The following is a 227912-nucleotide window of genomic DNA, read 5'->3' as shown; positions in this document are numbered from 1 at the left end:
TCGGTCATATCCCCTTCCAATTGGGCTGGCAGAAGTGGTCTTGAAGTTGTCTGGGAGTGGTCTTCGGGCGATTCCGGCAAGTTCAGTGATGCCCGCGAAAGTCCTTCGCTGTCCAGTGGTTAGGCCGGTATAAGCGGTGCAAAGAGATGGTTTTGCCGGGGAGGAACAGATGAAGCTGTCGCGACGGACGATCTTGCAAGGGGCCGGCAGCCTGCCTTTCGCAATTGCGAGCTTGCGGACGGGCGCGTTGGCTCAACCCGCGCCCGCTGCGCCGAGCGAGGTGCCTCCGATCCTGTTCGTCCACGGCAATGGCGATTACGATGCGCTCTGGATGACGACCTTGTGGCGGATGGAGTCCAACGGCATCGCGCGCGACCGCATGGCGGCGATCAATTTCACCGATCCCAATGCACGAAGCGACGACAAGGTCGAGCAGGCGGGCCGCTCTTCGACCGAGGACCAGCGCCGCGAGCTCGCTGCCGCCATAGCCGAACTGAAGCGTCGGACCGGCGCATCCCGCGTGGCGCTGGTCGGCAGCTCGCGCGGCGGCTATGCCATCCGCAACGTGATCAAGAGCGGCGGTGCCGGCGATGTCAGCCACGCCGTGCTGTGCGGCACGCCCAATCACGGTGTGTTCGCGACCGACGATCAGCCCAACAGCGAGTTCAACGGCCGCGGCGCGTTCCTGCGCGGCCTGAACGAGGGCGAGAGCGAGGTGACGCCGGGTGTTGCCTTCCTGACCTTGCGCAGCGACGGCATGGACAAATACGCGCAGGCCGATGGCCGCTTCATCGGCAAGCCCGGCACGCCGACCGGCGTCAACGTCGAAGGTCCGGAGTTGAAGGGGGCCACCAACCTCGTGCTCGGCGCACTCGATCATCGCGAGGTGGCGTTTCATCCCCGGGCCTTCCGCGAGATCTACAAATTCATCGCCGCCCACGAGCCCGCGCGCATCGCGATCGTGCCGGAGCAGAGCGTCAAGCTGAGCGGCCTCGTGACGGGCACGCCGGGCGGCGCGCCGACCAATCGGCCGGTGGCCGGCGCAACCGTCGATATCTTTCGCCTCGATCCTGAAACCGGAGAGCGCAACGGCAGCGCCGTGCACAGCGCGAAGACCGGCGCCGACGGCCGCTGGGGACCGGCGCAGGTCGAGCCTTCCTGGTCGCTCGAATTCGTCCTCGCATCGCCGGACGCGCCGACGACGCACATCTATCGCTCGCCCTTCCCGCGCTCGTCCGACCTGGTGCATCTGCGCGCCGCGCGTCCGCTCGGGCCCGCCGACAAGGATGCCGGTTCTGTCGTGATCATGTCGCGGCCGCGCGGTTATTTCGGCCTGCCGCGGGACGTGGTGCTGCTCGACGGCAAGGAGCCGGCTGACGTCAAATCGGGTGTGCCCACGGATTCGACAGCAACACTGCGCCTTCCGGCCGGCGAGGTCGGGCGTAACATCGTAACCCAATTTGGCGAAGAACGAATTGTGGCACGCGCCTGGCCTGCCTCCGAGAACAGGATTGCGATTGCCGAGCTGACTTACTAGCTATTTGCCTGCGTCACCTCTGCGGGAGAGAGCCATGAACATCGCCAGCGTGCGTCGGCCCATCATCCCTCCGACCCCGCCCCGTGCGCCCGACGACATGTCGTTCCTCGGCCGGCTTGCCGTGCTCAAGCGGAACATGATCGCGACCTGGGGGCAGCGCGCCTATGAGGAAGACGTCATCGAGGGCCGCTTCTTCTTCCGCAACAGCTTCATCCTGAACCGGCCGGATGCGATCCGGCATGTCCTGCTCAGCAATTACGAAAATTATTCGCGCACCCCGGCGGGCATCCGCATGCTTCGTCCCGTGCTCGGCGACGGTCTTCTGATTGCGGAGGGTCATTCGTGGACGTTTCAGCGCCGCACGCTCGCGCCGGCGTTCACGCCGCGTGCGACTGCAAATCTCGTCCCGCACATGACGGCGGTGCTCGACGAGACCATCGCGAAGCTCGACGCGCGAACAAGCGAGCCGCTCGATCTGCGCGAGGTCATGCAGCGCATGACGCTGGAGATCGCCGGACGCACCATGTTCTCGTTCGGCATGGACCGGCATGGTCCGACATTGCGCAACTTCGTCATGGAGTATGGAGCCCGACTCGGGCGGCCGTACTTGCTCGACATGGTGCTGCCCCTGTCCTGGCCGAGCCCGATGGATTTTGCCCGCGCCCGTTTCCGTAAGCGCTGGACCGAATTCGTCGCGATGCTGATCGCCGAGCGGCGTGAGATGGGCAAGAAAGACGGCGCGCCGCCGTGCGATCTGTTCGATCTCATGGACGGGGCGCGCGACCCTGAAACCGGCAAGGGCTTTTCGGACGAGCAACTCGTCGACGAAGTCGCGACCATGATCCTCGCGGGTCACGAGACCACGGCGACCGCGCTATTCTGGGCGCTCTATCTGCTCGCCCTCGACCCCGACACGCAGGAAGAAATAGCCTCCGAGACCCGCGGCGAGCACCTCGACAGCATGGCCGACATCGATCGCCAGAAGTTCACCCGCGCGGTGATCGAGGAGACCATGCGGCTCTATCCGCCGGCCTTCCTGATCGCCCGGGCCGCGCGCGAGAAGGACAACGCGGCCGGCGTCACCATCGGCAAGGGCGACATCATCATGATCGCGCCGTGGCTGCTGCACCGGCACGAGAAGCTGTGGGATCAGCCGAACGCGTTCATTCCAAAACGCTTCATGTCGACAGAAGCGCCCGATCGATTTGCGTATCTGCCCTTTGGCGCGGGTCCGCGCGTCTGCGTCGGCGCACCGTTCGCGCAAGCCGAATCCGTCCTGGCGTTGGCCCGGCTGATCGGTGCGTTCCGTGTCGAGCTTGCCGATACCAGCCCTGTCATCCCGCTCGGCGTCGTCACGACCCAGCCGGACCGTTCACCCCTGTTCCGCATCACGCGCCGGTGACAGGCATTCGCCTGGCCGACGGCGTGATCCACATCAGATAGAGTTACGCCATGAGCGACATCCAGGCCCAGTTTTCCGTTCTGAAGCAGACCGCTGATGCGAAGGTGGTCGATGCCATCACGCGCCTCATCGAGCATGGCGAGGATCACGAACTCAACCGCGTCAATGTCCTGGACTTCTCCAGAGAGCACAACCTCGACGAAGAGCGCGTGATCTCGGCGTTCTTGCATTCGGCACGTCTTGGCCTGTTCGATCTCGGCTGGAACGTGCTGTGCCCGGGCTGCGGAGGCGTGCTGGGCGCGCATTCGACCCTGAAGGCGCTCAAGCCGGATGAGTATCACTGCGCGCTGTGCGCCTGCGGCTACAAGACTTCCGTCGATGACCAGGTCGAAGTCTCCTTCACCGTCAATTCGCGTGTCCGGCGCATCGCGGCGCATGATCCTGATACGCTTCCGGTGTGGGAGTATTTCAAGCAGGTATTCTGGAGCTCCGGCGTCGACTTCAACAAGGAATCGTTTGCGGCGCTCGCCAACGAGGTGACGCTGGATACGATGGAGCTGCCGGCCGGCGAGAAGGCGACCATGTCGCTGCAACTGCCGAACGATTTCATCATCATCTTCGAACCGGTGACGCACGCCGCCCATTTCATCGACGTGCAGGGCGAGCCGACCAAGGACCGTCAGCAGCTCGCCATCATGTACAACAGGGTGCAGGCGCCGACGGGAACCACGACCATGCGGCCGGGCCCGCTGCGGCTGTCGCTGGAGAACCAGGCCGGCGTGCGCGTGCTGCCGTCTGTGTTCATCGCGGCCGAGGCGCTCCATCACCTCATCGGCAAGCGCAAGCCGTTCCTTACCGCCAAGCGGATGCTGTCGAACCAGACGTTTCGCGACGTGTTCAAGGCGGACAATCTCAGTCTCGACCAGCGCCTCCAGATCACCTCGCTGACCTTCCTGTTCACCGATCTGAAGGGGTCGACCGCGCTCTATGAGCGCGTCGGCGATCTCGCCGCCTTCGATCTCGTGCGCGCCCATTTCCACGCGCTGCTCGAGATCATCTCATCGGAAAAAGGCGCGGTGGTGAAGACCATCGGCGACGCCGTGATGGCAACCTTCGTCCGTCCCGAGCATGCGATCGCGGCGGGTTTGCGGATGCGCGCGGCGATGGACGAGCTTAATAGAAAGCGCGGCACCGCCGACCTCGTCGTCAAGATCGGCATCCACGAAGGTCCGTGCCTCGCGGTGATGCTGAACGAGCGGCAGGATTATTTCGGCCAGACCGTCAACATCGCCGCCCGCGTGCAGAGCCTCTCGACCGCGCAGGAGATCCACATCACCAGCCCGGTGCTGGATGCGCCGGCGGTCGCCGAAGTCCTCAAGCAGCGCGAAATCAGGCCTATCCAGAAGCAGGCCGCACTACGCGGCATCGCCGACAAGATGGTGGTGTACGAGATACCGTAGTTGGTGTCGTCCCGGCGGAGGCCGGGGCCCATACCGCGTGATTTCTGAAACGGGCAGGCTGGTTGTTGCCAAAGTCTTCGCCTAACCGCAGCCTGTGGTTATGCCTTCGCCGGGACGACGTCTGAGGATTGGCTTTGCTCCTCGCGCCTCAATCACCGCTCCCAGATTGCCGAAACGTAATGCCGCGCGCGGAACTGACGCACGTTGCGCCGGTTGAGTTTCCTGCTCATATAATAGTGGTAGCGGCCGCGCTCCCGCGGCTTCATCGATTTCGGTAGGACCTTATGCTCGACGGCCTGCGCCAATTCATCGCCGACATTGTTGCTCCTCATGCCCAGGACCGCGCATTCGGTGACAGTGATTACCGGCTGGCGGCGACCGCGCTGCTGGTTCACGTGATCTCGCTGGACGGCCAGCCGACGGCTGCCGAGCAGAGCAAATTGCACAGCCTGATCGAAAGCCACTTTGGGCTCGATCGCGGCACCGCGGATCGTCTGATTGCGGATGCGACAGAGGTCGAGGGCGAGGCGGTCGACCTCTATCACTTCACCAGCGTCATCATGCGCTCGCTCGACGAAGAGGGCCGCAAACGGGTCGTCCAGATGATGTGGGAGCTGGTCTACGCCGACGGCCAAGTCACTGAGTTCGAGGACAATGTGGTTTGGCGCGCCTCCGACCTGCTCGGGATCGCCCAGCGCGACCGGATCGACCTGAAGCACGCCGTGGCTGACCGTGCCGGTGGCCAGGTCAAGGACAGCGCGGTTGGTGGATGATCTGTGTCAGCACGGCCAATTGGCGGTTGTCCTGACCACATGACGAAACTTTAATGTAGCTCCCGGTCCTCTGGGCTCCGGATTCGTCCGTAGAATCCCGGGTTTTTTGCACCCCTTGTCACCCGCTCAAGCGGCCATGCTGTCAGCGCCGCTTGCCTGTCGCGCACGGCTTATGCTCTCGTTCCAGCATTGCGCGGCCAAAAAACTTCAATTCAAGAGACTTCGATCGTGACTGAGCGGGTAACGTTGATCACCGGTGCCTCGGCGGGCATCGGCATGGAGCTGGCGCGTGTGTTCGCCGCGAACGGACACCGTCTTGCGCTGACGGCGCGACGCGCGGACCGGCTCGAGGCGCTCGCGAACGAGCTCGCCGCCAAGGGCGGCAAGAAGCCGATCGTGATCGCCTGCGATCTCAAGGACGCGGATGCCGGCGAGAAGATCGCCGCCGCACTCGCTGCCGAAGGTGTCGAGCTCGATCATCTCGTCAACAATGCCGGCTTCGGCGTCTTCGGTGACGCAATCGAGCGCGACCGCATCGAGCAGCTCGGCATCGTGGATGTCAACGTCCGGGCTCTGACGGATCTGTCGCTGCGCTTTGCCGATCAGCTCATCAGGAACAAGGGCGGTCTTCTCAACGTCGGATCGGTCGCCGGCTTTCTGCCCGGCCCCGGCATGGCCGTCTACTACGCGTCCAAAGCCTATGTCGTTTCCCTCACCGAGGCCTTGCGGGCGGAACTTGCACCGCACGGCGTTCGCGTCACCGTACTTTGCCCGGGCCCGGTGCCCACCGAATTCCAGGCGCGCGCCGGCGTTGGGTCCGGCCATGATACAGCCCTTCTCAATGTTCCTGCCGCCGATGTCGCACGGCAGGCCTATCGCGGCCTGATGGCCAACAAGCGGGCAGTGCTCCCCGGTCTTGGCATCAAGGTTGTGCCCTTCGCGCTACGCTTCTTCCCGCGGGGCTTCATCCTGTCCGCCACCAGCCGGTTTCAGAGGCAACGACACTAGAGAGAGCCCTCGGTCGGTAGTGGCCCGGAGCTTGCTTTCTATCGGGCGTGTGTGTGCGCAAACTCACACGAAATTAACGATCGCTTAGTTATGCTGGCGGTCTGAACCGATAGCACTTGCAGAGACCATGTCGTTCCGGACGGACAGGTTTGGTGGCGCAGAATTGGTGCCCTTCCCCAGAAGGACGCCGAATGTCGTCGCCTCCGAAATCCGGTTGCCGGTTCTGATCATCCTGCATCAGGAATCCTCGACGCCCGGCCGCGTCGGCAATGCTCTGCGCGCGCTAGGCCATCGCCTCGACATTCGCCGTCCCCGCTTCGGCGATCCGCTGCCCGAGACCCTCGACCGGCATGCCGGCGCTGTGGTTTTCGGCGGTCCCATGAGCGCCAACGATCCGGACGACTACATCCGCCGCGAGATCGACTGGATCGAGATTCCGCTCCGCGAACAGCGGCCGTTCCTCGGCATCTGCCTTGGCGCGCAGATGCTCGCGAAACAATTAGGGGCCCGCGTCGCGCCGCACGCGGACGCGCTGACCCAGATCGGCTACTACCCGATCCGCCCTACACCCGCGGGACACGGGCTCTGCCCGCACTGGCCGGCGCGGGTCTATCACTGGCATCGCGAGGGCTTCGAGCTGCCGGTCGGCGCTGAACTGCTTGCCGAAGGTGATGATTTTCCGGTGCAGGCGTTCCGCACCGGCAACGCTTTCGGCGTGCAGTTTCATCCTGACGTGACCTACGCGATGATGCATTGCTGGACCACGCGCGGCTATGACGGCCTCAGCGCGCCCGGCGCGCGGCAGCGGCATCATCATTTCGCGGACCGTGCCGTCTACGATGCCGCGGAACGCGCCTGGCTCGATCATTTCATCGATGGCTGGCTGGCGCGCCGGCCCGTTCTGGCGCAAGCCGCCGAGTGATCGCGCCTAAGCGCAAGCTCTTCTCATCCGTTTGTATGCTAGGCTCATTGCCAACGAGCGCGCGCGAAATTGCGCCGGCAAGCAAGGGGAGAGCGCCATGGCCTACGAACACATTCTCTATGAGGTCAGCGACAAGGTCGCGACCATCACGCTCAACCGCCCCGACCGCATGAATGCGTGGACGCCCATCATGGAGCGTGACGTGCGCCATGCGATGGAAGCATCGAGCGCCGATGACGATGTCCGCGTCATCGTGATCACCGGCGCGGGCCGCGCCTTCTGTGCCGGTGCCGACATGGATGCACTGAAGGGGCTCGACCCAGACGATGTCGGGCGCGCATCGAACCTTCCGCCTTTCGACATGAACCGGCGGCCCGACTGGCAGACGCGCTATGGCTTCTATCCGTCGATCGGAAAACCCGTCATCGCCATGCTCAACGGCGCAACCGCCGGCATCGGCGTGGTTCACGCGCTCTATTGCGACCTGCGCTTTGCCGCCGACAACACCGTGTTCACCACCGCCTTCGCGCGGCGCGGCCTGATCGCCGAGCACGGCATCAGCTGGATGCTGCCGCGAATCGTGGGCCACGCCAATGCGATGGATCTGTTGCTTTCCGCGAGACGCGTGGGGAGCGACGAGGCATTGCGGATCGGGCTGGTCAACCGGCTCTGCTCACCGGAGAAACTCCGAGAGGAGACCTACGCCTATGCGCGCGACCTCGCCGATTTCGTCTCGCCGAGCGCGATGGCCGTGATCAAGCGGCAGCTCTACGAGGTGCCGTTCCAGACGCTGGCGGAGGCGACGATCGCGGCCAACCGGGACATGATGGTGGCGCTGAACGGCAGCGATTTCCGGGAGGGGGTCGCGAGCTTCATGGAGAAGCGTCCGCCAAGATTTACGGGGAGGTAGTGGGGATTTTTCGGGAGCAGTCCGTCTTCGCCCTGCGGGCTACGCCGGACACCACGCTTCGCCCTTCGAGCTCCGCGCGGCTGCGCCACGCGTAGCCCGAAGGGCGAAGCGTGGTGGAGCCAGGCGGGATCGAACCGCCGACCTCGTCATTGCGAACGACGCGCTCTCCCAGCTGAGCTATGGCCCCTTTTGTTGGCCGCTCTGGTCAATGCGGCCGACAACCGGGCGCCATTTAAGTCCCCGCCAAGGTCAAGTCAAGGACGGCTGTAACCCGGTTTTAGCCATCCCGACACCGACTTCCCTTGTTTGGACCGGGGGGAACCGATATCTAGCAAAAGACGTCAATCCCGACCGAAGCCAGAGTTTTTAAAAGCCAGAGTTACAAAAGCCATGCGTGCCGTTCTCGACATCGTCATCATCGTGCTCGATCTCTACGTCTGGCTGCTGATCGCGTCCGCGATCCTGTCCTGGCTGATCGCCTTCAACGTCGTAAACACCCGCAACCAGTTCGTGTCGGCGGTGGCGGAGTTCCTGTACCGAATCACGGAGCCGGTCCTGGCGCCGATCCGCAATTTTCTGCCCAGCCTCGGCGGCCTCGACATCTCGCCGATCATCCTGATCCTGCTCATCATGTTCATCGAGCGGGTGATTCTGTACTACATCTACCCGAACGTGATCTAAGCAGCTGGAGCGCCCTGGGTTGCCAAAGACCCTTGCTAGCAAGGAACCTTGGCGTTACTCGGCCGCAGGAATCAGCATCGCGCTGCGGGTAACGCCGCGCGGTGGCCGCGACGACATCGACGGGATCGAGCACCTGGCCGACGGCCGCAGCGTGCTCAAGGTGCGGGTGCGCGCCATCGCCGATGGCGGCGAGGCCAACAAGGCCGTTCTGGTGCTGCTGGCGAAATCGCTGGGCGTGCCCAAGGCCAGCGTCAAACTCCTGTCGGGAGCGACCTCGCGGCTGAAGCAGATCGCGGTCGACGGCGATCCGGCGCGGCTCGGCGAAGCCCTGCGCCAGCTCGCATCAGCCAAATCGACAGACTGAGGGAACTGACATGACCGCCAAGACCATCGACGGAAAAGTCATCGCCGCGGAACTGCGCGCCCGCGTCGCGGACGAGGTCGCACGCGTCAAACGCGAGCACAATCTGGTACCGGGCCTCGCGGTGGTCCTGGTCGGCAGCGACCCGGCGAGCGAAGTCTATGTCCGTTCGAAACACACCCAGACCCAGGCCGCCGGCATGGCCTCGTTCGAGCACAAGCTGCCGGCCGACGTCTCGCAAGCAGATCTCCTGGCGCTGGTCGCAAAACTCAACCGCGATCCCGCCGTGCACGGTATTCTGGTGCAACTGCCGCTGCCCAAGGGCCTCGACACCGAGGCCGTCGTCAATGCCATCGACCCCGCCAAAGATGTCGACGGGCTGCATCCGAACAATGCCGGCCGGCTCGCCGGCGGTTTCGAGGCGCTGTCGCCCTGCACGCCGCTCGGATGCATCATTTTGACCAAGAGCGTGCATGCTTCGCTCGAAGGCATGAACGCCATCGTCATCGGCCGCTCCAACCTCGTCGGCCGCCCGCTGGTGCAGCTGTTGCTGAACGAGAACGCCACGGTGACTATCGCGCATTCCCGCTCGCGCGACCTGCCCGGCCTCGTGAGGCGCGCCGACCTCGTCTACGCCGCCGTCGGAAAGTCCGAGATGGTACGCGGCGACTGGCTGAAGCCGGGGGCGACCGTGATCGACGTCGGCATCAACCGGATCCCGAAGGACGACGGCAAGACGCGTCTCGTCGGCGATGTTGCCTATCAGGAAGCGCTCGCCGTGGCCGGCGCCATCACGCCGGTGCCGGGCGGCGTTGGTCAGATGACAGTCGCCTGCCTGCTGGTGAACACGTTGCGCGCGGCCTGCGCGATTGCAGGGCTGCCGAAGCCGGCGGTGTAGCTGACGTTCGTGCCCCGGACGCAGCGCGAAGCGATGCGTTGCTGAGCCGGGGCCCAGTACGGTGGCGCCATGGGTCCCGGCTCAGCGTCGCGTCATTTCATGCCGCGCCGCGTCCGGGACACAAGACCTACCCGTTCTTCTTCTTCTCGCGATCGATGCCTTCGAGGATCAGCTTGTGCGCATCCTCGGGGCCGCCCCAGCGCAGGATCTTCACCCACTTGCCGGGTTCGAGATCCTTGTAGTGCTCGAAGAAGTGCTGGATCTGCTGGAGCGTGATGTCCGGCAGGTCGGAATACGACTTCACTTTGTCGTAGCGCTGGGTGAGCTTGGACGAGGGCACCGCCAAGATCTTCTCGTCGCCGCCGGCTTCGTCTTCCATGAACAGCACGCCGACCGGGCGCACGCTCATGACCGCGCCGGGGATGATGGCGCGGGTGTTGATGATGAGGACGTCGCAGGGGTCGCCGTCATCGGACAGCGTGTGCGGGATGAAGCCGTAGTTACCGGGGTAACGCATCGGCGTGTAGAGGAAGCGGTCGACCACCAGCGTGCCGGCTTCCTTGTCCATCTCGTACTTGATCGGTTCGCCGCCCACGGGGACTTCGATGATGACGTTGATGTCGTGTGGTACGTTTTTCCCGATCGAGATCGCATCGATACGCATTCAAGGCTCCGTTGTTGCCGAGGTTAAATCGCACCCGGCAGCGATTTTGGCGCTGTCATACGCGGGCTTGGCCCGCCGATCCATCGCGTTTTTGTGAAATAATGAATCCAGCGATCACCGGCTCAAAAGGCAACGGTATCGACGGAAGGGAAACGCTGCCGGTTGGACTTCAGCAGCTCAATTGGTCCAAGCGAAGGCAACCTTGTCGAGCGATTTCGGCCCGAAACGCTCCGAGGAGCGTGCCACCATGCGGCCGCCCAAGGCACGGTAGAACTCGGTGGCTGGATCGTTGTCCGAGAGCGCCCACACCACCATGCTCTTCAGGCCGCTCTGCATCAGGTCGCGGCGGGCCGCAGTGAACAGGCGGCGGCCAAAGCCCAGGCCCTGGAATTCGGGACGCAGATAAAGCTCGTAGACCTCGCCGTCGAAATGCAGGCTGCGGGCGCGGTTGCGGCCGTAATTGGCGTAGCCTGCAATCTTGTCGCCGAACACCAGCACGCTGACGCGGCTGCCCTTGCGGATCGCGCTGTCCCACCATTGCGGACCGCGGCGGTTGATCAGCTTTTCCAGCTCGGCGCCGGGAATGATGCCCTGATAGGCGGAGCGCCAGGCTTCGTCATGGGTGGACGCCACCGCAGTTGCATCTGCGGCTTTGGCCGGCCGGACCTCGATCAGGGTTGTGCTCATGAACGCAATCAAACCAAGTCGCCGCGCCGGCGGCAAGACCTATCCTTAATTATCGGTTAACCTGTGGACTTTCTGCATCAGTATTTGACCGGTGTTGTACCGAAAAAAGACAAGACGCCAATTCGAACGGCACCGGAGTGCCATGCGTCGGTGCAAAACTGCTTTGCGGCAACGAATGAACGGCAATGGCAACGCAGAAAGTCTGCCGATATTGATTCGTTCCTACTAGTCTGACCGTCGCTGTTCTCGCCTCCGGCAATTCATGCGGCTCCTCAACATCCTCGTGCTTCTGCCTCTGCTGGCCTTACTGACTGCGCCGCCCGTGCGCGCTCAGGTCACGTTTGGTTCGTCCGGAGCCGAGGGCGATCCGTTTCGCCGGCAGCAATGGCGCGTGCCATCGCCGGATACCGACACCGCCGCTCATGCCCTGCTGTTTCGCCCGCCCGGTGCCGGCCCGTTCCGGCTTGCAGTGATCGCACATGCTTCGACGCAAAATGGCTTGCGGCGCGCGCAAATGCCCCAGCCGGAATACCGCGCACTCACTGCGTTCCTCATCGCGCGCGGCTTCGCCGTGCTGGTGCCGGAACGGCTCGGCCATGGCGCGACCGGGGGGCGCTATGTCGAGGACCAGGGTGGCTGCGACGAGGCGGACTATGTGCGCTCGGGCCGCGCAACGGCCGACGAAATCGCGCTCGCGCTGGAGGATTTGCGAAAGCAGGATTTTATCCGCAAGGACGCCGCGATCGTGATCGGCCATTCCGCTGGCGGTTGGGGCGCGCTGGCGCTCGCGAATGCCGATCCGAAGGCGATCTCCGCCATCATCGCCTTTGCGCCGGGCCGCGGCGGCCATGCCAATGATGAGTCGAACCGGATCTGCGCGCCGCATACGCTTCTCGCGGCGGCGGCTGAATTCGGCAAGGCCGCGCGCATCCCCGTCACGTGGCTGGTTGCCGCCAATGACAGCTACTTTGCACCGGCATTTTCGATCGCGTTGGCCGAGGCGTTTCGCCGCAGCGGCGGCAAGGTCGATTTCCGTGCGCTGCCGGCCGTGGGCAGCGAGGGGCACTGGATGATCGAGAGCGAGGCCGGCGTCAAAGCCGCGAGTGCCGACATCGCGCGCGTGCTGAACCTGCCCAAGCCCATGGCGACCAAGAAGCCATGACGCTGTATGTCCTCATCAAATATCTGCACGTGCTCGGTGCCATCGTCATCCTCGGCACTGGAACCGGTATCGCTTTCTTCATGCTGATGGCACATCGCACTGATAACGCGGAGTTCATCGCGCGCACGGCTTCGGTGGTGGTGATCGCGGACGCGATCTTTACGTTGTCCGCCGTGGTCCTCCAGCCGGTCACGGGCGGCCTGCTGATGATGTTCTCGGCAATGTCGATCGCCGAGCGCTGGCTGCTTGCCTCGCTTGCGCTCTATGTCATTGCTGGCTTGTTCTGGGTCCCCGTGATCTTCATGCAGATCGAGATGCGCGACCTCGCGCGTAAGGCCGCGGAGCAACGTGGCGCGCTTCCGGAGCGCTATTTCGTCCTGTTCCGCCGCTGGTTCGCATTCGGCTTTCCCGGCTTCGGCGCCACGATGCTGATCCTCTGGCTGATGATCGCAAAACCGTTTTGAGGAAGGTCATGAGCCAGCGAACCATTCTCGTGCTCGGCGCCTCTGGCCTGATCGGCCGCTACGTCACCGACGATCTTCGCGCGCGGGGATTTCGCGTGGTCGGCGTGGCGCGCGGACTGTCGCCCGCCCAGAAGATGAGCGTGCTGGACATCGAGCAGCCGATCCTCTCGCTCGATGCGACAGCTCTGACGCACCTCCTCAGCGAGCACGCCGTCGATGTCGTGGTGAACTGCCTCGGTGTGCTCCAGGACGGTCCCGGCAGTGACACCAACGCGGTGCACCGCGATCTCGTCGCACGATTGCTTCAGGCGATCGGCGGCAGCGGTCGTGCGATCCGGCTGGTGCACATCTCGATTCCCGGGACCGCATGCGAGGATCGAACCGCGTTCGCAACGACGAAGCGCGAGGCCGAACGTTTGATCGCGGCTTCCGGCATTCCCCACGCCATCCTGCGGCCTGGCTTCGTGGTCGCGCCGTCAGCCTATGGCGGCAGCGCGATGCTCCGCGCGCTTGCGGCCTTTCCGATCGACTTGCCGGAGAAGGAGATGGCGACGCCGTTCCAGCCCGTTGCGGTCGATGATATCTCGGCTACCATCGCTTGGCTTGCCGAGCGCGATATCGATGACGCATCGGTGAAGGCCGTGAACTGGGACCTGATGCAGGTCGAACCGCTCACGATGGCCGGCGTCGTCAGGCAGTTTCGTATCGCGTTCGGCACGGCCGGCTGGTCGCGCGTCGAGATGCCGTCCTTCATGCTCGACTTCAGCGCGAAAGGCGGCGATTTTGCCAACTATCTCGGCTGGACGCCGCCGATGCGCTCCACGGCCATCACCGAGCTGCGCCGCGGCGTGAGCGGCGATCCCTCGGCGTGGATCGCCGCCACTGGCATCGCGCCAAAATCGTTGGCTCAGACCGTCGGGCGCCACCCCGCCACGATCCAGGACAAATGGTTCGCGCGGCTGTTCCTGGTCAAGACGCTGATCTTCGCGAGCCTGGTTGCGTTCTGGTCCGTCTCAGGCTTCATCGCGTTGTTCGTGTCCTATCGTGCCGCGGCCGGCATCCTGAGTGCGCACAACTTTCCCTCGGCGCTGGTCGATCCCATCACAATCGGCACCAGCCTGATGGACATGAGCATTGGGGTGCTGATCGCCTTCCGCCGCACCGCCGCGATCGGACTCGTTGCGGGCATCATGGCTTCGCTCGGCTATATGTTTGGTGCCGCGATCCTGACGCCGGATCTCTGGATCGAGCCGCTCGGTGCACTGGTGAAGACGGGACCGGCGATCGTGCTGATGTTTGTCGCGCTTTTGATGTTGGACAATCGCTGATGCTCAAATGGCCTGACGATGACGTCATCCTGTTCGACGGCGTCTGCATCTTCTGCTCGCGCTGGGTTCGTTTCGTCGCCAAACGCGATCCGGCGAAGCGATTTCGCTTCACGCCGATCCAGTCGGACTATGGCGCCCGGCTCGCACGCACGTTCGGCATCGATTCCGCTGATCCCGACACCAATGCCGTGGTTCACGGCGGCGAGGTCTTCATGAAATCCGACGCTGCGCTGATGGTGCTCTCGCAGCTTCCCGGTTGGGGCTGGGTGAGCATGCTATTCGCTGTGCCGAAAGCGTTGCGCGACCCGATGTACAGCCTCGTCGCGCGCAACCGCTACCGCATCTTCGGCAAGTATGATTCGTGCTTCGTGCCTGATGCCGATTTGCGGGCGCGGGTGATCGAGTAATTCGTCATTGCGAGCGTAGCGAAACAATCCAGGCTGCCGCTGCGGAAAGATTCTGGATTGCTTCGCTGCGCTCGCAATGACGGCGTGTGTGGTTACGGTTTGCCCAGAATCCCCAGCACTTCCTGCGCCGCCCGCTCCCCTGAGTCCCGCGCCCCATGCGCCGTCGAGAAAAAGTTCGGCGATGTCGCTTCTCCCGCAAAAAACAGCCGTCCGTCCACCGGCGCCGCCAGCACGGCGCGGTCGCCGGCGTGGCCCGGCAGCGCGTGCGAATAGGAGCCTCTTGCGAAAGGGTCATGCGCCCAGCGCGACTCGTGGAGCGGCGTCAGCTTTCGCCTGATGTCGTTGCCGAGCAAGCCTGCGATCTCGTCAATGCTTTGCGCGGCAAGAACGCCCTCGCCGGCGTCTTCCAGTTCGCGTGCAAAGCTGCCGCCGAAAAAACCTTCGATGCAGGGCTGGCCGAACGGGCGGATATGATAGGTGCCCATGTCGGTGCGCATGGTGGCGCCGCGCAAATTCCCTTCTTTCGGGAAGGCTTCCGCGTTCTCGAGGGCCAGCGTCACCTTGTCGTCGACGCCGAGCGGCAGGCCGGCTGCGGCGTCGACCTTGGCGCGCAAGGCAGGCGAGAACCGGATCGCCTCATTGGCGATCAGATTGGTCGGCACGGTGACGATCACCTTGTCTGCGATCAGCGTGCCCTGCGATGTCTCGATGCGGATGCGCTTGTCCGAATGATCGATCAGTGTGACGTTGCAGTTCAGCGCCACCGGGCAGGGCGCGCCATAGGCCGCGATCAGAGCGCCGTAGCCGCGGCGGACGCGCCAGTTGAGGTCGCTGTCCTCATAGGCGTCCCAGTCCAGCGTCGACATGTCCTTGAGTTCGCAGCCGTTGATGTAGGTCGAGATCGCGTCGATCATGGGGTTCCAGCGATTGCCGGGCTCCAGGCTCAAGCTCGCAGGGACATCCTTGCCCTTCTGGGCGGTCCTCCACAGCCGCTGATAGAAGGTGTCCATCGCGTGCATGAAATCGTCGCGCTCGGCTTTCGGAAACGCGTTGCCATAGGCGCGCTCGCGCCAGGGCGGCAGGTCCTTGTTGACCTCGAAACCGAGCTGCTTTGCAATCGCGACGAAGGAGTTATTATCCGCGGAGTGCAGCCAACCGCAGCCGACGTCGAAGGTGACTTCGGGCGAGGCCTGCACCGTCCAGGCCCGGCCGCCGAGCCGGTCGCGCGCCTCCAGCACGATCACGGAGAGGCCGGAGCCAGCCAGCGCATGCGCCGCGCCGAGGCCGGCGGCGCCCGCACCGATGATCGCGACGTCGACGGAGGAGGGCAGGGAGGTCATGGGCGGGCTCTAGCACGTTCGTGAAGAGTGCTGAAGCCGCCGCAAGCACAGCTGTCATCACCCGCGCAGGCGGGTGATCCAGTATTCCAGAGACATTTGTGATTGAACCGATAAGCCGCGGCGTACTGGATGCCCCGGCCAAGCCGGGGCATGACAGCGTTGAGAGCGGTTGCCTTACGCCACCGCTTCCTTGGATTTTTCCGCGCGCTTGCGCTCGTTCGGATCGAGGTGCCGCTTGCGCAGGCGGATCGACTTCGGCGTGATCTCGACCAACTCGTCGTCCTCGATATAGGCCAGCGCCTTTTCCAGGGTCATGCGGATCGGCGGGGTCAGGCGCACCGCTTCATCCTTCGACGTGGTTCGGATGTTGGTGAGCTGCTTGCCCTTGAGCACGTTGATCTCGAGATCGTTGTCGCGGGTATGCTCGCCGACGATCATGCCCTTGTAGACCTTCCAGCCCGGTTCGATCATCATCGGGCCGCGATCTTCCAGCTTGAACATCGCGTAAGCCACCGCTTCGCCCTGATCGTTGGAGATCAGCACGCCGTTGCGGCGGCCCTGGATCTCGCCCTTGTACGGCGCGTAGCCGTGGAACAGGCGGTTCATGATCGCGGTGCCGCGCGTGTCGGTGAGCAGTTCGCCCTGATAGCCGATCAGACCGCGGGTCGGCGCGTAGAACACCAGGCGCAGACGGTTGCCGCCGGACGGCTTCATCTCGATCAGCTCGGACTTGCGCTCGCTCATCTTCTGCACGACGACGCCGGAATGCTCCTCGTCGACGTCGATGACGACTTCCTCGATCGGCTCCAGCGTGGCGCCGGTGGCCTCGTCCTTCTGCAGCACGACGCGCGGACGCGACACCGAAAGCTCGAAGCCTTCGCGGCGCATGGTCTCGATCAGGATCGCGAGCTGCAATTCACCGCGGCCCGAGACTTCCATCGCGTCCTTGTCCGAGGCTTCAACGACCCGCAGCGCGACGTTTCCTTCGGACTCGCGCAACAGGCGGTCGCGGATCATGCGGCTGGTCACCTTGTCGCCTTCGGTGCCGGCGAGCGGCGAGTTGTTGACGATGAAGGACATCGACACGGTCGGCGGGTCGATCGGCTGCGCCACGAGCGGGGTATCGACCGACGGATCGCAGAAGGTGTCGGCGACGGTGCCCTTGGTCAGGCCGGCTATCGCGACGATGTCGCCTGCCTCGGCTTCGTCGAGCGGGGTGCGCTCGATGCCGCGGAAGGCGAGGATCTTGGTGATGCGGCCGGTCTCGATGGTCTTGCCGTCGGCGCCCAGCACCTTCACGGCCTGGTTCGGCTTGATCGAACCGGAAGAGATACGGCCGGTGATGATGCGGCCGAGATAGGGGTTGGCTTCCAGAATGGTGCCGATCATGCGGAAGGGACCTTCCTCGACGGTCGGCGGCGCGACATGGCGCACGATCAGGTCGAACAGCGGCTGCATGCCAGCTTCGTGCGACCCGTCCGGGCTCTCGGCCATCCAGCCCTGCTTGGCCGACCCGTAGAGGATCGGGAAGTCGAGCTGCTCCTCGCTGGCGTCGAGCGCCGCGAACAGGTCGAACACCTCGTTGATGACTTCGGTTGCCCGCGCGTCGGGACGGTCAACCTTGTTGATCACGACGATTGGCTTCAGACCGACCTTGAGCGCCTTGGAGACCACGAATTTGGTCTGCGGCAGCGGGCCTTCGGCGGCGTCGACCAGCACCAGCGCGCCGTCCACCATGTTGAGGATGCGCTCGACCTCACCGCCGAAATCGGCGTGGCCGGGGGTGTCGACGATGTTGATGCGGGTGTCCTTCCACTGCACCGAGGCCGCCTTGGCCAGGATGGTGATGCCGCGCTCGCGCTCCAGATCATTGGAGTCCATGGCGCGCTCGGTCACCTTCTGGTTTTCGCGATAGGTGCCGGATTGCTGGAGGAGGCGGTCGACCAGGGTCGTCTTGCCGTGGTCGACGTGGGCGATGATGGCGATGTTGCGAAGGTTCATGAGTGAGCTTCTTTGCGGTCGGACAATGGGTTAAGCGCGATCTCGCCGGTCAGACCGGGACCTCTTCTCGAAACAACGCTTGAAGACTGGAAACGGGGCGCTTTCCGCCCAAAAGGGAAAGCCCGGCATATCGACCGGGCACCCTACGCGTTGCGGCGCAATATAGGCAAAAACGGCCAAAAAACAATGTGTTCTTTGGCCGTTGGTTGATTGAATTTTGTCCGGGGATTCCCGGGGGTTAGGCGAAAAGCCGGGCTTAGCCGCGCCGGCCCCTGATGGCGGCCCAGATCAGGGCGACCCCGCCCAGCCCCACGGCCAGGCCCAGGAAGACCAGGGGCGCGACGTCGGAATCGATCCGGCCTCTGTCGGATATTGAGATTCCGCCGAACAGGAGTGCACAGGCGCCGGGCAGCAGCAGGATGATCCCGAAGATCGCCATGAGCGCGGTCAGGCAGCCGCTGCGCTGGTTTGTCGGGGCAGGAGGCGGTCCCGGGGGGGCTGGCGGCGGCGTGTCGCTGATGCTCATGCCTGCAGGACTCCTTCGGTTGACTGCGCCGCGAGTTCGGCACGGATGCCGTCGATCTTTCCGTTCCGGTAGAACAGATTGTAGGTGTCGAACGGGATGATCGCGCCGCTCTCCGTGACGAAATGGATGCAGCTGCGCTTGACGTTGCCGACGCAGAAATTGAAGCGGTCGAGAAACTGCACGATGGTGACGCGGAACACGTTCTCGTACGTGATGCCTTGCGGTACCTCGAAGCTCGGCAGGCAGCACAGCAATTCGCAGACGCGCTCGCTGGTGTTCAGCGGTCCCGAGGACAGCGAAAACAAATCGATGAATTTCTCCCTCAGTGCCGGGTGCTTCTCAGGGCTTATCGTATTGGGCAACAATGCGACGAGCTGCTCCTGCGGGATCAGCGAGGTCAGCGGCAGGACTTTGTCGCCGTTGCGCAGGCCGTAACCGATCGAGATGCTTTCGGGGTTGCAGGGCAGCGGGATCATGTCCTTGTCGCCGAACACCCCGGTTTCGACCACGCGCTTGCGGATCTCCGACAGCATGATGCGGTCGGTGTTCTTGTCGAAATTCTCGTTGCGGCCGGCATCCTGCACCGGCTGCAGTGTGACGCCGCGCACGCATTTCCAGGTCAGCGCGTGGCGAACGATGTCGCCGATCTCGGCATCGTTGACGCCGCGCTTGATGGTCGCCACCAGCGTGGTCGACACGCCGTAATGCTCGAGATTCTCCAGCGCCTGCTGGCGGATCTTTCGCAAATCCGCGCCGCGCAGGTTGATCAAAGCGTCGCGTTCGAGCGAGTCGAACTGGAGATAGACCTCGAGCCCGCGCTTGTTCTCGGCGAGGCGCGCGACGAAATCCTTTTCGCGGGCGATACGCAGGCCGTTGGTGTTGATCATGACATGGCGGATCGGACGCGCGCGCACCGCATCGAGGATCGCGAAGAAGTCGGGATGCAGCGTTGGCTCGCCGCCGGAGATCTGCACCAGGTCAGGCTCGCCTTCGCTCGCGACCAGCGCGTCCAGCATTCGTTCGACCTTGGCCAGCGGCGTGAAGCTCGTCCGCGCCGGCGAGGAATCGGCAAAGCACACCGGGCAGGTCAGATTGCAATGCTCGGTGATCTCGATCAGCGCCAGGCAGGAATGCTGCTCGTGGTCGGGGCACAGGCCGCAATCGTAGGGGCAGCCGAATTCGGTATGCCGTTGAAACGCCAGCGGCCGGTCGCCGGGCTTGATGAAATCCTTGCACAGGCGCCAATAGGCTGCGTCCGTCGACACAAGCGTGGACTGGACGCCATGCTCCTTGCAGCGCTTCTCGTACCAGACCTCGTTGTCGAGGATCTGGATCTTGGCCGGCACCAGCTTCAGGCAGGTCTCGCAGAGAGATTGGGTCTGGCCCCAGAAGATATAGGGGCGCGACTTACGCAACGGCGCATTCATGCATGGGTCTCGCTTTGGGCGCCGTCGCCAGCATGACGACGGCGTAGAGCAGGATGGACAGCGACAGCAGGTGAAACAGCGTGAAGGGGCCGATCAGCGTGCCGTAGGGCTTGAGGAATTCCCACAGGAAGCGCTGTGCGCCATAGTAGACGAGGACGAGGTAGAAACCATTGGTGATCACAAACGCGCTCCGGTTCAAGACCGCCAGCACGTAGAGCGGCGCGAATACGCCCATCGCGGCGCTTTCGTAGAGCTGCACGGGATGCCGAAGGATGCCGTCGCCGAAATCATGGCCCCAGGGCCAGGCCGTCGGCGTACCGTAGGTGAAATCGTCGAGGCCCGCGAAATAACAGCCGAGCCGGCCGATCGCGATGCCGAGCGCCAGCGGCAGCGCAAAACGGGCGCCTGTTCGTACCGTGATCCCTGCGGACCATTTGTAGAGCTCGATTGCCACGATGCCGCCGGCGAGCGCTCCTTCCACGGAGCGCGCGATGCCGCTCTGGCCCGACAGCCACAGATTGGTGGAGCCGAACAGATAGGCGCCGAGGCCTGCGCCGAACACTAAAGCGGCGAGGTAGGACCGCTCGAAGGATTGCGCCGGAAACCGCAAGCCCTGTCGTGACAGCCAGTAGAGCGCCGCGGCCGCAGCCAGCCACGCCCCAACATCGAAGAGAGTATGAAGCAAAGCCCCGCTCATGCGGAGACATTAGCCCAGGTTCCCGCACTGCGGGATAGTGCGGCCGCTTCTTATCCCCGAAGAGGAGCGAGGCAGGCGGCTAGCCGGCTTGCCGCTCCTCGGTCGGATAGACCCCGCGCAGCACCTCCTCGAAGTGCATCTTCACGGCCTCGTTGCACAGGCAGGCGCGCAGGCGGAGGCCCTCTCGGTTGCGGACCAGGATCGATCCGCGTCGGGTGTCGAGCACGCCTTCCGCCTTGAACGACTGGAGCACGCGGCTGGCATAGCTGCGGCCGACGCCGAGCAGCGTCGCGAGCTGTTCGTGAGTCAGAGGCACGCTGCTCTCGTCGCCGGTCCGCTCCATCGCCGCCAGCATCCATTTGGCGGTGCGCTGCTCGATCGAGTGAATGGCGTTGCAGGCGGTGGACTGGAAGATCTGCGCCAGCATGCAGTCGGCATAGCGAACGAATACATGGCGCAACGAGGGCGAGCGCTGCTTGGCGGCCTCCAGCTTGCTGACGTGAATTCTCGCAAACGGCCCGCCGAATTTCACGCAGATCCGGGTATAGGCCGGCAGATAACCCTCGCTGACGATGCCGCCCACCGCGCCTTCGCGGCCGACCAGGATGGTCTCGACATCGCGACCGTCCTCATTGGGGACGAGGAAGGTTGCAAGCGACGGTCCGCAGGGAAAGTGGACGACTTGGACGTCGTCGCCGGGGTTGTAGAGCAATTCATTCGCCGCGGCGCTTTCGAGCGTGACATGTGGCGCAAGCAGGGCGAAGTCCGCCGCACTCAAGCGCCGCAGCAGATTGTTGGTAGGCCGGCTGTCGATCTCGGTGGCGTTGCTGGTCCGCGCGTCCATCTTAAACTCCCCATCCACCTCTACATTAGCGAGTTCCGTCGAGGTCCTGTGTGCACAAGTGGACAGACCTGACAACTGTGATGTGGTGGTTTCGTTCCGGGAACCCTCCGCGCTGGGTGCAGGCGTCGTGACCCGGTATCCCAGTCAGAGAAACCTCATGCTTCAAGCTGCGATGATGGCACCCGCTGTTTCCGATGGTTCAAACTGTCCCGCCGATGTCCTCATCGTCGAGGACGATCCGATCATCGCGATCGACTTCGAGGATCGCCTGCTCGGATTTGGCGTGAAGAGCGTGCGCACGGTAGGTTCAGTGGCGCAGGCGCTGGCCGCAATCGCGGCGCGTGCCCCTGAATTCGCCTTGCTCGATGTCGGATTGAGTCGCGAGAACAGCTTTGCGGTCGCCGAACGGCTCGCGGCGCTGAAAATTCCCTTCGTTTTCGTCACCGGCTACGGCGCTGATGCGCGTATCCCGCCGGAATTTGCCGGCCAGCCGCGACTGCAGAAGCCGTGTTCGAGCGACGCGCTGGAGGCGGCGCTCCAGCTACGCGCGGCGGACTAGCGATACGGCGTCAGGCCTGCTTCGGATCGAGCGTGGTCGACCACAGCGCCACGTCGGCGCGGTCGCGCAAGGTCACCGTCATCTGGCCGGAAGCGCCGTCGATCTTGACGTGTCCGAAGAACTGCATGCCGGCCGAAGGCGGCAGGTTCTGGTTGTCCTTGCCCGGCGCCTTGATGAAGCGCACCTCGGGTCCAAAGGTGTTGTCAAGCGCGTTCGGACCGAACGTGCCCGCGTGAAGCGGGCCCGACACGAACTCCCAGAACGGTTCGAAATCCTGGAATTGTGCCTTGTTCGGATCGTAATAGTGCGCGGCGGCGTAATGCACGTCCGCCGTCAGCCACACGGTGTTGCTGACCGGCGCCATCTTGATGAAACGCAGGATATCGGCGATCTCGAACTCGCGGCCGCGCACCGGGCCGTCGCCCTGCGCAATGGCCTCCGATCCACCCTTCGGCGTGTCCGATACAACGAGGCTGAGCGGCATGTCGGAGGCGATCACCTTCCAGGTCGCGCGCGAATTCAACAGGCCGCGCTTGAGCCAGGCGATCTGGTCCGGGCCGAGGAAATAGCTGGCCGGGCTGTAAGCGGTTTCGAGATTGGGGCCGTTCGGGCCGCGATAGCTGCGTTCGTCGAGCACAAACACGTCGAGATGCGGGCCGTAGGAGATCTGGCGATAGACGCGGCCGGGCTCAACGATGCTCTCGCGCATCGGATACATCTCGTGGAAGGCACGGCCTGCGCGGGCCGCAAGCAGCGCGATGTCGCGCTCCTTGTAGGTCGCAGGCAGCTCCTTCGACAGCGACCAGTTGTTGGTCACCTCATGGTCGTCCCACTGCACGAAGATCGGCACTTCGGCATTGAAGGCGCGAAGATTGTCGTCAGTGAAATTGTACTTGTGCGCGGCCCGGTACTCGTCCAGCGTCTCGGCGACCTTGGCCTTTTCAAGGATCGTGACATTCTTCCAGATCTTGCCGTCGGTGAGCTTCACCTCGGACTGGATAGGACCGTCGGCATAGATGGTGTCGCCGGAGTGCAGGAAGAAGTCCGGACGGTGCTTGCGCATCGCCGAGAAGGTGAACATGCCGCCGTCATCGGGGTTGATGCCCCAGCCTTGTCCTGCGACGTCGCCGCCCCAGACGAAGCTGACGTCGCGGCGGTCGGCGGGCGCGGTGCGGAAGCGGCCGGTCACCGGCTCGCCCGCCACCGCGGTGTGCGAAAGATCGCGGAAGCGGACGCGATAAAAGATGTCCTGTCCGCCCGGCAGGTTTTCGATCAGCATCTTTGCGGTGAAGTCGCTCTCGGGCAGCGCCGCGATCGGCGGCAGTGCGCGGGCATCCCTGAACGACTCCGTCGTCGCCACCTCGACCAGCATCTGCGCGGGTCGGTCGGTGCGCGCCCAGACCACGCCGCTGTCGATGCTGACGTCGCCCGACTGCACGCCATGGGTCACCGCCGGCCGGTCGGCCGCGCGAGAGAGATGGGGCATTGCGACAGCGCCAAGTGCGCCGGCACTGGTCGCCAGGAAACGGCGGCGGGAGAACTTGATGTTCATGAGGCGGTCTCGATATCGCGTGAGGCGGCTGTCCAGAGCGGCCGCCACGGGTGAAGCCCGACGCTATATTGGGACAATGTGACGCAGCGATTACGGCGCAAGCGCTTACGCGTTGCCGGCGGCCCGGAATTGCGCACCGGCGCGCTGCAGGTTCTGCGGCAGGCTGAACAGCACCGCCTTGCGGTCGGCAACCGCCGCATGAAACTGGTCGAGTGCGATGTTGAAGGCGGTGAGCGCACCTTCCTCGATCGCGCCGTGGTCGTAGCAGCGCAGCGTGTCGCGCAGGATCTCGTCGGCCTCGGTCTGCATCTGATCGAGATCTTCGGTCGTCTCGCTCTTTCGTGCAGCGGTGATCATGTCGAGCAGTCGCTCGCGCAGATGGCTGTTGTTGTCGCGTTCGTCCTTTTTCAAATAGCCTGCAAACCAGGCGCCGAGCGAGCCCATGGCCGAGAGCGCCATCAGGGTCCACCAGATGTAATCACTGTATTTGTCGAGGAAGGTCTTTTCTTCGCCGTCGACGAAAGCGGCGGCGCCCGGATGCACGGGAATCACCGCATCCTTGTCGGTGTCGGGCGTTTCGATCTTCGCCGCCAGCGGGAATTCCGTCACCAATTGCTGGCGTACGGCGAACAGCTGGCGCGTGAACGCCGCGATGGTGGTTTCGGACACGGTCTTGCGCGCCACGATGTGGTGCGAGAAGCTGATGGTCTTGACCTCGTCATCGGGACGATCGGGCGAGCCGCCGTAAGTGCCCGCGGGAATCTCGGCCGCTTCATAGACCGGATGGTTCTGGGCGATCGCATCCGCGGAATCGATCGCGAGGAAGGTCGGCGTGCCGAAATCCTTGGTGGAAGCGGCGATCGCCTCGGACGTGATCTTGCTGTTGACGGGACCGGCCGCGAGATAGGCATCAGCCCTCTGGGCCTTGATCGCCTCGACGGCTTCGTTTGCCGGGTATTGCACGATTTCGACCTTGGCGGGATCGACGCCGTATTGCTGCAGGATCACCTTGAGCAAATTGACGTTGGCCTGGGTGCGGCCGACCACGCCGACGCGATGGCCGGCGAGCTGCGCGATCTTAGTGATCTTCGCGCCCTTCTTCTTGCCCTTGCCGGACACGGACCACAGCACCACGACGTTCTTGCGCAGGGTCGCAACCGCTTGCGCGTTCTTCGGTACGTCGACGTCGCCACGCACGATGGCGAGGTCGGCCTTGCCTTCCGCGAGCAGATTGGCGCTGGCGGTGGCGCCGTCGGTCTGGATCGGGCGCAACCGCACGGAACTCTTGTGCTGCGCGAAGGCCTGGGTCAGTGCCTGCACGACCTTGACGTCATCGCTGTTGGCGGGGCCGACCGCGATCTTGAGCGTCACCGGCCGCATAGCAAAGTAGTAGCCGCCGGCGAGCGCGCCAACGATCGCGAGCACCAGGGCGAGAGTCACGAGCGCCGTCTTCCGCGCCGATGATCGCGGCGAAGGCGGGGTGGGCGCTTCGGCCAGGTCCAATCCCCCGGTCATCGATCTCCCGAACAGTCGCTTGAGGCTCAGTTTCATCTTGGCCGGCGATTTACGCCCCCAAGTGTAGCAAATTTCTTGTCCGGCAGGGTTACATCTCCGTCATGGTTAGCGGATGGGGTCGAATCTCGTATGAACCCGAGGCGTCAGTGCGATGTTAGGGTAAAGTTCCCCTGAAGGACGGAGGCGACCATGGCAGAACGGCTCTCGGCGGAGGCGCACAGGCAGGCGCTGGGCGGATTACCTGGCTGGACCGAGGTTCAAGGACGCGACGCGATCGGGAAAACCTTTGTCTTCAAGGATTTCAACGAGGCGTTCGGCTTCATGACCCGCGCGGCACTGGTCGCCGAGAAGATGGACCATCACCCCGAATGGCGCAACGTCTACAAGACGGTGGAGGTGGTGCTGTCGACCCATGACGCCGGCGGCGTCACCGCGCTCGACATCGAGCTCGCCAAGGCGATGAACGCCATCGCCAAGCTGACACCAGGCTGACGACTTGCAGGGACCGGCCGCGTCCCCATCTTGTGATCAGTACGGGATGCGGCGATCGGCCACCCCTGGCTGAACGAGGAGTGTGTCGAAGATGGCTGCCGAACACAGCGTCGGTTTCGAGCCGGCCGACCGGCTCGCGGAAGATCGTGAGAGCGTGCGCCGCCGCTTCTGGCGCAAGCTGAAGCGCGTCGCCGCGCAACTGCCGTTCGCGGAGGATCTGCTCGCCGCCTATTACTGCGCTTTCGACCGACAGACGCCGCGCCATGTCCAGGCGTCGCTGCTCGGGGCGATTGCCTATTTCATCCTGCCGTTCGACTTCGTTCCCGACGTGATGCCGATCCTCGGCTTCACTGATGACGCCGCCGTGCTCGCCACTGCGATCCGCATGGTCGCCAGCCACATCACCAATGAGCATCGCGAAGCCGCCCGCGCCGCGCTGAAGCGCGGGGTGGATGAGGCGGACGCGGAAGTCGCGCAGTAGCTGTCGCCGCATCCTCCGCCGTCATTCCCCGCGAAAGCGGGGAATCCAGTACGCCGCAGCTCATCGATTGAGCAATGCTCGTCACGGAGTACTGGATCGCCCGGTCAAGCCGGGCGACGACAGCTGAGTGTGTGGTGACGATGTCGCGACACTCTACGCGCCGACATCCTCACGGACGCAAAATCACCTTGCCCATGGCCTGACGTCCCGCGAGCACCTTTAGCGCATCCGCCGTCTGCGCCAGCGGGAAGACGCGGTCGACGTGCGAGGAGATCTTTCCTTCCGCTGTCCACTTCACGAGCTTCTCGAGATTGGCGCGGTTCTTTTCCGGATTGAGGCGCGTCCATGCGCCCCAGAACACGCCGCGGATGTCGCAGCCTTTCAGCAGCGCGAGGTTCAGCGGCATCTTCGGAATGTCGCCGGCGGCAAAGCCGATCACGAGGAAGCGGCCTTCCCAGGCAATCGAGCGCAGTGCCTGCTCGGCATAGGTGCCGCCCACGGGATCGAAGATGATGTCGACGCCCTTGCCGCCGGTGAGCTTTCGCAGGCCTTCCTTCAAATCTTCCTTGCCGTAATTGAGCGTGAGTTCTGCGCCGTGCGCCTTCGCGAATTCGAGCTTCTCGTCCGACGAGGCGCAGGCGATCACCTTCAGGCCCATCAGCTTGCCGAGCTCGCAAGCGGCAAGTCCGGTGCCGCCGGCGGCCCCGAGCACTGCGAGCGTCTCGCCCGGCTTCGGGCTCGCGCGATCTTCCAGCGCATGCAGCGCGGTGCCGTAGATGATGATGATGCCGGCCGCGCGGTCATAATCGAGATTGTCGGGGATCTTCACGATCGATGCCGCCGGCAGCGCGATCTTCTCGCGCGCGCCGTTGTGGCCGCAGGAGGCGACGACGCGATCGCCGACCTTCAGATCGGTCACGCCGGGGCCGATGCTCTCGATCATGCCCGCGACTTCGGCGGCCGGCGAGAACGGGAACGGCGGCTTGATCTGGTACTTGCCCTGAATCATCAGGATGTCGAAAAAGTTCAGCGCCGCAGCCTTTATCGCGATCACGGCTTCGCCGGGACCGGCCACCGGATCCGGCACGTCGGCCAGAACGAGATCGTCGGGCTGGCAATATTGCGAGCAGAGGATGGCTTTCATGGCGGCACCTTGGGTGTTTCGAGTTGAAATTATAGTTTGCCCGTTTCTGCCGGATTTAGGCACGGGCGACAATCCGGTTTCTTTGTTTGGGCAGAGCGAAGGCCTATCCTCCCGTCATTGCGAGCGCAGCGAAGCAATCCAGACTATTCCGCGGTACGGTTTCTGGATTGCTTCGCTGCGCTCGCAACGACGAAACAAGGAGGATTCAAACCATGTTTGAAACAGGCCTGCTCAAGGACAAGCGAATCCTCGTCACCGGTGGCGGTTCGGGTCTCGGTGCTGCGATGGCGCACCGCTTCCTCGCGCTCGGTGCCGAGCTCGTGATCTGCGGCCGCAAGCCCGATCGCCTCGAGGCGGCGGCGCGCGGGATGCGCGAAGAGACCGGCGGCAAGGTCACGACGATCGCCTGCGATATCCGCGACGGCACCGTCGTCGAGAGCATGATGGACGCCGTCTGGCGCGAGGCGCCGCTGGATATTCTCGTCAACAACGCGGCGGCCACTTTCATTGCGCAGAGCGAACATCTCTCATTCCGCGCGGCGGATGCGATCCTCGCGCCGACGCTGCATGGTACGATGTATTGCACGCTTGCCGCCGGTAAGCGCTGGATCGACGGCAAGCATGGCGGCGTCGTGCTTTCGATCCTCTCGACCTCGACCATCACCGGCCGCGCCTTCACCGTCCCGTCGGCGATGGCGAAGTCCGCCGTGCTGGCGATGACCAAAAGTCTCGCCGTGGAATGGGGTCCGAAGGGCATCCGCACCGTCGCAATCGCGCCGGGACCGTTCCCGACCGCCGGCGCCTCGGGTCAGCTCCGCCCCGAGGGTCGCGACGAAGGGTGGGCCGCGCGTAACCCGATGGGACGCGCCGGCGAGCACCGCGAGCTTGCCGACCTCGCCAGCTTCCTGGTCTCCGATCGTGCCGGCTATATCAACGGCGAGATGGTGGTGATCGACGGTGGCGCGCATTTGCGCAGCTCCGGCGCCGAGGATTTGTTGGGCTGGACCGATGCGCAATGGTCGGAGCAGCGCGCCGCGCGATCCAGAGCCTAGTCGCCGCGAGCTTCGCTAACTGCCTTCCCAAATTGGACTTTCCCGGCTATCCCTGCCCCGCGGACAATGCGCGACCGGGCCATCTTCCAGTCACAATATTGAGGGAACCACTCCAGCATGTGGCGGGTGCTGATTTTAGCTTTGATGACGGGCGTGGCGGCCTGTGGGATCACCGATTCCGCGCGGGCGCAGACGGCGCAACCTGCGCCCAAGACTGCACCGAAAGAGCCGGCGCCGAAACCGGCTGCGCCGGTGGCCAATACCACCGGAAAGACGGTTGCAAAGCCCGAGAGCAAGCCGGCGGCACCGCACGCGGCGGTTGCGGGCGGCGCCGAGCCAACCCTGATCGGTCAGTTCGGCACCTGGGGCGCCTATTCGGCCGCGCCCAATGGAAAAAAGGTCTGCTTCGCGCTGGCCAAACCGTCGTCGTCGAAGACCAACCCGCCTAATCGGCCGCGCGACCCTGCCTATGCCTTCGTCTCCACCCGCCCGGCGGAGAAGGTCAACAATGAAGTCTCGGTCATGATCGGCTACGCGCTGAAGCCGGGGTCTGAATCCTCGGTCGAGGTCGGCGGTGCTGCTTTCGCCATGTACTCGCAGGGTGACGGTCTCTGGATCAAGAACGCGGCCGAGGAAGAGCGGATGGTCGAGGCCATGCGTAAATCCGCCGATCTCGTGGTCAAGGGCATGTCGTCCAAGGGGACCGAGACGACCGACACCTTTTCGCTGAAGGGCCTCGCCCAGGCGCTGGACAAGATCGCGCAGGATTGCAGGCGTTAAGCCTGGGGTTGATAAGGTCGCAATCGGCGGTGCCGGTTGCTATATAGGGCGCGTTCCAGATTTTCTCCCGTCATTCCGGGGTGATGCGGAGCATCGAACTATGGTGCGCAATTGCGCACCTGAGAATCTCGAGGTTCCGGGTCTGGTCCTTCGGACCACCCCGGAACGACCACCTGATCAGGTCCATTCAATGCAACCGATGACCGAGCCGCACAACGCAACGCTGGTGGAGAAGACTCCGCTCGAAACCTACGTGCCCCCGGCCAAGCCGTCGCTGATCGGCCTGTCGCGCACCGAGTTGGCCGATTGCCTCGGCGAGATCGACGTCGCGCCCGCGCAGCGCAAGATGCGCGTGCAGCAGCTGTGGCACTGGCTCTATTTCCGCGGCGCCCGGAATTTCGACGAGATGACGTCGGTCTCGAAGGGGATTCGCACCTCGCTCGCCGAGCGCTTCACCGTCGACCGGCCCGAAGTCGTGGCCGAGCAGATCTCCAACGACGGCACCCGTAAATGGCTGCTGCGGCTGCCGAGCGGCGACAATGTCGAGCGGGCGCATGAAGTCGAGTGCGTCTACATTCCCGAAACCGATCGCGGCACGCTGTGCGTCTCCTCGCAGGTCGGCTGCACGCTGAACTGCTCCTTCTGCCACACGGGCACGCAGCGGCTGGTGCGCAATCTCACCGCCGGCGAGATCGTCGGACAGGTGATGGTCGCGCGGGATCGTCTGAATGACTGGGCCGATCGCGAGGATGGCACGCGCCGTGTCACCAACATCGTGATGATGGGCATGGGCGAGCCGCTTTACAATTTCGACGCGGTGCGCGATGCGCTGCTCATCGTCGGCGACAACGAAGGCATCGGCATTTCCCGCCGTCGCATCACGCTGTCGACTTCGGGCGTGGTGCCGAACATCGTGCGCGCCGGCGAGGAGATCGGCGTGATGCTCGCAATTTCGCTGCATGCGGTGCGCGACGAGCTGCGCAACGAACTGGTGCCCCTCAACCGCAAATATCCGATCAAGGAATTGCTGCAGGCCTGCCGCGATTATCCCGGCGCCTCGAATGCGCGCCGCATCACCTTCGAATATGTGATGCTCAAGGGCGTCAACGATTCGCTGGACGATGCCAAGCTCCTGGTAAAAATGCTCAAGGGCGTTCACGCCAAGATCAATCTGATCCCGTTCAATCCCTGGCCCGGCACCGCCTATGAATGCTCGGACTGGGACCAGATCGAAAAATTCTCCGAATACATCTTCAACGCCGGTTATTCCTCGCCGGTGCGCACCCCGCGCGGCCGCGACATCCTCGCCGCCTGCGGCCAGCTCAAGTCGGAGACGGAAAAGCTTTCCGTGCGCGAGCGACAGGCGCTGCGCGCCATGGCGATGACGGACTAGCTTGGTATGTGCACTGTGTTGCTTCCCCGTCATTGCGAGGAGCGCAGCGACGAAGCAATCCAGATTGCCTCTGTGGGCGCATTTCTGGATTGCTTCGCTGCGCTCGCAATGACGGTAACGTTGGCTTCCTCAGCATGTCCCTGATCGGCCGCCTCATCGTCATCTTCATCGGCTTTCTCGCCGCCTGTTTCATCGGCGGTATGATCGTCGTGGTCGCGCTGTTGTTTCCGGAGTTCGCCGATCTCGGCGCAGGTCCCGTCGATCAGGGCACGATCGATATCCTGCTCGGGTTCGGCTTCATCTTCGTCTCCGGTTTTGCGCTGGTGCCGGCGGCGGTGATCGTCGCGATCACCGAGGCGCTCTACATCCGCAGCGCGCTCGCCTATGCCGTGGGCGGAGGCGTCGTGGGGCTCGCCTGCTATCTCGGTCTCGTTCCCTTTCACTCCGACACCTTGCAGTTCGAAGGCATCGTGCGGCGGCACCTGGAGATCATGACCGGCGCCGGCATCGTCGCCGGTGTCGTCTACTGGCTGGTCGCCGGCCGCAACGCCGGCGCCTGGCGCAATCCGCCAGTGCCGCGCAAGCCGCCTCCGCCGCTGCCGTCGAATTCAAGACCGGATGCGCGGTGACGGAGTGATGAGAGGCAACGCGCCACATCCTCGGTGTCGTCCCGGCGAAGGCCGGGACCCATACCGCGAGGTCCATCCGTAGGGGCTCGATAATGGTACCAGACAACGAATCTTCGCCAAACTTGTCCAGGTGGTTATGGGTCCCGGCCTTCGCCGGGACGACATCGTGGGCACATCGCGCGTCTTGATAAAAGTGCCACCAGCCTCGCCCGATTCCAGGGTTTTCATCCACTCCCCACTCGGCTAAACCGCGCGCCATGAACCGGACTGGACTCTTCATCGCCCTGGCGCTGTGGCTCGTGATCGGCGTCGTTTTCGGCCTCTATCCCGAGCTTGATCTCAAGCTCGCCGCGCTGTTCTTCGACCCTGATACCAGGTCGTTTCCGCTCAAGCTGAACGATTGGGCCGGCTTCGCGCGCGATGCCGCGATGTGGGTTGCCTGGGCATTCGTGCTGCCTGCGCTGGTCGCGCTCGTGGTCAAGATGGTCCGGCCTGACCGCCCGCTGATGGTATCCGGGCGCGCGATCGTCTTCCTGCTGGTTACGATCATCATGTCGGCCGGCATCCTCACCAATCTCGCCTTCAAGTCCTATTGGGGTCGGCCGCGCCCGGTGGTGGTGACGCAGTTTGCCGGCGACCAGCAATTCGTGCCGTGGTGGGATCCACGCGGCGGCTGTGCGCGCAATTGCTCGTTTTTCTCGGGCGAGGGCGCGACCGCGTTCTGGACGCTGGCGCCCGCCGCATTGGCACCCCCGCCGTGGCGACCGCTCGCTTATGCCGGAGCCGTGGTGTTCGGCCTCGTGACCAGCGGGCTGCGGATGGCCTTTGGCGGCCACTTCTTCACCGATGTCTCAATCGCCGGCCTCGTCACCTTCGTCGTGATCTGGTTTGCCTATGCGTTGATCTACCGCTGGCCGCGGACCCGGTTTTCGGACGACGCGGTCGATGCCGCCCTGACCCGGCTGAACATGCCCGCCTACCGCCTGCGTCAGCGCCTGTTCGGCCGCAACACGGGTGCCGAGCCCTCAGTTTGAGCCATTAAATGGGTGCCGAGACCCGCGAAATTTGATAATCGCGCGGTCAACCCGCCCGCACATCAGCCCTTCGAGACCGATTGGAAGCGCCATGACCACGATCCTGAAAAGCCTGCCCAAGGGTGAGAAAGTCGGCATCGCTTTTTCAGGCGGTCTCGACACGTCAGCGGCGCTGCTCTGGATGAAGCAGAAGGGCGCGCGCTGCTACGCCTATACCGCCAATCTCGGCCAGCCCGATGAAGCCGACTACAACGAGATTCCGCGCAAGGCGATGGAGTTCGGCGCGGAGAAAGCGCTGCTGGTCGATTGCCGCACGCAGCTCGTCCACGAAGGCATCGCCGCGATCCAGTCCGGCGCCTTCCACATCTCGACCGGCGGCATCACCTATTTCAACACCACGCCGCTCGGGCGCGCCGTCACCGGCACGATGCTGGTCGCGGCGATGAAGGAGGACGGCGTCAACATCTGGGGCGACGGCTCGACCTTCAAGGGCAACGACATCGAGCGCTTCTATCGCTACGGCCTTCTGACCAATCCGGGCCTGCGCATCTACAAGCCCTGGCTCGACCAGCAGTTCATCGACGAGCTCGGTGGCCGCGCCGAGATGTCGGCGTTCATGACCGCCCAGGGTTTTGCCTACAAGATGAGCGCCGAGAAGGCGTATTCGACCGACAGCAATCTGCTCGGCGCGACGCATGAAGCCAAGGATCTCGAAAGCCTCGACAGCGGCATCAAGATCGTCAACCCGATCATGGGCGTGCCGTTCTGGCGTGACGACTGCAGCGTCAGGGCCGAGAAGGTCGTGGTGCGTTTCGAGGAGGGCCAGCCGGTCGCGCTGAACGGCCAGGCCTTCAGCGATCCCGTCGCGCTGTTCCTCGAAGCCAACGCCATCGGCGGCCGTCACGGCCTCGGCATGAGCGACCAGATCGAGAACCGCATCATCGAGGCCAAGAGCCGCGGCATCTATGAAGCGCCCGGCATGGCGCTGCTGCACATCGCATATGAGCGCCTCGTCACCGGCATCCACAACGAGGACACCATCGAGCAGTATCGCATCAGCGGCATGCGCCTCGGACGCCTGCTCTATCAGGGCCGCTGGTTCGATTCGCAGGCCCTGATGCTGCGCGAGACCGCGCAGCGCTGGGTCGCCCGCGCCGTCACCGGCGAGGTCTCGCTCGAGCTGCGCCGTGGCAACGACTACTCGATCCTCAACACCGAGAGCCCGAACCTGACCTATGCGCCGGAGCGGCTCAGCATGGAGAAGGTCGAGGACGCGGCGTTCACGCCGGCGGATCGCATCGGTCAGCTCACCATGCGCAACCTCGACATCAACGATACCCGCGCCAAGCTGAAGCTCTATTCCGACACCGGCCTGCTCTCGGGCAGCGAAGGCTCGCAGATATTCAAGCTCGAGAGCGATAAGGGCTGAGGCCTTTTGTCGCCCGGCCGGGCGACGCGCGACTTAATGACGGTGTCATTCTCGATCGCTACGCTTCCCTTTTCCTTCGGAAACGGGATTGCGGAGCATCGCGCATGTTCAAGGGATCGGTACTCGCCTCTCTCATCGTCCTCTGCTGGACATCGTCACTGTCGGCGCAGACGGTCTACCCGATCGATCGTGCCGAGATTCTTGCCGGCGCCCGGTTCGACTTCAAGGTCGAGTTTCCCGGACCGGTCGATCCCGCCAGGTTGAAGGTGACAGTGAACGGTGCGGACCATGCCGCCGCGTTCGGCCGTGCTGCGACCTTCGTCGATCGCGAGGACGGCAAGGATCAGTCGGCGCTGATCCTGCGCGATGTCACGCTGACCAAACCCGGCACTGTCACGGTTGAAGTCAGCGACGGCACGCAGCAGCGTAGCGTCGCGTGGACGGTGTACGACACCGGCCCGCGCACGGCGAAGAACGTCATCCTGTTCATTGGCGACGGCATGTCACCGGCGCATCGGGTCGCGGCGCGAATCCTCTCCAAGGGGATTGCGGAGGGCAAAAGCCGCGGCAAGCTCGCGATCGACGACATGCCCCACATGGCGCTGGTGGCGACCGCGGGCTCGGACTCGATCATCACGGATTCCGCGAACTCGGCCAGTGCCTATGCAACCGGCCACAAGAGCGCGGTCAACGCCCTCGGCGTTTATGCGGACCGTACCGCAAGCCCGTTCGACGATCCTAGGGTCGAAACCATCACCAGTCTTGCGAAGCGGCGGCACGGCATGGCGATCGGCATTGTCACCAATACCGAGATCGAGGATGCTACGCCTGCCGCGATGGTTGCGCACACCCGCCGTCGCGCCGCCTATGACGAGATCATCGAGCAGTTCTTCGCAGCCAGGCCGGACGTGCTGATGGGCGGCGGCAGTGCGAATCTTCTGCCGAAATCCGCCGCCAGCTCCAGACGCAAGGACGAGACCGACTACATCGCGAAGTTCCGCGACGCCGGCTATCAGGTCGCGACCACTGCGGGCGAGCTCAACGCTTCTGCCGCAAAGCCGGAGACAGGCAAGCTGCTCGGCCTGTTCGCCACCGCCAACATGGACGGCGTGCTCGACCGCAAATTCCTCAAGGGCGGCGGTGTGAAGAAGTTTCCCGAGCAACCTGATTTGACCGAGCAGGTGCAGGCCGCGCTGAGCGTCCTCTCGAAGAACGAGACCGGCTTTTTCCTGATGGTCGAGTCCGGGTTGATCGACAAATACGCGCATGTGCTCGACATGGAGCGGGCGGTCTACGACACGATCATGCTCGATAATGCCGTGCGCCAGACGCGCGAATGGGCGCGTGCACGCGGTGACGATACGCTGATCATGGTGCTGGCGGACCACAATCACCCCAACAGCCTTGTCGGCACGGTGAACGACGATATGGGCACGACGCCCAACGTGCCCTTGCGCGAACGCGTCGGCGTCTACGACCAGGCTGGATTTCCGAACTATCCGGCGCCCGATGCGGAAGGCTATCCGTCACGCGTCGACGTGAGCCGCCGGCTCGCGATCTTCTCGGCGAGCCTGCCGGACCATTACGAAACCTTCCGGCCGAAACTCGACAATCCCAACGAGCCGACCGTCAAGGCCGGCGACGACGGCACCTTCAAGGCCAACGACAAATACAAGGACGTCCCGGGCGCGGTGCTGCGTCCCGGCAATCTGTCCGCGATGATCAGTGCCAGCGTGCATTCGGGCGAGGACGTCATCCTGACGGCGGCCGGGCCGGGCAGCGAGCGCGTGCACGGCTCGATGGACAATACCGAGGTGTTTCGCGTCATGGCCGATGCGCTTGGGCTCGCCGCCGGACAATAGCCGCCGCGTGCCGCGCGACATTTTGCGGCACCGTCTCCCATGAGACCTGGAGGAGATTGGAACGACCGAATGAGAGGGGGCCTCGCAGCGACGGAGCGACCAATGGCGAAATATCGACACGATCTGCCCCAGCGCCGCGGCGGCATCTTTCTGACCGATGGTGGCATGGAGACCACCCTGATCTTTCACGAGGGAGTGGACCTGCCGCATTTCGCGGCATTCGTGCTGCTCGATAGCACGGACGGCCGTGCCCGTTTGAAGCGCTACTACGAAGCCTATCTCGGCATCGCGCGGCAGCATGGGGTTGGCTTCGTGCTCGACAGTCCGACCTGGCGCGCCAATCCTGATTGGGCTGCCAAGCTCGGCTACGATGAGACTGCGCTCAAGGCCGTTAACACGGGCGCCATTCGCTTTCTCGAGGAATTGCGCGGCGCGTGGGAAACGCCTGGCGCGCCATGCGTGATCAACGGCGCGATCGGTCCGCGCGGCGACGGCTACAAGGCCGGCAACATGGACGCGGTAGAGGCGGAAGCCTACCACTCGGCCCAGATCGGGGCCTTCGCCGAGGCAGGCGCCGACATGGTGACTGCATTCACGCTGAATAGCATCAACGAGGCCGTAGGCGTTGTGCGTGCGGCCATGAGTCAGAAAATTCCCGTCGCGATCTCCTTCACGGTCGAGACCGATGGCTGCCTCGTGAGGGGAGAGTCCTTGCGCGAGGCGATCGAAGCGGTCGACTCCGCAACGGAGCGTGCATGCGAATATTTCCTGATCAACTGCGCGCATCCGACCCATTTCGAGAGCGCACTCGTTGCCGGCGAGGCGTGGGTCCAGCGCATCCACGGCATCAGAGCCAATGCATCGGTGAAGAGCCATGCCGAGCTCGACGAGGCGGAGGCGCTCGACAGCGGAGATCCCGTCGATCTCGGCCGCCGTTACCTCTCTCTCAGGCGCGCGTTTCCGCAAATGCGTATACTCGGCGGTTGTTGCGGTACCGATCACAGGCATGTCGCGGCCGTTTGCGAGGCCTGCCTGCCGTCAGGATCGACGAGTACGCAATCCAAATAAAATGGCCGGGATTGCTCCCGGCCATTTCGCATTTTGTGCTTCGCCTCAGCGCGGCGGCGCGGTGCCGGGCGGGGGCGGCGGCAGCGAGGCCTGGCCACCGTTGAGCAGCGGCGTGATGTTGCGGACGGTCACGCGTCGGTTGATCGCGCTCGGTCCTTGCGTCTGCTCCTTCAGGTACTGCTCGCCATAGCCCTGCGACGTCAGGTTTTCAGACGGCACACCGAATTGCTGTGTCAGCAATTCGGCCGCGGACTGCGCACGACGATCCGACAATGACAGATTGTCGACGTCGTTGCCGACCGCGTCGGTGTGACCTTCGATCAGGAACACCACGCGCGGGTTCGCCTGAATCGCACGGTTGAGACCGTCGGCGATCGACTGCAGCTTCGCCGCCTGGTCCGGTGGGATGGTCCACGATCCCGTCTCGAAGTTGATCGTGTTGAGATCGATGCTCGGCATTTGCATGCGAACGTTGGGGCTGTAGCGGATCTCGTCGAGCGTGTAGCGACGGTTGATCCGCTGCACCGGCGGCGCCACCATCGTCTCGTAGATCACGTCCGGCGACGCCTCCTGCGCGTCAACGATATAACGATCGTAGGGCATGTTGACGACCGGAGGCGGCGCGTCGACATAGAAGCCGCCGACCGACTGCGGATCGCGGTAGCTGTTGTCGATGATGATGATCTCGCGCCCGGCGGGATCCCTGCGGATTCGCCGCAGCAGCCGACCGTCCTGACCGACAACAGTAATGATCTCGCTGCCGTCGGGACGGATCACCACCGTGCGGGTATCGGCGCCGACAGTCTCGGTGCGGATGTCGCGGGCGCCATAGCGGAAGCGATAGAGATCGTTGCCGCGGACGTATGTCTGCCCACCCGGATCGCGGATGATGATGCGGTCCGGCTCGGTGTAGACGGTGCGGCCTCCTTCGATGCTTTCGCGGCGCTGGTTGCGGTAGTCGGCGATGGTAGCGCCGATCACAGCACCGGCGACGACACCTGCGCCGATCGCGAGCGGTGTCAGGTCACGCTGCGGCGGACGCGGCGCTGGCGGCAGGGGCGTGGTCGTCGTGGGCGCGGCGCGGAAGGCCGGCGCAACCGTAGGCGTCGCGTATTGCGCCCTGTTGGGCGGCGGGGTCGCAGCCGCCGAGCCCGGAACGGTGCTCGGTGCCGCGGCGCCGGCGGGGGGAGCCGGCGGCCGGGGCGGGGCGCTTGCCTGCGGCTGGGTCGGCGGAGCTCCGGCGGCGGGCGCGCCAGCCGCGGGCGCTCCAGCAGCCGGTGCGCCAGCAGGAGGCGCACCACCCTGACGTCCCGGGGGCGGTGTCACGGCGCCACCGGGGGCGGGCGTCGTTGTCGGGGCGGGGGTTGCACCCGGCGCAGGAGGCGAACCTGGACGTCCGGGCGGGAGCGTCGGAGCGCCACCGGGGGTCGGCGTGGCCGTCGGCGCGGGGGTGGCGCCTGGAGCAGGTGATCCCGCGGCCGGAGGCGCACCAGGACGTCCGCCGGGAGGCGGCGCACCGGGGCGGCCAGTCGGCGGCGTGCTGCCTGGAGCCGGCGTCGCGGTCGGCGCAGGAGTCGGTGTCGGTGAAGGTGTGGTTGCAGGTGCAGGTGTGGTGGCCGGAGCGGGCGCACCCGGTCTTGAGGTCGGCGCCGCAGGTGCCGACGACGGTGCCGCCGTGGGCGCAGGCCCGGGCCGTCCCGCAGGACCCGCTGCCGGTGGCGGCGGTGGCGTCGGGTGAGCCGCGGGCGGCGGAGGCGTGGGTGCGTGCTGCTGCGGAGCCGCGGCGGGCGGCGGCGCTGGCGGCGTGGGAGCCGGGCGTGCCGCGGGCGGTGCAGGAGGCGGCGCATGCTGTTGCGGAGCTGCAGCCGGGGGCGGCGAAGGCGGCTTCGGGGCGGCAGGAGGCGGCGGGGGCGGCGGCGGTGCCGGACGAGCTGCAGGTGGCGGCGGAGGCGGTGGCGGCGCTGCTGGGCGCGGCGGTGCGGCAGCCGGCGGAGGCGCTGCCGGCGGATGGGGAGGTGCAGCTGCGGGCGGCGGTGCGGCCGGGCGCGCGGGCGCCGCAGGCGGCGCGGCCGCGGGCGGTCCCTTCGGCGGCTGCTTCGGTTTTCCGTCAGGGCCGGTCTCTTGTGGCTGCGCCTGCGCGACGACGAGCGGCGGCGCGCTTTGCGCATGCGATGCGGAGCCTGCGAATTGCATCGCGGTCAGAGCCGTGGTGGCAAGCAGCACGAAACGAAGATTAGTCATGATGGTGAACTTCCCCGGAAGGTTCTTTGACGAAGTGTTGGGATGAACAGCTACGCGTTAGGCCGGATTGTGGCGGACGAAGCGGACGCGGCCCGATTTATTTCTGCACGCAAATCACCTCACTATGGTGACGTTCATTGCGCATTCAGACGCAGGTTGCAATTGCCTCGGATGTGATGCGTCGCCTCATGCGTGATCCCGCGGCGGACTTGCGTCCGTCGCGGGATTCGGCGTGAGCGGTCCGTTCGGCCCGCGTGATGGAATCTCTTCAGGCATGCGGCCCGGCAATTCGTCGGGCGGCGCTGGCAAGCCGGGCTCGCGCACCGGTGGCGCGATTTCAGGCTGCGGATTGCCCGGCGGAATCCCCGGCGGCGGCTCGGTGGGCGTGCCCGGCGTCGACGGCGGAATCTCGGGCGGTTCGATCGGCATTACATCGAGACCTTGCGGTTCTCGCCGAGATCGGGCCGCGTGTTCGTGACCGCCGCGGCCGCCATCTTCACGTAGGAGATCACGGTGCCGGGCGAGTCCCAGAACTCGGCATCGTCAGGCGTGACCTTGAGCACGCGGATGTTGGGATCTTCCGCAGAGTCCCACCACGCCTTGGCCGGCGTCGTGAACAGCTCCTTGATCTTGGCACGGTCGTTGGAGACGACGGCGGTGCCCGTCAGCGACACGTATTTCTGGCTGCCCGCATCCGCGAACGACAGATTGATCGACGGATTGCGCGCGATCTCCTCGTCCTTGTGACGCCGTGCGTCGGTGAGGAAATAGATCGTGTCCGCGTCGCGATCGAGATAGGCGCTCATCGGCCGCGCGCGGAGCTTGTCGCCATCGCGCGTCACCAGCATCGCAAATCCGATCGTCTTCATCAGATCCCATACGCGATCGATGTCCCGGGCATTGTCGTTGGCCATGTCGTGCTCCTTCTTGCAAGGGACGACAACGGCGCGCGCGGAACGAGGTTCCGGCCGGAAGATGGAACTTGTCTATTCCGGCGCGTGGCAAACTGCCTCGATGTTGTGTCCATCGGGGTCGAGCACGAAGGCGCCGTAATAGGTCGGATGATAATGCGCGCGGATGCCGGGCGGCCCGTTGTCGCGCCCGCCCGCCGCAATCGCCGCCTTGTAGAACGCGTCCACCGTGGCGCGGTCCTTCGCGAGGATCGCGACATGCACCGGCTTGTTCAGCGCGCCCTCACCGCCGATCCAGAAATCCGGCTTGCCGTCGGCGCCGAAACCGGCGGCCGGATCGTGTCCGGTCTGCTCCTGCGTGACCTCCATGATCAGGCTGTAGCCCAGCGGCGCCAATGCCTTGGCGTAGAACGCCTTGGCGCGCGCATAGTCGGAGACCGGAAAGCCCATATGGTCGATCATCGTAACCTCCGTCGTTCGTCGTCAGCGCGACAGGAACGTATTGCTTCGCGTCTTGCGCGCAACCACAAAGCCGCGCGCGACCATGTCGGCGATACAATCTTCCCGCCATTCCTTGTGTGACAAATGCTCGATCACCACCGCGCGCGGCCATAGCGATTGCGGCGCGTCGCGGAAGAAGCCGATCAGCACCCGATCCTCGAAGCCCTCGACGTCGATCTTCAACGCGTCAACCTTCGTGACGCCGGCCTCGTCGAGAATACGCGTCAACCGCAGCGAGGGCACCTTGATGGCCTCCGCGCTGGCCGTGCCGGTGACGACGTGCGTGGCGCCGAGATTGCCGCCGCCGCTCTCGATCATCAGCGCGCCGTCGCTGTCGCCGGCGGCCGCCTGCACCAGGCGCACTTGCGTCGCTTTCGATGCGGCCTGGTTGAACGACAGCCGCCCAAACGTCATCGGATGCGGCTCGATCGCGACCACTTTCCCCGATGGCCCGACCTGTCGCGCCATCACCAGCGCGAAGGTGCCGACATTGGCACCGACATCGACGAACACGCCGCCGTCCGGGGTGTGCTGGCGCAGGAAGTCGAGCTCGTCGAGATTGTAGTCGGGATTGAACAGCGCTCCGCGCTCGGTCGCGCTGCCCTGGTGATAGAAGCGGAACGAGGCGCCCTGGTACTGCACGTCGACGGGACCACCGCGCAGCAGGTTCACCAAGCGCGACAGCCAGGGCCGGAACGCGCCGCGCTTCAGTCCCGATTGTGTCGCGAGGCGAATGATCGCGGCCTGCGCCGCGTTCGGCGCGAACGCGCCGAACGGCGCGGACGAAGGGGCATTGTCGGTCGCCAAGTCAAAGTCCTCATTGCAAGCGGCGCATGCATAGCCGGTTTTGATGAGGACTCCAACGCTCCATAACCGCTGTCGTCCCGGCCTAGTGCGCAAATGCGCACGGGGGCCGGGACCCATAACCACTGGAAGGAGTGGTACCCGAGACGCCCACTCCGAGCCTTCGCCAAATTGTGGCCTGTGGGTATGGGTCCCGGATCTGCGCTTCGCTTCGCTGCGTTTGTCCGGGACGACGGAGAGAGAGGTTTACGCCGCCTTTTTCGCCGTCTTCCGCTGCCTCAGGAATCGCCCGAGCAGCTTGCGCTTGCCCTTGCGCGGGATCAGCTCGATGTCGCTGACGAGTTTTGCGCCGCCCTTGCGGCGCTCCAGCACGATCTTGCGGCTGTGGAAGGCCTCCAGCTCGACACGATGCGCGACGCTGACGATGGTGGCCTTCGGCAGTTCGTCGGTGACCATCTTCATCATCTTGTCCTGGCTCTTCTCGTCGAGCGCCGAGGTCGCCTCATCGAGCACGACGATATCAGGGTTGTGCAATAGCAGCCGCGCGAAGGCGAGGCGCTGTTTCTCGCCGCCGGACAGGGTCTGGTCCCACGGTGCTTCCTCCTCGATCTTCTCCTTGAGATGGTCGAGACCGACCTTGTGCAAGGCCTCGCCGATCTCCTCGACGGTCCAGTCGTCTTCCGCGCCGGGATAGGCGACCGCGCGGCGCAAGGAGCCTGACGGCACATAGGGTCGCTGCGGCAGCATGAACAGCCGCCGGTCGGGATGGAAATTGACGCTGCCGCCACCCCAGGGCCAGAGCCCGGCGATGGCGCGCACCAACGTGCTCTTGCCGGTGCCGGATTCGCCGGCCACCAGCAGCCGCTCGCCAGGCTCGATCACCACCTCTGTCTCGCCGACTACGGCAGTCCCGTCGTCGAGCGTGACGGAGAGATCCTTCAGCTCCAGCATGGCGTCATTGCTGGTCTCGCCGCGCTTGATGCGGCCGAAGCCGTCGCCCTGCTCGGCGCGCTCGAGGCCGTCGAGCGACATCATCAGCGAGGCGATGCGGCGAGCGCAGGCATTCCAGTCGGCGAGCCGCGGATAATTGTCGACCAGCCAGCCGAACGCGCTCTGCACGATGGTGAAAGCGGAAGCCGCCTGCATCACCTGCCCCAGCGTCATGCTGCCGTCGAGGAATTTTGGCGCGCAGAGCAGCAGCGGCACGACCGGCGCAACGAGGCTCGATCCCTGCGACACCAGCGTGGTGCGCATGTGCTGACCCGCGAGCCGCGCCCATTGCCGCAGCACGTTGGTAAAGTTGCGGTCGATGCCGTCGCGCTCTTCCTCCTCGCCACCGAGCAGCGCGATGCTCTCGCCGTTCTCGCGCACGCGCGTCAGCGTGTAGCGGAAATCGGCCTCGGCCTGGTTCTTGTCCTCGGAGACCTGCACGAATTGGCGGCCGATCACCAGGATCGAGCCTGAGGCGATTCCCGCATAAAGCATCGCGGCGATCACCAGGAAGCCGGGAATCGTCACCGTCGATCCCGCAAGCGTGACGGTGAGCGCGCCGCCGATGGTCCAGAGCACGACGATGAAGGTCGCGGCCGACAGCAGCGCGGACGTCACGCCGGCGAGAAAATCAACCGGCGAATCGGTCGCGACGCGCAGATCCTCCGCGATCCGGTACTCCGGATTCTTGTGGTCGCCGCTGACGAGATTGAGCTGGTAATAGCGGCCGTTGCCGAGCCAGCGCGTCAGCACGCTTGCGGTCAGCCAGGCTCGCCAGCGCCGCTGGATGCCCATGCGCGCGAACACCTGCGCCACGCCGAGCACGATGCTGCCGATCGCGAGCGGGAAGAACACCGCGGTGAGATGGAAGACGGTGGACGCCTCGCGCTTCTCGATCGCGTCGAAGATCGCCCGATTCCAGACATTGATGCCGTATTGGAAGCCGACAGTCAGGACGATCAGCACGCCGAGGCCGATGGAGTAGAGCCACGCGAGCCGGTCGCCGTTGCGGCCCCAGAAGCCGCGCGCGCTGATCCAGAAGCGGGTGAGGAGATAGTCCTTGCGGGCCTGCTCGGCCTCTTCGGGCGACAGCTCCGGGTCGGGCTCGACCAGCTCGGGCGGCGGCGGAGCCACTTCCTCGCCGGTCTCGCCGACGATTTCGACTATGGGCGGCTTCTTGCCCGTTTCGCGCTTTCTTGCCGGCTTTTGCATGGCCGGATAACGCAAGAGAAATCAAACGGTTCCCGATGGTTCCCGGTGTTGGCTCATTCGGCGGCGCCGTTGCGGACCCGGCGGCGCCGTGCGAGGCGGTGCAGCACGCGCGACAGCTGATCGATCGCGTAGGGCTTCTGCACGAGCTCGAAATCGATCTTGCCGTCCTGGGACAGCGCTTCGCTGTAGCCGGTGGTCAGCACGACCGGCACGCCGATGCCGCGGTCGCGGACCGCCTGCGCGAGATCGAGCCCGGTCATATCAGGCATCACGATGTCCGAGAAAACGACATCGAAGCGATCGGAATCCATGACCAGCTCGGCGAGTGCATCGGTTGCATTGTCGACCAGCGTGACGCTGTAGCCGAGCTCGGTGAGGCCGTCGGCAGCGAAATTGGCGAGTTCGATATTGTCCTCGACGAGCAGCACCGACATGCCGCTGCCGGCAATGGCCGGGGCCGTGTTCGGTGCCTGCCGCTGCGGCAGCAAATGCGGCGCCACGCGCGGCAAATAGAGCGCGAAGGTGCTGCCGTGGCCCACCTCGCTGGTGACTGTCACCTCGCCGCCGGACTGCCGGGCGAAGCCGAACACCTGCGACAGGCCGAGACCGGTGCCGTGGCCGACCTGCTTGGTGGTGAAGAACGGCTCGAAGATGCGCTCGAGCCGCGCAGCCGGAATGCCGATGCCGGTGTCGCTGACGGCAATGCCGACGAAGCCGTGTTTGCCAGGAAGGTCATGGCTACCTGAAAGATCAGGGTTGCCCGAGACGGGAGCGCGCGTGTCGGCAATGGTCGCCGCGGCCTCGACGTTGAAGACGATCCTGCCCTTGCCGTGCATGGCATCGCGCGCATTGGTCGCCATGTTGATCAATGCCGTCTCGAGCTGGCTTGCATCGGCATTGACGAGGCAAGGCTCGGCCGGCAGCCGCATCGCGATTTCGATCGCGGGTCCGAGCAGCGTCGCGAGCATGTCGTGCAGCGACTGCAGTCGCGCGCCAACGTCGAACACTTCCGGCTTAAGGGTCTGGCGCCGTGCAAAGGCGAGCAACTGCGAGGTCAGCTTGGCGGCACGCCCGACCGCGTCCGCGATGGCGGTGATGTAGCGCTGGCGCCGCTCCTCGCTCAGCTGCGGCCGGTTCAGCAGGTCGACGGAGGCGCGAATCACGGTCAGGAGGTTGTTGAAGTCGTGCGCGACGCCGCCGGTGAGCTGCCCGAGCGCCTCCAGGCGCTGGCTGTGCTTGAGCGCCTCCTCGGCTTCGCGGCGCGCTGCGGCCTCGGCCTGGAGATGCTGGGTGCGCCGGAACGCGAACGCCAGCAGCAGAAACAGCAGCGCGGTGGCGGGAATGCCGAACACCAGGTGCTGGCCCATGGTGGCGAACCAGCGCGCGCGGATCGCCGAGGTCTCCAAGCCCGCGCTGACATAGATCGGGTATTCGGCGATGCGTCGGTAGCCGATGCGCCGCTCGACCTCGTCCGATGGCCAGGCGATGGTGATGAGGCCATGCTCGGGGTGAGCTGCGATGCTGCGGCCGACCGGCCCGTTCGCATCGAGCCTGAGGTCGCGGTCCAGCCGCGGAAGATGCGCCAGCACCACGCCGTCGGTGCGTCCCATGGCGAGGAAGCTGCCGGGATCGGAGCCGATTCTTGCATAAAAGCTCTCGAAATAATCCGGCAGGACGGAGGCCTGGATCACGCCGATGAACCGGCCGTCGTCGGTCTCGCGGCGGCGGCTTACCCCGAAGAAGCGCGCACCCTGATAGGGCTGGCGCGGCGTCAGCGAGGCGCCGATGAACGTGCCGATGGTCTGATCGACATGGGCATAGAAATAGTCGCGGTCCGCAAAACTCTGCTCCGGTGGCGGCGAGGCGAGGCTGTTGACCAGCGACTTTCCGTCCGCATCGAAGATCCAGGCCGATTTGAGCTGCGGCAGCGAATCGGCCAGCCGCTTCAGGCGGCGGTGCAGCGCCGGTTCGCGGGCGCGGATGACGTCGTCGGGAAGGCCGCGCACCACCTCGTTGATCTCGGCGAGGCTGCGGTCGATCGTCTCGAACACCTTGAGGGCGTGCTCATGCGCGACGTCGAGGGTGCGCTCGATCTCGCGGTCGGCGATGTCTTTCGTCGAGGTGTAGGAGATCGAGGCGGCGATCGCGAACAGCGCAATCGGCAGCGCCAGGGACGCAGCCATCATCCACTGCAGCAATCTCAGCGAATTGCGTTGTGCGCCCTGCACGGTCGCTCCGGTCCCACGCCGGAGAGCTTACTTGAATTTCGCGCCGGGAAGAAAGCGGCTTGTGGCGGGAACCAGAGGTTGCAACCCGCCGGCTTGCCCGCACAGGGGCAGAGGCAAAAATCTACTCAAACACGGGCGTGCCGTAGAACGCCCCGGCCGTTCCGGCCGGGGGATCGCAGCATGAATGACGCCTAGATCTGGCGCTCGACCATCTTGAGCTTGAGTTCCGCGATGGCCTCCGCCGGATTGAGGCCCTTCGGGCAGGCCTTGGCGCAGTTCATGATGGTGTGGCAGCGATAGAGGCGGAACGGATCCTCGAGATTGTCGAGTCGCTCGCCGGTGGCCTCGTCCCGCGAATCCGACACCCAGCGGTTGGCCTGGAGCAGCGCGGCGGGACCGAGATAGCGCTCGCTGTTCCACCAATAGCTCGGGCACGAGGTCGAGCAGCAGGCGCAGAGGATGCACTCGTAGAGGCCGTCGAGTTTCTCGCGGTCTTCGTGGCTCTGCTTCCATTCCTTCTGCGGCGTCGGCGAGGTCGTCTTCAGCCACGGCTCGACCGAAGCGTACTGCGCATAGAAATTGGTGAGGTCTGGGATGAGGTCCTTCACGACAGGCTGGTGCGGCAGCGGATTGATCTTCACCGCGCCGTCCTTCACGTCGTGCATCGAGCGGGTGCAGGCCAGCGTGTTCTGGCCGTCGATGTTCATCGCGCAGGAGCCGCAGACGCCCTCGCGGCAGGAGCGGCGGAAGGTCAGCGACGGGTCGATGTTGTTCTTGATCCAGATCAGGCCGTCCAGCACCATCGGCCCGCAATCATGGGTGTCGACGTAATAGGTGTCGACGCTGGGGTTCTTGCCGTCGTCCGGATTCCAGCGATAGACGCGGAATTCGCGAGTTTCAGTCGCGCCCGCGGGCTTCGGCCAGGTCTTGCCGCCGGTGATCTTGGAGTTCTTCGGAAGTGCGAATTCAACCATTTCGATAAAGCTTTCGCTGTTCGCTCAGTACATGCGCGCCGTTCAGTAAACGCGAGCTTTCGGCGGGATGTACTGCACGTCGTTGGTCATGGTGTAGTCGTGAACCGGGCGGTACTCGATCTTGACCTTGCCGGAATCTTCCAGCCAGGCCAGCGTGTGCTTCATCCAGTTCTTGTCGTCGCGCTCGGAGAAGTCCTCGCGGGCATGCGCGCCGCGGCTCTCGGTGCGGTTGGCGGCCGAGTTCATCGTCACCACCGCCTGCGCGATCAGATTGTCGAATTCGAGCGTCTCGATCAGGTCGGAATTCCACACCAGCGAGCGGTCGGACACGGCGATGTCGGTGATGCCGCTGTGGACCTTCTCGATCAGGTTCTGGCCTTCGCTCAGGATGTCGCCGGTGCGGAACACCGCGCAATTGTTCTGCATCACGTGCTGCATGCCTTCGCGCAGCTTCGCGGTCGGCGTGCCGCCGGAGGCGTAGCGGTAGTGGTCGAGCCGGCCGAGCGCGAGGTCGGACGAGTTCGCCGGCAATTCCGGCTGGCTGGCGTTCGGCGTGAGCTTCTCGGCGAGGCGCAGCGCCACGGCGCGGCCGAACACGACGAGATCGATCAGCGAGTTGGAGCCGAGGCGGTTGGCGCCATGCACGGACACGCAGGCCGCCTCGCCGATCGCCATCAGGCCGGGGATGATGGCGTTGTCGTCGCCGTCCTTCTTGGTCAGCACCTCGCCGTGATAGTTCGTCGGGATGCCGCCCATGTTGTAGTGCACGGTCGGCACGATCGGGATCGGCTCGCGCGTCACGTCGACATTGGCGAAGATCTTTGCGGATTCCGAGATGCCCGGCAGGCGTTCGGCCAGCACCGCGGGGTCGAGATGATCGAGATGAAGGAAGATGTGGTCCTTCTTCTTGCCGACGCCGCGGCCTTCGCGAATCTCGATGGTCATTGCGCGCGAGACGACGTCGCGCGAGGCCAGATCCTTGGCGGAGGGCGCATAGCGCTCCATGAAGCGCTCGCCCTCGGAGTTGACGAGATAGCCGCCTTCGCCGCGCGCGCCTTCGGTGACGAGACAGCCCGAGCCGTAGATGCCGGTCGGGTGGAACTGCACGAACTCCATGTCCTGCATCGGCAGGCCGGCCCGCAGCACCATGCCGCCGCCATCGCCGGTGCAGGTGTGCGCCGAGGTGCAGGACGCATAGGCGCGGCCGTAACCGCCGGTCGCCAGAATCACGGACTGGGCGCGGAAGCGGTGCAGCGTGCCGTCGTCAAGCTTGAGCGCGATGACGCCGCGGCAGGTGCCCTGGTCGTCCATGATCAGGTCGATGGCAAAGAACTCGATGAAGAACTCGGCCGCGTGGCGCAGCGACTGGCCGTACATCGTGTGCAGCATGGCGTGGCCGGTGCGGTCGGCGGCGGCGCAGGTGCGCTGCGCCTGGCCCTTGCCGTAGTCCAGCGTCATGCCGCCGAACGGGCGCTGGTAGATCTTGCCGTCTTCGGTGCGTGAGAACGGCACGCCCCAATGCTCGAGCTCGTAGACCGCCTCGGGCGCGTTGCGCACCATGTATTCGATCGCGTCCTGGTCGCCCAGCCAGTCCGACCCCTTCACGGTGTCGTACATGTGCCAGCGCCAGTCGTCCTTGTGCATGTTGCCGAGCGAAGCCGAGATGCCGCCCTGCGCAGCGACCGTATGCGAGCGGGTCGGAAACACCTTTGTGATGCAGGCGGTGCGGAGGCCGGCTTCGCTGCAGCCGACCACGGCGCGTAGGCCCGCGCCGCCGGCGCCGACCACGACGACATCGTAGGTGTGGTCTTCGATCGGATAGGCTTTCCCGTTGGTGGCGGGAGCGCCGTTGGCCTTGCCATTCGTGTCTGCGGCCATGGCTTAGACTCCGGAGGAAAGTTTCAGGATCGCGTAGGTCGAGGCGAGCGCCACGGCGATCGAGAAGAAGTTGTTGAGCATGATCGAGATGAGCTTCAGCTTCTCGTTATGGATGTAGTCCTCGATCACGACCTGCATGCCGATCTTCATGTGCCAGGCGCTGGCGAAGATGAAGAGCAGCAGGATCACCGCGATCGGCAGCGAGCCGAGGATCTGTGCGGCACCGGCCTGGTTGCGGCCGAGCAGCATCATCACGATCACGATCACGGGGATCATCAGCAGTGTCATGGCGACGCCGGTGATGCGCTGGCGCCAGAAATCGGACGTGCCCGAATGCGCCGCGCCGAGATTGCGGACGCGGCCGAGAGGGGTGCGCATGGAGGAGCCCTTCGGAGCGCCGTGAGATTCGTCGAAACTCATCGTCCCCCTCCGATCGCGTAGGCGATGATCCAGACGAGGACCGTGAGCACGATGCCGCCGATCAACGCGCCCCAGGTCAACGCTTCGCGCTCATTGGCCTTGAAGCCGTAGCCGAGGTCCCAGACGAAATGCCGGATGCCGCTGAGCATGTGGTGCATCAGCGCCCAGGTGTAGCCGAACACGATCAGCCGGCCGATGATGCTGCCGGTGAAGGCCTGGACGTGGCTATAGGCGGTGGGGCCGGAGGCAGCCGCAATCAGCCACCAGGCCAGCAGCAGCGTTCCGGCGTAGAGGGCAATTCCGGTGGCGCGATGGACGATGGAAAGCGCCATCGTCAGCGTCCAGCGGTAGACTTGCATGTGGGGCGAGAGCGGTCGTTCGATCCGTGCGGTCATGGGCTTCAATTGCTTTATTGCGGCCCAGCATGGGGCACGCGGGGATCGCGAAAGGTCGGCTCTATTTACGGAGTCGATTTCACCTGCGCAATCACCAAATCGCCATAAATCGAACCCGGGTTCAGCTCTAGGCCCTTGATGTAACAAGGCCAATCGGCGGCTTGGTATACCACGGCCAAGGCGCACCGACTAAAGACAGAACACAAATTCAACTCTTGCGAGAGAGCTGCGGCGCATTGAAATTACTATTGGAACGGCTCTAACTCGCCGCAGGCCGGCGAGGGGTCGAACCGGTCAGTTCATGACGTTCGAACCGGCAGGGATGATCGGCGAGCAATTTCAATTTCCGTCAAGCGCACCGATTTTTCGCGAGACGGGCGGATATGCGCAGTCCGCATCCCACCCCAGACCGGCGATGCGGCGGTCGACCCGACAAATCAGATCGCCTAGAGCATTCCGGGCAGCTGTCCGAGCGATGCATCGGAGAAGTTGCGACCCATCGCCGGGGCAGGTCAGGGGTGATTGCAGGACTTGATATCAAGGAGATCGTCGAGCTCGCGCTGTTGCTGATCGCAACCGGCGCGCTCTCCGGATTCTTGGCCGGCGTGTTCGGCATCGGCGGCGGCGCGATTCTGGTGCCGGTGTTCTACGAGTGCTTCCGCATCGCCGGTGTGCCGCTGGAGGTGCGCATGCCGCTCTGCATCGGCACCTCGCTCGCCGTCATCATTCCGACCTCGATCCGTTCGTTCCAGGCGCACTACAAGCGCGGTGCCGTCGATATTGCGATCCTTCGGGTCTGGTGGCTGCCGATCGTGATCGGCGTCGTCTCGGGGAGCGTCGTCGCGCGCTACGCGCCGGAGCGGCTGTTCAAGATCGTGTTCGTCGCCGTCGCCTGGTCGGCCGCGGTACGGCTGATCTTCGCGCGCGAAAGCTGGAAGCTCGGCGATGACTTGCCGAAGGGCCCGCTGATGCGCCTCTACGGCTTCTGCGTTGGTATCCTCTCGACATTGATGGGCGTCGGTGGCGGCTTGTTCTCGAACCTGCTGATGACCTTCTACGGCCGCCCGATCCATCAGGCCGTCGCGACCTCGTCGGCGCTCGCCGTGTTGATCTCGATCCCCGGCGCGCTTGGTTACATCTACGCCGGCTGGCCGGCGGCGGCGAGCTATCCAGCCGTCGCAGCGTTGCAGGTCCCGTTCGCGCTCGGCTACGTCTCCCTGATCGGCGCCGTGCTGGTGATGCCGATGAGCCTCGTCACCGCGCCGCTCGGCGTGAGAGCCGCGCACGCGATGTCGAAGCGGACGCTGGAGGTGGCGTTCGGATGTTATCTGTTTATCGTCGGCAGCAGGTTTGTGATGAGTCTGGTGGGCGGGCAGTGAGCGTCTTGGGGCGCATACGCGCTACGCGCTCAGTGTCATTCCCCGCGAAGGCGGGGAATCCAGTATTCCAGAGACGATAGTGATTGAATCGAGAAGCCGCGGCGTACTGGATGCCCCGCCTTCGCGGGGCATGACGGCGAGGGCACGACGGCGAAGGTATGGCGCGACTTTGCCTGAAGTCTGCGCCCCTATTTCTTTGCGTAAAGATCCTTGTACGTGTCCCGCAGCACGTTCTTCTGCACCTTGCCCATGGTGTTGCGCGGCAGCTCGTCGACGACGAAGACGCGTTTGGGCATCTTGAACTTTGCCAGCCGGCCGTCGAGCGCCTTCAGCACCGCGGCCTCGGTCACATCGGCGCCCTTGTTGCAGACCAGCACCGCCGTGACGCCCTCGCCGAAATCGGCGTGCGGCACGCCGATCACGGCGGATTCGATCACGCCGGGCATGGCGTCGATCTCGCTCTCGATCTCCTTCGGGTAGACGTTGAAGCCGCCGGAGATGACGAGATCCTTGCCGCGGCCGAGAATGTGGACGTAACCCTTGGCGTCGATCTTGCCGAGATCGCCGGTGATGAAGAAGCCGTCGTCGCGGAATTCCGCCTTGGTCTTTTCCGGCATGCGCCAATAGCCCTTGAACACGTTGGGGCCCTTGACCTCGATCATGCCGATTTCGTCGCGCGGCAGTTCCTTGGCCGTTTCAGGGTCTGTGACGCGCACGGAGACGCCGGGAAGGGGAAAACCGACTGCGCCGGGCACGCGCTCGCCGTCATAGGGGTTCGAGGTGTTCATGTTGGTCTCGGTCATGCCGTAGCGCTCGAGCACGGCATGCCCGGTGCGCGCCGACCATTCGCGATGGGTTTCGGCGAGCAGCGGGGCGGAGCCCGAGATGAACAGCCGCATGTGTTTCGTGGTTTCGCGCGACAGCGCAGCGTTCTGGAGCAGACGGGTATAGAAGGTCGGCACGCCCATCAGCACCGTGGCACGCGCCATCAGCTTGATGATCAGATCCGGGTCGAGCTTCGGCAGGAAGATCATCGACGCCCGCGAAAACAGCGTCACGTTGGTCGCCACGAACAGGCCGTGGGTATGGTAGATCGGCAGCGCGTGGATCAGCACGTCCTTGTCGGTGAAGCGCCAGAAGCCGACCAGCGAGAGCGAGTTCGACGCCAGATTGTCGTGGGTCAACATCGCGCCCTTGGAGCGGCCGGTGGTGCCGGACGTGTAGAGGATCGCGGCGAGATCGTCGTTTGCGCGCGACACGGTGGTGAATTCGCTGCTGGCCTTGTCGGCGGCGTCCGTCAGCGAGCCCTTGCCGTCCGGCCCGAGCGTCTCGATTTTCGCTTTCACCTTGGCGGCGATGGGGCCGAGGCCCTCCGCCTTGGCGGGATCGCACACCACCAGCGAGGGCTCGGCATCGCCGATGAAATAGTCGAGCTCGTTCAGCGTATAGGCGGTGTTGAGCGGCAGGTAGACCGCGCCGGCCCGCACGGTGGCCAGGTACAGCACGATATTGGCCACGGATTTCTCGACCTGAACCGCAACGCGGTCGCCGGGCTTCACGCCGCGCGCGACCAGCACATTGGCCATTTGCCCGGCCCGGGCGATCAGGTCGCCATAGCTGATGCGGACGCCGTCATGCGTCTCGATCGCGAGGCGCTTCGGATCGTCCAGGCCGTCGAACAGGCGGGAAAACAAATTGGCGTTGGCAGCTTGGTTCATGCAAGATTTCCTCGACCGCAAGGCTTGACCACAAGGCTCGTCAGACAAGGCCGGTCAAAACCGAGGGCTGGATTAGCAAAAACCGCCCCGATGAAGCAACGGAGACAGTTTGCATGACCAAAAACGGGAAACGTGTGGCCTGGGTGACGGGCGGCGGCAGCGGGATCGGGGAGGCCGGCGCCGAGGCGCTCGCGGCCGACGGCTGGACGGTGGTGATCTCGGGCCGGCGCAAGGACGCCCTGGATACCGTGGTGGCGAAGATCACCAAGGCGGGCGGGGCCGCCGAGGCCATCGCGCTGGACGTGTCGGTCGCCGCCGCGGCCCAGAAGGCGGCCGATCAAATCGTTGCGAAGCACGGCCGGATCGACCTGCTGGTGAACAATGCCGGCATCAATGTCCCCAAGCGCAGCTGGAAGGACATGGAGCTGGAGGGCTGGGACCAGCTGGTCCAGGTCAATCTCAACGGCGTGCTCTATTGCATGCACGCGGTGCTGCCGACGATGCGCAAGCAGCAGGACGGCTCCATCATCAACGTCTCGTCCTGGGCCGGCCGCCACGTCTCGAAAATGCCGGGCCCGGCCTACACCACGACAAAGCATGCGGTGCTGGCGCTGACCCATTCTTTCAACATGGACGAATGCGTCAACGGCTTGCGCGCCTCCTGCCTGATGCCGGGCGAGGTGGCGACCCCGATCCTGAAGCTGCGTCCGGTGGTGCCGAGCGAGGAGGAGCAGGCCAGGATGCTGCAATCCGAAGATCTCGGCCGCACCATCGCGTTCATCGCGAGCATGCCGGCGCGGGTGTGCATCAACGAACTGCTGATCAGCCCGACGCATAATCGAGGGTTTATTCAAACGCCGCACAACAGGGATTGAGAGGTCACTTGTCGTCCTGGCCTAGTGCGCAATTGCGCACGGGGGCCGGGACCCATAACCACAGGACGTGGTTTGGCGAAGACACGTGGTTACCTGTCTCGCGCTACAACTGCTTATCGGGAGTATGGGTCCCGGCCTTCGCCGGGACGACAATTGAGTTTGTAGCGCTCACCACACGGATGCGCCGCCCTATAGTTTCACGCATCACAAAGAAGTTTAATCCGAAACCGCTTCGCAAACCCTCCCGTAATTCGAGCCAACGACGTCGCTGCAGCTTCACGCTCACAGGTCGCAGCCACCGTTGTTGCCCAACTCGAATGCCGGCAACCGCCGGTCACCATCCAATCGGGAGACCCTCCATGTCGAAGCGTATTGCCTATCTTACCGCTGCAGCCTTCAGCGCGCTGGCCATCACCGCGACCGTCGTCGCGCCCGTCCGCGCAGAGGAAAAGACCGTCATGGTCGGCGGCGCCGCGATGTTCCCGTCCAAGAACATTGTCCAGAACGCCGTCAATTCGAAGGACCACACCACGCTGGTTGCGGCGGTGAAGGCGGCCGGCCTGGTGCCGACGCTGGAAGGCAAGGGCCCGTTCACGGTGTTCGCGCCGACCAACGCCGCCTTCGGCAAGCTGCCCGCCGGCACCGTCGACACCCTGGTCAAGCCCGAGAGCAAGGCGACCTTGACGAAGATTCTCACCTACCATGTGGTCGCCGGCAAGCTCGAGGCGTCCGACCTCACCGACGGCAAGAAACTCAAGACGGTCGAAGGCGAAGAGCTGACCGTCAAGAAGTCCGGCAGCTCGGTCATGATCGTTGATGCCAAGGGCGGGTCTTCCACCGTCACCATCCCCAACGTCAACCAGTCCAACGGCGTGATCCACGTCGTCGACACCGTGCTGATGCCGGCGACGTAAGGCCGCGCGGCCCGGCTTCATCCCCGAACCGGATGCGACGAAATGGCGAGCCGGGGGTCCCCGGCTCGCTTTATTGTGACCACGATAGCCCGCCGGTATCGATTCGATGCCGGACAGGGCGTAACGAAAGCGGACGCATCGGCGTATAATTGCCGTCAGACGATGTTCAGGACGGAACCAACATGTCGAGCCTTACTGTGACCGACGAGCAGGTCGGCTCCACCCCGGCCAAAGTGATCCAGCCGGCCTGGGTGCGGGTCATGCACTGGATCAACGCCCTCGCCATGATCCTGATGATCCTGTCGGGCTGGCAGATCTACAACGCCTCGCCGCTGTTCGGTTTCAGCTTTCCTCGCGACTACACGCTGGGCGGCTGGCTCGGCGGCGGCCTGCTTTGGCACTTTGCGGCGATGTGGCTCGTGATGATCAACGGCCTCGCCTATCTCGTCACTGGGCTTGCCACCGGCCGCTTCCGCAAGAAGCTGCTACCGATCACCCCGTCCGGCGTGCTTCACGATGTCAGGGCTGCCCTGACCTTCAAGCTCGGCCATGCCGATCTCACCGTCTACAATTACGTCCAGCGCGTGCTCTATGCCGGCATCATATTGATCGGCGTGATCATCGTGCTGTCGGGCCTTGGGATGTGGAAACCGGTGCAATTGCACTGGCTCGTAAGCCTGTTCGGCGACTATCCGACCGCGCGCTACATCCATTTCTTCTGCATGGCCGCGATCTGCGCGTTCCTCGTCATTCACGTTTTACTCGCGCTGCTGGTGCCGAAGAGCCTGCGCGCGATGATCATCGGCCGCTAGAGCGGAGAGAGAGTCATGGCGAAGCGCTCATTCCTGATCCCCGGCGTCGACAAGCGGCTGCTGATCAAGGACTCCATCAAGACGATGCCAGAGGTCAGCCGCCGCCGCTTCATCGCGGGCGGCGCCAGCTTAGGGGCGCTGACGCTGCTCACCGGCTGCGACGTGATCGACTCGTCCTCCGCCGAGGAGATGCTGAAGTCGGTTTCGAAATTCAACGATGCCGTGCAGGCCTTCATCTTCAATCCCGACGCACTGGCCCCGACTTTCCCGGAAAGCGCGATCACAAAACCGTTTCCGTTCAACGCCTATTACGATCTCGACGACGCGCCGGATGTCGACGGTGCCGACTGGAAGCTCGAAGTCCGCGGTCTCGTCGACAACAAGAAGTCGTGGACGCTTCCGGAATTGTACAAGCTCCCGCAGGTCACGCAGATCACGCGTCACATCTGCGTCGAGGGCTGGAGCGCGATCGGCAGCTGGACCGGCACGCCCATGCGCGACTTCCTCAAGCTGATCGGCGCCGACACCCGCGCCAAGTACGTCTGGTTCCAGTGCGCTGACAAGGATGGCTACAATTCACCGCTCGACATGCGCACCGCGCTGCATCCGCAGACCCAGATGACGTTCAAATATGCGAACGAGATCCTGCCGCGCGCCTACGGCTTTCCGATGAAGATCCGCGTGCCGACCAAGCTCGGCTTCAAGAACCCGAAATACGTGGTGTCGATGGAAGTCACCAACGACTACAAGGGCGGCTATTGGGAAGACCAGGGGTACAATTCGTTCAGCGGGAGCTAGTTGTGCGGAGTTAACCTGATTGTCGTCCCGGCGAAAGCCGGGACCCATAACCACAGGGAGACGTTTGGCGAGGACTCGTAGTGAAGCGTCTTCCTAGTGTACTCTTGCCTGCATCCATCGATAGATCACGCGGTGTGGTCCCGGCCTTCGCCGGGACGACACTTGTTATGAGGCCGGCCCCACCTTCCGCTGACACAGCGCCGCGACCGCCCCCAGCGCCAGCAGCGCCGCCGAGACGTTCAGCGCGTAACTCAAGCTCCCCAGCGCGTCCGTGATCGCGCCGACCACGATCGGGCCCAGCGTCTGGCCGACGCCGAACGAGATCGTCATCGCCGCGATCGCCGTCGGCCACACCTCCGGCGGATAGTTGAAGCGCACAAAGGCGGTGGTCGAGCCGACCACGGCGAAGAACGCGACGCCGAACACCACGGCCGAGACCGCGAGCCATGCCGGGGAATGCCCGAGCATCGGCAGGGCGGCGCCGAGCGCGTTGGTGCCGAGGATGATGGCGGTGGCCAGTCCGCCGCGATCGAGCGCGAGCACGCGGCGCCAGGCCCACGGAGTGACGAAGGCGCTTAAGCCAATCAGGCTCCAGAACGCGGCCTGCGCCGCGGCCCCGCCGCCGCCGTCGCGCACATAGGCGATCATGAAGGTCATGTAGGCGATGTAGCCCGCGCCGAAGAGGAAGTAGCCGGCGAGATAGATCAGCACCGGAAGAATCGCGAAGGCGCCGTGGCTGCCTTGCGAGAACCGCGCTCCACTCTCGATGCGGACCAGGAACAGCGGCACGGTCATCACGACGGACAGCAGGGTCATCGCCCACCACACCACCCACCACGAGCCCGGCCCGAAATATTGCAGCGTGAACGGGGCGATCAGGCCGGAGGAGAGAATGCCGATGCCGGGTCCGGCATAGAACAGGCTGAGAAGGAAATTGGCCCGCTCCGGGCGCGACTGCGCGATCGAAGCGGCCAGCGCGCCACCGGCGACGAAGCCGGCCGCTGCGCCAACGCCCAGCACGAGACGGGCCAGGCTCAGCGCAACGAAATTGCCGGTCAGCGCGCAGGTCGCGAGCGCGGCGACGCAGGCCAGGGTTCCGCCACGGATCGCGGCCGACCAGCCGACCCGTTCGATCAACCGGGATGCGACCAGGGCGCCGACGAGGTAGCCGACCGCGTTGATGGTGTTCATGAAACCAGCCGCCGAGTAGGACCAGCCAAGGTCTTCCCGCATGTCGGGCAGCACCAGCGAATAGGCGAAGCGGCCGATACCGAGCCCGACCGTCGCGGCTAGCGACAGGGTCAGGATCAGCCGCGCGGGGTGGGCGGGCGGGTAGCGGTCAGGTGCGTGCAAGGGGTACTCCGGCATGCGCAGTGTGGCAGGCCCTGCCCGCCTTGCACAGAACCGAAGCGGCAATGGTGTCTTGCCAAGCACGCAACGCCGCTCTAGCAATCCGGCCGAATTCACGAGATGCCGCCATGCCCGGCCTTGTGCCGGGCATCCACGTTCTTTCGCACCGAGGCAAGACGTGGATGGCCGGATCAAGCCCGGCGATGACGAAACGGAGGAAGACCATGGCGACCCACAAACTGCTGCTGCTTCCCGGCGACGGTATCGGCCCCGAGGTGATGGGCGAGGTGAAGCGGCTGATCGACTGGCTCAATTCGGCGGGGATCGTCAAGTTCGAGACCGACACCGGCCTCGTCGGCGGCTCCGCCTATGATGCGCACAAGGTGTCGATCTCGGAGGGGGACATGGCCAAGGCCAAGGACGCCGACGCGATCATCTTTGGCGCGGTCGGCGGTCCCAAGTGGGACGCGGTGCCCTACGAGGTGCGCCCCGAAGCCGGCCTGCTGCGCCTGCGCAAGGATCTCGGTCTGTTCGCCAACCTGCGTCCCGCCGTGTGCTACCCGGCGCTCGCGGATGCCTCGAGCCTCAAGCGCGAGGCCGTCGAGGGCCTCGACATCATGATCGTGCGCGAGCTCACCGGCGGCGTCTATTTCGGCGAGCCCAAGACCATCACCGATCTCGGCAACGGCCAGAAGCGCGCCATCGATACTCAGGCCTACGACACCTATGAGATCGAGCGCATCGGCCGCGTCGCCTTCGAGCTTGCCAGGAAGCGCAAGAACAAGGTGACGTCGATGGAGAAGCGCAACGTCATGAAGTCGGGCGTGCTCTGGAACGAGGTCATGACCCAGGTCCACAAGCGCGAATATCCCGATGTCACGCTCGAGCACCAGCTCGCCGATTCCGGCGGCATGATGCTGGTGAAGGCGCCGAAGCAGTTCGACGTCATCGTCACCGACAATCTGTTCGGCGACATGCTGTCCGACATCGCGGCGATGCTGACCGGATCGCTCGGCATGCTGCCCTCGGCCTCGCTCGGCGAGGTCGACGTCAAGAGCAAGAAGCGCAAGGCGCTGTACGAACCCGTGCACGGCTCGGCGCCTGATATCGCTGGCCAGGGCCTCGCCAATCCGATCGCGATGATCTCGTCTTTCGGCATGGCGCTGCGTTACTCCTTCGACATGGGCGATCTCGCCGACAAGGTCGACGCCGCGATCGCCGCGGTGCTGGCCAGCGGCCTGCGCACCGCCGACATCAAGTCGGAAGGCACCATTGCCGCCTCGACCACGCAGATGGGCGAAGCGATCTTGAAGGAATTGCAGAAGCTGCACGCGTAGAGCCGTAGCCCGGATGGAGCGAAGCGAAATCCGGGGTTCTTGCCGCGCGTCGAAAATCCCGGATTTCGCTTCGCTCCATCCGGGCTACATCACAAACAAAAATGGCCGGGCGCGAGCCCGGCCATTTTGATTCGGTCGATATGTCCGCTTCAGTACAGCGGGAAATTCTGCGGATAGCCGCCAACATCCTGCGGCGTGCTCAGCGGCTGGCGATCGATCGGGCGGTTGAGGTTTTCGCGCGCGAAGGTCGGATAGCCCACCGCCGGCGGGAAGGCGTAGTCCGAGAACTTGCGGTCGCCCGGATTGACCTCGGTGCCGCCGTCGAGCCAGGAGCGCTTGCTCACATAGATGCGGGTGCGGCCCTGCTGATAGGTCGCGTTGGGGCCGCTCGGGCCGTAATAGGGACGGCCGTTGTCATAGCGCTGCTTCTTGGTGTCGGCCGAGGCGGGTGTCGCGAAGGCTGAGGACATGGCAATCACGGCGCCGGCCGCAAGCCACATCGCCAGTTTGTTCGCGGCAGAGAAATTCGAGCTCATCACGTCCCCTTCAGGCGGCAAGCCGCCAATCAATTTCGCCGTCATACTAACCCGGCCGGGGCGGCTGCAACTAGGTCTATTGGGTCACACCAGCGCTGAATAATCGTGCGCGCCGGCAAAAGTTGCATGGATACAGCCACTTGAGCTTGATGCCGTCAAAGCGTGCCGCGCAATTGCGCGTTGGCGGCGCCGAGCAGCCAGTCCGACGAGCCCGGCGGCGCGCAGGGACGGCGCTTCAGCTCCGCATGGGCGAACAATTCGGCCAGCCTCGGCTCGTTGCCCGAGGTCAGCAGCGTCAGCCGGTTCAGCGTGCAGGCGATCGCCGCGCGCCGGGCGGGCAGGCTGTCGCCCTGGCAGGAGAAGCCGGAGATCTGGAGCGCCGGCTCCTCGCTGCGCTTGAGGTAGCCGAGGCAAGCCCGCGCGCCCTCCGCCATGCCGGTCGGCTGGAATAGGGCGACGGGGCCGAATTTCGTGTCGATCAGGCCGGCTTGCTCCAGCGGGGTCGTGGTGCCCAGTCCCATCCGGACCGCGAGGTCCATCGTTGCCGGGCGCGCGACGTCAAATTCGCCGCCCTCCCGGTAAATTTCGAACTCGGCCACGGCCTTGTCCCCCTCGCTGGCCCAGCGCATCACGTCCCTGCGGCCGCCTTCGGGGTGCCTGAAGATGGCGTAAGAGGCTGTTTTTTCTGCCGAATCCAGGCGGCTGAGGGCGAAGGCCGGAGGCGAGCGGTCGGCCACGGCCCAACCGGGCTTCAGCACTGGCTCATCGTCGTCGCGCAAGGTTGGCAGCTGGCCGAGTGCCGCAAGCCCGAGGATGGCAAACAGCACCAAAGCCCCCACATAGGCGAACAGGCGCGCCAGCGTGCCGACGACCTCGTCGGCGAAGGCAGCAAGCGCCAGATGGATCTGGGTGGGGTTTGCGGCCGTGCTGGCCTCGGGCGACTGCATCCACGGCCTTCGGGCATGGTCCAACGTTGTCTTGAGGCCGGTTCTCGCATAGAAGCGCTGCTCTTCCTGTTTAAGCCTCAGCTTCAGGAAAGAGCTTTTTCGTCGGAGAGTGAACGATGGGTTACAAAGTCGCAGTCGTCGGCGCGACCGGCAATGTCGGACGGGAAATGCTCAACATTTTGGATGAGCGCAAATTCCCCGCGGACGAGGTGGTGGCCCTGGCGTCACGCCGCAGCATGGGCGTCGAAGTCTCCTACGGCGACCGCACGCTGAAGGTCAAAGCGCTCGAGCATTACGACTTCTCCGACGTCGACATCTGCCTGATGTCGGCGGGGGGCGAGGTGTCGAAGGAATGGTCGCCGAAGATCGGCGCCGCCGGCACGGTCGTGATCGACAATTCCTCGGCCTGGCGCATGGACCCGGACGTGCCGTTGATCGTGCCGGAAGTGAATGCGGACGCGACCGCGGGCTTCAAGAAGAAGAACATCATCGCCAACCCGAACTGCTCGACCGCGCAGCTCGTGGTCGCGCTGAAGCCTTTGCACGACAAGGCCACGATCAAGCGCGTCGTGGTCTCGACCTATCAATCGGTATCGGGCGCGGGCAAGGATGCGATGGACGAACTGTTCTCGCAGACCAAGGCCGTCTACACCAACCAGGAGCTGGTCAATAAGAAGTTTCCCACGCGTATCGCCTTCAACGTCATCCCCCAGATCGACGTCTTCATGGAGGACGGCTACACCAAGGAAGAGTGGAAGATGATGGCGGAGACCAAGAAGATTCTTGATCCCAAGATCAAGCTCTCCGCGACCTGCGTCCGCGTGCCAGTCTTCGTCGGCCATTCCGAGGCCGTCAACATCGAGTTCGAGAATCCGATCAGCGCGGACGAAGCGCGCGACATCCTGCGCAAGGCGCCGGGCTGTCTCGTCATCGACAAGCATGAGCCCGGCGGCTACGCCACGCCGTATGAAGCCGCCGGCGAGGACGCCACCTATATCAGCCGCATCCGCGAGGACGCGACGGTGGAGAATGGTCTCGTGCTGTGGTGCGTGTCGGACAATCTACGCAAGGGCGCCGCGCTCAACGCGATCCAGATCGCGGAAGTCCTGATCAACCGCAAGCTGATCAGCGCGAAGAAGAAGGCGGCGTAAGCGCGGGATCTCGTAGGGTGGGCAAAGGCGCAAAGCGCCGTGCCCACCATCTATCCGCAGTTGCTATAGAAGTCGTGGGCACACTTCCCCCTTCGCTCCTCGAGCTACGGCGGACAAGTCGCTTTGCCGACCCTACGGCACCGCGTCCGGGACAACAGCGCAGCTCTTAAGCCACGCTCTCCAGAAACGCCTCTTCCGCCGCGTGGACGGCATCAGGCGTGCCGACATGCATCCAGACGCCATCGAGGCGGAGGCCGTACAGCCGCTCCTGCTCGTTGGCGCGATCAAACATCTTTGTCAGCGAAAACTCGCCGCTCGGGGCATCGGCGAAGATCGACGGCGACAGAATCGCCGCGCCGGCATAGACGAACGGAACGACTTCTTTTTCCTTGCGCTTGCGCAGGGCGCCGTCCGCTAGCATGCCGTAATCGCCGCGACCGCTGTAGCCGATGCTGGTCGCCGTCGGCGCCATCAGCAGCAAAATGTCCATCCGCGCGGGATCGAAGTTTTCGGCGAGCCGCGTCAGGTTCGAGCGCACGCCGTCGATCCACAGCGTGTCGGAATTGACGTGAAAGAACGGTGCGTCCCCGAGCAGCGGCAGTGCCTTGACCACGCCGCCGCCGGTGCCGAGCACCTGATCGCGCTCGTCCGAGATGATCACGCGCGGATGCTGGCGGGATGCGGTGTGATCGATGATCTGGTCCGGCAGATAGTGCACGTTGACCACCGCTTCGCTCACGCCGGCCTGGCCGAGCTTGTCGAGCACGTGGTCGAGCAGCGGCTGGCCGGCCACCGGAACCATCGGTTTCGGCATCTTGTCCGTCAACGGACGCATACGCAGGCCGAACCCCGCGGCGAGCACCATGGCTTTGGTCGGTTTGACGGACATCCTTCGCTTTCTCAGACCTACTGATTTCGCGTCCGCAGCAATCCTAACACGAGGTTCGACTGACCGCACCGCGTCTTAACCGCCTTAACCACCTGCCGTGACGCTTGTACGACGGTGTTGCCGTTACGCCCCGATGGATGTGGAACGCGCCTTTTTCTTCTTGTCGCCGAGCTTGAGAAAGTTGACGCCGATCTGGTCGCCATTGACCCAGGCGAGCTCGCAGCGTCGGTACGCAAGTCCGGTGGACGACAGCAGCAGAAAAAACTCCTTCAGATGCAGACCTTCGACCGAGCCGTCGATGGTCAGCTTGGCGCCGCTGTCGGAGACGTCCTCCATGGTGCAGTCGCGCCGCCAGGTGCCGTCGATACCCATCATCTGGGCCGCGATCCCGCGCTCGAAAACAACCCGGCTGTTGCCGCGCTGGTCCGTCTTCACCGCCATCTGCCCTGCTCCAGCCCCGTAATCATCCGGCTGCTCCGCCGCCAGATTACCGGTGTCTTGGCTAACAGCCGGTAAATCGGGCCCCGAATCGGCCTTTTCCGCCTGCACTAGCCTTTTCAGCCTTGGGCCCGCCCTTGGGGCGGTGGGACGTTGGCGAGATACCAGTCGCGCAGATGAGCGAGCGCGGGATGCGCCAGGGAGCGCTGGAGATAGGTCCAGATCCGCGGCTGATGACGCAGATAATGCGGCTTGCCGTCGCGGCGGTTGAGGCGGGCGAAGGTGCCGAGCAGGCGCGTATTCCGCTGCGCCGACATGATGGCGTAGAGCTCGGCGAAGCCGGCCGCGTCGAAGCTCGCGTCGCTCGCGCGTCGCGCCTTGATGTAGCGCGACAGCAGCGTCAGCTCGATCGCCTCGGGCACGTCGATGCGGGCGTCCTGGAGCAGCGACACCACGTCGTAGGATTGCGGTCCCAGCACGGTGTCCTGGAAATCGATCACGCCGACGCGTTCGATGCCGGTGCGATTCCCGAGCCAGATCAGGTTCGGCGAGTGATAGTCGCGGATGATCCACGTCTTCGGCGAGGCCTGTGGCTTCTGCAGCAACTCGCGCCACATCGCGAAAAATTCTGCGTGCTTCCCGTCGTCCAGCGGCGCGTTGCGATCGGGCAGGTACCATTCCGGCATCAGCCCGATTTCGATCAGCAGCGCCTCGGTATCGAAGACGGGAATGGCGTAGGTCTGCCCCCCCAGCGGCAGCGTTTCCGGCAGCGTCTTTCCGTGCAGCACGGCCAGCAAATCGGTTGCGGCTTCGTAGCGTTCGGCGATCGGGCGCGGCGGATCGCCCTCGATCACGCCTTCGCTGCCGAAGTCTTCGCTGATCAGGAATCCGTGGTCTAGGTCGGAATGATGGATCGCGGGCGCGGAGATTCCTTGCGCGCGCAGGCCCTCGTCGATGGCGACGAAGGGTCTGATGTTTTCGGCGAGATGCACCGCGGCGCTGTAGGATTTTCCGTTGTACATCGCAGCGCCATCCGGGCGCTGCGGAGAATTCATGAGGATGACGATCTCGTCGTCGCGCAGCAGCCGCGCATAGGAGCGGGTCGAGGCGTCGCCCGCCATGCGTTTGCGCGTTGCCACCATGTAGCCGGATGCATCGAGGAATTCGCGCAGCGCCTTCAGCCGCGCGACGGTGGCGGCAGCCTTGCCATGGCCGGTGATGTCGGCGGCGCGTGCATTCGAGCCCAGCGCCGGCCGGTGCGTCAGCGCGATGTCGATGCGGTCTTGAGGCATCGCCGACGGTGCGCGCTCCGGCCATTCGATCAGGACGAGGGTTGCGTCCGGCAGCGGCGACAGCCCGATCTCCTCGAGCTCGCTCTCGTCCTCGACGCGATAGAGGTCGGCATGCATCACCGGGAATGGCGGCAGCTCGTAGCCCTGCACCAGCGTGAAGGTTGGGCTCGGCACTTCCAGTGCTTCATCGCCGGCGAGGTAGCGGATCATGGCCCGCGCCGCCGCGGTCTTGCCGGCCCCGAGATCGCCGGTGAGGGTGATGACATCGCCGGGGCCGACCAGCAGCGCGAGGTCGGCCATCAGTTGCGCAGTGGCAGTCTCGTTGTGGAGCGCGACGGAGAATGTGGTTGGCGCAGTCATTCGGCGGCGTCGCGATGCGCCGCCTGGTCGGTCGGGAAGTCACAGATCACGACCGTGCCCCTACCCACGATCGAATCGACCCGGATATTGCCGCCATGCAGCTCGACGAAGGAGCGCACCAGCGACAGACCGAGCCCGGCGCCGCGATGACGCGAGCCCTGCGAGCGGCTCTCGAACCAGTTGAACACCTTGTCCTTCATGTCGGCAGGTATTCCAGGCCCGGAATCTGTCACAGTGAAGACCACACTGCGTTCGGTGCGGCGGGCGCTGATGCCGACGGTGGAATCCGGTGGAGAAAACCCGACGGCGTTGGCAAGGAGGTTATAGAGCACCTGCACCACGCGCTTCTCGTCGCCGGTGAAGCTGCCGACATCGGGCGCGATCTCGACCTTGAGGCGGATGCGGTCGGTGGCGAGCCGGTCCTGGAGACCTTCGGCGGCGAGCTCGATGGTCTTGCTGACGTCGACCGGGCCGAGTTCTAGCTTCATGGCGCCGGCGTCGATGGTGGCGAGATCCAGGATGTTGTTGGTCAACGCCAGCAGCGCATTGGTCGATTTGGTGACGTAGTCGAGATATTCGGCCTGTTTCGGCGTCAGCGGCCCGGTCGAAGGATCGCTGAGGAAATGCGCGAAGCCGATGATGGTGGTGAGCGGCGAGCGCAGCTCGTAGGAAACGTGGTGGACGAAATCCACCTTCATCTGGTCGGCGGCCTCCAGCGCCTCGTTGCGCTCGCGCAGCGCGCGCTCGACGTTCTCGGTATCGGTGATGTCCTGGAACGTCAGCATCGTCGCGCCGTCGTGCAGGGGCCGGATCATGCCGTCGAGCACGCTGCCGTCCTTGCGCTCGAGCTTCAGCGGAACGTCGGCGCGGCTCTCGATCGAGGTGACGGCCTCGCGGATCTGCCGCCAGACGATCGCGTCGTCGAACAGCTGATGGCACCAGCCCTCGACCGTCTGGATGTGCGGCTCGTCGCGCATGGCGTCAGCGGACAGCTTCCACATCCGGACGAAGGCCGGGTTGAACAGCTGCGCCTTGCCGTTGCTGCCGAACACCGCAACGCCCTCGGCGAGGCTGTCCAGCGTCTCGCGCTGGACCCGGATCATGCCGTCGAAGCGACGAGCGAGCTCAAGGCTCTCGGTGACGTCGTCGAACAGATAAGTGACGCCGCCTTCGGGATTCGGCGTGGTGACGACGGAGAGCGCACGGCCGTCGGGCAGGTACCAGGTGTCCTTGGCAGCCTCGACCGCGCGATAGGCCTCGTGCAGCTTGGCCTTCCAGGCGCGGAAGTCCGGCTGTTCCGGCAATTTGCGCGAGGAACGGAGCTTGTCGAGCACGCTGGAATCATCAGGGTTGGCGTCGAGAAAGGTGCGGTCGAGGTCCCACAGCTGGCGGTAGGAATCGTTGTAGAAGGCAAGCCGGCGCTGGCCGTCGAACACGGCAACGCCGGAGGAGAGCTGGTCGAGCGTGCGGCGATGCGCCTCCGCCATCCGCACCAGCGCCGAGCTCAAGGCATCCGCCTCGCTGGCATCGATGGCAACGCCGACATTGCCGCCGCCGACATTGACGGCGCGCACGTCATAGATGCGCCGCTCGCCGCCGATCACGATCGGCAGCCGCGAGGTGAAATTGGCCGCTTCCTTCAGCCCCCGCTCCATCGCGGTCCGGTCGGCGCTGTCGAGCAGCTCGAGCTTGCGCTCCTGGGCGTCGGTGATGCTGGCCGCCTCGGTCGCACGGACATAGGCGGGGTTGGCGTAAGCCAGCGCGCCGTTCTCGCCCTTGGCCCAGATCGGCCAGGGTGCGGCGGTCGCGAAGCCGCGCAGCATCTCCGTCTCGTCGGAAAGCGCCTTGTAACGCAGATTGGTCTCAGCGAGATCGCGGCGGAGCCCTGAGAGCTCGCGAATTCTGACGATGGCCTGGCCACCGATGGCGCGGCCGATGGCCTCCAGCGTGTGACCATGCGCGGTGGTGAGTGTCAGCTGGAACCCGTCGCCACGGTCGCGCAACGCGTCGACAGCGTGATCCATCTGGAGCGCCGGTTCCGGCGGCAGCCAGGTTCCAAACGCGAGCACGCGCTGTGGAGAGGAGTCGCGCGGCAGCACCAAGGAGATGTCACCGGAGATCTGCGCGCGATTGTCGCCGGCCGGCCAGGAGATCAGGATCTGCGGCTCGGCGAAGAGTAGTGCGCCGAAGCGGTCGGCCTGGAGCTGGAGTTCCCCGATCCGGGCGCGCAGCCGCGCCTCGTTCTTCGCCGTGCGCACGCGCGTGCGCATCAGGAGGATTGCGGCGACCACCGAGAAGCCGAGCAAGGCCAGCGCGGTGGCCAGCACCGCGAGCTCCTGCCGGTTGAAATCCAGCAACGTTGAGAGTGTGTCGACGAGGTCGGCGGCCTCAGCCGGCGCAGCCGGCAGCAGCGCCGCGAGAGCGCTTCCCAACAAGCCGTTGCGCACGAGCGATGTGCACGACAGCAGCGTCCGACGCATCGACACGATCACGCCTGACATAGTTGCCCCAAGATCGCACGAATTTGCGCGCGGCGACCCCCGTCGCGCGCGAATCAAACGACAATACCCTCACCGTGACTCCACCGGTAAGAGTCCAGATCGTGAACGCAAAGGCGGTCCCAAAAAAATGCCGGGCTGGTGTTCCGATTCACGCAGTTCCTCGGGTGATTCGGTGGAAGTTGCAGCGCACTAGCGGCCGGTCGAGCCGAATCCGCCGGCGCCGCGGTCGGTCGCTGACAATGTCGCCACGGGAACCAGCGCGGCCTGCACCATTGGCGCGATCACCATCTGTGCGATGCGCTCGCCGCGCTTGACCACGAAGGCGGTTCGGCCGTGGTTGATCAGGATCACCTTGATCTCGCCGCGATAGTCCGCGTCGATCGTGCCCGGTGAGTTCAGCACTGTGACGCCGTGCTTGGCCGCAAGGCCCGAACGCGGCCGCACTTGCGCCTCGTATCCGGGCGGCAACGCCATTGCGAGGCCCGTCGGCACCAGCGCGTATTGGCCGGGCGCAAGCGTCAGCGGCTCGTTCTCGGCCACCGCCGCCATCAGGTCGAGACCGGCGGCATCATTGGTCTGATAGGCCGGCAGCGGCAGCCCCTCCGCATGGGGCAGGCGTTGCAGCTCGACGCTGACTTTGGTGCTCAAGATGCGGACTCCCGGGATTTGCCGGTCACGCTCTTTGCGATATGCGCGACCAGTTCAATGGCGACCTGTTCCTTGGTCATCACTGGCCAGGAATCAACCGTGATCTCGCCGTTCTCAGCACCATTTTTGCGGCTGATAAGGTGCACGGTGTTGCGGTCCCCGCCCATCACGCCGGTTGCGGGGGAGACGTCGTTGGCGACAATCCAGTCGCAGCCCTTGCGGGCAAGCTTCGACTTGGCGTTGTCGATGAGGTGCTCGGTCTCGGCGGCAAAGCCGATCACCAGCGGCGGGCGCTGGTCGGTCAGCTTGGCAATAGTCGCGAGGATGTCGGGGTTCTCGACCAGCTGGAGCGGTGGCATGCCGGCCGAACTCTTCTTCAACTTCTGCTCGCCTTCATTGGCGACCCGCCAGTCGGCGACGGCGGCGGCGAAGATCGCGATGTCAGCGGGGAGCGCGGCCTGCACTTGCTCCAACATCTGCCGTGCCGATTCCACATGCTTGACCATCACGCCCTGGGGATCGCTGAGATCGACCGGGCCGCTGACCAGGATCACTTCGGCGCCCGCGGCCTGTGCGGCGGCAGCGATCGCAAAGCCCTGCTTGCCGGAGGATCGGTTGGCGATGTAGCGCACCGGATCGATCGGCTCGTGGGTCGGACCTGCCGTGATCAGCACGCGCTTGCCGGCGAGTGGGCGCGGCACCGGCGGCCGCAGCAGGCGCTCGGTGGCGGCCGCAATTTCGATCGCCTCGGACATGCGGCCGACGCCGGCTTCACCCGCTTCCGCCATCTCGCCGGAATTCGGCCCGATCAGCATCACGCCGTCGCGTTGAAGCTGCGTGACATTGCGCCGCGTCGCCGCGTTGTTCCACATCAGCGGGTTCATCGCCGGCGCGAGCAGGACCTTGCGGTTGGTCGCGAGCAGGATGGCGCTGGCGAGATCGTCGGCATGGCCGTTGGCCATCTTGGCCATCAAATCGGCGGTCGCAGGAGCCACCACGATCAGGTCGCACTCGCGCGCCAGCCGGATATGACCGGCGTCGAACTCGCTCTGGGGATCGAACAGGTCTGTGTAGACGCGCTCATGCGAAAGCGCGCTCACGGCCAGCGGCGTGACGAATTGCTGCGCCGCCTTGGTCAGCACGCAGCGCACCTCGATCCGCCGCTCCTTGAGCCGCCGGATCAGGTCGAGCGACTTGTAGGCCGCGATCCCGCCGCCGATGATCAGGGTGACGCTGGCCTCGGGGAGGGCACCGCTGCGCTGGGGCATGGGAGTCGAGGAGGCCGCGGGCGGCGCCGCGAACGGCGTCAGCGGCTCCTCGCGGCCTTCGATCAGCTCTCCGAGGATGACCCGGACCTCTTCCTCGACCGACCTACGGTTCCTGGCCGAGCGCAACCTGAGGTAAGTTTTGATGCCTTCGTCGAGCTTGCGAATGGTCAGGCTCGCCATGACGCCCCTCCAGCACGAATGATGGCGATGCTATCATTCGTGTGATTGCACTGCAATCAAAGATTCCGGACGGCGATCAGGATGCCGATGAAGGTCGCTGCGATGATCCAGAGCGCCACGGTGCGCCAGCGGTTCTTGCGGCCCTCGCTGCGGCCCATCGCCGCGATGCTCTCCGGCGATAGCCGGATACCCTCCCGGGTCATGGTCTCCAGCTGTTCGAGCACCGCAACCGAGCGTGCGGCGATATCGGGCAGACGCATCAGGATGCGCGCGAGATCGCCAGTGCCGGAGATCGCGCCCTGGACCCGTCCGATGGGACCGAGATTGCGCTCGATCCATTCCCGCACCACGGGGTCGGCGACCTTCCAGATGTCGAGCTTGGGATCGAAGCCGCGTGCCACGCCCTCGACCACCACCATGGTCTTCTGGAGCAGGATCAGCTCGGGCCGCGTGGTCATGTCGAAAAGGCCGGTGACCTCGAGCAGCAGCGTCAGCAGCCGCGCCATCGAGATCTCTTCCGCCGTGCGGTTGTGAATGGGCTCGCCGATCGCGCGGATCGCTTGCGCGAAGTTTTCGACCGAGTGATGCGCGGGCACATAGCCTGCCTCGAAATGCACTTCCGCCACACGACGGTAATCGCGGGTGATGAAGCCGAGCAGGATTTCGGCTAGGAAGCGCCGCTCCTTCATGCCGAGTCGGCCCATGATGCCGAAATCAACCGCGACGAGGCGGCCCGCGTCATCCAGGAACAGATTGCCCGGGTGCATGTCGGCGTGGAAAAAGCCGTCGCGCAGCGCGTGGCGCAGGAAGCTCTGAATCACCTTGCGGCCGAGATCGGGCAGGTCGACCTGCGACTCGGCCAGGCGCTTGTGATCGTTCAGCGCGATGCCGTCGATCCACTCCATCGTCAGCACGTTGTGCGTGGTGCGGTCCCAGTCGACGGTCGGTACGCGGAAATCGGGATCGTCGCGCGTGTTCTCCGCCATCTCCGACAGCGCCGCGGCCTCGAGGCGCAGGTCCATCTCCATCGCGACCGAGCGCGACATGGTGTTGATGACCTCGATGAGGCGCAGGCGCCGCGCCTCGGACGAATAGGATTCGGCCTTGTATGCGACGAAGAAGAAGTCGGAGAGGTCGCGGCGGAAGCGTGCGGCCACATTGGGTCGCAGCACTTTCACGGCGACCGCCTTGCGGATGCCGTCACGCAGGACTTCTCCGCGATGCACCTGTGCGATCGAGGCGGCTGCGACCGGCGCACTGAGGCTCGCGAACACATCGGTCAGCGGCCGTTCCAGCGAGGTCGCGATCGCAGCTTCCGCTTCGGCTTGCGAGAACGGCGGCAGGCGGTCCTGGAGGCTTTCGAGGTCGCGCGCCATGAGGAAGCCGACGACGTCGGGGCGGGTCGCCAGAAATTGTCCAAGCTTGAGATAGGCCGGGCCCATCCGGGTCAGCGCGCGCGACAGCCGCGGGCCCTGCTTCGGACCGCGCCGCTCGATGATGCGCGCAAGCTTCAGCGCGAGCTGTCCGTGTGGCGGCACCAGACTCGGATCGACGGCGCCGAACACGCCCTCGCGCGCAAAGACGAACGCGGCGCGCATCAGGCGCGCACTATGGGTTATGGCAGAGATCACAAACGCCAGCCTGAATGCAGCGCGACGATGCCGCCGGACAATATCTGCCAGTTCACGCGGGCGAAGCCGGCGTCGCGGATCATGTCGGCGAAGGCGTTGGGTCTTGGGAACTTGCGGATCGACTCGACCAGATATTGGTAGGACTCGGCGTCACCCGTGATCATGCGGCCGAGCGGCGGGATCACCTTGAACGAGAACAGGTCATAAAGGCGATCGAGCCCGGGCATCTCGACGGTGGAGAATTCCAGACAGAGGAAGCGGCTGCCTGGCTTGAGCACGCGATAGGCCTCGGCCAGCGCGAGATCGATCCGCGGTACGTTGCGAATGCCGAAAGCGATCGTATATGCGTCGAAGCCGCGGTCGGCGAAGGCGAGCGCTTCCGCATTGCCCTCGACGAAATCGACCTGGGTCTCGATATGGCGCTTCGCGGCACGCTCGCGGCCCACCGCCAGCATCCCGGAATTGATATCGCAGACGGTGGCATGGAAGCCCGCGCCTGCCGCCTTGGCGGCGCGGAACGAGATGTCGCCGGTGCCGCCGGCAACGTCGAGCAGCGCGAACGGCCGGTCGCCTCTGGGCGGGTTGAGCGCGTTGATCATGATGTCCTTCCAGACCCGGTGCAGGCCACCGGACATCAAATCGTTCATCAAATCATAGCGCGACGCCACGCTGTGAAACACATCGTTCACCAGCGTCTGCTTGTCCCCCAGGGGAACATCCCTGAAGCCAAAATGCGTGGTTTCGCCCGGCCGATCCATTACTCTACTCCACGAGGCGGACCATAGCGCGCCCGCCGCAATGGCGCTATCACACCGCCCTCATAAGGTGAATGCCTGACCATGCCCGAATTGCCCGAAGTCGAGACCGTCCGCCGCGGCCTTCAGCCGGTCATGGAGGGTGCGAAAATCCTCGTCGCGGAGGCCCGCCGGCCCGATCTGCGCTTTCCGTTCCAGCCGGATTTCGTGGCCCGGCTGCAGGGGCAGGTCGTCACGGGGCTCGGGCGTCGTGCAAAATATCTCATGGCCGATCTCGCCTCCGGCGACGTGCTGTTGATGCATCTGGGCATGTCGGGCTCGTTTCGCGTCATCAAGCCGGACAACGAGGCTCAGCCTGGCGAGTTTCACTATCCGAAAGCCAAGGACTCCACGCACGATCACGTGCTGTTTCGGATGTCCTCCGGCGCCGACATCGTCTTCAACGATCCGCGCCGCTTCGGTTACATGAAAGTGATCGCGCGCAGTGCCCTCGACGACGAGCCGTTGCTGCGCGGGCTCGGCCCCGAGCCGCTCGGCAACGAATTCGACGCCGCGATGCTGGCGCGGTCCTGCGCAGGCAAGACCACGAGCCTGAAAGCCGCGCTGCTCGATCAGCGCGTGGTCGCCGGGCTCGGCAATATCTATGTCTGCGAAGCCCTGCATCGCTCGCATCTGTCGCCGCGCCGGATCGCCGCAACGCTCTCGACCAAGAAGGGCGAGACCACCGATCATGCGAAGCGATTGGTCGGCGCCATCCACACCGTGCTGAACGACGCCATCAAGGCCGGCGGCTCCAGCTTGCGCGATCATCGCCAGACCTCGGGCGAGCTCGGCTATTTCCAGCACTCGTTCAAGGTCTATGACCGCGAAGGCGAGAAATGCACGACGCCGCGATGCGGCGGCACCGTGAAGCGTTTTACGCAGAACGGCCGGTCGACCTTCTGGTGCCCGAAATGTCAGAAGTGAAAATCAGGCTCCAAGCCTGAGAACGTGAAGTGCCGTAGCCCGGATGGAGCGCAGCGCAATCCGGGTCCAGCCTCTCCGCGGACAGACCTTCCCGGATTTCGCTTCGCTTCATCCGGGCTACAAAGAGCCCGTCATTGCGAGCGCAGCGAAGCAATCCAGAGTCTCTCCGCGGAAAAATTCTGGATTGCTTCGCTGCGCTCGCAATGACGTCGGAGATAGAGTCCCTCAAAAACGCGAAGCGAAGCAATCCGGCCGGGCTGGTGGCCGGATTGCTTCGTCGCTGGGGCCCTTCCGGATGGTGAAGGGCCGGCTGCCGTCTGAGCGATTGCCCCGCTCAGGACGCCAGTGTCGTGGTCTCGTCCGCTGCCAGCTCGGAAGCGACGTGCAGCATGCCGTCCGCGGCCGAGATGACGTGGTCGATCAGCACATTGGTCGTGGCTTCGAGCTCCAGGCGGGTCTCGATCCAACGCCAGAGGCCGCGAATCTCGTCTGCCGACTTGCCGTTCGGCGCGAACTCGCTGACGGCAAGGCCGCTCGCGAGCGAATCCTGGTGGTCGTTGCGCATCACGATCAGCGGGCGTGCGAGTACCTTGGCGAGATCGAGGGCTGCTTCCTCGGCGAGGCTGTTGGCGGCATTGTCGATGCGCTGGCCGCGGATCGGAGTCTGGTTCAGCACGAAGCTGTAAGGCCGCTTCCAGGCGCGCGCGACGCTGAGAGTGGAGACGGTGGCCTCGATGTCGGCGACGCTCGGGCGGGCCGGAATCAAGCAGAGGTCGGAATGGCGGATCGCGGCGGTGGTCGCGGCGCTGAGGCCGGCGGCGGTATCGACGATCGCGAGCTGAAGGCCGCTGTCGGCCAGCATCTTCAGACGCGGTTCGATGTCGGCGGCATGATAGATCGGCTCGACGACGAGATCATCGGCGGTGCGGCGGCGTTGCCAGTTGGACAGTGTGCCCTGCGGGTCGGTTTCGATCAGGCGGACGGTGAAGCCGGCCTGCTTTGCTGCCAGCGCCAGGCCGATGGCGAGCGTGCTCTTGCCGCTGCCGCCCTTTTGGGTGGCCAGTACGATCGTGTGCATTGAAGATCAATCCTTTGGAGTGCTCGGGTCAGGGAAACGCCACGCGAACGTGCATCGATCTCGATGCCGAGCTCTTCTCGCTCAGGACGTGCCGGCCCGATCCAAAGGGGGATCGCGGAGGTCCGAATCAGCAGTAACGATGATGGCGGACTCGGGAAGTCCAGCGAATCCGTACCATTACTGGACCCGTACTCGTACGTATGCTGTGCTTGGCGCCGTGAATCAAAAGGACAGGCGGCATGGGCGGAAACTGGCGCGACCGGACGGCGACGAATTTCGAATGCCAGAAGATGCCTGCGGTCTCGAGCCGCGGCATGGTGGTCAGCAACCATCCACTGGCCTCCAGCGCTGGCGCGGAGATGCTGGCCGCCGGCGGCAACGCCGTCGACGCCGCGATAGCGACCCTGTTCACGCTGACCGTGGTCGAGCCGATGATGGTCGGCATCATCGGCGGTGGCATGGCGCACATCCGGCTCGCCGACGGCAGTCACCGTTTCATCGACGGGCAGAGCACCGTTCCCGCGGCGGTGATTGACACCAGCTACACCCCCACCCCGGGCTCGGCGCATGACGTGTTCGACACCGTCGGCAACGAGAACCTCAACGGCCCGAAGGCGGTCGCCACACCCGGCTCGCTGAAGGCCTGGTGCGAGACGCTGCACCGCTTCGGCACCATGAGTCTCGCCGACGTCATGCAGCCCGCGATCAAGCATGCCGCACGCGGCTATGCGGCGACGCCCTATCTGCACGAATGCATCAGCGAGAGCGCCGCCGAGATGCGCAAGGACAAGCCGATCGCGGCGATCTATCTCCCAGACGGCGAGCCGCTCAAGGTCGGCGAGCGCGTGGTGCAATCAGAATATGCCGAGACGCTCCGCTACATCGCCGATCATGGCGAGACCGCGCTCTATGAGGGGCCGCTTGGCGACATCCTCGTCGACTACATGGAAAAGGCCGGCGGCTTCATCCGGCGCAACGATCTGACCAGCTACAAGACCGTCGAACGACAGCCGATCCGCGCCGATTACCGCGGCTGGACCATCTTTGGCCCGCCGCCGCCCGCGGCCTCCGGCGTGCATATCGCGCAGATGCTGAACATCCTGGAGGGCTACGACATCGAAGGGCTTGGCTTCGGCACGCCGGAAACGATCCACTATCTCGCCGAGGTCCTGAAGATCGCATTCGCCGATCGCGCCGCGGCCAGCGGCGATCCTGATTATGTCGGCGTCCCCGTGGAGCGGCTGACCTCGAAGGCTTATGCCGAGGAGCGCCGCGGTGCGATCGACCCGGCGCGGGCGCAGACCTGGGGCGCCGGCGTGTCGCAGCTTGAAGGCGCTCACACCACGCACATGACGGCGGCCGATGCGTTCGGCAACGTCGTCGCGACCACCCAGACCATCAACAATCTGTTCGGCGCCAAGATCATGATCCCGGGCCTCGGCGCCATCGCCAACAACTACATGAACCTGTTCGATCCGCGTCCCGGCCATGCGCTATCGCTCGCGCCGGGCAAGCGCGTGACGACCTCGATGTCGCCGATGATGGCGCTGTGTGAAGGCAAGCTGCGCTATGCGCTTGGCTTACCCGGCGGCAAGCGCATCTTCCCAAGCGCGATGCAAGCGCTGGTCAATCTGATCGACCACGGCATGAGCCTGCAGGAAGCCGTCGAAGCGCCGCGGGTCTGGACCGAGGGCAATGCGCTCGAGGTCGAGCAGAAGGTGCCGGAGAGCGTGCGCGTGAAACTCGCGGGGCTAGGTCACAAGGTCCAGCCGGTTGCGACAGTCGCCGGCGGTATGAACGGCATCGCCTTTCATGACGACGGAAGCATGACCGGCGCTGCCTGCTGGCGCGCGGACGGGACGCCTGTGGGAATTTCGGGAGGGCTCGCGCGAAGCGGTGTGCGGTTCAGGTTGAGTTAGTGGAGTGTTCCGAAAACAAGGCGCGGGCCGGTTTTCGGATACTACAGACATCGCGCTGCTTCAGCGGACACAAATTGTGCTGGCGTTTTTTGAGCTTCAACGGCAATTTTTTTGGACAAGGGCGTTCGCTGTTGTGCGGCAGATGTCGCATGCTCGACCCGACCGAGGCGGGTGACGACATAAATCGGGCACTGTATGTTGCGCAACTCCGACGGGTTTGACGGTCGGTGTCTGAGTAAGGTTGCGGCATATGGGTGGGGATCGAGCGAGCGACTTCCTGGCTGGGGGTGGCGAGATGGGCGCTTTGACGCGCGCATTCGACTGGTCGAAAACATCGGTGGGCTCCCCGGAAACCTGGCCTCAAAGTCTTCGGGTTACGGTGCGGCTCGTTTTAACCTCGCGCCACCCAATGTTCATCTGGTGGGGGCCAGACCTCATCCAATTTTATAACGATGCGTACCGGGAGACGATGGGGCCCGAAAGGCATCCAAGCGCGCTGGGTGCACGTGGTCACGAGTGTTGGGCCGAGATCTGGGACATCATTGGTCCGCAGATCGAGTATGTCATGTCCGCTAAGGGCGCGACCTGGCACGAGGACCAGCTTGTACCGGTTACGCGTCACGGTCGCCGCGAGGACGTTTGGTGGACTTACAGCTTTGGTCCAATCGATCTCGAAGGCAAGGTGGGCGGCGTGCTTGTGGTCTGCAAGGATGTCACGTCCGAGCATACAACAAGGGAAGCGCTGGGCCTCATCAATGAGGAATTGAAGCATCGCGTGAAGAACACTCTTGCCGTCCTGAGCGCGGTAGCCGCCCAGACATTTCGCGACCCAACGAGCAAAGCAGATCTCGAGAAGTACCAGGCACGCCTTGGCGCCTTCGGACGGGCGCACGACTTGCTGACCGCAGCAAATTGGGCTGTCGCGCCCCTTCCGGATGTGATCGACACGGCCCTCATCCCTTATCGGACAGGCGAAGGCCGCTTCACGGTTTCGGGTCCGCTACTCGTTGTCAAATCTCGACAGGCTCTTGGTCTGTCCCTGGCGATCCACGAGCTGGCGACCAACGCTTTGAAATACGGCGCACTGACCGTGGCGAGCGGCCGCGTATCGATTACATGGACATGCGAGGATCAGGATGGAGCGCCAAAATTCGTTTTCGTCTGGCAGGAATTTGGCGGGCCGATGGCGTCGAAGCCCTCCCGCGTAGGCTTTGGTTCACGCCTCATCTCCCGGGTCCTGGAAGACGATTTTGGAGGGGCGGTCGACGTTTCCTATGATTCGGCCGGTCTCGTTTGCCGCCTGACCGCCCCCCTCGAAAATCTGGCAACTTCCTCAAAAGGCCCGTGAGGCGGACCGGAAGCAGCATGGCTCAGCGGCGCGACATTTCCTGGCCGCATGCGTCGGGACATAAGAAAAAGCGCGGGCGTCGTCCGAACTACTTCCGCACGCAGATCACGCGCACGACGGCGGCTTTCGCATCCGTCGACGTGCCGTTCGCGGTGACGGCGTTTGCCTTCAGGAAATCGCGTACGGTTTCCGCGGGGACCATCACCGCCTGCGACGCCGGCACTGCTGTCGCGGGGCCCGCAACCATCGCCGGCTTCAACAGCGCGATGCCGGCAAACTTGCCGTCGCCGTCGATCGCGGCGCTGCCGGAAAATCCGACCCCTGGCGGCGGCGATAGCGCGGAATCGCCGCCACCGACGGATGCCAGCGCAGCCTTGAGGCTCGACACACCGGCTGCTCCGCCCTGGCTCTGCGGATCCGCGACACCGATGACATCGACGCTCGTCTTCGCCGCGCCGGCCGCGAGGTTGAAGGGCTTCAGGCCGCGGGCGCCGTAGATATGCAGCAGCGCGAGATCGTGTTCACGGTCCTCGGCGAGACGGTCGGCGCTGCCATAGCCGGCGATCGTGATCGCGAGACAGGAATCGGTGACGAGGCGGTCGGTGACGATCGCGCCATCGTCGCTGACGACGAGGCCGGTGCCATATTCGACGGTCTTGCGCGGCGGCGGCCCGGCCTGTGGTCCCGACGGGAATGCATTGAACGCGCTCGACATCGCGATCACGACCGGCTCGACCGTGTTCTCGGTCGCCTGATCGTAGAGGATCGTCATGATGCGGACTTCGTCGCCCTTGAAAGTGCCGCGCACGTAAAATTTCTTCAGGCCCTGAAGTCCTGACAGCACGAAGAAGTCGGGCTTCACCACGGTGTAGTCGACCTTGCGACCCGGCTCCTTCTTTTCCACTTCCGCGAGCTTTGCTGTGGTCGGATTCGCCTCCTTGCGACGGCTGAGCAGCACCTGCACCGTCCCCGTCGGTGAGGTCCATTTCGAGCCGTTGGCGTCAGTCGCCTGCTGCGGGACCAGCTTGCCGGGGATGCCGAGCCGTGCGCCGCTGGTCATCTCCGTCACTATCTTCCAGCCGACACTCTCCTGCTTCCGGCGCGCGGTCTCGGCGAGCGCGGCGCGTTCCTGCGGATTGAGCACGCCGGTCGGCTTGCCGCCCTTGAGCTTCTGATATTCCTTGATCGCCTCGACCATGCGCGCGCTGACGTCGCCGGTGATGGCGCCATTGTACTGGCCGACCCAGGCGAGGTCGGACTGCAGCGACAGCCGCTCCGCCTGCGCCATGGCATCCGCCGTCTCCGACGGCGTCTGCAGTGCGGGCGGGCGGATCGGAACGGTCTGGACCGGCTTCGGCTTGGTGCCGGGGAGCTGCGGCGTCGTCATCTGGGCGTTCGCGCCCGTCGCAGCCGCAAACATCAGTGTTGCCGCAAGCATCGATCTCATGACAAATCCAGCCAGCCCATTGAACGCAATGCCATTGAAGCACATCTCGTTGGTCGCGAACAATGTTGCGGTGGTTCAGACCGGCAGGAGAGGTCTAGCTCCTCATCCTGAGGAGCCGCGTAAGCGGCGTCTCGAAGGATGAAGGCCGTGCCGCCGCAGCGGGGGCCTTCATGGTTCAAGACGGCGCTTCGCGCCTCCTCACCATGAGGAGAGGATCTGGAAGGATAGCGATGCTGAGCCCGGACGAACTCGAACGTTATGCCCGCCATATCGTACTGCGCGATGTCGGTGGTCCCGGGCAGGCTGCGCTGAAGCGGGCCTCCGTGCTGGTGATTGGCGCCGGCGGGCTCGGTGCGCCCGCTTTGATGTACCTTGCCGCCGCCGGCGTCGGTACGCTCGGCGTGGTCGATGACGATGTGGTGTCGCTGTCGAACCTTCAGCGCCAGGTCATTCACACCACGCCCGATATCGGCCGGCACAAGGTCGAGAGCGCGGCCGAACGGATCTCGGCGCTCAATCCGCATGTCCGCTTCGTCGGCCACGCCACCTGGCTCAATGCCGACAATGCGCTGTCGCTGATCGGCGACTATGACCTCGTGCTCGACGGCTCCGACAATTTCTCGACCCGCTATCTGGCCTCGGACGCCTGCTTCTTCGCCAAGAGGCCGCTGATCACGGCGGCGCTCGGCACCTTCGATGGCTCGCTGACCACCATCCGCGCGCATGAGAAGAACGAGCAGGGCGAATTCAATCCGACCTATCGCTGCCTGTTCCCGGAGGCGCCGCCGCTCGGGACCGTGCCGGCCTGCGCGGAAGCCGGCGTCATGGGCGCGCTCGCGGGCGTGATGGGCTCGATGATGGCGCTGGAGGCAATCCGCGAGATCGTCGGCTTTGGCGACGGCCTGGTTGGCCGTCTCCTGATGATCGATGCGCGCGCGATGCGCTTCGAGACGCTGCGTTACGCGCGCGATCCGGCCAATCCGCTCAATGGCGATGGGCCTGTGATCACTGACCTCAGCACCCATCGCACCTGATTGCAGCCGTTACGTCGTGGCCGGCTTCTCACTGTCGAGATGCGCCATCTGCTCGGCCGCATAGCGCGTGCCGGAAGCGACGTCCGGCGGGAAGGCCTTTGCCAACACCGCAAGATGAGCCGGCGTCAGCGTGACCCTGGCCGCGCCGAGTGCCTCGGTGAGGCGGTTGCGGGTGCGGGCGCCGACCAGCGGCACGATCTGCTTGCCCTGCGCCGCTACCCAGGCGATCGCGACCTGCGCCGGCGTCGCGCCGACCTCAGTGGCGATGGCGCGCAGCTGCTCGACCAATGCGAGATTGGCGTCGAGATTCGCGCCCTGGAAGCGCGGTGTCATCAACCGGTGGTCCTTGCCGGTTTTGCCGCTGTCCTTCGACCAATGGCCGCTGATCAGGCCGCGCGCCAGCACGCCGTAAGCCGTGATGCCGATGCCGAGCTCGCGGCAGGTCTTCAGGATGTCGCGCTCGATGCCACGCTCGATCAGCGAATATTCGATCTGGAGATCGACGATCGGATGCACCGCGTGCGCGCGGCGGATGGTGTCGGAGCCGACCTCGGACAGGCCGATATGCCTGATGTAGCCGGCCTTCACGAGATCGGCGAGGCCGCCCACCGTCTCCTCGATCGGGACGTTGGGATCAAGACGCGCCGGGCGGTAGATGTCGATGTAATCGGTGCCGAGCCGTTGCAGCGAATAGGCGAGGAAATTCTTCGTTGCGGCCGGACGGCAATCCATGCCGGTGAATTCGCCGGCCGGACCGCGCAGCGCGCCGAACTTCACGCTGATCTGCACTTTGTCGCGCGGCACGTCCTTGAGCGCTTCGCGCACCAGCATTTCATTGTGGCCCATGGAGTAGAAATCGCCGGTGTCGAGCAGCGTGATTCCTGCATCGAGCGCGGCGTGGATCGTGGCGATGCTCTCGCCGCGATCGGAAGGACCATAGGCATCCGACATCGCCATGCAGCCGAGGCCGAGGCCTGAGACGGTGGGGCCGGTTGAACCGAGTTTGCGCTGTTCCATGCTGCTCTCCTCGAAAGGCGGCTGACTGCGCCGCGTGACGAGGCCAGATATGCGCCTGATCGATTACGCCGATAAGCTGGACAATCCAGAATGGCTTGTTCACTATGGCGAACAATGGCCGAGCCTGACCTGCGCGATCTCGATGTCTTCGTGGCGGTGGCCCGCACCCGCAATTTCCGGCGCGCGGCGGTCGAGATTCGCGTGTCGGTGTCGAGCCTTAGCCAGCGATTACGGGAGCTGGAGGAGCGCCTCGGCGTTCGCCTGATGAACCGCACCACACGTAGCGTAGCCCTGACCGAGGCGGGCGAGCTGCTGCTGTCGCGCGTGGCGCCCGCTTTGCGTGATGTCGGCGACGCCCTGGATCAGGTCCGCGGCCTGCGCGAAGTGGTCTCGGGCCGGCTGCGCATCAACGCGCCGCCGCCCGCGGTCGATCTCGTGCTGGCGCCGATGGTCGGGCCGTTCCTTAAGGCCTATCCGCAGGTCGACCTCGACATGGTCTCCGAAAGCGGGTTCGTCGACATCGTCAGTGCGGGCTTCGATGCCGGCGTGCGCTATGGCGAGCATCTCGCGCAGGACATGGTGGCGATCCCGCTCAGCGGCCCGCAGAGCTATGTCGTGGTCGCTTCGCCCGATTACCTCGCGCGCCGCGGCAAGCCTGAGCATCCGAAGCATCTGCTCGACCATGATTGCATCCGCGCCCGCTACTCCAGCGGTGTCATGCACGATTGGGAGTTCGAGAAGGCCGGCCAACTGGTGAAGGTCGATCCGCCGGCAAAGCTGATCTCGACCAACATGGGCCTTTCCATGCGCGCTGCGCTCGACGGCGTCGGTATCTGGGCGACGCTTGATGGTTATGTCGGCGAAGCCCTGAAGTCGGGCGCGCTGGTCAGCCTGATTCAGGACTGGTGCGAGCCGTTTCCGGGCCCGTTCCTGTATTATCCAAGCCGGCGACAAACGCCGCCGGCGCTGCGGGCCTTCATCGATTTCGTCGCCGACTGGCGCAAGCGCGAGGCGCGCAGCAAATAGACGTCACAGCATGCTCGGCAGCACGCGATCCGGCGGCTTGTGCGCGTCGAGGAAGGTGCGGATGTTGATGATCACCTTCTCACCCATTTCGACGCGGCCCTCGATCGTGGCAGAGCCCATATGCGGCAGCAACGTCACCTTGCCGGCCTTGGCGAGCCGCACCAGCTTCGGATTCACAGCGGGCTCGTGCTCGTAGACGTCGAGGCCGGCGCCGCCGATCTCGCCGCCTTCGATCAGCTTGATCAGCGTGTCCTCGTCGGTGACCCCGCCGCGCGCGGTGTTGACGATGTAGGCGTCCTTGCGGATCAGCTTCAGCCGGCGTGCCGACAGCAGATGATAGGTCGCCGGCGTGTGCGGACAGTTCACCGAGATGATGTCCATCCGCGCCAGCATCTGGTCGAGGCTTTCCCAATAGGTCGCGCCGAGCTCCTCGGCGATCTTCGGCGCCACTGGGCGGCGGTTGTGGTAGTGGATCTGCAAGCCGAAGGCACGGGCGCGGCGTGCGACCGCCTGGCCAATGCGGCCCATGCCGATGATGCCGAGGCGCTTTCCGCCGATGCGATGGCCGAGCATCCAGGTCGGCGACCAGCCGGGCCAAGGCTTTCCTTCGGTCAGGATCGAGGCGCCTTCGATCATCCGCCTGGGCACGGCGAGGATCAGCGCCATGGTCATGTCGGCGGTGTCTTCGGTCAGAACTTTCGGCGTGTTGGTGACGGTGATGCCGCGGGCATGCGCGGCCTCGACATCGATATTGTCGACGCCGTTGCCGAAATTTGCGATCAGTTTCAGCCTGCAGTCGGGCTGGTTGACGATGTCGGCGGAGATGTGGTCGGTCACGGTCGGGACCAGCACATCGGCCGTGCGGGCGGCTTCCGCGATCTGCTCGGGCGACATCGGGGTGTCATCGAGATTGATCCGCGCGTCGAACAGCTCGCGCATCCGGGTCTCGATCGAGTCCGGAAGCTTGCGCGTCACCACGACGAGGGGCTTTTTCTTCACCGACATGTCCTGCCCTCATGAGGCGCTGCGAGCCGCCTCTGTCACCAAAGGCCGGCCGTTGAGGCCTCATTAACCCGGTTGTTCGACACTGCGCTTGCCGTGTCGTCCCCGGCGTTTCCTTCAAGCTCTCCCGACATTTCCGGCCGGAAAATCGGGACAAACCGGTTGTTCAGATGCCCGTCCTCTCTAGCAGAAGGCCGGGCCAAGACAAGAACCACGGGCAAAGGGCTCGGGAACACCCGCGTGGGGCGGGTCAGGGGCGACAGCGGCTTGGTTTTGGAATTTGGGGTGAGGGCCCGGCTCGGCCGGACCTTCGACAGGAGACGGGTTGATGGCGTTGGGGCGTTTTTGTTCGGTGATGGCGCTCGTTTGCACCTGGTTGAGCGCTTCGGTCAGCCCCGGGCATTCGGCAAAGGACAGCACACCCCAGACGGCCAGCGGCCTCCCGGTGCCGCGCTACGTCAGCCTGAAATCGGATCACGTCAACGTCCGCGCCGGCCCGACCAAGGACAATGACGTCGCCTGGGTCTACACCCGCTCCGGCCTGCCGGTCGAAATCACCGCCGAGTTCGAGAACTGGCGCCGGGTCCGCGATTCCGAGGGTGCGGAGGGCTGGGTCTATCACTCGCTGCTGTCGGGCCGCCGTACCGCTGTCGTCACGATGAAGCACAAGGACGAGCTCGCGCCAATCTACGATCGCGCCGATCCCGACAGCGCGGTTGCGGCCAGGCTCCAGGCCGGCGTCGTCACTCAGGTGAAGAAGTGCACTGCAAGCTGGTGCCGCGTCAGCGGTAACGGCTTTGACGGGTGGATCCAGCAAGAACGCCTCTGGGGCGTCTACTCGGACGAGCAGGTGAACTGACGCGAAGCGTCATCCCGGGGCGATGCGCAGCATCAAACCCGGGATCTCGAGATTCCCCGGTGCGCAATTGCGCACCTGAGGTCTGGTCCTTCGGACCATCCCGGAATGATAGTGTAAATGGCAATGGCCGGGACAAGCCCGGCCATGACGATCAAATCAGCAGTTCAGGATAGGTCTCAGCGCTTCTTGCGCAGCCGCACGACCATGTCGATGCGAGCGATCTCGTAACCCGCAGGCACCTCCGGCATCTTGGACAGCGCCAGATGCGGATCCTCGATGTCGACCAGCTCATGGCTGTTCTCGAGATAGTAGTGATGGTGGGTCGTGACGTTGGTGTCGAAATAGGTCTTGGTGCCGTCGACGCTGACCTGACGGAGCAGACCGGCGTCGGTGAGCTGGTTCAGCGTGTTGTAGACGGTCGCCAGCGAGACCGGCACCTTGGCCAGCGTCGCTTCCTCGTAGAGCATTTCAGCCGTAAGGTGACGTGCACCCTTGCCGAACAGGAGCCAGCCGAGCGCCATGCGCTGACGCGTCGGACGAAGTCCCGCGGACTGGAGCATTTCGTTGACGTCGTGCCACGGGCAACCGGTCAAAGCCGGCTGGCGGCCGGACATAAGAGCCGCCGCGTGGGCCTCTTCGTCGCGATGGGGCGCGTTATTTTCGTTCATTTCCAGCTTCGGGCACGCGTGAACACTGTGGTCCTGCAACATATATGGAGAGATAGATGCAGATGCAAGTTTCTCGCAACTAGAGTGGTTCTAATTACCACTGGAACCGGCCTGGCGGGCCGTCATTTTACCTTCATGAGAGCGCTTTGCTACCCGAAATGGCCTGTGTTAGAGAGCCCGCGGTTCCGCTTAACCGATTTTGGCGCGACCCGGCATTGAGGGCCGCTTGCTATCCATCCCGGGTCCTTCGGTATTCTCGTCTGACAATGGCAACAGATGTTGCTTTTCGAACAGGATGGGGCCCATTTTCGCCGGAAACGCCGCTCAATCGGGGTTCGAACACAAAGGCTTCCGCATGCTGAACAGGCGCAACGGTTACGAATATGAAGATCTGCTGGCATGTGCCCGCGGCGAGATGTTCGGCCCTGGCAATGCGCAATTGCCGCTGCCGCCGATGCTCATGTTCGACCGCATTACGGACATCAGCGAGACCGGCGGTGAATTCGGCAAGGGGGTGGTGCGCGCCGAGCTCGACGTGAAGCCCGACCTCTGGTTCTTCGGTTGCCACTTCAAGAACGATCCGGTGATGCCCGGCTGCCTCGGGCTCGATGCGCTGTGGCAAATGGTCGGCTTTTATCTGGGCTGGAGCGGCGGTGAAGGTCGCGGTCGCGCGCTTGGTCTGAACGAGCTGAAGTTCAGCGGTCAGGTGCTGCCGGAAGCCCGCAAGGTTGTGTACAACATCGATATCAAGCGCGTGATGCGTTCAAAGCTGGTGCTCGGGATCGCCGACGGATGGCTTTCGGTCGATGACCAGATTATCTATCGCGCGAAGGATTTGAAGGTCGGCCTGTTCAAGCAGGGCACGAGCCTGGGCTGAGCGCATCACCACGAAGACAACGATTGAGGCGAGGCTGTCATGAGGCGGGTTGTGGTCACCGGGATGGGCATTGTCTCCTCCATCGGAAACAACACCCAGGAAGTGCTTGCGAGCCTTCACGAGGCGAAGTCGGGCATTTCGCGGGCTGAGAAATATGCCGAGCTCGGCTTCCGCTCCCAGGTGCAGGGTGCGCCGACGCTCGATCCTTCGACGGTGGTCGACCGCCGCGCCATGCGTTTCCTCGGTCAGGGCGCGGCGTGGAATCACGTCGCGATGGAACAGGCGATCCAGGATTCCGGTCTCTCGCCTGACGACATCTCCAATATTCGCACCGGCATCATCATGGGCTCCGGCGGCCCGTCCGCGCGCACCATCGTCGAGGCCGCCGACATCACCCGCACCAAGGGACCGAAGCGCGTCGGACCGTTTGCAGTGCCGAAGGCGATGTCCTCCACGGCCTCCGCGACGCTTGCGACCTGGTTCAAGATCAAGGGAGTGAACTATTCGATCTCGTCGGCCTGCGCCACGTCGAACCATTGCGTCGGCAACGCCTATGAGACGATCCAGATCGGCAAGCAGGACGTCATCTTCGCTGGCGGCTGCGAGGAGCTGGACTGGTCACTGTCGGTACTGTTCGACGCCATGGGCGCGATGTCCTCGAAGTACAACGACACGCCCGCCACAGCCTCGCGTCCCTACGACGTCAACCGCGACGGCTTCGTGATTGCCGGCGGCGCCGGCGTGCTGGTGCTGGAAGAGCTCGAACATGCCAAGGCGCGTGGCGCGCGCATTTACGGCGAGATTGTCGGCTACGGCGCGACGTCCGACGGCTACGACATGGTCGCACCATCAGGCGAGGGCGCCGAGCGCTGTATGCGCATGGCGATGTCGACCGTGAAGACCAAGGTCGACTACATCAATCCGCACGCGACATCGACGCCGGCCGGCGATCCGCCGGAGATCGACGCGCTCCGCAGGGTGTTCGGAAGCGGCGAGAAGTGCCCGCCGATCTCGGCGACCAAGGCGCTGACCGGGCACTCCCTGGGCGCAACCGGCGTGCAGGAAGCGATCTATTCGCTGCTGATGATGAACAATGGTTTCATCTGCGAGAGCGCCCACATTCAGGAACTCGACCCCGCGTTCGCCGACATGCCGATCGTGCGCAAGCGCATCGACAACGTCAAGATCGGCACCGTGCTGTCGAACTCCTTCGGCTTCGGCGGCACCAACGCCACGCTGGTGTTCAGCCGGCTGGACGTGTGATCTTGGGACGCTGTCATGCCCCGCCTAGTGCGCAATTGCGCACGGGGGGCGGGGCATCCAGTACGCCGCGGCTTCTCAATTTATTACGAACGTCTCTGGAATACTGGATCGCCCGCCCCAGTGCGCAAGCGCGCACAAGGCGGGCGATGACCCCGGAATAGTGGGAGCAAAGAGGCAATGGAAGGTTTGATGAAAGGCAAGCGCGGTCTGATCATGGGCATCGCCAATGATCATTCGATCGCCTGGGGCATGGCGAAGACGCTGCATGCCCATGGCGCCGAGCTCGCCTTCACCTTCCAGGGCGAGGCCCTGGGCAAGCGCGTCAAGCCGCTGGCCGAGCAGCTTGGCGTCGACATGGTGCTGCCCTGCGACGTCGAGGACATCGCCAGCGTCGACGCTACATTCACGGCCTTGCGCGAAAAGTGGGGCCGGCTGGATTTCGTGATCCATGCGATCGGCTTCGCCGACAAGAACGAGCTCAAGGGCCGCTACGCCGACACCAGCCGCGAGAATTTTTCCCGCACCATGGTGATCTCCTGCTTCTCCTTCACGGAAGTGGCAAAACGCGCCGCAGAGCTGATGACGGATGGCGGCAGCATGATCACGCTGACCTTCGGCGCCTCGATGCGCGCGATGCCGAACTACAACGTGATGGGCGTGGCCAAGGCGGCGCTGGAAGCCTCGGTGCGCTATCTCGCCTCGGACTTCGGGCCGCGCGGCATCCGCGTCAACGCGATTTCCGCAGGCCCCATCCGCACGCTCGCAGGCTCCGGTATCGGCGAGGCGCGCGCGATGTTCGCCTTCATGCAGAAGCATTCCCCGCTCCGCCGCGGCGTCACGCTCGACGAGCTCGGCGGCTCGGCGCTGTATCTATTGTCGGATCTGTCCGGCGGCGTGACCGGCGAGATCCACTATGTCGATTCCGGATACAACATCGTCCTGATGCCGAGGCCTGACGATTTGAAGACGGAAGACTAAAGCGCGATGAGACCGGGACGAATCGTCATCGCGCTTTTGGTTCTGGTTTGAGCACGATCTTTTCGGAAAACCGCTTCGCACTTTTCCGGATCATGCTCTACCCCGCCGCGATCTTCTCCGCACGCTGGAACGCCGGCCTCGCCATGCAGCGCGCGAGGTAGGCATCGAAGGCCGGGCGCGACGGCACCATCTTGAACTGGCGCACCGCAAAGTTCAGGCCCGATCCGATCGTGATGTCGGCGGCTGAAAACTCCTCCCCGAGGATCCACGGTCCCCTCGCGAGTGCGGCTTCCAGCACGTCGAAGACCTGCGTCGCGCTGCCCCAGGCCGCGGTCGAGGTCGGGATCTCGATCTTGGTGAAGATCTGGATGATGGCGGGTTCGATGCAGCCCGGCGAGAAGAACAGCCATTGCAGATAGCGGGCGCGGCGCGGATCGGTCACGTCTGGCGCAAGTCTGGTCTCGGGATAGCGGTCGGCGATGTAGGCGCAGATCGCTGCCGCTTCGCCCAGTGCGGCATCGCCGTCACTGAGCGCTGGCACCTTGCCCATCGGATTGACCTTCAGATAGTCCGGCGCCTTCTGCGCGCCGGTCGAGATGTCGGTCAGCACGCGCTCATAGGGCAGACCGCTTTCTTCCATCAGCCAGAGCGTCGTGAACGAGCGCGAGCGGGGCGACCAATAGAGCTTGATCATGGCGCGTTTCCTTTTTTCGTCCACCGATAATACTTCATCACAAACCCGTTCGACGGCTCGATCTCTTGCTTCTCGAACACAAAGCCTTCGCGCTCGTACCAGCGCCAGGCTTTTTCGTTCTCGCGGACGCAGCGCAGATACATCTCTTCCGGCATTTGCGTGCGCGTGAAGGTGAGCAATTGGCGGCCGAGCGATTGGCTCTGATAGGCGGGCGCGACGAACAGCATGTCGAGATAGAGTTTTGGCAAATGCAGCGCCAGCATTGCGGCGATCGTGCCGTTGTCGTCGGCGACGAACAGGCTCCAGCCGTCCTCGATCTCGCGCCGGATGCGCGCACGCAGGTTGGCCAGCAGGAATTCGCTCGCCTCGCCGAGCCCGGTCGAAACCCAGCTCTCCATCCAGACACGGCCGATCTCGTCGTACTCGTCCGTGCGGGCCGGGCGGATGATGGGATGCGACATCGAGGCCTCAGGTCGGCTTGCTGCGCACGGATGGGCGTGCGCGCACCTTGCCCGCCGACAGGCACACCACCTCGGAGATTTGCAGGAGCTGCCGCGCCAGCGGGCTGGTCTTGCGCCAGACCATGCCAATGGTGCGCGACGGCTGCGGGTCGCGGAAGCGCGTCAGCGAGACCGAGGCCGATCGCGTCTCCACCGACACGGCCATCTCCGGGATCAAGGTGACGCCGATGCCGGCGCTGACCATCTGAACCAGCGTCGACAGCGAATTGGCATCCAGCATCTCGCGCGGCGGCGCCGATTGCATGTTGCAGAATGACAGCGCCTGATCGCGGAAGCAGTGCCCCTCCTCCAGCAGTAGCAGCCGCATCTCGCGCATCATCTCTCGCGACGGTGCCGGCGTTCCCTCATCCGCGCTCGGTCGCACCAGCAGGAATTTTTCCTCGAACAGAGCGACCTCGGTGAGCGAAGGCTCGGACACCGGCAGCGCAACGATGGCGGTATCGAGCCGACCTTCCACCAGTTCCTGGATCAGCCGCGGCGTCATCGTCTCGCGCACGCGGATGTCGAGCTCCGGATGCATGCGCGTCAGATTCTTGGTGATCGTCGGCAGCAGATAGGGCGCGATCGTCGGAATCATGCCGATGCGCAGCCGTCCGGAGAATCGGTCCTGCGAGGCGCGGGCGAAATCGCCGAGCTCGTCGACCGAGCGCAAGATGTCGCGGACGCGCTGCGCGAGCTCCTCGCCAAATCGGGTCAGCGCCACCTGCCGGGCGCTGCGCTCCAGCAGCAGGCCGCCGAGCGCCTCCTCCAGCTCCTTGATCTGCATCGACAGGGCAGGCTGCGAGATCGAACAGGACTCAGCCGCGCGGCCGAAATGACTGTGACGCGCCAAGGCGTCGAAATACCGGAGCTGGCGCAGCGTGAGGTTTAGCATCAGAAAATCTTATCGCTGCGATCATTAAAGTCAACTTCCCCTGATCGAACGTGAAGCTTAGAGTGCTTCCACCTGGTCAAAGGCGCGAGTTCGACGCCACCAGAGGAGGTATTCATGGACGACACTTCAAAGTGCCCGTTTTCGGGTGGAAAACGAGTGCCGGCGAACCGCGATTGGTGGCCGACCCAGCTCAGCATCGAGATGCTGCACAAGAATTCGGCCAAGTCCGACCCGATGGACAAGGACTTCGACTACGCCAAGGAATTCAAGTCGCTCGACCTGAACGCGGTCATCAAGGACCTGACCGCTCTGATGACCGACTCGCAGGAATGGTGGCCCGCCGACTTCGGTCACTACGGCGGCCTCATGATCCGCATGGCCTGGCACAGCGCGGGCACCTATCGCACCACCGATGGTCGCGGTGGCGCCGGCGCCGGACAGCAGCGTTTCGCGCCGCTCAACAGCTGGCCCGATAACGCCAATCTCGACAAGGCACGCCGTCTGCTCTGGCCGATCAAGCAGAAATACGGCCGCAAGATCTCCTGGGCCGATCTGATGGTGCTGGCCGGCAACGTCGCGCTGGAATCGATGGGCTTCAAGACGTTTGGCTTTGCCGGCGGCCGCGTCGACGTCTGGGAGCCGGAAGAGCTGTATTGGGGTCCGGAAGGCACGTGGCTGGGCGATGAGCGCTACAGCGGCGAACGCCAGCTCGCCGAACCGCTCGGCGCGGTGCAGATGGGCCTCATCTACGTCAACCCGGAAGGCCCGAACGGCAAGCCGGATCCGGTCGCCGCGGCCAAGGATATCCGCGAGACCTTCGCCCGCATGGCGATGAACGACGAAGAGACCGTCGCGCTGATCGCCGGGGGCCACAGCTTCGGCAAGACTCATGGTGCTGGCGATCCGTCGCTGGTCGGACCGGAACCGGAAGCGGGCGCGCTCGAGGATCAGGGCCTCGGCTGGAAGAGCAAGCACGCGTCGGGCCACTCGGGCGATTCCATCACCAGCGGACTCGAGGTGACATGGACGACGACACCGACCAAGTGGAGCAACAACTTCTTCGAGAACCTGTTCAATTTCGAATGGGAGCTGACGAAGAGCCCGGGCGGTGCGCAGCAGTGGACGGCCAAAAACGCCGACGCCATCATTCCCGATGCCTTCGACAAGTCCAAGAAGCATCGGCCGACGATGCTGACGACCGATCTCTCGCTGCGTATGGATCCGGCCTATGAGAAGATCTCGCGCCGCTTCCTCGAGAACCCGGACCAGTTCGCGGACGCCTTCGCCCGCGCCTGGTTCAAGCTCACCCATCGCGACATGGGCCCGATCCAGCGCTATCTCGGCCCCTTGGTGCCGAAGGAGACGCTGATCTGGCAGGATCCGATCCCGGCCGTGAATCACGAGCTGGCCAGCGATCAGGACATAGCGTCGCTGAAGACCAAGATCCTGGCTTCGGGCCTCTCGGTCTCTGAGCTGGTCTCGACCGCCTGGGCCTCGGCCTCGACGTTCCGTGGCTCGGACAAGCGCGGCGGCGCCAACGGCGCGCGCATCCGGCTTGCTCCGCAGAAGGACTGGGAGGTGAACGAGCCGGCTCAGCTCTCGAAGGTTCTGGGCAAGCTCGAAGCGATCCAGAAGGACTTCAACGCGTCATCCGGTGCGAAGAAGGTCTCGCTGGCGGACCTCATCGTGCTCGGCGGCACCGCCGCGGTCGAAAAGGCCGCCAAGGATGCCGGCGTCGACGTCAAGGTCGGCTTCACGCCGGGCCGCATGGATGCCTCGCAGGAGCAGACCGACGCCGCTTCGTTTGCTCCGCTGGAGCCGCGGGCCGATGGCTTCCGCAACTTCATCGGCAAGCGGCAGCAGTTCATGATGCCCGAGGAAGCCCTGGTCGATCGTGCGCAGCTGCTTCGGCTTACCGGCCCGGAGATGACGGCCCTCGTCGGCGGTCTGCGCGTGCTCGGTGCCAATGCGAACGGTTCGAAGAACGGCGTGCTCACCTCGAAGGTAGGAACGCTGAGCAACGACTTCTTCGTCAACCTGCTCGACATGAGCACGCAGTGGACGCCAGCCGGCACCGACGGCACCTATGAGGCTCGCGACCGCAAGACCAACGCGGTCAAGTGGACCGGCACGCGCGTCGACCTGATCTTCGGCGCGCACTCGCAGCTTCGCGCCTACGCCGAGGTCTATGCCACGTCGGATTCCAAGGAGCAGTTCGTCAAGGACTTCGCCAAGGCCTGGACCAAGGTGATGAACCTCGATCGCTACGACATCGCGACCTGATAGCTGAGTTCAGCAATCGGTAATGAAAGGGCGGCTGAGAAGCCGCCCTTTTTTTGGTCGAACTTGCGGCGTCTACACCCCAAGCGTGCCGGCCTTCGCCGCGGCGTAACGTTCGCTGACCTTGCTCCAGCTCACTGTGTTCCACCAGGCCTTGAGGTAGTCGGCGCGGCGGTTTTGATAGTTCAGATAATAAGCGTGCTCCCAGACATCATTGCCGAGCAAAGCGCGCTTGCCGTCAATGATGGGATTGTCCTGGTTCGGGCGCGTCTCGATCGCCAGCTTTCCCTCCTTGTCGACGGTGACGAACACCCAGCCCGAGCCGAACACCCGTCCGCCGGCAGCGTTGAAGTCGGTCTGGAATTTCTCCATGCCGCCAAGATCGCGGTCGATTGCGGCCAGCACTTCGCCTTCCGGCTTGCCTCCGTTCGGTCCCATGATCTGCCAGAACATCGTGTGGTTGGCGTGGCCGCCCATGTTGTTGCGTACGCCGGTGCGGATCGATTCGGGCACCGCGGCGAGATTGCCGAGAACGTCGCCGATCGGCTTGTCGGCAATCCCTGGATTATCCTTGGCGAAATTGTTGAGGTTGGTGATGAAGGCCTGGTGATGCCGGTCGTGATGAATCTCCATGGTCTTCGCGTCAATATGCGGTTCGAGCGCCGCGATCGGATAGGTCAACGGCGGCAGCATGAAGGGACCTGCGGCGGCCGGTGACGCGGCTTGAGCGAACACACGCGGGGCGGCGGCGACCGCCGCAATGCCGGTGGCGGCCAGCATGAGATGGCGCCTGGAGATCGGTGACATTTAAACTTCCTTCGCTTCAGGGGGTAGACGCCGGTGAGATGCGGCGTGGGCAAGTGCGCTCAGTTACGGGTCAAGGCGCATTGCCGGTTTCAGCCAAAGGCATTCTGACGCTGCGGCGGAATCGCACATTGCCGAGGCGCGCAAGCAATAAGGGCGCATAAACAAAAAGGGCGGCCGTGAGGCCGCCCTTCGTGTTTCTGGCAGGAAGCGAGATTTACTCGCCGGCTGCTTCGCGCGGGGCCTTCTCGCCCTCGCCGCCCTTGCCCTCGAGGTCTTCGCCGGTCTCCTGGTCGACCACCTTCATCGACAGGCGGGTCTTGCCGCGATCGTCGAAGCCGAGCAGCTTGACCTTGACCTTGTCGCCTTCCTTGACGACGTCGGAGGTCTTCTGCACGCGCGCCGAGGCGAGCTGGCTGATGTGGACGAGACCGTCCTTGGAGCCGAAGAAGTTCACGAAAGCGCCGAACTCCATCACCTTGACGACGGTGCCGTCATAGATCTGGCCGACTTCCGGATCGGAGGCGATCGACTTGATCCACTTGATCGCGGCCTTCATGGCCTCGCCGTCGCTGGAGGCGACCTTCACGGTGCCGTCGTCCTCGATGTTGACCTTGGCGCCGGTCTTCTCGACGATCTCACGGATCACCTTGCCGCCGGTGCCGATCACTTCGCGGATCTTGTCGGTGGCGATCTTGAAGGTTTCGATGCGCGGCGCGTATTCGCCGAGCTCGGCGCGGGCGTTGGTGAGCGCCTTCGACATCTCGCCGAGGATGTAGATACGCCCATCTTTGGCCTGGCCGAGCGCGACCTTCATGATCTCCTCGGTGATGCCCTCGATCTTGATGTCCATCTGGAGCGAGGTGATGCCCTGCTCGGTACCGGCGACCTTGAAGTCCATGTCGCCGAGATGGTCCTCGTCACCGAGGATGTCCGAGAGAACCGCGAAGCGCTTGTCTTCGAGGATCAGGCCCATCGCGATGCCCGCAGTCGGCCGCTTCAGCGGCACGCCGGCGTCCATCAGCGCGAGCGAGGCGCCGCAGACCGATGCCATCGACGAGGAGCCGTTGGATTCGGTGATCTCCGACACCACGCGCGTGGTGTAGGGGAATTCGTGGTGCGGCGGCAGCACCGGGTGGATCGCGCGCCAGGCGAGCTTGCCGTGGCCGATCTCGCGGCGCTTGGTACCGCCGAGGCGGCCGGTCTCACCGACCGAGTAGGGAGGGAAATTGTAGTGCAGCAGGAACGTCTCTTTGTACGTTCCCGACAGCGCGTCGATGTACTGCTCGTCCTCGCCGGTGCCGAGCGTGGTCACGACCAGCGCCTGGGTCTCGCCGCGGGTGAACAGCGCCGAGCCGTGGGCGCGGGGCAGCACGCCGACTTCGGCGACGATGTTGCGCACGGTCTTGGAATCGCGGCCGTCGATGCGCTTGCCGGTGTCGAGAATGTTCCAGCGAACGATCTTGGCTTCGAGCTCCTTGAACACGCCGCCGATGCGCAGCTTGTCGTATTTCGGCTCCTGGCCTTCCGGGAAGTAGTGAGCGATCACCTTTTCCTTGACCTTGCCGACCGCGGCGTAGCGATCCTGCTTGACCGGAATGGCGTAGGCGGCGCGCAGTTCTTGCTCGACCATGCCGAGCATTTCCTTTTCGAGCGCCGAATTGTCGATCGTGGTGACTTCGCGCGGCTCCTTCGCGGCCTTTTCGGCCAGCTCGATGATCGCGTTGATCACCGGCTGGAAGTGGCGGTGACCGAACATCACGGCGCCGAGCATGATCTCTTCGTTCAGCTCCTTGGCTTCCGATTCCACCATCAGCACGGCGTCTGCGGTGCCGGCGACGACGAGGTCGAGCTGGGTGTCGACCATCTCGTCGAGCGTCGGGTTGAGTATGAACTCGTCATTGGCGAAGCCGACGCGCGCGGCGCCGATCGGGCCCTTGAAGGGAGCACCCGACAGGGTCAGGGCAGCCGACGAGGCCACCAGCGCGACGATATCGGGATCGTTCTCCATGTCGTGCGAGAGCACGGTGACGATCACCTGGGTCTCGTTGCGCCAGCCGTCGACGAACAGCGGACGAATCGGACGGTCGATCAGGCGGGAGACCAGCGTCTCCTTCTCGGTCGGACGTCCCTCGCGCTTGAAATAGCCGCCGGGAATGCGGCCGGCTGCGTAGGTCTTCTCCTGGTAGTCGACGGTCAGCGGCAGGAAGTCGACGCCTTCGCGCGGCGACTTCGCGGCAACGACGGTGGCGAGCACCACGGTCTCGCCGTAGGTCGCGACGACGGCGCCGTCGGCCTGGCGGGCGATCTTGCCAGTTTCGAGCTTGAGGGGGCGTCCACCCCAGTCGATCTCGACTGAATGCTTATTGAACATAGAGGTCTTCTTTCATGGGTTCTCGAAAGAAGGACGGGTCGAAAAACAAAAACCATGCGCAAGATTGCGGGACGTTGATCGAAGCGGGCGATCAGCGTCCTGCGATCCTGCCATGGTTTTTGGATTTCGGATGGCGTCCATCCCTTCGGGTCATACGGGCGCCTTGCCCGTTGTGCCCAGCCGCCGGATTGCTGCTGGACTGTCAGTCGGCACGAACGCGAACGCCGAAGCTCGGTGCTCGCCTATCATGCCCCGGATGCTCGCCGTCAACGGCTCGCATCCGACGCGCACGCAGCCTCGACGAAAAACCTTTAAACAAACGCTTTCGTTCGAAATCACGCGCGAAAACGCGCGCCGTTTGGCGCGCGCAGGAACTCTTAACGACGAATGTTGTGCTTCTCGAGCAGCGACTTGTAGCGCGCCTCGTCCTTCTTCTTCACATAGTCGAGGAGCGAGCGGCGGGTCGAGACCAGCTTCAAGAGGCCGCGACGCGAATGGTTGTCCTTCACGTGGGTCTTGAAATGGTTCGTGAGGTTGGCGATGCGTTCCGACAGGATCGCGACCTGAACCTCTGGCGAGCCGGTATCGCCGGCCTTGTTGGCATTCGTCTTGATGACTTCCGCTTTGCGTTCTGCGGCAATCGACATCGTCAATTTCTCTCGTTGCGATCGGCGCTGGCAGTCAGGCCGGTCAGGTTGAACACACGCTTGGGGATGATTTCGCCATTGCCGACTTCGGCAAGCGCGAGAAGCCGGCCTGCCACCGTGACATAGACTGTGCCGCTACAAGTGGGCGCATCCCGTCCGCGCAACAAAACGGCCTGGCCCCGATGGAGCCTTGCCGCATCAGCCCGAGTGACGGCCAGTGCCGGGATGTCGTCCAGCGCGGTCTCAACGGGCATAAGCGCGTCGGCGAGGCTACCCTCGCCGGACGCGGCTCTATCGCACAAAGCCTCCAACTGATCCAGCGGAATCATGTCGTTCTCGCCAAATGGGCCGACCAGGGTCCGCCGAAGCGCGCAGATATGGCCGTAAGTGCCGAGAATCCGGCCCATATCGCGCGCCAGCGCGCGGACATAGGTGCCCTTGCCGCACTCGGCCTCGAACACGGCCCGGTCGCTATCCGGTTGATCTACAAGGCTTAAACGGTGAATCTCGACCGGACGGGGGGCCAACTCCACGACCTCGCCGTCGCGGGCCAGGTCGTAGGCGCGCTCGCCCTGGACCTTGATCGCGGAATAGCGCGGCGGGATCTGCTGGATCACCCCGGTGAAACGGGGCAGCAGGGCCTCGATGGCCTCCCGGGTCGGGCGCTGGTCCGAGGTTGCGGTCGCCCGGCCCTCGATATCGTCGGTGTCGCGCTCCTCGCCCCAGCATACCGTGAACCGGTAGCGCTTGCGGCCGTCCATGACGAAGGGGACGGTCTTGGTGGCCTCGCCAAGCGCGATCGGCAGGCCGCCGGAGGCCAGCGGATCGAGCGTGCCGGCATGGCCGGCGCGTTTGGCATTGAACAGGCGCTTGAGCACGGCAACAGCCTGCGTCGAGGTCATGCCGATCGGCTTGTCGAGCACGACCCAGCCGTGGACGTCGCGGCGGTCGCGGCGCGGCTGGTTGCCCTTCTGCTTGTTGGCGCGGGGATCGTTGTTGACGCGGCGCGGCTCCTGAGGCGGCTGAGAATTGCCGCCCATGTCCGCAAAATTATTTTTCTGCACGTCGAGCTGATCGGCCTCTTCGCCGCCGATCGTGCCGTGAGCCGGGTCCATCGTCATCGTTCTTCTTCCCGATCCGAATCCGGATCCTGTTCCAGGTCCTTCTGCACCGCGGGTGTTCGCAAAAGCTTCTCGATCCGTTCCGCTTCGTCGAATCGTTCGTCGACGCGGAAGCGAAGGTCAGGTGCAAATTTCAGGTTAACGCGCCGCGCGACCTCGCCGCGCAGGAATTTCTTGTTGCGCTCGAGCGCAGCGAGGACGATCTCGGTGTCGCGGCCACCGAGCGGCATCACGTAGACTGTTGCGAGCTTCAGGTCGGGCGACATCCGCACCTCCGGCACGGTGATGATGTGGCCTTCAAGGTCAGCATCATGCACGCTGCCTTGCGCCAGAATCTCGGCTATCGCATGGCGAACCTGCTCGCCGACCCGCAACTGACGTTGCGAGCCGCCGGACGCGGAACTCTTTTTCTGATGATGGCGGGGCATGGTCTGAAAATCACCTCGTCATGCCCGCGTTTGGGACACGGGCATTGTCATTTGTCCTGCTGAAACGAAGAGGGGTGGATGGCCGGAAAAAATCCGGCCATCGCACTCCCGCAATTCAGTTCAAAAAAGATCCAGGCGCTTCGGTAAGATTTGGACTTACAGGGAGCGCTGGATCGTCTCCACGCGGTAACACTCGATGACGTCACCGGCGCGCATGTCGTGATAGTTCTCGAAGGCCATGCCGCATTCCTGACCGGACTGGACTTCCTTCACTTCGTCCTTGAAGCGCTTCAGCGTCGACAGCTTGCCTTCGTGCACGACGACGTTGTCGCGGATCAGGCGCACGTTGGCGCCGCGTTCCACGGTGCCGTCGGTGACGCGGCAGCCGGCGACCTTGCCGACCTTGGAGATGTTGAAGATCTCCAGGATCGCGGCGTTGCCGAGCATGGTTTCCCGCAGGGTCGGCGCGAGCAGGCCGCTCATGGCCTTCTTCACGTCGTCCACGAGGTCGTAGATGATGTTGTAGTAGCGGATCTCGATGCCGTTGCGCTTGGCGGCCGCAGCGGCCTCCTTGTTGGCACGAACCGAGAAGCCGATGATCGCGGCGTTGAAGCCTTCCGCGAGCGTCACGTCCGATTCCGAGATGCCGCCGACACCCGCATGCAGGATACGCGCGGCGACTTCGTCGGTGCCGAGCTTCTCCAGCGAGCCGAGGATCGCTTCCAGCGAGCCCTGCACGTCGGCCTTGATGATCAGCGGGAATTCCTTGCGGCCCGCCGTCTTCAACTGCGACATCATCTGCTCGAGCGAGCCGCGCATGCCGGAGATCGAGGCAGCCGCGTTCTCGCGCTTCTGGTGCGCGCGGTAGCTGGTGACCTGCCGGGCGCGGGCTTCGTTCTCGACCACGGCGAGACGATCGCCGGCTTCCGGCGGACCGTTGAAGCCGAGCACCTCGACCGGCACTGACGGACCTGCCTCCTGCACCGTCTCGCCCTGATCCGAGATCAGGGCGCGGACGCGGCCCATCTCGGCGCCGGCGACGATGATGTCACCGACACGGAGCGTGCCGCGCTGGACCAGAACGGTCGCGACCGGACCACGGCCACGATCGAGCTTGGCTTCGATCACGGTGCCTTCGGCCGGACGATCCGAATTGGTCTTGAGGTCAAGGATGTCGGCCTGGAGCGCGATCATCTCGAGCAGCTTGTCGAGATTGGTCTTGTTCTTCGCCGACACTTCGACGTCGACGACTTCGCCGCCGAAGGATTCCACCTGCACCTCGTGCTGGAGCAGCTCGGTGCGCACGCGTTCGGGCTTGGCGTCGGGCTTGTCGATCTTGTTGATGGCAACAATGATCGGCACCCGCGCCGCCTTGGCGTGGTTGATGGCTTCGATCGTCTGCGGCATCACGCCGTCGTCGGCCGCAACCACCAGCACGACAATGTCGGTCACCTTGGCGCCGCGGGCGCGCATCGCGGTGAACGCGGCGTGGCCGGGCGTGTCGATGAAGGTGATCTTCTTGCCGCTTTCGGGCGACAGCACCTGATAGGCGCCGATATGCTGGGTGATGCCGCCGGCTTCACCGGAGACCACGTTGGCATGGCGGAGCGCGTCGAGCAGCGAGGTCTTGCCGTGGTCGACGTGACCCATCACGGTCACCACCGGCGAACGCGGCTCGGTGTCGGTGGAATCGTCGATGGCGTCGAACAGGCCTTCTTCAACGTCGGACGCGGCAACGCGCTTGACGGTGTGACCGAGTTCTTCGGCAATCAGTTGCGCGGTGTCGGAGTCGATCACGTCGGTGATCTTGTGCATCGCGCCCTGCTTCATCAGCATGCGGATGACGTCGACCGCGCGCTCGGCCATGCGGTTGGCGAGCTCCTGGATCGTGATCGCTTCCGGAATGATCACCTCGCGGATGAGCTTTTCCTTCGGCTCGTTCGCGGCATGGCCCTTCAGGCGCTGGGTGCGGCGGCGGAACGAGGCGATCGAGCGCTCGCGGACGTCGTCGGCATTGAAGGCGGTGACGACCGTCAGGCGGCCGCGCTCCTTCTGCGGGCCGGGCTTGTGGGTGGGCTTGGGAGCGACCACAGGCCGCGCAGCGCCGCCGGGGCCGCGACGGATCTGGCGCGGACCCTCGTCCTCGTCCGGTCCGGCTGCGACAGCGGGGGCGCGGCCCACCGGGCCTCCCGGCCGCTGCGTGGTCGTTCCGGGCCGTGCGGTCGTTGTTCCCGGACGTGCCGGGGTGGTTGTGCCGGGTCGCGCCATCGGCGCTCCGGGCCGCGCGGCAGGAGCGGCCGAGGTCGCCGTTGCAGGGCGGGCCGCAGATTGCGGTTGCTCGCCTTCGCCAAAACGCTTTTTAGCCTCGGTTTCGGCCTTCCGCTTGGCTTCCTCTTCGTGACGGTGACGCTCCTCCTCGGCCTTGCGGCGGGCTTCGGCGGCCTCGCGATCAGCACGCTCCGCACTTTCGCGGACCGCGCGGCGCTGGGCCTCTTCCTCGGCATGGCGGCGCTCTTCGACTTCGCGCACCTTGGCATCGGCCAGCGCGCTGGCGCGGGCGGAACGTTCGTCCTCGGTCAGCGTCCGCAGCACCACGCCGGAGCCGGCGTTGCGCGGCGGCGCGGGGCGGGCCGGAGCAGGCTTGGGCGCGGCGGCCGGCGCGGGTTTCGCCACCTCGGCCACCTGTGGCTCGGGGCTGCCGTCGATGCGGCGCTTGCCCCGCTTCTCGACCACGACCTGCTTGCTACGGCCATGACTGAAGCTCTGGCGCACGGTGCCCGTTTCGACGCGCGGCTTGAGCGATAGCGTCTTGCTCGGAACGCTCAGCTTCTTGTCGCCAGGGGTCTTGGTATCAACCATTAAGCAGTCCTAATCCTGATCTTGTTGTCGTTGTGCGTTGCCGCACCGTGCTATCGGGTGGTCGTTGTCTCTCAGAAATCCTGGCCGGGCTTTTCGGCAGTCCTGTCAGCGTCCGCCATCCGGTATCGGACCAGCATCTGGCTACGTGACAGGAATGACTTGCTCGCCGGGCCCGCGAGCAGGGCAGCATGTATCACATTTGACCGGGTAAGTGCCAAATCCAATTCTGTCGATTTTAGTGCGGTGACGACGGGAATCTGCGGCTTGGCGCCGCGATTTCCCTCATTTTGACGCGCCAGCATGTCCAATTTGCGGATTCCGTCCGCGGCCCCGTCGCTGGCATGGATCAGGACCTCGACCGTACCTTCCCGAAGCGCGCTTTCGACCTTGCCGAAACCGGCGACGATCTGGCGCGCCTTGGCCGCAATCCCAAGGGCTTCGACCACGCTCCGGACCAGGAGCGCCTCGAGGTCGGCGGGAAGCGTCTGAGGGATGCGCAGCTCGCGCTTGAAGGCTTTCGTAAAATGGTGACGCCGAACGGCTTCCGCAACCACCTCGCGCGAGGCGCTGACCCACATGCCGCGTCCGGGCAGCTTGCGCTTGAGATCGGGAACTATGTGCCCTTGGGGAGAGACGACGAAGCGGATCAGCTCGACGATCGGCCGGACCTCGCGGCTGACCGCACACATCCGCACGGTCGCGGACCTTTCGGTCCGCGGTCCATGGTCGAGTTCGGGGTCAGTATCAGCGAGCATCCGGGTGACATCCTCCTTCGCCCTAAGCCGGCTGATCTTCGGTCGCCTCGGCCTCTTCGGCGGGCTTGGCGAGGTCGGCCTCGGTGATCCAGCCGGCCTTGACGCGGGCCTGCATGATCATCGCTTCAGCATCGTCACGGGAGATATCGAGGCCATCGAGCGCGCCCGGATATTTGGTCTGCTCGCCGCCTTCCTTGCGCTCGGTCCAGCCGACCAGATCGTCGGTGGCGCAGCCGGCGAGGTCGTCGACCGTCTTGATGTCGTTCTCGCCGAACTTCACCAGCATCTTCGAGGTGACGCCGGGCACGTCCTTGACGGCGTCCTCGACGCCGAGCTCCTTGCGCCTGGCCTCGATCTCAGCTTCCAGCTGTTCGAGATATTCACGAGCACGGTTCTGGAGTTCCTGCGCGGTCTCCTCGTCGAAACCCTCTATGCCGGCAAGTTCCTTGATGTCCACCATCGCGAGTTCCTCGACCGAGGTGAAGCCTTCGGACGCCAGCAATTGGCCGACAACTTCGTCGACATTGAGCGATTCCATGAAGACGCGGGTGGAGTTCTCGAAATCCGCCTGGCGGCGCTCCGATTCCTCCTGCTCGGTCAGGATGTCGATGTCCCAGCCGGTGAGCTGCGAGGCCAGACGCACATTCTGGCCGCGGCGGCCGATCGCCAGCGAGAGCTGGTTGTTGGTGTCGGGCACGACGACCTCGATGCGCTCGCGGTCTTCGTCGATGACGACCTTGGAGACCTCGGCCGGCGCCAGCGCGTTGACCACGAAGGTCGCGATGTCGGGCGACCAGGGGATAATGTCGATCTTCTCGCCCTGCAATTCGTTCACCACCGCCTGCACGCGCGAGCCGCGCATGCCGACGCAGGCGCCGACCGGATCGACCGAGGAATCGCGGGAAATCACGCCGATTTTTGCGCGCGAGCCGGGATCGCGGGCGACCGCCTTGATCTCGACGATGCCATCATAGATCTCGGGCACTTCCTGCGCGAACAGTTTTGCCATGAACTGCGGATGGGTACGGGAGAGGAAGATCTGCGGGCCGCGGGTCTCGCGGCGGACGTCGAAGATGTAGGCGCGGACGCGGTCGCCGTTGCGGAACACTTCGCGCGGCAGCATCTCGTCGCGGCGGATGATGGCCTCGCCGCGGCCGAGATCAACGATCACGCTGCCATATTCGACGCGCTTGACGACGCCGTTGACGATGTCGCCGATGCGGTCCTTGAATTCCATATATTGCCGGTCGCGCTCGGCTTCGCGCACCTTCTGCACGATCACCTGCTTGGCGGACTGCGCGGCGATGCGGCCATATTCCAGCGGCGGCAGGGTGTCGGCAATGGTGTCGCCGACTTGGGCACCGGGATTGGCGCGCTGCGCATCCACCAGCGAGATCTGGTTGGAATGGTTTTCGACCGTCTCGACCACCAGCATGTGGCGCGACAGCCGAAGCTCGCCCTTCTTCGGGTCGATCTCGGCGTGAACGTCGGTCTCGCTGCCGTAACGGGCCCGCGCCGCCTTCGCGATGGCATCCTCCATCGCCGCGATGACGATGCCGCGGTCGATCGATTTCTCGCGCGCAACGGCGTCGGCGATCTGAAGCAATTCAAGTCGATTGGCGCTGACTGCCATGGCTAGTCTCCTTCGTCAGGATCGATCTCGCCCCGTCGCGCGCGTTCGGCGGCCAGGCGATGTTTCTTGGTATTGGTCGGAGCCGGCTTCTTCGTAGTGGCCGGCGCCGGCTTCTTAGCCGGCTTGGTGTTCTTGGTCGTTTTTTCGCTGATGCTGGCGTGCGGTGCCGCCGGCGGCTCCAGGCCGAGATTGCGGCGCATTTCGCGTGCCTGGGCCTTGCCGCGGCGCATGGATTCCGCGATCAGCTCGTCCGTCAGCACCAGCCGTGCCTCGGCGATGTCTTCCATCGTCAGGAGAACGTCGGCAGTCTCGCCCGCCTTGATGTCGTCGCGATGCAGATGCACGCGGTCGCCTTCGACCGGGCCGATCGTGCCGCGGAACCGCTTCCGCCCCTCGTGGGCGACCGCCATCTCGATCTTCACCAGATGGCCGGCGTAACGCTCGAAATCGGAGCGGCGCACCAGCGGGCGATCGATCCCCGGCGAGGAGATTTCCAGCCGATAGGCGCGATCGACGGGGTCGGCGACATCCAGCACGGGCGACAGTGCCCGCGAGATCGCCTCGCAATCCTCGATCTGCATCGAGCCGTCCGGCCGCTCCGCCATGACTTGCACGGTGCAGCCAGATTCCCCCGAAATGCGGATCCGCACCAGGCGGTAGCCCATGCCTTCGAGCACCGGCCCCGCGACTGCGGACACCCGTGCCGCCACGCCCGGCTCGACCACGAGCCTCGGCTCGGCCAGCAGCTCGGCATCCGTGGAACCAGGGTTCGGTTCGGTCATATCAGGGGTCAAGTCGCTCGATATGGTTAAGGCTGGGTTTAGGATTTCAAAGCTCGCTTCGGAACTCTCCCGACAGATCGCCGGGCCTCACATCTTCCACCGAGCCGCGTTCAGGTAATAAAAAAGAGCGGGTCCTTTCGGGCCCACTCTCACTACGCGGATCGTATGAGAAGATGAATTGGCGGTGATATAGCGCTTTCCGCCCTCTCGGACAAGGCCCATTGCAGCGGCGCGCGAGGCTTTTTGCGCCCGCTCCGCGGCCCGCCCGCGCAACGCTTCCTTCACCTCCAAGGCCTAAATTTCCTGATTGTGGGGCGGCTTGGACCAGGGCGCACCCGCGGCGTGCCTCCTACGAGTTTGCGTTTTCATGACCGTTGCCACGTCGCTCATTCCCGGACTGGACGATATCGTCAAACGCGGCGACCCGCGGCGTCGCGGCGAGATCGCGCACGCCATCTCCCATTTGTTCTTTCAGGACGCCGAGAATCTCCGTCCCGATCTCGTCGCTCTCTTCGATAATCTGCTGATAGATCTCGTCCCGCATGCCGAGCTCGCTTCGCGCGTCGATCTTGCCGAACGCTTCTCGCGCCTGAACAACGCGCCGCGGCGTCTGGTGAGCCAGCTCGCGCGCGAAAACGAAATTGCGGTGGCGGGCCCCGTGCTGCGCCATTCCCCTGTGCTCGACGATGACGCTCTCGTCGAGATCGCGCGACTGAAGGGCCAGGGCCATCTGCTGGCGATGAGCGAGCGCCCCACGCTGTCGGCTGTCATCACCGACGTGCTGGTCGAGCGCGGCGATCGCGACGTGGTGCGCCGCGCTGCGGGTAACGCCGGCGCCGAGTTCTCGCCTGGCAGCTATTCCGAGCTGATCAAGCGTGCCGCGCAGGATGGCGTGCTGACGCTCAGAATCGGCCAGCGTAGCGATCTGTCGGGTGAGAACCTGAAACAGCTTCTCGACGGTACGCTCGACGTCATCCGCCGTCGCCTCTCGAGCGTGGTCAATCCCGCGCGCCAGGTCGAGATCAAGCGCGCTATGGTGGCCATCGAGGAAGCCACGCTGCCGCCCGGGCCGCGTCGCGATTTCTCGGGGGCACAGCGCACCGTGCTGGCGTTGCATCGCGAGGGCCATCTTGGCGAGAGCGCGCTGTTTGGCTTCGCCAAGGCGCACAAATATGAGGAGGCGATCGCTTCACTCTCGGCGATGTCCGGAGTCCGCCTCTCGGTCCTCGACCGCCTGATCACGGGTGACCGCTACGATCCAATTCTGGTTCTGGGGCGTGTGCTGAATGTCGGTTGGCCGACAGTGCGGGCGCTGATCCTGATGTGGTACGGCCCGAATCGCACGCCAGCCGATGCCGATCTTGAGCAGGCGCGCGCGAATTTCACGCGCCTGATGCCGACGACCGCGGAGCGCGTCGTTAATTTCTGGCGCAACCGGCAGACGATCTAGAGCCGTCGAAACCGCAGATACGCCGCCTTGCGGCCTTCGCGCGTGGCCTTTCGGCCGTAGCGCGTCATCGTGTATCCGTCCCACGGCAGGCGAAAATCATCGGCGCGCTCCGCGAGCCAGACAAAGTCCTTCGAGCGCGCCAGATGCGACAGCGTCCAGGCGCAGTAATCGTCGATGTCGCAGACGAAGCGAAATTCGCCGCCGGCTTTCAGCACGTGCGCCATCGCGGCGATGGTCCGGTCCTGGACGAAGCGCCGCTTCCAGTGTCGCCGTTTCGGCCAGGGATCGGGATGGATCAGGTCGATCCGCGACAGCGAAGCCTTCGGCAGCCAGGCGAGGAGCTCGGCGGCATCGCCTGCGAACAGGCGGATGTTGCCGATGTCGGCGGCCTCGATCTGCGCGAGGATCTTCGCCATGCCGTTGACGTAAGGCTCGCAGCCGATGAAGCCGGTTGTGGCGAAGTTTTGCGCTTCCGCCGCAAGATGCTCGCCGCCGCCGAAGCCGATCTCGAGCCGCAAATCGTCGACTGCGGGGACGAAGATCTTGCGGGCATCCGCCGGTGCTTCGCGGTCGATGGCCAGCGCAAGACGCGGCAGCAGATGATCGATCAGCTCGGCCTGGTGCTGCCTGAGCTTGTGGCCCTTGCGGCGTCCGAAGAAAGCGCGCTCGCTGTCCTCGCGATCGGGATCTGATTTACGCTCACTCATCGTAGCGTCTGGTACAGGCGATGGAGCAGCCGCGCGCGCGGTTCGAGCGACGAGACATAGAGCTGCTCATAATGGGTGTGCGCACCCTTGCCGTCGACGCCGAGCCCGTCGAGCGTCGCGGTGTGGGCGGCGGTGAAATTACCGTCCGAGCCGCCGCCGGTGTGAACGTCGAGCAGCTCGAAGCCGACCTCCGTGGCAACGGTCTTTGCATGTTCGTACAGCGAGGCGCCCGCATTGCTCTTCTCGTAAGGAGGACGATTGAGCCCGCCCGTGACCTTGACGGTGACGCCATCCGTCTTGGATGTCAGGGCGAGGATCTTGCCGACGAGTTCATCCGCGTCCTCGAGGCTGAGCACGCGCAGATCGATTTCGGCATGGGCTTCTTCCGGCGTCACGTTGGGCCGCGTGCCGCCGCGCACGACGCCGACATTGACCGTGACGCCACGCGCCAGATCGTTCATCGCTTCCAGCGCCAGGATGACGTTGGCGAGCTCGCGGATCGCGCTGCGGCCATCCTGGGGCCGCGTGCCGGCATGCGCGGGCACGCCCTTGATGAACACTTCGAATCGCCCGACGCCCTTGCGGCCGGTGACGATCTTGCCGCCGTCGCGCGCCGGCTCCGTCACCAGCACGTACTTCGCCTTGCGTCCTTCGGTCTCGATGAGTGCGCGAGAGGTGGGGCTGCCGATCTCCTCGTCGGAGGTGAACAGATGGGTGATGCCGAGCGGCGAGCGATCGGCCGTGGCACAAAGCGCGTGGAAGGCGTGATGGGCGATGTAGGCGCCGCCCTTCATGTCGTAGATGCCGGGACCGAACGCGCTGTCGCCTTCGACCTTGAACGGCAGGCGCTCGATGAATCCCATGGGATGAACGGTATCTAGGTGGCTCAGCACCAGGATGCCGGGTCGGTCCTGGCCCCAGGTCGAGCGCGCCACGAGATGATCGCCGCAGCCATCGACGCCGGCGATGCGCTCGAGCGTAACAGGGAGATCGCGGTATTGCTCCGCGACCATCGAGACCAGCTTGTTGACCTGTTCAGGCGCGTCCGTTGGCGTCTCGACCTCCACCCAGCGGCGGATGCCATCGAGAATAGTTTGAGTATCGAACCAATTGGAGCTGGCCATGAGCGCATCTGTGCCTTTGAATCGCATCATCGGGGAGGACGCGCATCAAAGCGCGGCCGCAAATGACGACATAGGCCAGATTTGACGCAGCCTCAAATCGGATCGAGATGGCGCGTCAGCGCTTGTCGGGGCCTTCGCGGGCCGCGATCTGCTCGACGAGATCGACGATGGAGCGGCGCATCTTCGAATCGGTGATTCGGGTGAACGCCTTGGTCAAAGCGAGTCCTTCGGAAGTCGCGAGGAAATCCGAGACGTAAGACGGCGATGCGCCTTCGCTGAAGCCATCCGGACCCGGCACGCCACTCGGACCGCCCTCGAACAGGAACGACACCGGTACCTGGAGAATCTCGGCAATTTGCTGGATGCGGCTCGCGCCGACCCGGTTGGTGCCCTTCTCGTATTTCTGAACTTGTTGGAAAGTCAGGCCCAAAGCTTCACCGAGCTTTTCCTGGCTCATGCCCAACATGATGCGGCGCATCCGCACGCGACTGCCGACATATTTGTCAACAGGGTTGGGCGCTTTCGACATTTCCTCAGCCCTCCAAACATCACCTTCGGCGCAATCAGGAATGCCTCAGGTGTAAGCAACGTCAAAATCAGACCCTGTTATTGGGAAACATTGCGGAGAAATTTAGCAATACCCACTGTCTTTTGCAGCGGGTGCAGAATGAGGAGGCCGCGTGCAGTCTGTCAACCGTGGGACTACGGTTGTCAAAAGTTATCGGCCGCAGCTGCGTGATCAGGGGTGCCGTTTGGCAACACGTCGGCGGACTGCAAGAAACACGGCGAGCGCGACGAGCATGGCCGCGGGTACATCGCCCACGCGCGCATAGATGGTTGGCGGGATCGCGGCGGGCAGATTTGCATCCAAAATGCCTTCGATCCCGAGACCGAGACTGGCGACGATGCGCCCCACCGGATCGATCACCGCGGAAACGCCGGTATTGGCGGAGCGAACCAGCGGCAATCCGAGCTCGATCGCGCGCATCCGCGCCTGTTCCAGGTGTTGATAGGGGCCGGTCGAGATTCCGAACCAGCCGTCATTGGTGAGATTCACGATCCAGCCCGGACGTTCATTGCGTCCAGCCACCTCGCCGGGAAAGATTGCTTCGTAGCAGATCAGCGGCAGCGCGGACGGCGCGCCGGGGACCGGCAGCGCGTGCCGCACGGTGCCGGGAATGAAGCCACCGCGCACACGCGTGAGTTGCTCGAAACCGAGCTTCTCCATCAGCCCCTGATAGGGAAGAAATTCGCCGAACGGTACCAAATGCAGCTTGTCGTAGACTGCGAGCACGCTGGCGTCGTGGTCGATCACGTAGATCGAATTGTAGGCGCGGGTGATCGGCGTGCCCCGCGGCAGGTCGGGCGCGCGGACCGAGCCCGTGATCAGCACCGTGCCCTTGGGCAGAAGCTCCGCGATTTGCGCCATCGCGTCGGCTTCGCGAGTCAGGAAGAACGGAAAGGCGGATTCCGGCCAGATCAGGATGGTCGCATCGCGCACGCCGGTCGATTGCGGCCCGGAGGCGCGATCCGACAAGGCCAGATATTTCTTCATCACCTCCGCCTTGGCGGCGTAGTTGAATTTTGCGTCTTGCTGGAGATCCGGCTGCATCAGGCGCAATTTGGTGCCCGCGACCATCGTGGTCGGATGCAGCGACAGGCGGATCGCGCCGAAGATGCCCATGACGAGCAGGAGCGCCACGGCTGCGGCCGGCGCGCGCCACGCCAGGCGGCGATCGGGCGTGCGGTCGATCAGCGCCGCGGGGCTCGCGAAGATCGCGACCGTCAGGAACGTCATGCCCCAGAGGCCGATCAGCGACGCCGTTTGTGCCAGCGGCAGCGGCTCGGACAGCGCATAACCGAACGCGTTCCAGGGAAAGCCGGTCAGCGCATGACCGCGCAGCCATTCGGTAATGGTGAGGCTTGCCGCGAGCGCAAGCACGCGCGTCGCGTTCTTGGTCCAGAGCAGGCGGGCGAGCGCAAAGCCCATTGCCGTGAATATGGAAAGATAGGCCGGCAGGCCCAGCACGGCGAACGGCGTCAGCCAGGCGAATACGTCGGCGTCGACGAAGAAGGCGTAGCCGATCCAGTAGAGGCCGGGCACGAAATAGCCGAGCCCGAACCAGTAGCCGGTCAGCGCCGCGGCGGGGACGCCGCCATATCGTCCGGCGCCAGCGCCGTCGATCAGCCAGACCAGCACCGGGAAGGTGATGAACAGCACCGGGAAGGCGTTGAACGGCGCCAGCGCCAGCACCGAGAGCGCACCGGCAGCCATCGCGACGAGCGCGCGCTTCCATCCCCAGGTCAGGATGATGGCAAGCGCGATCTGGCGAAATCGCTGGAACGGGCTCACTGCGGACCGGTCCCGTCGCTTGGCGGCGGGGTGGGCGTGTCGCTGGCCGTCGGCTGGCTGCCATCCGGCGCAGTCTCGCGGCGCCGGCTCTCGCGCTGGGTGCGCGGCGCGGGACGCTCCTTTCGCGTCGAGATCCGCAGTCGCTTGACCCGGCGGGGATCGGCATCGAGCACCTCGATCTCGTAATGGCCGGGGCCCGAGATCACCTCGCCGCGCACCGGCAGGCGCCCGACGAAGCTGACGAGATAGCCGCCCAGCGTCTCCACTTCCTCGCCGGCCTCCCCGGTGACGAAGTCCTCGCCGATCACGGTGCGGACGTCGTCGAGGCTGGCGCGGGCGTCGGCAATGAAGGCGTTGTCGGGCAGCCGTACGATCGAGGGCGGCTCGTCGCTGTCATGCTCGTCGTCGATCTCGCCGACGATCTGCTCGACGATGTCCTCGAGCGAGACCAGCCCGTCGCTGCCGCCATATTCGTCGACCACCAGAGCCAGATGGATGCGGGTGGCCTGCATCTGCGCGAGCAGGTCGATCGCCCGCATCGACGGCGGGACGTAGAGCAGCTTGCGGATGATGCGCGCTTCTTCGAGCGGCAGCGCGAGATCGACCGTACGCAGATCAAGCCCGGCCGGCAGCGGTTTCTTGCGCTTGGTTTTCGTGACCCCCGACACGCGCGCACGCGCGGTCATGTAGGCGAGCAGGTCGCGGATATGGACGATGCCGACGGGATCGTCGAGCGTCTCGTTGTAGACCACAAGGCGCGAATGGCCGGCGCTCTCGAAGCGGTCCATCAACTCGCCGAGCGGGATGTCGCGCTTCACCGCGATGATGTCGGCGCGATGCACCATGACGTCGGCGATGCGACGCTCATGCAGGCCGAGGATGTTGCGCAGCATGGTGCGCTCGACCGTCGAGAAGCCGGTGTCGTCGGGCGTCGTGGCGTCGAGCACGACCTGGAGGTCGTCGCGCACCGAACCCGCCTTCCAGCCGAACAACGTCCGGATGGCGCGCAGCAGCCAGCCGTCGGCGGTCGGACGCAGCACCTCGCCTGAGGTCACCACGACCGGTAAATTGGCCGTGTTGCGCGGATTGTCGTGAATCGGGTCCGAATCCGGCATCTCAATGCGTCCCCGGGCGGTCGGCATAGGGGTCGGGAATGCCGAGATGAGCCAGGATCTCTCGTTCGAGCGCTTCCATTTCCTCGGCGTCGTCTTCGTTTTCGTGGTCGTAGCCGACCAGGTGCAGGAAGCCGTGCACGGCGAGATGGCTCAAATGATGATCGAACGGCTTTTGTTCCTCGTCCGCTTCACGCCGCATGGTCTCGTAGGCGATCGCGATATCGCCGAGCATGCGCGGCGCATCGCCCGGCTTCCAGTCGCCTTCCGGCTGCAGCGCGGGAAACGACAGCACGTTGGTCGGCTTGTCGATGCCGCGCCAGTTGCTGTTCAGGGTACGGATGCCGGCATCATCGGTCAGCATCACCGCCACTTCCGCCTCCGCAACGTCTTCGTCGACATTCTCGGCGGCGGCCGCCACGGCGCGCTGGATCACGGCTTCGGATTCGGGCTCCCGCTGCCAGCAATCGGCGACGACGAGGACCTCGGTGATGGGAAGGTTGGGGTGTGACATTGTCCTTGTTCGGAACGAAGGGGCGCCGTGTCCGCGCCCATATGGTCCGGTTGCTGTCTCGTCAGGATTTACCGGCGGCCGGCCGCTGCGGCGCCCCTTCGTAGGCGGAGACGATCCGCGCCACGAGCTCGTGGCGGATCACGTCTTCGGCCTTGAAATGAACTTGCGCAATGCCTTCGACGCCGCTCAGCAGGCGGGTCGCCTCGGCGAGGCCCGAGGTCTGGCCGTTCGGCAAGTCGATCTGCGAGGGATCGCCGGTGACGATCATGCGGCTGTTCTCGCCGAGACGGGTCAAAAACATCTTCATCTGCATCGATGTGGTGTTCTGCGCCTCGTCCAGGATGATGGCCGCGTTGGTCAGCGTGCGACCGCGCATGAAGGCGAGTGGCGCGATCTCGATCTCGCCGGTCTGCAGCGCGCGCTCGACAATGCGCGCGTCCATCAGGTCATAGAGAGCGTCGTAGATCGGGCGAAGGTAAGGATCGACCTTCTCGCGGAGATCGCCGGGCAAAAAGCCGAGCCGCTCGCCGGCTTCCACCGCCGGGCGGGACAGGATGATCTTGTCGACTTCCTTGCGCTCGAACAGTTGCGCGGCATGCGCGACCGCGAGCCAGGTCTTGCCGGTGCCGGCGGGTCCGATGCCGAACACCAGCTCGTGGCGCTTCAGCGCGCGGATGTAGGAATCCTGCGCCGCCGTGCGCGCGCGCACCGGGCGCTTGCGCAAATTGATGCTGTCGAAGGTGGATTTGGCCGACTTGGCGTCGAACTCGAACAGCGAGCCCTGAGCGATCACGGCACGGATCGCGCCCTCGACCTCGCCCTGGTCGAGATCCTGTCCCTTCACGGCCTGGGCGTAGAGCGTCTCCAGCACGCGGCGTGCGGCATCGCAGCCGTCGCGCGAGCCGCCGATCGTGATGTGGTTGCCCTTGGAATCGACGACGACGCCGAGCCGCCGTTCGATCTGCGCCAGATGCTGGCCGTAAGGGCCGACCAGCGCGGACGCGGCGCGGTTGTCGTCGAAGTCGATGACGACCTGGGTCTCGGGCGGAACCTGCATCTCGCGGTCAAATTTGCGGCTGGGAGCGATAGAAGAAGAATCCGATGCGCTTTTGGGCAAGGGTTCAGGCTCCAGTGGCGATGGACGATAAAGCGGGCTCGTGCGCCAGGGCGAGCTCACCGAGGAAGCTGTAGCGTTCGAGGCTGTCGATCCGGACCGGCAGGATCTGTCCGATGATGTCGGCCGAGGCCATCACATGCGCGGGCTGGAGGAACGCGGTGCGACCGACGATCTGGCCCTCCTTGCGGGCCGGACGCTCGAACAGCACATCGACCGTTGAGCCAATCGCAGCCTTGTTGAAGGCCGATTGCTGGCTGTCGATCAGTTCCTGGAGCCGCTCCAATCGCTGGTCCATCTCGGAGGGGGACACCGTCTCCTGCATGTCCGCGGCCGGCGTTCCCGGCCGGGCGGAGTATTTGAACGAATACGCCGCAGCGTAGCCGATTTGCGTGACAAGCGCGAGGGTGGCGAGAAAATCTTGCTCGCTCTCGCCCGGGAAGCCCACGATAAAATCTGATGAAAAAGCAATGTCTTGGCGCGCGGACCGGAAACGGTCGACGACACGCCGATAATCATCGGCGGTATGTTTCCGGTTCATGGCGGCCAGAATCGGGTCCGAGCCCGACTGCACCGGCAGGTGCACGAACGGCATCAAGGCATCGAGATCGCGATGGGCTGCAATCAAACTGTCGTCGACATCGCGGGGATGGCTGGTCGAATAGCGCAGCCGCGCGACGCCCGGGAGCGCCGCGAGGTGTTCCAACAGCCTGCCGAGCGGCCAGCTTTTTCCGTCCGGCCCCTCGCCGTGATAGGCATTGACGTTCTGTCCAATCAGCGTGAGCTCGCGCACGCCGTTCTCGGTGAGCCGTTTCACGTCATCGACGATCTTTGCCACCGGCCGCGAGACTTCCGAACCACGCGTGTAAGGCACGACGCAGAAGGTGCAGAACTTGTCGCAGCCTTCCTGCACCGTGACGAAAGCGGAAATGCCGCGGGCGCGGATCGCGCCGGGCTTGGGCTGAGCGAGGAAGCCGAACTTGTCCTGAGCCGGGAATTCGGTCTCGATGGCGCGGCCTTCACTGCCGGCGCGCTTCAACAGCTGCGGCAAATGATGATAGCTCTGCGGGCCCACCACGACGTCGACCGCGGGTGCGCGGCGCACGATCTCCTCGCCCTCGGCCTGTGCCACGCAGCCCGCGACCGCGATCTGCATGGTGCGCCCATCACGCGCGGCTGCGTCCTTGGCGACACGCAGGCGACCGAGCTCCGAATAGACCTTTTCCGAGGCCTTCTCGCGGATGTGGCAGGTGTTGAGGATGACGAGGTCGGCGTCATCAGCGCTGGCCGTCTCAACGAATCCTTCCGGAGCCAGCGTGTCCACCATGCGCTGAGCATCGTAGACGTTCATCTGGCAGCCATATGATTTGATGTGCAGCTTGCGCGGCGGCGTCATGGAACCCGGAATTGAGGTGGGAGGACCGCCCTCAGATATAGGCTGGGGCCGCGGAAATCCAGCGATTGGGGGTCCTTTCGGTCGTCATTCCGAGGCGCGATGCAGTCGCGAACCCGGAATCCAGAGGTTTTGGCACGAGATTCCGGGTTCGATGCTGGCGCATCGCCCTGGAATGACGCCGAGAGGAGAGATTCAACCCGCCAGGGTCTCCGCCGCGGCCCGCCGGACCAATTCCGGCAGTTGCCGCATATCGTCGAACGTCAATCCTGCCCCGGCGGACCGTAGTTTTTCAGCGTGGCCCGGCGGGCAATGGCTGCCGCCGTGAAAGCCCAGCACGGTCATCCCGGCGGCATGCGCGCCGGTCACGCCTGGGACGCTGTCCTCGATCACGAGGCACCGCTCCGGCGCGACTTTCATCTGCGCGGCGGCGAACAGAAAAAGATCGGGCGCGGGTTTGCCGCGTGCGACCTGGCTCGCGGAAAAGATATTCGGCGCGAGCAGATCGTAGAGACCAGCGCAGGTCAGGCCATGATGAATTTTCTCCGGCGTGCCGCTCGACGCAACGCATTTGGGCAAACCGATTGCGCCGATCGCTGCGGCCACATGGGTGATCGGCTGCAAATCGCTGGCATAAAATTGCAGCGTCGCCGCATTCACTTGGCTCTCGAGATCGTCGGGAAGATTGCGGCCGATCTCCCGTTCGACCATTTGCCGTGCGTCTTTCTCGGATACGCCGAGGAAGCGGACCAGCACCTGCTCCGATGTGATCGGATAGCCGTGTCTGGACAGCACATCAGCATGCGCGCGACAGGAGATCACCTCGCTGTCCACGAGCACGCCGTCGCAATCGAAGATGACGAGATCGATGGGCACTTAAGTTGTGGGTTTGTCGTCGTCGAGCGGGACGCAATAGAGTTCGAGCCGATGATCGACCAGCTTGTAACCAAGCTTGCGGGCGATCTCCGCCTGGAGCTTCTCGATCTCCTCGGAGGTGAACTCGATCACCTTGCCGTCGCGCAGGTTGATGAGGTGGTCGTGATGGCTGTCGCGCATCTGCTCGTAGCGCGCGCGGCCTTCGCGGAAATCATGGCGCTCGATGATGCCCGCGTCCTCGAACAGTTTGACGGTACGATACACGGTCGAGATCGAGATCTTGTCGTCGACGGCGACACAGCGGCGGTACAGTTCCTCGACATCGGGATGATCGACCGCCTCCGCGAGCACGCGGGCGATGACACGGCGCTGCTCGGTCATGCGCATGCCGGTGGCGGCACAGCGTGCCTCGATGCCGGACGCCTTGGAAGCGGGGGAAGGTTTAAGACCAGTCATGTGATGTCCGCCTGACGGGGCGCTTTCTGCCATCAATGTTACGACAAGTCACGTCGCATCAGAAGTGCGTTCAATTGTTCCCCGTTTGGCTGCTTATAGTAGCGTTCGCGGCGTCCGACCACCATGAATCCGGTTCGGTCGTAGAGTCGCCGCGCCGGCTGGTTATTTTCCTCGACCTCGAGAAATATTGTGCGCACGCCGCGTCCTGCCAGGTGGCCGAGATGGGTCATCAGCAGCGTGCGTGAGAGGCCGCGGCCGCGATGGGCCTGGTCGACCGCGATCGAGAGGATCTCCGCTTCGTCCGCGCCGATCCGCGACACCGCGAAGCCCACGGTGTTGCGGCCGAGGCGCAACCGGTGCACCAGCGTGTTGCGCTCGCTGAGCATGCTCTCGAACTCGCTTTCGCCCCAGCCGCGCGCGAACGAGGCGCCGTGGAGCTGCGCGAGCCGTGTGACGTCGCGCGCGACAGCCGGCTCGACGACGGCCGGGCCGCCGCGCCACCATTCCGACAACCATCTCATCATGAGATTGCGGCTTGTGCTGCAAGCGGCGGTTGCGCGGGCGGCTTTGCGTCGGGCGCCCGCAGATAGAACGGCCGCGCCGGATTTGTCGCGGGATCGGCGGCGGCGCCAAGCCATGCGACCCAGCCGATGTCGGGAGCGGGCTGCGCGTCGACCGCGACCGGCTGCGGCATATCTTTCGGCCAGCGCTCGGCGAGGATCTTCGCGGCATTGCCGACCAGATGCGGCGTGCCGAATTGCGAAGCCGCGATCGCCTCATCGATGGGAGCGACCCCCGGCCGCACCAGCTGGCTGCCGTCACCCGCCACGATCTGGAAGTAGACGTGGTCATGCCGCGCATCGATCGCCGAGATCACCGGCGCCGCTCCGCTCTGGCCGACGACGGCGGCAGCATAGGCCGACAAGGTGGTCAAACCGACGGCGGGCCGCTTCGCAGCAAGCGCGAGGCCGCGGGCCGCCGAAATGCCGACCCGCAGGCCGGTGAAACTTCCGGGGCCCATGGTGACCGCGATGCGGTCGAGCGCGGTGAAGGCGAGATTTGCGGATAGCATCACGCGCGCGATCATCGGCATCAGCGCTTCGGCGTGGCCGCGCTTCATCAGAAGCTGCTCCTGTGCGAGGAGCTGGCCGGAATCGGTGTCGAGAACGGCAACCGCGCACGCTTCCAGCGCGGTATCGATGGCAAGGATCAGCATGGAACGATCGTAGCACCATCCGTCATGGAATGCTCGCCGTCATGGCCGGGCTTGTCCCGGCCATCCACGCCTTTGCGGCCCCCAGCCTACATCGGCCGGACTTCGACCACGTCGGGGACGAAGTGCTTGAGCAGGTTCTGGATACCGTGCTGGAGCGTTGCGGTCGATGACGGGCAGCCGGCGCAGGAGCCCTTCATGTTGAGATAGACGATACCGTCCTTGAAGCCGCGGAAAGTGATGTCGCCGCCGTCATTGGCGACCGCCGGCCGCACGCGGGTCTCGATCAGATCCTTGATCATGTCGACCGTCTCGGCATCGGCCTCGTCGAAGAATTCGTCCTCGTCGTCGAGATCGACATCGCTCGCGGCGGCACCGTCGGCGAGCAGCGGCGCGCCGGACATGTAGTGCTCCATGATGGCGCCGAGGATCGCGGGCTTGAGCTGTTGCCATTCACCGTTCGCCTTGGTCACGGTGATGAAATCCGATCCGTAGAATACGCCGGTGACGCCGGGGACCTCGAACAGCTTTTCGGCGAGCGGCGAGCGTGCGGCCGATTCGCGGTTCACAAATTCCATCGGACCGCCATCGACCACGACGCGGCCGGGAATGAACTTCAGCGTGGCGGGATTGGGAGTGGCTTCGGTTTGAATGAACATGGTTTTCTCCAGACGTCGCCGGTTCAAGGCCGGCGCGTGCTCTATCCACTAGCAGATGGCGACGGCGAACGCACGGTCAAGGGGTGAGCTGGCCGTTCACCTGTTATATCAGCGGGTTAGGGTGCCCGCTTCTCCCTCCCCCCGGCCAACGGGGCGAGGTGCAGAGCAGCAGCCTACGACAGCGAATCCACGCTTTGGTCGCTCAACGCGCCGGAAATGACCGTCACCGGCACCGGGAACGTGCCCAGCGCGTGTGCGAGCAGCGAGACCAATGGCCCCGGTCCCTCCGCGCCCGGATTCGCGGCGAGCACCAGCATGGCGATGTCGGGGTCCTCGTCGATCACCGCGAGCAGCTGTTCCATTGCGGCGCCCTCGCGGATCACCCGTTCCGGCGTGATCGCGGCGATGCCGTTGGCGCGGCCGGCGGCACGGTCGAGTGCGGCCTCGGCCGCTTCCTGCGCTTCGGCGCGCATGATGTCGGCGACCCCCAGCCATTCCTGGCTCTGCTGCTCGGGCTCGATGATGCGGAGCATCACCACGCCGCCGCCGGCGCGGATCGCCCAGCGGCTGGCGTAATAAACCGCGCGATCCCATTCGGCGGTGTCGTCGACGATGACGAGGCATTTGGGCTTGTGACCCGGCTCGAAGCAAAGTCGCTTGCTGGTCATGCATGTCCCGGCGTGTGCACGGCTGACATGCTGCCACACTCTGTCCTGCTTGGGGAGAGGAGAAGCGGCCGGCGCCGCGGCGTCGGCCGCGTTTCGCGAGCGCGCTTTAGCGCCGGCGGATGAAGCCGACGATGTCCTTCGAGAGCTTCATGGTCTCGTCGGCGATCGCACGCGCCCGGTCGGCGCCGTCGTTCAGGATCGCGTCGATATGGCCGGGGTCGGCGACGAGGCGCTTCATCTCGCCGGCGATCGGCGCGAGTTTAGTGACGCACAAATCCACCAGTGCGTTCTTGAAGCTGGAGAACTGGCCGCCGCCGAAATCCCTGAGCACGTCGGCCTTGGAGCGGCCGGAGAGGGCGGCGAAGATACCAACGAGATTGTCGGCCTCGGGGCGCGCTTCCAGACCCTTCTCTTCGGTCGGCAACGGCTCCGGGTCGGTCTTGGCCTTGCGGACTTTCTGCGCGATGGTGTCGGCGTCGTCGGTCAAATTGATGCGCGAATTGTCCGACGCGTCCGATTTCGACATCTTCTTGGTGCCATCGCGCAAGCTCATCACGCGCGTCGCCGGGCCCGTGATCAAGGGTTCCGGCAACGGAAAGAACAGCCCGTCATTGGCGCCCTGGCTGCGGATCGAGTCAGCGAAGTCGTTGTTGAACTTCTGCGCGATGTCGCGCGAGAGCTCGAGATGCTGCTTCTGGTCCTCGCCGACCGGTACATGGGTGGCGCGGTAAAGCAGAATGTCGGCCGCCATCAGCACCGGATAGTCGAACAGCCCGACGGACGCGTTCTCGCGGTCCTTGCCGGCCTTCTCCTTGAACTGGGTCATGCGGCCCAGCCAGCCCATGCGCGCGACGCAGTTGAAGATCCAGGCGAGCTCGGCGTGGCCCGAGACCTGGCTCTGGTTGAACACGATGTGCTTGCTCGGATCGATGCCGCTGGCGATGAACGCCGCGGTCACCTCGCGGGTGTTGCGCGCGAGCTCGACCGGTCCGCCCCAGACGTCCACGCCCTGCGTGATCGCGTGCATGTCGACGACGCAATAGATGCAGTTGTGGGTTTCCTGCATCTTCACGAAGTTGACGATCGCGCCGAGATAATTGCCGAGGTGCAGATTGCCCGTCGGCTGGACGCCCGAAAAAACCCGTTCAACGAATGCCATGGCAGCTTTCCTGCAAGATACGGGGCGTCGTTTCCAACAGCGGCGCTGCCCCGTCAAGGGTATTTCGTTAAACTCGGTCGCCGGGATCGGCCTGGGAGGGGCGCTTCAAGGCAACGGCCGCCTCGCGCCAGGACGCGACGCGGAGGAATTGCAGGAGCAAGCCATAGACGACGATTCCGGCGGCGATCTGTGACCCCAGCGCAATGAAGCGGATGAGCTCATGGGCGTCCGAAGGCAAGAGGCCTGCGGTCAGCCACAGCAGGCCGCCCATGGCGACCGCGGCGAGCACGATTCGCGGCAGCCGATTGCGGGCCGCGACGTCGACCGAGAAGCCGAATTCACGCGTGCCTTTCCGAAGCAGCGAGATCGCACTGCTCCAGGCGCCGGCGGCAATGCTGGCAGCGATCCCGCTTGCGCCGAAGAAGTGACCGAGCAGGACTGCGAGCGCGACCGCGACCACGAACCCTTTGACGGTCGCCAGCAGCGGCGTCATCGTGTCGCTGCGGGCAAAATAGGCCGGCGACAGCGCCTTGATCAGCACATGAGCCGGCAGGCCCAGCGCCAGCCACATCAGGGCGCGCGCCGTGGCCGCGCTGTCCTCCGCGCCAAAGGCGCCATGTTCGAACAGCAGCCGCACGATCGGTTCGGCCAGCACGATCAGGCCGAGCGTCGCCGGCAGTGCCAGCCCGGTTGCGAGTTCCAGCGCGCGCGATTCCGCATGCGCGACCGCGTCACGGTCGCCGCTCCTCACCGCGCGCGTCAGCTCCGGCACCAGCACCGTGCCCATGGCGACGCCGACAATACCAAGCGGCAGCTCGATCAGGCGATTGGCGAAATAGAGCCAGGAGACCGCGGCGGGCGTGGCTGAGGCGATGATCGCGCCGGCCACCATCAGCCATTGCGGGCCGGAGCTCGCGATCATGCCCGGGATCGCCTTGGCGAAGAAGCCGCGCATGTCCTTGTCGAAGCTCACACGCAGCGGGGTCGCAAGACGCGCACTTCGCTGCGACAGCAGCATCAGGAGCTGCAACAAACCGGCGATGCCAACGGTGGCCCCCAGCATCCACGCAGCGACGGTTGCATCGGCGTGCCACAGCAGCAGTACTGCGATCGCGGCGATCAGGGCGATGTTGAACAGCAGCGGCGAGAACGCGGTGAGTGCAAAGCGCCCCTGCGCGTTGAGCAGGCCCATCAGCACCGTGACGGGTCCCGCGAAGGCAAGATAAGGCAGCATCAGTCGCGCATTCTGGACGGCGAGATCGAGCGATGCGCTGCCGACGAAGCCTGGCGCGATGATCATGATGATCAGCGGCATCAGAAGTGCAATCGCGATCGAGATTGCGATCAGGCCCGCGCTGACCGTACCCAGCACGCGTCCCGCGAACGCCGCCGCAGCCGCCTCGCCATCGCGGTCACGAACGCGCAGCCAGGCCGGGATCAACGCCGCATTCAGGGCCCCCTCGCTGAGCAGACGCCGCACCACGTTGACGAGCTGAAATGCCGCCAGAAACGCGTCCGCCACGGCGCCGGTGCCGAGCAGCGCCGCGATCAGGGAATCGCGTGCAAAGCCCAGCAGCCGTGAAGCCAGTGTCCCCGTCGAGACGGTCAGGAAGGAGCGGATCATCGGAACTGCATAATACCGTTGCTTGCCCGCGAAGGGCCGGTCGTGATAGGCCGCGAGCCAGATTTCAGACCGACAGGAAGCGGATTTTCGCGGGTATCGCAATCCGCCAAACAGGATCAAGGTGAATGGCTGACGTGAAATATGACGTTCTCGGCATCGGCAACGCGCTGTTCGACATACTGGTCAAGACCGACGAAGCCTTTCTGGGCAAGCACGGCATGACCAAGGGCAGCATGTCCCTGATCGACGAGGCGCGGGCCGCCGCCATTTACAAGGACATGGGCCCGGCGACGGAAGTTTCCGGCGGTTCGGCTGCCAACACCATCGTCGGCATCGGCAGTCTCGGGGCGCGCGCCGCCTATGTCGGCAAGGTCAAGGACGACCAGATCGGCAAGCTCTACGTCCACGACATCCGCGCCGCCGGCGTCGCCTTCAACACGCCCGCGGCGAAGGACGGCCCTGCGACCGGCTGCTCCTACATCCTGGTGACCGATGACGGCGAGCGCACCATGAACACCTATCTCGGCGCCGCGCAGGACCTTTCGCCCGCCGACATCGACCCGGCCGAGATCGCTGCGGCCGGCATCGTCTACCTCGAGGGCTATCTCTGGGACCCCAAGAACGCCAAGGACGCCTTCGTCAAGGCGGCCAAGATCGCCCATGATGCCAAGCGCAAGGTGGCGCTGACGTTGTCGGATTCCTTCTGCGTCGATCGTTATCGCGACGAGTTCCTGGGGCTGATGCGCAACGGCACCGTCGATATCGTGTTCGCCAACGAGTCCGAGCTGCATTCGCTCTACCAGACCTCGGATTTCGACACCGCGCTGAAGCAGCTGCGCAACGACGTCAATCTCGGCGTGGTCACCCGCAGCGAAAAGGGCTGCATGGTGGTGTCAGTGGAAGACGCCGTCGCCGCGCCTGCATCCCCCATTGCCCGGCTGGTCGACACCACCGGCGCCGGCGACCTCTTCGCTGCCGGCTTCCTGTTCGGCCTGTCGCGCAACCTTGCGTACAAGCAGTGCGGCGAGCTCGGCGCGCTCGCGGCCGCCGAAGTGATCCAGCACATCGGCGCGCGTCCGCTTGTGTCGCTGAAGGAGCTCGCCGGGCAGCGCGGGCTGACGGTGTAACGCGGGGCTCTCTCGCCGTCATTGCGAGCGGCACTCTCCGCTGTCGTCACCCGGCTTGACCGGGTGACCCAGTATTCCAGAGCCGTTAGTGGGGTACGGAGAAGCCGCGGCGTACTGGATTCCCCGCCTTCGCGGGGAATGACAGATGCGACTCACGCAGTCTTCGCGGCTTTCAACCCAAGCCGTTGCTCCACGTCGTCGCGCATCAGGAATTTCTGGATCTTCCCGGTCACGGTCATCGGAAACTCGTCGACGAATTCCACATAACGCGGGATCTTATTGTGGGCGATCTGGCCGTCGCAGAACGCGCGCACCTCTTCCATCGTCAGCGTCTCGCCGGACCTGACGCGGATCCAGGCGCAGAGCTCCTCGCCGTAGCGGGTATCTGCAACGCCAAAGATCTGCACGTCCTGAATCTTGGGGTGACGGTAGAGAAATTCCTCGATCTCGCGCGGATAGAGGTTCTCGCCGCCGCGGATCACCATGTCCTTGATGCGGCCGACGATGTTGCAATAACCCTGGTCGTCGATGATGGCGATGTCGCCGGTATGCATCCAGCCGTTGGCGTCGAGTACATCCGCGGTCTTCTCCGTCTCCTCCCAGTAGCCCAGCATCACGCTGTAGCCGCGGGTGCAGAGCTCGCCCCGTTCGCCGCGCTTGACGATCCTGCCGTCGAGGTCGACGACCTTGACCTCGACATGCGGATGGATTCGCCCGACCGTCGAGACGCGGCGATCGAGCGGATCGTCGACGGCGCTCTGGAAGCTGACCGGGCTCGTCTCGGTCATGCCATAGGCGATCGTGACCTCGCCCATGTTCATCTCGCTGTTGACGCGCTTCATCACCTCGATGGGGCAGGGTGCACCGGCCATGATGCCGGTGCGCAGCGACGTCAGATCGAAGTTTGAGAATTCGCCGTGGTCTAGTTCGGCGATGAACATCGTCGGCACACCGTACAGCGCGGTGCATTTTTCCTGTTCGATCGTCCGCAGCGTCGCGAGCGGATCAAACCCCTCGCCGGGATAGACCATCGTTGCGCCGAGCGTGACGGAGGCGAGGTTGCCCATCACCATGCCGAAGCAATGATAGAGCGGCACCGGAATGCAGATGCGGTCCTGTTCGGTCAGGCGCATGGCGCGGCCGACGAAATAGCCGTTGTTGAGTATGTTGTGGTGGGTCAGCGTCACGCCCTTGGGCGATCCCGTCGTTCCGCTGGTGAACTGGATGTTGACGGCATCGTCGAATTGCAGGGAGGCACCGAGCGCGGCGAGCTGCTCGCGATGCAGGGTTCCACCGATGCCGGCGACCTCGTCGAACGGAATCGTGCCCGGGCAGGCGGGGCCGCCGATCTGGATCACGATGCGCAACGCCGGCAGCCGCGCGGCGCGCAATTGCCCGGGCTTGGCGCTCGCGAGCTCCGGCAACAGCGTGTTGAGCATGTCCATGTAGTTGCTGGTCTTGAACGCCGTCGCGGTGACGATGGCGCTGCATCCGACCTTGTGCAGCGCGAATTCCAGCTCGCTGAGCCGGTAGGCCGGATTGATCGTCACCAGGATGAGACCGGCCTTGGCGGCGGCGAACTGGGTCAGCGTCCATTCCGGCCGGTTCAGCGACCAGATGCCGATCCGTGCGCCGCGTTCGAGGCCGAGCGCGACAAAGCCGGAGGCGAGCGCATCGACCCGTTCGGCAAACTCCTTCCATGTCCATCTCACGCCGTGGCTGGGCGAGACCAGCGCCTCGCGATCGCCCCAGCGCCGCGCGGCCTGATCGAGGCTGCGCCCGATCGTGTCGCCGAGCAGCGGCGTGTCGGAGATGCCGCAAACGTAACTGTCGGCTTTGTCTGCCAAGATCGTGTCCTCCAGTCTGGTGCGTGGACGGCCGGGACAACAAGCCCGGCCGTGACGCGTCGCGAGAGTCAGGCGCGCCTCAGGCCGCCTTCTGCCCGCTGCCGGCATCGAGCCCGGCATAGACGCCGCGCTCGAAGCCGGCAAAAGTCTCGAGGCACTTTGCATCGGCGAATGGCAGCAGTTGCATCAGGATCACGCCGGTGACGTCGCGCGCCGGGTCGATCCAGTAATAGGTGTTGGCGAGGCCCGCCCAGGCGAGGCTGCCCGCGCTGCGCCCCTCGGCGGTCTTGGCGGTGTTGATCATGAAGCTGAGGCCCCACTTCTTCACCTGCTCCGGATAGAGATCGACGTCGTTGGTATACATCGGCGCCGCCGTGGTCAGCTTGCCCATGGCGAGGTCGCCGATGTGGTTCTGCCCCATCGTCGCGACGGTCTCGGCCTTCAGCACCTGATTGCCGTTGCCGCGTCCCTTGTTCAAGATCATCTGGGTGAACCTGATATAGTCGGCCGCGGTCGAATAAAGGCCGCCGCCACCCATGTGGAATTCCGGCTCCTGCTCGAGCTCGAACGGGATCGCGGCGAGCTGGCCGTCCTCGCCGCGCGCATGCATGCCGACCAGGCGCTTGCGCATGTCGGCGGTGATCTTGAAAGCGGTATCGCTCATGCCGAGCGGTGCGAACAGGTTGTCGCGCAGATAGGCATCGAGGCGCTTGCCGCTGACGGCTTCCACGGCCTTGCCGACGAAATCGATATTGGTTCCGTATTCCCAGCGCGTGCCGGGGTCGGTCATGATCGGCGTCTTCAACGCCGCGTTCTGGCAGGTGGTGATGGCAGGGATGCCGTTCTTGTCCAGATAGACCGCGAGATCGCCGTTCCACATGTTGTAGCAGAAGCCGGCAGTATGGGTCATGAGCTGGCGCAGCGTGATCGGCCCCTTGGCCGGCCGCAGCTTGGCCTCGCCCTTGGCATCGAAACCTTCGAGCACCTGCGGCTTGGCGAGATCGGGCAACACCTCGCCGATCGGCGCATCCAACGACAGCTTGCCCTGCTCGACCAGCTGCATCGCGCCGGCTGATGTCACCGCCTTCGTCATCGATGCGATCCAGAACACGCTGTCGGCGGTCATCGCATCCGGCTTGGACAGGTCGCGCTTGCCGAACGCGCCCTGATACAGCACGTCGGTACCGCTGGCGGCGATCGCGACGACGCCGGGAATCTCTCCGGCCTCGCTCTTCTGGCGCAGAATCTCGTCGATCTCAGCTTTGCCTTGCATACGCGTTTTCCTCCGGTTTGATTATTGTTGGAAGCGATCGATTGTCCTCCCGCGTGCGCCGCGCGGCAAGCACATCCACGCACCTGCCGCGGTCGCGATGTCGTGACTTGACGGTCGGCTCCCCGCGCACGACGACAAGGCGGCTGAACTGCAACGCTCCGTCACAATCTGCGGTGGATGGCCGCAACCGGCCGGGACTGTGGATGGTGCTGGCGTTTCGACTGTTTGAAGCACTTGAAACATTTTGTGAGCTGCGGCGTTCAGCTCTCGGCCGATCGGCGGCCAACGTTAAGACTTGATGCAAATTCGCGGCCGCCCACCGGCCGCGAAGGGGGACCTCAGATGATTTCGACCTGGAGCGAATGGAAGCGCTATCCCCGTCCCGGACGGGGCGAGAATCTCGAGGCGCCGATCGCGCCCGGTATCTACGAGGTCCGCATCGCCGGCACCGGCGCGCTCTATTCGTTTGGCGCGGTCGACAATCTGGCGCAGGCGCTGGCGCTGCTGCCGGTCGGCTCGAAGTCCTGGTTCGGCCGCCGCAACGCCTCCGACGTCCCTGATCTCGAATACCGGACCTGTGCGACCTCCTCGAAGGCCGACGCCAAGGCGGCCGCCGAGCGCATGATCGGGCGGCGCGAGACCTATCTGAGCGGCGCGGCGTAACTCCGCCGCTCCGAGCCTGGCTCCCAGCAGATGTGCGTTGCGGGACGGTGCATTGCGCGCCGCTTCTCTCTATATTCCGAGCGAACCCGAAAAGCCCTCTGGGAGCAACGCCATGACCCCGACCGCCACCGCACGTGCTCAGCACGCCACGTCCAATCTGCGCGACCGGTTGAAGGACCCGTCGCTTCTGAAGGAGGCCTGCTACATTGACGGCGCCTGGGTCGGCTCGCCGGTCTTCCCCGTCAACAATCCCGCGAGTGGCGTCGAGCTTGCAAAGGTTCCGCAGCTCTCCGCCGATGACGCCACCAAGGCGGTCGAGGCCGCCGAGCGCGCCTTTCCGGCCTGGGCCAAGCACACCGCCAAGCAGCGCTCCAATATTTTGCGCAAATGGTTCGAGCTGATCATCGCCAATCGCGAGGACCTCGCGCTGATCCTCACCTCCGAACAGGGCAAGCCGCTTGCCGAAGCGCTCGGCGAGGTCGACATCGGCGCCGCCTATATCGAGTTTTTCGCCGAGGAAGCCCGCCGCGTCTATGGCGAGACCATCCCGACCCAGCGGCCCGACGCACGCCTGCTTGCGATCAAGCAGCCGATCGGCGTCTGCGGCGCCATCACACCGTGGAATTTCCCGAACTCGATGATCACCCGAAAGGTCTCGCCGGCGCTGGCCGCGGGCTGCACCGTGGTGCTGAAGCCCGCCAACGAGACGCCACTCTCGGCCTTGGCGCTGGCCGTGCTCGCCGAGAAGGCCGGCATCCCCAAGGGCGTGCTCAACATCATCACCGGCGATGCAGCGCCGATCGGCAAGGTGCTGTGCGAGCATCCGGCTGTGCGTTTCGTCGGCTTCACCGGCTCGACCGCGGTCGGCAAAATTCTCTACCGGCAGGCCTCCGTCGGCGTGAAGCGGCTCGGCCTCGAGCTCGGCGGCAACGCGCCGTTCGTGGTGTTCGACGACGCCGATATCGACGCGGCGGTCGAAGGCGCGATCGTCTCGAAATACCGCAACATGGGCCAGACCTGCGTCTGCGCCAACCGCCTCTACGCCCAGGACAAGATCTACGACGAATTTGTGCAGAAGCTGTCGAAGAAGGTCGCGGCGATGAAGGTCGGCGACGGCACGGAAACCGGCGTCACGCAGGGCCCGCTGATCAATCTGAAGGCGGTCGACAAGGTCGAGCGCCACATCGCCGATGCCGTCAAGCGCGGCGCCAAGGTCGTCACCGGTGGCAAGCGCAGCGAGCTCGGGCGCTCGTTCTTCGAGCCGACCGTCCTTGCCGACGTCAAGCCGGACTCGCTGGTGGCGCAGGAGGAAACCTTCGGCCCGCTCGCGCCGGTGATCCGCTTCAAGGACGAGGCCGACGTCATCGCGATGTGCAACGCCTCGCCGTTCGGGCTCGCCTCATACTTCTACTCCCGCGATCTCGGCCGCGTCTGGCGAGTCGCCGAGGCGCTGGAGTCGGGCATGGTCGGCGTCAACACCGGCCTGATCACCACCGAAGTCGCCCCCTTCGGCGGCGTCAAGGAAAGCGGCCTGGGCCGCGAAGGGTCGCATCACGGCATGGAAGAATATGTCGAGATCAAATACGTGATGATGGCGGGGGTGTGAGTACTCCCTGGCAGGGAAAATCCTGCCTCTTGTCGGACGGCTGAGCCTGCCCGATCGCAATCCACGGCCGTCACACGGCCGGGACACCGGCGTGCCGCGGCCGCAATTCGACGGTGCTGGCCCCGCCTCCCGCATGGAACCGCGAGGCTGGCCCTTGATGTTGCTTCCTCCTTAAGGTCTTGTGATCCAATTGAATTTGCCGGTGTACCGGCTGGATTGGCACAACATGTATATTGCGAACCGCCTCATCGTGCCGCTCTCGCTTGTTTTGCTTGTGGTCGGTCTGGTCGCCCTGCTCGCGGTTGTCGGCATGACCGTCTGGCTCGGCGATCGTGCCAACGAGCATTTCGATCAAGTCGTTCAACTGCGGGATGTGCGCGTTGCCGCTGTCGAGCTTCGCAGCGCGGTGCAATCGGCGGAAGCAAGTCAGCGAGGATTGTTACTGACCGGCAACGAAATTTATCTGTCGCCCTACGCCGCCGCGAAGACCTCTGCAAATCGTCAGATCGATAGCCTGAAGCGAAATCTCGGCGACGATCCGCAGTTTGGCGCGGTGCTGCAGCGACTAGGTATCCTCGTTGTCGATAAATTCGCCGAAATGGACAAGACGATCGAGCTGAAGAACGATCGAAAGGACGAGGAAGCGCTCGCCATCACGAACACAAACCGCGGCAAGGCTTTGATGGACGAAATCAACCTCTTCGTCGCAGGCATCGTTCGGGCCATGGACAATCGACTGACCTTGGGTGTCGTCCAGCAGAGGGCGAACGCGGCGAACTTGCGATTTGCTTCAATTGTAGCGTCGCTATTGATTGTGTTGGTCGTCGGCGCTGTATCCGCGACGCTGCTGCGTTACACCAGAGAGCTGACGCAAGCGCGCGACGAGGTCGCCGCGCTCAACGTGTCGCTGGAGGGCCGAGTCAAGCGACGGACGGAAGCTCTCGCGAGAGCCAACGAAGAGATGCAGCGTTTCACACATCTCGTATCCCACGATATTCGCGCCCCGCTGATCAGCATTGTGGGCTTTTCCGAGGAGATTTCTGAAGGCGCGAAGGATCTCGCGCAGTATTTCGAACAGACGATAGCGGCGGACGACGCGGATTTGCAGCACGCAAAGAAGATCACCAATGAGGATATGCCCGAAGCCATCGGCTATATTCGCAAGTCAGCATCCAAGATGGAGACGCTCCTGAATGCCGTGCTCCTGCTGTCGCGGGACGGTCGCCGCGACCCAAGACCGGAATCCGTCGACCTTGAGCGCACCATTGTCTCAAGCGCATCCGCGATCCAGCATCAGATTTCGGAGGCGGATGGAAGGATCGATACAAAATTTGAAGTTCGGTCGATCGTGACCGACCGGCTGTCACTGGAGCAGGTGATCGGCAATCTGTTCGACAATGCGGTCAAGTATCGTGCGAAGGAGCGGCCGCTCCTGCTTAAGGTGAGCAGCATGACGCTGCCTGGCGATCAAGTCGCGATCGAGGTCGCTGACAACGGGCGCGGCATCGCGCCGCAAGATCTGGGTCGCATATTCGAGCTGTTTCGCCGGGTTGGCAAGCAGGACCAGGCCGGCGAGGGTGTTGGGCTTGCTTATGCGAGGACTGTTGTGAGAAACCTCGGCGGCGATGTTACCGCAACCTCCGAACTGGATAAGGGTACGACTTTCCGGATAGTCTTGCCGCGTGAACTGGCTCTTCCCTCCCTTGAAGATGGCGTATCCGCATGAAGCCTGGCGCCCCGACTTGGCTGGTGGCCCTCATCGCTTGCACGGCCATCACGTGTAACGCGAGTGTATCGGCAGAGGAAGGACCGGCCGGGATCACCGTACCTCGCGTTTTCGGTCCGTTCGATCGCAACGCAGCCAGGTGCAATCCTCCTCCATCGTTGAACAAGTCTCTTGCCTTTGCACAAGACAACGAGCGCGAATTCGTCAAAGGCATTGCGCGAGGGCTTGCGATGGCCGCAAAGGACCGCGGCCTTGGCTTTTCGGTGTCCATTGCAAATAACGACGCAAGAAAGATGATCGAACAGGTCGAGGGCTTCCGATCCGCGGTGGCGGGGGGTCTCGTCGTCGCGCCGGTCGATCCCGTATCGCTGGCGCCGGCCTTGCGGACGATGATCTGGCAAGGCGCCTATGTCGGCGCGGTGGTGCCGCCGCCCGCGACATCGCTGCTGAACGCGCCGCAATATCTCACCGGCAAGACGCTCGGCGACGCGGCGTCGAACTACATACGAACGAAACTGGATGGCAAAGCCAATGTTGTCCTGCTCACGCATGACAGCCTGCAATTTCTCGCTCCTCGATTTGCAGCGATGCGAGATGCTCTGAAAGACCTTCCCGGCGTCGACGTCGTGGCAGACATTTCGCCGCCGACGGTGAACAAGGAAGGTGGATACAGGATGATGCAGACGATCCTGTTGGCGCATCCGGATATCGACGTCGTGCTGGGCGCCGACACGGTCGTTCTTGGCGCTCTGCAGGCGGTCAGGGAAGCGGGGAAAGTTCGGCCGCACCAGTTCTTTGGCGGAATCGATGGGGAAGCCGAGGCCGTCGATGAAATGAAGAAGGGCGGCCCCTACAAGATCAGTATCAGTCTGGCGTCTTCGGTGTTCGGCTACGCGATGGGCCAGCATGCTGCAGACTGGCTCGACGGCAAGAGCATTCCCCAAGCCATGGACATTCTTCCGAGCGCGTTGACCGCGGCCAACATCGCTCGCTATGAGGCCGATCTGGAGAATCCAGCAGCCGTGTTCAATGATCCCGCGCGGCGCGATGCCTATCTCCGGATGTACGGGAACATCTGCTACGACACGCGCGACCAGTATGTGAGCTTTCCCTGGTCCTCGGAGAGGAAGTAGAAGTGGCGTAGCCCGGGCTCGGCTACCGCCTCAGCACCGCGATCGTCCGGTTTGCAAACGTCAGCCGCTCCGCCATCACCGACACGAAATAAGTCAGCAGCTTGTGGCTGAGCGCGGGATCCTCGGTCTTGATGGCGTCGAACTGGTGCGTATTCAGCACGTAGAGCACGCTGTCGACTTCGGCCTGGATCGTCGCGCTGCGCGGTGTCTGTGACACCAGCCCCATCTCGCCGATCGTGGTGTAACGGCCGAGGCTGCGCACGCGCGTGGTGCGGTCGTCGTCGGCCGGAATCATGATGCCGACGCGTCCGTCGAGGATGAAATGCATGGAATCGGCAGGGTCGCCGGCCTGCACGATGACCTCGCCGGCTTCGACCTCGATGCGCTGGCAGCGGCGGATCAACTCGTCGGCGCCGTCCTCGCTGCCGAGCATTCGCGTGAACCAGTCGCGCAGGCTGGCTTCTTCCTGCGCCAGCTCCTGATGCTGCGAGATGAGCTCGTTCTCGCACCATTCCAGCGCGCGATCGAGCTCGGGGATGATGGTGACGCCCTCGCCGACGAAGTCGCTGGAGCGCAGCACCTTCTCGGCCGCAGCCGACAGATGCACCAGGATCAGCTCGACGCCGAGTTCGCCGGCGCTGCGCTTGATCTGGGCGAAGCTATAGGCGGCCGATGAATCGACGCCGGTGACGAGCTTGAAGTCGAACAGCAGATAGCGGCATTCGGGGCGTTCCTGCAGCAGCTGCTTGACGTGCTGGTAAAGCCGGTTGGCGGAGCCGAAGAACAGATAGCTCTGGAGATTGAGGCCGCGGATCTTGCCGCCATGGGCCAGAAGCACGTCCTGGTCGTCGCGCGAGCGGTCGAGCGAGGAGCGGTACTCCGAGCCGTCGAAACTGTACTTGATCGACTCGACCCGCGCGGCGCTGAACGCAAACGTCGTGCAGCCGATGATGATGCCGATCAGGATGCCCGGCACGAAACCCCAGGCGACGATGATCGCGATGATGGCGATCAGCGACAAATATTCCAGCTTCGACAGCCGCTTGCGCGACTCGATGATCCATTTGTGCAGCTGATCGGCGCCGAGATAGAGCAACAGGCCGCCGAGCACGAATTTGGGGATGAAGCCGAGCAGGTCGGGCGCGACGGCGAGCACCAGCAGCGACAGCGCCGCGGCGGTGAGCCCGGACAGGCGCCCACGGCCGCCGCTGCTGAAATTGAGCATCGAGCGGCTCGTCGAGCTGCAGCCGGGGTAGCCGCCCAGCATGCCGGTCAGGATATTGGCGGCGCCGGTGACGTTCAGCTCACACTCCAGATTGGCTTCGCGATGCGTGGCCACCTCGATGCCGGTGGTGTTGAACAGCGTGCTGGAGGCCGTGACGAAGATGACGGCGACGACGTTGCCAAGCAGGTCCGGTATGGCAAACCAGGGATAGCGGCCGAGATCGTCGGTATGCCAGGGCAGCATGAAGACCGCTTGCGGCGGGGACTGAAACGTCCAGCCCAACGTGCGCGCGTCATCGAAGGAAACGCCGGTGACCCAGAACGCCAGATGCGCGGTGAGCACGCCGCCGACCAGGATGATCGGCAGTCCGAACGGGCTGCGCGAGCGGTGCCAGGTGAGATACAGCACCAGCGCCATCGCGCAGGCGGCACCCAGCTCCAGCAGGATGGTGCGGTCGGCGAAGTGCGGCAGCGTCGCGAATTGCAGCGGGTGGTCGGTGATCACCCGGACTGCACCCATGACAATGAGAAGTCCGGTTGCGCCGAGGAAGCCGCCGACGACCGGATAAGGCACGTAGCGGATGGCGCGGCCAAGCCGCGTCAGGCCCAGTCCACACAGCACCAATCCTGTCAGCATCGTCGACAGGCCGAGCGTGATCAGGATCGGTGACAGCAACGGCGCCGACAGGTTCGCCGTCTCGATGCGTTCGACCACCGAGGCCGCCAGGATACCCGTCACCGCGGCGGTCGAGCTGTCGGGGGCTGCAATTGCAAAGGGCAGGGAACTGCCGAGCCCGACGACGGCCGCAAGCACCGCGGAGCTGACGAAAGTTGCGGTGATGCCGTAGGACAGATAGGGCGACAACGGCCCCGCGAAGATCAGCAGCGAGTAGGACAGTCCGAACGTGACGGTCAGGACGCTGGCGGCGCTCCCGCCCAATATATCAGTTAGCGCACGCTTGAGGGCCGGATTGAGCCCGGTCGACGGAGTGAAGCCAATTGCTGGATCTGTCACGCCGTGACACTCGCTCGTGAATATTCCCCTCCGAGAGGTAGACGACTGCGAGCCTAGCGCAACAGGATTCTTTCAAATGTGAAGTACCCGACAGTTTCGGGGGGCATCCGGCGAGGATGCGGTCCACGGCGTGCGAACGGCCAATCATGCGCAGCAGGCGGATGCAGAGAGCCGAGCAGGCACACATACTCATTGTCGTCCCGGCGAAGGCCGGGACCCATACCCCCAGGGAGATGTGTGGCGAAGATTGGTTGTTCGGGATTAGAACCGTCAGCGATCGATAGACCTCGCGGTATGGGTCCCGGCCTTCGCCGGGACGACGATAAGGCCTGCGCTAAATCTTCAGTTCGCTGCCCGTCACGCGACGATACGCTTCCAGATAGCGCTTGCTGGTCGCGTCCACCACGCTTGCCGGCAAAGGCGGCGGCGGGGCGTCGCCATTCCAGCGGCCGGCGCGGCGTTCGACGTCGAGATAGTCGCGCAAGGGCTGCTTATCAAAACTCGCCTGCGGCTGGCCGGGCTTGTAGGCGTCGACGGCCCAGAAGCGCGAGGAGTCCGGCGTCATGACTTCGTCGATCAGGATGATACGGCCGTCCTTGTCGCGGCCAAATTCGAACTTGGTGTCGGCGATGATGATGCCCTGCTCGCGGGCGAGCTCCTCGCCGAGCGTGTAGATCGCGCGGGTCATGCTCTCGAGCGTGTAGGCCGTCTCGTCGCCGACGACCTCGCGCATCTTTGCGATGGTGATGTTCTCGTCATGGCCGGTCTCGGCCTTGGTCGCCGGGCTGAAGATCGAAGGCTCCAGCTTCTCGCTCTCGACAAGCCCCGCTTTCAGCTTCTCGCCGGCCAGCGTGCCGCTTGCCGCATATTCCTTCCAGGCCGAGCCCGAGAGATAACCGCGGATCACGCATTCGATCGGAAACACCGTGGTGCGGCGGCAGAGCATGGCGCGGCCGAGAATTTCGGCGCGATGCGGTTTCAAGGCCGGCACGGCGGCCATGATCTCGCCGGTGTCGGCGCTTATCATGTGATGCGGCACCACGCCTTCGAACTCGTTGAACCAGAACGCGCTGATTTGCGTGAGCACCGCGCCCTTCATCGGGATGGTCTCGCCCATCACGACGTCGAAGGCGCTGATGCGGTCGGTGGTGACGAGCAGCAGGCGGTCGTCATCGACGGCGTAGATATCGCGCACCTTGCCGCGCCCGATCTTGGGCAGCGGCAGGTCGCTGGAGAGCATGGCGGTCATCGGCAGAACTTTCGGAGCAAGGCCTTGCGACGGGGAATCCGGCCGCGCCTGATCGCGCGACCGGAAACCGGGATAGCCTATTCCGGCAGCGGAATGAACTCATGTTCCTGCGGAACAGCCGCGAAGCGGCCGGTTTTCCAGTCCTGCTTGGCCTGCTCGATCCGTTCCTTGCTGGAGGAGACGAAATTCCACCAGATGTGGCGCGGGCCTTCCAGGGCGTCGCCGCCCAGAAACATCATCCGTGTGGCTTTGAGCGCCTTCACCGTGATGCGGTCGCCCGGACGGAAGATCAGCAGCCGCGGCCCCTCGTAGCGCTCGTTCGCGATCTCGACCTCGCCATCGACGACGTAGATGGCGCGCTCCTCGTGATCGGGGTCGAGCGGCACGGTCGCGCCCGCGACCGCCGTGACCTCGGTGTAGAACCAGGGCGAAACCATCGTAACCGGCGAAGTGACGCCGAAGGCCGAGCCCGCGATCACCTTCGCGGTGAAGTCGCGCTCGGAGACCATCGGAAGGTCACCCGCGCCGTAGTGCTGGAACGAAGGCGCGATCTCTTCCGATCCGGCCGGCAGCGCGATCCAGCTTTGCAGGCCGAGCATCTTCTGCCCCGAGGCGCGTTGTACATCCGGCGTGCGCTCGGAATGCGCGATACCGCGGCCGGCCGTCATCAAATTCATCGCGCCGGGCTGGATCTCCTGAATGTTGCCCTCGCTGTCGCGATGCATGATCGCGCCATCGAACAGATAGGTGACGGTGGCAAGCCCGATATGCGGGTGCGGCCGCACGTCCATGCCCTTGCCGGAGACGAATTGTACCGGCCCGAAATGGTCGAAGAAGATGAAGGGCCCGACCATCTGCCGCTTGCCGTGCGGCAACGCGCGCCGTACCGCGAAGCCGTCGCCGAGATCGCGCGTACGCGGCACGATGACGAGATCGAGCGCATCGCAGGACATGGGATCGCCGAGCACGGGATCGTTCGAGGGTTGCCAGCTCATGGTGGACTCCTTTTGGCTTTTTCGAGCTAAATCGTAGCAGGATTTCGTGCGGCCGTCGCGGCTAAGCCCGGACCACATACTCCGCCGTCATCGCCTGCGAAAGCGGGCGATCCAGTACGCCGCGGCCTATCGGTTTAATCATGACCGTCTCGGAGTACTGGATCGTCCGGTCAAGCCGGACGATGACAGTTGGGGTGCGGATGGTCCTTGAAAAAACAGGCGCAACGAAGGATGTTCAGCTGATGTCAACCGCGACCGATCGCATCACCTGATGACACTTGCCGCGACAGAGCTTGCCTTTCGCGCCGCAAGCGTCGCGCTGCTGCTGGTGCTGGCGGCGTCATTGCTCGCCGATTTCCGCACGGTGCTGGCGGCCCGGCTCGGCGTGGCCTTTGCGCTGAGTTCGGCCGCGCATGCTGTGAGCTATTCGTTGGATGTCACGTCGCGGATCCCGTTCTGGCATGCACCGCTGATCGCGTTGTCGACCGGCAGCATCGTGGTGTTCTGGCTGTTCACACGCTCCCTGTTCGACGACGAGTTTCACCTCCGCTGGTGGCACGGATCAGTCTGGGCGCTGGTGACGGCCTTCAGCTTCGCAGGCTGCGCCTGGATTGCACCCAGCGGCCATGTGCGGTTCTCGGTGACGGTGGTCAATCTGATCGTGCTCGGTTTCATCGCGCTCGCGATCATGCAGACGATCGCCTCCTGGCCGGCCGACCTGGTCGAGCGCCGCCGCAGCGCTCGCGTCTTCATCGTCTGCGCGACCGCGCTCTATGGCGGGCTGAACGCGGTGCTCCAGATCGCCGTCGCCGGGCACCACGTCGGCGATGTCGCCGAAACCATCAATGCCGGCGTGCTCGCCTGCACGGTCGCGGCGATCGTCTATGCCATGATGCGCGTTGACGGGGCGGATCTGTTTCCGGCCGCGGCGGAGCCGGCACCGCCGATTGTTTTCAGTCAGCCCGCGACCGACGCCGCCGCCGACCAAAAGCTCATCGACGCCCTGATGCGGCTGATGGCGGACGAGCGGATCTATCGCCAGGAGAACATCAGCATCGGCGTGCTGGCGGGCCGGCTGAAAATTCCCGAATACCGGCTGCGCCGGCTGATCAACCAGGGGCTCGGCTACCGCAATTTCAATGTGTTCCTGAACAACCATCGCATCGAGGAGGCCAAGGCCGCGCTGGCCGATCCCGCCCAGGCCGCGGTCCCCGTCATCACCATCGCGATGGATTCCGGCTTCCAGTCGCTCGGCCCGTTCAACCGCGCCTTCAAGGCCGTGACCGGCGTGACGCCGACGGAGTATCGGCGGCTGAAGGTGGATGCTGCCTAAGCTTTAGTGCACTGAAATATCTAGATTATTTCAGAATCGGCGAGCGCCTCGCGGTTTCGGCTATGCCGTTTTCCAAACCCGGCGAGCGGGCACCGCGTGAATGCCGCTTCGTCTCCGGCACACGCCTCAAGCCGGAGCAAGCCCGTGACCCGCCGCCGCAAGATCGTCCTTCTCGCCACCACCATCGCCTTTGCCGGCCTCGCCCTCGGCGTCGCGCGAGCCCGCGACGTACCCATGGTCGCGACCGGCTTCATCGCCGACCTGCTCTGCTCGGAGACCTTCGTCTCGGGCCTCGATATCAGGCGCAACCTCGTCGAGACCACGGATGCGATGCCGGGCGTCGGTCTGCTGACCTGGGCGATGGACTATCAGGTCGACCGCGTCCGCAAGGACGTCACGGTGACGCTGTTCGGAATCAGCCGCAGCCATGCCGTCTATCGCGAAGGGCTCGGCTGCACGCTCGAGCACGGCGCGGAGATTGCCGACGTCGCGCTGCCGCCGGATGACAGGCAGCCTGCGCTGCTGCCGGAGATCGCCGGCCCCGCGGTCGTGTCGCCGCAAAGCCCGGAGCTGTCAGCCGCGCTCGATCGCGCCTTCGCCGAGCCTGCGCAACCACCTTACCGCCGCACCCGCGCAATCGTCGTCATGAAGGCGGGCCGGATCATCGCCGAGCGCTATGCGGACGGTATCGGACCGGAGACGCAGCTGCTCGGCTTCTCCATGACGAAGTCGGTGATCTCGGCTCTCACTGGAATCCTCGTGCGCCAGGGCAGACTGAAGCTCGACGGGCCCGCACCGGTCGCGGCCTGGAAGAATCCGGACGATCCGCGTCACGCCATCACTGTCGATCAACTGTTGCGCCACACCGCGGGCCTGGCGCTCGGCAGCTCGCTTCAGGCCTCGCTCGGCTCCGCCTTCGAGCCGGTCAATCGCATGAAATTCATCGAAGGCGACATGGCCGCCTATGCCGCGAGCATGCCGCTTGCGACCGCGCCGGGCAGGGTGTGGAATTATCACGATGGCAACACCCTCATCCTCTCGCATCTGATCCGCAACGCTGCCGGCGGCAATCCCGAAGGAGCGCTTGCCTTCGCGCACCGCGAACTGTTGGCGCCGCTCGGCATGCGCCATGTCACGCTCCAGCTCGACGGTGCCGGCACGATCGAGGGTTCGAGCGAGATGCTCGCATCCGCGCGCGACTGGGCACGCTTCGGCCAGCTCTATCTCAACGACGGCGTCGCCGGCGGCAGGCGCATCCTGCCCGAGGGATGGGTGAATTACTCGGCGTCGGCGACGCCCAATGCCTGGGTCGGTATCGGCGCCGGCTTCTGGACCAACCAGGGCGACAGCTTTGGTGCGACCTTTCGCGTCGAGCACGGCTGGCCGCGCGATGCCTTCTTCGCCAAGGGCACGATCGGGCAGTACACGATCGTGATTCCGTCGGAGCGTCTGGTGATCGTGCGGCTCGGCCGTTCGCCGAACGCGCCGCCGGCAGCGGACGGTGTGTTCGATCTGGTGCGAGATGTGGTTGCGGCAACGCGCCTCGCCTCTTCTCCCTCGCCCCGCTTGCGGGGAGAGGGTTGGGGTGAGGGGGAGCCTCCGCAAGGGAGGTGAGAGTTGGATTCGCGGAGAGTCCCCTTCACCCGGAATCCAAGCTGCGCTTGGATTCCGACCTCTCCCCGCAAGCGGGGAGAGGTGAAGAGACCTCCTACCGCCCCAGCTCCGTCGCCTTTGCCACGCGGTCAAACCGCTCCAGCGTCATGATCGCGTCCGCGAATGTCTCCGCGCGCGCATTCAGCACCGGGCGGGCCAGCGTCAAAAACTTCTGCTGCATCGCCTGCGCGTCGGGGAAGGAGGTCGGCTCTCCCGAGGGATCGGCATAGAGCCGCTCATGCACGCCATCGTCCGTCGTGATACTCACGCGCGCGCCAAAGGGGTGGGTGCGGCCGATCTCGAGGCGATCGTCCTGCACCACGTCGAACTTGTCAGCGAGCGCGTCGATGGCGGCGTCGCCAAGACGGTTGTAGTCGTCCCAGCCAAATGAGCCCTGGTCGAGCGCGAGCGCGCCGGTGAAGAACATCGAGAACTGGCCGCCGACGATCGAGGTCGGGTGCCGCTTGGTCGCTGCGTCGCCGGTGAGCGTGATGCCGTTGCGATGCAGGCCGATCTCGACGCGCTTGACCTGGTCGGGCGTCAGATTGTGCTCGCGCCGCATCGCGATCAGCGCGTCGATCGCGGCGTGGGTGTAGCGGCAGCTAGGATACGGTTTGACGCCGATCTTCATGGTCTCGTAGGTCTTGCCGAGCTCGGCGACCGCCTTGTCGGGATGCGCATTGTCGGTGTAGCCGGCGAGCAGGCCATGCTTGCCCTCGACCGATTCGGTCGCGCCGACGAAATCGTTGCGCGCCAGCGTCGCGGCGATCACGCCATTCATGGCGGCGGCGCCGACCTGGTAGCGCTTGTTCCAGGCGCCATTGACCAGGAATTGCAGCGAGCCCGCGGCCTGGCTGCCGGCGACGCCGAAGGCGGCGATGAGCTGTTGCTCGGAGAGGCCGAAAAGTTTGCCGGCGGCCGCGGCTGCGCCATAGGTGCCGGCGGTGGCAGTCGGATGGAAGCCGCGGGCATAGTGCGAGGTCGGATCGAGCGCGTTGCCGAGCCGGCAGCAGACCTCATAGCCCGCAACGATCGCGGTCAGCACGTCGCGGCCCGACGCGCCGACCATCTCGCCGATGGCGAAGGCGGCCGGAACCACCGGCGCACTCGGGTGCAGCGAGGAGTCCGCATGCGTGTCGTCGAAGTCGAGGGAATGGCCGAGCGCGCCGTTGAGCAGCGCCGCGACCGCCGGCGTCCAGGTCTTGCTGTCGCCGAACACGGTGGATTCACCCTTGGTGTCGAGCGCGAGCGCCTCCAGCATCTTCAGGATCGAGGGGGTCGATTCCGCTTCGCTGCGGGCCCGGATCGCGCTGCCGAGGAAGTCCAGCGTCAGCACTTTTGCGCGATCCAGCACTTCCTCCGGAATATCCTGGTACTTCAGGCCGGTGACATAGGCGGCGAGCGTTGCGGTTTCGTGGGCCATCGTGTTTCCTCGTTTTGGCGCGCAAGTTAGGCGGGCTGATTTGGCCTTTCAAGCGGCCTCGCGGCCGCGGGCACCAGCTATGCTTTGGCTGGCTTTACGAGAGTTGGACCGGGATACGCGACCATGTCATTCGCAGGAGAGCTGTTCGACCGGGTCTGGTCGCGAAAGACCCAATTGGGGCTCGCGGTCCGGGTCACGGTGGCGGCCACCGGCGCCTACGCGCTCGCCACCGCGCTGCATCTCTTGTTGCCGCTCTGGGCCGTCCTCACGTCCATCATCGTGACCCAGATGAGCGTCGGGCGCTCGCTGAAGGCGACACGCGATTACATGCTCGGTACCATCGGCGGCGCGATCTATGGCGGCGCCATCGCGATCCTGATCCCCTATTCGGGCGAACTGGGCCTGCTGGGTCTGCTGGTGCTGGCCGTGGCGCCGCTTGCCTTTGTCGCATCGATCTATCCGAATCTGAGCTCTGCAACGGTGACGGCCGTGATCGTGCTCGTGCTTCCGTCGATGCATCATGCCGATCCCATGGCCTCGGCGATTGATCGCGTCAGCGAAGTGGCGGTCGGCGCGGTGACGGGGCTGCTCGTCTCGTTCCTGGTGCTGCCATCGCGCGCGGTGCGGCAAATCCGTGCCAGCGCGGCGAAGCTGCTTGAATTGATCGCGGAGGCCCTCACCGAATTGCTCGCGGGCCTGACGCGCGGCCGGGACAATGACGCGCTGCATCGGATTCAGGACGGTATCGGCACCGCAATGGTCGGCATGAATACCATTGGCGCCGAAGCTGAGCGCGAGCGCTCTGCGCGATTGTCGAGCGGGCCGGACACCGGCCCGTTGTTGCGCACGATCTTGCGGCTGCGCCATGACGTCGTGATGATCGGCCGCTCGACCGTGGTGCCGCTGCCGGCCGAGGTGCAGACGCGGCTTGCCGCGCCGCTGACGGAAGTCTCGACCGTGATCGCACGCTTTCTGCGTTCGGCCGCCGCCGCCTTGCGCGAAGGCGCCGGCGCCCCGCCGATCCACCCCGTGCATGTCGCGCTCCAGCATTATGCCGAGGCGGTCGCGGCCGTGCGCCAGGACGGCCTGATCCGCGGCCAGCCGAGCGACACCGCGGAGCGCTTCTTCGCGCTCGGCTTTTCGCTGGAGCAGATGCACCAGAATCTCTGCGATCTCGATCGCGTCGTCGGCGAATGGTCAGAGGCCGCGGCCGATAAGCCCACGCGCTTGGCGGAGTGAGCTAGCGCTTCGTCAGGCCCTTGCCCTGCATGCGCCAGAGCAGCAGGTCGATACGGTCCTGGCCGAAGAACGGCTCGTTCTCGAACACGAAGGTCGGGACGCCCCAATGGCCTGATGCGGCGTGGTCCTTCTCGTTCTCCGTGATCACCTGCTCGTAGCGATCGGCGTCAGCCGTGATCGCCGCATCCATCGCCGCGAGATCGAAGCCCGCTTTCTCGGCGGCACGCGCGAGATGATCGCCTTCGTTCCATCCCGCCACCGAGCCGTCCCACAGCACGCGGGCGATCGCGTCGGTGAATGCGAGCGAGCGTCCCTCGAGCTGCGCCATGGCGCCCAGCCGGGTCAGGCGGTGGATGTAGGGTTGCTCGGTGGCGACATCGAACGTCGTCTTGTCCTGCACGATCGGATCTGGCCTCGGAAAGCGGAACGGAATGCCCTCGTGCTGCGCCACGCGCGTGCTGTCGAGCACCACATAGCGAATGAAGTTCGGGCTCGCCTTCTTGAAAAATCCGGGCACACGGACTGCGAGCGGATAGACCGGCCGCAAATTCACCGCCAGATCGTAGGTTTCGACCAGCTTCAGCGTCTTCGGCAGCGCCAGATAGCTGAACGGACTGCGAAAGGAGTAGAAGAGGTCGACGGAGAGCGTCATCGCGCCGGCTCCGCGAGCCGCCCCATCATGCTGCGGGCGACGAGCTTGTGGAAGGGCGTGACAAACGCGAGATAGGTGCGGCCCAGCAGATTGTTGGTCCGCACCAGCGTGGTCAAGGTGACGTGGCGCAGCACCGCTTCGCCGGCAACCTCGACCACGATGCGGAAGTCGAGATGGGAATCGTCGAAGCCCGCGACCAGCCGTTCCGGCGTTTCGCTGAGCACCGGAAACAGGCCGATCAGGCCGCCCGGCGCCGGTGCGCCTTCACCCGATTTCTTCAATCCAAAGGGCGTCACCAGGATGTTGCGCAGGCGTGTCAGCGCATCGATCCAGCGCGGACCGTGCAGCACCATCCTCGTGCAGGCCTCGCGGGCATTCACCGTCGCCGCGCCGATCTCGACGCGAAACGTGTCGATGAATTGCGCACCCGCCAGCACGGCTTCGGCGTCGACCTCAGGGGTGACTTCGCGGACGGTCCCGTTCATCCCGCCAGTTTGCGCGTCAGCATCCGGAAGCGCAAGATCAGAAGTCCGGCATAGACGAACGATCCGATCGACAGTCCGATCCAGACCCCGACCGCGCCGAGATTGGTGTGAAAAGCCAGCCACCAGGCGATCGGAAAGCCCACGCACCAATAGCCGATCGCGGCGAATGCCAGCGTCATCCTGGTGTCATTGATGCCGCGCAGCGCGCCGCCCATGATGGTCTGGATCGCATCGGCAATGAAGAAGGTTGCGCCGACCAGCAGCAGCGTTGCGGTCAGCTCGACGGTCGCCATGCTCGCCTCGCCGCTGCCGAAGAACAGCCGTCCGAGCTCATAGCGACCGGCGATGATCGCGACGGTCAGGGCCGAGACGAACGCGATCCCGATCACCGCGGCGACGAGACCTGCGCGCTTTACCGCCAGCGGCTCGCCGCGGCCGAAGGCATGGCCGACCCGCACGGTCGCCGCCATGCCGATGCCGAGCGGGACCATGAACAGCACGGCGGTGACCTGGAGCGCGATCTGATGCGCCGCGAGCGCAGTGGTGGAGATCAACCCCATCAGCAACGCCGCCGAAGAGAACAGGCCATATTCCAGCAGCAGCGAGAACGAGATCGGGGCGCCGATCGCGATGAGCTTGCGCATCAGCGGCCAGTCGATCCGCCAGAGATGGGCAAGCGGACGATAGTCCGCGAACGGCTTGCGCAGCCCCGCAATGGCGAGCGTGGCGACGAAGGTGGCGAGATTGACCAGCGTGGTGGCAAGCCCCGCGCCGAACAGGCCGAGCTCCGGCAGGCCGAACAGGCCGTGGATCAGGACATAGACCAGCGCGGCATTGACGGGGATCGCCGCGAGCGTGATCCACAGCGGGGCCTGCGGCCGGTTCACCGCGCTCATCATGCTGCGCAGCGCGATGAAGCCGAGCGCCGGCGCGATGCCCCAGGCCAGTCCGTTCAGATAGCGCTGGGCGAGCGCGGCCGAGTGCGGCGCCTGACCGAGTGCGACCAGGATGTGCTCGCCATAGAGCGGCGAGGCCATCATCGGCAGCGAGATCAGCAACGCCACCCACAAGCCGACGCGCAAGGAGCGGCGGATGCGCCTGACATCGCCGGCGCCGAACGCCTGCGCGACCAGGGGCGATACCGCCGCCATCAATCCGAGCCCGAAGGTGAAGCTGACGAAGTAGACCGTATGCGCCAGCGCTGCTGCTGCGACCGCGCTCTCGCCGAGCCGGCCGATCAGCGCGAGATCGGTCGTGATCATCGCGATCTGCCCGAGTTGCGTCAGCATCATCGGCACGGCCAGCCGCAGCGTCTCGACGAATTCGTCGGCGAGAGGATTTGGCGGCACGCCGGCTTGCGGCTGCGAACGAGGCTGGACGGTGTCGAGCATGGCGGGCTCAATAGCACGGCCGGGCGACGAAAACATGGCTCCCCGCACTCGTGTCCCGGACGCGCTGCAGCGCGAAGCGATGCTGCGCAGAGCCGGGACCCAGAAGTTGCGTGCACGGCTCCTGGCCGCATGGGCCCCGGCTCAGCAGCGCATCACACCGGACGATGCTTCGCATCGCCGGGAGTGCTGCGCTGCGTCCGGGGCACGAGACCATTTTCGGATTGGGAGCCGAAGCGCCTCAGCCCTTCCGTTCCGGCACGCGCCTGATCTTCGCGCCGAGCGCGTTCAGCCGTTCGTCGATGCGCTCGTAGCCGCGCTCGATCTGGTCGGCGTTGTTGATCGTGGAGGTGCCCTCGGCGCAGACGGCCGCCAGCAGCATGGCCATTCCCGCGCGAATGTCGGGTGAGGTCATCGTCGCGCCGTGCAGCCGGCTTGGACCGGCGATGATGGCGCGATGCGGATCGCACAGCACGATGCGCGCGCCCATCGCGATCAGCTTGTCGACGAAGAACATCCGCGATTCGAACATTTTTTCGAACATCAGGATCACGCCCTCGCATTGCGTGGCGGTGACGATCGCGATCGACATCAGATCGGCCGGGAAGGCCGGCCAGGGCTGGTCCTCCAGCTTCGGCACGTGGCCGCCAAAATCGTCCTGGATCTTCAGCGTCTGGTTCGAGGGCACGATGAGATCGTCGCCCTCGGTACGGCAGACGATGCCGAGCCGCTCGAAGCCCATGCGGATCGAGCGCAGATGCTCGACGCCGGCACGCACGATGCGAAGCGGTGAGCGCGTCACGGCCGCAAGCCCGATCAGCGAGCCGACCTCGATATGGTCAGGCTGGATCCGGTAGGTCGCGCCGCCCAGCGTCGCCGGACCGTGCACGATCATGGTGTTGGTGCCGATGCCCTCGATCTTGGCGCCGAGCGCGACCAGGAAATTGGCGAGGTCCTGCACATGCGGCTCGGACGCCGCGTTGCGCAAATACGTGATGCCTTCGGCGGCGACGGCTGCGACCAGCGCGTTCTCGGTCGCGGTCACGCTGGGTTCGTCCAGGAACACGTCGGCGCCGGTCAGTTTCGAAGCGCGAAATTCGAGCCGGTCGGTCGCGGTGACCTTGGCGCCCAACTGCTCCAGCGCCAGCACATGCGTGTCGAGCCTTCGGCGGCCGATGACGTCGCCGCCGGGCGGCGGCAGCATCACTTCGCCGCAGCGGGCGAGCAGGGGGCCCGCGAGCAGGATCGAGGCGCGGATGCGGACGCACAACTCCGGATCGAGATCGGCGGCGCGGATGCTCTTGGCGTGGATGTGAAGCGTGTTGCGGGCCGTCCATTCCGCCGCCGCACCGACCGAGCGGATCAGCTCGACCAGCGTCTCGGTGTCGCGGATCCGCGGCACGTTTTCCAGCGTCACCGGATGCTCGGTGAGCAGGGCTGCCGCGATGATCGGCAGCGCCGCATTCTTGTTGCCGGACGGCTCGATCGAGCCCGAGAGCCGGTGACCGCCCTCGACAATGTACTGGATGGGCGCCACGGGGTCTCTCGCTGTCTTATTGGTGGGGCGGACGGGTTTTCGAGGCGGAAACTACAGAGAATTGAGCGCGGTAGCAATTGCGCCAGCCGCGGCTGCCCGCGCCCATGTGGCTGCCAGACCCTCATGGCGAGGAGCGAGGAACGCGCGTCTCGCACCATGGAGGGCCCGGCTTTCGCCCGGGGGCCATCCTTCGAGACGCCCGCTGTCGAGGGCTCCTCAGGATGAGGTTCGGAGCTCGTGGCGGGCGGTCAGAACAGCCCGATGATATTCCCGACCACATAGAGGATCGCGATTAAGATCAGCGCGCCGATCATCACGAAGGAGATTTCGATCGCGATGGCGCAGGTGCCGAGGATGGCGGCGACGCCGGCGAGGAGCCGTTCCTCGCGGAAAATCAGCGAGAGGACCGAGAGCAGGATGGCGAGCAGGCCGAGCGAGATAGCGGCGGCTGAAGCTGTTTCGCTCCAGCTTCGTCCGGCCGATTTCTCGACCTTGGGCGCCTGATACTCAACGCCCTTCACGCGCGCGATCATGCGGTCCTTGATGCGATGTTCGGTGTCGACGATGACCTGGTCCGCCGGCGGCGGGGAAAACACGATCGGCACGACCCAATGCGGCAATACAGCCGCCATTAGCGCAAGCACACCGACAAGGCTGCCGATGATGCCGAGCCGGCGGGATGGCACGGCTGAACTGGTCGCGGTGGAGCTGGTCATGACGGGGCGCTTCCCGGCCGCAATTGGCCAACGGGTTCATGCCACTTCGTCGCGATGGTGGGTGGTGAGGTTCAGCCGAGGTGTTGCCACGAAGGCGGTGTGCCCCCTCTCCCGCTTGCGGGAGAGGGCAGGGGAGAGGGTGTGTCCGCAACGGGACAATCCCAAGCGGAGAAAGCCCCCACCCGCCGCTTCGCGTCGACCTCCCCCGCGAGCGGGAGAGGTTGCAGCGAGCGCTTGGCCAGCAGTTCGAAATCCAAAGCCCTTCGGCCCTAGATATCGATCGTCGCGCTCAGCGAATGTTCCTGGATGAAGTCGCGGCGCGGCTCGACCACGTCGCCCATCAGCTTGGTGAAGATGTCGTCGGCCTCGTCGACCTCCTTGACCTTCACCTGGAGCAGCGATCGCGCATTGACGTCCAGCGTCGTCTGCCAGAGCTGCTCCGGGTTCATCTCGCCCAGCCCTTTGTAGCGCTGCAGCGAGACGCCCTTGCGGCCGGCGTCGGTGACGGCTTCGAACAGATCGACCGGGCCGTAAACCATGTGCTCGGTGTCCTTGCGCCGCAGCTTGCCGGGGCGGGCATAAACGTCCTGGAGCTTGACCGTGTACTCGTCGAGCTTGCGGGCTTCGACCGAGCCCAGGAACGCGTCATCGATGAGGGCGGCTTCCTTGACGCCGCGCACCGTGCGCTCGAACTGGAAACCCTGGCCTTCCACGTATTGGCCGATCCAGCCGCGCTCGACCTCGTCGGCGAGCGTGTCGAGGCGGGCGGCGATGTATTGCGCGGCCGCGGCGGCCTTCTCCGGATCGCCGTAGATCGCCTTGTTGAGGACACCGGTGATGGCGGCCTGCTCGATCACCTTGCGATTGTAGCGGGTGTGCAGGCTGCGCAGGATGCCGCGGACGGCGCGGGCGTCGTCGACCAGCGAGCGCAGGTCGCGGCCGGTACGATCGCCGCCGGTGCCGGGGATATAGACGCAATCGTCGAGCCCGGTATCGATCAGATAATCTTCCAGCGCCCGCTCGTCCTTCAGATATTGCTCGGACTTGCCGCGGTTGACCTTATAGAGCGGCGGCTGGGCGATGTAGAGATAGCCGCCGTCGATGATTTCTCGCATCTGCCGGTAGAAGAAAGTGAGCAGCAGCGTGCGGATGTGAGCGCCGTCGACGTCGGCGTCCGTCATCACGATGATCTTGTGATAGCGCAGCTTCTCGATCGAGAACTCGTCGCCGATGCTCGTTCCGAGCGCGGTGATCAGCGTGCCGATCTGCTCGCTGCCCAGCATCTTGTCGGGACGCACGCGTTCGACATTGAGGATCTTGCCGCGCAGCGGCAGCACGGCCTGGAATTCGCGGTTGCGGCCCTGCTTGGCGCTGCCGCCTGCCGAGTCACCCTCGACGATGAAGAGCTCGGACTTGGCCGGATCCTTTTCCTGGCAGTCGGCGAGTTTGCCGGGCAGCGAGGAGACCGAGAGCGGGCTCTTGCGCGTCAGCTCGCGCGCCTTGCGCGCGGCTTCGCGGGCAGCTGCCGCCTGAATCACCTTGCCGACGATCATCTTGGCTTCGGAAGGGTGCTCCTCGAACCAGGCCTGCAGCGCCTCGTTGAGTACGTTCTCGACCACGGGCCGCACCTCCGAGGACACCAGCTTGTCCTTGGTCTGCGACGAAAATTTGGGGTCCGGCACCTTCACCGAAAGAACGGCGGTGAGGCCTTCGCGGCAATCATCGCCCGTGAGCGCGATCTTTTCCTTTTTCGCATTGGCCTCGGCATAGCCGTTGACCTGGCGCGTCAGCGCGCCGCGGAAACCGGCGAGGTGGGTGCCGCCGTCGCGCTGCGGGATGTTGTTGGTGAAGCACAGCACGTTCTCGTGGTAGCTGTCGTTCCACCACAACGCGGCCTCGACACCGATGCCGTTGGCTTCCGCACGCACCATGATCGGCGCCGGCACGATCGCCTTCTTGTTGCGGTCGAGATATTTGACGAATTCCTCGACGCCGCCGGAATAGTGCATCTCCTCGCGCTTCTCGACCGCGTGACGCATGTCGGAGAGGGCGATGTTGACGCCGGAGTTGAGGAAGGCGAGCTCGCGCAGCCGGTGCTCCAGCGTGGCGAAGTCATACTCGATGTTCTTGAAGGTTTCCGTCGAGGCCTGGAACGTCACCTCGGTGCCGCGCCTGCCGGGCGCATCGCCGACCACCTTGAGCGGCGCGACCGCATCGCCATGGGCGAATTCGATGTAGTGTTCCTTGTTGTCGCGCCAGATGCGCAAGCCGAGTTTGCTCGACAGCGCGTTGACGACGGAGACGCCGACGCCGTGCAGGCCGCCGGAAACCTTGTAAGAATTCTGGTCGAACTTACCGCCGGCATGGAGCTGGGTCATGATGACCTCGGCCGCCGAGATGCCTTCGCCCTTGTGGATGTCGACGGGAATGCCGCGGCCGTCGTCGCGCACGGTGACGGAATTGTCGGAATTGAGGATCACGTCGACGCGCGTGGCGTGGCCCGCGAGCGCCTCGTCGATCGCGTTGTCGACGACCTCGTAGACCATATGATGCAGGCCTGAGCCGTCATCGGTGTCGCCGATATACATGCCCGGGCGCTTGCGAACGGCGTCGAGACCCTTGAGCACGCGGATCGATTCCGCCCCGTAATCGCTTGGATTTGAGGGTTCGTTTTCGGCAGGCGTCTGCCGAGCAGGTTCTGTCATGAGAGGCCTTCGAGATGTCGCCCGAATCAGCCGCGCAAAAGGCGCTGATATGCAGGCTATTTGTGCCATGAAAGACGGATTGCGCCTAGCGCAAAGTATCTCCCGGCAAGTCCTTGATCAAATAGGGATTTTTGACCGGTTTTCAAGGCGTTCGAAGGCCGATTCCAGGCGTTGAAAAAAGCGCGATTCGGGAGGCCGTTTCGGGTTGCTGAAAGGCGTGGATTTTGCGGGGACGAAGGATGTTCCGAGGCGCCTGAAACGCCCCGGAACGGCCTTTGCAGCTCAATACATCTGAAGCGGCAGCACGTCTCCGCTTGGCCCCACCAGGAGGCCCCAGGCATCGCCGGCGGCCACGGTGAGGGTCTCAGTGCGAGCAGGGCGTCCCGGCAGACGCAGCGCGTACTGGTACTTGCCAGGCGGTAGATCGAGCATCGGGCCTTTCGGCGATTGCGGACCGCCGGCGCCGGCCGCGATCTTCACGGTTTGATTGTTGATCGTCAGAGATGCTTCCTTCGGCCCCATATTGCCGAGCATTAGCCTCGCCTGTCCGGCCTTCGGCATGATGTCGGCCTTGGCCGCAGCCTGCGGATTCCGCTGCATCAGGCTGACCGTGGTCTCGTCCCTGGCGCGGCCGAGCTTCAGCACGGCCGGTCCCTGCGGCGAGGTGAACGCGAGCTCCGCCCGCTCGGCGGTCACGGTTGCGCCGTCGGTCTTCTCCTGCCAGCCGCGCTTGGTCAGCTCCGTGCGATAGAAGGCGAGGACCTCGCCAAGCTCGGCGGGGACGCTGGCTTCAAGCTCGGTCCGGAACGACTGGTCGCTGCCGGGGAATTTCGTGGAGCTTAATCCGGTCGAGCTGCGCTGTGTCGGCACTGGCAGGGCGGAATCGGGATCGGGCGTGAGCGGCTCCTTCGATTCGGTCTGGACAGCCTTGGCTTGGGTCGATTTGACCTCGGCGGGCTTCGCCGCGGCGATGACCAGACCGGAGCCGTTGGCGCTGACGTTCACCTTCGGCCCCATTTGCATCACGGTCATCGAGATCGACTTGCCGCTCTTGGAGAATTCCATCACCGCCATGTTCGGCTGATTGATGACGGAGGGCTGCTCCTTCCAGCCCGCTGGCTTGAGCGATGCGCGATAGAACGCGGTGAGCGCCTTCACGCTTGAGGTCGAGGAGAATTCGAGCCTGCCGTCGTCGCCCTCGAACTTCACGCTTTCGGCGTTTTCAGGCAGCGGCACCGGAGTCTTGCTGTCGGCGAGTGCGTTGAGCGGCGCGTCGGACAATGCGGCCGCCTGCACCTTGCGTCTGGCCTCGTCGGCGGTGATGAGCTGCTTGGCCGCACCTAACGCGTCCCCAAGGAACTTTTCGTCGGCTTCCTTCTTCGCCTTGGCACGGGCGGCAAGCGCGGAGTCCTTCACCTGGGCGGTCAGGCTGACCATGGTGAAATCGTATTTGCGGCCAAGCCGCAGCAGGCCGGTTTCCTCCGCCGAAGAGATCCTGATCGCGACCTCGTCGCCGGGTGCGAGCGGCGCGTTGCCGTCCTCCTGCCAGCCCCGCGCGGCGAGCTCGCGGTGATAGAAGGCGAGCACGGCGGGCAGCTCGGCCATCGCGGCGGCTGACATCTCGCGCTTGTTGTCGCTCGCGCCGCCGAGGCCCCTGGCCGTCTTGGTCGGGCTCGGCCGCGGCAGGCCGGCCAGATCGCTATCGGCCTTGAGCTCGCTGGGTAGCGCGAAGGGCGCGACCCGGATATCGACATGGGTGCGGCCGTCGTCCCGGCGCGTCAGCGTCAGCATCACGGGCTTCTGCTGATAGAAGCCGCTCTCTTTGCTGTCGGCATGCGCGTAGAACGCGCGCAGGCCGTTGGGAACGGTTTCATCCAGACTGGTCGTCCAGTGCGCGGCGGTTTCCGGCGTGAGCTTCTGCCAGCCGATCGCGGCCATCTGGCTCGCATAGAAGTTCGACGTTGCATCGAGCGGCGTCGGCGCGATGCAGCCGAGATATGGCCGGGTCCCGTCAAACACGATGTCGCCTGCGCCTTCCGGAAACGGCACGTTCCCGTAGATCCGGTCGGTGGTGTAGTAAACTACGGACTGGTCGGGCCGGCCGGGCGCCTGCGTGAAATGAACGGAAAGGCCCTGTCGTCCCTTCCTGAACTTCAGCAGGGTGCTTTTCTCCTCCAGCGGCATCACATAGGCGACCCAGCCGTTGGCGCTCAGGAGCTTTTGGACCGCGGGCAGTGTCGCGGCCTGCGGCGTCGGCACGCGATACTCGACGCGATAGGGATCGGGGCGCGAGGTGTCTTCCACCGCACCTTCGAGCCGCGGCAGCGCGTGGACGTCGACGATTCCCTCGTCGGCGCCGGCCGCGATCGAGCAGCTCGCCATCAGGAAGAGACCGCATGCAAACAGCCGCCAACGTGCCGGGACTTGCGTCCCGCGCGGGATCATCGCCATCGTTAGTTCTCCAGGATGCCGCGCGGCGCTTGGGCGCGCGCGATTGCAACGGCTGCGACACCGTCGGCGGGGCCTCAGACGAGAAGTCGCGGCAGGAACCGGGCAGGTTCAAAGATCCCGGACTGGTCAATACAGCTGGAGCGGCGACCATGCCTCGCCGTCGCGCCCGACGGTGAGCTCCCAGGCGTCGCCGGCCGCGACGGTGAGGATGTTGGTATGGGCCGGACGGCCGGGCACGCCCAGTTCGTAGGAATATTTGCCGGGTGCCAGATCCAGCGATACGGCATTCGCGCCGGCGGCGCGCTTGATCGTCCGCGCGTCGATCCCGAGCACTGCTTCCGTCTCGCCGATATTGCTGAACACCAGCTTCGCCTGGCCCGGTTCGGGCATGACGTTCGCCCTGGTTGCAGTATCCGAGTTCTTCTGCACGAGATGGACCAAGGTGCTGCTGTCCTTGCGGCCGAGCTCCAGCATGGCCGGCCCGAGCGGAGAGACGAACGCTAGCCGGACGTGATGGGCGGAGACGACGGCGCCATCGTGTTGCTCCTGCCAGCCGAGCTTTCCGAGCTCCGTGCGGTAGAAGGTGAGAACGTCGCCGAGCTCGGCGGGCACGGTGGCTTCGAGCTTGACGCGAAGCGGCGCTTCGACGCCCCGCATCAGGGTGGTGTGGATTCCTCTGAAGCTGTAGCGGGTCGGTGCGGGCAGCCTGGCATCGGGATCCGGTGTGAGGTCGGCCGAAAACAGCGCCGCGAGATGCGGCATCCAGGCGCCGGCGCTTGCCGCGAGCATGCAGATCGCAAGCAGGAAGAAGCCGCACGCAAACGCCCGCCATCGTGCCGGGGCTTGCGCCCCGGACCTTTCCGCCCGCATCTCACTCTCCAGGGGTCTCGCGCGTGATGTCATTGCGCGATTGCAAACCGGCCGCGACACCGTCGGCGCGGCCTCCGGCAACTAGTCGCGGCGGGAACGGGGCTGGTTCAACGACGGCGCTACCGCCGGGCCGATACCTGTCCGCTTTCGACGTCGAAGATTTCGCCCCCGGTGCCGATCTCGGCGAAGGCGGCGGGGTCTGCGCCGGTCAGCCACACCTGCGCGCCGAGCTTGCGCAGCTCGTCGAACAGCGCAGCGCGCCTGCCAGGATCGAGATGCGCGACGACCTCGTCGAGCAGCAGCAGCGGCACGATGCCGGTCATCTCGGCGACCAGGCTCGCATGTGCCAGCACCAGCCCGATCAGCAACGCCTTCTGCTCGCCGGTCGAGGCATCGCGCGCCGGCATGCTTTTCGGCGCGTAGATCACCTGCAGATCGGTGAGATGCGGACCATCCGTGGTGCGACCCGCGATGGCGTCACGCGGACGGTTGTCGCGCAGGATCTGGCGGTAGCGGTCCTCGACCGACGTCGCGGTCTCGTTGAGGAGCGCGTTCTCCATCCAGCCGTCGAGCGCGATCTGCGCCGAGGGGAAGGCGGAGGCCTGCGCGCGTGCATTCAGCATGCCGGTGAGACGCGCCGCGGTCTGGCCGCGGGTCGCGGCGACCGCGACCGCAAGCTCCGCGGTCTCGCGCTCGATCGCGTCACACCAATGGTCGTCGTAATTGCGCGTCTCGAGCAGGCGGTTGCGCGAGCGCAGGGAACGTTCGAGCGCGGAGATGCGGCTGGAATGGTCGCTGTCGATGGCAAGCACCAGGCGGTCGAAGAAGCGCCGCCGCTCGGACGCCGCGCCCATGAACAGCCCGTCCATCGCCGGCGTCAGCCATACCATGCGGATGTGGTCGCCGAACGCCGCGGCCGAATTGACCGGTTCGCGGTCGATGCGGCAGCGCCGGCTGACCGGGCTATCTGCGCGCGGCGGATCGATGCCGGTGCCGAGCGTGGCAAGGCCCAGCGCGCCCTCGACCTGTGCCGACACCGCCCAGGAGCCGTCGCCCTGGTTGTCGGCGACGTCGTCCAGCGTCGCGCGCCGCAGGCCGCGTCCCGGCGACAGGAACGAGATCGCCTCGATGCAATTGGTCTTGCCCGCTCCGTTCGGCCCGACCAGCGCCACCATGTCAGCCTTCGCCTCGAGCCCCGCCGCCCGGTAATTACGAAAATGCGTCAGCGTCAGGCGATGAATGCGGGAGGGGGTCATGATGTCTTTGTCATTGCCGGGCATCCACGTTTGGGTCCTCCAAAGACGTGGATGGCCGGGACAAGCCCGGCCATGACGGATGTAGTCGATGCGAAGGGGCGCCGGTAGCCCTCACACCCGCATCGGCATCAGCACGTAGAGCGCGCTCTTGTCGTCGCGGTCTTGCACCAGGGTCGGCGAGCCGGGGTCGGCGAGCCGGAGTGTTGCTACGTCGCCTTCGATCTGGGCGGCGATGTCGAGCAGATAGCGGGAGTTGAAGCCGATATCGAGGGCGTCGGAGGCGTATTCGACTTCGAGCTCTTCGGTCGCGCTGCCGGAATCCGGATTGGTCACCGACAGCACCAGCTTGCCCGGCGACAGCGAGAGTTTCACGGCTCGCCCGCGCTCGCTGGAAATCGTCGAGACACGGTCGACCGCGTTCTCGAAATCCTTCTTGTCGACGACGAGCTCCTTGTCGTTGCCCTGCGGGATCACGCGGCCGTAGTCGGGGAAGGTGCCGTCGATCAGCTTCGAGGTCAGCACCACATTGCCGATGGTGAAACGGATCTTGGCCTGCGACAGCTCGATCGTGACCTCGGCCTCGTTGTCTTCGATCAGGCGCTGCACCTCGCCGACCGTCTTGCGCGGCACGATCACGCCGGGCATGCCCTCGGCGCCCTTGGGCTGGACCAGGTCGAGCTGGGCGAGGCGGTGGCCGTCGGTGGCGACGCCGCGCAGGGTGGCGGCTTTGGCCGAGCCTGCGGCATGCAGATAGATGCCGTTGAGATAGTAGCGGGTCTCCTCCGTGGAGATCGCGAACTGGGTGCGGTCGATCAGCCGTTTGACGTCCTTGGCGGCGAGATTGAACGAATGCGACATGTCGCCGGCGGCGAGATCCGGAAAATCGTTCTCCGGAAGGGTCTGCAGCGTGAAGCGGGAACGGCCGGCGCGGATCGCCAGCACGGCGCGGTCGCCGTCGGCTTCGAGCACGATCTGCGAACCGTCCGGCAGCTTGCGCACGATGTCGTAGAACATGTGCGCCGGAACGGTGGTGGAGCCCGCGGTCGCGGTTTCCGCCGCGAGCGTTTCCGTGACCTCGAGGTCGAGGTCGGTCGCCTTCAGCGACAATTTCGCGTTCTCGGCCCTAACAAGCACGTTGCCGAGGATCGGAATCGTGTTGCGGCGCTCGACCACGCGGTGGACGTGGCCCAGCGACTTCAGGAGTTGCGCGCGTTCGACCGTAACCTTCATTGCACTACTCGCCCGATCCCCAAGGAAACACAAATCTGAAAAAGCCGGGCGGCGGGACGCGCGCCACGGCACCGAAGACCCCGGAAAGCCGGATCATCCAGCCGATATGACCAAAGCCGTCAGGGTCGCGCAAGGTGGCGCGTAAAGTCATCCGTTTCAAGGGATTGCGCGATGGTTCCCCACGATTTACCCGCAAAGACGGGGCCCGCCGCCCAGGCAGACCAAGGCCGCCGCCCAGCAGGGCCGGGGCGGCGGGAGCGAAGAGAAAAGACCTAGGCGTTTATTCCTGAAGCTGGCGCTTGAGCGATTCGACCTCGTCCGACAGCGCCGTGTCCTTGGAAACCAGGGCCTCGATCTTGCGAACGGCGTGCAGCACCGTGGTGTGGTCGCGCCCGCCGAACCGGCGGCCGATTTCCGGCAGCGATCGCAGGGTCAGCGTCTTGGCGAGATACATCGCCACCTGGCGCGGACGGACCACGTTGGCGGTCCGGCGCGAGGACAAGAGGTCGGAGCGGCTGACATTATACTGCCGCGCCACCACGCGCTGGATGTCCTCGATCTTGATCCGCTTCGGCTCCTGCGGCCGGATCAGGTCGCGCACCTCGTGCTCCGCCATCTCCAGCGTTACCGGGCGGTTGTTGAGCTTCGAGTGTGCGAGCAGGCGGTTGATCGCGCCTTCGAGATCCCGGCCGTTATGGGTGATGGCGCGGGCCAGATAGGTCAGCACCTCCTCCGGCACCTCGAAGGTGGCATGATGAGCGCGGGCCGCGGCGACGCGCGACTTCAGAATACCGTGCCGCAGCTCCTCGCCGAGCGAGGCCATCTCGACCACGAGGCCGCCGGCCAGCCGCGAGCGCACGCGGTCATCGAGGCTTTCGAGATCGGACGGCGGCCGGTCGGCCGCGATCACGACCTGGCGCCCGGCATCGATCAGCGCGTTCAGCGTGTGGCAGAACTCGGCCTGGGTCGACTTGCCCTGCAGGAACTGGAGATCGTCGATCACGAGCACGTCGATGCCGCGCAGCGCTTCCTTGAAGGCGAGTGCCGTCTGCGTCTTCAGCGCGGCGACGAAGCCGTACATGAATTTCTCGGCGGTGAGATAAAGCACCTTGCGCTCGTTGCCGGAATTGCCGGCCCAGGTCACCGCCTGCAAGAGATGCGTCTTGCCGAGGCCGACGCCCGCATGAATGTAGAGCGGATTGAACATGACGGGATCGCCGCGACGACCCTCGGCGACCTGACGCGCAGCCGCATGCGCCAGCGTGTTGGAGCGGCCGACGACGAAGCTCGCGAAGGTCAGGCGCGGATCGAGCGGCGAGCCGCCGAGCGCATCATGATTGGCCGAGACCGGCGCGGTCGCGGTCGAGCGCAGCTCCGGCGCAGGCGAGCGGCGCGTCTCGACCGGCGCGGGCGCTTCCTTCTGCTGAACCACGGGGCGCACGGCCGAGCGCACGGTGAGATCGATGCGATGCACTTCGGGCATCTCGGCCTGCCAGCACGACAGCACGCGCTCGGCATAATGGGCCTGGATCCAGCTCTTCAGGAAGCGGGTCGGCACCGACAGACGCACGCTCTCGTCCTGGACGCCTTCCAGATCCATGCGTGCAAACCAGCTCGTATAGACGTCTTCGCCAACGTTCGAGCGCAGCCGACTCTTCACGCGTGACCAGCGATCCTGTTCCGGGGTTGTCATCATTTGAGAACTTTTCTTGAGAGATAAGGTTGCGTGGTGAGCGCCATGCAGAGTTCCTGCCAGCAATACCTGCCCTGGGAGACTTGCAATGGCGCGACCTCAAGCGATTTCACCTGCAGGCATGGCTCGACCGTTCGGCGGAAACGCCGCGTCCGATCAGCAATGTCTAGAGATGGAGGGGTCGCGAGGTCAGCGCGTACTCGGCGCTCCGTGACACGCGGGAGGCTTGGTGTCCGACGAATCTAAAACGGCATCGCAGAAAGTCGAAATGCTGGAAGTCGAAATGTGTTTCAATACCGCGTTGAGTTCGTAAGACATGATACCTCCCCGTCCTGCCGTGATTGCTCACGACAAGGTCCTGCGTGTCCAAACGACACCCGCGTCGTAGTCGGATGCCTGCCCGTGTACTCGTCGTCCGCTCGGCTTCGCCATCATGCCTGTCGGGGCAGCTTTCAAGATGTCTCTTAAGCGCGAGAGAAAGATCCCGCTTGGAGACATTCAGACAAAGAGCTACCGTTCCCGCATTGCTGTGGGTTGTGATCCGACAATCGCTTGTTGAAGCGCCGCCTACGTGCACATCGCCGCCGATTTGCACGCTCGCCCCGTTTCCGATACCGCGCTGGTCTCAAGATCGTGGGCGCCGCTGACGTCTTAAGGAATACACTATGCGGGAAGACTCGCAACGGAATTGATTCACACTTGAGGCATCAAAAATCTTGATCTGCGTTAACGCCACGCGGACTTGTGCACAGGCTTCAGAGCAAGTTTTTGGATTCGTGCACAGAATCGAAGACGCCGCGTTTGATGTGACAATTCTCCGCCACCGCCAAAAATTTTTTACAAAAGCGTCACGCGCACGACGCGCTGGCGATTTTTCCAAATGCTTGGCCTCGCTATGCCGATAAGTGGTTAGCGAGCCATCGCTTTTTGAGTCTCGTTTCACAGGGTAACTCCACCGGTCAATTCGATCCGGGGAATCTACGGTGTGCAAAACTCGCGGCGCCGCGAATTCAAGTTGTGCCCGCTTTGCAACGACTTTTTGCACCGCGGTGGAAGTTTCCGCTGTTGCAAATTCGCTCGCAGGTAAAACTACGGGATGCGTCCTGGTGCGCACGAAGGAAATCTTCCAGTCGAAGATCGCGCCTTGGGTGACTGCTTGCGTGAATATGACAGGCAACAAAAAAGCCCGGCGTGATGCCGGGCTGTTTGACGCATGCGATGTGCGACCGGATCGTCCGATCGAACGAATGCCGCTAGATCGCTCGCGAGCTTACTTGGCCAGCTTACTTGGCGAGCTTGGCGATCTGCGCGGTGAGCCGCGAGACTTTGCGGCTGGCATTGTTCTTGTGAATGATGTTTCGCTGCGCGGCGCGCATCAAGGCGGGCTCGGCATTCGCCAGAGCCGTCACGGCTGCGGCGCGGTCGCCGGTCTTGATCGCTTCTTCGACGTTACGCACGGCACCGCGCATCTGGGTGCGGCGCGACTTGTTGACGGCGGTGCGGCGGGCGATTTTGCGCGTCGCTTTCTTGGCGGAAGTGGTATTGGCCATGGTCTCAATGTCCTTTGCGGGTACCGGTCGCGTCTTGGTCGGGTAGCGCCGGCTTGCTTGACCGCGTAATCGACGCTCGGAATTAGGGTGTTCGGTTGCTAGGCTGTTCCCGGAACATGAGCGACAGCCTTGCGGGCGTCTCTGAGGCCCTAGGAGCCTCTAAAGCCCAAGGAGCCTGCAACTGCTCAAAGAACAGCGGCGGCAGGATTGCGCCCGCCGCCAGTTGGCGCCCTTATAGAGAGGGTCTTTGGCACCGTCAACGCTTTCCCGGGCTGGACAAGCAGCCCCATGGGGCGGGGATGCGTGCCGTAACGCCCTGAAGAGGTTGAATTTCTGCCGTCTCCCTTGTATTGGCTGGCGGCGTTCCGAGGGTCGTCCGATCGGACGACTATAGAGGGTGAGGCATGATCCGCGGCTTTTTCCGACTGATTGGGCTGTTGCTGCTCGCCGGCGGGTTCATCTTCATGGTCTACGATGGCGCCCGCTGGGTGGCCGACCAGACCCTGCGGTTCACCCGCTTCGGCCAGTTCTGGAACGACATCAATCAGGCCAGCCAGACGGCATTCCGGACCTGGGTCGAGGCCAAGGCGCCCTGGCTCTGGACCTCTGTGATCCGCCTGGTGCTGGATCAGCCGGTTTTCGCCGTCCTCGGCATTCTCGGCATCCTCCTGATGATCCTGTTCCGCCCGCGCAAGCCGCTGATCGGCTATTCCCGGGATTGAGCTTTCGATTCGCGACTGGGCCGGCGCGCGGGCGGCGTAACAGGGCTGCCCCTTTGCGCGTAAAGACCTATATTCCCAACTGATCACGAGCACGCCGCCTGAGCGCTTGGCTCATCGCCTTGGCTCAATAGCTTGTCCTTGGCGACGGGCAGCTCGTTCTTGGAGATCCGTCCATGCTGTTCATGCGCAAGACCACCGCATTGCCGAGCGCCACGGAAGCGCTGCCGGGCCGTGCGCAAGCCATTCCGACCGCGACCACCCATTTCGTCAACGGCGCGAAGTTGCAGCCGCCTTATCCCGCCGGTCTCGAGCAGGCGGTGTTCGGGCTCGGCTGCTTCTGGGGTGCCGAACGCAAGTTCTGGGAGCTCGGCGACGGCGTTTACGCCACCGCTGTCGGCTATGCCGGCGGCCACACGCCGAACCCGACCTATGAAGAGACCTGCTCGGGCCGCACCGGTCACACCGAGGTGGTGCTGGTCGTGTTCGATCCGAACAAGGTCTCGTACGAGAAGCTGTTGAAGACGTTCTGGGAGAGCCACAACCCGACGCAGGGCATGCGTCAGGGCAACGACGTCGGCACGCAATATCGAAGCGCGATCTACACCTATTCAGACGCGCAGAAGAAAGCGGCCGATCAATCGAAGGCGCTCTATCAGAAGGCGCTTGCTGCAAAAGGTCTCGGCACCATCACCACCGAGATCGCACCCGCCGGCGAATTCTACTTTGCCGAGGACTATCATCAGCAATATCTGGCCAAGAATCCCGCCGGCTATTGCGGCCTGGGCGGCACCGGCGTGTCCTGCCCGATCGGCGTCGGTGTGAGCGCGTAAGCCAGCCGCGAAGGTGCTGCACCTCTCCCGCTTGCGGGAGAGGTCGACGCATTTGAGAGCAGTTTCCTGCGGCCGATCCTTCGAGGCGCCCGCTTTAGGCGGGCTCCTCAGGATGAGGACGGCGTCTGCGGCAACAGTGCCAGCAGGCACCAATGCCGATTAGCCTCATCCTGAGGAGACCGCGGAGCGGTCGTCTCGAAGGACGAGGCGCTTGTTCACCTTGGCCCAAAAGGCCATATGCGCTAGCCGCGCCCGCAAGCGGGAGAGGGAGCGCATTGCGCCGTAACCGCAGCGGCGCGCCACCCGCCCCCTCAACGCTTTATTAACCATAACCGGTGCATCACTGGATCTGTCTCGTTTCGAGGGATAGGTCTGGTGCCGGTTGCACGCGCGTTTCGATGGTCGATCTCGGCAGCATCCTTGGCAGCGTCCGCCGCGCTTGCCCTTGGCGGTTGCATGCAGACCGCCGGCCCTGTCGCGGTGATGCAGCCGCGTGCTGATCTCGACTCCATGGCCTATGGCCAGCCCTATTACGCGCCACAGCCGGTCGCCGACGGTGGCGGCGCCATCGGGGCGCTGCGCAATTCCTTTGTCTCTTCGCCTGCGCCCATGCCGGTCGGTTATGCCGCACCGATGGCGGCGCCGGTCCGCTACGATTCCTCCTACCATCTCGACGCCGGCGACAGGCTGCGCGTCGTGGTCTATGGCCAGGAAGGTCTCACCAACAGCTATGCGATCGACGCCGGTGGTTCCATCACGATGCCGCTGATCGGCGGCGTGCCGGCACGGGGCCGCACTCCGGCGGGCCTTGCCGGCGAGATCGCTGCGCGCCTGCGCAACGGCTACATCCGCGAGCCCTCGGTCGCCGTCGAGATCGAGGCCTATCGCCCGTTCTTCATTCTCGGCGAAGTCTCCGCGCCCGGCCAGTATCCTTACGTGCCGAACATGACGGTCGAAAGCGCCGTCGCCATTGCCGGCGGCTTCTCGCCCCGCGCCAAGCGCGACGTGGTCACCGTCACGCACACCGAAGCCGGCGGCGCCATGCGCGCCGTGGTGCCCCTCGGCACGCCTCTGAGCCCTGGCGACACCGTGTTCGTCGGCGAACGCTGGTTCTAGAGCGTTTTCGAGCGAAGTGGATACCGGTTCGCGTGAAGAAAACGCGTCAAAAAAAGAATCTAGAGCTTCGGTTCTGATACAATCAGAACCGAAAAAGCTCTAGCTCACCTTCTGAAATCCAGCCGTCCGTTCGGAAAACACCCGTCAATGCGCGCGGCGTCGACTACGCGCCCGATCCATGGCCGCGTGATCGCGGGATTGGTCAGGTTGATGTACTTGCCAACGAGGCGGCCGGCGTCGTCGCGCAAAGCATCGATCAATCCGTGCCGGCGGCCATTGTCCCAGTCGAAGCGCAGATAGATCCGGTTCCCGGCGACGCGCACTTCCGCACGGCCCTGCTTCCATGTCTCCGGCGTATCGCCCGCAATGGTCGGATCGGCGCCGCCATTCCAGCGGCTCGCCCAGGCGCCTTCGAGTGGATCGGACGGCGCGGCGATGGAGCCCCAAGCCGCCGCGTTGACATCGGCCGCATCGCCGGCAGGCGCCGCCGTTGCGGCGTACTCCATGACGTCGCGATCGTCCGGCGCGGGCACGTCCATAGTGCCGAACGGATTGCGGATGACGATGTTCGTATTGGCCTGCTGCATGACGATCTCCCGGCGTGGGTTGGCCTGATCAGCCACCTCTACGGCCGGGCGACAGCATGCAGCCACCCGATTCCTGCTCTCCGCCCGCGTCATTCCGGAGCGTGAGCCCGGAATGACGGTTGAGAGATCAGCGGCGCTACTTCAAATGCCTGGCGAAAAATTCCATGCTGCGCGGCCAGGCGATGTCGGCGCTGGCCTTGTCGTAGCTCGCCCGCTCGTCGCAATGGAAGCCGTGCTGCGCGCCCGGATAGACGAAGACCTCCACGTCCGGCCGCTTGGTCTTGATGGTCTCGACGTCGGTCAGGGGAATGCCGGCATCCTTCTCGCCAAAATGCAGCTGCGTCGGCACTTTGGGTGTTTCGTCGGCAAAGCGCACGACGGCGCCGCCGTAATAGCCGATCGCGGCCTTCAGGCCCGACAGTCGCGTCGCAGCGACGAAGGCGACGCTGCCGCCCAGGCAAAAACCGATGATGCCGACCGGGCCGACGCTCTTCACCGCATCGATCGCCGCCTGCGTGTCGCGCAGCATCGCGCTCCAATCCGGACTGGCGACGAATTTGCGCGCTTCCGCGATCTCGTCAGGCGTGTAGCCGGATTGGAAGCCCGGCGAGGTCCGGTCGAAGATCGACGGCGCGATCGCGACATAGCCTTCTCCGGCCAGGCGATCGCAGACCGAGCGGATGTGATGGTTGACCCCGAAGATCTCCTGGATCACCACCACCGCACCCTTCGCCGTGCCCGCGGGGTCAGCGCGATAGGCACCGAGCTGGAAATTATCGGAGGCCGTCAGCTTGATGTCTTGTCCCACGCGGTTTGTCCTTCTCGTTGGTCGTAGTCGCGGATTCTAATCTCTCCCCTCATCCCGAGGAGCTTGCGTAGCAAGCGTCTCGAAGGATGCAGGCCGAGATGTGGCGGTGGGGGCCTGCATGGTTCGAGACGGCGCTTCGCGCCTCCTCACCATGAGGATCACTCCCACATCCAGTTCTCGCCGTAATCCTCCTTCCATCCCGCCAACCGGCCATGACGGAACTGGAGGAACAGGCGGTGACGGTTGGAGATCAGTCCGCTGCCGCCGATGTTGCGAAGCGCGAGATAGATCTCGTTGCCGGGACGTCCGCGCACATATTGCAGCGGTTGCCCCAGCGCCCGCGCGGTCTGCCCGGCATCCATGCCGAAGGCGAGCGGCGTGTTGTTCGACAAGGTCGCGACGAAGGGCAGGCGGGGCGGTGTCCCGCCGAATTGCTCGGCCTGCGCAGAAGCCAACATCGACAGCACCACCGCGCCCGCAGCCAACATCGCTCGCTTCATTGCCAGTGTTCCTGTCCGACCTATTCCGGCAAGTTCTTCAGGAAAGGCAGGACCGCGTCAACAAAAGCCTGCGGCTGGTCGATATTGACGGCGTGTCCGGCGGCGGGGATCACGATTTTTTGTGCGCCGGGAATTTTCGCGGCCATGTAGTCCGACGCGGCGAGGAACGGCGTGTCGTCGGCGCCGACCACGATCAGGCTGGGCACCTTGATCTCCGGCAGCAGCTCGATCACCTTCGCATCGCGCTGGGTCAGCATGCCGCGTGCGGCGAGCGCCAATCCCCTGGCATTGCGATGGCTCGCGGTGGCGCGCTCGCGCGTCGCCGCCTTCAGCATGTCGAGCCCTTCGCGATCGAGCTTGTCGGCGGTGGCGAGCGCTCGCGCGTTCCAGGCCTCGCGTGCGTCGTCCTTCTTGAAGCCCGGACCGGTGTCGATGATCAGCAGCGCGCGGACGCGCTTCGGATGCGCGCGAGCGAAGGCGAGCGACATGTAGCCGCCGAGCGACAGTCCGCCGATGATGGCCCGCTCGGCACCGACCGCATCGAGGATCGCCGCCATGTCGCCGACCGTGAGCGCTTCGCTGTAGGCGGCGGGATCGTCGGGATAGTCGGACTGGCCGTGACCGCGCATGTCCCACAAGATCAGCTTGTGATCCCTGGCCAGCGCCTCGACCTGCCCATGCCACATCGCCGAGGTCGATGAGTAGCCGTGGGTAAGCAGCAGCGGCGGACCTTCGCCATGAATCTCGTAGTAGATTCCGACGCCGTCCCGATTGATCCCAGGCATTGCTCCCGTCCTTTGTTTTATCTCACCGCGACAACGGTGCACCCTCTCCCGCAAGGGGAGAAGGGACGCCCAACGCGGGCTCGCACTCTAGCCCGCCAAGTTACCTGGAAGAAACCGCCGTGACGCGATGGCCTGCATGCTTGGCGTGCACTCTGTTGCGTCCAGTCGCTGCACCATCGCCGTTCTCGCAACGCACAAGATGCGCGTGCCTCGTTTGTTTCGATCGATTCCAAATTGCATTTGCCTCCGCGCCTGAACACGATCATTCTTGCGATCAAGGCTGGCGCCGGCCCGGTGGGCGTCCGCCAATACAAGTTGCCGCCGTAAGCGGCTTCATGCACCGGCAGGGGAAGACGCCTATGCCAACTCTCACCATCAACGGGCGGAGTCTGTCCGTGGATGCGGCGAACGACACGCCGCTCCTCTGGGCGATCCGCGAGCAATTGCAGATGACCGGCACCAAGTTCGGCTGCGGTGCCGGCCTGTGCGGGGCCTGCACCGTGCACGTCAACGGCGAAGCCGTGCGTTCGTGCCAGACCATGGTCGGCGATGTCGCCGGCAAGAAGATCACCACCATCGAAGGCCTCGCCGCCAAGGGCGACCATCCCTTGCAGAAGGCATGGATCGCCGAGCAGGTGCCGCAATGCGGCTACTGCCAGTCCGGGCAGATCATGCAGGCGGCGTCGCTGCTGGCGAAGAATCCCAACCCGACCAAGGAAGAGGTCGTGGCGCATATGGACGGCAATCTCTGCCGTTGCATGACCTATTCGCGGATCCAGAAGGCAATCATGCGCGCCGCAACCGAGATGCGCACCGCATCCGCCTCCGGCAACGAACGGAGGCCCACATGAATAAGCACATCAAGAGCGTCACAGCCGAAACGACCGATCTGAGCCGCCGCTCCTTCCTGGTCGGCACCGCAGCAGCCGGCCTCGTGCTCGGCTATGCCGGCGTGCCCGGCATCGGCGAGGCCCTTGCGGCGCCCTCCAACTTCGAGCCTAGCGTCTGGTACGCGATCGCGCCCGATGGTCTCGTCACCGTCACCTGCGGCAAGGCCGACATGGGCCAGCACATCGCCTCCACCATGGCGCAGATCGTGGCCGAAGAGCTAGGCGCGAAGTGGAGCGACATGCGCGTGCAGCTTGCCTCCAACGATCCGAAGTTCAACGATCCCGTGCTCGGCGCGCAGATCACCGGCGGCAGCTGGTCGACCATGATGAACTTCGACGCCATGAGCCGCGCGGGTGCCGCCGGACGGATGGCGTTGACGGAAGGCGCGGCCGCCGCGATGGGCGTGCCGGCGTCGGAACTGGTGGTGCGCGATTCCATGATCTCGCATCCGAAGTCGAAGAAGCAGATGTCGTTCGCCGATGTCGTCAAGAGCGGCAAGGCGACCAAGACCTTCACGCCGGACGAGCTCAAGGCGATCAAGCTGAAGACGCCGGATCAATACACCATGATCGGCGTGTCGGTGCCGCAGCTCGACATCCCCTCCAAGACCAACGGCACGGCCAAATACGGCATCGACGTGATGATTCCGGGCATGGCTTATGGCGCGGTGGTCACGCCACCGGTGCGCTTCGGCGCTACGGTGAAATCGGTCGACGACAGCGCCGCCAAGAAGGTGCCGGGCTTCATCAAGGCCGTCACCCTCGACGACAAGACCGGAACGACCTCGGGCTGGGTCGTCGCGGTCGCCGGCACCTATGCCAACGCCAAGAAGGCGGCGCAGGCGCTCAAGATCGCCTATGACGGCGGTCCGAACGCGAAGGTGTCGAGCGAGTCGCTGTATGCCGAGGCCAAGCGGTTGCAGGCTCTCGACGATTCCGGGCAGTTCTTCGTCAAGGACGGCGATCCCGTGGCGGCATTCGGCACGGCGGCCAAGGTGCTGGAGGCGGAGTACACCACCAGCATCAACATCCACGCACCGATGGAGCCGATGAACGCCACTGCGGAGTTCAAGGGCGAGATCCTGCACATCTATTCCGGCAACCAGTTCGCAACGCGCTCCGGCGCGATCGCAGCGGGTGCGGCCGGGATCGATCCGAAGTTCGTCGTCATGCATCAGATGTGGCTCGGCGGCGGCTTTGGCCGCAGGCTCGATGCCGACATGATGATTCCGGCGGTGCAGGCGGCGAAGGCCGTCGGCAAGCCGGTGAAGGTGATCTACACGCGCGAGAACGACATGACGATGGACTTCTCGCGTCCGCTCACCTTGCAGAAAGTGAAGGCCGGCGTGGACGGCGACGGCAAGCTCGTCGCGCTCAGCCACGACGTCGTCTCGGCCTGGCCGACCCAGCGCTGGGGAATTCCTGATTTCCTGACGCCCTCGGTCGACAAGAAAGGTCCGCTCGACTCCTTTACGGTGAACGGGGCCGACTTCTTCTACACCGTGCCCAATCACTATGTTCGCGCGATCAAGAACGAGATGGCGCACAACGCCACGCCGTCCGGTCAGCTCCGTTCGGTGGCGCCCGGCTGGACCTTCTGGGCGGTCGAAAGCATGATCGACGAGATCGCGGCTGCGACCGGCAAGGACCCGGCGCAGTTCCGCATCTCGCTGCTCGACGGCGCGGGCAAGAACGACGGCGGCGCGCAGCGGCTGCGCAACACGCTGCTCGCCGCGATGGGTCTCGCCGGATACGGCAGCAAGAAGCTGCCGAAGGGTGAGGGCATGGGGGTGGCCTGCGTCTCGTCGCAGGAACGCGCGACCGCGAGCTGGACGGCCTGCGTCGCCCATGTCGCCGTCGCACCCTCGGGCGAGGTGACCGTGAAGAAGCTCACGGTCGCCACCGACGTCGGCACGCAGGTGCATCCCGACAACATCCGCGCCCAGGTCGAGGGCGCGGCGCTGTGGGGCCTGTCGCTGGCGATGTACGAGAAGGCGACGCTCAAGGACGGTGGCATCGAACAGACAAATTTCGACAGCTACACGCCCCTGCGCATGAGCCAGGTGCCGGAGGTCGCGATCGCCGTGATCGCCAATGGCGAGAAGGCCACCGGTGTCGGCGAACCCGCGGTGACAGTGATCGCACCCGCGATCGGCAACGCCATCTTCAATGCCTCGGGCGCCCGCGTCCGGGCCCTGCCGATCACGGCCGAAGCCGTGAAGGGCGCGATGAAGGCGTAAGGCTGGTTGCGATTGTGACCTGACATGATCCGCCGGGGGGCAGCCCCCGGCGGATTTCTTGTGCGTGATACACCGCATCCGCATAGTCGCTGTCATGCTCCGCGAAAGCGGGGCATCCAGCACGCCGCGGCTCCTCGGTTCTAGCCGCGCCGTCTCGGAGTACTGGATCGCCCGGTCAAGCCGGGCGATGACGGCCGTGGGCGGGGACGGTCCATGCCCAAAATTTCCCTTTGTTATCAATGGTCGTTCTACTGTGCATGGGGTTGTTTTCGCTGTTTTTGATGAGAGGCTGCGGGAACCGAATTCCGTAAAATTGTCCCTGATTCCGCAGGGTTCCATTGAGCACGCCTCTTAAGGGCCGGAGAACCTGATCCGGCTTAGGCTTTTGCCCGAAACACGCCCGTGCTCTTGGGGAAGCCATGAACGCCTCAGCCAAACCCGCCGCCAAACGCCGGCTTCTGCTCGCCTCCGACCGGAGCGACGAGAGCACCGAACTCGCCAGCATCCTCAAGGCGGTCGGCGACGTCGCCACGGTGACGACCCAGGAGATTCCCGAGCAGCCCTCGCGCGATCTCTCCGGCCTCGTGGTCGACATCAATTTGCGCTCGCCGGAGAGTGTGCAGCGGGTGCGCAACAAGCTGCGCGGCGATGCCTATCGCGCGATGCCGCGTCTGTTCGTGCTTGCCGATGCCCTGCATCACGGCACCATGCAGGCCTGGGCGCTGGGCGCCACCGACACCATCTCGCGGCCGCTCCAGCCCGAGGACATCCTGCAGCGCATCCGCGCCGCGTTTCCCGACACCGCCAGCTATGACGCGACCGATCGCGGCAAGACGCTCAATCGCGGCGTCGAGGCCGCGCATGCGGTGCTGAAGAAGATGTTCGAGAAGCTGCCGCTCGGGGTGCCTCTGACCTTCGACGATGTCATCGCCGCCGAGAGCAAGATCCTGAAGGCGATCAAGCACTCCTCGCTGCGCGAGTGGCTCACCACGGTGGGCTGCCACCATGTCGGCAGCTATCGCCACTGCCTGTTCGTGACCGGATTTGCGGTCTCCTTCGCCCAGCACCTCGGCATGCGCGAGGACGACCAGCGCCGGCTGACCCGTGCCGCGCTGCTGCACGACGTCGGCAAGGCGTTCGTTCCCTCCGCGCTGCTCGACAAGCCCGGCAAGCTCACCGACGAGGAAATGGCCGAAATCCGCCAGCATCCGCGCCGCGGCTATGACGCGCTCGCAGCCCAGGGCGGCTTCCCGCCGGAGATGCTGGACGTCGTGCTGCATCACCACGAATTCCTCGACGGCTCTGGCTATCCCAACAATCTCTCGTCGAACCAGATCAGCGATATCGTGCGGGTCACGACCATCGTCGACATCTATGCGGCCCTCGTGGAGAAGCGCGCCTATCGCATGCCCTTCACCCACTCGCGCGCGTTTACGATGATGGAAGGCATGGGCGGCAAGCTGGACCAGCAGCTGTTGCAGGCGTTCCGCCCGGTGGCGCTGGGGTCGTTCTGAACTCGGTGTCGTCCTGGCGAAAGCCAGGACCCATTACCCCGAGCGCTCGTTTGGCGAAGACTGTAACAACGACCATCCAGCCTATTGCATAGATCACGCGGTATGGGTCCTGGCTTTCGCCAGGACGACGTTGTGGCAATCGCTCGTGCTACCCCACCATCTTCCTCAGCTCCGCCTTCGCCACCTTCTCCAGCGTCGAGCGCGGCATGTCGTCGACGAAACGGATCTCGCGCGGCACCTTGAAGTCGGCGAGGCCGGCGCGACAGGCGGCTATCACCGCCTCGTGCAGATCGGGCCGCGCACCGGCGACGCCACCCTGCGGGATGATGAAGACGACCGGCACCTCGTCGAGCATTGGATGCGTCTTCGCCACCACGGCGGCCTCGCGCACGCCGGGGACGAGTGCGACCACCTGCTCGATCTCGGACGCGGCGACGTTCTCGCCGCCGACCTTGAGCATGTCCTTGCTGCGGTCCCCGAAGCGAATATAGCCGTTCTCCAGCCGCACCACGCGGTCACCGGTGAGAAAGTAGCCGTGCTCGTCGAAGCTCTCGCGTGTCGCCTTCTCGTTGTGCAGATATTCGGCGAACAGCGACAGGCCGACAATGCCCTTGATCGAGAGATTTCCGGTGCCGCCGACCTCGGTCGGCCGCCCATCGTCGTCGGTGATGCGGATTTCATATTCCGGCGCGGCGCGGCCGATCGACATCGGGATGTTGGGCTGGTCGACCTCGCCGACGATGCCGTGGGTGATGGTCTCGGTCATGCCCCACCAGCCGATGATCTTGACGCCGAAGGCGGCGAAGGCCGGCGGCTCGTTGATCGCGGTTCCCCATAGACGGAATTTGTGATCGCGCGGGACTTCCTGCTCGAGCAGCGCCTTCATGCAGAACGGGATCGTCGAGGTCCAGGTCGAGCCGTGCTCGCGCGCGGCGGCCCAGAACCGGCTGGCGGAAAAGCGCGGCTGGATCACGCAGGTGGCACCGACCCATAGCGTCGCCAGCATCGAATAGGCCAGCGCGTTGGTGTGAAACAGCGGCAGATAGGTTTGGTGCACGTCGCTTGCGTGCAGGTCCTCGTGCGCGGCGTTGATCTTGGCGCCCCACAGCGCGTTGGCGTGGGTCCACAGCACCGCCTTGGGGCGCGATGTCGTGCCCGAGGTGTATTGCACGCTGCACGGCGCGAGCGGATCGATCGCGCGCCTGGGACGGTCGGCGCTGTCGGCGAACAACGATTCGAAACTCTCGCCGCGCGAGATCGCTTGCGCAGGCGCCGCGCCCGAATCGTGCGAGGTTACCGCCATCCAGCGGATGTTGCGGCAATTCTGGGCGACGATCTCGGCATAGGCCGGCTGCGTGATCGCGGCGACCGCCCCGCAATGATCGGCAAAATAGTCGAGCTCGGCCGGTGCCGAGCGCGTGTTGGTGGTCACCGCGATAGCGCCGAGTTCGACACAGGCAAACCAGGTCAGCAGCGCCTCGATGCAATTGTCGAGATGAATGAGCACATATTCGCCCGGCTTCACGCCGCGCTTTGCCAGTCCCGCCGCGAGCGCGCCGACCCGCTCGTGAAACTCGCCGTAGCTCCAGCGCCGCGCGGGCGCGTCGAACGGCGCCCAGATCAGGAACGGATGCGAGCTACGCACCTCAGCCCGCATCTTCAGCAGCCAGGGCACGTCGAGCCCGTCGAATGGACCCACGATTCCGGCGGCGGCTTGCGAATTCGGCATGTGTCCTCCCGTGCAGCCTGCATCTTGCTGGCGGGTGCGTTTTGTTTATTGCGTCTTCCTGCTCTTTCCGCCCTCATTGCGAGCGTAGCGAAGCAATCCAGAATCCCTCCGCTGGGACAGTCTGGATTGCTTCGTCGCAAGGGCTCCTTGCAATGACAGCGCGGGGCAGGCGGCTTGGCCTTACCGGCCGCCGTCCTCATACGACGAAATCTCGATCAGGCTGCCATCCGGATCCCTGCAATAGACCGAGCGCAGGGTGCCGCGGGCGCCCTGCTTGAGAACCGGGCCTTGTTCGATCGCGACGCCATGTGCCTTCAAATGCGCCACCACCTCCTCAGGGCTGGCGGAGGTGAGGAAGCACAGATCCTCGCTGCCGGCGGTCTGGTGGTCCGCGGTGAACCACTCCACCTTGTCGGCATCGCGCGGCCGGACGTTGATCTTCTGGTTACCGAATTGCAACGAAGTCCGCGGCGCTTTGCCGCCGCCGGGGTCGAACACCTTGACTTCCATGCCGAGAATCTTGCCGTACCACTCGGCGGTCACTGCGACGTCCGCGACGTTGATCACGAGATGATCGAGGGCTTCGACCTTGACCGACATGCCTTATCCTTTCGTCGTGATGCGCCCCGTGCACTTTCCGCCTGCGGCAAGCTTTGTTACAACCGCGCCGACGCCATTTTCAAGCTATCCGGCTTCAAGAACAACACGTTGGGAGAACCCTTGAGATGATCACTCGCCGTACCGCGCTGAGCCTGCTCGCCGCCAGTCCGCTTGCAGCCAGCCCGCTGTCGAAGGCCCTTGCCGCCGACTACCCGACCCACCCGGTGAAATGGGTGGTCGGTTATCCGCCGGGCGGGGCTACCGACATCCTGGCGCGGCTGATCGGCCAGCGGCTGTCGGAGAAGTTGGGCCAGCAATTCGTGATCGAGAACAAGCCGGGTGCCGGCAACAATATCGCCACCGAATCGGTCATCAACGCCGAACCCGACGGCTACACGCTGCAACTGGTCAATCCGGCCAACTTCATCAACGCCTCGCTCTACACCAACCTGAAGTTCAACTTCGTGCGCGACATTGCGCCGGTCGCCTCGTTCCAGCGCGTGCCGAACGTGATGACCGTCAACAAGGACGTGCCGGCCAAGACCGTCGCCGAATTCATCGAATACGTGAAGGCCAATCCGGGCAAGGTCAACATGGCCTCCTCGGGCAACGGCACCTCGGTGCATCTGTCCGGCGAGATGTTCATGGCGCTGACGGGCTGCAAGATGCAGCACGTGCCCTATCGCGGCGCCGCGCCCGCGATCACCGACATGCTCGGCGGCCAGGTGCAGGTGATCTTCGACAACATGCCTTCGATCATCCAGCACATTCGCTCCGGCTCGCTCCGCGCCATTGGCGTCACCACGGCGGAGCGCTCGCCGCAGCTGCCCGACGTGCCGGCGATCGGCGAGACCGTTAAGGGCTACGAGGCAAGCGCGCTGTTCGGCATGGGTGCGCCGAAGAACACGCCCAAGGAGATCATCGCCAAGCTCAACAGCGAGATCAACACGCTGATAAAGGAGCCGGACATGGCCAAGCGCCTGGTCGAGCTCGGCGGCGAGCCGCGGGCGCAGACGCCCGAGGCGTTCGGCGAGGAGATCAAGGCCGAGACCGAGAAATGGAAGAAGGTCGTCGAGTTCGCCGGCCTGAAGGTCGAGTAGCGATCTTGTGATGTCCGTGATTGGAGCCCTGCCCGTTCGGCGGGGCTTTTTTCTTGCGGGCCAAGGTTCCAAGGTTTCTGCGTGTCAAGCTTTCTTGCGTGTCCGCGCGCGTCGATCTGGAATAAAACGGCGTGGCGAAACCTGATGTTATATGGCGCGTATCTCGCGCCGTGAGGAGAGGAGTTGGGATCATGCGCAAGACGCAATTGGCACTGCTGGGCCTCGGCGCGACGGTCCTTGCCGGCTTCGCCGCGGTCACGCCCGCAGCGGCGCACGACTATCCCTGGTGTGCCCAGGGCGGCGGCTACGATTATCCAGGCGATTGCACCTACAGCACCTATGGACAATGTCAGGCCAGTGTGTCGGGCCGGCTCATGGCCTGCGGGGCCAACCCGCTCGTCGCCTACGGTCAATCATCCCTGCCACACCCGCGGCAGCCGCGGCGCACGCGTCCCGTCGCGCCGTATTAAGGAACTCGCGGTTTGACCTGGTAGCCCCGGGTCGCATTCGCGCCATCCGCGGCCGCGCAGGCGCCGCCTGCGTCGCCGCTACCGCTTCGCCTCAGCCTGCTCCGTGCCGTTGCACGAGATCAGCATCGTATACGGCCGCGCATTGCCGGCGATGTCGGTGGTCTTGATCTCGCCCCTCGGTTCCGCGGTCTGGTAGGGCACCACGGAGTTGTCGAGGAAATCGCGCAGTGCGCCGGTCTTGATCGCGAAGTTGATGTTTTCGGGGATGTTGCCGGTCGCAGCGGCGATGCGCAGTGCGGGGATCTTCGCGGTAACCACGCCCACGATCTGCCCGGTGGTGTCGAACAGCGGGCCGCCGCTATTGCCGGGCTGCACCGGCGCGCTGATTTGCAGGAAACGCGTGTCGTTGCGCAAGCCGCTGAGCGAACTCACGATCCCGGTCGTCACGGTGAAGTCCGAGGTCAGCAATCCATGAAAAGGAAAGCCGATCACGACGACGGAATCGCCGGACCGGATTGAGCGGTCGCGAATCCGCGCATAGTCCTTGAATGTCGCCGTCGACGGCGCCTGCAACAGAGCGAGGTCGTTGTTGGCATCGCTCGACACGACGCGCAGCACCATCGAGGCGTCGCCGGTGAGGTTGCCTTTGATGTCGCCGACGCAGCCGTCGATGACATGGTTGTTGGTGACGACGTGTCCGCTGGCGCTCACGACAAAGCCGGTGCCGCTCTTGGCTCTGGCAGGTTTGCTGCCGGCCGGTGGCGTCTGCTTGTCCGGCGCGGCCTGCGGCTTGGCGGCGATCTTGGTAAAATCGCCGGCCTTGTCGAGCCCATCGGCTTTCACCTTGGTGACGCAATTGGCCAATGCCGCAACCACGGGTCCGGCCGAGGTCAGGTCGAAATTCAGCACGGTGCGGCCGCTCGTCGCGACCATCAGGCTTGCCTTTTGAAACGTTCGCACCACGTTGGCAGGCATGACGGAGCTGAGCATGTTGGTCTGGTTGGCCGTGGCGAACAGTCTGGCTTGCTCCTGTCCGTCAAAGATGACGTCGATCGCGGCGTTCTCGCCCTGCTTGAAGCGGTAGCTGGGACTCGCAAAGCTCAAGATCCACGAGCCCCCACTATTCTGGCCGACGACGAGAATGACGCCGTTGGCATAAGGCGCTGTCGCGGCACAATGCGAGAAGGCTCCCGTTTCGTCATTGCTGAACGCGCCGCCAACCCAGTTGCCGATTTTGACGCTGCCGAATGGCCCGGCCGCGTGCGCAACGCTGCCAATGCTCAGCTGCAATAACGACGCAACGATGAATGACTTAAGCCACATGCTTTCCCCCCAGAGCGCGTTCGCGCGTATCTTATCTGCGGGAGAAGGCGTCGCGCAACCGGCAGTTGTCCGGCGAGGACCAGTGTCAAAAGGCGACGTTCGGGACTTGCCTTTACTTTGCGATCCGATATACTTTGCGGTACAAAGTAACGGGGCCGATATCCCCGGCAAGCATGGGCGGAACGAGGTTTTGGCGTTGCCAATGCGCGATCTCGACAAGGCACTGGCCGACATCGTGGCGATCCGCAGCCAGATTGCGGCAGGCACGGCATTCCGCGGCTACGGCCCGGCGACGATGGCCGCGACCGGTGCGGTCGCCCTTCTCACCGCGATCCTGGAATTCTGGTTGCTCGGTGATCCCACCGGGGAGCCGCTCGGTTTCTTCTTCGGCTGGTTCGTCGCCGCAGCGCTCTCCGGCCTGATCATCGGCATCGAGATGCGCGCACGTTCGCGCCGCCATCATTCGGGCCTCGCCGATGCCATGATCCACCAGGCCGTCGAGCAGTTCCTGCCCGCAGGCGTTGCCGGTGTGCTGCTTGCGGTGGTGATGTGGAAGTTCGCGGGCGAAACGCTGTGGCTGCTGCCAGGCCTGTGGCAGATCCTGGTGTCGCTCGGCATTTTCGCCTCCGTCCGCTCGCTGCCGCGCACCGTGGCGCTCGCCGGCGCCTGGTATTTCATGTCCGGCTTTGCGGTGGTGGTGCTCGCGAGCCAAACCCATACGCTGTCGCCATGGACCATGGGCCTGCCCTTCGTGATCGGACAGTCGGTGATGGCGGGCATTCTGTATTTCGCATCCGGAGACCATGATGTCGAAGATTGACAGTGCACCCTTCTCCTATGAAGGACTGGACCGCGTGATCCACGAGAAGGCGAGGCTCGGACTTCTGACCTCGCTGATGGCGCATCCGAAGGGTCTGGCGTTCGCCGATCTCAAGCAGCTCTGCGGCCTCACCGACGGCAATCTCAGCCGGCATCTCGCCGTGCTCCAGGAAGCCGGCCTCGTCGAGGTGACCAAGGGCTATGAAGGCAATCGTCCGCACACGACCTGCCGCCTGACCAAGGCCGGCCGCCGCCGCTTCCTCGACTATCTCGCCGTGCTCGAACGCCTGGTGCGCGACGCAGCCAAGGCCGCCGGCCGCGAGACGGCGCCGCTCGGCCGTCTCGGCATCGTCTCGACCTGATCCTTCCCCTTTTTTGACCGGAGACTTTGCAATGCAAAGTGACCTTACGTCCCGCAACGAGAAGCTTCACGTCGGCATCATCATGGACGGCAACGGCAGATGGGCGACCCGGCGCGGCCTGTCGCGCGTGCGCGGCCACGAGGCCGGCGTCGAGGCGATCCGCCGCATCGTCGAAGCCGCGCCCAAGCAGGGCATCGGCACGCTGACGCTCTACGCCTTCTCCACCGACAATTGGCGAAGGCCGAAGACCGAGGTCGCCGCGCTGATGACGCTTCTGCGCTTCTACCTCGCCAACGAGGTGCAGAGCCTGGTCAAGAACGGCGTGCGCCTCACCGTGATCGGCCGCCGCGACCGCCTGCCCGATGGCATCGCCAATGCGATCGCGCGCGCGGAAGAGGCCACCGCGCAAGGCGGCACGCTTCATTTGCGCATCGCCGTCGACTATTCCGCGCGCGATGCCATCCTCAACGCGGCGGCGAAGGCGGCGGCGCTGACGAGTCTCACCCGCGAGGCATTTTCGCAGCTCGTCACGGGCGAGGCTGGTTTGCGCGACGTCGACCTCATCATCCGCACCTCGGGTGAGAAGCGGCTGTCGGACTTCCTGCTCTGGGAAGGGGCCTATGCCGAGCTGCACTTCACCGAGCGGATGTGGCCCGAATTCGACGCGGGCGATCTCGCTGCGGCCCTGGTCTCCTTCCACGGCCGCGAGCGTCGCTTCGGCGGCCTCCAGGCGATCGTGCCGGAGGAGATGCCTTCACTCTCTCGTGTGTGACGCCCGGCACTGAGGAACGAGCTGTTCGTTTTCGGCCGCAAGATTGGCGGCACCGTCCAAGCGCTAAGCGCGCGGTCTCGGCTAGGTGTGCATTCGATGCAACCTGCCGAAAGCTTCGCGCATGTTACAATTATTGCCGGATGCCGTTGTCGAGTCAGCCGAAGCCAACGCCACGGTCCGTATCAGGCCCGCCAGCGCGCTTGATGTCGAGAGCCTCTCGATCTATTTCACGAGCCTGTCCACGACATCGCGCAACAAGCGCTTCATGGGTGCGCGGGCGGACTTTGCCGTGGTCGCGGCCGAATGCGTCGCCAAGACCAGCCATCCCGATCATTTCACCCTGCTCGCCGAGATCAGGCAGGAAGGGCAAGGCACGATCATCGGCGAAACCAGATACGCCTACGATGCGGCTGCACGGCATGGTGATTTCGCCATCTCCGTTGCCGATGGCTTTCAGCGCCAGGGCGTCGGCCTCCGGATGATGACGGCGATGGAGAGGCACGCGAGCGATCTCGGTCACGAGATGATTGCAGCCGAGACCGCGCGCGTGAACGCCGAGATGCGCGGCCTTGCGAAGAAGGCGGGGTTCGAGGACACCGGTCTCGGAGACTGGCAATCGGTCCATCTCGCGAAGCGTCTGTCGCGGGTGCGGGGCTTGCCACAAATTTGAGCAAGCGCGCGACGCCGATCGTGCCCTAGTATCTCCCTGCCACGGGAGCTTGGGTCGGATGCGCGCAGTTCTGGATTATTGCACCGGCGGGACTGAGCGGCAGGTTGCGGCCGGCACGCTTATCGTCGCCGAGGGCGGCACCACAGGCCATCTCTATGTGCTGATGCAGGGCAAGCTCGAAGTGCTCAAGGGCGAGATGGTGGTCGCCACCGTGACCGAGCCCGGCGCGGTGCTGGGCGAAATGTCGGTGCTGCTGGGGCAGCCGCACACTGCGACCGTACGAGCCTGCTCCGACTCCGTCGTCTACGAATTCGAGGATGCCGCCTCGTTCCTCAAGCAGGAGGCGGGCGTGGCGCTCCTGATCGCCAAGATGCTGGCGCAGCGGCTCAATGTCGCCAACACCTATCTCGCCGATCTCAAGCAGCAATATGCCGGCCACGGCACGCATCTGGCCATGGTCGGCGAGGTGCTCCAGAGCATGATCAACCTGCCGCCGCTCGAGGTCTCGCCAGGCTCGGATCGGCAATCCGATCCAAGAATGTGAGCCAGTCGGGCGGGGCCTCGATCGGAGCGGCGGGCCGCTGCAGCGGTGCGCCAAGATCGATCCATTGCGCCTCGCCGGCCGCAAGCCAGAACGCCCTGTCCGCATCGAGGTCCAGCACGATATACGTCGGCGGGCGGCCGGGCTGCAGGCCCGCGTTGAACACCCAGGTCTGGCCGAGCCGGTCGAACCACGAGCCATCTGTAATGAACGGCGATTGATGCACATGGCCCGAGATCACCATCGAGGGCTGGTACTGCATGATCCATTGCACCAGCTCGACGTCGCCGAAAAAACGCTTGCCGCCCCAGCTCGTCGGTGAATCCGCCGGCGGCGCATGATGGATCCAGATCCAGCGCTGCGGCCGGTCGGCCGCGGCGGCGCCGAGCTGTGCGACGAGACGTTGCTTGACCAGCGGCCCATCCCACCATGGGCACACCGTGAACAGGGTGTCGCCGACGGTGAGGCTATCGCCGTCGCAGGCAATGCCCAACTCGCGCACCTCGGAGATCCAGCGCGAGATCTTTTCGCCTTCTGCATTGCGCTCGTCGAGGTCGTGATTGCCGGAGCACAGGATCACGCGGGTCTTCGTGGCGAGCAGCGCGAGGTACTTCTTCACCACCACGATCTGCGCGCGAAAATCCACCATCGAGCCGATGTCGAGAGCGTCTCCGGCGAAGATCACGAGGTCGAATTGCGGAGCGGCGCTGACCAGCCAGTCGAGCTGAGGCAGCGAATAGTGCAGGTCGGCCACGACCAGGCAGCGCATTGGAAATCCACGAGTTCGATGTCAAAAATGTTGGGGATTGCAAAATATCTGAACGCAAGAAGCAGACCAGCCGCATCTCTCGCCAATTCAACGCGGGCAGTATGCTGCGGCGCATCCGCTGGCGCAAGCATCGAAGCGTCGCCGGGCTGGACCGGATCACCGAATTCTGGTGTCCTTGCGCACCCTCAACCGCTCGTGTCCGCATGACCTCCTTCAAGACCATTCGTGCTCGCGCCGAAAAACGCAAGGGCGGGCCCAAGGCGCTCGAAAAGCTGATGCCCGAAAAGCCCGACCTGAAAGGCCTCGCAAAACGCGGCGACGACCGCATCCTCGCGGAGATGACGAAACGTGTGTTTTGCGCCGGCTTTGCCTGGAGCGTGATCGAGACGAAATGGGACGGGTTTGAAAAGGCCTTCCTGCAATTCCAGCCGGCCAAGCTCACCTTCCAGCCGGAGGATTATTGGGAGGGCCTGCTGCGCGACGCGCGCATCGTGCGCAACGGTGCCAAGATCATGTCGGTGCGCGACAACGCGGCCTTCGTTCAGGCGATCGCAAGAGAGCACGGCAGCTTCGGCAGGTTTCTGGCGAAGTGGCCGTCGTCCGACCAGATCGGCCTGCTCGATCTTCTGAGCAAGCGTGGCAGCCGGTTGGGTGGCAACACCGGCCAGATGCTGCTGCGGTTCGTCGGCTGGGACGGTTTTGTGACGTCCAGGGACGTCGTCGCCTGCCTGCGCGATGCCGGTCTCGACATCGCCGAAGAGGTCAAGTCGAAGGGCGATCTGGCAAAGGTGCAGGCGCAGTTCAACGCCTGGGCCGAGGAGACCGGGCTGTCCTACACATATCTGTCACGCGTCTGTGCGCTATCCGTCGGCGAGAACAGAAGCGATCATTAGGTCACGAAAACCAGGAGAACAATCATGGCAAAAGCCTATTGGGTTGCCACTTATCGCGCGATCAAGAACCCCGACGCCATGGCGGCCTATGCCAAGGTGTCGCGCCAAGCCATCGAAGCGGCTGGGGGCCGCGTGATCGCGCGCGGGATGCCGGCTGCAACATTCGAGCTCGGCTTGATGGAACGCGTCGTGCTCATCGAGTTCGACAGCGTCGCGAGCGCCAAGGCGGCATATGAAAGTCCGGCCTACAAGGCCGCCCATGATCTGCTCGGCGACGGCGCCGATCGTGACATCCGGATCGTCGAAGCCGCCGAGTAGCGCTGCATCGGCCGGATCGTGGACATCGTGTGGCGATCCCGTGCCATGAGCGGGGCGGTCGCCACGCGCGATCACGAATTACATTTTTCCGGAACATTTGTGCGTAGCACCTGTTCGGGAGATTGGGCCAGGCGAACATCGGCGCAGGGAACGCCCGCTCTGGCTTACCTCAGTGAAACCGACGTGACAGAAACGGAGCAGCTCATGAAGCTCACATCCGAACAGGTGAAGCAGACCGTCAACCAGCTCGGCGCTCAGGTGCTGCCCGACGAGCATCCCGCCATGCCGCAGCTCAACAGCATGTTCGGCGAGCACACTTTCTTCGTCGATGAGACGGGACTGAAGGTCGTCGAGCCCACGGCGCCGCCCGGCACCGAGCGCCAGAGCGGCGAAGTCGTCAGCCTCGCCGATTGGGGCGATTCCGAGCTGACGCGCCTGATGGCGCACGAGCCCGAGCCGACCGGCGTGATCGTGGTGTTCGAGCACGTGAGGCATTGATACCCGAACAATATCCAGAGTGCAGGTAGCGGGTCGAAGGAAGCCGCGCCGCAAGTGGGCGCGCCCAACGGGTGCGGGGGTTGTCACCGTGACGAGGTCAACTCCCACACGCCCCCGGAATCTGACCATCCCAGCAGATAAGAGTTGCCGATTGACACCTTTGTTTCCTTCAACGCCTTGCCGTTGTTGAATGCGATGGAGACCTGTCCTACGCATTTCTTACAGGCCAGATCGAGGGCCGAGCCAGCGTTGATCGAGATTACCTTCCAAGAGGGATCAGCGTCCCAATAAGAGAAAACCAGTGTCCTATCCCCAACATTCTGAATGCGAATGCTGTCAGGCGAAATCGGGCGCGTGGGCAACTGAATGATCTCCTGCGCGGGTGTTTGAAGTTCCAATGTTCTGCCTTGCGGGCCTATGGGACGGCGGGGTGTTGGCGAGTCCTCGGCAAACGCAAGGTTTCCTAGCCCTAGCAACATTAGCCCAAGCCCCGACGCCCACGCTTTGGTCATTGGTCCTTTTCCTTTTGTGGCCCCGGGGCATTCGACGGTTCCTGTGCAGATGTCGGCGATGACAGGCGTCCCAACATGTATCCAACGATCGTCCCAAACAGTCCAAAGGCAGGAGCGATCTGTTCGTTGCTGTACCCGGCGGTGACTAGGATCAGGGTTCCTACGATCACCGTAAGAACAATGACAGGCCGCGTGATGTCCTCTGGTCTCGCCGGGCTGATCCTCCGTATGCCCTGAATAAGAACTGCAATGATCGCGAGGCCAAGGGTTGCAATCAGGCACGTCAGCCAGAACTCGTAGGGCGTTTTAGAAGAGAAGAAGCGCGTTAAATTTGCGCCCGTGCTGGGGTTTTGCAACACCGATGCGGGTGGCAGAGAATCTTGAGCGACCGCATTGCAAAAAGATAACGTCAAGCCTATCGCAGTTGAAATGCTCCCCAGACCGCGCAAACGAGGCGCCCGCGCTCCACGATTCCTAAAGTACCTTGACATATTTTTCGCCCTCAGCTGCAGCATCCTTGAATTCTGCGCCACCTAGGGACAGCACATAGCCCTTATCCAGCGCGGCTAAACGTTGTCCGGGCGTCCCGTGATCCTTTGGATTTCCGGCGTGATAATCGCCGAAGTCGACGAGCGCCTTCTCAACCTCACGCATCTGAGCAGTGGCTGCTCCCATCCGCTTTGCCAGATAGTATCCAGCCAGAAAGTCCGCATGGAGCTCGCGGTAGCGTTGGGTCGTTCCGTCCAAGCGATCAAAATATTTCTCGGAAGAGAAGAACTGAAAAATATGACCGCACTCGTGAGCGAGTACGCACGCGACGGCCACGCCGCCTTGGCTCGGCTTCAAAAGCTCCCTGACGAGTTTTAGGCCGATTAATACTGTGCCACTCGTTCCCGCAACGATGGTTGTATCGGTGGCGTAAGCATTGTTGTCAGAGACATATTTAAAGCCCGGATTAATTGGGATTATTCTAAGTATGCGCCTCAACTCGGCGATCAGGGCATTGTCGAAGGCGGGATCATCTGATTTCGAGAGCAGGGTAGATCCGCCGTCCTTAAGGCCGTCGCCACTCAAAGCACAAGCCACGCGCCCGTCCGCGTCGGCTCGCGATGACGCGAAAGCCAAACTGGCCCCCGCCATGAGGAAGCTTCGTCTTGTACACGTAGTGCACATGGAAGTTTACCTCGCTACTTAATGAACATCACCGAAAGGCGTTAAGCACCTGTGGGCAATCGCCCAAGCCATTCAGGCATAACCTCCCCGGTGCGGCTGTTCCCGTCGTATCGAGTGCTCGCGCTGGAGCATCGAGCGTTCGAGTTGATGGTGGGTTCACGGGAAGGGCCGGAGGCGGGACAAGCGGCCCACCTCTCGGCGTTGCCGATAATGTTGCGTCGTTAGTTTTGTCGTCATTCGAACGGAAGCTCGAAAGCATTGCGGGAGCGATGGCCTGATAGCCCGAGGGTCGATCCTTGCTCATCCAAATTGAGAAACCGCGAATTTCCGAAGCTCCACTGGAAAGCTGAACGACGTTGGCTCTCACATAAACCGCAGCATCCTTTTCGAAGGCTGAAATAACAAACCAATCATTGTCAACAAACCGGTCGTACGCGACTCTGCGATTATTGATGCCGACCAATCGATCATGGAAATCCTTGAGTGTTACATCCGCCCCAAAGCGGATCAGATCGACTGAGAGGCCATTCTCGGGGCTGTTCCAATGCTTCCCCCATTTTGTAAACGTCGGCTTCCCAAGCAGTCCAAGGGGTATACCTACAGCGATACCCACATTTGCATCCTCGACTTGCTTGAACCCAAATTTCTCCTTTTTTGTGCTTCCCTCTTTAATCAGCTGCTCAATCTGCACCGGCGTCAGAACGCCCGTGACGTCGTTGCCGCCCCGCTTTTGAAAGCTGCTTATCGCTTGTTTCGTGCCCGGTCCAAGCCTGCCGTCGACAAGCCCTTCGTAATCGGTCGTCCAGATCAAGGCTTCCTGAAGCACCCTTACCTGACTCGCAGGCAATGTCTGGCCATCTGCGTGATTTGAGGGCAGACACAAAAAATAGGCCAGAGCCAACAGCGCAGCGGGAATAGAAAGTCGAGAAAAAAATCCTACGAAAAAAATGTACATGCGCCTTTCCCCACCTCAGGCTCATTAAGGGGAGTTTATCCACAAACTGCTTACAACCACAAGTGCAATTTCTCCTGCCCGACGTGACAGAAACGGAGCAGCTCATGAAGCTCACATCCGAACAGGTGAAGCAGACCGTCAACCAGCTCGGCGCTCAGGTGCTGCCCGACGAGCATCCCGCCATGCCGCAGCTCAACAGCATGTTCGGCGAGCACACTTTCTTCGTCGATGAGACGGGACTGAAGGTCGTCGAGCCCACGGCGCCGCCCGGCACCGAGCGCCAGAGCGGCGAAGTCGTCAGCCTCGCCGATTAGGGCGATTCCGAACTGACGCGCCTGATGGCGCATGAGCCCGAGCCGACGGGCGTGATCGTGGTGTTCGGGCACGTGAGGCATTGATCGGCCCCGGCGGATCGACCTTCGGTGGCGAGTCTGAAAACCCGCCATCGTAGTTCGCGCAGCGAGCGCGGTCTGCGCGGCTTGCTGCGTTCGCCGAAAGCCGGTCAGTTCGGTTCAGATACCGAATGTCAGCTGCGGCTCCGCATCATCCCCGGCCTGAAGGGAAGACAGCGATACCCCCAGCAGCCTGACGCTCTTGGGCAGCGGCATCTCGCCCTCGAGCAGGCCGCAAGCCAGCCGCTCGAGATCGTCCCGGCCTGCAACCGGCGAAGGGGCGGACCTGCTGCGCGTGATAATCTCGAAGTCGGCAAATTTGATCTTCAAGGTGACGGTGCGGCCGCGGCTGCCCGTCGCCTCGCAATGGCGCCACACCTTGTCGACGAGCGGCTTGAGCTCGGCGACCAGCGTGTCGAATTCGGTGAGGTCACTTGAGAACGTGGTCTCCGCGCCGATGGACTTGCGGACCCGGTTGGCCCGGACCGGCCGTTCGTCGACACCGCGCGAGATCCAGTAATAATAGGCGCCCGACTTGCCGAAATTCGCATTCATGAACTCCAGCGTCTGACGGCGAATATCGAGACCGGTGAACATGCCGAGCGCGTTCATCTTCGCGCCCGTGGCCGGGCCTATCCCATGGAATTTTCCGACAGGCAGCGTCTCGACGAAGGCGGGTCCCATCTCCGGTGAGATCACGAACTGACCGTTGGGCTTGCGATGATCGGAGGCGAGCTTGGCCAGAAATTTGTTGTAGGAGATGCCGGCCGAAGCGTTGAGGCCCGTCTCGGCCTTGATCCTCTCGCGGATCTTGAGCGCGATGTCGCGCGCCAGCGGGATGCCTTGCAGGTTTTCCGTCACGTCGAGATAGGCCTCGTCGAGCGACAACGGCTCGATGATCGGAGTGTGCTCCGCGAAGATGTCGCGGATCTGCCTGGAGATCGCCTTGTAGACATCGAAGCGCGGTTTGACGAAGACCAGATCGGGACATTGTCGCTTCGCCGTCACGGATGGCATGGCGGAGCGAACGCCGAACTCGCGGGCCTCATAGCTGGCGGCCGCGACGACGCCACGTTCCGCCGAGCCTCCGACCGCGACCGGCTTGCCGCGCAGCTCCGGATGGTCGCGTTGCTCCACGGACGCGTAGAAGGCATCCATGTCGATATGGATGATCTTGCGGACGGGCGAGGCGTCGCCGGCCGCCGTGTCGGATTCGCTCATGGCAAGATGATACAATTGAGCGAGGCGAAGCGCGAGGTGGGGTGTGATTCAGTTGTCGAGACAGGCTGACCGCCGCTGAGATGTACCACTTCATCAAAAAGCAGTCTCAGGCTTGTGAGTGGCACGCATGGGCATGCGCTCTAATATGAGCCTGCGGAGGATAGCCCATGCAATACAGCTCCGAACTCATTCGAACGATGCGTCAGGCGCTGGAGGCCGTGATGGCCAGCGTGCCGCCCGACCAGTCGGTCTTTGGCCTGAAAGCGGCCGTCGCCGAATGCATCCTGAAGGCGGCCGCACACGGTCAGACGTCGTACGACGGATTGGTGACGTCGGCTTCCGACCAGATCCAGGCGATCATCTCAATGCTGAATTGAGCGTGGGCTTGCGCTGAGCAGGCGATGGCTCCGGCGCGAGCGGTCACAAGGCAAGTCGGGTGAGGGTGCCCCCAGCGCGCACTGGAAGAGACTGGCGCACCCGACACGATTCGAACGTGTGACCTTTGCCTTCGGAGGGCAACGCTCTATCCAGCTGAGCTACGGGTGCTAGTCGGGTTCATTTAGCCGATTGGCGGGGGGTGGGCAACCGCTTCCGCCGTCTCCGGCTAAGCTGATTTACGGGCCGCGCGGCCAGGAACCGGCAGACGGCCTAGGAATCCGCAACGTCGACCGTCTTGGCTGACGTTTTCCCCGGCTTCGTCATGTCAGGCCACCGCCGCCACCGGCAAGGCATGGTTTGGGCCGAACAGCTGTCGCACTTCGCTGGCCGGCCTCGGTCTGCTGAAAAGGTAACCCTGCATTTCCGTGCAGCCGAGCGCGCGCAGCATCTCGCGTTGCGCCTCGGTCTCGACGCCCTCCGCGACCGTGGTCATGTTGCTGGCGGCGGCGATGTTCACCACGGCCTGCACGATCACGGGCGCTCCTCTCGTCTCGGCGATATCAGCGACGAAGCAGCGGTCGATCTTGATCTTGTCGAACGGGAAGCGCTTGAGATAGCTGAGCGAGGAGTAACCGGTGCCGAAATCGTCGAGCGCGATGCGCACGCCGATGGCGCGGAGCTGGTGCAGGATCGAGAGCGCCGCCTCGTCGTCGCGGATCAGCACGGCCTCGGTGATCTCGAGCTCGAGTCGGCACGGGGCAAGTCCGGTATCCGCGAGCGCGCCGGCGATCCGCAGTGCCAGCGTGTCGCATTTGAGCTGTACCGGCGAGACATTGACCGCGACGCGCACATGCGCCGGCCAGGTCGCGGCCTCGTTGCAGGCCATGCGCAGCACCCAGTCGCCGAGCTCGTTGATCAGGCCGGTGTCCTCGGCAATCGGGATGAACTCCGCCGGCGACACCATGCCGCGCTCGGGATGCCGCCAGCGCAGCAGCGCCTCGCAACCCGTGACATGGTTGGTGCGCAGGTCGACCAGCGGCTGATAGTGGATCTCGAAGCCGCCGTTCACCAGGGCCTGGCGCAGATCCTGCTCCAGGCTGAGGCGCGCCTTGGCGCTCGCATCCATCTCCGGCTCGAAGAAGCGGTGAGTGCGGCGTCCCTCGGCCTTGGCGCCGTACATTGCGAGGTCGGCATTCTTGATGAGCTGGTCGAGATCGGTACCGTCCTGCGGCGCCATCGCGATGCCGATGCTGGCGTCGGTCGAGAGCTGATGACCGAAGCAATGATAGGGCCGGCGGATCGCCTCGAAGATCCGCGTCACGAATGACACCACGTCGGCGGACGACTCGATCCCGGTCTGGATCACCGCGAATTCGTCGCCGCCGAGCCGCGCGATCAGGTCGCCCTGTCCAAGGCAGCCGCGGATGCGGGCCGCGATCCCCTTCAAAAGCTCGTCGCCGATGTGATGACCGAGCGAATCGTTGATGCCTTTGAACTCGTCGATGTCGATATAGAGCAGCGCGAACTGATTGCCGCCGCCGACCTTCTCCAGTTCACGCTCGATCTGCTCGCGGAACAGCGCCCGGTTCGGCAGGTCGGTGAGCGCATCGTAATGCGCCATATGCGCAATCTTCTCGTCGGCACTCCGTCGTTCGGTGACATCCTCGACGACATTGATGAGGTAACGCGGCTCCCCGGATTCGTCGCGGATCCCGATCCGGGTCGAGGTGATATAGCGCAGTCCCTTGGCCTGGCTCTGCCAGGCATGTTCGTCCTTGAACAATCCCCCGCCCGCCTTCAGCGCCTTGCTGTCGTCGTCGGTGACGATCCTGGCGGAGGCATCCGGGTATATGTCGAAGGGAGTCTTGCCGACGATGTCTTCACTCAATTGACCGAATTGCTCTTCGGCGGTCCGGTTGACCAGCAGATATCGCCGCGTTTGAGCATCCTTCACGGTGATCTGCGACGGGATGTGATCGATGATCTCGCGCAGGAACATGTAGTTGCGGTCGCGTTCCTGCTCCAGCTTGCGGCGCTCGGTGATGTCTTCGATCGTGGCCACCCATCCGCCATGCGCCAGCGGAGTGTTGATGACCTGGAAAGCGCGGCCACTCGGCAACTGATGGCTTCTCGTCGAGACCGTGCCTTCCGCGACGATCCTCATGACGTCGGCGCAAAATGCCTCGACATCGCCTTCGAACGCGCCGCGCTCCTTGCGATGATACATCGCCTCGCGGATGTGACAGCCGGGTTTGATGACGTCGTGCGAGAGGCCGAACATGTCGGCGTAGCGGCGGTTGCAGGTGACGATGTAGCCGGCGGCGTCGTACAGGATCAGTCCCTGCGACATGTTGTTCAGGGCGGTGTCGAGCCGGCCCCGCTCCGCTTCCAGCCGTTGCTGCGCCTCGCGGTTCTGCCGGTTGATCTGGCGAACGATCAGGAACAGGATCAGCGCAATCACGGTGGCCGAAAGCGCGGCGGTGGTGACCATGAAACCGGTCTGCTGCCGCCAGTCGGCCAGCGCAGAGCTCGTGGTGTTGGTCGCGACGATGACCAGCGGGAAATGCGAAAGCGAGGCCCCGGAGCCGAGGCGATCCTCGCCGTCGATCGGGCCCTTGACGCGCAGGGTGTGCCGGCCGCCTTCCGCCAGCATCTTGCGCATCAGCGGCGCGTCCTTGAAGTCCCTGCCGATCAGCTCTTCGACATGCGGATAGCGCGACAGCATCTTGCCATTGCGGTCGAACAGCGAGATCGCCGTGCCCTCCGCAAGCGCAACGGATGCGAAATAGTTCTGGTAGCTGTCCGGATCGATCCGGCGGACCATCGTGCCGAAGAAGCTGCCGTCCACGCCGTTCAGCCGGCGCGCGACAACCGTGGTCCATTTGCCGATGATGAAGCTGCGAACCGACTCCAAAATCACTGGTTCGGCCATCGGATTCGATTTGAAGGTCTGAAAGTAGGTGCGCGAGGAGACGTTGATCTTGGGCAATGGCTGGGCCCGCGACCAGTTGATCAGTTCGCCGTCGGCATCGTAGATCGCGATGTCGCCGAGGTAAGACACGGAGCTGATCTTGCTGCGCAGCATCTGGTTCGTCGCAGGTCCGGACATGCGCTCGCGGAACATCGCGGCCGAACTGATCTCCGGCAGGTTCATCTGCCCGATCACATCGGCGGCGACGATGTCGGAATCTTCAAATTGCTGATCGAAGTGCCGCGCGATCAGCTGCACCGTATTTTCCAGCTCGCGCTCGCGGTTGGCCAGGGTACGTTCGCGAAATTCGCCGACGGCCATGGCGGTCACCGCGAAGATCCCCGCGACCAGCAACACGCCACACAAAGTGAGCCACAGCACCGGTCCGCGCCGAATGGCTGCCTCCCAGCCGTGCTTCGCGGCTAGGAACATTCCGGCTGCAATTCCTGCAAAGACCTGGCGCATTCCCCCTCCCTGGAGGGACAGGAATACATCACACAAATGGCGTAAAGCTTAGGAAAGCCAGTTACCTGAGCGTTAATCTCGTTGCGTGAACGCAGGCGTGTCTAGCGAGCCGCTGCGCCGCATCATGAATCGCGCGTTAATGCGAGCCGCCCGCGCTCTTGTCGCCGGGATTGCGCAGCCGTCCGACCACGCCGGTCGGAAAGAAGTAGACGCTGGCGATGAAGAGCAGCCCGAGCCACAGCAGCCAGCGGTCGGGATGCAACAACCCCGGCAGCAGCGGCAGGCCGGCTTCCGACGCCGCCTTGGCGGCGACGCCCATCAGCGCCTGCAGATAGTTCTGGGCGAGGATGAAGATGGTGGCGCCGATGATCGCGCCGTAGATCGTGCCCATGCCGCCGATCACGACCATGAGGAGAATGTCCAGCATGATCGAGAAGCTGAGCGAGGTATCGGGGCCGGCGTAACGCAGCCACAGTGCATTGAGAATGCCGGCGCCGGCGGCCACCAGCGCGGCGATGCAGTTGGCGTAGCTCAGGTGGAAGACGGTGCGGAAGCCGAGCGCCTCGGCGCGGAAGCGGTTCTCGCGGATGGCCTGCAGCACGCGCCCGAACGGCGAGTTCACCACCCGCAGCAAAGCGAGGATCATCAGGGCCGAGACGGCGAACACAAGATAGTAGGTCAGGATGCGGCCGTTGACCTCGAATCCCATGAGATTCTTGGAGATCAGCACCGTGCCGGGCCTGAGCAGCTCGGGCAGCTGAAAGCTGCGCCCGTCTTCGCCGCCGGTCAGCCAGGACAGCTGCGAGGCCAGCACCTGGAAGGCGGATGCGACCGCGAGCGTGATCATGGCAAAGAAGATCGCCGCGACCCGCAGCGAGAACAGTCCGATCGCAAGCGCAAGCAGCGCGGCAAGCGGCAGGCCGACCACGATGCCAGTTGCAACCGCGCCCCAATTCGGGCCCATCCCGTACAGCGCGATCGCGATCGCGTAGCTGCCGATCCCGTAGAACATGGTGTGGGCGAACGACACCGAGCCGGTATAGCCGAGCAGGAGGTCGTAGGAGGCGACCAGCGCGGCGAAGACGCAGATCTTGGCCGCGACGTTCAGAGCTTTCGCCCCGGGGAACAGGAACGGCGTCGCCACCAGCGCCAGGATGATGAGGACGAGAACGAGCGTGAGCACGCGGCTCTTCGGCGGATCGCCTGACAGAATCATCATCGGCTGGTCACCGCATAGAGGCCGCGCGGCCGCCACATCAGAATCGCGACCATCAGCAGGATGTTGGAGACGAGGGCGAGCTTCGGCACCAGGAAGCCGCCGTAATTGGCGATCATCGCGACCAGGATCGCGCCGATGAAGCAGCCGCCGATCGAGCCGAGGCCGCCGATGATGACGACGATGAAGATCAAGACGGTGAGGTCGTCGCTCATGGAGGCGTGGACCTGCTCGCGATACAGCGCCCACATCACGCCGCCGAGGCCGGCCAGCGCCGATCCCGTCATGAACACGCCGAGGAACAGACGGCGAATGCGATAGCCGAGCGCCTCGACCATCTCGCGGTTCTCGACGCCGGCGCGGATCAGAAGCCCGAGCTTGGTCCGGTTGAGCACGAGCTGGATCGCGATGAAGACGGCGAGGCCGATCAGCGTCGCCAACCCGCGGTATTTCGCGATCGCGACGTCGCCGAGGATGAAGGAACCGCGCAGCGACGTCGGCAGCGGCATCGGGATGATCTGCGGCCCCCACACCGCATAGAGCGTCTGCTCGGCGACGATCAGGCCGCCCGTCGTCATCAGGATCTGCTTCAGATGCTGGCCGTAGACGGGCAGGATCAGCACCCGCTCGACGATCAGGCCGAGCGCGCCGGAGACCGCCATCGACAGCAATGCCGCCGGCGCCAGCACCGCGAGGTTGATCCACAGCGAATCCGCCTGGAGCGAGGCCGCGAACGGCGCCAGCACCAGGGTCGCGACATAGGCCCCGACCGCGATGAAGGCGCCATGGCCGAAATTGAGCACGTCCATCAGGCCGAACACGAGCGTCAGTCCGGAGGCCATGATGAAGATCATCATGCCCATCGCGAGGCTCGCAGCCGTCAGCGTCAGCCAGGTGCTGGGGGAGCCGATCAGCGGGATCATCACCAGGGCGACCGCGATCGGCAGCAGGATCGGTGCGATGTCGCGCTTCGGTTTCGGCAGCGGATCGGTTGCGGCGAGCTCGGTCATTGATGCGTCTCCAGGCTCAGGCCGAGCAGCCGCTCCTGCAGCGGCACGTCGGAGGCCAACGCCGCCATCTCGCCGCGATGGACGATGGTGCCGTTGTCCATCACCAGCACGTTGTCGCCGAGCTCGCGGGCGGCAAAGAAATTCTGCTCGACCATCAGGATGGTGGCGCCCTTGCGCTTGATCTCCTTGAGGCACTCGATCAGCGCCATCACGATCGCCGGCGCCAGCCCCTTGGTCGGCTCGTCGATCAACAGGAGCTTGCGCGGTTCGATGATGGCGCGGGCAATCGACAACATCTGCTTCTGTCCGCCCGAGAGACTTCCCGCGCGCGACAGCCAGAACCGGCGCAGCGCGGGGAAGAAGCCAAAAATCCAGTCGAGCTGAGCGTCGTCGAGCGGTCCGTCGCGCGCCGCCAGCACCAGATTTTCCTTCACGGTGAGGTCGGAGAATACCGCCATGCTCTCCGGCACGTAGCCGACGCCGAGCCGCGCGATGTCGGGCGTCGCACGGCTCTCGATGCGCTCGCCGGCGAGGCTGATTTCGCCGGAGGAAGCCTGCCAGAGGCCCATGATGGTGCGCAAAGTGGTGGTCTTGCCGGCGCCGTTGCGGCCGAGCAGCATCGTGGTCTGCCCCTGCGCGACAGCGAAATCGATCCCCTGGAGGATGTGATAGCGGCCGATATGGGTGTGCACCCCGGAGAGCCTCAACAGGTCGGTCATGCGGTGCTCCCTTCAACTTTCTTGGGCGCGACGCCGAGATAGGCTTCCTGCACGATCGGTGACGCGATCACTTCGGCCGGCGGACCGTCCGCCACAAGCTGTCCGTTATGCAGCACGATGATGCGGTCGGCGAGCGAGCGCACCACGTCCATCTTGTGCTCGACCAGGAGAATGATCCTGCTCTTGTCCTGCTTGAGCTGCGCGATCAGGTTCAGCACGACCGGCACCTCGTCGATGCTCATGCCCGCGGTCGGCTCGTCGAACATGAACACCTTCGGTTCGAGCGCCATCATCAGCGCGACTTCGAGCTTGCGCTGGTCGCCATGCGACAGTGCGGTCGCGGCGACGCCGCGGCGGCTGCCGAGCGCGACCTGATCCAGAATAGCATCGGCGCGGGCGATCAGGTCGCGGCGGACCATCCAGGGCCGCAGCATGTCGTAGTGAGTGCCGTCGGCGGCCTGCACCGCGAGGCGGACGTTTTCCTCTACCGAGAGGTTCGGAAAGAGATTAGTGAGCTGGAAGGCGCGCCCCAGGCCTGCGCGCGTCCGCATCGGCGCGGAATGCTGGGTGATGTCGGTGCCGTCGAACAGGATGCTGCCGCTCGATGCGCGGAGCTGGCCGGAGATCAGGTTGAAATAGGTGGTCTTGCCGGCGCCGTTCGGCCCGACGATGGCGGTGAGCTCGCCCGGCCGGAAGCTGCAGGTGACGCTGTTGACCGCGACATGACCGCCGAAGCGGATGGTGAGGTCGCGGGTTTCGAGGGTCAGCGTCATTGGGGATCTGGCAAATGGTGAAACAAGATATATCCGCGGCCACGCTGCGCTCCCTCCCCGCTTGCGGGGGAAGGGTGGGGAGAGGGGGTCTCCGCAATCGGGAACCCCCAAGAGGACAGAGCCCTCTCCCGGTCTCTCCCGCAAGCGGGAGAGGTGAAGCAAGAAAACTCAGCGCTTGTTCTTGATCGGAACGTCCATGTCTTCGATCTTCAGCTCGCGCACCGGCTCGAGCACGGCCCAGGCGACGTTCGGATCGACCTTGACCTTGAAGTGATACATGCTCTGGAGCGCCTGATGGTCTTCCTTGCGGAACATCATCTTGCCTTTCGGCGTGTCGAACTCCAGGCCTTCCATGGCCGCGATCAGCTTCTCGGTGTCGGTCGACTTCGCCTTGGTGACGGCGGCGACGACGGACATCGCGGCCGCAAATCCGCCCGCGGTGAAGAAGTCCGGCGGCGCGTTGAAGCGCTTCTGGTGCTCGGCGACGAACCAGTCATTCACCGGGTTCTTCGGGATCTCGTAGAAATAATAGGTCGCGCCTTCCATGCCGGGCAGGCCCTTATAGGCCGCGAGCGCCGGCAGGATGTTGCCGCCGGTGGACAGTTCGATGCCGTAACGCTTCGGATCCATGTCCTGGAGCTTTGCCAGTGGATTGCCGGCGCCGGCCCAGATCACCCAGATCACCTTGCGGCCCGGCTTGTCCTTCAACGCGTCGAACAGGCGCTGGCCGACCGCCGTAAAGTCGGTGGTCGAAGTCGGGGCATATTCTTCGGCGGCGAGCGTCGCGCCGGTCTTGCCGAGCGCCTCCTTGAAGGCGGCGACGCCATCGCGGCCGAAGGCGTAGTCCTGCGCCAGCGTTGCGACGGTGACGCCCTGCTTGCCGATCGCCACCGCGTTCGAGATCGCGTCTTGCGACGAGTTGCGCGCGGTGCGGAAGATGTAGCGATTCCACTTCTCGCCGGTAATCTGATCCGCGACCGCGGGCTCGACGATCAGGATCTTCTTGTTCTCCTCGGCGACGGGCAGGATCGCGAGTGCCGCGGCCGACGAGGTCGTGCCAATCGCGATGTCGGCCTTGTCGTCCTGATAGGCTTCCGCGAGCGCGGCCTTGGAGAGATCCGGCTTGCCCTGGTCGTCCTTGGTGATGACGACGATCTTGCGCCCGTCGAGCGTCATGGTGCCCTTGGTGGCGTATTCAAAACCCATCTGCAGGCCGGTCTCGGTCTGCTTGGCATAGGCTTCGAGCGGGCCGGTCTTGCCATAGATCAGCGCGACCTTGAGATCGTCGGCCCGTGCGGAGGTGCCCGCGGCGAGGGCGAGGATGGTTGTTGTTAAGATGAGCGATCGGCGCACGATGGTCCCTCCTGATGAATTCTTTGGCCATAGCGATTTGCACAACCTTGCAGACATTGCAATTCCACCTTCCGGCGGACCACGCGACGGGCATGTGCGATACTGTCTCGGCCCGGCCGCGCCGGATCGAGGATGCCGAGGAAATCGGCAGATGACGTGTTGACCTCACCCGTGGGACGGGTTGCCCAAGCTTTGCAAGGTATCGATCAGGCCCGGGTTACCGCCGGTATCCGTGCGCCCGGGAATAGCCCTGCCGGTTCTGTTGCGTCGAGCGGTTTGTGACGCTGGCGCGTGCTTCGCTGGAGGCGGGCGTTGCGAGCTTCAGCTCCTCCAGGAAGATCGGACGGGAGAAATAATAGCCCTGCGCGTAACGAATCTTGGTCGCAGCCTGGAGGTAGGCGAGCTCCTCGTAGGATTCGATGCCTTCGGCAATCACGGTCATGCCGAGCGCTTCGCTCAGGGATTCGATCGCGCGCAGGATGCCCTGGTTGCGCGGACGCTTATGGATATCGGTGATGAAGGAGCGGTCGATCTTGATCTCGTCCGCGGTGATGTCGGCCAGCGCCGAGAGCGAAGAATAGCCGGTGCCGAAATCGTCGATCGAGATGGCGACGCCGAGCTTGCGGAACATCGGCAGGATCTCGGCCTGGAAATGATTCTTGGCGACGAAGGCGTCTTCCGTCACCTCGATCATGAAGCGTTGCGGAAACCCCGTGTCGTCGAGCGCCTGGGCAAAGCTGCGCATGAATTCGGGGTTGCCGGCCTGCTTGGCGGCGACGTTGATGCTGATGGTCGCTTCCGCACCGAACGTCTCGTTGATCAGGTCGATCGACTTGACGATCTCGGCGAGCACGAGATGGGTCAGCTCGTCGATCAACCCGAGTTCGGTGGCAAGATTGATGAACGAGCCGGGCGCCTGGATCACGCCCTCGTCGTCGCGCAACCGCACCAGGGCCTCGATGCCCTTCACGTCCTGCGTGCGGATGTCGACCTTGGACTGGAAGGCGCAGCAGAAGCGTTTCTCGAGGATGGCGAGCCGCAACGACTGCTCGATCTTCATCCGCGCCAGGGCCTCGCGCTCCATGCTGGAGTCGAAGAAGGCCGCCGATCCCTTGCCGTCATTCTTGATGCGGTACATCGCGATGTCGGCGTTCTGACGCAGTGTCTCGAAGCTGCTTCCGTGATCGGGGTAGAGGCTGATGCCGACGGAGGTTGAGGCGAACACTTCCGAATTGTCGATGAAGAACGGCGCTGTCAGCCGCTCCAGCGTCGACTGCATGAATTCGGCGACTTCCTCCTGGCTCTGGATCGGCGACAGCAGCAGCAGGAATTCGTCACCGGAGATGCGCGACAGCATGTCCGAGTCCCGCAAGCCGCGTCCAAGCCGCTTCGACAGCTCGACCAGCAGGGCATCGCCCACCGCATGGCCGTAATAGTCGTTGATGTGCTTGAAATTGTCGACGTCGAGAAAGGCGAGCGCAAAGCGCTCGCCGGCGCGACCCTGCGCGAGCAGGCTGGTGGCGCGATGTTCGATCACGCGCCGTGAGGGCAGGCCGGTCAGCTCGTCGAAATAGGCCGAGCGGAACAGCTGGTCCTCGAAATTCTTCTGCTCGGTGATGTCGGAGGAGGCCGAGATAAGCAGCTCGCGTCCGTCGAAGCGGACCGGACGGTGCGTGGTCAGCAGCACCTGGCGCGCGGTTCCGTCGTGGAGCGCTTCCTCGGCGACCACCGCACGGCCGGAGCTCAGGGCCTGCCGGCAGGCTTCCTGGCGTGGCGCGAGATCGCGCGAGGGGCGGCTGCCGTCCATGCCGAGCTGGGCGGCCGCGACATCGTTGACCAGGAGAAGTTCGCCTTGCGCGTCCTGCACGGTCAGGCCGGCAGGCAGCATTCTAACGATTTCCTTGAGAAATCCGAGTTCGGCTTCACTCGCGCCGGAATATTTGTTGTCGTTCATAGAAGTCATGAATCTTGTTGTTTCAGCGCGCATTTGCAATGGCGGCGATCTTGCGCGGTTCCCTCTTAAGTTTGGTTAAGGGGTCCGGAGAATTACGGTGGTGTTTTGCGGCGATGCGACGCGCGCGGCCCATCGTCATTAACAGGGCGTCAACGCGTCCGGCGAAACCGCGAACGACGCGCGCGAACGGGTTTCGTTTGCGCCGTGTCTAACCGTCCTTGGGGATACGGCATTGCATGGTGCAATGAAGTCCGGTCCTGAGATAGGAGACCTCCGTCTTGCCGTCGAAGGCCGACAGCGCCGACTTCAACAGCTTGGTGCCGAAACCCGGCTCGGAGACCTTGTCGACGCTCGGGCCCTCGGTTTCATCCCATGTCACGGTCAGACGGTCGTCGCTGACGGTCCACGACACCTGCAACAATCCGCGCGGCGCGGAGAACGCGCCATATTTGCCTGCGTTGGTGGCGAGCTCGTGAAACATCAGGGACAGCGTGACCGCTAGCTTCGGCGGCAGGAACAGCCGCTCGCCGTTGAGCGTGAAGCGGACATGGCCATAGGGGCCGAGCTCGGAGATCAGGAGGTCGCGAATGTCGCAGCCGGCCTTGTCGATCCGCGAAATCAAATCGTCGGTCGCGGCGAGCGACCGCAGCCGCGGATCGATCCGGGCCCAGATTTGCGGCTGATCGTGCAGCACCTGATGCAGCACGGCATGCACCGTCGACAGCTTGTTCTTCAGCCGGTGCTGGAGCTCGTCGACCAGCAGCTTGCGGTAGTCTTCTTCCTCGATCAGGCGTCTGGAAATCCGGCGCTGCTCGCCGAGGAGCGAGCGATAGTGCTCGACGCCCCAGATGGTGAGCGCGCAGACCGCCCAATAGAGTGCCAGCAGGGCGAAGCGCGCGTTATCGGCAAAGGTATCGCCGAAATTCACGACGACGCCGAGCACGCCGCCGACCAGCGCCGTGATGATGCCGATGCGGAAGCCGCCGAACGCGGCCGCAAAGAACACGGCCGGGAAATACGGCGTGAAATAGACGTCGGGCCGCACATGGGCGAGGGCCCAGCGCGCCAGCGTCGCAACCAGCAGGCAGGCGACCGCAAACGCAAGGCTCAGGCCGAGCGACGGCGGTGCCACGCCGTACCAGCCCTTGCGGAATTCGTCGATCAGCTTCCCCATGCGCAGTCCGGTCGCGATATGCGTTCGACAATCGAGCGATCGCCAGGAATGTTACGCATGTCGCCGGCCCCAAGCAAAGCTTGCCTTGTCGGTAGCCTGCAGGAATAGTGCCCGCTGCGGCGCCGACTTTCGCGGCGCCGTCGTCGATCGGTGTCCGCCATTTGGCGTCAAGGGGTTCGAAAACAGGGACATTCCATGGGCAGGCTGGATGGCAAGGTCGCGGTGATCACGGGCGCGACGAGCGGGATCGGGTTGCGGACTGCAGAAGTCTTCGTTGCCGAAGGTGCCAAAATTGTGATCGCGGGCCGGCGCATACCGGAAGGCGAGGCGCTGGCGAAGCAGCTCGGGGCGAATTGCGTCTTCCGCCAGACGGATGTGACCGTCGAAGCGCAGATGCGGGCGCTGATCGCGCTCGCGGTGGACAAATTCGGCCGCATCGACTGCCTGTTCAACAATGCCGGTGGCCCGGCGCAGACCGGCGGCATCGAAGGCCTCGAGGTCGAGCGCTTCGACGCGGCGATGGCGACCCTGCTGCGCAGCGTCATGCTCGGCATGAAGCACGCCGCGCCCCACATGAAGAAGCAGGGATTTGGCAGCATCATCAACAATGGCAGCATCGCCGGCCGTCTCGCCGGCTTCTCGTCATCGATGGTCTATGGTGCGGCCAAGGCGGCGGTGATCCATCTCACCAAATGCGTGGCGATGGAGCTCGGCGAATCCAACGTCCGCGTCAACTCGATCTCGCCCGGCGCCATCGCGACCGGCATTTTCGGCAAGGCGCTCGGGCTTTCGACCGACGCGGCGGAGAAGACGCCGGCGGTGATGCGCGAGGTCTACAAGACCGCGCAGCCGATCCCGCGCGCCGGCCTTCCTGACGACATCGCCCACGCAGCGGTGTTCCTGGCCAGCGACGAATCCGGCTTCATCAACGGCCATGACCTCGTCATCGACGGCGCGATGACCGGCGGCCGCAACTGGAGCCAGCAGCAGCAGGGCTACGTGGCCCTGCGCAAGGCGTTCGATCAGGGGGCCGGGTAGTTTTCGTCATTGCGAGGAGCGAAGCGACGAAGCAATCCAGGCAGCCTCCGCAGAAGCGGTCTGGATTGCTTCGCTTCGCTCGCAATGACGACTGCGGTGCTCACACCGCCTTCACCCGCACCCGCAATCCGTCGCGCGGCTTCGGGATCGGCCACATCTGCCAGTCGGCCTTGTAGCCGGGCTCCAGCGATACCTCGATGTTCTGCAGGAAGTGCCGCGCGAAGCATTTGGCCTGCATGTAGGCGAAGTGCAGGCCGAGGCACATATGCGCGCCGCCGCCGAACGGCACCCAGGCGAAGCGGTGGCGGTTGCGCTGGGCCTCCTCGGTAAAGCGCAGCGGATCGAACCGATCCGGTTCCGGCCAGATGTCCTTCATGTGGTGGGTGTAGAGCGGATTGACGCCGATCGCGGTGCCGGCCGGAATCGAAAAGCCCTTGAAGGTGAAATCGCGCATGGCGCGGCGCGGCATCGAGGGCACCGGCGGCTTGATCCGCAGCGCTTCCTTGAACGCCATCTCCGAGAGCGGCATCTTTTCGAGATCGTCGAAGCTGCTTGGCGCACCAGGGGCGAGCCCCAGCGCCATAACTTCCGCGCGAAGCTTGTCCTGCCAGCCGGGATTTGCCGCGAGCTCGCCGATGAACGACGTCAGTGACGAGGTCAGCGTGTCGTGCGCCGCCATCATCAGAAAGCTCATGTGGTCGATGATGTCCTGTTCCGAGAGCAGCGCGCCGTCCTCGTGGGTTGCGCGACAGAGATGCGAGAACAGATCATCGCCGCCGTGATTGCCGCGCCGCAGCGGAATCTGCTCGCGGAAATAGGCGACGATGCGTTTGCGTCCCCTGACGCCGGCCGCCATCTGCGTGCCGGGCAGCGGTCGGCGGATCGGGGCGACGGCGGCGGCGACCATGTCGACGAAGGCGCGGTTGATCTCGTCGACCTCCGGCCCGATATCGGCGCCGAGAAAGGATGCGGCGGCGAGATCGAGCGTGAGCTGCTTCATCGCCGGATAAAGCTGCATCTCGCCGGGCTTGGCCTTCCACTGCGCGACGCGGGCGGCGATGCCGCGGTCGAGATCGCTCAGATACGACTTCATCGGGCCGGACTTGAACGCGACCGACAGCGCTTTGCGGTGCAGCCGGTGCTCATCGAAATCCAGCAGCATCAATCCGCGCGGAAACAACAGGCCGAGCACCTTGTTCCAGCCATGGGTCGAGGAGAACAGCTTTTGCTGGTCGAACAGCACGAGCTCGTTGGCCTCGGGGCCGAGCAGCACGACATTGGTCTCGCCGAAGAAATGCGTGCGATAGACCAGGCCGTATTTGGCCCCGTTCGCCTCGATATGCCCCTTTGGGTCGGCGAGCACCTGAAAGGTTTTGCCGATGATCGGCCAGCCTTCGTCGCCAGGGATGTGGGTCAGCTCGTTGCGCTTGGGCGGAGTGAAGCCGAGCGCAGGGGTGGCCACATTCTGCATCGACATGACGATTGCTCCGGTTGGCTGGACCCAACATAACACAATCCGGTTATCTTGCGCCTAAGATGCACCATCGTCGTCCCGGCGAAAGCCGGGACCCATAACCCAGGGAGCAATTTGTCACGAGCTGATAATTGCGTGTCTTCGCCAAACACATTTCGGTGGTTATGGGTCCCGGCTTTCGCCGGGACGACCTGTGGAGATAGTTTTGCGGCCTACCGTTTCGCCGCTTCCTTCTGCAAATCCGGGGCGTTGACGGCCGGAATCGCAATGCGGCCGGCGCCGGTCACCTTCAGCGCCTCGGCGGCCTTCTCGTTTTCCATGATCTTGGCCATCACGGCCTGTCCCGCACGCTCGAAGATCGCGCGGTTCTCGATCACGAATTTTTGCGATTTGCGCAAGCTGTCGATGTAGCCGTTGATCTCGGGCACGACATAGCGCGCGACCATGTCCCAGCTCCGGCGCGTATTCTCCGGATTGGCCCAGTCGTGCACGAAGCCGATGACAGCGCCGATTCCGCCGGAGACCTGCATCACGTTCTTGATCATCTTGACGAGATCGTCGGGCGTGCCGATGACGGAGGCCGCGCCGTCGACGAAAGCGGTCTTGTCCACGGCCTCGTCGGGTGAGGCGAACGCGGTCAGGCCCGGCCGCTGCAGCGTGCCGACGTTATATTCATTGTGCCAGCGCATCAGCCCGGCGCCGGCCTCGCGGCGCGCCTGCTCGCGGGTTTCGGCGATGTGCCAGGTCAGCAGCACGCGCCAGTTCGCGCGATCGACCTTGGTGCCGTGCTTTTTTGCCGCGTCCTCGGCGAACTGCCATTGCTGCTGCAGCGACATCAGCCCCTGCGTCGTCATCGAACCCAGCGAAATGATGCCGATGCCGTATTTGCCGGCGAGCGTCATGCCGGAGGGCGAGATCTGCGAGGCCACAACGAACGGCATCTCCTCCTGCAACGGCAGGATCTGCAGCGCGGCGTCGTTCATGGTGAACCAGTCGCTCTTCGCGGTGACGCGCTCGCCATTGAAGAGACGGCGGATCACGCTGATCGCCTCGTCCTGGCGGTCGCGCTGCGTCATCGGATCGATGCCGAGCGTATGTGCGTCGGAGGCGAGCGCGCCGGGACCGGAGCCGAAGATGGCGCGGCCGCCGGTCATGTGGTCGAGCTGCACCATGCGCTGCGCGACGTTGTAGGGATGATGGTAGGGCAGCGACACCACGCCGGTGCCGAGCTTGATTCGCTTGGTGCGCTCGCCGGCCGCCGCCAGGAACATCTCGGGGGAGGCGATCATCTCCCAGCCGGAGGAATGATGCTCGCCGCACCAGAACTCGTCATAGCCGAGCGCATCGAGCTGCTCGACCAGGTCGAGATCGCGCCGGAACTGGAGCATCGGATGCTCCCCGATCGGATGATGCGGGGCAAGGAAGGCTCCGAACTTCAGGCGCGCCATGGCGTTCTCTCCGGCTGGTTTTTTGTTTGTTGAGACGATGAGGCTACGTGGTGGAGGAAGCGAACGCAATCGCGCGGTGTCCCGCGCGGCGGAATGCAGGCATGCATGTAGAGGCGAGATGCGTCTTCTCCCTCTCCCCGTTCTTACGGGGAGAGGGTTGGGGTGAGGGGCCTCTCTCCACAGATGAGATGGCCGTGAGACCTGTACCCCCTCACCCGGATCGCAAGAGCGATCCGACCTCTCCCCGCAAGCGGGGAGAGGTGAAGGAAGACTACCGCGTCATCCTGTTCCACGCATCCAGGCCGGCGATCTTGTACGCCTCGGCCAGCGTTGGATAGTTGAACGTGTTCTGGATGAAATAGTCGATCGTGCCTTTGAGATTGAGTACGGCCTGGCCGATATGGATCAGCTCGGTGGCGCCTTCGCCGAGGATGTGCACGCCGAGCAGGCGGCGCGTCTTGGTCGAGAAGATCATCTTCATCATGCCGCTGTTCAGCCCCATGATGTGGCCACGCGAGGTTTCGCGGAAGCGCGCGATGCCGACCTCGTAGGGGATGCCGCGGGTCCGCACCTCTTCTTCCGTGAGGCCTGCGGTCGAGATCTCCGGCACTGAATAAATGCCGTAGGGAAAGAACTCCGGCGGCGCCATCGGCTCCATGCCGAGCGCATGGCAGGCAGCGACGCGTCCCTGCTCCATCGAGGTTGAGGCAAGGCTCGGAAAGCCGATCACGTCACCGGCGGCGTAGATGTGCGGCACGCTGGTCTGCAAGGTCACGGGATCGACCGAGATGCGGCCGCGATGGTCGACGACGATGCCCGCCGCTTCGAGGTTGAGCCGGTCGGTGGCGCCGACGCGCCCCGCCGCGAACAGCAGCATTTCCGTGGTGACATGGCGCCCGTCCGCGAGATGCGTGACGATGCTGCCCTGCGCATTCTTCTCGATCGAGTTGACCTTGGCGCCGAGCCGCAGCGCGACGTTCCGGTCACGGAGCTCGTGCATGAATTCGTCGATCAATTCCTTGTCGATGAAATCGAGGAAGGTCGGCCGCGGCTCGATCAGGGTGACGGGCACGTCGAGCGCGCTGAAGATGGTGGCGTATTCGACGCCGATCACGCCGGCGCCGATCACGGCGAGGCTGCGCGGCAGCTTCGGCAGCTCGATGATCTCGTCGCTGTCGAGCACGGTGGCGCCGTCGAACGGCACATAGTCGGGCCGGAACGGGCGCGTGCCGCAGGCGATCAGGATGAAGGCGGCCGACACCACCTTCACTTCGCCGATCGCGCTGGTGATCTCGACCTCGTGCGGCGAGACCAGCCGCGCCTCGCCATTGGCGGTCCGCACCAGATTGCGGCTGAACTGATGCTCGAGCACCTCGACCTCGTGGTCGAGCGTCTTCTGCAGCCGGGTCATCAGGTCGCTCGCAGCGATGTCCTGCTTGACGCGGTAGGAGCGGCCGTAAAAGCCGCGCTCGCGCCAGCCGGAGAGGTTCAGCACCGTTTCGCGCAGGGTCTTCGAGGGAATGGTACCGGTATGAACGGAGACGCCGCCGACCCGCCGGCCCATCTCCACCACCAGCACGGCCTTGCCGAGCTTGGCACATTGCACCGCGGCCCGGCGCCCCGATGGGCCCGAACCGATCACCACCATGTCGTAGTCGTACATCCGGAAGACTTCCGAGCCCGCAAAACCAGCGGGAACTGCCATGCAGCAATCGGGCCAAAGCGGCAGGGAGGAAAGCAAGTCCTACCTCGGAGGTAATCGCGCGGATGACGCCGATCTGCGAGTTATGCGCGCAACCAAATGCCGGAAGGTTCGCGCGCCGATGCATCAAACCGTCACAAGACAAGTCGATTCGTCGCGCCGCTGGGCCGTGCTGGCGATCGTCGTCGCTGCTCAATTCATGTTCGGCGTCGATGCCTTCATCGTGAACGTCGCCATTCCCACCATCGCGGTCGACCTGCATGCGACGCCGGCGCAGATCGAATCCGTTATCGCGATCTACCTGATTGGCTATGCCACGCTGGTCGTCACCGGCGGCCGGCTTGGCGACATTCACGGCACCAGGAACGTGTTCCTGGCTGGGCTGCTCGGCTTCACCCTGGCGTCGCTGTGGTGCGGACTGGCGCAATCCGGTGCGGAATTGATCGTCGCGCGGTTGACGCAGGGTGCCTCCGCCGCGCTGATGGTGCCGCAGGTGCTGGCGACGCTGCATCTCCTGTTCACCGATGAACAGCGCAACCGCGCCTTCGCCATCTACGGCATCGTGCTGGGACTCGCGGGTGCCGCGGGCTTCCTGCTCGGCGGTCTGCTGGTCACGATCGATCTCGCCGGCACCGGCTGGCGCGCGGTGTTCTTCGTCAATGTGCCGTGCGGTCTCGTCATCGCCGCCGTGGCCTGGCGCATCATGCCCTCGGCGCCGCATCGCGCCGGCACGCGGCTCGATATCAAGGGCAGCATCGTCCTGTTCGTCGGATTGCTGTGCGTGATCGGTCCGCTGCTGTTCGGTCACGATGTCGGCTGGGCATCGTGGCTGTGGCTGGTGATGGCGATCGGCGCGGTGATTCTCCTGGCGTTCCCCAAACTGGAGCATGCGGTGGCCCGCGCCGGAGGCATGCCGCTGATTGATCTCTCGCTGCTGGCGGACGCCGCTTTCCTGCGCGGCCTTGGCGCGGCGTTCTTTTTCTTCGCGGCCAATCTCTCCTTCTATCTGGTCATGACGCTGTTCATGCAGCGAGGGCTGAAAATCCCGCCGCTCGCGGCCGGCACGGCCTTCATTCCGCTCGCGATCGCTTTCGTCGTGGGCTCGCGCCATAGCGGCGCACGGGCGCGCCATCGCGGCACCAGGGTCTTGATCGAAGGCTGCGCGCTTCAGATCGCGGGCCTTACGGCGCTTGCGTTTGTCGCGTTCTCCGTCGATGCGCCGTCCCCGCTCCTGCTCGCGCTCACCATGATCGTCTTCGGCTACGGTCAGGGCCTGGTGATGGCGCCGCTCTCCGGCGCGGTGCTCTCGACGGTGAAGCCTGTGGCCGCAGGTTCTGCCTCCGGCATGTACGGCACCACGGCGCAGATCGGTAATGCGGCCGGAGTGGCCGCAATCGGCGCGGTGTTCTTCGCCGTCGAAGCCGTGCGATCAGCGCGCGCAGGACTTCTCGTCTCGCTCGCGCTGTTTGTGACATTAATCATGATCTGCGCCGCATTCCTGGCGTGGATGCGCCGTGCATCTGCATCAAGTTGAGGCATTGCGGTTAATACGTGCGGATTTCTGCAGGGTTTCCTGCGATTTAGGAGCGTCATCGACAGCACACGGTCTTTTTATTTTGCGCTGCAGCAACTATTTGGTTGGTGTGGACGTTAGGACGTCGCCTGCCAGGAGTTGCCGTGTCGTTAACCAGAAATGTCGACCTCTTGAGACGTCTGCCAAAGCTGGACGGACTGCGCTTCGCCGACTTTCGCCGGAGCGCCGATGCCGCCAGTCCGTTGCAAGAGGTCACCGGCTTCGGCGACAATCCCGGCAATCTGCGCCTGTTCGCGTTCGTGCCGCCGCAACTGCAGAAGCCGCGCGCGCTCGTCGTCGTGCTGCACGGCTGCGGCCAGACGGCGGCAAGCTACGACCTCGGTGCCGGATGGTCGACGCTCGCCGAGCACTACGGCTTCGCGCTGTTGATGCCCGAGCAGCAGCGCATCAACAACAGCAACACCTGCTTCAACTGGTTCAATCCGGAAGACACGGCACGGGACAGCGGCGAGGCGAGTTCGATTCGCGAGATGATCGCGCACATGATCGAAACCCATCGCGTCGATCCCCGGCGCATCTTCATCACGGGCCTGTCGGCCGGCGGCGGCATGACGTCGGTGATGCTCGCGACCTACCCTGAAGTCTTCGCGGCCGGTGCGGTCATCGCGGGACTTCCCTACGGCATCGCGACCAATCTGCGCGAGGCGCTCGACGGCATGTTTCATTCCCCGGTGCGGCCGGCGCGCGAGCTTGGCGATCTGGTGCGGCGGGCCTCGGATCACCGCGGGCCGTGGCCGAGGATCTCGGTGTGGCACGGCAGCGCCGATCGCACCGTCAATCCCGGCAATGCCAATGAGATCGTCAAGCAGTGGCTCGACCTGCACGATCTGCCGGATGCGCCGATGGCGGAAACCGACATCGACGGCTATCCGCGCCAGGCCTGGTGGAACAAGGACGGCGAGACTCTCGTCGAATCCTATGCCATCACCGACATGGCGCACGGCACGCCGCTCGGCCTTGCCGACAACGACCAGCGCTATGGCGTGGAAGGCGCGTTCCTGATCGAGGCCGGCATCTCCTCGTCCTATCACATCGCCAAATTCTTCGGCCTTACCGGCTGGATTCCCGATGCGGCGAAGAAAGCCGAGCCAAAGCCGACACCGGCCCGCTCGCCCGCGCCGCATCTGGCCCGCTCGATCCGCACCGCGGTCGCCGAAGAGGCGGCCGAGCCGAAGCGCGAGGAGGCCCGCGGCTTCGATCTCGGCCAGATCATCACGCGCGCGCTCACGGCCGCGGGATTGATGAAGTAACTCAGGCCGTCGCACCTATCCATTCGATCGGCGTCGCCGTCACCTCGCCTCCGGCGACCTTGCGTGTCATCTCCTGATAGGCCCTGAAGAAGTCGCGCGATAGCAGCGCCTTTTGCGCGGCATCGTCGCTGACGCTGGCGAGATGGAAATAGCTGCCATTGTCGCGGTTTTTCAGGACGCGATAGCCGATCCGTCCTTTCAGCTCCGGGTCGCCGTCGATCGCCTTGATGAAGCGGTCGACCTCCTGGTGCCATGCCTCCGTCGTGCCGTTCTTGAATTCGTACCGGATCATGAAGTGCTTCATGTGACGCTCCCTGTTCGCGTGGTGCGTCATCATCTGCGTGCTGGATGCGATCCTGCAAGTACGGACAAAATTGATAGTATGGACTTTTTCGGCGTCGCTCCTATTCTCCCCCAAAGCGTTTTCGAGCGAAGTGGATACCGGTTCGCGCGAAGAAAACGCGTCAAAACAAGAACGCTCGCCCATGGAGGAAACGACATGGCCAAGGCTAGTACAAAGACAGTCCCCGCGCGCAGCTGTCCGGTCGCGGCGTTTCAGAAGATGATCAGCGGCAAGTACAAGCTGCGCATCGTCTGGGACCTCAAGGACGGCCCGCGCCGCTACGGCGAGATCAGGAGCGGCCTGTTGCGCGGCACGGAAGGCAGCGCGGAGATCACCCCGCGCGTGCTGAGCCGCGAATTGAAGGCGCTCACGGCAAGCGGCCTGATCGATCGCAAGGATTTTGGCGAGGTGCCGCCGAAGGTCGAGTATCGCCTGACGCGGAAGGGAAAGAGCTTTGTGCCCGTCGTCGCTGCGATCCGCGACTGGGGCGACCGCAAGCTGAGTCAGCCCGCGGCGTTCGCAGACGCCGCGGAATAGACGCTCACATCTCGCCGGTGATGAACGGATTGGTCATCCGCTCCTGGCCGATGCTGGAGCCGGCGCCGTGGCCGCAGATGAAGCCGACATCGTCGCCGAGCGGCAGCAGCTTTGTCTTGATGGAGTCGATCAGGGTCGCATGACTGCCGCCGGGCAAATCGGTGCGCCCGACCGAGCCGGCGAACAGGACGTCGCCGACATGGGCGAAACGCAAGTCCCTGTTGAAGAACACCACGCTGCCGGGCGAGTGGCCGGGGCAATGATAAATCTCGAACTTGAGATCCCCGATCGCCACGCTGTCGCCTTCGTCGAGCCAGCGGTCCGGCTCGAAATTGCGCACTCCGCTCATGCCGAAGCGCGCGCCGCTCTCGATCACGTTGTCGAGCAGGAATTTGTCCGCGATATGCGGGCCCTCGATCGGCACCTTCAGCGCGTCGCGCAGTTCGGCCGCGCCGCCGACATGGTCGATATGGCCGTGAGTGAGCCAGATCTTCTCCACGGTGACGCCGGTCTGCTTGATGGCGTCCAGGATCTTCGGCACGTCTCCGCCGGGATCGATCACCACCGCCTTCTTGGAAGGCTCGTCCCAGATGATGGTGCAGTTCTGCTCGAACAGCGTCACGGGGACGATGATCGCGCCCGCCTTCGCGCCAGCCTCGGTCTGTGTCTCGTTTTGCTCGCTCATGCGGCTCACAATGCCGATTATTGCCATGCCGCCAAGCAAAAGATTCGTGCCCTGGCCGGGAACAGCCGCGGACATCGTCACACGGCCGTCCCAATTCGCCTGCTGGTTTGAACCGGGGCGCTCCTTCCGCGTTCTCCCGCGCGACAAGCAGTTTTTGGATGGATTCCCGCATGGCTCAGGGCGGCAGCAATTGGTGGCGCGACGGCATTTTCTATCAGGTCTACCCGCGCTCGTTTCAGGATTCCAATGGCGACGGTGTCGGCGATCTCGCCGGAATCCTGCGGCGGCTACCTTATGTGAAATCGCTCGGCGTCGACGCGATCTGGCTGTCGCCGATTTTCCCCTCGCCAATGGCCGATTTCGGCTACGACATCTCCGACTACACCGGCATCGAGCCGCTGTTCGGCACGATGGCGGATTTCGATGCGCTTCTTGCCGCCGCGCATGACAATGGCCTCAAGCTGATCCTCGACCTCGTGCCGAACCACACTTCGGACCAGCATCCCTGGTTCGTCGAGAGCCGCTCCTCGCGCGACAATGCCAAACGCGACTGGTACATCTGGCGCGACCCGGGCGAGGGTGGCGGCGTGCCGAACAACTGGCTGTCGGAGTTCGGCGGCAGCGCGTGGCAGTTCGACGACACGACCGGTCAATACTACTATCACGCCTTCCTGGCCCAGCAGCCGGACCTCAACTGGCGCAATCCCGATGTCCGGGCGGCGATCTACGACGTGATGCGGTTCTGGCTGGAGAGGGGCGTCGACGGCTTTCGCGTCGACGTGATCTGGCATCTGATCAAGGACACCGACTTCCGCGACAACCCGTCCAATCCGCATTATGTCGAGGGCCGGCCGCCCAACGAAAAAATCCTGACACAATATTCCACCGACCAGCCGGAGGTGCACGACGTCATCGCCGAGATGCGCCGCGTCACGGATGCCTATGATGCCCGCGTCCTGATCGGCGAGATCTATCTGCCGCTGCATCGCCTGATGGCCTATTACGGCAACGATCTCACCGGCGCGCAGATGCCGTTCAATTTCGCGCTGCTCCAGACCTTCTGGAGCGCGCGTTCGATCGAGAAGATCATCGAGGATTACGAGAAGGCACTGCCGAGGGGCGCCTGGCCGAACTGGGTGCTCGGCAATCACGATCGCCCGCGCGTCGCAAGCCGCGTCGGGCCGGAGCAGGCCCGCGTCGCCGCCATGCTGCTGTTGACGCTGCGCGGCACGCCGACACTCTATTACGGCGACGAGATCGGCATGCATCAGCTCGCGATCGCGCCTGAGGACGTGCGCGACCCCTTCGAGAAGAATGTGCCAGGCATCGGTGTCGGCCGCGACGGCTGCCGCACGCCGATGCAGTGGGATTCGTCCAACTTCGCCGGCTTCTCGGAGGTCAGGCCGTGGCTGCCCCTGCCGGAGGATCATGTCCACGAGAACGTCGTCAATCTCGAAGCCGACACACGCTCGATCCTCAGCCTCTACAAGCGCCTGATCGCGTTGCGGAAGGGATGCGCCCCGCTGGTCGCGGGCGACTATCATCCGGTCGCGGCGCAAGGCGATCTCCTGGTCTATCGCCGCGAGGCCGAGGGCAGGGCGGTGATCGTGGTGCTCAATCTCGCCCCTGAGCCGATCGCGGTCACCACCAGCGCGATCAGGTTCGGCAGCGAGGTATTGCTGTCGACGTTTTTGGATCGCGAAGGGGAGCGGCTCGAAGGCGTGCTGGATTTGCGCGGCAATGAGGGCGTTATCATCACGCCGCCCGCCTAGTCGTCGTCCCGGCCTAGTGCGCAATTGCGCACGGGGGGCCGGGACCCATACCGCGGAATCTATCTATTGTGATTGGTAGGAGTGCCGAACGAGGGTCTTCGCCAAATTTTTCCCTGGGGTTATGGGTCCCGGCCTTCGCCGGGACGACGGCGTGTCACCCCGGATGCTTGTTACCCCGCACCGTCTTGTCTATGTCACTCCGCTTCAGCAGGTAATCCAAGCCGCCGACGCGGTACCAGCGATAGCCGTAGGGCTCCAGCACGACGCGGTGCTGGCCGCGCTTGTCGGCGTGGCTGTGGTCCTCCGCAAGCAGGTTGATCAGGTGCGCGCCGGTCTCACCCGGCACCCCCGCCGAGAACGCGATCTCGCGCGGCTTCTCGTCGAGATTGTGCACGAACAGCACGGAATTGTTGCGCCAGTCGTAGCGCATGATGAACACGGCGGGATCGCGCGTCGCAACGATCGAAAAATCGCCCCAGCCGATCTCCGGCACCTCCTTGCGCATGCGGACGATGCGCTCGGTCCAGTTCAGCATGGAATTGGGATCGCGCCGCTGTTTTGCGACATTGACGTGCTGGAAGCCGTAAGGTCCCTCGTCGATGACCGGGCTGGCCGGCTTGTCGCTCGTGGTGAAGCCGCCATGCGGCTCGGTCGACCATTGCATCGGCGTGCGCGCGCAATTGCGTTCGGGCAGCGATAGATCCTCACCCATCGCGATCTCGTCGCCGTAGCGGATCACCGGCGTTCCCGGCAGCGTGCACATCAGGCTGTAGGCGAGCTCGAGCCGCCTGCGGTCGCCGCCCAGCATCGGCGCGAGGCGGCGGCGAATGCCGCGGTCGTAGAGCTGCATGTCCTTGTCGGGACCGAAGCGCTTGAACACGATGTCGCGCTGCGCCTTGGTCAGTCGGCCGAGATCGAGCTCGTCGTGATTGCGCAGGAACAGGCCCCATTGCGCCGACGCCGGCCGCGGCTTGGTCGCCTTCAGCGCCTTCGCCAGCGGGCGCGAGTCGCCGGAGGCCAGCGCGTAGAACAGATGCTGGTTGACGTGGAAGTTGAACATCATGTGCATGCGGTCGGCGTCGCGGCCGAAATATTCCATGTCGGTTTTCGGCAGCACATTGGCTTCGGCGAGGATGATGGCGTCGCCCTGGCGCCATTGCAGGAATTCGCGGAATGCGCGCAGCATGTCGTATTGCTCGACCGGCTTTTTCACCTTGGCGCCCTTGGTCGAGATCACGAACGGCACCGCGTCCATGCGGAATCCGGAGACGCCAAGCTGGATCCAGAAGCCCATGATCTTGAGGATCTCGGCCTGCACATGCGGGTTCGACGTGTTGAGGTCGGGCTGGAAATCGTAGAAGCGATGAAAGTAATACGCGCCCGCCTCCTTGTCGCGCGTCCATGTCGATTTCTGCACGCCGGGAAATACCATGCCCTTGTTGGCGCCGGCCGGCTTCTTGTCGGACCAGACATACCAGTCGCGATAAGGCGAATTCTTGTCGCGCCGCGCCTCCTTGAACCAGTGATGCTGATCCGACGTGTGGTTGACCACGAGATCGATGATGACGCGAATGCCGCGCTGCTTGCAGCCATGGGTGAACTCGACGAAATCACCCAGCGTGCCGTAGCGGGGATCGACGCTGTAATAGTCGGCGATGTCGTAGCCGTCGTCGCGCCCCGGCGAATTCTGGAACGGCATCAGCCAGATCGTGGTGATGCCGAGCCCGTGCAGATAGTCCAGCCGGCGCAGCAGGCCCTTGAAGTCGCCGATGCCGTCGCCGTTGGCGTCCATATAGGTGCCGACGGACAGGCAATAGAACACGCCGTTCTTGTACCAGAGATCGTCAATCATGCGCGCGCCGCCTCGGTGGTTCCGCCGAGGTGCGGCGGCTGCGTGATAAGTGTTTTGGGAAGGTCAGGTTCCGCACCCGCCGTCGTCCTGGACAAGCGAAGCGCAGATCCAGGACCCATTGCCACAGGGCGAAGTTTGACGAGGACCGGTGGTTATCAGCTCGTGCACCAACGATCTCTTGGGGTAATGGGTCCTGGCTCCCGTGCGCAATTGCGCACTAGGCCAGGACGACGACGGAGGAATCGGCTATCCTCTCCCGATGGACAACACCGCCCGCATTGCCCTCGTTCCGCCGCCGGACCGCCGTCAATCCGAGACGGCGCTGGCGATCGCGCGCGGCACGGCGCGACTGTTGCGCTCGCTCGGCTTCACCTGCATCAGCGAATTGCCGCTGCCCTCGGGGCGTCGCGCCGATCTTGTCGCGCTGAACGAGCGCGGCGAAATCTGGATCGTCGAGATCAAGTCGTCGGTGGAGGATTTGCGCGCCGATCAGAAATGGCACGAATACGGGGCGCATTGCGACCGGCTGTTCTTCGCCTTCACGCAGGACCTGCCTTGCGAGATCTTTCCGCAAGACACCGGCCTGATCATCGCGGATGCCTATGGCGCGCACCTGCAGTGCGAGGCGCCCGAGCACAAGCTCGCTGCGGCCACGCGCAAGCAGATGACGGTGCGGTTCGCGATGGCGGCGGCGTTGCGGATCAACCGGCTGGTCGATCCGCAGGGGCATGCGGAGTTTTGGGAGTAGGCTCCATCCAGATGCCCGAGCGCGGAGCGGATGGCCGGGACCGCCTGCCATAAACTGCGGCAGATAGGGTGGCGCACAACCATCTCTGCAGGCGGACGCCAATCTGGCCATTCCGTCTTGCGGGCCACCGTCTGTTCACCGGACCATGTGAAACCTCGCGGCCAACACCGACGATGATCACGGTGCCGAACTCTTGTTCCGGCGCAGCGGACGTGACGGGCCGCACATACGTTAGACGTGCCGCGCGATATCGCTTGTTCGGGAATTAACCCGCCACAAGGAATGTACCATGAAAAGCTTCCGCACCGCTCTCTTTGCCTTTGCCGCGCTAGCCGGACTGAGTTCGTTCGTGACCTCGACGCAGTCATCCTATGCTGGCGGACTCGGCCTCGATTGGCTTTCAAACAAGCCCTACGTGGAGTGCCTTAAGAACGCACGGATGCTCGCCGACGTAAGTAGCGTCATGAAAGGGCCCGCGTACCGAGAGGCGAGTTACGAGCGGGGCCGCCACCAATGCAACCAGCGCTACTATGGTCATGAATAGACCACGCGCGCTTCCGCCGAACTGCGCGTTGCCGGAATCAGCGTGTGGTCTCGGTTCCACTCACAACGTGCCAAAAGCGACGTTGCAGGCTGCTCCAGCAAATGGCTGTTCCGGGTCAAACGCAGCAATGCGTTGACCGAGCGGACTATCAGCGTCTTAGCCGCGAGGCCGACATCTGCGCGCCATGAGTAAACGCCCCGGATTACCGAGGCGCGCGCTTCGCCAAAATCCGCTGCAGCGTGCGGCGATGCATGTTGAGGCGCCGCGCCGTCTCCGAGACGTTGCGGTTGCACATCTCGTAGATGCGCTGGATGTGTTCCCAGCGCACGCGGTCGGCCGACATCGGGTTCGCCGGCAACTCGGACTTGTCCGAACCGGTCGACAGCAGCGCCGCGACGACGTCGTCGGCGTCCGCGGGCTTCGAGAGATAATCGACCGCGCCCATCTTCACCGCGGTGACGGCGGTGGCGATGTTGCCATAGCCGGTCAGCACGATCGCGCGGGCGTCGGGGCGCTTCTTCTTCAGCGCCGAGACCACGTCGAGACCGTTGCCGTCACCGAGCCGGAGATCGACCACGGCGAATGCCGGCGCCGCCTTGCCGATCTGCGCCAGACCGTCCGAGACGGTGTCGCATGACGTCACCGCAAAGCCGCGCGTTTCCATGGCGCGCGACAGCCGCTCCAGAAACGGCTTGTCGTCCTCCACGATCAGGAGCGAGCGGTCGGTCTGTTCGTTCAGTTCGGCGATGGCGTTCAAGGTTTCGTCCTCTCTCCAGCGCGTCTACATATGGCGGCGCAATCGGGCGGTGCCAAGGGCGCCAATAGTCGATCGGCCCTGTTGTGCGACGCAAGGTCGCGGCCTATCCTATTGTTTCTTCGAAGGTCTCGATAGCCTCAAAACGGTCTCTCGGCCACGTGATCTGGACCACCGCGCCATGGTCCGGAAAGATGCGGTTGGTAAACGAGACCTTGGCGCCGGTGCGCTCCAGCAAGGTGCGCGCGATGAATACGCCGAGCCCCAGGCCGCCGCCTTCGTCCTTGCTGCGCCGCCGCGACAAATAGGGCTCGCCGATCCGGTTCAGGATGTCAGGCGGAATGCCGGGACCGTCGTCGGAGATCACGAGCTCGATCGTGTCCCTGTTCCACCACGCATTCACCTCGACGGTGGTGCGGGCGAAATCGACCGCGTTCTCGACGATATTGCCGACGCCGTAGAGGATCGCCGGATTGCGCGAGCCGACCGGCTCGGCCGCGATGGCGACGGCAATGCGCACCTTGATATCGACGCCGAAATCGCGGTGCGGCGCCACCACCTCCTCGATCAGCTCCGACAGCTTCATGCGGTCGAACGGCGCCCCGGTGGAGGAGAGCTGGGTGATCTTGCTCAATATGTCGCGGCAACGCTGCGTTTGTTCGCGCAGGGTCTTCAGGTCGGCGGCAAAGTTCGGCTCCTTCACCGTCTTCTCCAGCTCCCGCGAGATCAGGAAGATCGTCGCGAGCGGCGTGCCGAGCTCGTGCGCCGCGGCTGCAGCCAGGCCGTCGAGCTGGGTCAGATGCTGCTCGCGCGTCAGCACCAGCTCGGTCGCGGCGAGCGCGTCGGCGAGCTTGCGCGCCTCCTCGGTGACCTGGAACGAGTAGAGGCTGGTGACGCCGATCGCGAGCGCGATCGAGAGCCAGACGCCGACGAGATAGATCGGCGGCAGCACCAGCGGATCGTCGGAATCCCAAGGCAGCGGCAGATGGAAGAAGAACAGCACCGAGGCGCAGGCGACAGCCAGCACGCCGAGGCCGAAGGTGAAGCGGGCCGGCAGCGCGGTCGCCGAGATCAGCACGGGCGCGAGGAACAGGAACGAGAACGGGTTCTGGAGCCCGCCGGTGAAGAACAGGAGACCCGCCAGCTCCACGATGTTGAGCGCGAGCAGCCCGGCCGCCTGCATCGGCTCCAGCCGCTGCAGCGGATTGGACACGGTCTGGAGCGCCAGATTAAGCGCCGCCGACAGGGCGATGATGCTGACGCAGGGGACGATCTCGACGTTGAATTCCAGTCCCTGCGCCACGATGAAGATCGCGGCGAGTTGGCCCAGCACCGCGAGCCAGCGCAGCCGCAGGATGGTATCCAGGCGGATATGCCGCTGCGCGGGGCGAAAGTCGGAAGCGGCAAGTTCGGTCATTTCGGCCAATGGGGCGGTGCCTTCTCGATCACAAGCGCGCGGCTCACGGAACCACCGGATTACAAGCCTTGCGCTCTCCGCTGCAATAGCAGAAGAACGCCCAGCATGACCGAGAATGACAAGGCTTCAAGCTGGCCGACTGTCGCGGATCGCAGCCTGTCCGCGGCAATCGCGGTCGATCACCTCGTCAAGGTCTACAAGCAGACCCGCGCCGTCGACGACATCTCCTTTTCGCTTCCGCGCGGCAGCATCACGGGGTTGCTGGGCGGCAACGGCGCCGGCAAGACCACGACCATCGCGACGATCATGGGCCTCGTGCTGCCGACCTCCGGCCGCGTGCAGGTGCTCGGGCATCGCATGCCGGAGGAAAGTGCTTCCGTGTTGGGGCGGATGAATTTCGAGAGCCCCTATGTCGACATGCCGATGCGGCTCACGGTGCGTCAGAACCTCACCGTGTTCGGCAAGCTCTATGCGGTGAAGAACCTCTCCGACCGCATCGCTGAGCTCGGCGATGATCTCGATCTTACCGAGTTCATCGACCGCGCCAACGGCAAGCTCTCCGCGGGACAAAAGACGCGCGTTGCGCTTGCCAAGGCGTTGATCAACCAGCCCGAGCTGCTGTTGCTGGACGAGCCGACCGCCTCGCTCGATCCCGACACCGCCGACTGGGTCCGGGGGCATCTGGAGCGTTATCGCAAGGCGAACAACGCCACCATCCTCCTGGCCTCGCACAACATGCTCGAGGTCGAGCGGCTCTGCGACCGCGTCATCATCATGAAGCGCGGCCGTATCGAGGACGACGATACGCCCGAAGCCATCATGGCGCGTTACAACCGCACCACGCTTGAAGAGGTGTTCCTGGACGTCGCGCGCGGAAGGGTGAATGGCGCGCAGGAGGTCGCACGATGAGTGACTGTATTCGTAGCCCGGATGGAGCGCAGCGAAATCCGGGATTCTCGCGTCTGGCCCCGGATTGCGCTTCGCTCCATCCGGGCTACGGGAGGGCGCCATGACCGAGATTTCCCTCCACCGCGGCATCTCCCTCCACCGCATCGGCGCGATGATCCTGCGCTATTGGTACCTCCTGCTGTCGTCCTGGCCGCGGCTGCTCGAGCTGCTCTACTGGCCGGCGCTGCAAGTCATCACCTGGGGCTTTCTTCAGCTTTATATCGCGCAGAATGCGAACTTCTTCGCGCGTGCCGGCGGCACGCTGATCGGCGCCGTCATCCTCTGGGACATCCTGTTTCGCGGGCAGCTCGGCTTTTCGATCTCGTTCCTAGAAGAGATGTGGGCGCGCAACCTCGGCAATCTCATGATGAGCCCGTTGAAGCCGATCGAATTCCTGCTGTCGCTGATGATCATGAGCCTGATCAGGCTCGCGATCGGCGTCATCCCGATGACGCTGCTCGCGCTGTTCCTGTTTCACTTCAACGTCTATGCGCTCGGCGTGCCTCTGATCGCCTTCTTCTGCAATCTGATCTTCACGAGCTGGTCGGTCGGCATCTTCGTCTCCGGCCTCGTGCTGCGAAACGGCCTCGGCGCCGAGAGCATCGTCTGGACCTTGATGTTCGGCATCATGCCGCTTGCCTGCGTCTACTATCCCGTCAGCGTGCTGCCGGTCTGGTTGCAATATGTCGCCTGGACGCTGCCGCCGACCTACGTGTTCGAAGGGATGCGCGCGCTGCTGATCGAAAACACCTTCAGGACCGATCTGATGCTGAGCGCGTTGGCCATCAACGCGGTGCTGTTGGTTGCATCTTTTGGGGCATTCCTTGCCCTTTTGCGCAGCGCCCGGATGCAGGGCTCGCTGCTGTCAGGCGGCGAATAACGTCACTTTCTCGTGGATTCAGCCCGGTTTGGGCACCTGGGCCACGTAGATGTACGGAACCATGCATTGACGCAATATTACGCATTCGGCAGTATGCTGCGATGCGAAGAGGAATATAGCGATGCCGATTGGTGAGTTTGGCGGCGCGCCGCCCCTGGTGGCCGAAGGCAGTCCGGTTCTGACGACGCCGATGTACTGGATGTATGAGATGGGGCAAGCCTCTCTCAATCCGGCGCGTGCGATCACAGACGCAACCAAGCTGCTGTTTCAAAATCCGCTTAATCCATGGGCGCGCACCGAAGTCGGCAAGTCGGTTGCCGCGGCCTGCGAATTGTTCGAGCGCACCACGCGCCGCTACGGCAAGCCGGAATGGGGCCTCAACGACACCGAGGTCAACGGCATCCGCGTCCCCGTCGAGGTTCGCTCGGTCTGGGAAAAGCCGTTCTGCCGCCTGCTCTACTTCGATCGCAAATTCACCCGCCCGCTGCGCAGCCCGCAGCCGCGCGTGCTGATCGTGGCGCCGATGTCCGGCCATTACGCGACTCTCTTGCGCGGTACGGTCGAGGCGTTCCTGCCGGCGCATGAGGTCTACATCACCGATTGGGCCGATGCCCGCATGGTGCCGCTCAGCGAGGGCCGCTTCGATCTCGACGATTACATCGACTACGTCATCGAGATGCTGCATGTCCTCGGCGGCAACACCCATGTGCTGGCGGTGTGCCAGCCCTCGGTTCCCGTCGTCGCTGCCGTTTCGATCATGGAAGCGCTGCGTGATCCCTTCGTGCCGACCTCGATGACGCTGATGGGCGGCCCGATCGACACCCGTCGCAATCCGACCGCGGTGAACAACCTCGCCCAGGAGCGTGGCATCGACTGGTTCCGCAACCACGTCATCACCAAGGTGCCGTTCCCGCATCCGGGCATGATGCGTGACGTCTATCCGGGATTCCTGCAGCTCAACGGCTTCATCAGCATGAATCTCGACCGGCATATGGACGCCCACAAGCAGCTGTTCGCCAATCTGGTGAAGGGCGACGGCGACCTCGTCGACAAGCATCGCGACTTCTACGACGAATATCTCGCGGTGATGGATCTCTCGGCCGAGTATTACCTGCAGACGGTCGACACCGTGTTCGTGAAGCACTCGCTGCCGAAGGGCGAGATGGCCCATCGTGGAACACGCGTCGATCCCTCCAAGGTCACGCGCGTCGCGTTGATGACGGTCGAAGGCGAGAACGACGACATCTCCGGCATCGGTCAGACCGAAGCAACACACACATTGTGCAGCTCAATTCCCGATCATCGCCGCGTTCATTACGTCCAGAAGGGCGTCGGACATTACGGCGTGTTCAATGGCTCGCGCTTCAAATCGGAAATCGTGCCGCGCATTCATGACTTCATGGTCTCGGCGGCGAATCCGAGCTCATTGCAGGCGCTCGCGGCCGAATAATCGCGTTTTCGGCTTTCCCGCTGCAAATCAACGCCCTGTCGGAGGCTCCGACAGGGGCGAGTTCCCGGCCAGATTCGAGGTATTTGGGTAGCTTTGTAGGAGTGAGTCCAACCTCAGCCCTTGGGGGTGTCGCATGCGTCCAACGGGGGCGAAAAAAGCCGGTTCCAACCCCAGTCTGTAGGGTCTCCCGGACGCCAGACCCCTGTATATTGGGCAAATGATTTGTTTTTGCGCCGAGCGCTTTCCCTGGCGGCGGTTATGGCAGAATCCGGGCGCTCTCCTGCCCCCCGGACTGACAGACATGGCCACTCGCGCACTCCTCTATCGGCGGCCCCACGAGCCGAAGACCCTCCTGATCACCCATGGATCGCAATATTTTGCGATTCGACTGCGTCGGCATCGCCGCGCGCGCCGTTACACGCTCAGAATTCATCCGAGCGATCGCGAAGCCATCCTCACCATGCCGCCGCGCGGCACGCTCGCCGAAGCAAAAGACTTCGCGCAGCGCCACGGCGCGTGGATCGCGGCACGTCTCGGCCGTTTGCCGAAGGCCGCACCGTTCCAACCTGGCACAGTGATACCGCTTCGCGGCGTGTCTCATCGTATCGTTCATCGCGCCGGCACGCGCGGTACGGTGTGGACGGAAGTGCGCGATAGCGGTGAGCGCATTCTCTGCGTTGCCGGCGGCGTCGAGCATGCCGACCGTCGCGTCAGCGATTTCCTCAAGCGCGAGGCGCGCCGCGATCTTCAGCGTGCCGCGGAATCCTATGCCGCCGAGCTCGGCGTCAAGGTCAAGCGGCTCTCGATCCGCGATCAATCGAGCCGCTGGGGCTCCTGCACCTCGGCCGGCTCGTTGTCGTTCTCCTGGCGCCTGATCCTCGCGCCGCCCTACGTGCTCGACTATCTCGCCGCCCACGAGGTCGCCCATCTCGTCGAGATGAACCACTCGGCGCGATTCTGGCGCGTCTGTGGCAAGGTCTGCCCGTCGATGGAGCGCGCCAAGAAGTGGCTCGATACGTACGGTAACGATTTGCACCGGTATGGGGTCGAGGATTAGGGCTCGTTGATGCCTCATGTGACGCTGTCATCGCCCGCGAAAGCGGGCGATCCAGTATTCCAGAGGCGGCTGTTGTCGAATCGAGAAGCCGCGGCGTACTGGATTCCCCGCCTTGGCGGGGAATGACAGCCAGCGCGCGCGTTTGTGCTGCCCGCGCAAGCCGTTGATTTCGTTATCCTCGGCTACTGTGCATGGGGTTGTTTTCGCAGTTTTTGTTTTGAGGTCACCCGGACCTCAAGCAGAACCTAGCGATTCCCGCCGAACAGCCGGTCCATCAGCCAGCCATCGAGCCCCGCCGCTGCTTCCGGTCGCGCATTGGCGCGCGTGGGGGGAGGGCGATAGCCGCCGTTGCTGGCCGGTGCCGGTGCCGGTGCGGGCGCTGCCGCTGTTGGCGGCGACACCTGCGACGTCGCCTGCGCCAGGTTCGACAGACCCCAGCCACCTGGAGAGCTCGGCAAGGCTGCAACCTGCACACCCTCGTGTGCCGTCTTCATGAAGCGCGACCAGACTTCGACCGGCAAGCCGCCGCCGGTCGCCCTCTTGGTCGGCGAGTTGTCGTCATTACCGAGCCACACGCCAGTGACGAGGTTGGCGGTGTAGCCGATGAACCAGGCGTCGCGGTAGTCTTGGCTGGTGCCGGTCTTGCCGGCCGCCGGCCAGCCCGGGATCTCCGCCTTCTTGGCGGTGCCGCTGATCAGCGTTTCCCGCATCATCGCGTTCATCATGCCGACATAGCGCGGGTCGACCACCTGGTTGTGCTCGTCCGCCTGGCGCATGTAGAGCAGCTTGCCACTGAGCGTCCTGATCCGCGTGACGACATGCGGCGTCGCCGTGAAGCCGCCATTGGCGAAGGGCGCATAGGCGCCGACCAGCTCGACCATCGAGACTTCGGAGGTGCCGAGCGCGATCGAGGCGTTGGGCTCGAGCTTCGAGGTGATGCCGAGCCGGTGCGCGGTGCGCACCACGTTCTTCGGCCCGACCTCGAGGCCGAGGCGGATGGCGACCGTGTTGAGCGACATCGCGAGCGCCTGGGTCAACGTCACCGCGCCGAAATATTCGTGCGTATAGTTCTCAGGTCTCCAGCCCTTGACCTCGATCGGCGCGTCCTGCCGGAGGGTGTCGGGCGTCAGCCCCTGCTCGAGCGCGGTCAGGTACACGAACGGCTTGAACGAGGAGCCCGGCTGGCGCCTGGCGGTGACGGCGCGGTTGTACTGGCTCTCGGAATAGTTCCGGCCGCCGACCATGGCGCGAACGGCGCCGTCAGGCGTCATCGCCACCAGCGCGCCCTGGCTGACATTGAATTTCACGCTCTTGGCCGCGAGCTCGTCGATGATGGCGGCTTCCGCCACGCTCTGGAGCTTCGGATCGATCGTGGTCTCGACCTTGATGCTCTCGTCGATCTGGCCGACCAGATCGTCCAGCACCTCGCCGATCCAGTCGGCGACGTAATTGACCGTACCGGCGCCGACCGGCTTCACATTGTAGGAGGGTTTGCCGATCGAGGCCTGCGCCTGCGCCTCGGTGATGAATTTCGCATCCGCCATCGCCGTGAGCACGATTTTCGCGCGCGCTTCTGCGCCTTCGGGGTTGCGGTTCGGCGCGAGCCGCGAGGGCGATTTGACCAGGCCGGCCAGCATCGCGGCCTCCGCGACGGTGACGTTCTTGGCCGACTTGCCGAAATAGCGCTGCGCGGCGGCCTCGACGCCATAGGCGCCGGAGCCGAAATAGACGCGGTTGAGATAGAGCTCCAGGATCTCGTTCTTGGAATGCTTGCGCTCCAGCCAGATCGCGAGCTCGGCTTCCTGCAGCTTGCGCGCCATGGTGCGCTCCTGGGTCAGGAACAGGTTCTTCGCCAATTGCTGCGTCAGCGTCGAGCCGCCCTGCGACACGCCGCGATGAAGCACGTTGGTGACGAGCGCGCGCAGGATGCCTACGGGATCAATGCCGAAATGCGAATAGAAGCGGCGGTCCTCGATGGCGATGAACGCCTTGGGCAGGTATTGCGGCAGTTCTTTCAGCGCGACGTTGGCGCCGGCCATCTCGCCGCGTTGCGCCAGCATGCTGCCGTCGATGCCGACGATCTGGATCGTCGGCGGCCGCTTGGGGATTTCCAGCGACTGGATCGGCGGCAGATGAGCCCCGACATAGATCACGACGCCGATCACGGCGATCGCACCCCATAGGCCCAGCACCGCGCCCCAATAGACCAGGCGGCCAAGGCTCGCGCCGATGCGCGACTTCGATCGCCGCTTGGCACTGCCGCGGCCGGCCGGCGCCTTCCGCTCGCGCGGCGGCTCGTCGCCGGCATCCTCGCTTTTGCGCTTGGCAGATGTTTTCGTTGATTTCTTCGGCTTGTCGTCGCCGCCGGGGATACGGTCGGCCGCGGTCAGGCGCAGATCGGCGAGTGCTGCAGGCAAGCCGAACAACGGCTCCTTCCGCCCACCCTTTTTCTTTCCCAACCCCATACGCAAACGCCCGGTCAGCCCGCCCCGCCGCACGCTAGCGGTCGCTGTTTAAGGCCCGGTTACCCAGAGCTTAACGCGTGATTAGGAGGTGCGGCATTCGATGGCCGCAGTTCCGCTGGTTCGACGGCGGGGCTAGGATCGCCGGCATAAAACAACAGGGAACGCAGATGGGCCACATCGATCCGACCAAGGAGATTTTCGCGCAGTTCCGGGACAACGACCGCCCCGGTCCGATCCACATGCTCAACCTGGTGCGCTTGCGCAAGGAGGCGGCCTATCCGGATGGCCGCAAGGCGAGCGGCGCGGAGGCCTATGCGGCCTATGGCCGCGAGAGCGGCCCGGTGTTCGAACGCCTCGGCGGCCGCATCGTCTGGCAGGGCAAATTCGAGCTGATGCTAATCGGCCCCGAGGCCGAGCGCTGGGACCATTGCTTCATCGCCGAATACCCAAGCGTCGCCGCCTTCGTCGAGATGATCCGCGATCCCGTCTATCGCGAAGCGGTGAAGCACAGGCAGGCCGCGGTGGAGGATTCACGGCTCATTCGGCACGCCGTGCTGCCGGTGGGAAAGAACTTCGGCGAGATACCGGAGTAGAGCCACGTCGTTCCCGGGCGATGCGAAAGCATCGAACTCAGGTGCGCAATTGCGCACCTGAGAATCTCGAGATTCCGGGTCTGGCGCTCGCGCGCCAGCCTGGAATGACCGTGCAGAACTAACCCGCTGGACCCGCATCCTCAATGATCGGGCCGAACAGCTCCCAGCGTTCGCCGTTGAACTTCATCATCTGAAGCTGTTTGTTGACCCGGTAGTCGGTCGGTGAGGTGTTGGCCTTGATGCCGGGAAGCGCGGTGTCGCTGGTCACGTCCTTCAGCGACGCGGCCTGCTTCATCACGTTCTCGCGCGTCAGGTCGTCGCCGCACTGCTTCAGCACATGGACCAGCAGCTGCGCCGTGCTGTAGCCGTAGGTGTTGAAGTTCGAGTCCTTGTCGCCATCCGGATAATACTTGGCCATGAAGTCGAAATACCTCTTAAGGCCGGCATCGTCCTTCCAGGTCGGATCGAGCGGTTCCTTGCCGTAATTGACGCTGATCAGGCCCTTGGCGGCGTCGAGTCCGGCCGGCTTCAGCACCGCGCCGACCGAGGTGGCGTTGATGTCAACGATCTGCACCGGATGCCAGCCCATCTCGGCGATCTTCTTGATCGCCTGCGCCGCCTGCTTCGGCGTGGTGGCGCTGAAGAACAAATCGGCGCCGGCGTCCTTGATCTTAAGGATCTGCGAGTCGACAGTCGGATCGGAGACTTCGTAGGAAGCTTCAGTCACGATCATCTTGGCGGCTTTGTCGCCGAGGCCGGCCTTGATGCCGTTCAGATAGTCCTTGCCGAGGTCGTCGTTCTGATAGAGCACGCCGATCTTGGCGTTCGGATGCTCCTTCAGGATGTACTGTCCGTAGATGCGGCCTTCGACGAAGTAGTTGGGGTTGAAGCCCATCGTCCACGGAAAGTTCTTCGGATCCGTGAACCTCGAGGCTCCGGTCGCCGCGAACAGTTGCGGCACCTTCTTCGAATTGAGATATTTCTGCACGGCTGCGTTCACCGGCGTGCCGATGATCTGGAAGGTCAGCAGGACCTCGTCGCTCTCGACGAGCTTGCGAATCTGCTCCACGGCTTTCGGCGGCGAGTAGGCGTCGTCATACTGGATCAGATTGATCTTGCGGCCGTTGACGCCGCCCTGGTCGTTGATCATCTTGAAATAGGCGGCTTGGGTCTTGCCGATCGACGAATAGGCCGACGCCGGTCCAGAAAACGGCATCGTCTGGCCGACCTTGATCTCGGTATCGCTGGCGCCCGGATCATATTTCTTCTGGGCATTGGCCGCTGAAACCGACAGCGCCAGGGTCAGCGCCGTTGCTGTGGCCAGATGCAGCATTCCATTCCTCATTCGCGTTTCCTCAGTGTTTATTGCCGGTGATCAATCCGGCGCGCTCATGCGCACCTGATGTCACCGCTGAGGGCGATAGTGGATGAGGCGTTGTTGCAACGCAAGGTGGGCGCGGGCCCGCAGTTCGTAGGATACGCAACTTCGCAGCAAGTTCGTCAGGTGGGCCGGCCCGGCGGATGCGCGAAGCGCGCCCGCCGGGCGTAACCCACTTTATGAAATCTCCGAGAGACTAACCCGCCGGACCTGCATCCTCCATGATCGGGCCGAACAGCTCCCAGCGTTCGCCGTTGAACTTCATCATCTGCATCTGCTTGTTGACACGGTAGTCGTTCGGCCCGGTATTGATCTTGATGCCGGGCAGCGCGAAGCTCGGTGTGAAGTCCTTGATGCTGGCGACCTGCTTCATCACGTTCTCACGCGACAGGTCGTCGCCGCACTGTTTCAGAACTTGCGTCAGCAATTCGGCGACCGAATAAGCATAGGTGTTGACGGTGTTGAGCTTGTCGCCTTCGGGGAAATACTTGTCCATGAAGGCGAAGAACGCTTTCACACCCGGATCGTCCTTCCACTGGGGATCGCCGGGCTCCTTGCCGTATTGGGTGGAGATGATGCCCTTGGAGATGTCGAGGCCGGCCGGCTTCAGCGTCGCCGAAATCGGGCTCGCATTGATGTCGAGAATGTGCACCGGCGTCCAGCCGAGCTCGGCGACTTTCTTGATCGCCTGCGCCGCGAACTTGGGTGTTGAGGCATCATAGAAAAGATCGGCGCCCAACGACTTCAGCTTGACCACCTGCGAGTCCACCGTCGGATCGGTGACCTCGTAGGAGACTTCGCCGACGATCATGCTGGCGGCCTTGTCGCCGAGACCGCTCTTGAGGCCGGCGAGATAGTCGCGACCCATGTCGTCGTTCTGATAGAGCACGCCGATCTTGGCGTTCGGATGCTCCTTGAGAATGTACTTGGCGTAGATGCGCCCCTCGGACACGTAGTTCGGATTATAAGCGATGGTCCAGGGATAGTTCTGCGGATCGTTGAAGCGCGCGGCGCCGGTCGAGGCCAGCAGCTGCGGGATCTTCTTGCCGTTGAGATATTTTTGCACGGCGGCGTTCGCGGCGGTGCCGATGATCTGGAAGGTGAACAGCACCTCGTCGCCTTCGACGAGCTTGCGCACCTGCTCGACGGTCTTGGGCGGCGAGTAGGCATCATCATATTGGATCAGATTGATCTTGCGGCCGTTGATGCCGCCCTGATCGTTGATCATCTTGAAGTAGGCGGCCTGGGTCTTGCCGATATTGGCGTAGACGGAATAGGCGCCGGAGAACGGCACGGTTTGGCCGATCTTGATCTCGGTGTCGCTCGCGCCGGTGTCGTACTTCTTTTGGGCGAGGGCTTCACTGACGAAGGCTTGGCTGGCGGAGAACGCGAAGGCGAGCGTCGCCGTGGCAGCTATGAAGGCTCTGCGATTGCTCATGTGGGGTGTTCCTCCTGACGGAATTTCCGACCGACGGTCTTGTCCCGTTGATTGCCAACGGTCGCCATCGCTGTCGGAGATTGTGGAGGAACGGCAGGCGACGCGCAAGGATCGCGGCGCCGCGCTTTAACGTCTCAGGTCAGGAACAAGACCAACAGCGCGAGCGCCGCCGGCAGCGCCTGCACCATCAGGATGCGCGTGCTGACGGTCGCGGCGCCATAAGCGCCGGCCACGATCACGCAGAGCAGGAAGAACGCCTTGATCTGGAACGCGAAGGCCGGATTGCCGTGCACCAGCCCCCAGACCAGGCCTGCGGCCAGGAAGCCGTTATAGAGTCCCTGGTTGGCGGCCAGCACCTTGGTGATCGCTGCCTTCTCCGGCGTGTTGCGGAAAACCTTCAAGCCCTGCGGCTTGTCCCAGAGAAACATTTCCAGGATCAGGAAGTAAGCGTGCAGTGCGGCGACCAGCGCCACCAGGATATTCGCGATCCAGATCAAGTTGAGCTCCCCCAGCGTCAGCTTTCGGGTGGACGTTAGCACGGCAGGCGTGGCAAGTGCGATGGCGTGTTTCGATGCCATGGTGCCGCAATGCCCGCGCGACCGACCAGACCACCTGTAAGCTTCGGCCTCGATCGGCTGGCGACGCCGATCGGGATTGCGCTGCTGGTCACCGACGCCGCGGGCGCCTTGCGCGCGCTCGACTGGGAGGACTACGAGCACCGCATGCGCGAGCTCTTGCGGCTGCATTACGGTGTGGTGGAGTTGAATGACCAGCCCGCGCCCGCAGCCATGCGGACTGCGCTGTCGGGCTATTTCGACGGCGATCTCGGCCAGCTCTCAGGCATCGCCTGGCGCATCGCCGGCACGCCGTTCCAGCAGAAGGTCTGGAATGCGTTGGCGCAAATCCCTGCCGGCACCACGATGAGCTACGGCGCGCTCGCCGCAAGGATCGACACGCCCAGGGCTATTCGCGCCGTCGGCCATGCCAACGGCTCCAACCCGATCAGCGTGGTGCTGCCGTGCCACCGCCTGATCGGCGCCGATGGTTCTCTGGTGAAGTATGGCGGCGGCCTCGCGCGCAAGCGCTGGCTGCTGCGGCATGAAGGCGTGGCGGTTTAGGTCTCCCCGCTCACGCCGCCGGCTGAACCGCCTTGTCGCCGGCCATCACGTGGGTCAGCGCGCTCTTGATCGCGGCCTGGCGTGTCGGCGCGCTGATCTGCGCGCCCAGGAGGTCGGTGACATAGAACACGTCGCGGGCGCGCTCGCCGAAGGTCGCGACATGGGCCGAGGCGATGTTGAGGTTGAGCTTCGAGATCGCAGTGGTCAGCTCGTAGAGCAGGCCGGGACGGTCGAGGCCGGACATTTCGATCACTGTGTAGCGGTCGGACCATTGGTTGTTGATGGTCACTTCCGGCTCGATCACGAACGGCCGCGCCTTGCCGCGCACGGTGCGCCGCGCCACCACTTCGGGCAGACGCAGCTTGCCTTCCAGAACGTCCTCGATCATCTCGCCGATGCGCGTGGCGCGCCGTCCCTCGTCCTCGTCGCGGTCGTATTCCCTGGAAATCGAGATCGTGTCGAGCGCGCGACCGTCGGTCGTGGTGTAAATCTGGGCATCGACGATGTTGGCGCCGGCCGAGGCACAGGCGCCCGCGATGATCGACAGCAGCCAGGGATGGTCGGCCGCGAAGATGGTCAGCTCGGTGACGCCGCGTACCTCGTCGAAGCCGACATTGATCGCGAGCTTGTGGCCTGCCTGCTCGCTGGAGCGGACAAAGCGGGCGTGCCGGATTTTTCGCGGCAGCTCGACCTTGAGCCAATAGGCCGGATAATGCCGGCCGATATAGGCATCGAGTTCGTCCGCGGGCCATTCGGCGAAGGCGTTGCGGAATTCGCCGTAGGCGGCCGTGAGGCGCTTGCCGCGGTCGACCTCCGAGAAGCCGCCCGTCAGCACCGGCTCGGTCTCGTAGTAGAGGGAGCGCAAAAGCTGCGCCTTCCAGCCGTTCCACACGCCCGGGCCGACGCCGCGGATATCGGCGGTGGTCAGGATCGTGAGCAGCTTCATCTGCTCGACCGACTGCACCACGGCCGCGAAATTCTCGATGGTCTTGCGGTCGGAGAGATCGCGCGACTGCGCGACGGTGGACATCGTCAGATGCTCCTCGATCAGCCAGGCCACGAGCTCGGTGTCGGCCGGGCTGAAGCCGAGCCGCGGGCAAAGCCGTCGCGCCACCTTGGCGCCGGCGACCGAGTGGTCCTCGGGCCGGCCCTTGGCGACGTCGTGCAGCAGCGTCGCGATGTAGATCACGGAGCGATGCTCGGGCCGGATCTTGCGCATGAGGTCGCTGGCCACCGCGAATTCTTCGATGCCGCCGCGCTCGATGTCCTGGAGGAAGCCGACGCAGCGGATCAAATGCTCGTCGACGGTGTAGTGATGATACATGTTGAACTGCATCATCGAGACGATCTTGCCGAAGGCGCGGATGAAATGGCCGAGCACGCCGGTCTCGTTCATCCGCCGCAGCACGATTTCCGCGTTGTCGGACGTCAGGATCTCCATGAACAGCCGGTTGGCCTCGGGATTCTCGCGCATCTGCGCGTTGATCAGGCCGAGCGAGCGCGTCACGTCGCGCATCGCGTCCGGGTGGAAGGCGAGATTGTTCTTCTGCGCCAGGCGGAAGATGCGGATCAAATTGACCGGATCGTGCTTGAACACGTCGGGTGCCGCGACGTTGATGCGGTTGTTGTCGACGATGAAGTCGTCGCTGTCGGGCACCCTCCGCTTCACCGCAGTGGGGCGCAGCCGCGCCATCATCCGGCTCAGCACCGGCGCGGGCTTGGCCTGCTGGTCCTCGAGCTTGGCGCAGAGGATGGCGGTGAGATTGCCGACTTCCTTGGCGACCAGGAAGTAGTGCTTCATGAACCGTTCGACGTCCTGCATGCCGGGATGCGAGGTGTAGCCGAGCCGGACCGCGATCTCGCGCTGGAGGTCGAAGGAGAGGCGTTCTTCGGCGCGGCCGGAGTAGAAATGCAGGTTGCAGCGTACGGACCAGAGGAAATCGGCGCAGCGGCGGAAGGTGCGGTATTCCTGCGCGTCGAACACGCCGCGGTCGACCAGCTCGTCGGTGTCGCTCACGCGGTAGACGTACTTCGCGATCCAGAACAGCGTGTGCAGGTCGCGGAGCGCGCCCTTGCCGTCCTTGACGTTGGGTTCGACCAGATAACGCGACTGGCCGCCGCGGCGATGCCGCTCCTCACGCTCGGCGAGTTTCGCGGTGACGAACTCGGACGCAGTGCCTTGCACGACCTCCTTGTCGAAACGGGCGACCAGCTCGTCATAGAGCGGCCGGTCGCCGGTGAGGAAGCGCGTCTCCAGGATTGCGGTGCGGATGGTCATGTCGCCGCGCGCCTGCCGGATCGACTCGTCGACCGAGCGCGTGGCGTGACCGACCTTCAGCCCCATGTCCCAAAGACAATAGAGGATGGCCTCGGCGACCTGCTCGCCCCAGGCGGTCTGCTTGTAGGGCAGGATGAAAAGCAGATCGATGTCGGACTCGGGAGCCATCAGGCCGCGGCCATAGCCGCCGGTCGCCACCACGGCCATGCGCTCGGCGCCGCTCGGGATCGGCGAGCGGTAGAGATGGCGGGTGGCGGCCGAATACAGGATGCGGATGATCTCGTCCTGCACGTGGCACAGACGCTCGGCGCAGCGCCGGCCGTGACGGTCCTTCAGCAGGATCGTCTGTGCCGCGGCGCGCGACGCAATCAGCTCGGCCTTGAGCAGTTGCGCCATGGCCGTGCGGAACGCGTCCTCGCGTCCCTGGTGCTTCTCGGCAAGCGCATCGACCGCGGCGGTGATCCGCGCGGTGTCGAAGCGATCGTCCACCTCAGCCTTTTGCTCAGTCGCGACGCTGTCCATGTCTCACCGGATATAAGAGGCGGCAGGCGCTGTCACCCGCCATTCTCTCGCAATAGTCGTTCCATGCTGGAAAGGTGCGGCTTTGGGCAAAGCTGTTCTCAGCCGACGTGCTTTCAAGGGGCGGATTTTCTCGTTGACCTCTAGATATAACTCATTGAAAAACAATGAAGTTTTTGAGGAGGCTGGGCATGACTACGATTACACGGCGCATACTGCTGGCGGGAGCGGTCGCTCTCGCAATGTCCCCCGCGGCGCGGGCGGCGGATCCGCTCAAGGAAATCCGTATCGACTGGGCGACCTATAATCCGGTGTCGATGGTCCTGAAGCAGAAGGGGCTCCTGGTGAAGGAGTTCGCCAAGGATGGCATCACCGTCACCTGGGTGCAGTCGGCCGGCTCCAACAAGGCGCTCGAATTCCTCAATGCGGGCTCGATCGACTTCGGCTCGACCGCGGGCTCGGCGGCCCTGGTCGCGCGCATCAACGGCAACCCGATCAAGTCGGTCTACGTCTATTCGCGTCCCGAATGGACGGCGTTGGTGACATCAAAGGATTCCAAGATCGCGGATGTCGCCGACCTCAAGGGCAAGCGCGTCGCGGTGACGCGCGGCACCGACCCGCACATCTTCCTGGTGCGCGCGCTGCTTGGCGCAGGTCTCACCGAAAAGGACATCACCCCGGTGCTGCTCCAGCACGCCGACGGCAAGACCGCACTGATCCGCGGCGACGTCGATGCGTGGGCCGGGCTCGATCCGATGATGGCGCAGGCCGAGGTCGAGGATGGCGCAAAACTGTTCTACCGCAAGGCCGACGCCAACACCTGGGGCATCCTCAATGTGCGCGAGCAGTTCTTGAAAGACTATCCGGACGCCGCCCGCCGCGTGCTCGCGGTGTACGAAGAGGCCCGCAAATATTCGCTGACGAATTACGACGAGCTCAAGAAGACCTTCATCGCCGTGACCAAGCTGCCGGAGCCTGTCGTCGACAAGCAGCTCAAGGAGCGCACCGAGCTGACCCACAGCCGCATCGGCGCGCCCCAGCGCGAATCGATCCTCGCCGCGGGGCTCGCCCTGCAACAGGCCGGCGTCGTCGATGCCAAGGTCGACGTGAAGGCGACGCTCGACGCCCTGATCGACGACCAGGTCCCGCTGCCGACGAATTGAGGTTCGCCTTGTAGCCCGAAAGGAGCGCAGCGAAATCCGGGGCGGTCCATCCTGGGGCACGATTCCCGGATTGCGCTTCGCTCCATCCGGGCTACTCAGGTAGAGGAAGGCCCGGCAAGAGTAGTGTTGCAATCCCTAACCAGACGCGCTTCCTACCGGCCATGATCTCCGACGCGCCAGTCCTGCAACAAACCTCGGAACCGGCCGAGGGCGCCGCGGCGCCGTCTCGGCTCAACCGCTACGCGCGTCCATTGCTGGGAATATTGCTGCCGCTCACCCTCGCGCTCGGTTGGGAGTTCCTGGTCTGGCGCGGCTGGTCCAACGGCCGGCTGGTGCCGCCGCCCTCGCGCGTGTTCGCCACCATTATTGATCTTGCCCGCTCCGGCGAATTGGTCCGTCACATCGCCGCGACACTGGGGCGCGTCGGTCTCGGCTTTGGGTTCGGCGTGGTCGCGGGCACCTTGCTCGGCGCCATATCCGGTTATTGGTCGCTGGCGCGGCGGCTGGTCGATCCGACCGTGCAGGCGCTGCGCGCAATTCCGTCGCTGGCCTGGGTGCCGCTGTTCATCCTCTGGCTCGGCATCTTCGAGACCTCGAAGATCGCGCTGATCGCGGTCGGGGTGTTCTTCCCGGTCTATCTCGGCGTGATGGGCGCGATCCTCATCGTCGATCGCAAGATCGTCGAGGTCGGTCGCACCTTTCGTCTCTCCGGACCTGCCATGATCCGCCGTATTCTGCTGCCCGCGGTGCTGCCGGCCTATGTCGTGTCCTTGCGCGTCGGTCTTGGTCTGGGCTGGATGTTCGTGGTGGCGGCCGAGCTGATCGGCGCGTCCGAAGGCCTCGGCTATCTCCTGCTCGACGGCCAGCAGCTCGGCAAGCCCGCGCAGATCCTCGCCGCCATCGTGATCTTCGCGATCCTCGGCAAGCTCACGGATTGGCTGATTGAGATCGCGGCCGCGCCCTTCCTGCGCTGGCAGGACGCCTTCGGGCGTGCGACGGGAGCATAAGGCGATGCTGGCGCTCGACCGGGTCAGCAAGACCTATCCCAACGGCGTGCAGGCGCTGGCGCGCTTTTCCGCCGAGATCAGGCAAGGCGAGATCGTCGCCATCATTGGCGGCTCGGGCTGCGGCAAGTCCACGCTGCTGCGCGCCATCGCGGGCCTCGACCGCGCAAGCTCGGGCACGGTGACGCTCGACAACGAGGCGATCGCCGCGCCCCATGCCAAGATCGGCATCATCTTCCAGGAGCCGCGGCTGCTGCCCTGGCTCAGCGTCGCCGACAATATCGGCTTTGGTCTGGCCGATGGGCCCGCGACCGAGCGGCGTGAAAAGGTGGCGCGTGCGCTCGAGCGTGTCGGGCTCGCCGAGAAAGCGCAGGCCTGGCCGCGCGAGCTCTCGGGCGGGCAGGCACAGCGCGTCGCGATTGCCCGCGCACTGGTGCCGCAGCCCGAGGTGCTCTTGCTCGACGAGCCGTTCTCGGCGCTCGATGCCTTCACCCGCAGGGACCTCCAGGATCATCTGCTCGATCTCTGGGCCGACACGCGGCCGACGCTCGTCCTCGTGACGCATGACGTCGACGAGGCCGTGGTGCTGGCCGACCGCGTGCTGGTGATGCGGCCGCGGCCGGGCCGGCTGTTCGACCAGATCGAGATCAATCTCGGCCGGCCACGCGACCGCAATTCGCCGCTGTTCGAGAATTTCAAGCGAAGTGTGCTGACGTCACTCGACCGTTCGCTCGATCGCGGCGTGCCCGACCGTGACGCAACCCAGGGTCCCGGTCAGGCCATGTGGTGGTGACAATTTCTCTCCGAGCCGGTACATCGCAAGCCGGTACTTCGCAGAGACGATTTTCCCGGGAGAGACAAAATGGACGCCGCAGCACTGCGCCAGATGCAGGCCCCGATCAAGGAGCGCTACAAGACCGACCCCAAGACCGCGATGATCACGCTGAAGGCCAAGGGCTCGACCGACAGCGAAGGCATCGCCTGCAAGGTCGAGACCGGCCGCGCCATCGCAATGGCCGGCCTGCATCCCGCGACCGGCGGCTCCGGCCTCGAGCTCTGCTCCGGCGACATGTTGCTCGAGGCGCTGGTCGCCTGCGCCGGCGTCACGCTGAAATCGGTCGCGACCGCGATCGAGGTGCCCTTGAAGACCGGCAACGTCTATGCCGAGGGCGATCTCGATTTCCGCGGCACGCTCGGCGTCGACAAGGAGACCCCGGTCGGCTTCGCCGAGATCCGACTGCGCTTCGACGTCGACACCGATGCGCCGCAGGACAAGCTCGACCTGCTGCTCAAGCTCACCGAGCGCTATTGCGTGGTCTATCAGACCATCAAGAACGGCCCGAAGGTCTCGGTCTCGATGCAGCGGATGTGAGGCGAGGAGCGCAGCCTGACAATCGGTGTCGTCCTGGCCTTGTGCGCAACTGCGCACTGGAGCCAGGACCCATTACCCCAGATGCTGATTGCCTTGCGGCACTGACAACGACGATCGTCCAACACAGCGAAGCCTGTGGTTAGGGTCCTGGATCTGCGCTTCGCTTGTCCAGGACGACGAAGAAAAAATGTCCCCCGAGCTCCACTTCATCCTCATCCTCGTTCTGCGCATGATGGTCGCGGCGGCGTTCGTCGTGACGGCGTCGATCATTACCGAGCGCTCAGGGCCGGTGATCGGCGCGCTGGTCGCGACCTTGCCGGTTTCGGCCGGACCATCCTACGTCTTCCTCGCGCTCGATCACGATGCCGCCTTCATCGCCCAGGGCGCACTGTCGAGCTTGCCGGTCAATGCAGCGACGATCTTCATGTGCGTTACCTATGTGGTGCTGGCACAGCGGCGCAGCCTTCTGGTGAGTTGCGGAAGCGCGGTCGCGGTCTGGATCGTGTTCGCCTCGATCATCAAGCAGTTCGACTGGCCGCTCACCGCCGGGCTCGCCGCCAATCTGATCGCGTTCGGCATCTGCATTCCGCTGCTCGCGGGCTATCGCCACGTGAAGATGCCACTGGTGACGCGGCGCTGGTATGATGTGCCGATGCGGGCTGCGCTGGTCGCGACTCTCGTCGCGATCGTCGTCTCGACCTCGGGCTGGGTCGGCCCCCGGATCAGCGGCATCATCGCGCTCTATCCGGTGGTGTTCTCCAGCATCATGGTAATCCTGCATCCGCGCATCGGCGGTCCGCCGACCGCCGCGGTGCTGGCCAATTCGGCCTGGGGCCTGCTCGGATTCGGAATGGCGATCGCCGTGTTGCACGTTGCGGTCGTGAAATTTGGACTGGTGATAGGTCTTTCTCTGGCGCTTGCAACCTGTGTGGTGTGGAACCTGGCGCTGTGGTGGAATGGACGCAGAAGGCTGCGCATTGAAGCGTAAGTATTTCGTACAGAAAGTTTGCGGTGCTCAGTCGCGTAGTTCTGCGGCGTTTGGCTGCGCGCTTCCGGTAGCGTCGTTAATTTAATCTTTGCTCCTTGCCCGTAAATCTACTCGAGAGCTGTCGAGACGCCCATGTCGGGATGCTGGGGCGATAGTTCCACCAGTACATTCGAGTGACCAAAGAGCCCGAAATTTCGGGGCAATGCCGCGCGCCACGCAAAACGATTTCTCAACGAGGAGACATTTGGATGTTTAGCCGCAAGTCCCGTAGTGATGCACAGTCTCGGCTAGACGCCATCGGCCGCTCGCAGGCCATGATCGAATTCAATCTTGACGGGACGATCATCGCGGCAAACAAGAATTTTCTCGACGCCCTCGGCTATCGGCTCGATGAAATCCAGGGCAAGCATCATTCCATGTTCGTTCCGGCCGACCAGTGCGACA

Annotated in this window: 206 protein-coding genes, 2 tRNA genes and 2 pseudogenes (1 of these 210 running past the window's edge); 87 read left to right on the top strand and 123 right to left on the bottom strand. The window is 64.3% G+C overall.

Translation table 11 applies throughout. From position 1 onward, the window contains the following. Window positions 1-8, bottom strand: the beginning of a protein-coding gene (locus C7G41_RS18260; RefSeq protein ID WP_106943882.1) for an MFS transporter. 1681 nt of this gene lie to the left of the window's left edge; 8 of the gene's 1689 nt are visible here — the first part of the coding sequence; it begins with the start codon at window positions 6-8; the stop codon falls past the left edge of the window. Window positions 9-169: 161 nt separating this feature from the next. Here C7G41_RS18260 and C7G41_RS18255 point away from each other — a divergent pair, with 161 nt between their 5' ends. The 7 genes from C7G41_RS18255 to C7G41_RS18225 all read left to right on the top strand — a co-directional run bounded on the left by C7G41_RS18255 (window position 170) and on the right by C7G41_RS18225 (window position 8012). After that, complete coding sequence (locus tag C7G41_RS18255; protein ID WP_199198456.1) at window positions 170-1537, top strand: hydrolase; 1368 nt, start codon at window positions 170-172, stop codon at window positions 1535-1537. A gap of 34 nt (window positions 1538-1571) precedes the next feature. Next, on the top strand, window positions 1572-2939 hold the full coding sequence (locus tag C7G41_RS18250) for a cytochrome P450 (protein WP_106943880.1): 1368 nt from the start codon (window positions 1572-1574) through the stop codon (window positions 2937-2939). A 50-nt stretch (window positions 2940-2989) separates the two neighbouring features. Then, a complete protein-coding gene (locus tag C7G41_RS18245; RefSeq protein ID WP_106943879.1) occupies window positions 2990-4399 on the top strand; it encodes an adenylate/guanylate cyclase domain-containing protein in 1410 nt (469 codons plus the stop codon). Between the two features lie 284 nt (window positions 4400-4683). Further along, on the top strand, window positions 4684-5172 hold the full coding sequence (locus tag C7G41_RS18240; protein ID WP_106943878.1) for a TerB family tellurite resistance protein: 489 nt from the start codon (window positions 4684-4686) through the stop codon (window positions 5170-5172). 228 nt (window positions 5173-5400) lie between these two features. Further along, a complete protein-coding gene (locus tag C7G41_RS18235; RefSeq protein ID WP_106943877.1) occupies window positions 5401-6180 on the top strand; it encodes an SDR family oxidoreductase in 780 nt (259 codons plus the stop codon). A gap of 127 nt (window positions 6181-6307) precedes the next feature. Then, window positions 6308-7102, top strand: coding sequence for a glutamine amidotransferase (locus C7G41_RS18230; protein WP_106943876.1), 795 nt, complete (start codon window positions 6308-6310; stop codon window positions 7100-7102). A 97-nt stretch (window positions 7103-7199) separates the two neighbouring features. Then, complete coding sequence (locus C7G41_RS18225; RefSeq protein ID WP_106943875.1) at window positions 7200-8012, top strand: enoyl-CoA hydratase; 813 nt, start codon at window positions 7200-7202, stop codon at window positions 8010-8012. A 111-nt stretch (window positions 8013-8123) separates the two neighbouring features. On the opposite strand, the gene C7G41_RS18220 is transcribed toward C7G41_RS18225, so the two are convergent. After that, a tRNA-Ala gene (locus C7G41_RS18220) sits at window positions 8124-8199 on the bottom strand. Window positions 8200-8402: 203 nt separating this feature from the next. Here C7G41_RS18220 and C7G41_RS18215 point away from each other — a divergent pair. Genes C7G41_RS18215 through folD form a run of 3 tightly spaced genes read left to right on the top strand, consistent with a single transcriptional unit; the run spans window position 8403 to window position 9952 of the window. Beyond that, complete coding sequence (locus tag C7G41_RS18215) at window positions 8403-8693, top strand: YggT family protein (RefSeq protein ID WP_007598721.1); 291 nt, start codon at window positions 8403-8405, stop codon at window positions 8691-8693. Between the two features lie 19 nt (window positions 8694-8712). After that, on the top strand, window positions 8713-9057 hold the full coding sequence (locus C7G41_RS18210; RefSeq protein ID WP_106943874.1) for a DUF167 domain-containing protein: 345 nt from the start codon (window positions 8713-8715) through the stop codon (window positions 9055-9057). A gap of 10 nt (window positions 9058-9067) precedes the next feature. Further along, the gene (gene folD / locus C7G41_RS18205) at window positions 9068-9952 is read left to right on the top strand and encodes a bifunctional methylenetetrahydrofolate dehydrogenase/methenyltetrahydrofolate cyclohydrolase FolD (RefSeq protein ID WP_106943873.1); all 885 of its coding nucleotides are present in this window, start codon (window positions 9068-9070) and stop codon (window positions 9950-9952) included. A gap of 127 nt (window positions 9953-10079) precedes the next feature. Here folD and ppa read toward each other — a convergent pair whose 3' ends face one another. Both ppa and C7G41_RS18195 read right to left on the bottom strand, forming a co-directional pair. Beyond that, the gene (gene ppa / locus C7G41_RS18200) at window positions 10080-10616 is read right to left on the bottom strand and encodes an inorganic diphosphatase (protein WP_027566324.1); all 537 of its coding nucleotides are present in this window, start codon (window positions 10614-10616) and stop codon (window positions 10080-10082) included. 177 nt (window positions 10617-10793) lie between these two features. Continuing rightward, on the bottom strand, window positions 10794-11303 hold the full coding sequence (locus C7G41_RS18195; RefSeq protein WP_007598725.1) for a GNAT family N-acetyltransferase: 510 nt from the start codon (window positions 11301-11303) through the stop codon (window positions 10794-10796). Window positions 11304-11565: 262 nt separating this feature from the next. Here C7G41_RS18195 and C7G41_RS18190 point away from each other — a divergent pair, with 262 nt between their 5' ends. The 4 genes from C7G41_RS18190 to C7G41_RS18175 are packed head-to-tail and all read left to right on the top strand — an operon-like array spanning window position 11566 to window position 14664. Continuing rightward, window positions 11566-12465 (top strand): S9 family peptidase, encoded by a 900-nt coding sequence (locus tag C7G41_RS18190; RefSeq protein WP_106943872.1) that lies wholly within the window; start codon window positions 11566-11568, stop codon window positions 12463-12465. Next, window positions 12462-12929: a DUF2269 family protein gene (locus C7G41_RS18185; protein ID WP_106943871.1), complete on the top strand. Its 468-nt coding sequence runs from the start codon at window positions 12462-12464 to the stop codon at window positions 12927-12929. Before C7G41_RS18190 ends, C7G41_RS18185 begins: the two co-directional genes overlap by 4 nt. A gap of 8 nt (window positions 12930-12937) precedes the next feature. Continuing rightward, the gene (locus tag C7G41_RS18180; protein ID WP_106943870.1) at window positions 12938-14257 is read left to right on the top strand and encodes an SDR family oxidoreductase; all 1320 of its coding nucleotides are present in this window, start codon (window positions 12938-12940) and stop codon (window positions 14255-14257) included. Next, complete coding sequence (locus C7G41_RS18175) at window positions 14257-14664, top strand: thiol-disulfide oxidoreductase DCC family protein (protein WP_106943869.1); 408 nt, start codon at window positions 14257-14259, stop codon at window positions 14662-14664. The genes C7G41_RS18180 and C7G41_RS18175 overlap by 1 nt, the downstream gene beginning before the upstream one ends. Before the next feature lie 92 nt (window positions 14665-14756). Here the strand turns inward: C7G41_RS18175 and C7G41_RS18170 are convergent, their stop codons facing one another. The 6 genes from C7G41_RS18170 to C7G41_RS18145 all read right to left on the bottom strand — a co-directional run bounded on the left by C7G41_RS18170 (window position 14757) and on the right by C7G41_RS18145 (window position 21499). After that, on the bottom strand, window positions 14757-16004 hold the full coding sequence (locus C7G41_RS18170; RefSeq protein ID WP_106943868.1) for an NAD(P)/FAD-dependent oxidoreductase: 1248 nt from the start codon (window positions 16002-16004) through the stop codon (window positions 14757-14759). Window positions 16005-16178: 174 nt separating this feature from the next. Then, a complete protein-coding gene (gene typA / locus C7G41_RS18165; protein ID WP_007598731.1) occupies window positions 16179-18005 on the bottom strand; it encodes a translational GTPase TypA in 1827 nt (608 codons plus the stop codon). A 256-nt stretch (window positions 18006-18261) separates the two neighbouring features. Continuing rightward, window positions 18262-18531: a hypothetical protein gene (locus C7G41_RS18160; RefSeq protein WP_106943867.1), complete on the bottom strand. Its 270-nt coding sequence runs from the start codon at window positions 18529-18531 to the stop codon at window positions 18262-18264. Further along, window positions 18528-19958: a radical SAM protein gene (locus C7G41_RS18155; RefSeq protein WP_106943866.1), complete on the bottom strand. Its 1431-nt coding sequence runs from the start codon at window positions 19956-19958 to the stop codon at window positions 18528-18530. The genes C7G41_RS18160 and C7G41_RS18155 overlap by 4 nt, the downstream gene beginning before the upstream one ends. Continuing rightward, complete coding sequence (locus C7G41_RS18150) at window positions 19939-20655, bottom strand: prolipoprotein diacylglyceryl transferase (RefSeq protein WP_106943865.1); 717 nt, start codon at window positions 20653-20655, stop codon at window positions 19939-19941. The genes C7G41_RS18155 and C7G41_RS18150 overlap by 20 nt, the downstream gene beginning before the upstream one ends. Before the next feature lie 79 nt (window positions 20656-20734). Further along, a complete protein-coding gene (locus tag C7G41_RS18145; RefSeq protein WP_106943864.1) occupies window positions 20735-21499 on the bottom strand; it encodes a Crp/Fnr family transcriptional regulator in 765 nt (254 codons plus the stop codon). A gap of 157 nt (window positions 21500-21656) precedes the next feature. On the opposite strand from C7G41_RS18145, the gene C7G41_RS18140 reads away from it, so the two are divergent. Further along, window positions 21657-22058 (top strand): response regulator, encoded by a 402-nt coding sequence (locus C7G41_RS18140; RefSeq protein WP_106943863.1) that lies wholly within the window; start codon window positions 21657-21659, stop codon window positions 22056-22058. 10 nt (window positions 22059-22068) lie between these two features. Here the strand turns inward: C7G41_RS18140 and C7G41_RS18135 are convergent, their stop codons facing one another. Beyond that, entirely contained in the window at window positions 22069-23610 is a 1542-nt protein-coding gene (locus C7G41_RS18135) for an alkaline phosphatase (protein ID WP_106943862.1), read from the bottom strand. A 105-nt stretch (window positions 23611-23715) separates the two neighbouring features. Then, entirely contained in the window at window positions 23716-25161 is a 1446-nt protein-coding gene (locus C7G41_RS18130) for a TAXI family TRAP transporter solute-binding subunit (RefSeq protein ID WP_106943861.1), read from the bottom strand. A 153-nt stretch (window positions 25162-25314) separates the two neighbouring features. On the opposite strand from C7G41_RS18130, the gene C7G41_RS18125 reads away from it, so the two are divergent. Beyond that, window positions 25315-25617 (top strand): 4a-hydroxytetrahydrobiopterin dehydratase, encoded by a 303-nt coding sequence (locus tag C7G41_RS18125; protein WP_106943860.1) that lies wholly within the window; start codon window positions 25315-25317, stop codon window positions 25615-25617. Window positions 25618-25708: 91 nt separating this feature from the next. Then, on the top strand, window positions 25709-26098 hold the full coding sequence (locus C7G41_RS18120; protein WP_106943859.1) for a YkvA family protein: 390 nt from the start codon (window positions 25709-25711) through the stop codon (window positions 26096-26098). A gap of 169 nt (window positions 26099-26267) precedes the next feature. Here C7G41_RS18120 and C7G41_RS18115 read toward each other — a convergent pair whose 3' ends face one another. Further along, window positions 26268-27242 (bottom strand): NADPH:quinone oxidoreductase family protein, encoded by a 975-nt coding sequence (locus C7G41_RS18115; RefSeq protein WP_106943858.1) that lies wholly within the window; start codon window positions 27240-27242, stop codon window positions 26268-26270. A gap of 212 nt (window positions 27243-27454) precedes the next feature. On the opposite strand from C7G41_RS18115, the gene C7G41_RS18110 reads away from it, so the two are divergent. The 8 genes from C7G41_RS18110 to C7G41_RS18070 all read left to right on the top strand — a co-directional run bounded on the left by C7G41_RS18110 (window position 27455) and on the right by C7G41_RS18070 (window position 36489). After that, window positions 27455-28294 carry an SDR family oxidoreductase gene (locus C7G41_RS18110; RefSeq protein ID WP_106943857.1) on the top strand — a complete coding sequence of 280 codons (840 nt, stop codon included), beginning with the start codon at window positions 27455-27457 and terminating at the stop codon, window positions 28292-28294. 117 nt (window positions 28295-28411) lie between these two features. Further along, on the top strand, window positions 28412-29074 hold the full coding sequence (locus C7G41_RS18105) for an invasion associated locus B family protein (RefSeq protein WP_106943856.1): 663 nt from the start codon (window positions 28412-28414) through the stop codon (window positions 29072-29074). Window positions 29075-29264: 190 nt separating this feature from the next. Beyond that, window positions 29265-30467, top strand: coding sequence for a 23S rRNA (adenine(2503)-C(2))-methyltransferase RlmN (gene rlmN, locus C7G41_RS18095; protein WP_106943855.1), 1203 nt, complete (start codon window positions 29265-29267; stop codon window positions 30465-30467). A 134-nt stretch (window positions 30468-30601) separates the two neighbouring features. Then, entirely contained in the window at window positions 30602-31096 is a 495-nt protein-coding gene (locus C7G41_RS18090; RefSeq protein WP_106943854.1) for a hypothetical protein, read from the top strand. Window positions 31097-31353: 257 nt separating this feature from the next. Further along, on the top strand, window positions 31354-32130 hold the full coding sequence (locus C7G41_RS18085) for a phosphatase PAP2 family protein (protein ID WP_106943853.1): 777 nt from the start codon (window positions 31354-31356) through the stop codon (window positions 32128-32130). 91 nt (window positions 32131-32221) lie between these two features. Then, a complete protein-coding gene (gene argG, locus C7G41_RS18080; protein ID WP_106943852.1) occupies window positions 32222-33559 on the top strand; it encodes an argininosuccinate synthase in 1338 nt (445 codons plus the stop codon). Window positions 33560-33663: 104 nt separating this feature from the next. Next, a complete protein-coding gene (locus C7G41_RS18075) occupies window positions 33664-35421 on the top strand; it encodes an alkaline phosphatase (protein ID WP_106943851.1) in 1758 nt (585 codons plus the stop codon). Window positions 35422-35523: 102 nt separating this feature from the next. Next, window positions 35524-36489 carry a homocysteine S-methyltransferase family protein gene (locus C7G41_RS18070; protein ID WP_106943850.1) on the top strand — a complete coding sequence of 322 codons (966 nt, stop codon included), beginning with the start codon at window positions 35524-35526 and terminating at the stop codon, window positions 36487-36489. A gap of 45 nt (window positions 36490-36534) precedes the next feature. Here C7G41_RS18070 and C7G41_RS18065 read toward each other — a convergent pair whose 3' ends face one another. The 11 genes from C7G41_RS18065 to sdhC form a co-directional block, all read right to left on the bottom strand. After that, a complete protein-coding gene (locus C7G41_RS18065) occupies window positions 36535-38730 on the bottom strand; it encodes an OmpA family protein (protein WP_106943849.1) in 2196 nt (731 codons plus the stop codon). 186 nt (window positions 38731-38916) lie between these two features. Then, window positions 38917-39159, bottom strand: a complete 243-nt coding sequence (locus tag C7G41_RS18060; RefSeq protein ID WP_106943848.1) for a hypothetical protein — start codon at window positions 39157-39159, stop codon at window positions 38917-38919. Beyond that, window positions 39159-39644, bottom strand: a complete 486-nt coding sequence (locus tag C7G41_RS18055; protein WP_106943847.1) for a pyridoxamine 5'-phosphate oxidase family protein — start codon at window positions 39642-39644, stop codon at window positions 39159-39161. The genes C7G41_RS18060 and C7G41_RS18055 overlap by 1 nt, the downstream gene beginning before the upstream one ends. A gap of 72 nt (window positions 39645-39716) precedes the next feature. Then, entirely contained in the window at window positions 39717-40103 is a 387-nt protein-coding gene (locus tag C7G41_RS18050; RefSeq protein WP_106943846.1) for a VOC family protein, read from the bottom strand. A gap of 21 nt (window positions 40104-40124) precedes the next feature. Next, window positions 40125-40949, bottom strand: a complete 825-nt coding sequence (locus C7G41_RS18045) for an FkbM family methyltransferase (RefSeq protein ID WP_106943845.1) — start codon at window positions 40947-40949, stop codon at window positions 40125-40127. Between the two features lie 243 nt (window positions 40950-41192). Next, on the bottom strand, window positions 41193-43148 hold the full coding sequence (locus C7G41_RS18040; protein ID WP_106944057.1) for an ABC transporter ATP-binding protein/permease: 1956 nt from the start codon (window positions 43146-43148) through the stop codon (window positions 41193-41195). A gap of 53 nt (window positions 43149-43201) precedes the next feature. After that, a complete protein-coding gene (locus tag C7G41_RS18035) occupies window positions 43202-45376 on the bottom strand; it encodes a hybrid sensor histidine kinase/response regulator (protein ID WP_106943844.1) in 2175 nt (724 codons plus the stop codon). 191 nt (window positions 45377-45567) lie between these two features. Beyond that, window positions 45568-46350 (bottom strand): succinate dehydrogenase iron-sulfur subunit, encoded by a 783-nt coding sequence (locus C7G41_RS18030; protein WP_106943843.1) that lies wholly within the window; start codon window positions 46348-46350, stop codon window positions 45568-45570. A gap of 42 nt (window positions 46351-46392) precedes the next feature. Then, window positions 46393-48228 carry a succinate dehydrogenase flavoprotein subunit gene (gene sdhA / locus C7G41_RS18025; RefSeq protein ID WP_106943842.1) on the bottom strand — a complete coding sequence of 612 codons (1836 nt, stop codon included), beginning with the start codon at window positions 48226-48228 and terminating at the stop codon, window positions 46393-46395. Between the two features lie 3 nt (window positions 48229-48231). Beyond that, window positions 48232-48648, bottom strand: coding sequence for a succinate dehydrogenase, hydrophobic membrane anchor protein (sdhD, locus tag C7G41_RS18020; RefSeq protein ID WP_106943841.1), 417 nt, complete (start codon window positions 48646-48648; stop codon window positions 48232-48234). Further along, on the bottom strand, window positions 48645-49043 hold the full coding sequence (gene sdhC, locus C7G41_RS18015) for a succinate dehydrogenase, cytochrome b556 subunit (protein WP_106943840.1): 399 nt from the start codon (window positions 49041-49043) through the stop codon (window positions 48645-48647). Before sdhC ends, sdhD begins: the two co-directional genes overlap by 4 nt. Window positions 49044-49561: 518 nt before the next feature. Here sdhC and C7G41_RS18010 point away from each other — a divergent pair. After that, window positions 49562-50422, top strand: coding sequence for a sulfite exporter TauE/SafE family protein (locus C7G41_RS18010; RefSeq protein WP_106943839.1), 861 nt, complete (start codon window positions 49562-49564; stop codon window positions 50420-50422). 188 nt (window positions 50423-50610) lie between these two features. Here C7G41_RS18010 and C7G41_RS18005 read toward each other — a convergent pair whose 3' ends face one another. Further along, a complete protein-coding gene (locus C7G41_RS18005) occupies window positions 50611-52140 on the bottom strand; it encodes a malonyl-CoA synthase (protein ID WP_106943838.1) in 1530 nt (509 codons plus the stop codon). A gap of 113 nt (window positions 52141-52253) precedes the next feature. Between C7G41_RS18005 and C7G41_RS18000 the strand changes: the two genes are divergently transcribed. From C7G41_RS18000 to C7G41_RS17985, 4 genes are all read left to right on the top strand, one after another. Then, the gene (locus tag C7G41_RS18000) at window positions 52254-53015 is read left to right on the top strand and encodes an SDR family oxidoreductase (protein ID WP_106943837.1); all 762 of its coding nucleotides are present in this window, start codon (window positions 52254-52256) and stop codon (window positions 53013-53015) included. A gap of 359 nt (window positions 53016-53374) precedes the next feature. Continuing rightward, complete coding sequence (locus tag C7G41_RS17995; protein ID WP_106943836.1) at window positions 53375-53929, top strand: fasciclin domain-containing protein; 555 nt, start codon at window positions 53375-53377, stop codon at window positions 53927-53929. A 182-nt stretch (window positions 53930-54111) separates the two neighbouring features. Further along, the gene (locus tag C7G41_RS17990; protein ID WP_106943835.1) at window positions 54112-54741 is read left to right on the top strand and encodes a cytochrome b/b6 domain-containing protein; all 630 of its coding nucleotides are present in this window, start codon (window positions 54112-54114) and stop codon (window positions 54739-54741) included. Window positions 54742-54756: 15 nt separating this feature from the next. Further along, entirely contained in the window at window positions 54757-55539 is a 783-nt protein-coding gene (locus tag C7G41_RS17985) for a molybdopterin-dependent oxidoreductase (RefSeq protein ID WP_106943834.1), read from the top strand. A 165-nt stretch (window positions 55540-55704) separates the two neighbouring features. Here the strand turns inward: C7G41_RS17985 and C7G41_RS17980 are convergent, their stop codons facing one another. Further along, window positions 55705-56892, bottom strand: a complete 1188-nt coding sequence (locus tag C7G41_RS17980; protein WP_106943833.1) for a YbfB/YjiJ family MFS transporter — start codon at window positions 56890-56892, stop codon at window positions 55705-55707. A 221-nt stretch (window positions 56893-57113) separates the two neighbouring features. Between C7G41_RS17980 and leuB the strand changes: the two genes are divergently transcribed. Beyond that, on the top strand, window positions 57114-58226 hold the full coding sequence (gene leuB / locus C7G41_RS17975; RefSeq protein WP_106943832.1) for a 3-isopropylmalate dehydrogenase: 1113 nt from the start codon (window positions 57114-57116) through the stop codon (window positions 58224-58226). A 149-nt stretch (window positions 58227-58375) separates the two neighbouring features. Here leuB and C7G41_RS17970 read toward each other — a convergent pair whose 3' ends face one another. Together C7G41_RS17970 and C7G41_RS17965 are read right to left on the bottom strand one after the other, a co-directional pair. Beyond that, a complete protein-coding gene (locus C7G41_RS17970; RefSeq protein ID WP_199198455.1) occupies window positions 58376-58762 on the bottom strand; it encodes a hypothetical protein in 387 nt (128 codons plus the stop codon). A 155-nt stretch (window positions 58763-58917) separates the two neighbouring features. Then, window positions 58918-59709, bottom strand: coding sequence for a hypothetical protein (locus C7G41_RS17965; protein ID WP_106943831.1), 792 nt, complete (start codon window positions 59707-59709; stop codon window positions 58918-58920). Window positions 59710-59825: 116 nt separating this feature from the next. On the opposite strand from C7G41_RS17965, the gene C7G41_RS17960 reads away from it, so the two are divergent. Continuing rightward, window positions 59826-60860, top strand: a complete 1035-nt coding sequence (locus C7G41_RS17960) for an aspartate-semialdehyde dehydrogenase (RefSeq protein ID WP_106943830.1) — start codon at window positions 59826-59828, stop codon at window positions 60858-60860. A 166-nt stretch (window positions 60861-61026) separates the two neighbouring features. On the opposite strand, the gene C7G41_RS17955 is transcribed toward C7G41_RS17960, so the two are convergent. From C7G41_RS17955 to ubiE, 8 genes are all read right to left on the bottom strand, one after another. Next, on the bottom strand, window positions 61027-61749 hold the full coding sequence (locus C7G41_RS17955; protein WP_106943829.1) for a nucleotidyltransferase family protein: 723 nt from the start codon (window positions 61747-61749) through the stop codon (window positions 61027-61029). A gap of 123 nt (window positions 61750-61872) precedes the next feature. Further along, window positions 61873-62190, bottom strand: a complete 318-nt coding sequence (locus C7G41_RS17950) for a PilZ domain-containing protein (protein WP_018455771.1) — start codon at window positions 62188-62190, stop codon at window positions 61873-61875. A gap of 116 nt (window positions 62191-62306) precedes the next feature. Beyond that, entirely contained in the window at window positions 62307-63839 is a 1533-nt protein-coding gene (tsaE, locus tag C7G41_RS17945) for a tRNA (adenosine(37)-N6)-threonylcarbamoyltransferase complex ATPase subunit type 1 TsaE (RefSeq protein WP_106943828.1), read from the bottom strand. Further along, the gene (locus C7G41_RS17940; RefSeq protein ID WP_106943827.1) at window positions 63836-66340 is read right to left on the bottom strand and encodes a PAS domain-containing sensor histidine kinase; all 2505 of its coding nucleotides are present in this window, start codon (window positions 66338-66340) and stop codon (window positions 63836-63838) included. Before C7G41_RS17940 ends, tsaE begins: the two co-directional genes overlap by 4 nt. 189 nt (window positions 66341-66529) lie before the next feature. Continuing rightward, window positions 66530-66988 carry a dUTP diphosphatase gene (dut, locus tag C7G41_RS17935; protein WP_106943826.1) on the bottom strand — a complete coding sequence of 153 codons (459 nt, stop codon included), beginning with the start codon at window positions 66986-66988 and terminating at the stop codon, window positions 66530-66532. Next, window positions 66985-68436, bottom strand: coding sequence for a bifunctional phosphopantothenoylcysteine decarboxylase/phosphopantothenate--cysteine ligase CoaBC (coaBC, locus tag C7G41_RS17930; RefSeq protein ID WP_106943825.1), 1452 nt, complete (start codon window positions 68434-68436; stop codon window positions 66985-66987). Before coaBC ends, dut begins: the two co-directional genes overlap by 4 nt. Window positions 68437-68492: 56 nt before the next feature. Further along, complete coding sequence (gene ubiB / locus C7G41_RS17925; RefSeq protein WP_106943824.1) at window positions 68493-70067, bottom strand: 2-polyprenylphenol 6-hydroxylase; 1575 nt, start codon at window positions 70065-70067, stop codon at window positions 68493-68495. Beyond that, on the bottom strand, window positions 70064-70825 hold the full coding sequence (ubiE, locus tag C7G41_RS17920) for a bifunctional demethylmenaquinone methyltransferase/2-methoxy-6-polyprenyl-1,4-benzoquinol methylase UbiE (RefSeq protein ID WP_106943823.1): 762 nt from the start codon (window positions 70823-70825) through the stop codon (window positions 70064-70066). The genes ubiB and ubiE overlap by 4 nt, the downstream gene beginning before the upstream one ends. An 81-nt stretch (window positions 70826-70906) precedes the next feature. Between ubiE and mutM the strand changes: the two genes are divergently transcribed. Then, a complete protein-coding gene (gene mutM / locus C7G41_RS17915) occupies window positions 70907-71788 on the top strand; it encodes a bifunctional DNA-formamidopyrimidine glycosylase/DNA-(apurinic or apyrimidinic site) lyase (RefSeq protein WP_106943822.1) in 882 nt (293 codons plus the stop codon). Between the two features lie 334 nt (window positions 71789-72122). On the opposite strand, the gene C7G41_RS17910 is transcribed toward mutM, so the two are convergent. Beyond that, complete coding sequence (locus tag C7G41_RS17910) at window positions 72123-72866, bottom strand: ParA family protein (RefSeq protein WP_106943821.1); 744 nt, start codon at window positions 72864-72866, stop codon at window positions 72123-72125. A gap of 239 nt (window positions 72867-73105) precedes the next feature. Here C7G41_RS17910 and ggt point away from each other — a divergent pair, with 239 nt between their 5' ends. Continuing rightward, entirely contained in the window at window positions 73106-74785 is a 1680-nt protein-coding gene (gene ggt, locus C7G41_RS17905; protein ID WP_106943820.1) for a gamma-glutamyltransferase, read from the top strand. Window positions 74786-75080: 295 nt separating this feature from the next. After that, the gene (locus tag C7G41_RS17900; protein WP_245446574.1) at window positions 75081-76133 is read left to right on the top strand and encodes a sensor histidine kinase; all 1053 of its coding nucleotides are present in this window, start codon (window positions 75081-75083) and stop codon (window positions 76131-76133) included. 88 nt (window positions 76134-76221) lie between these two features. On the opposite strand, the gene C7G41_RS17895 is transcribed toward C7G41_RS17900, so the two are convergent. Continuing rightward, the gene (locus C7G41_RS17895) at window positions 76222-77580 is read right to left on the bottom strand and encodes a serine protease (RefSeq protein ID WP_199198454.1); all 1359 of its coding nucleotides are present in this window, start codon (window positions 77578-77580) and stop codon (window positions 76222-76224) included. Window positions 77581-77810: 230 nt separating this feature from the next. Between C7G41_RS17895 and C7G41_RS17890 the strand changes: the two genes are divergently transcribed. After that, entirely contained in the window at window positions 77811-78614 is an 804-nt protein-coding gene (locus C7G41_RS17890) for a molybdopterin-synthase adenylyltransferase MoeB (RefSeq protein ID WP_106943818.1), read from the top strand. A gap of 9 nt (window positions 78615-78623) precedes the next feature. On the opposite strand, the gene C7G41_RS17885 is transcribed toward C7G41_RS17890, so the two are convergent. After that, window positions 78624-79631, bottom strand: coding sequence for an aldo/keto reductase (locus C7G41_RS17885; RefSeq protein WP_106943817.1), 1008 nt, complete (start codon window positions 79629-79631; stop codon window positions 78624-78626). Window positions 79632-79745: 114 nt separating this feature from the next. Here C7G41_RS17885 and C7G41_RS17880 point away from each other — a divergent pair, with 114 nt between their 5' ends. Continuing rightward, window positions 79746-80657 (top strand): LysR family transcriptional regulator, encoded by a 912-nt coding sequence (locus C7G41_RS17880; RefSeq protein ID WP_106943816.1) that lies wholly within the window; start codon window positions 79746-79748, stop codon window positions 80655-80657. Between the two features lie 3 nt (window positions 80658-80660). On the opposite strand, the gene C7G41_RS17875 is transcribed toward C7G41_RS17880, so the two are convergent. Beyond that, window positions 80661-81662, bottom strand: coding sequence for a D-glycerate dehydrogenase (locus tag C7G41_RS17875; protein WP_018455785.1), 1002 nt, complete (start codon window positions 81660-81662; stop codon window positions 80661-80663). A 325-nt stretch (window positions 81663-81987) separates the two neighbouring features. On the opposite strand from C7G41_RS17875, the gene C7G41_RS17870 reads away from it, so the two are divergent. Beyond that, complete coding sequence (locus C7G41_RS17870) at window positions 81988-82518, top strand: SH3 domain-containing protein (protein ID WP_106943815.1); 531 nt, start codon at window positions 81988-81990, stop codon at window positions 82516-82518. A 176-nt stretch (window positions 82519-82694) separates the two neighbouring features. Here the strand turns inward: C7G41_RS17870 and irrA are convergent, their stop codons facing one another. Beyond that, entirely contained in the window at window positions 82695-83186 is a 492-nt protein-coding gene (gene irrA / locus C7G41_RS17860) for an iron response transcriptional regulator IrrA (RefSeq protein ID WP_018455787.1), read from the bottom strand. 355 nt (window positions 83187-83541) lie between these two features. Here irrA and fabA point away from each other — a divergent pair, with 355 nt between their 5' ends. The 3 genes from fabA (at window position 83542) to fabI (ending at window position 86304) form a co-directional block, all read left to right on the top strand. Further along, window positions 83542-84063, top strand: coding sequence for a bifunctional 3-hydroxydecanoyl-ACP dehydratase/trans-2-decenoyl-ACP isomerase (gene fabA / locus C7G41_RS17855; protein WP_007603915.1), 522 nt, complete (start codon window positions 83542-83544; stop codon window positions 84061-84063). A gap of 39 nt (window positions 84064-84102) precedes the next feature. Further along, complete coding sequence (fabB, locus tag C7G41_RS17850) at window positions 84103-85326, top strand: beta-ketoacyl-ACP synthase I (RefSeq protein WP_106943814.1); 1224 nt, start codon at window positions 84103-84105, stop codon at window positions 85324-85326. A gap of 177 nt (window positions 85327-85503) precedes the next feature. Then, window positions 85504-86304, top strand: a complete 801-nt coding sequence (gene fabI / locus C7G41_RS17845) for an enoyl-ACP reductase FabI (protein WP_106943813.1) — start codon at window positions 85504-85506, stop codon at window positions 86302-86304. 97 nt (window positions 86305-86401) lie between these two features. On the opposite strand, the gene C7G41_RS17840 is transcribed toward fabI, so the two are convergent. Genes C7G41_RS17840 through C7G41_RS17830 form a run of 3 tightly spaced genes read right to left on the bottom strand, consistent with a single transcriptional unit; the run spans window position 86402 to window position 88393 of the window. Then, window positions 86402-86998 carry a glutathione S-transferase family protein gene (locus tag C7G41_RS17840; RefSeq protein WP_106943812.1) on the bottom strand — a complete coding sequence of 199 codons (597 nt, stop codon included), beginning with the start codon at window positions 86996-86998 and terminating at the stop codon, window positions 86402-86404. Beyond that, on the bottom strand, window positions 86995-87459 hold the full coding sequence (locus C7G41_RS17835; protein ID WP_106943811.1) for a GNAT family N-acetyltransferase: 465 nt from the start codon (window positions 87457-87459) through the stop codon (window positions 86995-86997). The genes C7G41_RS17840 and C7G41_RS17835 overlap by 4 nt, the downstream gene beginning before the upstream one ends. Window positions 87460-87466: 7 nt before the next feature. Next, the gene (locus C7G41_RS17830; RefSeq protein ID WP_106943810.1) at window positions 87467-88393 is read right to left on the bottom strand and encodes a hydrogen peroxide-inducible genes activator; all 927 of its coding nucleotides are present in this window, start codon (window positions 88391-88393) and stop codon (window positions 87467-87469) included. 114 nt (window positions 88394-88507) lie between these two features. Between C7G41_RS17830 and katG the strand changes: the two genes are divergently transcribed. Further along, window positions 88508-90676 (top strand): catalase/peroxidase HPI, encoded by a 2169-nt coding sequence (katG, locus tag C7G41_RS17825; protein WP_106943809.1) that lies wholly within the window; start codon window positions 88508-88510, stop codon window positions 90674-90676. A gap of 72 nt (window positions 90677-90748) precedes the next feature. Here katG and C7G41_RS17820 read toward each other — a convergent pair whose 3' ends face one another. The 9 genes from C7G41_RS17820 to rimP all read right to left on the bottom strand — a co-directional run bounded on the left by C7G41_RS17820 (window position 90749) and on the right by rimP (window position 102076). Further along, window positions 90749-91480, bottom strand: a complete 732-nt coding sequence (locus C7G41_RS17820; RefSeq protein ID WP_106943808.1) for a superoxide dismutase — start codon at window positions 91478-91480, stop codon at window positions 90749-90751. A gap of 214 nt (window positions 91481-91694) precedes the next feature. Further along, entirely contained in the window at window positions 91695-93851 is a 2157-nt protein-coding gene (gene pnp, locus C7G41_RS17815; RefSeq protein ID WP_106943807.1) for a polyribonucleotide nucleotidyltransferase, read from the bottom strand. Between the two features lie 377 nt (window positions 93852-94228). After that, window positions 94229-94498, bottom strand: coding sequence for a 30S ribosomal protein S15 (rpsO, locus tag C7G41_RS17810; RefSeq protein ID WP_094976105.1), 270 nt, complete (start codon window positions 94496-94498; stop codon window positions 94229-94231). A 2-nt stretch (window positions 94499-94500) separates the two neighbouring features. Further along, window positions 94501-95619, bottom strand: a complete 1119-nt coding sequence (truB, locus tag C7G41_RS17805; RefSeq protein WP_199198453.1) for a tRNA pseudouridine(55) synthase TruB — start codon at window positions 95617-95619, stop codon at window positions 94501-94503. Continuing rightward, window positions 95616-96047, bottom strand: a complete 432-nt coding sequence (gene rbfA / locus C7G41_RS17800) for a 30S ribosome-binding factor RbfA (RefSeq protein WP_027514691.1) — start codon at window positions 96045-96047, stop codon at window positions 95616-95618. The genes truB and rbfA overlap by 4 nt, the downstream gene beginning before the upstream one ends. 156 nt (window positions 96048-96203) lie before the next feature. Then, a complete protein-coding gene (gene infB, locus C7G41_RS17795) occupies window positions 96204-98906 on the bottom strand; it encodes a translation initiation factor IF-2 (RefSeq protein WP_106943806.1) in 2703 nt (900 codons plus the stop codon). Window positions 98907-98977: 71 nt separating this feature from the next. Next, a complete protein-coding gene (locus C7G41_RS17790; RefSeq protein WP_106943805.1) occupies window positions 98978-99661 on the bottom strand; it encodes an RNA-binding protein in 684 nt (227 codons plus the stop codon). A gap of 22 nt (window positions 99662-99683) precedes the next feature. Further along, window positions 99684-101294: a transcription termination factor NusA gene (nusA, locus tag C7G41_RS17785; protein ID WP_106943804.1), complete on the bottom strand. Its 1611-nt coding sequence runs from the start codon at window positions 101292-101294 to the stop codon at window positions 99684-99686. A 2-nt stretch (window positions 101295-101296) separates the two neighbouring features. Beyond that, the gene (gene rimP, locus C7G41_RS17780) at window positions 101297-102076 is read right to left on the bottom strand and encodes a ribosome maturation factor RimP (RefSeq protein ID WP_106943803.1); all 780 of its coding nucleotides are present in this window, start codon (window positions 102074-102076) and stop codon (window positions 101297-101299) included. Between the two features lie 367 nt (window positions 102077-102443). Here rimP and C7G41_RS17775 point away from each other — a divergent pair, with 367 nt between their 5' ends. After that, window positions 102444-103526 (top strand): DUF2336 domain-containing protein, encoded by a 1083-nt coding sequence (locus C7G41_RS17775; protein WP_106943802.1) that lies wholly within the window; start codon window positions 102444-102446, stop codon window positions 103524-103526. Here the strand turns inward: C7G41_RS17775 and C7G41_RS17770 are convergent. The 16 genes from C7G41_RS17770 to murJ form a co-directional block, all read right to left on the bottom strand. Then, complete coding sequence (locus tag C7G41_RS17770; RefSeq protein WP_106943801.1) at window positions 103523-104233, bottom strand: tRNA (guanine(46)-N(7))-methyltransferase TrmB; 711 nt, start codon at window positions 104231-104233, stop codon at window positions 103523-103525. The genes C7G41_RS17775 and C7G41_RS17770 overlap by 4 nt on opposite strands. After that, window positions 104230-105387: a M20 family metallopeptidase gene (locus C7G41_RS17765; RefSeq protein ID WP_106943800.1), complete on the bottom strand. Its 1158-nt coding sequence runs from the start codon at window positions 105385-105387 to the stop codon at window positions 104230-104232. The genes C7G41_RS17770 and C7G41_RS17765 overlap by 4 nt, the downstream gene beginning before the upstream one ends. Window positions 105388-105472: 85 nt before the next feature. After that, the gene (locus C7G41_RS17760; protein WP_007603895.1) at window positions 105473-105886 is read right to left on the bottom strand and encodes a helix-turn-helix domain-containing protein; all 414 of its coding nucleotides are present in this window, start codon (window positions 105884-105886) and stop codon (window positions 105473-105475) included. A gap of 210 nt (window positions 105887-106096) precedes the next feature. After that, complete coding sequence (gene lnt / locus C7G41_RS17755) at window positions 106097-107710, bottom strand: apolipoprotein N-acyltransferase (protein ID WP_106943799.1); 1614 nt, start codon at window positions 107708-107710, stop codon at window positions 106097-106099. Continuing rightward, the gene (locus C7G41_RS17750) at window positions 107707-108825 is read right to left on the bottom strand and encodes a hemolysin family protein (RefSeq protein ID WP_245446572.1); all 1119 of its coding nucleotides are present in this window, start codon (window positions 108823-108825) and stop codon (window positions 107707-107709) included. The genes lnt and C7G41_RS17750 overlap by 4 nt, the downstream gene beginning before the upstream one ends. Window position 108826: 1 nt before the next feature. After that, window positions 108827-109336, bottom strand: a complete 510-nt coding sequence (gene ybeY, locus C7G41_RS17745) for an rRNA maturation RNase YbeY (RefSeq protein WP_018455806.1) — start codon at window positions 109334-109336, stop codon at window positions 108827-108829. Window positions 109337-109397: 61 nt separating this feature from the next. After that, a complete protein-coding gene (locus C7G41_RS17740) occupies window positions 109398-110393 on the bottom strand; it encodes a PhoH family protein (RefSeq protein WP_106943797.1) in 996 nt (331 codons plus the stop codon). Between the two features lie 64 nt (window positions 110394-110457). Next, window positions 110458-111846 carry a tRNA (N6-isopentenyl adenosine(37)-C2)-methylthiotransferase MiaB gene (gene miaB / locus C7G41_RS17735; RefSeq protein WP_106943796.1) on the bottom strand — a complete coding sequence of 463 codons (1389 nt, stop codon included), beginning with the start codon at window positions 111844-111846 and terminating at the stop codon, window positions 110458-110460. 192 nt (window positions 111847-112038) lie between these two features. Then, entirely contained in the window at window positions 112039-112719 is a 681-nt protein-coding gene (locus C7G41_RS17730) for an HAD family hydrolase (protein WP_106943795.1), read from the bottom strand. Then, window positions 112720-113175 carry a Fur family transcriptional regulator gene (locus C7G41_RS17725; protein WP_106943794.1) on the bottom strand — a complete coding sequence of 152 codons (456 nt, stop codon included), beginning with the start codon at window positions 113173-113175 and terminating at the stop codon, window positions 112720-112722. Between the two features lie 38 nt (window positions 113176-113213). Beyond that, a complete protein-coding gene (gene rimI, locus C7G41_RS17720) occupies window positions 113214-113699 on the bottom strand; it encodes a ribosomal protein S18-alanine N-acetyltransferase (protein WP_106943793.1) in 486 nt (161 codons plus the stop codon). Beyond that, on the bottom strand, window positions 113696-114391 hold the full coding sequence (gene tsaB, locus C7G41_RS17715; protein WP_106943792.1) for a tRNA (adenosine(37)-N6)-threonylcarbamoyltransferase complex dimerization subunit type 1 TsaB: 696 nt from the start codon (window positions 114389-114391) through the stop codon (window positions 113696-113698). Before tsaB ends, rimI begins: the two co-directional genes overlap by 4 nt. Before the next feature lie 86 nt (window positions 114392-114477). Continuing rightward, window positions 114478-115047 (bottom strand): NifU family protein, encoded by a 570-nt coding sequence (locus C7G41_RS17710; RefSeq protein WP_106943791.1) that lies wholly within the window; start codon window positions 115045-115047, stop codon window positions 114478-114480. A 173-nt stretch (window positions 115048-115220) separates the two neighbouring features. Continuing rightward, window positions 115221-115715 (bottom strand): universal stress protein, encoded by a 495-nt coding sequence (locus C7G41_RS17705; protein WP_007598307.1) that lies wholly within the window; start codon window positions 115713-115715, stop codon window positions 115221-115223. A gap of 106 nt (window positions 115716-115821) precedes the next feature. Beyond that, window positions 115822-116874, bottom strand: coding sequence for a tryptophan--tRNA ligase (gene trpS / locus C7G41_RS17700; protein ID WP_106943789.1), 1053 nt, complete (start codon window positions 116872-116874; stop codon window positions 115822-115824). A 67-nt stretch (window positions 116875-116941) separates the two neighbouring features. Beyond that, window positions 116942-118498: a murein biosynthesis integral membrane protein MurJ gene (murJ, locus tag C7G41_RS17695; RefSeq protein WP_106943788.1), complete on the bottom strand. Its 1557-nt coding sequence runs from the start codon at window positions 118496-118498 to the stop codon at window positions 116942-116944. A gap of 125 nt (window positions 118499-118623) precedes the next feature. Between murJ and C7G41_RS17690 the strand changes: the two genes are divergently transcribed. Beyond that, a complete protein-coding gene (locus C7G41_RS17690; RefSeq protein ID WP_106943787.1) occupies window positions 118624-119625 on the top strand; it encodes an adenosine kinase in 1002 nt (333 codons plus the stop codon). Between the two features lie 152 nt (window positions 119626-119777). On the opposite strand, the gene C7G41_RS17685 is transcribed toward C7G41_RS17690, so the two are convergent. Continuing rightward, window positions 119778-121472 (bottom strand): AMP-binding protein, encoded by a 1695-nt coding sequence (locus tag C7G41_RS17685; RefSeq protein ID WP_106943786.1) that lies wholly within the window; start codon window positions 121470-121472, stop codon window positions 119778-119780. 79 nt (window positions 121473-121551) lie between these two features. Next, a complete protein-coding gene (locus tag C7G41_RS17680; RefSeq protein WP_106943785.1) occupies window positions 121552-122745 on the bottom strand; it encodes a serine hydrolase in 1194 nt (397 codons plus the stop codon). Between the two features lie 342 nt (window positions 122746-123087). On the opposite strand from C7G41_RS17680, the gene C7G41_RS17675 reads away from it, so the two are divergent. From C7G41_RS17675 to C7G41_RS17660, 4 genes are all read left to right on the top strand, one after another. Further along, entirely contained in the window at window positions 123088-123408 is a 321-nt protein-coding gene (locus C7G41_RS17675) for a hypothetical protein (RefSeq protein ID WP_007603877.1), read from the top strand. A gap of 112 nt (window positions 123409-123520) precedes the next feature. Then, entirely contained in the window at window positions 123521-125014 is a 1494-nt protein-coding gene (locus C7G41_RS17670; RefSeq protein ID WP_106943784.1) for an NAD-dependent succinate-semialdehyde dehydrogenase, read from the top strand. A gap of 226 nt (window positions 125015-125240) precedes the next feature. Beyond that, window positions 125241-126740 (top strand): ATP-binding protein, encoded by a 1500-nt coding sequence (locus tag C7G41_RS17665; protein WP_106943783.1) that lies wholly within the window; start codon window positions 125241-125243, stop codon window positions 126738-126740. Further along, window positions 126737-127873, top strand: a complete 1137-nt coding sequence (locus tag C7G41_RS17660; RefSeq protein WP_106943782.1) for a sugar ABC transporter substrate-binding protein — start codon at window positions 126737-126739, stop codon at window positions 127871-127873. Before C7G41_RS17665 ends, C7G41_RS17660 begins: the two co-directional genes overlap by 4 nt. Before the next feature lie 22 nt (window positions 127874-127895). Here C7G41_RS17660 and C7G41_RS17655 read toward each other — a convergent pair whose 3' ends face one another. From C7G41_RS17655 to C7G41_RS17645, 3 genes are all read right to left on the bottom strand, one after another. Beyond that, window positions 127896-130112, bottom strand: coding sequence for an SLC26A/SulP transporter family protein (locus C7G41_RS17655; RefSeq protein WP_106943781.1), 2217 nt, complete (start codon window positions 130110-130112; stop codon window positions 127896-127898). Window positions 130113-130446: 334 nt separating this feature from the next. After that, on the bottom strand, window positions 130447-131361 hold the full coding sequence (locus tag C7G41_RS17650; RefSeq protein ID WP_106943780.1) for a phosphoribosylaminoimidazolesuccinocarboxamide synthase: 915 nt from the start codon (window positions 131359-131361) through the stop codon (window positions 130447-130449). Window positions 131362-131438: 77 nt separating this feature from the next. Continuing rightward, entirely contained in the window at window positions 131439-132356 is a 918-nt protein-coding gene (locus C7G41_RS17645) for a pirin family protein (protein WP_106943779.1), read from the bottom strand. 271 nt (window positions 132357-132627) lie between these two features. On the opposite strand from C7G41_RS17645, the gene C7G41_RS17640 reads away from it, so the two are divergent. Together C7G41_RS17640 and C7G41_RS17635 are read left to right on the top strand one after the other, a co-directional pair. Beyond that, a complete protein-coding gene (locus tag C7G41_RS17640) occupies window positions 132628-133689 on the top strand; it encodes a helix-turn-helix domain-containing protein (protein WP_106943778.1) in 1062 nt (353 codons plus the stop codon). 144 nt (window positions 133690-133833) lie between these two features. Then, window positions 133834-135303: a serine hydrolase gene (locus C7G41_RS17635; protein ID WP_106943777.1), complete on the top strand. Its 1470-nt coding sequence runs from the start codon at window positions 133834-133836 to the stop codon at window positions 135301-135303. Window positions 135304-135397: 94 nt separating this feature from the next. Here C7G41_RS17635 and C7G41_RS17630 read toward each other — a convergent pair whose 3' ends face one another. Beyond that, window positions 135398-136765, bottom strand: coding sequence for an MmgE/PrpD family protein (locus C7G41_RS17630; protein ID WP_106943776.1), 1368 nt, complete (start codon window positions 136763-136765; stop codon window positions 135398-135400). 123 nt (window positions 136766-136888) lie between these two features. Here C7G41_RS17630 and C7G41_RS17625 point away from each other — a divergent pair, with 123 nt between their 5' ends. Continuing rightward, window positions 136889-138004 carry an aromatic acid exporter family protein gene (locus C7G41_RS17625; protein WP_106943775.1) on the top strand — a complete coding sequence of 372 codons (1116 nt, stop codon included), beginning with the start codon at window positions 136889-136891 and terminating at the stop codon, window positions 138002-138004. Window position 138005: 1 nt separating this feature from the next. On the opposite strand, the gene C7G41_RS17620 is transcribed toward C7G41_RS17625, so the two are convergent. The 12 genes from C7G41_RS17620 to rpsT form a co-directional block, all read right to left on the bottom strand. Then, entirely contained in the window at window positions 138006-138656 is a 651-nt protein-coding gene (locus C7G41_RS17620) for a 2-hydroxychromene-2-carboxylate isomerase (RefSeq protein ID WP_106943774.1), read from the bottom strand. After that, the gene (locus C7G41_RS17615) at window positions 138653-139141 is read right to left on the bottom strand and encodes a DUF2867 domain-containing protein (protein ID WP_106943773.1); all 489 of its coding nucleotides are present in this window, start codon (window positions 139139-139141) and stop codon (window positions 138653-138655) included. Before C7G41_RS17615 ends, C7G41_RS17620 begins: the two co-directional genes overlap by 4 nt. Beyond that, window positions 139138-140532 (bottom strand): MATE family efflux transporter, encoded by a 1395-nt coding sequence (locus tag C7G41_RS17610; RefSeq protein ID WP_106943772.1) that lies wholly within the window; start codon window positions 140530-140532, stop codon window positions 139138-139140. Before C7G41_RS17610 ends, C7G41_RS17615 begins: the two co-directional genes overlap by 4 nt. Before the next feature lie 238 nt (window positions 140533-140770). Then, window positions 140771-142066: a UDP-N-acetylglucosamine 1-carboxyvinyltransferase gene (gene murA, locus C7G41_RS17605; RefSeq protein ID WP_106943771.1), complete on the bottom strand. Its 1296-nt coding sequence runs from the start codon at window positions 142064-142066 to the stop codon at window positions 140771-140773. A gap of 248 nt (window positions 142067-142314) precedes the next feature. After that, window positions 142315-142782 (bottom strand): hypothetical protein, encoded by a 468-nt coding sequence (locus C7G41_RS17600; RefSeq protein ID WP_106943770.1) that lies wholly within the window; start codon window positions 142780-142782, stop codon window positions 142315-142317. A 269-nt stretch (window positions 142783-143051) separates the two neighbouring features. Next, the gene (gene gyrB, locus C7G41_RS17595) at window positions 143052-145487 is read right to left on the bottom strand and encodes a DNA topoisomerase (ATP-hydrolyzing) subunit B (protein ID WP_106943769.1); all 2436 of its coding nucleotides are present in this window, start codon (window positions 145485-145487) and stop codon (window positions 143052-143054) included. Window positions 145488-145769: 282 nt separating this feature from the next. After that, on the bottom strand, window positions 145770-147938 hold the full coding sequence (locus C7G41_RS17590) for a hypothetical protein (protein ID WP_106943768.1): 2169 nt from the start codon (window positions 147936-147938) through the stop codon (window positions 145770-145772). A gap of 126 nt (window positions 147939-148064) precedes the next feature. Beyond that, the gene (locus tag C7G41_RS17585) at window positions 148065-148808 is read right to left on the bottom strand and encodes a hypothetical protein (protein ID WP_199198452.1); all 744 of its coding nucleotides are present in this window, start codon (window positions 148806-148808) and stop codon (window positions 148065-148067) included. A 119-nt stretch (window positions 148809-148927) separates the two neighbouring features. Beyond that, a complete protein-coding gene (gene recF / locus C7G41_RS17580; RefSeq protein WP_106944053.1) occupies window positions 148928-150064 on the bottom strand; it encodes a DNA replication/repair protein RecF in 1137 nt (378 codons plus the stop codon). A 111-nt stretch (window positions 150065-150175) separates the two neighbouring features. Then, window positions 150176-151294 carry a DNA polymerase III subunit beta gene (gene dnaN / locus C7G41_RS17575; RefSeq protein ID WP_106943766.1) on the bottom strand — a complete coding sequence of 373 codons (1119 nt, stop codon included), beginning with the start codon at window positions 151292-151294 and terminating at the stop codon, window positions 150176-150178. A gap of 280 nt (window positions 151295-151574) precedes the next feature. Continuing rightward, a complete protein-coding gene (gene dnaA, locus C7G41_RS17570) occupies window positions 151575-152987 on the bottom strand; it encodes a chromosomal replication initiator protein DnaA (protein ID WP_026233035.1) in 1413 nt (470 codons plus the stop codon). Window positions 152988-154270: 1283 nt separating this feature from the next. Beyond that, on the bottom strand, window positions 154271-154537 hold the full coding sequence (gene rpsT / locus C7G41_RS17560; protein ID WP_007598259.1) for a 30S ribosomal protein S20: 267 nt from the start codon (window positions 154535-154537) through the stop codon (window positions 154271-154273). A 404-nt stretch (window positions 154538-154941) separates the two neighbouring features. On the opposite strand from rpsT, the gene C7G41_RS17555 reads away from it, so the two are divergent. The 3 genes from C7G41_RS17555 to C7G41_RS17545 all read left to right on the top strand — a co-directional run bounded on the left by C7G41_RS17555 (window position 154942) and on the right by C7G41_RS17545 (window position 157205). Continuing rightward, window positions 154942-155259 (top strand): hypothetical protein, encoded by a 318-nt coding sequence (locus tag C7G41_RS17555; protein WP_007616084.1) that lies wholly within the window; start codon window positions 154942-154944, stop codon window positions 155257-155259. 173 nt (window positions 155260-155432) lie between these two features. Beyond that, window positions 155433-156089, top strand: coding sequence for a peptide-methionine (S)-S-oxide reductase MsrA (gene msrA / locus C7G41_RS17550; protein WP_106943763.1), 657 nt, complete (start codon window positions 155433-155435; stop codon window positions 156087-156089). A 375-nt stretch (window positions 156090-156464) separates the two neighbouring features. Next, window positions 156465-157205: a polysaccharide biosynthesis/export family protein gene (locus C7G41_RS17545; protein WP_106943762.1), complete on the top strand. Its 741-nt coding sequence runs from the start codon at window positions 156465-156467 to the stop codon at window positions 157203-157205. A 104-nt stretch (window positions 157206-157309) separates the two neighbouring features. On the opposite strand, the gene C7G41_RS17540 is transcribed toward C7G41_RS17545, so the two are convergent. From C7G41_RS17540 to C7G41_RS17525, 4 genes are all read right to left on the bottom strand, one after another. Continuing rightward, window positions 157310-157792 (bottom strand): hypothetical protein, encoded by a 483-nt coding sequence (locus C7G41_RS17540; RefSeq protein ID WP_106943761.1) that lies wholly within the window; start codon window positions 157790-157792, stop codon window positions 157310-157312. Window positions 157793-157928: 136 nt separating this feature from the next. Beyond that, window positions 157929-158600: a dienelactone hydrolase family protein gene (locus C7G41_RS17535; RefSeq protein WP_106943760.1), complete on the bottom strand. Its 672-nt coding sequence runs from the start codon at window positions 158598-158600 to the stop codon at window positions 157929-157931. 158 nt (window positions 158601-158758) lie between these two features. Further along, entirely contained in the window at window positions 158759-159100 is a 342-nt protein-coding gene (locus C7G41_RS17530) for a hypothetical protein (protein ID WP_106943759.1), read from the bottom strand. Between the two features lie 20 nt (window positions 159101-159120). Beyond that, window positions 159121-159885, bottom strand: a complete 765-nt coding sequence (locus C7G41_RS17525; protein WP_106943758.1) for an alpha/beta fold hydrolase — start codon at window positions 159883-159885, stop codon at window positions 159121-159123. A gap of 359 nt (window positions 159886-160244) precedes the next feature. Between C7G41_RS17525 and C7G41_RS17520 the strand changes: the two genes are divergently transcribed. The 3 genes from C7G41_RS17520 (at window position 160245) to C7G41_RS17510 (ending at window position 164529) form a co-directional block, all read left to right on the top strand. Further along, window positions 160245-160736 carry a (2Fe-2S)-binding protein gene (locus C7G41_RS17520; RefSeq protein WP_007616069.1) on the top strand — a complete coding sequence of 164 codons (492 nt, stop codon included), beginning with the start codon at window positions 160245-160247 and terminating at the stop codon, window positions 160734-160736. Beyond that, the gene (locus C7G41_RS17515) at window positions 160733-163015 is read left to right on the top strand and encodes a molybdopterin cofactor-binding domain-containing protein (RefSeq protein ID WP_106943756.1); all 2283 of its coding nucleotides are present in this window, start codon (window positions 160733-160735) and stop codon (window positions 163013-163015) included. The genes C7G41_RS17520 and C7G41_RS17515 overlap by 4 nt, the downstream gene beginning before the upstream one ends. Window positions 163016-163434: 419 nt before the next feature. Next, the gene (locus C7G41_RS17510; RefSeq protein ID WP_106943755.1) at window positions 163435-164529 is read left to right on the top strand and encodes an HD-GYP domain-containing protein; all 1095 of its coding nucleotides are present in this window, start codon (window positions 163435-163437) and stop codon (window positions 164527-164529) included. 148 nt (window positions 164530-164677) lie between these two features. On the opposite strand, the gene C7G41_RS17505 is transcribed toward C7G41_RS17510, so the two are convergent. Together C7G41_RS17505 and C7G41_RS17500 are read right to left on the bottom strand one after the other, a co-directional pair. Beyond that, entirely contained in the window at window positions 164678-166258 is a 1581-nt protein-coding gene (locus C7G41_RS17505) for an ATP-dependent acyl-CoA ligase (RefSeq protein WP_106943754.1), read from the bottom strand. Between the two features lie 180 nt (window positions 166259-166438). Continuing rightward, a complete protein-coding gene (locus C7G41_RS17500; protein WP_106943753.1) occupies window positions 166439-166858 on the bottom strand; it encodes a VOC family protein in 420 nt (139 codons plus the stop codon). A 125-nt stretch (window positions 166859-166983) separates the two neighbouring features. Between C7G41_RS17500 and C7G41_RS17495 the strand changes: the two genes are divergently transcribed. Together C7G41_RS17495 and C7G41_RS17490 are read left to right on the top strand one after the other, a co-directional pair. Continuing rightward, on the top strand, window positions 166984-167958 hold the full coding sequence (locus C7G41_RS17495; protein ID WP_106943752.1) for a tripartite tricarboxylate transporter substrate binding protein: 975 nt from the start codon (window positions 166984-166986) through the stop codon (window positions 167956-167958). A 191-nt stretch (window positions 167959-168149) separates the two neighbouring features. Further along, on the top strand, window positions 168150-168428 hold the full coding sequence (locus tag C7G41_RS17490; protein ID WP_106943751.1) for a DUF3551 domain-containing protein: 279 nt from the start codon (window positions 168150-168152) through the stop codon (window positions 168426-168428). Between the two features lie 78 nt (window positions 168429-168506). On the opposite strand, the gene C7G41_RS17485 is transcribed toward C7G41_RS17490, so the two are convergent. Further along, window positions 168507-169751 (bottom strand): S1C family serine protease, encoded by a 1245-nt coding sequence (locus C7G41_RS17485; protein WP_106943750.1) that lies wholly within the window; start codon window positions 169749-169751, stop codon window positions 168507-168509. A 202-nt stretch (window positions 169752-169953) separates the two neighbouring features. Between C7G41_RS17485 and C7G41_RS17480 the strand changes: the two genes are divergently transcribed. The 5 genes from C7G41_RS17480 (at window position 169954) to C7G41_RS17460 (ending at window position 172918) form a co-directional block, all read left to right on the top strand. Next, entirely contained in the window at window positions 169954-170571 is a 618-nt protein-coding gene (locus C7G41_RS17480; RefSeq protein ID WP_106943749.1) for a hypothetical protein, read from the top strand. Beyond that, window positions 170558-170932 carry a transcriptional regulator gene (locus C7G41_RS17475; RefSeq protein ID WP_199198451.1) on the top strand — a complete coding sequence of 125 codons (375 nt, stop codon included), beginning with the start codon at window positions 170558-170560 and terminating at the stop codon, window positions 170930-170932. The genes C7G41_RS17480 and C7G41_RS17475 overlap by 14 nt, the downstream gene beginning before the upstream one ends. A 31-nt stretch (window positions 170933-170963) precedes the next feature. Then, window positions 170964-171704 carry a di-trans,poly-cis-decaprenylcistransferase gene (locus C7G41_RS17470; protein ID WP_106943747.1) on the top strand — a complete coding sequence of 247 codons (741 nt, stop codon included), beginning with the start codon at window positions 170964-170966 and terminating at the stop codon, window positions 171702-171704. Window positions 171705-171825: 121 nt separating this feature from the next. Then, window positions 171826-172374, top strand: a complete 549-nt coding sequence (locus C7G41_RS17465; RefSeq protein ID WP_199198450.1) for a GNAT family N-acetyltransferase — start codon at window positions 171826-171828, stop codon at window positions 172372-172374. A gap of 58 nt (window positions 172375-172432) precedes the next feature. Continuing rightward, a complete protein-coding gene (locus tag C7G41_RS17460) occupies window positions 172433-172918 on the top strand; it encodes a Crp/Fnr family transcriptional regulator (protein ID WP_106943745.1) in 486 nt (161 codons plus the stop codon). On the opposite strand, the gene C7G41_RS17455 is transcribed toward C7G41_RS17460, so the two are convergent. Then, a complete protein-coding gene (locus C7G41_RS17455) occupies window positions 172857-173684 on the bottom strand; it encodes a metallophosphoesterase (RefSeq protein WP_106943744.1) in 828 nt (275 codons plus the stop codon). The genes C7G41_RS17460 and C7G41_RS17455 overlap by 62 nt on opposite strands. 203 nt (window positions 173685-173887) lie before the next feature. On the opposite strand from C7G41_RS17455, the gene C7G41_RS17450 reads away from it, so the two are divergent. The 3 genes from C7G41_RS17450 to C7G41_RS17440 all read left to right on the top strand — a co-directional run bounded on the left by C7G41_RS17450 (window position 173888) and on the right by C7G41_RS17440 (window position 175393). After that, window positions 173888-174577, top strand: a complete 690-nt coding sequence (locus C7G41_RS17450; protein WP_199198449.1) for a DNA-3-methyladenine glycosylase I — start codon at window positions 173888-173890, stop codon at window positions 174575-174577. 24 nt (window positions 174578-174601) lie between these two features. Beyond that, the gene (locus tag C7G41_RS17445; protein ID WP_106943743.1) at window positions 174602-174895 is read left to right on the top strand and encodes a DUF1330 domain-containing protein; all 294 of its coding nucleotides are present in this window, start codon (window positions 174602-174604) and stop codon (window positions 174893-174895) included. 204 nt (window positions 174896-175099) lie between these two features. Continuing rightward, the gene (locus C7G41_RS17440) at window positions 175100-175393 is read left to right on the top strand and encodes a hypothetical protein (RefSeq protein ID WP_007598221.1); all 294 of its coding nucleotides are present in this window, start codon (window positions 175100-175102) and stop codon (window positions 175391-175393) included. Window positions 175394-175476: 83 nt separating this feature from the next. Here C7G41_RS17440 and C7G41_RS17435 read toward each other — a convergent pair whose 3' ends face one another. The 4 genes from C7G41_RS17435 to C7G41_RS17420 all read right to left on the bottom strand — a co-directional run bounded on the left by C7G41_RS17435 (window position 175477) and on the right by C7G41_RS17420 (window position 178033). Then, window positions 175477-175905, bottom strand: a complete 429-nt coding sequence (locus tag C7G41_RS17435; RefSeq protein ID WP_106943742.1) for a hypothetical protein — start codon at window positions 175903-175905, stop codon at window positions 175477-175479. Further along, window positions 175902-176318 (bottom strand): hypothetical protein, encoded by a 417-nt coding sequence (locus tag C7G41_RS17430; protein ID WP_146159774.1) that lies wholly within the window; start codon window positions 176316-176318, stop codon window positions 175902-175904. The genes C7G41_RS17435 and C7G41_RS17430 overlap by 4 nt, the downstream gene beginning before the upstream one ends. Window positions 176319-176379: 61 nt before the next feature. Beyond that, window positions 176380-177045, bottom strand: coding sequence for a hypothetical protein (locus C7G41_RS17425; RefSeq protein ID WP_106943740.1), 666 nt, complete (start codon window positions 177043-177045; stop codon window positions 176380-176382). A gap of 61 nt (window positions 177046-177106) precedes the next feature. Beyond that, complete coding sequence (locus C7G41_RS17420) at window positions 177107-178033, bottom strand: peptidoglycan-binding protein (protein ID WP_106943739.1); 927 nt, start codon at window positions 178031-178033, stop codon at window positions 177107-177109. A 104-nt stretch (window positions 178034-178137) separates the two neighbouring features. Between C7G41_RS17420 and C7G41_RS17415 the strand changes: the two are divergent. Beyond that, window positions 178138-178431: pseudogene (locus C7G41_RS17415) on the top strand (hypothetical protein). Between the two features lie 114 nt (window positions 178432-178545). On the opposite strand, the gene dinB reads toward C7G41_RS17415, so the two are convergent. Beyond that, window positions 178546-179646 carry a DNA polymerase IV gene (gene dinB / locus C7G41_RS17410; RefSeq protein ID WP_106944051.1) on the bottom strand — a complete coding sequence of 367 codons (1101 nt, stop codon included), beginning with the start codon at window positions 179644-179646 and terminating at the stop codon, window positions 178546-178548. A 167-nt stretch (window positions 179647-179813) separates the two neighbouring features. On the opposite strand from dinB, the gene C7G41_RS17405 reads away from it, so the two are divergent. Further along, complete coding sequence (locus C7G41_RS17405) at window positions 179814-180023, top strand: hypothetical protein (RefSeq protein WP_106943738.1); 210 nt, start codon at window positions 179814-179816, stop codon at window positions 180021-180023. Window positions 180024-180115: 92 nt separating this feature from the next. On the opposite strand, the gene C7G41_RS17400 is transcribed toward C7G41_RS17405, so the two are convergent. From C7G41_RS17400 to C7G41_RS17360, 9 genes are all read right to left on the bottom strand, one after another. Beyond that, window positions 180116-180192, bottom strand: a tRNA-Arg gene (locus C7G41_RS17400). 157 nt (window positions 180193-180349) lie between these two features. Next, window positions 180350-183460: an EAL domain-containing protein gene (locus tag C7G41_RS17395; RefSeq protein WP_199198448.1), complete on the bottom strand. Its 3111-nt coding sequence runs from the start codon at window positions 183458-183460 to the stop codon at window positions 180350-180352. Between the two features lie 136 nt (window positions 183461-183596). Then, window positions 183597-184679, bottom strand: coding sequence for a branched-chain amino acid ABC transporter permease (locus tag C7G41_RS17390; protein WP_199198447.1), 1083 nt, complete (start codon window positions 184677-184679; stop codon window positions 183597-183599). Beyond that, the gene (locus C7G41_RS17385; protein WP_106943736.1) at window positions 184676-185686 is read right to left on the bottom strand and encodes a branched-chain amino acid ABC transporter permease; all 1011 of its coding nucleotides are present in this window, start codon (window positions 185684-185686) and stop codon (window positions 184676-184678) included. The genes C7G41_RS17390 and C7G41_RS17385 overlap by 4 nt, the downstream gene beginning before the upstream one ends. Beyond that, on the bottom strand, window positions 185683-186405 hold the full coding sequence (locus C7G41_RS17380) for an ABC transporter ATP-binding protein (RefSeq protein WP_106943735.1): 723 nt from the start codon (window positions 186403-186405) through the stop codon (window positions 185683-185685). The genes C7G41_RS17385 and C7G41_RS17380 overlap by 4 nt, the downstream gene beginning before the upstream one ends. Then, window positions 186402-187178, bottom strand: coding sequence for an ABC transporter ATP-binding protein (locus C7G41_RS17375; protein ID WP_106943734.1), 777 nt, complete (start codon window positions 187176-187178; stop codon window positions 186402-186404). The genes C7G41_RS17380 and C7G41_RS17375 overlap by 4 nt, the downstream gene beginning before the upstream one ends. A 168-nt stretch (window positions 187179-187346) precedes the next feature. After that, window positions 187347-188531, bottom strand: a complete 1185-nt coding sequence (locus tag C7G41_RS17370) for a substrate-binding domain-containing protein (protein WP_199198446.1) — start codon at window positions 188529-188531, stop codon at window positions 187347-187349. 217 nt (window positions 188532-188748) lie between these two features. Continuing rightward, window positions 188749-190485 carry a bifunctional diguanylate cyclase/phosphodiesterase gene (locus tag C7G41_RS17365; RefSeq protein ID WP_199198445.1) on the bottom strand — a complete coding sequence of 579 codons (1737 nt, stop codon included), beginning with the start codon at window positions 190483-190485 and terminating at the stop codon, window positions 188749-188751. A gap of 208 nt (window positions 190486-190693) precedes the next feature. Next, complete coding sequence (locus tag C7G41_RS17360; protein WP_106943731.1) at window positions 190694-191659, bottom strand: sensor histidine kinase; 966 nt, start codon at window positions 191657-191659, stop codon at window positions 190694-190696. 195 nt (window positions 191660-191854) lie between these two features. Here C7G41_RS17360 and C7G41_RS17355 point away from each other — a divergent pair, with 195 nt between their 5' ends. After that, entirely contained in the window at window positions 191855-192697 is an 843-nt protein-coding gene (locus C7G41_RS17355; protein ID WP_106943730.1) for an SDR family NAD(P)-dependent oxidoreductase, read from the top strand. Window positions 192698-192797: 100 nt separating this feature from the next. On the opposite strand, the gene C7G41_RS17350 is transcribed toward C7G41_RS17355, so the two are convergent. The 3 genes from C7G41_RS17350 to sthA form a co-directional block, all read right to left on the bottom strand. After that, entirely contained in the window at window positions 192798-194174 is a 1377-nt protein-coding gene (locus C7G41_RS17350; RefSeq protein WP_106943729.1) for a cytochrome P450, read from the bottom strand. A gap of 209 nt (window positions 194175-194383) precedes the next feature. Next, complete coding sequence (locus C7G41_RS17345; RefSeq protein WP_106943728.1) at window positions 194384-195619, bottom strand: LLM class flavin-dependent oxidoreductase; 1236 nt, start codon at window positions 195617-195619, stop codon at window positions 194384-194386. Between the two features lie 271 nt (window positions 195620-195890). Continuing rightward, on the bottom strand, window positions 195891-197282 hold the full coding sequence (gene sthA, locus C7G41_RS17340) for a Si-specific NAD(P)(+) transhydrogenase (protein WP_106943727.1): 1392 nt from the start codon (window positions 197280-197282) through the stop codon (window positions 195891-195893). 160 nt (window positions 197283-197442) lie between these two features. Between sthA and C7G41_RS17335 the strand changes: the two genes are divergently transcribed. Together C7G41_RS17335 and C7G41_RS17330 are read left to right on the top strand one after the other, a co-directional pair. Next, window positions 197443-198855 (top strand): MFS transporter, encoded by a 1413-nt coding sequence (locus tag C7G41_RS17335; protein ID WP_106944049.1) that lies wholly within the window; start codon window positions 197443-197445, stop codon window positions 198853-198855. A 143-nt stretch (window positions 198856-198998) separates the two neighbouring features. Continuing rightward, window positions 198999-200165, top strand: coding sequence for a PHB depolymerase family esterase (locus tag C7G41_RS17330; RefSeq protein ID WP_106943726.1), 1167 nt, complete (start codon window positions 198999-199001; stop codon window positions 200163-200165). Between the two features lies 1 nt (window position 200166). On the opposite strand, the gene C7G41_RS17325 is transcribed toward C7G41_RS17330, so the two are convergent. Continuing rightward, complete coding sequence (locus C7G41_RS17325; protein WP_245446567.1) at window positions 200167-200469, bottom strand: hypothetical protein; 303 nt, start codon at window positions 200467-200469, stop codon at window positions 200167-200169. Between the two features lie 195 nt (window positions 200470-200664). Here C7G41_RS17325 and C7G41_RS17320 point away from each other — a divergent pair, with 195 nt between their 5' ends. Next, complete coding sequence (locus tag C7G41_RS17320) at window positions 200665-201045, top strand: helix-turn-helix domain-containing protein (protein WP_106943724.1); 381 nt, start codon at window positions 200665-200667, stop codon at window positions 201043-201045. Between the two features lie 4 nt (window positions 201046-201049). On the opposite strand, the gene C7G41_RS17315 is transcribed toward C7G41_RS17320, so the two are convergent. Beyond that, entirely contained in the window at window positions 201050-201730 is a 681-nt protein-coding gene (locus C7G41_RS17315) for an MBL fold metallo-hydrolase (RefSeq protein WP_106944048.1), read from the bottom strand. Between the two features lie 170 nt (window positions 201731-201900). Here C7G41_RS17315 and C7G41_RS17310 point away from each other — a divergent pair, with 170 nt between their 5' ends. After that, window positions 201901-203502, top strand: coding sequence for an alpha-amylase family glycosyl hydrolase (locus tag C7G41_RS17310; protein ID WP_106944047.1), 1602 nt, complete (start codon window positions 201901-201903; stop codon window positions 203500-203502). A 154-nt stretch (window positions 203503-203656) separates the two neighbouring features. Here C7G41_RS17310 and C7G41_RS17300 read toward each other — a convergent pair whose 3' ends face one another. Next, complete coding sequence (locus tag C7G41_RS17300; protein ID WP_106943723.1) at window positions 203657-205354, bottom strand: alpha-amylase family protein; 1698 nt, start codon at window positions 205352-205354, stop codon at window positions 203657-203659. A 259-nt stretch (window positions 205355-205613) separates the two neighbouring features. Here C7G41_RS17300 and C7G41_RS17295 point away from each other — a divergent pair, with 259 nt between their 5' ends. Beyond that, window positions 205614-206102: an MmcB family DNA repair protein gene (locus tag C7G41_RS17295; protein WP_106943722.1), complete on the top strand. Its 489-nt coding sequence runs from the start codon at window positions 205614-205616 to the stop codon at window positions 206100-206102. Window positions 206103-206114: 12 nt separating this feature from the next. Here C7G41_RS17295 and C7G41_RS39005 read toward each other — a convergent pair. The 3 genes and pseudogenes from C7G41_RS39005 to C7G41_RS17280 all read right to left on the bottom strand — a co-directional run. Then, window positions 206115-206328: pseudogene (locus tag C7G41_RS39005) on the bottom strand (L,D-transpeptidase); the annotation flags it as partial. A 520-nt stretch (window positions 206329-206848) separates the two neighbouring features. Further along, the gene (locus tag C7G41_RS17285) at window positions 206849-207403 is read right to left on the bottom strand and encodes an ActR/PrrA/RegA family redox response regulator transcription factor (protein ID WP_007598178.1); all 555 of its coding nucleotides are present in this window, start codon (window positions 207401-207403) and stop codon (window positions 206849-206851) included. A gap of 103 nt (window positions 207404-207506) precedes the next feature. Next, window positions 207507-208817 (bottom strand): ActS/PrrB/RegB family redox-sensitive histidine kinase, encoded by a 1311-nt coding sequence (locus C7G41_RS17280; protein WP_106943720.1) that lies wholly within the window; start codon window positions 208815-208817, stop codon window positions 207507-207509. Between the two features lie 105 nt (window positions 208818-208922). On the opposite strand from C7G41_RS17280, the gene C7G41_RS17275 reads away from it, so the two are divergent. The 4 genes from C7G41_RS17275 (at window position 208923) to C7G41_RS17260 (ending at window position 213152) form a co-directional block, all read left to right on the top strand. Further along, window positions 208923-209726: an ABC transporter ATP-binding protein gene (locus C7G41_RS17275; protein ID WP_106944046.1), complete on the top strand. Its 804-nt coding sequence runs from the start codon at window positions 208923-208925 to the stop codon at window positions 209724-209726. 100 nt (window positions 209727-209826) lie between these two features. Then, window positions 209827-210645, top strand: a complete 819-nt coding sequence (locus tag C7G41_RS17270; RefSeq protein ID WP_106943719.1) for an ABC transporter permease — start codon at window positions 209827-209829, stop codon at window positions 210643-210645. A 121-nt stretch (window positions 210646-210766) separates the two neighbouring features. Then, window positions 210767-212095 (top strand): polyhydroxyalkanoate depolymerase, encoded by a 1329-nt coding sequence (locus C7G41_RS17265; RefSeq protein WP_106943718.1) that lies wholly within the window; start codon window positions 210767-210769, stop codon window positions 212093-212095. 217 nt (window positions 212096-212312) lie between these two features. Further along, complete coding sequence (locus tag C7G41_RS17260) at window positions 212313-213152, top strand: M48 family metallopeptidase (RefSeq protein ID WP_027514588.1); 840 nt, start codon at window positions 212313-212315, stop codon at window positions 213150-213152. Window positions 213153-213397: 245 nt separating this feature from the next. On the opposite strand, the gene C7G41_RS17255 is transcribed toward C7G41_RS17260, so the two are convergent. After that, complete coding sequence (locus C7G41_RS17255; RefSeq protein WP_106943717.1) at window positions 213398-215617, bottom strand: transglycosylase domain-containing protein; 2220 nt, start codon at window positions 215615-215617, stop codon at window positions 213398-213400. Window positions 215618-215784: 167 nt separating this feature from the next. Here C7G41_RS17255 and C7G41_RS17250 point away from each other — a divergent pair, with 167 nt between their 5' ends. Next, entirely contained in the window at window positions 215785-216210 is a 426-nt protein-coding gene (locus tag C7G41_RS17250; protein WP_106943716.1) for a DUF1330 domain-containing protein, read from the top strand. A gap of 118 nt (window positions 216211-216328) precedes the next feature. Here C7G41_RS17250 and C7G41_RS17245 read toward each other — a convergent pair whose 3' ends face one another. From C7G41_RS17245 to C7G41_RS17235, 3 genes are all read right to left on the bottom strand, one after another. Further along, on the bottom strand, window positions 216329-217555 hold the full coding sequence (locus C7G41_RS17245) for an ABC transporter substrate-binding protein (RefSeq protein WP_106943715.1): 1227 nt from the start codon (window positions 217553-217555) through the stop codon (window positions 216329-216331). 229 nt (window positions 217556-217784) lie between these two features. Continuing rightward, a complete protein-coding gene (locus tag C7G41_RS17240; protein WP_106943714.1) occupies window positions 217785-219026 on the bottom strand; it encodes an ABC transporter substrate-binding protein in 1242 nt (413 codons plus the stop codon). A gap of 134 nt (window positions 219027-219160) precedes the next feature. Beyond that, the gene (locus C7G41_RS17235) at window positions 219161-219604 is read right to left on the bottom strand and encodes a DUF1304 domain-containing protein (RefSeq protein ID WP_245446566.1); all 444 of its coding nucleotides are present in this window, start codon (window positions 219602-219604) and stop codon (window positions 219161-219163) included. A 9-nt stretch (window positions 219605-219613) separates the two neighbouring features. Between C7G41_RS17235 and C7G41_RS17230 the strand changes: the two genes are divergently transcribed. Further along, window positions 219614-220144, top strand: coding sequence for a methylated-DNA--[protein]-cysteine S-methyltransferase (locus C7G41_RS17230; RefSeq protein WP_106943713.1), 531 nt, complete (start codon window positions 219614-219616; stop codon window positions 220142-220144). A gap of 10 nt (window positions 220145-220154) precedes the next feature. On the opposite strand, the gene C7G41_RS17225 is transcribed toward C7G41_RS17230, so the two are convergent. Then, window positions 220155-222944, bottom strand: coding sequence for a [protein-PII] uridylyltransferase (locus tag C7G41_RS17225; RefSeq protein ID WP_106943712.1), 2790 nt, complete (start codon window positions 222942-222944; stop codon window positions 220155-220157). A 188-nt stretch (window positions 222945-223132) separates the two neighbouring features. Between C7G41_RS17225 and C7G41_RS17220 the strand changes: the two genes are divergently transcribed. The 6 genes from C7G41_RS17220 to C7G41_RS17195 all read left to right on the top strand — a co-directional run. Next, window positions 223133-224104 carry an aliphatic sulfonate ABC transporter substrate-binding protein gene (locus C7G41_RS17220; protein ID WP_199198444.1) on the top strand — a complete coding sequence of 324 codons (972 nt, stop codon included), beginning with the start codon at window positions 223133-223135 and terminating at the stop codon, window positions 224102-224104. 161 nt (window positions 224105-224265) lie between these two features. Then, window positions 224266-225111, top strand: a complete 846-nt coding sequence (locus C7G41_RS17215; RefSeq protein ID WP_106943710.1) for an ABC transporter permease — start codon at window positions 224266-224268, stop codon at window positions 225109-225111. 4 nt (window positions 225112-225115) lie between these two features. Further along, on the top strand, window positions 225116-225901 hold the full coding sequence (locus tag C7G41_RS17210) for an ABC transporter ATP-binding protein (RefSeq protein ID WP_106943709.1): 786 nt from the start codon (window positions 225116-225118) through the stop codon (window positions 225899-225901). Window positions 225902-225970: 69 nt separating this feature from the next. Then, on the top strand, window positions 225971-226480 hold the full coding sequence (locus C7G41_RS17205) for an OsmC family protein (RefSeq protein ID WP_027566043.1): 510 nt from the start codon (window positions 225971-225973) through the stop codon (window positions 226478-226480). 187 nt (window positions 226481-226667) lie between these two features. Next, the gene (locus C7G41_RS17200) at window positions 226668-227468 is read left to right on the top strand and encodes a hypothetical protein (protein WP_106943708.1); all 801 of its coding nucleotides are present in this window, start codon (window positions 226668-226670) and stop codon (window positions 227466-227468) included. A gap of 248 nt (window positions 227469-227716) precedes the next feature. Further along, window positions 227717-227912, top strand: a 196-nt coding sequence (locus tag C7G41_RS17195; protein WP_146159773.1) for a PAS domain S-box protein, incomplete at its 3' end; no start/stop codon positions are given.

The sequence above is a fragment of the Bradyrhizobium sp. MOS002 genome (genome assembly GCF_003020115.1).
Lineage (GTDB): Bacteria > Pseudomonadota > Alphaproteobacteria > Rhizobiales > Xanthobacteraceae > Bradyrhizobium.
Note: the sequence above shows the minus strand (reverse complement) of the source record. Positions and strands in the feature narration are given on the sequence as shown.

Bases quoted from the DNA above. Each gene is read 5' to 3' on its own strand.
- C7G41_RS18255 (WP_199198456.1), top strand. From the start codon at position 170: ATGAAGCTGTCGCGACGGACGATCTTGCAAGGGGCCGGCAGCCTGCCT.
- C7G41_RS18250 (WP_106943880.1), top strand. From the start codon at position 1,572: ATGAACATCGCCAGCGTGCGTCGGCCCATCATCCCTCCGACCCCGCCC.
- C7G41_RS18245 (WP_106943879.1), top strand. From the start codon at position 2,990: ATGAGCGACATCCAGGCCCAGTTTTCCGTTCTGAAGCAGACCGCTGAT.
- C7G41_RS18240 (WP_106943878.1), top strand. From the start codon at position 4,684: ATGCTCGACGGCCTGCGCCAATTCATCGCCGACATTGTTGCTCCTCAT.
- C7G41_RS18230 (WP_106943876.1), top strand. From the start codon at position 6,308: ATGTCGTTCCGGACGGACAGGTTTGGTGGCGCAGAATTGGTGCCCTTC.
- C7G41_RS18225 (WP_106943875.1), top strand. From the start codon at position 7,200: ATGGCCTACGAACACATTCTCTATGAGGTCAGCGACAAGGTCGCGACC.
- C7G41_RS18215 (WP_007598721.1), top strand. From the start codon at position 8,403: ATGCGTGCCGTTCTCGACATCGTCATCATCGTGCTCGATCTCTACGTC.
- folD (WP_106943873.1), top strand. From the start codon at position 9,068: ATGACCGCCAAGACCATCGACGGAAAAGTCATCGCCGCGGAACTGCGC.
- ppa (WP_027566324.1), bottom strand. From the start codon at position 10,616: ATGCGTATCGATGCGATCTCGATCGGGAAAAACGTACCACACGACATC.
- C7G41_RS18195 (WP_007598725.1), bottom strand. From the start codon at position 11,303: ATGAGCACAACCCTGATCGAGGTCCGGCCGGCCAAAGCCGCAGATGCA.
- C7G41_RS18190 (WP_106943872.1), top strand. From the start codon at position 11,566: ATGCGGCTCCTCAACATCCTCGTGCTTCTGCCTCTGCTGGCCTTACTG.
- C7G41_RS18185 (WP_106943871.1), top strand. From the start codon at position 12,462: ATGACGCTGTATGTCCTCATCAAATATCTGCACGTGCTCGGTGCCATC.
- C7G41_RS18180 (WP_106943870.1), top strand. From the start codon at position 12,938: ATGAGCCAGCGAACCATTCTCGTGCTCGGCGCCTCTGGCCTGATCGGC.
- C7G41_RS18175 (WP_106943869.1), top strand. From the start codon at position 14,257: ATGCTCAAATGGCCTGACGATGACGTCATCCTGTTCGACGGCGTCTGC.
- C7G41_RS18170 (WP_106943868.1), bottom strand. From the start codon at position 16,004: ATGACCTCCCTGCCCTCCTCCGTCGACGTCGCGATCATCGGTGCGGGC.
- typA (WP_007598731.1), bottom strand. From the start codon at position 18,005: ATGAACCTTCGCAACATCGCCATCATCGCCCACGTCGACCACGGCAAG.
- C7G41_RS18160 (WP_106943867.1), bottom strand. From the start codon at position 18,531: ATGAGCATCAGCGACACGCCGCCGCCAGCCCCCCCGGGACCGCCTCCT.
- C7G41_RS18155 (WP_106943866.1), bottom strand. From the start codon at position 19,958: ATGAATGCGCCGTTGCGTAAGTCGCGCCCCTATATCTTCTGGGGCCAG.
- C7G41_RS18150 (WP_106943865.1), bottom strand. From the start codon at position 20,655: ATGAGCGGGGCTTTGCTTCATACTCTCTTCGATGTTGGGGCGTGGCTG.
- C7G41_RS18145 (WP_106943864.1), bottom strand. From the start codon at position 21,499: ATGGACGCGCGGACCAGCAACGCCACCGAGATCGACAGCCGGCCTACC.
- C7G41_RS18140 (WP_106943863.1), top strand. From the start codon at position 21,657: ATGCTTCAAGCTGCGATGATGGCACCCGCTGTTTCCGATGGTTCAAAC.
- C7G41_RS18135 (WP_106943862.1), bottom strand. From the start codon at position 23,610: ATGAACATCAAGTTCTCCCGCCGCCGTTTCCTGGCGACCAGTGCCGGC.
- C7G41_RS18130 (WP_106943861.1), bottom strand. From the start codon at position 25,161: ATGAAACTGAGCCTCAAGCGACTGTTCGGGAGATCGATGACCGGGGGA.
- C7G41_RS18125 (WP_106943860.1), top strand. From the start codon at position 25,315: ATGGCAGAACGGCTCTCGGCGGAGGCGCACAGGCAGGCGCTGGGCGGA.
- C7G41_RS18120 (WP_106943859.1), top strand. From the start codon at position 25,709: ATGGCTGCCGAACACAGCGTCGGTTTCGAGCCGGCCGACCGGCTCGCG.
- C7G41_RS18115 (WP_106943858.1), bottom strand. From the start codon at position 27,242: ATGAAAGCCATCCTCTGCTCGCAATATTGCCAGCCCGACGATCTCGTT.
- C7G41_RS18110 (WP_106943857.1), top strand. From the start codon at position 27,455: ATGTTTGAAACAGGCCTGCTCAAGGACAAGCGAATCCTCGTCACCGGT.
- C7G41_RS18105 (WP_106943856.1), top strand. From the start codon at position 28,412: ATGTGGCGGGTGCTGATTTTAGCTTTGATGACGGGCGTGGCGGCCTGT.
- rlmN (WP_106943855.1), top strand. From the start codon at position 29,265: ATGCAACCGATGACCGAGCCGCACAACGCAACGCTGGTGGAGAAGACT.
- C7G41_RS18090 (WP_106943854.1), top strand. From the start codon at position 30,602: ATGTCCCTGATCGGCCGCCTCATCGTCATCTTCATCGGCTTTCTCGCC.
- C7G41_RS18085 (WP_106943853.1), top strand. From the start codon at position 31,354: ATGAACCGGACTGGACTCTTCATCGCCCTGGCGCTGTGGCTCGTGATC.
- argG (WP_106943852.1), top strand. From the start codon at position 32,222: ATGACCACGATCCTGAAAAGCCTGCCCAAGGGTGAGAAAGTCGGCATC.
- C7G41_RS18075 (WP_106943851.1), top strand. From the start codon at position 33,664: ATGTTCAAGGGATCGGTACTCGCCTCTCTCATCGTCCTCTGCTGGACA.
- C7G41_RS18070 (WP_106943850.1), top strand. From the start codon at position 35,524: ATGGCGAAATATCGACACGATCTGCCCCAGCGCCGCGGCGGCATCTTT.
- C7G41_RS18065 (WP_106943849.1), bottom strand. From the start codon at position 38,730: ATGACTAATCTTCGTTTCGTGCTGCTTGCCACCACGGCTCTGACCGCG.
- C7G41_RS18060 (WP_106943848.1), bottom strand. From the start codon at position 39,159: ATGCCGATCGAACCGCCCGAGATTCCGCCGTCGACGCCGGGCACGCCC.
- C7G41_RS18055 (WP_106943847.1), bottom strand. From the start codon at position 39,644: ATGGCCAACGACAATGCCCGGGACATCGATCGCGTATGGGATCTGATG.
- C7G41_RS18050 (WP_106943846.1), bottom strand. From the start codon at position 40,103: ATGATCGACCATATGGGCTTTCCGGTCTCCGACTATGCGCGCGCCAAG.
- C7G41_RS18040 (WP_106944057.1), bottom strand. From the start codon at position 43,148: ATGCAAAAGCCGGCAAGAAAGCGCGAAACGGGCAAGAAGCCGCCCATA.
- C7G41_RS18030 (WP_106943843.1), bottom strand. From the start codon at position 46,350: ATGGTTGAATTCGCACTTCCGAAGAACTCCAAGATCACCGGCGGCAAG.
- sdhA (WP_106943842.1), bottom strand. From the start codon at position 48,228: ATGGCCGCAGACACGAATGGCAAGGCCAACGGCGCTCCCGCCACCAAC.
- sdhD (WP_106943841.1), bottom strand. From the start codon at position 48,648: ATGAGTTTCGACGAATCTCACGGCGCTCCGAAGGGCTCCTCCATGCGC.
- sdhC (WP_106943840.1), bottom strand. From the start codon at position 49,043: ATGACCGCACGGATCGAACGACCGCTCTCGCCCCACATGCAAGTCTAC.
- C7G41_RS18005 (WP_106943838.1), bottom strand. From the start codon at position 52,140: ATGAACCAAGCTGCCAACGCCAATTTGTTTTCCCGCCTGTTCGACGGC.
- C7G41_RS18000 (WP_106943837.1), top strand. From the start codon at position 52,254: ATGACCAAAAACGGGAAACGTGTGGCCTGGGTGACGGGCGGCGGCAGC.
- C7G41_RS17995 (WP_106943836.1), top strand. From the start codon at position 53,375: ATGTCGAAGCGTATTGCCTATCTTACCGCTGCAGCCTTCAGCGCGCTG.
- C7G41_RS17990 (WP_106943835.1), top strand. From the start codon at position 54,112: ATGTCGAGCCTTACTGTGACCGACGAGCAGGTCGGCTCCACCCCGGCC.
- C7G41_RS17985 (WP_106943834.1), top strand. From the start codon at position 54,757: ATGGCGAAGCGCTCATTCCTGATCCCCGGCGTCGACAAGCGGCTGCTG.
- leuB (WP_106943832.1), top strand. From the start codon at position 57,114: ATGGCGACCCACAAACTGCTGCTGCTTCCCGGCGACGGTATCGGCCCC.
- C7G41_RS17970 (WP_199198455.1), bottom strand. From the start codon at position 58,762: ATGAGCTCGAATTTCTCTGCCGCGAACAAACTGGCGATGTGGCTTGCG.
- C7G41_RS17965 (WP_106943831.1), bottom strand. From the start codon at position 59,709: ATGCAGTCGCCCGAGGCCAGCACGGCCGCAAACCCCACCCAGATCCAT.
- C7G41_RS17960 (WP_106943830.1), top strand. From the start codon at position 59,826: ATGGGTTACAAAGTCGCAGTCGTCGGCGCGACCGGCAATGTCGGACGG.
- C7G41_RS17955 (WP_106943829.1), bottom strand. From the start codon at position 61,749: ATGTCCGTCAAACCGACCAAAGCCATGGTGCTCGCCGCGGGGTTCGGC.
- C7G41_RS17950 (WP_018455771.1), bottom strand. From the start codon at position 62,190: ATGGCGGTGAAGACGGACCAGCGCGGCAACAGCCGGGTTGTTTTCGAG.
- tsaE (WP_106943828.1), bottom strand. From the start codon at position 63,839: ATGACTGCGCCAACCACATTCTCCGTCGCGCTCCACAACGAGACTGCC.
- C7G41_RS17940 (WP_106943827.1), bottom strand. From the start codon at position 66,340: ATGTCAGGCGTGATCGTGTCGATGCGTCGGACGCTGCTGTCGTGCACA.
- coaBC (WP_106943825.1), bottom strand. From the start codon at position 68,436: ATGGCGAGCCTGACCATTCGCAAGCTCGACGAAGGCATCAAAACTTAC.
- ubiE (WP_106943823.1), bottom strand. From the start codon at position 70,825: ATGGATCGGCCGGGCGAAACCACGCATTTTGGCTTCAGGGATGTTCCC.
- mutM (WP_106943822.1), top strand. From the start codon at position 70,907: ATGCCCGAATTGCCCGAAGTCGAGACCGTCCGCCGCGGCCTTCAGCCG.
- C7G41_RS17910 (WP_106943821.1), bottom strand. From the start codon at position 72,866: ATGCACACGATCGTACTGGCCACCCAAAAGGGCGGCAGCGGCAAGAGC.
- ggt (WP_106943820.1), top strand. From the start codon at position 73,106: ATGGGCGGAAACTGGCGCGACCGGACGGCGACGAATTTCGAATGCCAG.
- C7G41_RS17900 (WP_245446574.1), top strand. From the start codon at position 75,081: ATGGGCGCTTTGACGCGCGCATTCGACTGGTCGAAAACATCGGTGGGC.
- C7G41_RS17895 (WP_199198454.1), bottom strand. From the start codon at position 77,580: ATGAGATCGATGCTTGCGGCAACACTGATGTTTGCGGCTGCGACGGGC.
- C7G41_RS17890 (WP_106943818.1), top strand. From the start codon at position 77,811: ATGCTGAGCCCGGACGAACTCGAACGTTATGCCCGCCATATCGTACTG.
- C7G41_RS17885 (WP_106943817.1), bottom strand. From the start codon at position 79,631: ATGGAACAGCGCAAACTCGGTTCAACCGGCCCCACCGTCTCAGGCCTC.
- C7G41_RS17880 (WP_106943816.1), top strand. From the start codon at position 79,746: ATGGCCGAGCCTGACCTGCGCGATCTCGATGTCTTCGTGGCGGTGGCC.
- C7G41_RS17875 (WP_018455785.1), bottom strand. From the start codon at position 81,662: ATGTCGGTGAAGAAAAAGCCCCTCGTCGTGGTGACGCGCAAGCTTCCG.
- C7G41_RS17870 (WP_106943815.1), top strand. From the start codon at position 81,988: ATGGCGTTGGGGCGTTTTTGTTCGGTGATGGCGCTCGTTTGCACCTGG.
- irrA (WP_018455787.1), bottom strand. From the start codon at position 83,186: ATGAACGAAAATAACGCGCCCCATCGCGACGAAGAGGCCCACGCGGCG.
- fabA (WP_007603915.1), top strand. From the start codon at position 83,542: ATGCTGAACAGGCGCAACGGTTACGAATATGAAGATCTGCTGGCATGT.
- fabB (WP_106943814.1), top strand. From the start codon at position 84,103: ATGAGGCGGGTTGTGGTCACCGGGATGGGCATTGTCTCCTCCATCGGA.
- fabI (WP_106943813.1), top strand. From the start codon at position 85,504: ATGGAAGGTTTGATGAAAGGCAAGCGCGGTCTGATCATGGGCATCGCC.
- C7G41_RS17840 (WP_106943812.1), bottom strand. From the start codon at position 86,998: ATGATCAAGCTCTATTGGTCGCCCCGCTCGCGCTCGTTCACGACGCTC.
- C7G41_RS17835 (WP_106943811.1), bottom strand. From the start codon at position 87,459: ATGTCGCATCCCATCATCCGCCCGGCCCGCACGGACGAGTACGACGAG.
- C7G41_RS17830 (WP_106943810.1), bottom strand. From the start codon at position 88,393: ATGCTAAACCTCACGCTGCGCCAGCTCCGGTATTTCGACGCCTTGGCG.
- katG (WP_106943809.1), top strand. From the start codon at position 88,508: ATGGACGACACTTCAAAGTGCCCGTTTTCGGGTGGAAAACGAGTGCCG.
- C7G41_RS17820 (WP_106943808.1), bottom strand. From the start codon at position 91,480: ATGTCACCGATCTCCAGGCGCCATCTCATGCTGGCCGCCACCGGCATT.
- pnp (WP_106943807.1), bottom strand. From the start codon at position 93,851: ATGTTCAATAAGCATTCAGTCGAGATCGACTGGGGTGGACGCCCCCTC.
- rpsO (WP_094976105.1), bottom strand. From the start codon at position 94,498: ATGTCGATTGCCGCAGAACGCAAAGCGGAAGTCATCAAGACGAATGCC.
- truB (WP_199198453.1), bottom strand. From the start codon at position 95,619: ATGACGATGGACCCGGCTCACGGCACGATCGGCGGCGAAGAGGCCGAT.
- rbfA (WP_027514691.1), bottom strand. From the start codon at position 96,047: ATGCCCCGCCATCATCAGAAAAAGAGTTCCGCGTCCGGCGGCTCGCAA.
- infB (WP_106943806.1), bottom strand. From the start codon at position 98,906: ATGGTTGATACCAAGACCCCTGGCGACAAGAAGCTGAGCGTTCCGAGC.
- C7G41_RS17790 (WP_106943805.1), bottom strand. From the start codon at position 99,661: ATGCTCGCTGATACTGACCCCGAACTCGACCATGGACCGCGGACCGAA.
- nusA (WP_106943804.1), bottom strand. From the start codon at position 101,294: ATGGCAGTCAGCGCCAATCGACTTGAATTGCTTCAGATCGCCGACGCC.
- rimP (WP_106943803.1), bottom strand. From the start codon at position 102,076: ATGACCGAACCGAACCCTGGTTCCACGGATGCCGAGCTGCTGGCCGAG.
- C7G41_RS17775 (WP_106943802.1), top strand. From the start codon at position 102,444: ATGACCGTTGCCACGTCGCTCATTCCCGGACTGGACGATATCGTCAAA.
- C7G41_RS17770 (WP_106943801.1), bottom strand. From the start codon at position 104,233: ATGAGTGAGCGTAAATCAGATCCCGATCGCGAGGACAGCGAGCGCGCT.
- C7G41_RS17765 (WP_106943800.1), bottom strand. From the start codon at position 105,387: ATGATGCGATTCAAAGGCACAGATGCGCTCATGGCCAGCTCCAATTGG.
- C7G41_RS17760 (WP_007603895.1), bottom strand. From the start codon at position 105,886: ATGTCGAAAGCGCCCAACCCTGTTGACAAATATGTCGGCAGTCGCGTG.
- C7G41_RS17750 (WP_245446572.1), bottom strand. From the start codon at position 108,825: ATGCCGGATTCGGACCCGATTCACGACAATCCGCGCAACACGGCCAAT.
- ybeY (WP_018455806.1), bottom strand. From the start codon at position 109,336: ATGTCACACCCCAACCTTCCCATCACCGAGGTCCTCGTCGTCGCCGAT.
- C7G41_RS17740 (WP_106943797.1), bottom strand. From the start codon at position 110,393: ATGCAGGTTCCGCCCGAGACCCAGGTCGTCATCGACTTCGACGACAAC.
- miaB (WP_106943796.1), bottom strand. From the start codon at position 111,846: ATGACGCCGCCGCGCAAGCTGCACATCAAATCATATGGCTGCCAGATG.
- C7G41_RS17725 (WP_106943794.1), bottom strand. From the start codon at position 113,175: ATGACTGGTCTTAAACCTTCCCCCGCTTCCAAGGCGTCCGGCATCGAG.
- rimI (WP_106943793.1), bottom strand. From the start codon at position 113,699: ATGATGAGATGGTTGTCGGAATGGTGGCGCGGCGGCCCGGCCGTCGTC.
- tsaB (WP_106943792.1), bottom strand. From the start codon at position 114,391: ATGCTGATCCTTGCCATCGATACCGCGCTGGAAGCGTGCGCGGTTGCC.
- C7G41_RS17710 (WP_106943791.1), bottom strand. From the start codon at position 115,047: ATGTTCATTCAAACCGAAGCCACTCCCAATCCCGCCACGCTGAAGTTC.
- C7G41_RS17705 (WP_007598307.1), bottom strand. From the start codon at position 115,715: ATGACCAGCAAGCGACTTTGCTTCGAGCCGGGTCACAAGCCCAAATGC.
- trpS (WP_106943789.1), bottom strand. From the start codon at position 116,874: ATGGCATTCGTTGAACGGGTTTTTTCGGGCGTCCAGCCGACGGGCAAT.
- murJ (WP_106943788.1), bottom strand. From the start codon at position 118,498: ATGATCCGCTCCTTCCTGACCGTCTCGACGGGGACACTGGCTTCACGG.
- C7G41_RS17690 (WP_106943787.1), top strand. From the start codon at position 118,624: ATGGCTGACGTGAAATATGACGTTCTCGGCATCGGCAACGCGCTGTTC.
- C7G41_RS17680 (WP_106943785.1), bottom strand. From the start codon at position 122,745: ATGCAAGGCAAAGCTGAGATCGACGAGATTCTGCGCCAGAAGAGCGAG.
- C7G41_RS17675 (WP_007603877.1), top strand. From the start codon at position 123,088: ATGATTTCGACCTGGAGCGAATGGAAGCGCTATCCCCGTCCCGGACGG.
- C7G41_RS17670 (WP_106943784.1), top strand. From the start codon at position 123,521: ATGACCCCGACCGCCACCGCACGTGCTCAGCACGCCACGTCCAATCTG.
- C7G41_RS17665 (WP_106943783.1), top strand. From the start codon at position 125,241: ATGTATATTGCGAACCGCCTCATCGTGCCGCTCTCGCTTGTTTTGCTT.
- C7G41_RS17660 (WP_106943782.1), top strand. From the start codon at position 126,737: ATGAAGCCTGGCGCCCCGACTTGGCTGGTGGCCCTCATCGCTTGCACG.
- C7G41_RS17650 (WP_106943780.1), bottom strand. From the start codon at position 131,361: ATGACCGCCATGCTCTCCAGCGACCTGCCGCTGCCCAAGATCGGGCGC.
- C7G41_RS17645 (WP_106943779.1), bottom strand. From the start codon at position 132,356: ATGAGCTGGCAACCCTCGAACGATCCCGTGCTCGGCGATCCCATGTCC.
- C7G41_RS17640 (WP_106943778.1), top strand. From the start codon at position 132,628: ATGACACTTGCCGCGACAGAGCTTGCCTTTCGCGCCGCAAGCGTCGCG.
- C7G41_RS17630 (WP_106943776.1), bottom strand. From the start codon at position 136,765: ATGGCCCACGAAACCGCAACGCTCGCCGCCTATGTCACCGGCCTGAAG.
- C7G41_RS17625 (WP_106943775.1), top strand. From the start codon at position 136,889: ATGTCATTCGCAGGAGAGCTGTTCGACCGGGTCTGGTCGCGAAAGACC.
- C7G41_RS17620 (WP_106943774.1), bottom strand. From the start codon at position 138,656: ATGACGCTCTCCGTCGACCTCTTCTACTCCTTTCGCAGTCCGTTCAGC.
- C7G41_RS17615 (WP_106943773.1), bottom strand. From the start codon at position 139,141: ATGAACGGGACCGTCCGCGAAGTCACCCCTGAGGTCGACGCCGAAGCC.
- C7G41_RS17610 (WP_106943772.1), bottom strand. From the start codon at position 140,532: ATGCTCGACACCGTCCAGCCTCGTTCGCAGCCGCAAGCCGGCGTGCCG.
- C7G41_RS17600 (WP_106943770.1), bottom strand. From the start codon at position 142,782: ATGACCAGCTCCACCGCGACCAGTTCAGCCGTGCCATCCCGCCGGCTC.
- gyrB (WP_106943769.1), bottom strand. From the start codon at position 145,487: ATGACAGAACCTGCTCGGCAGACGCCTGCCGAAAACGAACCCTCAAAT.
- C7G41_RS17590 (WP_106943768.1), bottom strand. From the start codon at position 147,938: ATGGCGATGATCCCGCGCGGGACGCAAGTCCCGGCACGTTGGCGGCTG.
- C7G41_RS17585 (WP_199198452.1), bottom strand. From the start codon at position 148,808: ATGCGGGCGGAAAGGTCCGGGGCGCAAGCCCCGGCACGATGGCGGGCG.
- recF (WP_106944053.1), bottom strand. From the start codon at position 150,064: ATGACCCCCTCCCGCATTCATCGCCTGACGCTGACGCATTTTCGTAAT.
- dnaN (WP_106943766.1), bottom strand. From the start codon at position 151,294: ATGAAGGTTACGGTCGAACGCGCGCAACTCCTGAAGTCGCTGGGCCAC.
- dnaA (WP_026233035.1), bottom strand. From the start codon at position 152,987: ATGACAACCCCGGAACAGGATCGCTGGTCACGCGTGAAGAGTCGGCTG.
- rpsT (WP_007598259.1), bottom strand. From the start codon at position 154,537: ATGGCCAATACCACTTCCGCCAAGAAAGCGACGCGCAAAATCGCCCGC.
- C7G41_RS17555 (WP_007616084.1), top strand. From the start codon at position 154,942: ATGATCCGCGGCTTTTTCCGACTGATTGGGCTGTTGCTGCTCGCCGGC.
- msrA (WP_106943763.1), top strand. From the start codon at position 155,433: ATGCTGTTCATGCGCAAGACCACCGCATTGCCGAGCGCCACGGAAGCG.
- C7G41_RS17540 (WP_106943761.1), bottom strand. From the start codon at position 157,792: ATGCAGCAGGCCAATACGAACATCGTCATCCGCAATCCGTTCGGCACT.
- C7G41_RS17530 (WP_106943759.1), bottom strand. From the start codon at position 159,100: ATGAAGCGAGCGATGTTGGCTGCGGGCGCGGTGGTGCTGTCGATGTTG.
- C7G41_RS17525 (WP_106943758.1), bottom strand. From the start codon at position 159,885: ATGCCTGGGATCAATCGGGACGGCGTCGGAATCTACTACGAGATTCAT.
- C7G41_RS17520 (WP_007616069.1), top strand. From the start codon at position 160,245: ATGCCAACTCTCACCATCAACGGGCGGAGTCTGTCCGTGGATGCGGCG.
- C7G41_RS17515 (WP_106943756.1), top strand. From the start codon at position 160,733: ATGAATAAGCACATCAAGAGCGTCACAGCCGAAACGACCGATCTGAGC.
- C7G41_RS17510 (WP_106943755.1), top strand. From the start codon at position 163,435: ATGAACGCCTCAGCCAAACCCGCCGCCAAACGCCGGCTTCTGCTCGCC.
- C7G41_RS17505 (WP_106943754.1), bottom strand. From the start codon at position 166,258: ATGCCGAATTCGCAAGCCGCCGCCGGAATCGTGGGTCCATTCGACGGG.
- C7G41_RS17500 (WP_106943753.1), bottom strand. From the start codon at position 166,858: ATGTCGGTCAAGGTCGAAGCCCTCGATCATCTCGTGATCAACGTCGCG.
- C7G41_RS17495 (WP_106943752.1), top strand. From the start codon at position 166,984: ATGATCACTCGCCGTACCGCGCTGAGCCTGCTCGCCGCCAGTCCGCTT.
- C7G41_RS17490 (WP_106943751.1), top strand. From the start codon at position 168,150: ATGCGCAAGACGCAATTGGCACTGCTGGGCCTCGGCGCGACGGTCCTT.
- C7G41_RS17485 (WP_106943750.1), bottom strand. From the start codon at position 169,751: ATGTGGCTTAAGTCATTCATCGTTGCGTCGTTATTGCAGCTGAGCATT.
- C7G41_RS17480 (WP_106943749.1), top strand. From the start codon at position 169,954: ATGCGCGATCTCGACAAGGCACTGGCCGACATCGTGGCGATCCGCAGC.
- C7G41_RS17475 (WP_199198451.1), top strand. From the start codon at position 170,558: ATGTCGAAGATTGACAGTGCACCCTTCTCCTATGAAGGACTGGACCGC.
- C7G41_RS17470 (WP_106943747.1), top strand. From the start codon at position 170,964: ATGCAAAGTGACCTTACGTCCCGCAACGAGAAGCTTCACGTCGGCATC.
- C7G41_RS17465 (WP_199198450.1), top strand. From the start codon at position 171,826: ATGTTACAATTATTGCCGGATGCCGTTGTCGAGTCAGCCGAAGCCAAC.
- C7G41_RS17460 (WP_106943745.1), top strand. From the start codon at position 172,433: ATGCGCGCAGTTCTGGATTATTGCACCGGCGGGACTGAGCGGCAGGTT.
- C7G41_RS17455 (WP_106943744.1), bottom strand. From the start codon at position 173,684: ATGCGCTGCCTGGTCGTGGCCGACCTGCACTATTCGCTGCCTCAGCTC.
- C7G41_RS17450 (WP_199198449.1), top strand. From the start codon at position 173,888: ATGACCTCCTTCAAGACCATTCGTGCTCGCGCCGAAAAACGCAAGGGC.
- C7G41_RS17445 (WP_106943743.1), top strand. From the start codon at position 174,602: ATGGCAAAAGCCTATTGGGTTGCCACTTATCGCGCGATCAAGAACCCC.
- C7G41_RS17440 (WP_007598221.1), top strand. From the start codon at position 175,100: ATGAAGCTCACATCCGAACAGGTGAAGCAGACCGTCAACCAGCTCGGC.
- C7G41_RS17435 (WP_106943742.1), bottom strand. From the start codon at position 175,905: ATGACCAAAGCGTGGGCGTCGGGGCTTGGGCTAATGTTGCTAGGGCTA.
- C7G41_RS17425 (WP_106943740.1), bottom strand. From the start codon at position 177,045: ATGGCGGGGGCCAGTTTGGCTTTCGCGTCATCGCGAGCCGACGCGGAC.
- C7G41_RS17420 (WP_106943739.1), bottom strand. From the start codon at position 178,033: ATGTACATTTTTTTCGTAGGATTTTTTTCTCGACTTTCTATTCCCGCT.
- dinB (WP_106944051.1), bottom strand. From the start codon at position 179,646: ATGAGCGAATCCGACACGGCGGCCGGCGACGCCTCGCCCGTCCGCAAG.
- C7G41_RS17405 (WP_106943738.1), top strand. From the start codon at position 179,814: ATGCAATACAGCTCCGAACTCATTCGAACGATGCGTCAGGCGCTGGAG.
- C7G41_RS17395 (WP_199198448.1), bottom strand. From the start codon at position 183,460: ATGCGCCAGGTCTTTGCAGGAATTGCAGCCGGAATGTTCCTAGCCGCG.
- C7G41_RS17390 (WP_199198447.1), bottom strand. From the start codon at position 184,679: ATGATGATTCTGTCAGGCGATCCGCCGAAGAGCCGCGTGCTCACGCTC.
- C7G41_RS17385 (WP_106943736.1), bottom strand. From the start codon at position 185,686: ATGACCGAGCTCGCCGCAACCGATCCGCTGCCGAAACCGAAGCGCGAC.
- C7G41_RS17380 (WP_106943735.1), bottom strand. From the start codon at position 186,405: ATGACCGACCTGTTGAGGCTCTCCGGGGTGCACACCCATATCGGCCGC.
- C7G41_RS17375 (WP_106943734.1), bottom strand. From the start codon at position 187,178: ATGACGCTGACCCTCGAAACCCGCGACCTCACCATCCGCTTCGGCGGT.
- C7G41_RS17365 (WP_199198445.1), bottom strand. From the start codon at position 190,485: ATGAACGACAACAAATATTCCGGCGCGAGTGAAGCCGAACTCGGATTT.
- C7G41_RS17360 (WP_106943731.1), bottom strand. From the start codon at position 191,659: ATGGGGAAGCTGATCGACGAATTCCGCAAGGGCTGGTACGGCGTGGCA.
- C7G41_RS17355 (WP_106943730.1), top strand. From the start codon at position 191,855: ATGGGCAGGCTGGATGGCAAGGTCGCGGTGATCACGGGCGCGACGAGC.
- C7G41_RS17350 (WP_106943729.1), bottom strand. From the start codon at position 194,174: ATGTCGATGCAGAATGTGGCCACCCCTGCGCTCGGCTTCACTCCGCCC.
- C7G41_RS17345 (WP_106943728.1), bottom strand. From the start codon at position 195,619: ATGGCGCGCCTGAAGTTCGGAGCCTTCCTTGCCCCGCATCATCCGATC.
- sthA (WP_106943727.1), bottom strand. From the start codon at position 197,282: ATGTACGACTACGACATGGTGGTGATCGGTTCGGGCCCATCGGGGCGC.
- C7G41_RS17335 (WP_106944049.1), top strand. From the start codon at position 197,443: ATGCATCAAACCGTCACAAGACAAGTCGATTCGTCGCGCCGCTGGGCC.
- C7G41_RS17325 (WP_245446567.1), bottom strand. From the start codon at position 200,469: ATGAAGCACTTCATGATCCGGTACGAATTCAAGAACGGCACGACGGAG.
- C7G41_RS17320 (WP_106943724.1), top strand. From the start codon at position 200,665: ATGGCCAAGGCTAGTACAAAGACAGTCCCCGCGCGCAGCTGTCCGGTC.
- C7G41_RS17315 (WP_106944048.1), bottom strand. From the start codon at position 201,730: ATGAGCGAGCAAAACGAGACACAGACCGAGGCTGGCGCGAAGGCGGGC.
- C7G41_RS17310 (WP_106944047.1), top strand. From the start codon at position 201,901: ATGGCTCAGGGCGGCAGCAATTGGTGGCGCGACGGCATTTTCTATCAG.
- C7G41_RS17300 (WP_106943723.1), bottom strand. From the start codon at position 205,354: ATGATTGACGATCTCTGGTACAAGAACGGCGTGTTCTATTGCCTGTCC.
- C7G41_RS17295 (WP_106943722.1), top strand. From the start codon at position 205,614: ATGGACAACACCGCCCGCATTGCCCTCGTTCCGCCGCCGGACCGCCGT.
- C7G41_RS17280 (WP_106943720.1), bottom strand. From the start codon at position 208,817: ATGACCGAACTTGCCGCTTCCGACTTTCGCCCCGCGCAGCGGCATATC.
- C7G41_RS17275 (WP_106944046.1), top strand. From the start codon at position 208,923: ATGACCGAGAATGACAAGGCTTCAAGCTGGCCGACTGTCGCGGATCGC.
- C7G41_RS17270 (WP_106943719.1), top strand. From the start codon at position 209,827: ATGACCGAGATTTCCCTCCACCGCGGCATCTCCCTCCACCGCATCGGC.
- C7G41_RS17265 (WP_106943718.1), top strand. From the start codon at position 210,767: ATGCCGATTGGTGAGTTTGGCGGCGCGCCGCCCCTGGTGGCCGAAGGC.
- C7G41_RS17260 (WP_027514588.1), top strand. From the start codon at position 212,313: ATGATTTGTTTTTGCGCCGAGCGCTTTCCCTGGCGGCGGTTATGGCAG.
- C7G41_RS17255 (WP_106943717.1), bottom strand. From the start codon at position 215,617: ATGGGGTTGGGAAAGAAAAAGGGTGGGCGGAAGGAGCCGTTGTTCGGC.
- C7G41_RS17250 (WP_106943716.1), top strand. From the start codon at position 215,785: ATGGGCCACATCGATCCGACCAAGGAGATTTTCGCGCAGTTCCGGGAC.
- C7G41_RS17245 (WP_106943715.1), bottom strand. From the start codon at position 217,555: ATGAGGAATGGAATGCTGCATCTGGCCACAGCAACGGCGCTGACCCTG.
- C7G41_RS17240 (WP_106943714.1), bottom strand. From the start codon at position 219,026: ATGAGCAATCGCAGAGCCTTCATAGCTGCCACGGCGACGCTCGCCTTC.
- C7G41_RS17235 (WP_245446566.1), bottom strand. From the start codon at position 219,604: ATGGCATCGAAACACGCCATCGCACTTGCCACGCCTGCCGTGCTAACG.
- C7G41_RS17230 (WP_106943713.1), top strand. From the start codon at position 219,614: ATGCCCGCGCGACCGACCAGACCACCTGTAAGCTTCGGCCTCGATCGG.
- C7G41_RS17225 (WP_106943712.1), bottom strand. From the start codon at position 222,944: ATGGACAGCGTCGCGACTGAGCAAAAGGCTGAGGTGGACGATCGCTTC.
- C7G41_RS17220 (WP_199198444.1), top strand. From the start codon at position 223,133: ATGACTACGATTACACGGCGCATACTGCTGGCGGGAGCGGTCGCTCTC.
- C7G41_RS17215 (WP_106943710.1), top strand. From the start codon at position 224,266: ATGATCTCCGACGCGCCAGTCCTGCAACAAACCTCGGAACCGGCCGAG.
- C7G41_RS17210 (WP_106943709.1), top strand. From the start codon at position 225,116: ATGCTGGCGCTCGACCGGGTCAGCAAGACCTATCCCAACGGCGTGCAG.
- C7G41_RS17205 (WP_027566043.1), top strand. From the start codon at position 225,971: ATGGACGCCGCAGCACTGCGCCAGATGCAGGCCCCGATCAAGGAGCGC.
- C7G41_RS17200 (WP_106943708.1), top strand. From the start codon at position 226,668: ATGTCCCCCGAGCTCCACTTCATCCTCATCCTCGTTCTGCGCATGATG.